The organism is Stenotrophomonas sp. YJH_SMC_69 (assembly GCF_059370495.1).
In genome coordinates, this window is sequence record NZ_JCAFTS010000004.1 from 223,534 (window position 1) to 449,990 (window position 226,457).

Below are 226,457 nucleotides of genomic sequence, written 5' to 3' on the forward strand. Positions count from 1 at the left end.
CCTGACCGTGATCTCCAACAATGCCGGTGTCGATGGCTTCGGACTGGGCCAGCTGCTGGAAACCCGGCAGATCAAGAAAATGATTTCGTCCTACGTGGGCGAGAACAAGGAATTCGAACGGCAGTTTCTGGCTGGTGAGCTGGAGCTGGAGTTCAACCCGCAGGGCACACTGGCCGAGCGCCTGCGTGCCGGTGGTGCGGGTATTCCGGCATTCTTCACTGCCACCGGCTATGGCACGGTGGTTGCCGAGGGCAAGGAAACCCGCGAGTTCGACGGTAAGCACTACGTGATGGAGACGGCGCTGCGCGCCGATGTGGCACTGGTCAAGGCCTGGAAGGCCGACGAGGCCGGCAACCTGGTGTTCCGCAAGACCGCACGCAACTTCAACCCGGCCTGTGCGATGGCCGGCAAGGTCTGCATCGTGGAAGTGGAGGAGGTGGTGCCGGTCGGTGCCATCGACCCGGACCAGGTGCACCTGCCAGGCATCTATGTGCACCGCATCGTGCACAACGCGCATCCTGAGAAGCGAATCGAACAGCGCACCATCCGCGCGGAGGGCAACTGACATGGCGTGGACCCGTGACGAGATGGCGGCACGCGCCGCCCAGGAGCTGATCGATGGCGCCTACGTGAACCTGGGCATCGGCCTGCCGACGCTGGTTGCCAATCACATTCCCGAAGGCGTGGATGTGTGGCTGCAGTCGGAGAACGGCCTCCTCGGCATCGGCCCGTTCCCGACCGACGCTGAAGTCGACGCGGACCTGATCAATGCCGGCAAGCAGACGGTTACGGCGCGTGCCGGTGCCAGCTACTTCGGCAGCCACGACAGCTTCGCGATGATCCGCGGTGGCCATGTGAACCTGGCCATCCTTGGCGCCATGCAGGTCACCGACAAGGGTGACCTGGCCAACTGGATGGTGCCCGGCAAGATGGTCAAGGGCATGGGCGGGGCAATGGACCTGGTCGCCGGCGTGCAGCGCGTTGTGGTGCTGATGGAGCACACTGCCAAGAACGGCGAGCACAAGATCCTGGCCGAATGCACGCTGCCGTTGACCGGCGTGGGCGTGGTCGACCGCATCATCACCGATCTGGCGGTGTTCGACGTGACTGAAAAGGGCCTGTTGCTGGTGGAGGCCGCGCCGGGTGTCAGCGATGAAGAGCTGAAGGAAAAGACCGGCGTCGCGTTCCGGCGTTGAGGACAATGATGTTGCCGCGCAGCGCCAGCCTCAGGGTTGGCGTTGTGCGCCTCCGACGACGTAGCCGGCGTTGGCAACAAGGCCCGGCAGCAACTGCATGACCGGATCAAGTGCATTGTCGTTGTCCAGCTCACTGGGATAGCAGTGCGCATCCAGCAGTGACCGCAACGCCGACGCCCGCAGCCACATCGTGCCTGCTGTCTGCGGCGTAGGGGCGTCGGCCATCCCCAGCCGCGCCGCCCAGCGGAGATGACGGCGTGAAACGGCGATGGCCTCCGGAGTGGATGCCGCGAACATGCCCAGCGCAGGTTGCTCATCGAACTGTTGAAGCACAGCGTCGAGATCGGCCGTTCCTGGTAGCTGAGGTCTTGTCTCGCTGCTTCCGCGGAGGTCCAGCCAGCAGGCCAGCAACGATGGATCCGGACCAAAAGCCTCCAGGACCTGCACGATGCTGGACAGGGCATTGCCCGCATGGCCGATGATATCGACCGCAGCGTCATGAGGGCGCTGCGCCATTGGAATGAAAACACGGTAGCTCACGCCCAGGCCGCTGGCGGCCTCGCAAGCTGTAGCGATCAGCCCGGGATCATCAATGAGAATCAGCAGGCAGGCCCGCAGGGGGCCGGCGGGCGAAGCCGGGGACAGCGCTTGGCGCGTCGCGTCAAGCCAGGCATGCCCAAGCCGGGCATCCGGTTCCAGCACCGCGCCTTCGGCCCATTCGTTCCAGGCATTGATGAAGACCATGCGTTGGCGCGCAGGCGCCAGGGCCAGGCGTTCATGGATCGTGGTGCGCAACCAGTCGCGGTAGCCACGGGGTGAGGCGTGCAGGTACACGCGGCCGCGGCCGGAACGACGCGCCTCGTTGTCCCAGCCCGGGTTCACGCCGGGATAGAGCGGATAATCCGGAAGCGGCCGCGCTGCGATTTCTGCAGCCAGTTCGCGCCAGTCGCGTACATCGCCATTGAAGGCAGGATTGAGCAGCCACTGCTGTGCCGACAACGAGCGCGGGTTACTCATGTTCGGCGGGAATTCGACGGCGGCATCAAAGCCGATATCGCGCGGATCCGGTCGCTCGAAGCCTTGGACGTAGGCCAGGTGGATCTCGCCCACGCCGTTGTCGCGGCACCAGCGGCGCCAGCGCTCGGCAGTCGCCCGGGCGTCGGGCAGCAGGTTCGGGCGATAGACCAGCAGCATCGGCCGACCCTCGACCTTCAATGCACGGCGGTCGCGCAGGTAGGGCGCGACATGTGCGATGAAGGCCAGATCGTCCTCTGCGCTGTGCTGCTGGCCGATCAGGATGTCGTCGTCGCGGCCGTCCCAGCGTCGTGCCCAGTTCTCGTTGGCCCAGCACAGGCAGAACGGCAGGTCGATGCTGTCATCGGCCAGCCATTGACGCAGCGGGTCCTCCATCAGGGTGCGGCCGCTGAACCAATAGTAGTAGAAGCAGAATGCGCCGATGCCGTACTCCGCAGCCAAGCGTGCCTGGTCACGCATCACCTGCAGGTTGCGCAGGTCATAAAAGCCGAGGTCGGCCGGCAGGCGGGGTTGGATGTGACCTTCGAACTGCGGCAGGGCGCGGGTGACGTTGCGCCACTCGGTAAAGCCCTTGCCCCACCAGGCGTCGTTCTCCGGGAAGGTATGGAACTGCGGCAGGTAGAAAGCGACCAGCGTCGCCGGCATGGGTGACGGCAATGCTCCCTCACGCCATGGCACGTGGCCGATCGCCGGTTCATCGGCACGCCAGCGCAGCTGGGCACTGGCGCGCGCGCCCCCCTCATCCTGCTGCCCCTTGGGGGGCGGCGGCACCCAGTCGCCATGCCGTGCCAACAGCCGGGTGCGCAACCGGTCGCGCTGCGCCTGCGGCAACGGCAAGGCCCGGAACACGGCGCGCAGCAACGGGAACAGCGACTGGCGCAGGCTCATCGGGCGAGGCCTCGCGACAGCGGGCGGTAGGACGGAATCAGCATCTGGGCAACGGTCATGGCGCCATTTTCGGTGCTGGCGGCCATGACGGCAAACGGCGGCGTGCTAGCGTGTGACCATGCTGTTCCCCCACGACCTGCCCGATGCCGATGTCCTGCACCTGCCGGGATGGCTGGCTGCGGCCGAGGCCGACCAGCTCCTGTATTCGCTGCAGGCCGAAGTGCCCTGGGAAACCCATCGCATCCGCATGTTCGGCAACTGGGTGGACTCGCCGCGGCTGAGCTGCTGGATCGGCGACCCGCAGGCCCGCTATCGCTATTCCGGTGCCGAGTTCGTGCCGCGCCCCTGGCCGCCGGTGTTGCAGGCCATGCGCGGGCGCCTGGAAGCCGAAGGCCACGGCCGCTTCAACAGCGTGCTGCTGAACCGCTACCGCGGTGGCGGTGACTACATGGGCTGGCACAGCGATGACGAGCCGGAGCTGGGTCCGGCCCCGGTGATCGCTTCGCTGAGCCTGGGCGCGGCGCGCCGATTCCTGCTGCGACGCCGCGACGACCCGGCACGCAAGGCTGAATTCGTGCTGGGCCACGGCGACCTGCTGCTGATGGCCGGACAGACCCAGCGCTTCTACCAGCACGCGCTGCCGAAGATGGCGCGGGTGCACGGCGAGCGGATCAACCTGACCTTCCGTTGGATTTCGCCGCGTTGACGAAGAAGGGGTCAGGTCCCTTTCCAGCCCGAAAGGGACCTGACCCCGTAACCACATGCCCGGCGAATGCTGCGATCAGCGCGCAACGGTCGGCTGGTCGGCCTGCCCGCTCTGCAGCGTCCAGCCCACCACGTCCTGCGCCAGCTGCTGCAGGCCACGCTCGAACGCGGCGGTCACCGCCGGTACGTCGGTGCTGCCGACCGGCTGCGCCTGGCGGAAGGTGCGGTCAGCGACCACACGCTGGTCGGCGACATGGATCAGCTTGGCGTTGACCTCGATCACCACGGTGGGCGTGGCCTTGCCCTGGTAATCCGATTCGAAGCGGCGCACATCGGTGGACAGCTTGTAGTCGGCGCGGATGCCGGCGGTGCTGCGGGCCACGCCGCGGATGCGGCCGGAATCCTCGAAGCCACGCAGCAGGGTGTCTTCGATCATGTCGGTGGCCGGTTGCGCCCAGCTGGCACCCTTGTAGATCTCAAGCTGCGACGGTGTCGGCCGCACATTGATGCGCGGGCTGTCGACCATGCGCGCGGCGCTGGGCTTGGCCAGTACCAGCTGCCAGCTGGCCTGCGGCCACGCCGGGTCCGCCTTGACCTGCACGGACGGCGAGTACAGCGTCACCGCGGTTTTCTCGCTGCTGCCGAGGATGGAGCAGCCCCCCAGCAGGGTGACCATCGAAGCGGCCAGCAGCAGGCGCGGAAGGGTGGTCGGGCTCATTTGGGTTCGAACTCCTTCGGTGCGTCGCGGCCCAGCAGGTAGCGCGCGGGGTTGTTCTCGAGGCGGTCGCTGACCCGGCGCAGGTCGCGGATCAGGCCGCGCAGTTCGGTCAGCGTCGGGCCCAGCTGGCCGAGGCCATCGTTGGCGAAGCTGTTGATCGCGGCGCGGTTCTCGCCAAGGATCGAATCGGCGTTGCCGGCGGCCGAGTCGAGCTTGGCCAGGGTCGCGTCGAGCTTGTCGATGATGCCAGGCAGCTGCTGCACCAGGTTCCTGTCCAGGCGCTCGATGGTGCCGTTGGTGGTCTTCAGCGTGGTGTCCAGGCTGCGGGCGGCATCGCGCGCGCTGAGCAGCAGCGCCTGCGTGCCCTGGTCACGGTCGGCCAGGCCGCCGCTGATCGTCTCCAGGTTGGCCAGCGTCGCGTTGATCGAGGCCACGTTGCGGTCGCTGAGGATCTGGTCCATGCGCTCGACGATGCGGTTGGCGACGTCGGTGATGTTCTGCAGCGCAGAGGGCGTGGTCGGGATGATCGGTGCCGGGTCCTTGTTGACCGTGGTCAGCGCCGGCGACTGCGGCGTGCCGCCGCTGAGCTGGATGATCGACGGGCCGGTCAGGCTGGTGATCGCCAGCTTGGCGCGGGTATCGGTCTTGACCGGCGTGTTGGAGTTCAGGCGGATGCGCGCGACTACCTGGCGCGGGTCGTCCGGCACCAGGTTCAGTTCGGTGATCGAGCCCACCGCGATGCCGTTGTACTGCACCGGGCTGCCCACCGACAGGCCGGTCACCGCTTCGCGGAACACCACGCGGTACTCCTGCCAGGTACGGTCGGAGGAGTATTTGGCGGCCCACAGGCCAAAGGCCAGCAGGGCCAGGCCGGTGATCAGGGTGAACGCGCCGATCAGCACGTAGTTGGCTTTGGTTTCCATGGCTCAGGCACTCTCGATCTGTTCGCCACGCGCGGCGCGCGCGCGGGGTCCGTGGAAGTATTCCTGGATCCACGGATGATCCAGTTTCTCGATGTCAGGCAAGGGTGCGTTGGCCACCACCCTGCGGTCGGCGATCACCGCGACCCGGTCGCAGATCGCGTACAGCGTGTCCAGGTCGTGGGTGATCAGGAACACGGTCAGCCCCAGCGCTTCCTGCAGGGTCTTGATCAGGCGGTCGAACGCGGCCGCGCCGATCGGGTCGAGGCCGGCGGTGGGTTCGTCCAGGAACAGCAATGGCGGATCCAGCGCCAGTGCCCGGGCCAGGCCGGCGCGCTTGCGCATGCCGCCGGACAGCTGTGAGGGCAGCTTGTTGATCGCATCGGCGGGCAGGCCGGCCAGCTTCACTTTCAGCAGCGCCAGTTCGTAGTGCCAGCGCTCGGGCAGCTCGCGGTGGTGTTCCTTCAGCGGCACCTGCACGTTCTCGCCCACGGTCAGCGAGGAGAACAGGGCGCCGTCCTGGAACAACACGCCGGTGTTGCGCTCGATGTGCAGCCGGCTCTCGGCGTCGTCGGCACGCGCGTCGCGGCCGAGTACTTCGATCTGCCCGGCATCGGGCACGCGCAGGCCCAGGATCGAGCGCATCAGCACCGATTTGCCGGTACCGGAGCCGCCGACCACGCCCAGGATTTCGCCGCGGCGCACATCCAGGTCCAGGTCTTCGTGCACGGTCTGGCTGCCGAAGCGGTTGACCAGGCCACGCACGCGGATGGCCAGTTCGTGGCCCTGGTCGTCGCGCATGTCGATGGAGTCGGGGAGGGCGGATGTGCTCATGTCACCAGTCCATGTGCATGAACCACAACGCCGCGAAGGCGTCGATGATGATCACCAGCGAGATCGTCTGCACCACGCTGGAGGTGGTGCGCTCGCCGACCGACTGCGCGGTGCCCTCGACCTTCAGTCCTTCCAGGCAGCCGATCAGGCCGATCACCAGCGCGAACACGGGTGCCTTGGACAGGCCGACCAGCAGGTGCCGCACTTCCATCGTCTCGTGCATGCGCGCGATGTACATCTGCGGCGGGATGTCGAGGTCGAACGCGCCGACGGTGATGCCGCCGGCCAGGCCCGCGATCATCGCGATGAAGGTCAGCAAGGGCAGGGTGACCAGCAACGCCAGCAGTCGCGGCAGCACCAGCAGGTCGACCGGGTCCAGGCCCAGCGTGCGCATTGCATCGATCTCCTCGCGTGCCTTCATCGCACCAATCTGCGCGGTGAACGCACTGGCGGTGCGGCCGGCCAGCACGATCGCGGTCAGCAGTACCGCGAACTCGCGCAGGAAGGCGATGTTGACCAGCTCGACCACGTAGATCTCGGCGCCGAAGTCGCGCAGGATGGTCGAGCCGAGGAATGCGATCACCGCACCCACTAGGTAGGACAGCAGCGCCACCAGCGGTACCGCATCCAGCCCCACCTGCTCCATCTGGTGCACGGTGGCGGTCAGCCGGAAGCGGCGGGGTTCCTTGACCAGCCGGGCCGCCTTGACCAGGTTCTCGCCGAGGAAACTGCACAGCGCCTTGATGTTGTGGCCAGTGGCGTGGACGCTGACACCCAGCCGTTCCAGCGCGGCCAGCACGCCGAAATCCCGCTTGGGCTTGGGGCGGTCGTCGGCCACTTCCTCGATGGTGCACACCAGCGCCTGGTGGTCCGCGCGGAACTGCAGTGCGTCTTCGTGCAGATCGGCACGGTGGGCCACGCGCAGCACCTGCAGCACGCCGGCCGAATCCAGCTGCTCGATGCCGGTGGCATCGATGCCGGTCAGCTTGTCGGGAACGCCGTGCAGGACCTCGGCCGCGGCCAGCGCGGTCTTCAAGGTCCAGGTGCCGGACAGGTGGATCAGGCCCGGGTCATGGGCATCCTGTTCGAGCTGGGGGGCGAGGTTCGGGGTGACGTGGGCCATTCGGGTCGCAGCATAACCGTTCTGTATCGGGCTTCGCGTCGAACTCGGATGAATTTCTCCGGTGGGCCCCAGCGTAGGTAATACTACGGCGCATGTCCGCAGACGCTCACACGATCCCCACGCCCCAGGCCACCTACGCACAGCGCGTGGCCTTTGTTTCCGAGATCGCCGGACGCCTGCACAGCTATGGCACCACGGCCCAGCGCCTGGAAACGGCGGTGGTGGCACTGGCCCGCCAGCTCGATCTGGATTGTGAACCGTGGTCGAATCCCACCGGTATCATCCTCAGCTTCAGCGATCCGGCGCAGGCGATCGGCTCCAGCGACATCACCCGCGTGATCCGCTTGGCGCCCGGTGAGAACGACCTGCACAAGCTCAGCGTCGCCGACCATATCGCCGAAGAAGTGTCCAACGGGCGGATGAGCATCGCCCAGGGCCATACCGCGCTGCGCCAGCTGGACAAGGATCCGGGCCGGCGCGGCAAGCTGCGCACCATCCTGTCATTCACCCTCGGCGCGGCCGGCGTGGCCGGCATGTGGAAGCTGCCGTGGCTGGACATCGCCACCGCCGGTGTCATCGGCCTGATGATCGGCCTGCTCGGCATGGTCACCGACCGCCGCCCGGCCACCCGCGAAGCGGCCGAGGCGCTGGCGGCGCTGCTGGCCGGCATGGTCGCCACCCTGGTGGCGTCCTTCATTGGCGCGCTCAACCTCAATACGGTGATCATCGCCTCGCTGGTGGTGCTGCTGCCCGGCATGTCGCTGACCAATGCGGTCAATGAGCTGGCCAGCCAGCACTGGGTGTCGGGCACCGCGCGCTTTGCCGGCGCGCTGACCACCATCATGAAGCTCAGCGTCGGCGCGATGATCGCGGTGACCCTGGCCGACGTGCTCGGGCTGGATCCGGTGATCCGCGCCACGCGGCCGCAGGGGCCGTGGGTGGAGTGGGGTTCGCTGCTGACCGCGGCCTTTGCGTTCGCGATGCTGTTCAAGGCCAACCGGCGCGATTACCCGTGGGTGATCGCCGCCTCGGTGGCCGGTTATGCGATCTCCAAGTTCGGCGGCCATGCCTGGGGCGCGCCGGCCGGCATCTTCCTGTCGGCGATGCTGCTGACCGCGGGCGGCAATCTGTTCGGTCGCCTGGTCGGGCGTCCGGGCGCGATCATCCGCCTGCCCGGCATCATCATGATGGTGCCCGGCAGCACCAGCCTGCGCGGCGTGCTGACCCTGGTCCAGCAACAGGATGTCGGCGCCGGCCAGAGCGTGTTCCTCACCGTGCTCAACGTGGTGATGGCGCTGGTCGCCGGCCTGCTGTTCGGCAACCTGCTGATGCCCGCTCGCAAGACCCTGTGATGATGTCGGTGGGTGTGGACCCCGGTCCACACACCGGAGAATGAAAAACGCCGGCGTCCGCCGGCGTTTTTTCATTCCAACCTGATCCCGGCCTCAGGCCTTCTTGATCAGGAAATCTTCCGGCTTCTTGTTGCCCTTGGCGGTCAGTTCAGCCATCCAGCGCGGCTGCTTGCCACGGCCGGTCCAGGTTTCCTTCGGATTGGCCGGGTTGCGGTACTTCGGTGCAACCTTGCCCAGCTTGCGGCCGGCGGTCTTCGACGGGGCCTTGGCGGCCGGGGCGGCCTTGCGGGCACGCGTGGTCGGGGCGCTGCCGAACAGTTCTTCGATGGTGTAACCCTCGGTCTTGGCCAGCTTGGTCAGCTGGGCCCGGACCTTGGTGATCGGCCGGCGCTTGGCGACGATGGTCTGCTGCTTCTTGGCGGTACGGATCAGGGCGCCCAGCTCGCGTGCTGACAGGCCGGTCAGGTCAATGCTCATTTACGGTTACTCCGGAAACTAATGTGTGGACGGGACAAGCCAGTCCATGGCGTCGGCGGACAGAATAGAGATGAATTAATCACAGCACAAATGCAGGCGGGTCATGGCGTGGCGGCATGCAGACGCCGTCGCGGTGATTTTGACCGGATTATGTCCGCTGCAATATCGGGGAAGGGCGCGGGCAAAAAAAAGACCGGGGCAGGCCCCGGTCTTTTCCTGATCAGCCCTGCAGACGCTGCAGCAGGGAGGCCTTGTCCAGGTTCTCCGCGTCGCTGGCGCGGCGCGAGCGGTACTCGTAGGTGCCAGCGGCCAGGCCGCGTTCGCTGACCACCACGCGATGCGGAATACCGATCAGCTCCATGTCGGCGAACATCGCGCCCGGGCGCAGGCCGCGGTCGTCGAGTGCAGCGTCCAGGCCCGCGTCGCGCAGCTCCTGCAGCAGGTTGGCAGCGGCGTCGGCCACGGCCGCATCGCCCTTCGGGTTGATCACGCACACCACCACCTGCCACGGCGCCATCGCGTCCGGCCAGATGATGCCGGCATCGTCATGGTTCTGTTCGATCGCGGCAGCCACCACGCGCGAGATGCCGATGCCGTAGCACCCCATCGCCATCACCGCGGCCTTGCCGTTCTCGTCCAGCACGGTGGCATCCAGCGCTTCGGCGTACTTGCGGCCGAGCTGGAACACATGGCCGACTTCGATGCCACGTGCGATCTTCAGTTCACCGCCGTCCACGGCACGGTCGCCGGCCCGCACGTTGCGGATGTCGGCCACTTCCGGTTCCGGCAGGTCGCGGCCCCAGTTGACGCCGGCCAGGTGGAAACCGGATTCGTTGGCGCCGACGACGAAGTCGGCCATCGCCGCCACTTCGCGATCGGCGACCACGCGGATGGCCTTGGCCGGGGCGACCGGGCCAAGGAAGCCCGGCACGCTGCCCAGGTGCTCGGCGATTTCCGCCTCGCTGGCGAAGCGCTGCTCGTCCAGGCCGGCGACCTTGGCCAGCTTGATCTCGTTGACCTCATGGTCGCCACGCACCAGCGCCAGCACGAACTGCTGTGCCTTGCCTTCGCCGGCGATCAGCGCCACCGACTTCACCGTGCGCTGCAGGTCGATGCCGAGCAGCGCCGCGACGTCCTCGCAGGTCTTCTGGGTGGGGGTATCCACCTTGCGCATCGTTTCGGTGGCGGCCGCACGCGGCGCCGGGTCGGCGGCAATCGCCGCTTCCATGTTGGCTGCGTAGTCCGAGCCGGTGGAGAACACCAGCGCGTCCTCGCCGGAATCGGCGATGACGTGGAATTCCTGCGACGCATCACCGCCGATGGCACCGGAGTCCGCCTGCACCATGCGGAAATCCAGGCCGAGGCGGGTGAAGATGCGGCTGTAGGCCGACTTCATGTTCTCGTATTCGCGCACCAGGCACTCATCGTGCAGGTGGAACGAATAGGCGTCCTTCATCAGGAACTCGCGCGAGCGCATCACGCCGAAGCGCGGGCGGATCTCGTCGCGGAACTTGGTCTGCACCTGGTAGAAGTTCACCGGCAGCTGCTTGTAGCTGGACAGCTCGCTGCGCGCGAAGTCGCAGGCGGCTTCTTCGGCGGTCGGGCTGTAGCAGAACACCTGGTCCTTGCGGTCCTTGATCTTCAGCAGCTGCGGGCCGAACTTCTGCCAGCGGCCGGTCTGCTCCCACAGTTCCTTCGGCTGGATGGTCGGGATCTGGAATTCCACGGCACCGGCCCGGTCCATTTCCTCGCGCACGATGCGCTCGACCTTGCGCAGCACGCGCAGGCCCAGCGGCGACCAGGTGTACAGGCCCGATGCCAGCTTGCGGATCATGCCCGCGCGCAGCATCAGCCGATGGCTGGTCAGCTCGGCGTCGCTGGGGGTTTCCTTGGTGGTGTGCAGGTGGAACTGGGAGAGGCGCATCGTCGGCTTCGGATAACGGCAGAGACCTCTATTCTGCCAGCCCGGCCGGGGGGAGGGGTATCGGCAGGGCTGCGCCCTGCACCTGCGGGTAGTGCCGGCCGCTGGCCGGCAACAGCAACAGCAAAAACGGGTTTCCTGGGAGATGGCGGGGTGGGTCCGGCGGCAGGGGACGCCGTGAACCCATCTCTGGGGGCTTGGTCGCGGCATCCATGCCGCTCACACCCCTGCCGCCGGACCCACCCCGCCTTCGACAGTTTCCTGCGAGCTGTCGGAATGGCTCCTGGGGTCAGATCCGTTTTCCGCAGGAAAACGGCTCTGACCCCGGATTCAATTCGAGATCCGACAGATTTGATCCACGCATCGCGTGGATCTACTGGCCACCGGGGATCTGTCGGGGGTGGGGCGGTGTCGGATTGCGGGGTGTCCGCGGCATGGATGCCGCGGCCAAGCCCCCATGGACGGGTTTACGGCGTCCCCGCAATCCGACACCGCCCCGCCATTCCACGGAATGCCCGCTTTTGACGTTGCCGTTGCTTGCAGCCTCTGCAGGTGCAGGGCGCAGCCCTGCCGATACCCTTAACCGGCCGGTGGGCAGTACGCCTTGATGGCGGCCTCCGCCAATCCCCTCTGCGCGGTGTGCTGCTCCGGAGTCAACGGGGTATCGGCCTTGCCATCACCATCGGTGTCCTGCATCACCTGGCCACCACCGTCCAGCAGGGCCAGGTTGGCCCGGGCCGTGCCGCACTGCCCGGGGACCGGCGCGGCCGGGGTCTCGGTGCCGGCTGCGGCCTGCGGGGTGCGGGCCTGCTCGCGGGTTTCGAACTTCTTGCCCGCCGGCGGGGTCTCCGAATACTGGGTTACGCCATGGGCGTCCTTCCATTTGTAGACGGGGCCGGCCACGGCGTTGGCAGTGGCCAACAGCAGCAGGCATCCAAGGCAGGACAGGGCACGCATGGCAGACTCCACGGAATGGGCGCAGAACGCCGATTGCAGCATTGGCGCCGACCGCTGGCAAGTCGATTAAACTGGATTCCATGGACCCGATCACACCGCCGCCGCGCTCGCGCACGATTTACCTGCTGCCCAACCTGTTCACCACCGCCGGCCTGTTCGCCGGTTTCTACGCGATCATCGCCGCGGCCAACGGGGATTTCGTCAATGCCAGCATCGCCGTGTTCGTGGCGGCGGTGATGGATGGACTGGACGGGCGCGTGGCGCGCCTGACCGGTACCAGCAGCGAATTCGGCGTGCAGTACGACTCGCTGGCCGACCTGGTCAGCTTCGGCATGGCTCCGGCGCTGGTGATGTACCACTGGTCGCTGTCGTGGCTGAAGTTCGACGATCCGCTGCTCGGCCGCGTCGGCTGGGCCGTGGCCTTCCTGTATGCGGCCTGCGCGGCGCTGCGCCTGGCCCGCTTCAATACCCAGGTAGCGGTGGTCGACAAGCGCTGGTTCGTCGGCCTGGCCAGCCCGGCAGCAGCGGGCCTGATGATGTCCTTCGTCTGGGCGTTCGCCGATGGCAACCTGGGCTGGGACGGCAACCAGCTGCGCTACGTGGCGCTGGCGGTGACGATCATCGCTGCGCTGCTGATGGTCAGCCGCATCCGCTTCTGGAGCTTCAAGGGTGGCGCTGCCAAGGGCACCCGTTCGGACCGCGTGCCGTTCCTGGTGCTGGCACTGGTGCCGGTGGCGATCGCCATTGCGGTCATCGACCTGCCGCGCGTGCTGTTCGCGGTCGGCATCCTGTACGCCTTGTCCGGCCCGGTGATGTGGGCCGTGCAGCGCCTGCGCAAGAAGCCCGAGGCCGCGTGAGCCAGGACCTGCCCGTGCTGTGGTCACCGGCCCAGCAGGCCTGGCTGCAGGCCATGGGCTACACCGTCTATCACGATGGCCAGCTGGCTGCCGAGCTGGATGCCGCGCTGCAGTTGAGCGTGGCCGAAGCCGAGGCCAGCGTCGCCCCGCCGGAACCGGTGCGGGCCCCCGTGCCGTCGCGCGAACAGCATGCCGGGGTGGCGCCCGCAGCCCGCCCGGAACGGCCGGCACCGCCGCGCCGCGAAACGCCGGTCAGTGCCCCGGATACCGTGCCGGCGGCTGAGCGCCCGATGCCCAGCGGCAACGCGCGCCAGCCGGTGGTCCGCCTGCCGGATCGCCTGCAGATCGCGCTGCTGCGTGCGTCCGGCTGCAACCCGAACGACCCGGCTACGCAGCGGTTGATGGACAGCTGGCCGCTTGACCAGCTGCGCCACGACCCGGCCGCCAAGCGTGCGCTGTGGCCGCAGCTGCGTGCCCTGCGCAAGCGGGGCACGCCATGAGCGCGGTCACCCGGCCCGGCCCGGTCAGCCTGCGTGCGTTGCGCGAGAGCGACCTCAATGCGGTAATGGCGATCGAACTGCGCGGCTACCCTTTTCCCTGGACCCGCGGCATCTTCATCGACTGCCTGCGTGCCGGCTATCCCGGCCTGGCGATGGAGCGCGATGGCCTGCTGGTCGGCTATGGCGTGCTCAGCATCGCCGCCGATGAAGCGCACGTGCTGAACATCTGCATCGATCCGCTGGCACAGTCGCGCGGGCTGGGTCGCCAGCTGCTGCGCGCGCTGGTGCAGCTGGCCGCCGACCGTGGCGCACAGCGCGTCTTCCTGGAAGTGCGTCCGTCCAATACGCCGGCGCTGGCGCTGTATCACAGCGAAGGATTCAACGAGATCGGCCGCCGCCCGCGCTACTACCCGGCTGCACAGGGCCGCGAGGATGCGGTCGTGATGGCGATCGAGCTGGTCGACGGCGATCTGCAGGAAATGCCGCCGCTGTAACGCAGACGGGTTGCCGGCCAGCGGCCGGCACTACCGATGCGTCGCTCACGCCAGCCGCAACGCCAGCACGCCGCCCACGATGAGCGACGCTGCCAGCCAGCGCGTGCGCGGCACCCGCTCGCGCAGCAGGAACACCGAGATCAGCAGCGCGAACAGGATCGAGGATTCGCGCAGTGCCGAGATCATTGCCACCGGCGCCTGGGTCATGGCCCACAACGCCATCGCATAGGAGGCGGTGGTGCCGACGCCACCGGCCAGTCCCAGCGGCCAATGCTGCCGCGCATAGTCCAGTACCGCGCCGCCGCGCGTATACAACGCCCACAGCGGCAGCGGGATGCCCGACAGCAGGAACAACCACAACGTGTAGCTGAGCGCGCTGCCGGACTGGCGCGCACCCTGCGCATCGACCAGCGTGTAGGTGGCGATCATCGCTGCGGTCAGCAGCGGCAGGCGCAGTTGGCCGCCGCGCGCCCCCAGTGCCATGCACAGGATGCCGGTGCTCACCAGCACCACGCCCAGCCACGCTGCGGCGGGCAATGGCTCACCGAGCAGGGTGCCGGCCAGTGCGACCAGGATCGGCGCGCTGCCACGCATCAGCGGGTAGGCCAGGCTCATGTCGACCTGCTGGTAACAACGCGCGACCAGCCCGTAGTAGGTCACCTGCAGCAGCACCGACGCAGCCAGCCAGGGCCAGCTGTGCGCGGCCGGGAAGGGCAGGAAGGGCAGGGCGGCGGCCGACAGCAACGCGGCACTGCCGGTCACCAGCACGGTACCGAGGAACTTGTCCGGGCCGCGCTTGACGATCGCATTCCAGCTGGCATGCAGCGCCGCGGCAGCGAGGACGAGCAGGAAGATGGAAAGCGGCATCCGCCGATGATGCCATGCGGGGCAAATGGAAACGCCGGGCATCGCCCGGCGTTTCCGATTCCGCTTGGGTGGGTGCCAACCTCTCCCGCCGTGGCAGGTGCCAACCTTGGTTGGCACGCACCGGAGCGCGGCGTTACAGCTTCGCGCGCTGTTCGCGCAGGCCGGCCAGCTGGGTGTTCCAGTCCGCCAGGCGCACGCGTTCCTGCTCGACCACGGCCGGCGGCACCTTGTCGGTGAACTTGGCCAGCTTGGTCTCGCTCTTTTCCTGCTCGCCTTCCACGCGCTTGATCTCCTTGTCCAGGCGCGCGCGCTCGGCATCGAGATCGACCAGGCCTTCCAGCGGCACCAGCAGCTTCAGCTCACCCACGATCGCGGCGGCCGCCGGCGGTGCGCTTTCGCCCTCGGCCAGCCACTGGATGCTGTCCAGCTTCAGCAGGAACGACAGCGAGGTGCTGAAGCGTTCGATGCGCACGCGGTCCTGCTCCAGGCCGGCCTGCAGGCGCAGCGGCACCTGCCTGGACGGCGCGACGTTCAATTCGCTGCGCACGCGACGCACCGCACTGATCACCGCCTTCAGCCATTCCACGTCGGCCTCGGCCTGGGCGAAATCACCGGCGAATTCGGCGGCGGTCGGGTACGGGCGCAGCGACAGCGTGGTTTCGGCCAGGCCCAGGCGCGGGGCCAGCTGCTGCCACAGCTGTTCGGTGATGAACGGGGTGAGCGGGTGCAGCAGGCGCAGCAGCGCTTCCAGCACGTACAGCAGGGTGTGGCGGGTGCTTTCGGCATCAGCCGCGTCGGCACCGTTCAGTGCCGGCTTGCTCAGCTCCAGGAACCAGTCGCAGAACGCGTTCCAGGCGAACTCGTACAGGCACTGCGCCAGCAGGTCGAAGCGGTACGCGGCGAAATGGCCCTGCGCTTCGGCGGTGGTGGCGGCCAGGCGCGAAAGGATCCAGCGCTCGGCATCGGTGCGCGGGGTCGGCACGCCGGTGAACGCCGCACCTTCGGTGTTCATCAGCGCGAAGCGGCTGGCGTTCCACAGCTTGTTGCAGAAGTTCTTGTAGCCCTCGGCGCGGTTCATGTCGAACTTGATGTCGCGGCCGTGGGTGGCCAGCGCGGCGATGGTGAAGCGCAGCGCATCGGCACCGTGGGCAGCAATGCCGTCCGGGAATTCCTTGCGGGTGGCCTTCTCGATCTTCTCCACCATCTTCGGCTGCATCAGGCCGCCGGTGCGCTTGGCGACCAGGTCGTCGATGGTGATGCCGTCGATGATGTCCAGCGGGTCGAGCACGTTGCCCTTGCTCTTGGACATCTTCTGGCCCTGGCCGTCGCGGATCAGGCCGGTGAAGTACACGTCCTTGAACGGGATCTTCCCGACCAGGTTGTCGGTGGCCATGATCATGCGCGCCACCCAGAAGAAGATGATGTCGAAGCCGGTGATCAGCACCGACGACGGCAGGTAACGGTCGAAGCCGCGCTCGGCCATGGCCTGTTCGTTCGGCCAGCCCAGGGTGGAGAACGGCCACAGCTGCGAGGAGAACCAGGTCTCCAGCACGTCGCTTTCCTGGTTCAGCACCACCTCGCTGCCCAGGTTGTGCTTGGCCCGCACTTCCTCTTCGCTGCGACCGACGTAGCAGCTGCCGGTGGCGGCATCGAACCACGCCGGGATGCGGTGGCCCCACCACAGCTGGCGGCTGATGCACCAGTCCTGGATGTTGTTCATCCAGTGGCGGTAGGTGTTGATCCAGTTCGGCGGCACGAAGGCAATGCTTCCGTCCTCGACCAGTTCCAGGCCACGCTTGGCCAGGTCGTCCATCTTCACGAACCACTGGTCGGTCAGGTACGGCTCGATCACCTGGCCGGTTCGGTCGCCACGCGGCACCTGCAGCTTGTGCGCCTTGGTCTCGACCAGGATGCCCAGGTCTTCCAGCTCGGCCAGCACGGCCTTGCGTGCTTCATAGCGGTCCAGGCCCCGGAAGCGTTCCGGCGCGTTCTCGTTCAGCGCCGCCACCGGGGTGAACAGGTTGATCATCGGCAGGCTGTGGCGCACGCCCACTTCATAGTCGTTGAAATCATGTGCAGGGGTGACCTTGACCACGCCGGTGCCGAACGCGCGGTCCACGTAGTCGTCGGCGATCACCGGCACGCGGCGCCCGGTCAGCGGCAGCACTACGTTCCTGCCGATCAGGTGCGCGTAACGCTCGTCTTCCGGGTGCACCATCACCGCGGTATCGCCCAGCAGGGTTTCCGGGCGGGTGGTGGCAACGACCAGGTAGTCGCGGGTTTCGCGCAGGGTTTCCACGCCGTCGGCATCGCGCTCGACGTGTTCGTAGCTCAGGCCGTCATCCAGCGTGTAGGCGATCGACCACAGGAAGCCGTCCTCCTCGGCGCTCTCCACTTCCAGGTCGGAAATGGCGGTCTTCAGCACCGGGTCCCAGTTGACCAGGCGCTGGCCGCGGTAGATCAGGCCCTGCTCGTACCAGCGCACGAAGGCCTCGTTGACCGCCGCCGATGGCTGCGGGTCCATGGTGAAAGTGCTGCGCGACCAGTCGGCGGAGGTGCCGAGGCGGCGCATCTGGCGTTCGATGGTGTCGCCGGACTGCTGCTTCCACTCCCAGACCTTGCCGATGAAGCCTTCGCGACCCAGCGAATCGCGGGTCTCGCCCTTGCCTTCCAGCGCCAGGTTGCGGCTGACCACCATTTCGGTGGCGATGCCGGCATGGTCGGTACCGACCTGCCACAGCGTGTCGTAGCCGCGCATGCGGTGGTAGCGCACCAGCGCATCCATCAGGGTCTGCTGGAAGGCATGGCCCATGTGCAGGGTGCCGGTCACGTTCGGCGGTGGCAGCAGGATGGTGTACGGCTCGCCCGTGCCGGACGGCTTGAAGTGGCCGGCCTTCTCCCAGGCCTCGTAGAGGTCGGTCTCGAAGGACGTCGGGTCGTAGCTGGAGGCAAGTTGGGTCATGCGGGGGAACCGGTAATCAAGGCGGAAGGGAGATCAGCGCGACCCGAGGGCGCGGCGGATCTTCTGGTCGGTGTGGTACTGGCTGACCGCGTAGGCGGCCCAGATGGCGGCGGGCAGCCAGCCGATCAGGGTGATCTGCAGGATCAGGCAGACGATCCCGGCCAGCGGCCGGCCGATGGTGAAGAAGGACAGCCAGGGAAGAATCAGGGCGATCAGCAGGCGCATCAAGGGGTCCTCGCCGGGCTCACATGTCGTGCTTGTTGAGGTCGTAACCGGCGGCCTTGTACTGGCGCCAGCGCTCGCGCAGCGGTTCGCGCGCTTCCGGATCGGCCGGGACCACTTCCAGCACACGCTCGCACTGGCCCAGCCAGGGCTCATCGCGCAGGTTGATCACCAGCGGGCGTGCCGGCGCGTCGGTGCCGGGTACGGCGATCAGCACCAGGGCCTCTTCCTCGTCCATGTCTTCGCCGGCAATCTGGTGCGGGATGTAGGCATCGTTGTCGAACGCCCACAGCAGCTCGTCCAGTTCCTCGGCCTGGGCCTGGTCACGGGCCAGCACCAGGGTGAACAGCCCGGCGTCGTTGGCCTTGCGCGCCAGTTCGCAGACCAGGCGCAACGGCTCGGTCAGGAAGCGGGGCTTGGCGATCAGGTAGAAGTCGGCGCGGGGCATGGCAGGGTCCGGGTCAGGCAAGGGCCCGGCAGTGCCGGGCGAGGCCCCGGCCGGCGTCTGCCGGCCAGGGTCGGGTACGGCATCAGGCGCGGGCGACCTGGTCCAGCAGCCACTGGCTCAGCAGGCCGACCGGGCGGCCGGTGGCCATGCCACGCTTGCCTTCATCGCTGGCGACGCCGGCGATGTCCAGGTGGGCCCAGCGCTGGCCTTCGGTGAAGCGCGACAGGAAGCAGCCGGCGGTGATCGCGCCGGCCCAGCGGCCGCCGATGTTGTAGACGTCGGCGAAGGTCGAATCCAGCATCGGCTGGTACTCGTCCCACAGCGGCAGGCGCCAGGCGCGGTCGAACACGTGCTCGCCGGCGGCCAGCAGCTCGTTGGCCAGGTCGTCGTGCTTGCTCATCAGGCCGGCGGTCTGGTGGCCCAGGGCGACCATGCAGGCACCGGTCAGGGTGGCGACGTCGACCAGCGCGGCCGGCTCGAAGCGCTGTGCGTAGGTCAGCGCGTCGCACAGGATCAGGCGGCCTTCGGCGTCGGTGTTGCCGACTTCGATGGTCTTGCCCGACATCGAGGTGATCACGTCGGAAGGACGGTAGGCGTTGCCGTCGATGGCGTTTTCCACCGCCGGCACCACCACCACCAGGTTCAGCGGCAGCTTGGCCTTGACCGCCGCGACGAAGGTGCCGATGACGTTGGCGCCGCCGCACATGTCGTACTTCATCTCTTCGATGCCGCCCTGGGTCTTCAGGTTGACGCCACCGGTATCGAAGGTGATGCCCTTGCCGACCAGCACGTAGGGCTTGGCGTCGCCGCCATTGTTCCACTTCAGCACGACCAGGCGCGGGCGGTTGGCCGAACCGCGGGCCACGGCCAGCAGCGAGCCCATGCCCAGCGCTTCCATCTGGTGCTCGTCGAGGATCTCGGCTTCGGCACCCTCGTGCTCGCCGGCGAACTTCACGCCCACGTCGGCCAGATAGGCCGGGGTGCAATAGTTCGGCGGCAGATTGCCCAGCTCGCGGGCGAACTCGACACCGGCGGCGATGGCCTGGCCCTGGGCCAGGGCCTGGGCGTCGTCACCGGCCACGGCCAGCTGGGCCAGGCCGGCATCGTCGGCCTTTTTCTTGCCCAGGGTGGCGGTGTAGCGGTAGGCGGCGTGATCGGCGGCGATCACTGCCTGGCGGATCGCCCAGGCCGCGTCGCGGTCCTTGATGGCCACTTCGGACAGGGTGAACAGCGCGCTGCGGACGGCGCCGGCCTTCAGCGCGCGCACCGCGTCGCCCACGGCCTTCAGGTACTGCGGCACGCCGAAGCGGGCGGCGTCGCCGAGGCCGACCACCAGCACGCGCGGCGCGGTCACGCCCGGCAGGTCGTGCAGCAGGGTGGTCGCGCCGGTCTTGCCGGACAGGTCGCCACGCTGGGCCAGGGCGGCCAGGCGGCCACCGCTGGCGGCGTCCAGGGCCTGCGCGGCCGGGGTCAGGGTATGGTCGGCATACGCGCCGACCACCAGGCAATCAACGGTGGCGGCGGCCGGAGCAACGTGGTTCAGGGTGAATTCGAGGGCCATTGAGCAGATTCCATTGGCGAGTCCGTACAATCGCAGGCCGTTTACGCCCAGACAGTAGACTGGGCGGCACCGCGAACGAACCCCAGAGTTTAAACCACCGCCCCATGCTGAAGCTCGACCGATACCTGCTGGGCGATTTCGTCCAGAGTTTCCTGGCTACCCTGATCGTCCTGCTGGTGGTCAGCGTGGGCGGCGTGCTGGTGGACATCCTCGGCAACATCGCCGACGGACGCCTGCCGGCCAAGCTGCTGTTCTCCCAGCTGGGCCTGCAGTTCATCGCCTACCTGCCGCTGATCCTGCCGCTGGCGCTGATGCTGGGCCTGCTGCTGGCCGTGGCCCGGCTCTACCGCGACTCGGAGATGGCGGTCATCACCGCCATTGGCGTGGGGCCCAAGCGGCTGCTGCGGCCACTGCTGATGCTGGTGGTGCCGGTGGTGCTGCTGGTCGGCGCCTGCTCGCTGTGGCTGGGCCCGTGGGCCGGCCGGATGGCCGAGCAGATGATCATCGAGGCCAACCGCAGCGTGCTGATGGCCGGCCTGGAGCCGGGCCGCTTCACCCCGCTGCCCAATGGCGGCGTGGTGTACCTGTCCTCGATCTCGCCCGATGGCACCCAGCTGGGCAAGGTGTTCCTGCAGCGCCAGAAGGATGACCGCCTGGAAGTGGTGTCCGCCAATGGTGGCCGCATGTTCTTCGAGGGCACCCGCCAGCGCTTCCTGGAGCTGGATGATGGCCACCAGGTGGAAGGCCCGGTGGCCGGCGCGCTGGATTACCGGCTGGCGACCTTTGCCCGCAACGACGTGGCCCTGCCCGACGGTGCACAGACCCGCACCGAGGACGACCCGGAACTGATGCCGACCCTGCAGCTGATCGGCGATGAGCGCCCCCAGGCGCAGGCGCAGCTGCACCGCCGCCTGGCACCGCCGCTGATCGCGCTGGCCTTCGCCCTGCTGACCGTGCCGCTGGGCCGCAGCTCGCCGCGCCAGCAGCGCTACGGCCGCATGATGCTGGCCCTGATGGCCTACATGGTGGGCACCAACCTGATGTTCATCGGCAGTGGCTGGATCGCCAACGGCAAGATTCCGGCCGCGCTCGGCCTGTGGTGGTTGACCGTGCCGCTGCTGGCGCTGGCGATCTGGATGTATGCACGTGATGGCCGCCTGGGCCGCTCGAAGGGAGCCCGCGCATGAGGCTGCGCCCGATGCGTTTCGATCTGTACCTGGGCCAGTCGGTGTTCACCACGGTGCTGCTGACCTGGGCGGTGCTGGTCGGCCTGGACGTGGTGATGGCGTTCTCCGGCGAGTTCAAGGACATCGGCAAGAACGGCTACACCCTGGGCCATGCCGCCGCCTGGGTGCTGTACACGGTGCCGCGCCGCGCCTACACGATGTTCCCGACCGCCGCGGTGATCGGCGCGCTGATGGGCCTGGGCCAGCTGGCCGCGACCTCGGAGCTGACCGCACTGCGTGCGCTGGGCCTGTCGCGCAAGCGCCTGAGCGTGTCGGTGGCGATCGCGCTGTCGCTGCTGACCGCAGTGATGGTGCTCAGCGCCGAGACGCTGGGCCCGTGGGGCCAGGACCGTGCCGATGCATTGAAGGCCAGTGCCAAGTGGGGGCGGGACATCTCCACCACCCGCTACTCCGGCCTATGGGCACGCGAAGGCGACACCTTCCTCAACGCCCAGAGCGGCGAGGAACAGCTGGTGGGCGACAAGGGCACGCGGCTGATCCTGCGTGACGTGCGCCTGTACCGGATCGCCGAAGACGGCAATATCGCCTCGTTGACCCATGCCGCCACCGCCGAGCACGACAAGGACGGTTGGGTGCTGACCGGGGTGCGTCGCGACACCTTCGGCGAGCGCTCGGCCACCCGCCAGGAAGTGGCGCGTGAGCCGTGGAACTCGAAGCTGGATCCGGCGGCGCTGGCCACTGGCATCGCCAAGCCGCGAAACCTCAGCGTGGCCGAGCTGAGCACCAGCATTGCCTACCGCCAGCGCAACGGGCTGGATGCGCGCGATTTCGAGGATGTGTACTGGAGCCGCTGGTTCTACCCGGTGAACGTGCTGGCGCTGTGCCTGGCCGCGGTGCCGTTCGCGTTCGGGTCGCTGCGTAGCGGCGGCATGGGCAAGCGCCTGTTCCTGGGCATCCTGTTTGCACTGGGCTTCTGGCTGCTGCAGCTGTTCTTCGGCCGCATGGCCGGTGCGCTGAAGTTCGATTACCGCATTGCCTATGCGCTGCCGCCGATCGTCATGCTGGCCGTGTCCGGACTGTTGTTCCGGCGCAAGTCGGGCTGATTCTGGTAGCGCGGGGCCATGCCCGGCGCTACCGGGGCAATCCACCGCTTCGGCATCCGTGCCACGACCACCAGCATCCCGGCCCAGCGTGCTGGATTCTGTAGAGCCGAGCCCATGCTCGGCTGCTTTTTGCGCACCGCCTGCCAGCCGAGCATGGGCTCGGCTCTACAGATCGTGCATCACCGCTTGGGCATGCGCACCAGGCGGGTGCCGCTGGCGCGGTCGTGCCAGGTCAGGCGTTGGCGGTCGACCCAGGCCCACCAGAATCCCAGGCCGCCCAGCAGCAGCGACAGCGTCCCCACCGCGAAGCGCAGCCACAGCTGGCCGTGCCGCAACGGCGTGCCATCGCGCGACTGCAGTTTCAGCCGCCACGGCCGCATGCCCAGCGTCTGCCCGCCGCGGCGCCAGCTGGCCGTGGCATACCACCCCGTGATCGCCCAGCACACCGCCCACAGCAGCCACTGCCAGATACTGAACGGTGCGATGTTCTCGCGCTGCGCGTGGCCGCTGAAGGTGTAGGCGAGGGTGAACAGCGTGCCGGCCAGCATCCACAGCGCCAGCACCGGCAGCGCGTCGTAGACCATCGCCAGCATGCGCCAGGACAGCAGCGCGCGCGGACGGGGCGTTTCGGTAGCGGCCGCAGGGGCCGTGTCGGTGGCAGGGCGGGACATGCGCCGAGCATACGCAAAGCTGGCCGTGCCCGCAGTGGCCCTCGTATCCTGCATGCATGGCCCTTGTTTCCACCCCCGCCGAACGCCGCCAGCTGTTCCAGCAACTGCCCGAGCTGCGCGCCGACGACAGAGTGCGCATCCAGCGCTTCCTCGATGCGATCTGGGCCGAGAACGGCCTGGCCCGCGCCACCTTGGACAGCTATCGCCGCGACCTGGAAGGGCTGGCGCGCTGGATGGATGGACGCGACGGTGGCCTGGCCGGCATCGAACGTCCCGGGCTGTTCGACTACCTGGCCTGGCGCACCCGCCACGGCTGGTCGCCGCGCAGCAACGCGCGCCTGCTGTCGGCGCTGCGGGCGTTCTTTGCCGATGGCGTGCGCCGTGGCGAACGCAGCGAAGATCCCAGTGCGCTGCTCGACCCGCCGAAGCTGCCGCGGCTGTTGCCCAAGGCGCTGGCCGAGAGCCAGATCGATGCGCTGCTGGCGGCACCGGACATCGACAGCCCGCTGGGCCTGCGCGACCGCGCCATGCTGGAACTGATGTATGCCGCCGGCCTGCGCGTGAGCGAGCTGGTGCTGCTGCCGGCCACGGCGGTCAACCTGCGCCAGGGCGTGTTGCGGGTCACCGGCAAGGGCAGCAAGGAGCGGCTGGTGCCGCTGGGCGAGGAATCGCAGCACTGGCTGGAGCGTTACCTGCAGCAGTCGCGCCCGCTGCTGGTCGGCAAGGGCAAGGTGCATGCCCTGGCGGATGGTCAGACCCCGTTGTTCATCGAGCCGACGCTGCATGCGCTGACCCGGCAGGCGTTCTGGCACCTGGTCAAGCGCCATGCGCAGGTGGCCGGCATCGACCCGGCGCGGATCAGCCCGCATGGCCTGCGCCACAGCTTCGCCACCCATCTGCTCAACCGCGGTGCCGACCTGCGCGCGCTGCAGATGCTGCTCGGCCACAGTTCCTTGTCGACCACCCAGATCTACACCCTGGTAGCGCGCGAGCATCTGCAGAAGCTGCACGCCCGCCACCATCCGCGCGGCTGAGCGCCGGGCTGAATCGCTGCCCGGGGCCGTGCCGGGCGGCGCGGCCCGGTACCGGCGGCTGTGTCAGAATCCGGAGTCTTCTTCTGTTGCGGATCGCTCCATGCTCCGATTTGCCATCGCCGCCGTGTTCGGTGCGCTCAGCCTGACCGCCTGCGCCCAGCCGGCTCCGCCGGCCGCCAAGGCGCCTGCTGCCGCTGCGACCAAGGCCAGCCCGGCCGCCAACGCGCCGGCCGACCAGGCGGTACGTGCCGCGTTGACCGCGCTCAATCCGGGTTTCCAGGTCGATTACATCGGTGCCGCGCCGTTCCCCGGCTTCCGCGAGGTCGTCGTTTCCGGCCAGCTGCTGTACGTGTCCGATGACGGGCGCTACCTGTTCCAGTCGCAGCCTTACGACACCCGCGCCAAGGGCCCGGCCAACAGCGAGGGCCTGCTTGGTTACCGCCGCGGCCTGCTGGCCAAGGCCAACCACGGCGATCGCATCGTGTTTGCCGCGCCGAACGCCAAGTACACCATCAGCGTGTTCACCGACATCGAGTGTGGTTACTGCCGCAAGCTGCACCAGGACATCGCCGAACTCAACCGCAACGGCATCACCATCGAGTACCTGGCGTTTCCGCGCATGGGCCTGGGCAGCAAGGACTACACCGACATGATCTCGGTCTGGTGTGCAGCGGATCGTCGCCAGGCGCTGACCAACGCCAAGCGCGGTGGCAGCGTGCCGGCCAGGAACTGCACCAACCCGGTGGCGATGCAGTACGCGCTGGGCCAGCAGCTGGGCGTGAATGGAACGCCGGCGATCTTCGCGCCGGATGGCACCCAGCTGGGCGGCTACCTGCCGCCGGCGCAGCTGCGTGCCGCGCTGGAGAAGCTGTCGGCCAAGCGCTGATCGTCGCTGGTCTTTTTCTGTAGAGCCGAGCCCATGCTCGGCTGCGGAAACAGCAGCCGAGCATGGGCTCGGCTCTACAGGCAGGAAGCCGGGGATGCGTGTCGCATCCCCGGCCTTTTGCTTACTTCAGGCCATCACTGACCGCCTTGGTCAGCGTGCCCTGCGCATCGTCACCGCTGAACTCCCAGACGAACGCGCCGCCCAGGCCCTGGGTCTTCACGTAACCCATCTTGCGGGTGATGTTGGCCGGGGTGTCGAAGCTCCACAGCGTGCTGCCGTTGTAGATCCAGGTGGCACCGGCGGTGTTGTCGGTGTAGCCCGGCCACGCCAGGTTCTTCAGCACCTTCCAGTCCTCGATGCCGGCTTCATACGTACCCGGGGCGGCGCCGGTCGCGGTCTGGTACAGGCCGTTGTTGGCGTTGGCCACACCCGTCCAGCCACGCCCGTAGTAGCCAATGCCCAGGTTGAGCTTGGCGGCGGGCACGCCACGGCTGATGAAGGCCTCGATGGCGTCGTTGCTGTTGTACAGCTTCTGGTCGCCGGTGGACGGATCATTCGGCGAATCGAACAGCGCCGACTGGTGATTGGTCTTCGCATCCCACGCGCCGTGGAAGTCGTAGGTCATCACGTTGATGTAGTCCAGGTACGGGTGGTAGGCGGCCGGATCGGTGACACGGATCTTGTCGATGCCGGCACCCACCGCCACCGTCAGCAACAGGCCCGGCCGCACCGCATCGAGTTGGCGGCGGAACTCGGCCATCAGCGCGGTGAAGTTGGCGTTGTCTTCCGGCTTGCCGCATTCGATGCCACAGGCCACCGGGTATTCCCAGTCGATGTCGATGCCGTCGAACACGCCCAGCGCGGCACCGGCACCGCCGGCACCGTCGGTCACCGGCAGGTTGCCCTTGATGTAGGCGTCGATGCACGAGGCGACGAAGGCCTGGCGGTTTTCCGGGCGCGCTGCGCTGGAGAAGCCGCGCGACCAGGTCCAGCCACCCAGCGAGATCAGCACCTTCATGCCCGGGTATTTGGCCTTGAGCTGCTTGAGCTGGTTCCAGTTGCCCCGCAGCGGCTGGTCCCAGGTATCGGCACTGCCGCTGACGCTCTCGGCGGCACTGAAGGCCTTGGTGTAGTCGGCGAAGGCATCGCCACCGGCACCGCTGTTCGGATCCGACGGCTGGGTGATGCCGACTTCGCATCGGTTGTTGCGCACGTTGCCGAACGCGTAGTTGATGTGGGTCAGGCGTGCGGCCGAGCCGCTGCTGTCGATGTTCTTGACCCGGTAGTTGCGGCCGTAGATGCCCCACTGGGTGAAGTAACCGATGACCCGCTTGCCGGTGGTGCCGCCGTCACCGGCCAGCGTGGTGGCGCTGATTTCGGTGCCCTGCGCCGACGCGTTGCCGGCGTTGTCGCGCGCCCGCACGCGGTAACGGTAGGTGGTCGATGCGGTCAGCCCGCCATCCACATAGCTGGCGCTGGACGGCGAACCGACCAGGCTGCCGTTGCGGTACACGTCATAGCCAGCCAGGCCACTGCCACCGGTGTTGTCGGTGGACGGGCTCCAGCTGAGCGCGATGCTGTTGGCGGTACGGGTGCCGACCGCCAGCCCGCCCGGCACGCTCGGTGCGGTGGTGTCGCCACCGGCGGCGTTGACGGTGATGGTGATGGTCGGGGTGCTGGTGGTGGCGTTGTTGTTGTCGGTCGCGACCGCACGCAGGGTGTGGCTGCCGGCGCTGGCATTGGCCCAGCTGGCCGCATACGGCGCACCGGTGGCCACGCCCAGCGAGCTGCCGTCGCGGAAGAACTCGACCTTGGCGACGCTGCCGTCCGGGTCACTGGCGGTAGCGGTCACGTTGACCGTGCTGCCGGCGCTGAAGGTGGCGCCGTTGGCCGGCGAGGTCAGGCTGACCACCGGCGGCTGGTTGCTGCCGCTGCCATCGCAGGCACCAAGGTTGGTGTAGTAGGGCGCACCGGCCGGATGGTCCGGCGGCGCGTTCCAGATGTCCTGGTTCGCCCGATAGAGGACGCCTCCTTTCTGCAGGGTATCGCCGGCCCGGTAGATCCTGGCCTGGTCCCACTGGGCCACGCCGGCACAGCTGGCAGCCTGCGCCAGGCCGGGCAGGGCGGCGGTACCGGCGGCCAGGGCAAGCAGCCAGGCCAGGTGGCGGGGACGACAGCTTCGGGTCGAACGTTCGGCACTGCGCACAATCGGGTCGTACATGGGTAAGTCTCCGATCAAAGGGCGCGCGGGCCCCGATGGCGCCGCGCGTGACGCAGGTCCGGGCGTCGCCCGGGAAGGCGACGGAGGGGGCGGACGGGGTACCTGGGGGGCCGGGGAGAGAGTCCGGCGCCAGGTGGGGACAACGTTGTCATCAATCGCGTGGTCAATCCGTGAGCAAGCGCATGGTTCCGGGATTCGGGCGGAGAGCGGCGCTGCGCGCGGTCGGCGGCCATCGGCGGAGCCCCCTCGTGGCTGGTCGGGCGCGAATTCATGGGTTTGGCCGGGTGGGTGGGGTCAGGCGGGGACGCCGTGAACCCGTCCCTGGGGGCTTGGCCGCGGCATCCATGCCGCGGACACCCCGCCTGACCCCACCCACCCGGCCTCTGACAGGTTCCTGCGCAGCCAGCCACGAAAGACAGAACAAAAAATCAAAATCAAAAGCAGAAGCCGGTCGCCGCGCTCTCCAATGCCTGATTTCTGATGTTCCCTGGTTGCCGGCCAGCGGCCGGCACTACCGCAGAGCCTCCACGCATGGCGTGGATCCACCGCACATCGCGGGAAACTGTCGGGGGCGGGGTGGTGGGGGCCAGCAGGACCGTTGGCGCCATGGATGGCGCCATCGAGCCCCCATGGACGGGTTTACGGCGTGTCCTGCTGGCCCCCACCACCCCGCCATCCCACGGGAACCCAGCTTTTGCTTGGGCCATTGCCGTTGCCATTGCCGTTGCCGCTGCCCTGGCCTCGGCGGGTGCCGGGCGCCGCCCGGCCAGAGCCCATCCCCCGCTTCCGGTACAATGTCGGGCCCGTTTCCCAACTACGGTTCCCCGGACATGATGGTCCTCGAGGGCGCGCCCGCCCTGTCGCCGTTCCGCCGCGAACGTCTTGAATCCCGCCTGCAGTCCATCGCTCCCTCCCTGCGCATCAGCGGTGCCTGGCACGTCTATTTCGTGCAGCCCGAAGGCAGCGCCGCCCCCGACCTGACCACCCTGTGCCGCATCCTCGAAGCGGCGCCGCAGGCCGAAGCCGTGGCCGACGGCGCGGTCAGCCGCATCGTGGTGCCGCGCCTGGGCACGCTGTCGCCGTGGTCGAGCAAGGCCACCGAACTGGTCCGCGGTGCCGGCCAGCCGGTCAGCCGGGTCGAACGTGGCCTGCGCATCGACGTGCAGGGCTGGCCGGCCGATGCCGCCGCCCAGCAGGCGTTGGTCAAGGCGCTGCACGACCCGATGACGCAGTCGGTGCTGGAGACCGTGGAACAGGGCCAGGCGCTGTTCTCGGCACCGGCCCGGGGTGAACTGGAGCGCGTGCCGGTGGACCAGCTGGAGGCCGCCAACCAGCGCCTCGGCCTGGCCATGGCCCAGGACGAGATCGACTACCTGCGCGAGCGTTTCACTGCGCTGGGCCGGTCGCCGTCGGACGTGGAACTGATGATGTTCGCGCAGGCCAATTCCGAGCACTGCCGCCACAAGATCTTCAACGCCAGCTGGACCATCGACGGCCAGGAGCAGGACCGCTCGCTGTTCCGGATGATCAAGAACACCCACCAGCAGACTCCGCAGCACACGCTCAGCGCGTACAGCGACAATGCCGCGGTGATCGAAGGCCATCCGGCCTCGCGCTATCGCCCCGATCCGGCCAGTGGCGAATACCGCCGCGAGCCGCAGGTGCCCAGCGCGTTCCAGATCAAGGTGGAAACGCACAACCATCCGACCGCGATCGCGCCGTTCCCGGGTGCCTCGACCGGTGCCGGTGGCGAGATCCGCGACGAGGGCGCGACCGGCCGTGGCGGCAAGCCGAAGGCGGGCCTGACCGGCTTCTCGGTCTCGCACCTGCGCATCCCCGAGCTGCCGCAGCCGTGGGAAGCGCCGCGCGCGCTGAACCCGCGCATGGCGCCGGCGCTGGAAATCATGACCGACGGCCCGCTCGGCGGCGCCGCGTTCAACAACGAATTCGGCCGACCGAACCTGCTCGGCTACTTCCGCAGCTTCGAGCTGCCCGAAGGCGCCGATCTGGTGCGTGCGTACGACAAGCCGATCATGCTGGCCGGCGGCCTCGGCGCGATCGACCGCGTGCAGGTCGACAAGATCCCGCTGCAGGCCGGTGATGCGGTCATCGTGCTGGGTGGCCCGGCAATGCTGATCGGCCTGGGCGGCGGCGCGGCCAGTTCGGTGGCCTCCGGCGAGAGCGCCGAGGACCTGGACTTTGCCAGCGTGCAGCGCGACAACCCGGAAATGGAGCGCCGCTGCCAGGAGGTCATCGACCGCTGCGTGGCGATGGGCGCCAACAACCCGATCAAGTTCTTCCACGACGTCGGTGCCGGTGGCCTGTCCAATGCCATCCCCGAACTGCTGCACGACTCCAAGGTCGGCGGTGTCATCGACCTGGGCAAGGTGCCCACCGATGATCCGTCGCTGTCGCCGATGCAGCTGTGGTGCAACGAGTCGCAGGAGCGCTACGTGCTGGGCGTGGCCCAGGAGCGCCTGGCCGAGTTCGCCGCGCTGTGCGCCCGCGAGCGCTGCCCGTTCGCTGCCGTTGGCGTGGCCACCGCCGAGGAGCACCTGGTGGTGGCCTACGGTGCCGTGCCGGGCCACACCCCGGCCGATGCGCCGATCGACCTGCCGATGGACGTGCTGTTCGGCAAGCCGCCGAAGATGCACCGCGACACCGCGCACCCGCCGGCACCGCGCTGGCCGGCGCTGAAGACCGGCGGCCTGGACCTGCAGGAAGCCGGCCTGCGCGTACTCGCGCACCCGACCGTCGCCTCGAAGAACTTCCTGGTCACCATCGGTGACCGCAGCGTCGGTGGCCTGACCGCGCGTGAGCAGATGGTCGGCCCGTGGCAGCTGCCGGTGGCCGACGTGGCGATCACCCTGGCCGACTTCGATGGCGTGGCTGGCGAAGCGATGTCGATCGGCGAGCGTACTCCGCTGGCCCTGCTCGATGCGGCGGCTTCGGCACGCATGGCGGTGGGCGAAGCGCTGACCAACCTGTGCGCGGCCCCGGTCGATGCGCTGGATGAAATCAAGCTGTCGGCGAACTGGATGGCCGCGGCCGGCCACCCGGGCGAAGACGCGCTGCTGTACGACGCGGTGAAGGCGGTGGGCATGGAACTGTGCCCGCAGCTGGACATCAGCATCCCGGTGGGCAAGGACTCGCTGTCGATGCAGGCGCAGTGGCACGACCAGGGCGAAGCACACAAGAGCGTGTCGCCGGTGTCGCTGGTGATCTCGGCGTTCGCGCCGGTCGCCGACGTGCGCAAGCAGCTGACCCCGCTGCTCGACCGCGACGTGGACAGCGAGCTGTGGCTGATCGGCCTGGGTGCCGGCAAGCAGCGCCTGGGCGGTTCGATCCTGGCCCAGGTGCACGCCGACCATGGCGACCTGCCGGCCTTCGCCGGTGCCGCTCCGGACCTGGACGATCCGCAGCGCCTGCGTGGCTTCTTCGAGCTGATCCGCGATGCGCGCCAGTCTGGCCTGCTGCTGGCCTACCACGACCGCAGCGACGGTGGTGCCTTCGCCGCGCTGTGCGAAATGGCCTTCACTTCGCGCCTTGGCCTGGACATCACGCTCGATGCCTGGGGCGATGATCCGTTCCGCAGCCTGTTCAACGAAGAACTGGGTGCGGTGGTGCAGATCGCGCGCGAAGACCGCGCTGCGTTCGCCGACCTGGTCGAACGCCACGCACTGACCGAATGCGCACAGCGCATCGCCAAGCCGACCACCGCGCCGGTGGTGCGCGTGTCGCTGGGTGGCGAGAACCTGGCCGAATGGCGTTGGGACGCACTGTTCGACGCTTGGTGGTCGGTCACCCACGCGATGCAGAAGCGCCGCGACAACCCGGCCAACGCCGATGCCGAGCGCGAGGTCGCCCGTGCCTTCAACGCACCGGGCCTGAAGCCCAAGCTCAGCTTCGACCTGAACGAGGATGTGGCGGCACCGTTCATCAGCACCGGTGCGCGTCCGCGCGTGGCGGTGCTGCGCGAGCAGGGCGTCAACGGCCAGATCGAAATGGCCAACGCCTTCGAACGTGCCGGCTTCCGCGCCTTCGACGTGCACATGAGCGACCTGATCGAAGGCCGCGTGGCGCTGCAGGATTTCACCGGCCTGGTCGCCTGCGGCGGCTTCAGCTACGGCGATGTGCTCGGTGCCGGCCGTGGCTGGGCCACCTCGATCCTGGAGCGCAGTGCGCTGCGTGATGCCTTCGCCGCGTTCTTCGCGCGCGAAGACAGCTTCGCGCTGGGCGTGTGCAACGGCTGCCAGATGATGAGCCAGCTCAAGAACATCATCCCGGGTGCCGGACACTGGCCGCAGTTCCGCCGCAATGCCAGCGAGCAGTTCGAAGCCCGCACCGCGCTGCTGGAAGTGGTGGAATCGCCGTCGATCCTGCTGCGTGGCATGGCCGGCTCGCGCCTGCCGGTAGCGGTGGCGCACGGCGAAGGCCAGGCCGTGTTCGACAACGCCGTCGACCAGGCTGCCGCCCGCGTCTCGCTGCGCTACATCGATGGCCATGGCAACGTCGCCAGCCAGTACCCGCTGAACCCGAACGGTTCGCCGGACGGCATCACCGGCCTGACCAGCACCGACGGCCGCGTCACCATCATGATGCCGCACCCGGAGCGCACCCCGCGCGCGCTCAACCTGAGCTGGGCACCGGCTGAATGGCAGGGTGATTCGCCGTGGATGCGCATGTTCCGCAACGCGCGGGTGTGGTGCGGCTGATCGCATCGTTCCGCGCAGGCCGCAATGCCACCGCGTATGGAAAAACCCGCCGCTTTGTCGGCGGGTTTTTCTTTGTGTGCGTGAAATTGCTGATCTGGCCGCTAGTTACATCCGTTTTCATGCGCCAGCAGTTCGTCACGTATGTCTAACAAAATGCCTTTATAAACACGTGAAATAGTGAACTGCTTCACGGCAATAGGATTTGTCGTGTCAAAGTCTTGACGATCTGCAAAGTTGCCGTTAACACTTGAACCCCGTTTCAGAATCATTCATTTCGCAGTAACCGGTTGGCGCACGCGCTCGGTTTTCTGTCGCTGCGCGCCGTTCGGCAATACCCCGCAGTAAATCACGCGAATAAACGCCCCCAGGGGACGTTGGGCCGGAAAGCCCAGCGGTGGCGTTGCTTTGCCCAAAACCAGTCCAATCAGGAGCCGTACCGATGAATCGGATTTATCGCAAGGTCTGGAACAAAGCACTGGGTCAGTTGGTGGTGGCCTCGGAACTGGCCTCCTCCGACAGCAGCAGTGGCGGGGTCGTCGACCAGCGCCGCGATGCGACACAGGCCACGCCCGCACTGCTGGCGGTGGCACTGGGCCTGGTATTGGGGTTGGGCATGAGCGGCAGCGCGACGGCACAGTCGGTGCAGATCGGCGGCAGCGCCACCTGCGTTGCATTCAGCGGCAAGCTGCTGGAAAAGTGCCTGATCGAAGGCTCGGCCACGGCCAAGGGCAGCAACGCGGTGGCGATCGGCAGCAACAGCAATGCCAGCGCCGCCAACAGCGTGGCGCTGGGCGCTGGCTCCAAGGCCACGCGGGCCAATACCGTGTCCATCGGCGATGCCGGCAAGGAGCGGCAGATCACCAACGTGGCTGCTGGCACGCAGGGCACCGATGCGGTGAACAAGGCGCAGCTGGACGCGCAGGCGCGCGCCACGCAGGCCGCGCTGGCTGATGTAGCCGCCGATGGAAACCGCTATTTCAAGGCCGACGGCGCAGGCGATGACAGCGACGCGGCGAAGATCGAGGGGCAGGGCGCAGTCGCGGCCGGCGCCGGTGCACAGGCGCTGGCCAACGCCACCACCGCCATCGGAACCCAGGCCATTGCCGCCGGTCTCGGCGCCAGTGCCTTCGGCCAGGGCGCCCTGGCAATCGGCGATGCCAGCGTGGTGGTCGGGCAGAGCGCGGCCGCGTTCGGGCTTGGCGATACAGCCGTCGGCGCCAGCGCGTACGCAGCCAGCGAGAACGGCGCGGCCACCGCACTCGGTGCGTTGTCCGAAGCCACTGCCGATGGCGCGACGGCCGTCGGCGGTGGTGCCGTGGCGATGGGCCCGGGCAGCACCGCACTGGGCCGCGGCGCCACTGCCGCCAATGAAGCATCGATCGCGGTGGGGGCGTTCAGCACTGCCGTGGGTGAGTACAGCACCGCGCTGGGGTCCAACTCGGCGGCGGTCGCCACCGGCAGCGTGGCGCTGGGCGCCGGCTCGCTGGCCGACCGTGTCGACACCGTGTCGGTCGGCGCCGCCGAATACGGCCTGACCCGGCAGATCACCAGCGTCGCGGCGGGCACCGAAGACACCGACGCGGTCAACGTCGGCCAGTTGAAGGGCGTCGCCGCCGTGGCCGATGCCACCGCCAAGCGTTTCCAGGCCACGGGCAGCAGCAACAGTGATGCGGGTGCATTGGCCGAGGGCGACGAGGCGCTGGCGGCTGGCGAGGCCGCCAATGCGATCGGCAAGGGTGCGACGGCCGTGGGCGCCGGTGCGACCGCCGTCGCGCAGAACGCCACCGCCGTTGGCAACAACGCGCTGGCCTCGGGCCAGAACAGTGCCGCGTTCGGCAACAACGCGCAGGCCAACGGCCCAGGCAGTGTCGCCGTCGGTGGTGCTGCGGTGGATGCCGATGGCAATCCGCTGATCACCAGTGGCGGCGTGCCGGTGGAAACCGGCGCCACCAGTGCCGGTGTCGGGGGTACTGCGGTGGGTGCGAGTGCCGAGGCCGGTGGTTTCGCCGCGTCGTCCTATGGCGTTGGCGCATATGCCGCCGGCGCGCAGTCGTCCGCGTTCGGTGCGGTTGCCAATGCCATCGGTGATTACTCCACCGCGCTGGGTACGCAGAGCAATGCCACCGGCACCAGCAGCGTGGCCATCGGCGGCCCGGCCGATCTGATTCCAGGCCTGGGCTTCTTCGTGCAGACCCAGGCCAGCGGCGAAGCGTCGACCGCCGTCGGCGCCGGTGCCATCGCCAGCGGTGATCGCGCGGTGGCCAACGGCAGCCTGACCGAAGCGTCCGGCGCCGAAGCGACTGCGGTCGGCTACTTCGCCTACGCACCGGGCGAGAACGCCAGCGCGCTCGGCGCGCAGACCTGGGCCAGCGGCGCGCAGAGCACCGCCGTGGGCTACTACGCCACCGCACGCGGTGCCAACAGCGTTGCGCTCGGCGCCAACTCCGAAGCGGTGCGTGCCAACAGCGTGGCCGTGGGCAGTGCCGGCAACGAACGGCAGATCACCAGCGTCGCCGCGGGCAGTGAAGCCACCGATGCAGTGAACAAGGCGCAGCTCGACGCGGTGGCCAGCACCGCCGACAGCACCGCGCGCTTCTTCCAGGCCCAGCCGGAAGCAGGCAGCGATGCGGGTGCATTGGCCGAGGGCGAAGGTGCGGTTGCGGCGGGTTCGTCGAGCAATGCGATCGGCGCCGGCGCGGTTGCACAGGGCGCAGCAGCCTCGGCCATCGGTGACGACGCCGTGGCGGTGGGTCGCAACAGCAACGCCACCGGCAATGGCGGTGTTGCCATCGGTGGCCTCGGCCAGGCCTACGACGAGTACAACCAGCCGATCATCGGTGCCGACGGTACGGCACAGCAGGTCGGCACCACTGCCGTCGCCGACGCCACAGCGGTCGGCAGTGGTGCGCAGGCGACCGGTGCTGCCAGCAGTGCGTTCGGCAACGCCGCCAGGGCCAGCGGAGACAACAGCTTCGCGGCCGGCGGCAAGTCGCGTGCGACCGGCAGCTACGCGGTTGCGGTTGGCGACAGCGCCTTCGCCAGCAGTGACGACAGCACCGCCGTCGGTGGCTACAGCTGGGCTACCGCAAGCGGGGCGAGTGCGTTCGGCTCCGGCGCCTGGGCAACGGCCACCAATGCCTCGGCATTTGGCAACGCGGCCTGGGCCAGTGGCAGTGGTGCGACCTCCATCGGTTACAACAGCTGGGCCAACGGCACCAGCTCCACCGCCGTCGGTCGCGGCGCATTCGGTTATGGCGACAACAGCGTGGCGCTCGGCTTCCAGGCGCTGGGCAACAGCCTCAACAGCATCGCCATCGGCACCAACACGGTGGCCGGTGGTGAAAGCGCGATCGCGCTCGGTGCCGGCAGCAACGCCAGCGCCAGCAACGCCGTCGCACTGGGCGCCGGCTCGGTCGCCAACCGCGCCCGCAGCGTTTCGGTCGGCAGCACCGGCAACGAACGCCAGGTGACCAACGTCGCCGCCGGTACCCAGGCCACCGACGCGGTGAACAAGGCGCAGCTGGATGCCGTGGCGGGCGCGGCAGCCACCACCAGCCGCTTCTTCCAGGCCAGCGGCAACGGCGGTGATGTGGCCGGTGCACTGGTGGACGGTGACAACGCGCTGGCCGCCGGTGATGCGGCCAACGCCATCGGCAACGGGGCCACCGCACTCGGCAGTGGCGCCAACGCGCTGGCCAGCAATGCGCAGGCACTGGGCGTCAACGCCCTGGCCAGCGCCGCCAACGCCAGCGCGGTCGGTGCAAATGCGCAGGCGACCGCTGAATACGCAACCGCGCAGGGTGCGGAAAGCGAGGCCAGTGGCGAGCAGAGTGCGGCGTTCGGTGCGGCCAGCATCGCCAGCGGTGCTGGCAGCACCGCGACCGGCGTGCTGTCCGAAGCCTCCGGCGAGGAGGCGGTGGCAGTGGGGTACTTCAGCAATGCCAGTGGCAGCGGCGCCACCGCGGTCGGCAGCGAGAGTGTCGCCAGTGGCACCGCGTCGGCAGCGTTCGGCATCGGTGCCGAGGCGACCGGCGGCTACAGCACCGCCATCGGTGGCTATGCACAGGCCTCGGCCTTCAATGCCACAGCCTTCGGCAACTTCGCCAATGCCTCCGGCTCCAACAGCGTGGCGCTGGGCGGTGATTCGGAAGCCTCCGGTGCCTACAGCACCGCCACTGGCCAGGGCAGCCTGGCCACCGGCACCAACAGCGTCGCCGTCGGCGGATCGCTGTTCGGCGTGCTGGCCACCGAAGCATCGGGCAACTACTCCACCGCCGTCGGTGGCGGCGCCTGGTCCGGTGGCATCAACAGCACCGCGCTGGGCAACGCCGCCGAATCGCGCGCTGCCAACAGCGTGGCGCTGGGTGCCGATTCGATCGCCGACCGCGACAACACCGTGTCGGTCGGCGGCGGTGGCAACACCCGCCAGATCACCAACGTGGCTGATGGCACGCAGGGCAATGATGCGGTCAACAAGAACCAGCTCGACGCCGTAGCCGCCGCAGCGGAAAAGACCAGCAGGCAGTTCCAGGCCAGCGGCAACGCCGATGGCGAAACAGGGGCACTGGTCGAGGGCGACAACGCGCTGGCGGTCGGCGATGCGGCCAACGCCATCGGCAACGGGGCCACCGCGCTGGGCAGCGGTGCCAACGCGCTGGCGGCCAACGCCACGGCCGTGGGCATCGATGCATTGGCCACCGGCAACAATGCGGCGGCGCTGGGCAGCACAGCGCAGGCCAGCGGTGAAGACAGCCTTGCGCTCGGCACCGGTGCCAGCGCCAGCGAGCTCGGCGCCAGCGCGGTCGGTGCGCGTGCACAGGCCAGCGGTGCTTACAGCACGGCAACCGGCACCGAATCCAACGCCAGCGGCACGCAGGCCCTGGCCAGCGGCTTCCGTAGTGCCGCCTCTGCCGATGGCACCACTGCCGTCGGTGGCTATGCCGAGGCCAGTGGACGCCTCGGCACCGCATTGGGCTACGGCTCGGCGGCCAGTGGTGCCAACACGACCGCCGTCGGCTTCGGTGCTGCTGCAGCCGGTACCGGTGCCGTGGCGGTGGGTCAGTCCAGCGAGGCCAGCGGCGAGGAAAGCGTGGCCATCGGTGGCAGCACCTTCTTCGGCCTGATCCCGTCGCGTGCCAGTGGCACCGGTGCGGCGGCGTTCGGTGCCGGCGCATGGGCGACCGAAGACTACGCCACGGCAATCGGCTGGAACTCGTGGGCCGCCGGCAGCAATGCCACGGCCCTGGGCGCCAACGCCACCGCCAACGGCAGCAACAGTGTCGCCCTCGGTGCCGGCTCCAAGGCCGACCGTGACAACACCGTGGCCGTCGGCAAGGCCGGTGGCGAACGCCAGGTGACCCATGTGGCAGCCGGTACCGAAGCCACCGACGCGGTGAACAAGGGCCAGCTGGATGCCGTTGCCAGCGTCGCCGACAGGACCAGCCGCCAGTTCCAGGCCAGCGGCAACGACGATGGCGAGGCCGGTGCCCTGGTGGACGGTGACAACGCCTTGGCCGCCGGCAACGCGTCCAACGCCATCGGCAACGGTGCCACCGCGCTGGGCAGTGGCGCCAACGCGATGGCCGCCAACGCCACGGCGGTAGGCGCCGACGCCCTGGCGACCGGCAGCAACGCGGCGGCACTGGGTACCAACGCACAGGCCAGTGGTGTCGACAGCGTGGCCGTGGGCAGCGCTGCCAGCGCCAGTGAACTCGGCGCCAGCGCTACCGGCGCCGGCGCCCAGGCCAAGGGCGCCTACAGCACCGCCAGCGGCGCGCAGGCCACGGCCAGCGGCACGCAGTCGCAGGCCAGCGGTTTCCGCGCCACTGCCTCGGCCGATGGCGCCTCGGCGCTGGGCAGCTACGCCGAAGCCAGTGGTCGACTGGGTACTGCGGTGGGCTACGGCAGCAAGGCCACCGGTGCGAACGCTACCGCGGTGGGTGTCAGTGCCAACGCTTCGGCGGCCGGCAGCATCGCACTGGGCGCAGGCTCGGTGGCTGATCGTGCCAACACCGTGTCGGTCGGCAGTGCCAGCAGTGATCGACAGATCACCCGTGTCGCCGCCGGTACCGAGCGCACCGATGCAGTCAATCGTGGCCAGCTCGATGCGGTCGCGGCGACCGCCGATGGCACCGCACGCTACGTCAAGGCCAGCGGCGCGGGTACCGCCAGTGCCAGCGGCAGCGATGCCGCAGCGATCGGTTCGGCCGCCAGTGCCAGCGGCGCACGCAGCAATGCGCTGGGTGCCAATGCGATGGCCATCGGCAACGGTGCGCTTGCACTGGGCAACAGTGCCGGCGCGTCCGGTGCGAACTCGGTGGCACTGGGTGCGGGCTCGCGTGCGCTCGATGCCAACGTGGTGTCGGTCGGTGGTGGCAACGGCACCGATGGCCCGGTCGCGCGCCGCATCGTCAATGTGGCCGACGGCCGCATCGCCGCCGGCAGCAGCGACGCGGTCACCGGCTCGCAGCTCAACGTCACCAACCAGCGCGTGGGCGCAGTGGAAACCCGTGTCGGTGATTTCGACTCGCGCATCGCCACGGTCGAGACCACGGCGGCCAGCGCCGTCGGCTATGACGACGCCAGCCGTGACCGCCTGACCCTGTCCGGCTTCCAGGGCACCACCATCGACAACGTCGGCGCGGGCAACATCGCCGCCGGCAGCCGCCAGGCGATCAATGGCGGTCAGCTGTTCCAGTCGCTCAGTGATGCCGCCAGCTTCCTCGGCGGTGGTGCCAGCGTCGGCATGCAGGGCGTGTTCGTGGCACCGAACTACGTGATCCAGGGCGCCACCTACAGCAATGTCGGCGATGCGCTGGGCGCGCTGGACCGCAAGGTCAGTGAGATTGACCGTCGCACTGCTGCCGGTGGCACGCGAGCAGGCGCGTCCAGCCTGCGCGCAATGAGTGCTTCGCTGGATGAAAGCCCGCTGGCCAGCGTGGCCGACGCACCGGCAACGGCCGATGCCGCACCGGCCAGTACCGCACGCGTGCAGGGCACGCCGACGGTGGCCGCGGCGGGGGCGGGCATTCCGGTCGGCACCCCGGCTACCGGCTTCAACGCCGTGGCCATGGGCGATGGCGCGGTAGCCAGCGGCGCTTCGTCCACGGCCATCGGCCAGGGCGCCAGTGCCACGGCGGCAAATGCCGTGGCGCTGGGCCAGGGCTCGGTTGCCGATCGTGCCAACACGGTCTCGGTGGGCAGCGAAGGCAACGAACGCCAGGTCACCAACGTCGCCGCGGGCACCACCGCCACCGACGCCGTCAACAAGGGCCAGCTGGATCGTGGCATGGCGACGGCGAACAGCTACACCGACAGTCGCGTCCAGGCCGTTGCCGACAGCTTCGATGTGTTCAAGGGCGAGATCGACGGACGCCTGCGCCACATGGACCGCCGCATCGACCGCCAGGGCGCGATGAGCGCAGCGATGCTCAACATGGCTACCAGTGCCGCCGGTATCCGCACCCAGAACCGTGTCGGCGTCGGCATCGGTTTCCAGGGTGGCGAGTCGGCGTTGTCGCTGGGTTACCAGCGTGCGATCAGCGATCGCGCCACGGTCACCTTCGGCGGCGCCTTCAGCAGTGACGACAGTTCGGTCGGCGTCGGTGCCGGCTTCGGCTGGTAAGCCACTCCATCGCGCCGGCGGCCACCCACGCCGGCGCCGTACCTGCAGTGAGGGCCTGGGGGGAGGTCACGGCAATCCCGGCTGGGCCGGCCGGGAGTCGTCAAGGAATGATGGCCGCAGTGTTGGTTCGATCCATGACCCAGAAGAGGAATTCGACGTGATCAAGAAGCAGAACCTTCGCATCAATGTGCTTGCCGCCGCCGTGCTGTCGATGACGGCGGTCGGTGCCGTCCACGCCGCCGGGTTGCCGACCCGTGAACCGGTGCGCCAGGCCAGCACCGCCCAGCCGGGTACCGAGCGCATCATCGTCAAGTACCGGGCCGGCGCTGCTGCCGCGACCGACCGCTCGGCGAAGCTGTCCACCGTGCAGTCCGCACTGACCCGTGCCAGTCTCTCCGGCGGCACGTCACGCGCCAGCACGCTCGGCCCGCAGGTGGTCCGCAAGCTGTCTACCGGTGCGGACCTCATCCGTGTGCAGGGCCGCCTGGCACCGGCCGAACTGCAGCGCGTGCTGAAGGAACTGAAGGCCGATCCGTCGGTGCAGTACGCCGAAGCCGACGTGAAGCTGCGCCGCAGCGAACTGCGTGCCGGCAACGTGCAGCCGGCGCTGGTGCCGAACGATCCCTTCTACCAGCAGAACCAGTGGCATCTGCACAATGCGGTCGGCGGCATCAACGCACCGGCGGCGTGGGATGTCTCGCAGGGCGAGGGCATCGTGGTGGCAGTGATCGATACCGGCGTCCTGCCGCAGCATCCGGACCTGGTCGGAAACCTGCTGGAAGGCTACGACTTCATCAGCGATGCGGAGACCTCGCGGCGCCCGACCAACGATCGCGTGCCGGGTGCGCAGGACTACGGTGATTGGGTCGAGAACGACAACGAGTGCTATGACGGCTCGCTGGCCGACGACAGTTCCTGGCACGGCACCCACGTCGCCGGCACCGTGGCCGAGCAGACCAACAACGGCGTCGGCATGGCCGGTGTCGCCTACAAGGCCAAGGTGCTGCCGGTCCGCGTGCTGGGCAAGTGCGGCGGCTACCTGTCCGACATCGCTGATGCGGTGACCTGGGCCTCCGGCGGTACCGTGACCGGCATCCCGGCCAACACCAATCCGGCCGAGATCATCAACATGAGCCTGGGGGGCGGTGGTTCCTGCGCCAGCACCTACCAGGACGCGATCAACGGCGCGATCTCGCGCGGTACCACGGTGGTGGTGGCTGCCGGCAATGAAGCCGACAACGCGTCCAAGTACCAGCCGGCCAGCTGCGAAGGCGTGGTGACCGTGGGGGCCACCCGCATCACCGGTGGCATCACCTACTACTCCAACTATGGAGCCCGCGTGGACCTGTCCGGTCCGGGCGGTGGCGGCAGTGTCGACGGCAACCCGGGCGGCTACATCTGGCAGACCGGCTCCAATGCGGCCACCACGCCGGAATCGGGCACGCCGGGCTACATGGGCATGGGCGGTACCTCGATGGCCTCGCCGCATGTGGCCGCCGTTGCGGCACTGGTGCAGAGCGCACTGATCGCCAAGGGCAAGGATCCGTTGACCCCGGCCGCGATGCGTACCCTGCTGAAGGAAACGGCGCGTCCGTTCCCGGTCGCCATCCCGGCGGCGACCCCGATCGGTACCGGCATCCTCGATGCCAAGGCCGCGCTGGCCAAGGCACTGGAAGAACCGTGCACCGAAAACTGCGGGCCGGTGGCCACGCCGCTGACCAACAAGGCCGCAGTCGGCGGCCTGAACGGTGCTGCCGGCAGCAGCAAGCTGTACAGCTTCGAAGCCGTCGCCGGAAAGCAGCTCAGCGTGATCACCTACGGTGGCACCGGCAACGTCTCGGTCTACATTGCCCAGGGGCGTGAGCCGAGCGCCAGCGACAACGACGGCAAGTCGACCCGTCCCGGCACGTCCGAAACGGTGCGGGTGAACAAGCCGGTGGCGGGCACCTATTACATCAAGGTGGTGGGCGAAGCGGCATACAACGGCGTGAGCATTCTCGCCACGCAGTAATCACCTCGTGTCGTAGTTGAACGGCCGACGCCCGTCACCCTGTGTGACGGGCTTCGTCTTTTTACGAAAGGTGGCCGCAGGGCGGCGGAAATCACGGCTTAACTGCTAAAGTCGGGCCGATTGACAGGAGAGTCACGTGAACGCGCTCGCTGCAACCGTTACCGACGACGCCGAAGGCCGCATTCTGGATGCGTTGCTGGCGCGCGGCCGGCTCAAGGAAGGAGACCTGGCACGCGCGCGGCCATTGCATGCCGAGGCCGGCGGCAGTCTGCTGGGCCTGCTGGTGCGCCTGGGCCTGGTGTCTGAACGCGACCAGGCACAGGCCAGCGCTGAGGTGCTGGGCCTGCCGCTGCTGGAAGGCAAGCAGGTGCCGGAGGCCCCGCCGCAGGCGCTGGCCGAGGGACTTCCGCTGTCGCTGCGCTTCCTGAAGCAGTTCCATGTGTGCCCGCTGGAGTTGGATGAACACGGGGTGCGGCTGTGGCTGGCCGATGCCCACGACGCCTATCCACAGCAGGCCGTGCAGTTGGCCCTTGGGGTTCCGGTGACACCGGTGCTGGGCATGCGCGCGGAGATCGATGACCTGGTCGAGCGCTGGTTCGGCCAGGGCCGCAGCGCGATGGGTGCGATCGTGGAAACCGCGGATGGCGAGGGCGGTGCGGTCGACGACATCGAGCACCTGCGCGACCTTGCGTCGGAAGCACCGGTGATCCGCCTGGTCAACCTGGTGATCCAGCGTGCGGTGGAGCTGCGCGCTTCGGACATCCATGTCGAACCGTTCGAGAGCCGATTGAAGGTCCGCTACCGCGTCGATGGCGTGCTGGTGGAGGGCGAAAGCCCGCCGGCCAACCTCACCGCTGCGGTGATCAGCCGCATCAAGATCATGGCCCGGCTCAACATCGCCGAGCGCCGCCTGCCGCAGGACGGCCGCATCATGCTGCGCGTGCAGGGCAAGGAGCTGGACCTGCGCGTGAGCACGGTACCGACCGCGCATGGCGAAAGCGTGGTGATGCGCCTGCTGGACCGCGAAACGGTGGTGTTCGATTTCCACCGGCTCGGCTTCACCGATGCCTTCCTGCCGCAGTTCCGCAAGGTGCTGGAACAGCCGCATGGCATCCTGCTGGTCACCGGCCCGACCGGCTCGGGCAAGACCACCACGCTGTACACCGCGCTGAGCCAGCTCAACACCGCCGACGTCAAGATCATCACGGTCGAAGACCCGGTGGAATACCAGATCGAAGGCATCAACCAGATCCAGGCCAAGCCGCAGATCGGCCTCGACTTCGCCAATGCCCTGCGCAGCATCGTGCGCCAGGATCCGGACATCATCATGATCGGTGAAATGCGCGACCTGGAAACCGCGCGCATCGCCATCCAGTCGGCGCTGACCGGCCACCTGGTGCTGTCCACCCTGCATACCAACAACGCCGCCGGTGGCATCACCCGCCTGCTCGACATGGGCGTGGAGGACTACCTGCTCACGTCCACCATCAACGGCATCCTGGCCCAGCGCCTGGTACGCCGGCTGGAGCCGACCCACGCCGAGCGCTACGAAGCCTCGCCGGAAGAGATCGAGCGGTTCGAACTGCGCCGCCTGCAGCCGGAAGGGCCGATCCACCTGTACCGCCCGAAGCCGTCTGCGCTGGCGCCGACCGGCTACCTGGGGCGTACCACCATCATGGAATTCCTGGTGATGAACGATGCGCTGCGCCGTGCGGTGATGCGCCGCGATGGCATGGGCGAGATCGAGCGCATCGCCCGCGAGGCCGGCATGCGCACCATGTACGAGGATGGCCTGTCCAAGGCGTTGAGCGGGCAGACCACCATCGAGGAAGTGCTGCGCGTGACCGAGGAAAGCTGATGCGTGCAGGACGCCGGGGCTGACATGCCGAACTATCGCTACAAGGCGCTCAATCCGCATGGCGAGGTCTTCGATGGGCAGATGGAAGCGGCCAGCGAGGCCGAGCTGATCGCGCGCCTGCAGGACCAGGGCCACCTGCCGATGGAGACGCAGCTGGCCGACGCCGGCGCGATCGGCGGCAGCAGCTGGCGCAACCTGCTGCAGCAGCGCCCGCTGCAGGGGGCGGCGCTGCTGCAGTTCACCCAGCAGTTGGCGACCCTGCTCGGTGCTGGCCAGCCGCTGGACCGCGCGCTGTCCATCCTGCTGGGGTTGCCCGAGGACGAACGATCGCGCCGCGCGATCACCGACATCCGCGACGTGGTGCGCGGTGGCGCACCGCTGTCCACCGCGCTGGAGCGCCAGCATGGGCTGTTCTCGCGCCTGTACGTGAACATGGTGCGCGCCGGCGAAGCCGGTGGCAGCCTGCATGAAACCCTGCAACGCCTGGCCGACTACCTCGAGCGCAGCCGCGCGCTGCAGGGCAAGGTCATCAACGCGCTGGTCTACCCGGCGATCCTGCTGGTGGTGGTCGGTGGCGCGCTGTTGTTCCTGCTCGGCTACGTGGTGCCGCAGTTCGCGCAGATGTACGAAAGCCTGGACGTGGCGCTGCCGTGGTTCACCAACGCGGTACTGCAGCTGGGCCTGTTCGTGCGTGACTGGTGGGTGCTGCTGCTGGTGGTGCCCGGCGTGCTGGTGCTGTTCTTCGAGCGCAAGGCGCGGCAACCGGCGTTCCGGTTGGCGCTGGATGGCTGGCTGCTGCAGCGGCGTGGCATCGGTCGCCTCATCGGCGAGCTGGAAACCGCCCGGCTGGCGCGCACGCTGGGCACACTGCTGCGCAACGGCGTCCCCTTGCTGGGGGCACTGGGCATCGCGCGCAACGTGCTGGGCAACCGCGCCCTGGCCGCTGACGTCGAAACGGCCGCCGATGAAGTGAAGAACGGCGCCGGCCTGTCGCTGGCCCTGTCGCGCGGCAAGCGGTTCCCGCGCCTGGCGCTGCAGATGATCCAGGTCGGCGAGGAATCCGGCGCACTCGATACCATGCTGCTCAAGGCCGCCGACACCTTCGAACAGGACAGCGCCCGGCGCATCGACCGCATGCTGGCGGCGATGGTGCCGGCGATCACCCTGGTGCTGGCCTCGGTGGTCGGCGCGGTGATCGTGGCCGTGCTGGTGCCGTTGTATGACCTGACCAATGCCATCGGTTGACGATGGCACTCCCTGCAACCCCGACACTCCGCAACTGAAAGGACCGTCCATGATTGCCCGTCGCCGACCGATCCGCCTTTCCTTCACCGCCGCGCGCAACCAGTCGGGCATGAGCCTGCTGGAAATCATCATCGTCATCGTGCTGATCGGCGCGGTGCTGACCCTGGTCGCCAGCCGCGTGCTGGGCGGCGCCGACCGTGGCAAGGCCAACATCGCCAAGGCGCAGGTGCAGACCGTCGCCTCCAAGATCGACAACTACCAGATCGACACCGGCAAGCTGCCGGCCACGCTCAACGACCTGGTGACGGCGCCGGCCGGTGTCGGCGGCTGGCTCGGCCCGTACGCCAAGCCCGCCGACCTGAATGACCCGTGGGGCCACGCACTGGAGTACCGGGCGCCGGGTGAAGGCCAGCCGTATGAGCTGGTCAGCCTGGGCAAGGATGGCAAGGCTGGCGGCAGCAGCGTCGACGCTGACATCCGCTACCAGCCGTAACCGCGCATGACGCACTTCCTGCCGCGCCGGTTGCCACGCCCGCGCCTGCACGGCAGGCGCGCGGCTGGACTGTCGTTGCTGGAAATGCTGCTGGTGATCGCATTGATCGCGGCGATCGGCCTGATCACCGCCGCCGGCCTGTCGCGCGGGTTCGCCGGCATGCAGCTGCGCAGCGCCGGCAAGGACATCGCCAGCCAGCTGCGCATGGTGCGCGCGCAGGCGATCGCCCGCGGCGAACCGCAGCGCTTCGTGATCGAACCGGCACGGCGCCGCTGGGAGGGGGCCAACCAGCGCCACGGTGAGGTGCCGGCACAGCTGCAGGTGCAGTTCGAAGGCGCCGTACAGCTGGCCACCGCGGCGGGGCAGGGCGTGATCGAGTTCCATCCCGATGGTGGCTCCAGCGGCGGCCGTATCCGGTTGCAGCGCGACGGTGCCGAATGGCGCGTCGACGTCGGCTGGCTGACCGGCGAGGTCCGCTCCGGCCCCTGGCGGGCGCAATGAAGCGGCGCGCGCGTGGCTTCACCCTGCTGGAAGTGATCATCGCTTTCGCCCTGCTGGGCCTGGCGTTGACCCTGCTGCTGGGCAGCCTGTCCGGTGGCGCGAAGCAGGTACGTGACGCCGAGCTGCGCACGCGCGCGGTGCTGCATGCACAGTCGTTGCTGGCCCAGGCCGGTGTCGCCGCGCCGCTGCAGGTGGGCAGCCAGCAGGGTGACTGGGAACAGGGGCGCTATCACTGGGAGCTGCAGGTCCAGCCGTGGGTGGAACCACGCGCCGGCAACGTCGTGCAGGCCACGTCAGCGGGCACCCCATGGCTGGCCGAACTGCAGCTGCGGGTGCGCTGGGGCGACAGCGAGCGCGAACAACTGCACTGGCGCAGCCTGCGCCTGTTGCCGCCCGACCTGGAGAACGCGCGATGAAGCGGCGCGCCGCGGGCTTCACCCTGGTCGAAGTGATGCTGGCCACCGTGCTGCTGGCCGGCGGCCTGGCACTGGCCTTTGCCAGCGTGCGCTCGGCGATGGCGGTCAGCCAGCGCGGCGAGCAGATCGCCGCTGAAAGCGAACGCATGCGCGCGGTCGAGTCGTTGCTGCGCAGGCAGCTGGCGGGTGCACTGCGCACCCCGCTGGAGGCCCCGGACCCCACCCGCGAACCCATCTTCTTCCAGGGCGAGGAGCAACGCATGCTGTTCGCCGCCGACCTGCCCGGTTACCTCGGCCGTGGCGGCCCCTACCTGCACGCGCTGCAGGTGGACGGACGCGGTGGCCAACAGCGCCTGCTGCTGGACCTCGTGCTGCTGCAGGAAGGCGAGCGCATCGCCGAGAATCCGCCGCGCCCGCCGGAGGTGCTGGTGGACAACCTGAAGTCGGTGCAGCTGCGCTATCGCGGCATCGATGCCAGCACCGGGCAGGTGACCGACTGGCTGCCGCGCTGGGATGACACCCGCCGCCTGCCGATGCTGGTGGAAATCCAGATCGTGCCATCCCGGGGCGCGCCGTGGCCGCCACTGGTGGTGGCGCTGCGTGCCGGTGGCAGTGGAGGCACGCGATGAGCCGTCAGCGCGGGGCGGCATTGGTGCTGGTGCTGTGGCTGATCGCATTGATGACGGCGCTGGTCGGTGCGTTCGCGCTGAGCGCACGGGTCGAGCACCTGCAGCAGCGCGTGCTGGATGACGATGCACGCGGGCAGGAACGTGCGCGCGCCGGCCTCGAATATGCCCTCCTGCGCCTGTCAGCCGATCCGCAACGGGCGCCCTGGCGTGCCGATGGCCGTACCTACCGCTGGCAGTTCGACGACGCCAGCATCGAGATCAAGGTGCTGGACGAGAACGGCAAGATCAACCTGAACCTGGCCGACGCCGCACTGCTGACCGCCTTCCTCAAGGCGCTGGGCGAAGACGATGCACAGGCCCGGCAGTTGGCCGGCGCCATCATCGACTGGCGCGACGAGGACAGCCTGCTGCAACCGGGCGGTGGCGCCGAAGCGCCGGACTACGCCGCAGCCGGATTGCCCTACGGCCCACGCAACAAGCGCTTCGAGACCCTGGGCGAGTTGCAGCGGGTCCTGGGCATGCGCGGACCCCTGTACCGGGCGATGCTGCCGCACCTGACCCTCTACAGCCGCCAGGCACGGCCGGATCCGCAGTTCGCCAGCGCGCCGGTGCTGACCGCGCTGGGCCTGGATGCGGACAGTGTGATGGCGCAGCGCGCACAGCAGGAGCGTGATGCAGATTCCGCTGGCGGCACGACAACGCTTGCCAGCAGCAGCGGCACCTATAGTATCGAGTCCGGTGCCATCGACGGCAGTGGACGCAGGTCGGTGTTGCAGGCAGTGGTACGCAGTGGCTCGGGCGGGGTTCCCGGGCGGACTTACACAGTGCTTCGCTGGGAGCAGGGAATGACAGCAAGATGACGGCGTGGCAGGACAGTCTGCGGCAGGTGCAGGGCCGGATCGGCCCGGGCGCCGGCCGTTTCCTGCGCTGGTGGCGGCAGTCGCTGCTGGCCTGGGTGCCGGTGCGCTGGCAATGGGCATTGGGCTGGGGCCAGGCACGCCTGCTGCTGCTGCACGAGGGCGACCAGCTGCAGGTCTGGCGTGAAGCCGGCGAACGCCGCGAAGCGGTGGCGCGCCTGCCGTGGCCGCTGTCGCCGGTGGAGCTGGACCGCGTGCTGGAGCCTCGCCTGCGTACTCTGCCGCGGGTGTGGCTGCTGCCGGCGACGGACGTCCTGCGGCGTAGCCTGCGCCTGCCTGCCGCAGCGGCCGACCGCCTGCGCGCCGTGGTCGGTTTCGAGATCGACCGGCAGACCCCGTTCGAATCATCCCAGGTCAGTTATGACGTGCGTGAGCTCGGCGCGGGCGGCGAGGGCCAGCTGCAGGTCGAACTGGTGGCGTGGCCATTGCGGCAGCTGGACGCATGGCGCACCAGTGTGGGCCCATGGGCCGATGCGCTGGCGGGCGTCGATGCCATCGATGCGCAGGGCAACGTGCTGCAGGTGAACCTGCTGCCTCCCGCGCAGCGCCAACTGCGGCCAGACCCGATGCGACGCTGGAACCTGCTGCTGGCAGTGGCTGCCGTCGTGATGCTGGTACTGGCCGCGGTGCAGCTGCTCGACAACCGCCAGGCCGCCGCCGATGAGCTGCGTGCACAGGTCGAGCGCAGCGCGCGCAGTGCGCGAGGTGTGGCCAGCGAACGCGCGCAGCTGCAGGCGCTGATCGATGGCGCCGCATTCCTGGAGAAGCAGCGCAGCCAGCGCGCCGGCACCGTTGAAATCTGGAACGAACTGACCCGGCGCCTCCCGGAAGGTACCTACCTGGAGAAGCTGGCGATCGAGAACAACAACCTGCAGCTGATCGGCCTGAGCCGCGAGGCGTCGCAGCTGGTGCAGCTGCTGCAGGACGCACCGCAGTGGCGCAAGGTCAACCTGACCGGGGTGCTGCAGGCCGATGGCGCGGCCAGTGGCCGCGACCGCTTCACCATGACCGCCGAACTGCAGCCGTTGCCGGCCGCCGCACCAACCCCGGAGGCGGCCGATGCCGATGCCAAGCGCACGCCGTGACCGCTGGCTGGCGCTGGCACTGCTGCTGGCAGTGCTGGGCCTGGCCTATCTGCTGCTGGTGCACCCCTGGTTCACCCAGCCGCTGCGTGCGATCGATGCCGATGTCGCCGCCCTGCGCGAACGCGAGTCGCGCGTGCAGGCGCAGCTGCAGCAGCAGCCGCAGATCGAACAGCGCCTTCGCGCTACCCGCGAGGCACTGCAGCAGCGGCCAGGCTTCCTGCGCGAAGCCACTGCAGAAGCTGCCGCCGCTGCATTGGGCGCCCGGCTGCAGGATGCGGTGGCGATGGCCAGCCCGGGCAACCGCAGCTGCACCATCAGCAACCGCACGCCGCTGACCGACAACCGGCGCGACGCCGAGTTCGTGCGCGTCGCCATGCAGGTGCGCCTGCGCTGCGGGGTGGCCGAACTGGCCACCGTGCTGCACAGCCTGGAAACCGGCAGCCCACGCCTGTTCGTCGACAACCTCAACCTGATCGCGCAGCGCTTCCAGCAATCACCGAACGAATCGGGGCTGGGCCTGGACGTGTCCTTCGAGCTGGCCGGCTATCTGCTGCCGGGCGCTGCCGCCGATGGCACGGTTCCGGCGCCTGCTGCGACACCGGCACCGTCCGCGTCGCCGGCCGAGGCCGCACCTGCGCCGCAGCCGGCGCCCCCGTCCGAAGGACAGGAGGTGGCCGATGAAGCTTGAGCAGATCAGCCTGCGTACCGGCTTCCTGCTGGCGCTGGCCGGTTGGGCGGCCGCCGTCTGGCTGGCGACCGGCTTCGGGCTGGGCAGCCAGCTGCCGGGTGCCGGCGGTGATGCCGACGCCGCGCCATCGCTGCCATCGCTGCCGCCGCTGGCGGCCGAGCGCATGGCCAGCGCCGACAGCTACAGCGCGATCGGTGAGCGCCCGTTGTTCGCCGAAGACCGCAGGCCGCGGCCTTATCTGCTGGGTGGCAGCGAACCGGCGGCCAGCGCCGCGTTGCGCCTCACCGGTGTGCTGCTGACCGGCGATTTCGGCATGGCCACGTTTACCACCGAACAGAACCGCTCGCTGCGCCTGCGCCTCAACGGCGAAGCCGTGGATGGCTGGCAGCTGGTGGCGCTGCAGCCGCGCCAGGCGACGGTGATCGGCCCCGGTGGCAACCAGGTCCTGGAACTGGCGGTGTTCAACGGCCAGGGCGGTGAGCCGCCGACGGTGCTGCGCGGTGCCAACGGCGCACCGCCTGCAGGTGCGATCGTGGTACCGCCCTCGGCGGGCGCTCCGCCGGCGCCGCCACCGCCCGCGGCAATCCCATCGCCGTCGCCCGCTGGCAATGCACCAGCGCCTGCGGCGGCCGCTGCAACAACCCCACCGGCCAACAACAACGGTCCCAGTGAAGCGCAGATGCAGGCCATCCGCGAGCGCATCCAGGCCCGCCGCCGCCAGCTGCAGCAACAGCAGCAACAACCGTCGCCGCCCCCGGGCGATGGCACCAACCGATAGAGTGAATGCATGAACCTGCGTTTTCTTCCCTGGTCCTTTGCCCTCGCGCTGCTGGTCGGCTGCAGTACGGTGTCCGCGCCGCACGTGCAGCGCAACGGCAATCTGTCGCCCAGCGCCGACGCCGGCCAGGCAGCCGATGTCGCTGCCGATGCCGCCCGTGAAAGCCAGGGGGCACCGCAGGCGGTGATCCGCCGCGGCACCGGCACCATGATCAACCGCGAGGCCGCGCGTGCGCCGGCACCGGCGCTGCACGGTGCCAGTACCGGCGAGGCGACCTTCAACTTCGAAGGCGAATCGCTGCATGCGGTGGTCAAGGCCATCCTTGGTGACATGCTTGGCCAGAACTACGTGATCGCGCCAGGCGTGCAGGGCACGGTCACCCTGGCCACGCCCAAGCCGGTATCGCCGGCGCAGGCACTGAACCTGCTGGAGATGGTGCTGGGCTGGAACAACGCGCGGATGGTCTACAGCGGTGGGCGCTACAACATCGTCGCCGCCGACCAGGCGCTGGCCGGCACGGTCGCGCCAAGCACGGCACCCGCGGCCAGCGCACGCGGCTTCGAAGTCCGTGTGGTCCCGCTGCAGTTCATCTCCGCCACCGAAATGAAGAAGGTGCTGGAGCCGTACGCGCGCCCCAACGCCATCGTCAACGTGGACAGTGGCCGCAACGTGATCACCCTGGGGGGTACCCGCGCGGAACTGGAAAACTACCTGCGCACCGTCGAGATCTTCGACGTCGACTGGTTGTCGGGCATGTCGGTGGGCGTGTTCCCGATCCAGTCGGGCAAGGCCGAGCAGGTCGCGGCCGACCTGGAAAAGGTGTTCGGCGAAGAGAGCAAGACGCCCAGCGCCGGCATGTTCCGTTTCCTGCCGCTGGAGAATGCCAACGCGGTGTTGGTGATCACGCCGCAGGTGCGCTACCTGGACCAGATCCAGCAGTGGCTGGATCGCATCGACACCGCTGGTGGCAGCGCCCGCCTGTTCTCCTACGAGCTGCGCTACATCAAGGCGCGCGACCTGGCCGAGCGCCTCAGCGAGGCCTTCGCCAGCAGTGGCAACCGCGGCGGCTCCAGCCCGGCCTCGCTGGCACCGGGCGCCATTCCGTCGCAGCTGGGCGGCGACGGCGACCGTGGCATGGACAACAGCAGCAGCAACCTGGGTTCGACGCTGGGCGGAACCAGTGGTAGTGGCAGTGGCAGCAGCAATGGCAGCCTGAACCTGCCGCAGCGTCAGCCCGGCAACGTCAGTGTCAGCCTGGAAGTGGAGGGCGACCGCGTCGGCGTGTCGGCGGTGGAGGAAACCAACACCCTGCTGGTGCGCTCGACGCCGCAGGCGTGGCGCTCGATCCGCGAGGTGATCGAGAAGCTGGACGTGATGCCGCTGCAGGTACACATCGAAGCCCAGGTGGCCGAAGTCGCGCTGACCGGTGACCTGAAGTACGGCGTGAACTGGTTCTTCGACAATGCCGTGGCCGGTCGCGCGCTCACCGGAGCCCTGGCGGGCCTGACCCTGCCGCCGGCTGCAGGTGGTTCGTGGAACACCTTCGCCGGCGGCGTCACCGGCAATGACGGTGTGGGCTGGGCCTTCACCGGCCACAACGCGGCCGCGGTGGTCAGTGCACTGGACAAGGTGACCGACCTGCGCCTGCTGCAGACGCCGTCGGTGTTCGTCCGCAACAACGCCGAGGCCACGCTCAACGTCGGCGACAAGGTGCCGATCAACACCACCACGGTGAACACCGGCGTGGGCACCAGCACCTACAGCTCGGTGCAGTACATCGACACCGGCGTGATCCTCAAGGTGCGCCCGCGCGTGACCCGCGACGGCACCGTGTTCCTGGACATCGTGCAGGAAGTCAGCAGCGCCTCGGACGTGCCGGAGGCCTGCAACCCGACCGAGCGCAACTGCAACCCGCGCATCTCGACCAAGAAGCTGTCTACCGAAGCGGCGGTGCAGAGCGGTGACACCATCATGCTGGCGGGCCTGATCACCGATTCGGCCACCGACGGCAGCAGCGGCATCCCGGGGCTGAGCAGGATTCCGGTGGTCGGTGCGTTGTTCGGGCAGAAGACCCGCACCAGCCGTCGTTCGGAAGTGATCGTGCTGCTGACCCCGACCATCGTCCGCAACAGCCAGGAATCGCGCAACCTGACCGACGAGTACAGCAAGCGCTTCCGCGCGATGGAGCCGCTGAACCAGCCGCGCGCGAAGAAGTAAGGGGTTACGGCCGGGCGGCGCCCGGCACCCGCCGAGGCCGGAGCAACGGCAACGGCCAAAGCAACAGCAACAGCAACAGCAACAGCAACAGCAACAGCGGGTTTACTGAGGGAGGGTGGGTCGGCGTGGGGTGGCAGGACACGCCGTAAACCCGTCCCTGGGGGCTCGATGGCGCCATCCATGGCGCCAACGGTCCTGCCACCCCACGCCGACCCACCTCTGACAGACTCCCGCGGCTGTTGGTAGGTGTCGACCTTGGTCGACACGATCCACGCCATGCGTGGATGACTGTCTGTCAGATTTCGAAATCAGAAAATGGGGTCAGATCCGTTTTCCTCTGGAAAACGGATCTGACCCCAGGCTTTGCCGACAGATCGCAGAAATCTGTCGAAGGCGGGGTGGGTCTGGTTGCGGGGGCGTGAGCCGCATGGATGCGGCGACCGAGCTTACATGGACGTACTTGCAGCGTCCCCCGCAACCGGACCCCCCCCGCCATCCCACGGATAGCCGGCTTCTGCTGTTGCTTCGGCTTCGGCTCCAGCTCCAGCCTCCGCGGGTGCCGGGTGCAACCCGGCCGATACCCTCCCGGTGCTACGCTGTGGCCACCGACAACCACGGAGGCGGGATGGGGGCGATCGTGTTGTTGCCGCTGTGCGTGGACGATGCCGCACTCGACCGCTGCCTGGCCGCGCTGGATGTCGGCACGGCGCCAGGGACCGCGGTCTGGTTGGCCGATGACGCACAGACCGGGCCACGCGCGCAGGCGGTGGTGGAACACTGGCTGGCGCATACGCCGCTGCAGGCCGAGTACACCCGGCGCGCGCGGCCACTGGGCGAAGTCGCCCATCTGGACGAGATGCTGCGCGCCTGCGATGGCCTGGACGTGGCCGTGCTGGCGCCGGACAGCGTGCCATCACCCGGCTGGTTGCAGCAGTTGCAGGATGCCTTCGCCCGCGATGCCGCGATCGCCACCGCAACCCCCTGGTGCAATGCCGGCGAGACCGCCGCGTGGCCACGGCTGGGCGAGATCAATCCCGAGCCGCAGGACCCGGTCCTGCTGGCGCACACCTGCGCGACGCTGCCGACGCTGCACCCGGAGCTGCCATCGGCGGTCACCCACGCGGTGCTGGTGCGCGGCAACGCGCGCCGTCGCGCCGGCGGCCTGGACGTGGACAGCTACGCTGGCTGGAACGCGGCACTGGTCGACCTCAGCCTGCGCATGGCCGGCCTTGGCTGGCGCAACGTGCTGTGCGAGACCGCCTTCGTCAGCCGGGCAGGGGAGGCGGTCAGCCGCGATGGCGATCTGGAGGCCCTGGCCGCGCGCTGGCCGGCCTGGGTACCGCGGCTGGCCGATTTCCTGATGCACGACCCGCTGCACGGGCTGCGCGCCGACCTGCAGCAGCGCATGCGGCAGGCGATAATGCCGAAGGAACAGGGCGACCTGTTCGTCCCGTCAGTGCCGGAGCCACCCGTTTGAATGTTGCCATCGCCGCCATCGTCGTCACTTACCAGAGTGGGAGCACCATCGATGCCTGCCTCTCGCGCCTGCGCCAGGCGCAGGATGTGGCCGAGATCCGGGTGATCGACAATGGTTCGCTGGATGGCACCCTGGACATCGTGCAGCGGCATGCCAGCCACGATCCACGCGTGCGCTTCGTCGGCAACCCGGACAATCCCGGCTTCGCCGCCGCCAACAACCAGGGCGTGGCCGACTCGCACAGCCCGTGGCTGGCCTTCATCAACCCGGACCTGATGGTCGAGCCGGACACGCTGGCCGAACTGCGCTCCCGCGCCGAAGCGCTGGGCGACTGCCTGCTGGGCGTTGAACAGGTGGACGAGCATGGCCATGCCGACGAGGCGGTGCGCCGCCGCGACCCGGATTTCCTGAGGATGCTGCGTTCGCCCGGCAAGGGCTCGAAGCTGGCGGTTCCGCGTGAGCCGCACCAGGCACTGCAGCGGGTGCCGGCACTGTCCGGCGCACTGCTGATGATGCCGCGCGCGCTGTTCGACCGTATCGGTGGCTGGGACGCAGGCTATCGCCTGCACGCCGAGGACCTGGACCTGTGCCGGCGCGCGCGCGAAGCCGGCGCGGTGGTAGCGATCGCCAACGACCTGCAGGTTACCCATGTGCGCGGTGTCTCCAGCCGCTCGCGGCCGTTCTTCGTGGAATGGCACAAGCACAGGGGGCTGTGGCGCTACTTCCAGAAGTTCGAGGCCAGGCAGCGTTCGCTGCCGGTGCGCGCGGCGGTATGGGCTGCGATCTGGGCGCATGCGCTGATGCTGGTGCCGCGCCTGCTGCGCAGGTCGTTGTAGAGCCGAGCCCACGCTCGGCTGCATGGAAAGGGTCATCCACGCATGGTGTGGCTCCACTCGCCGCGCCCACGGTTCACTCCGCCGGGCGCATAATCCGCCCCATGCCTATCATCCAGTCCCTGCTCGACACCGACCTGTACAAGTTCACCATGATGCAGGCGGTGCTCCACCAGCACCCCGGCGCCCAGGTGCAGTACCGGTTCAAGTGCCGCACCCCCGGCATCGACCTGGCAAGCTACATCGCCCAGATCGATGAGGAAATCGACCACCTGTGCAGCCTGCGTTTCAGCGACGCGGAACTGGACTACATGCGTGGCCTGCGCTTCGTGAAGCCGGACTTCGCCGATTTCCTCGGCCTGTTCCATCTGGACCGCAAGTACATCCAGCTGCGTGCGTCGACGGCCGTGCCCGGCGAGATCGAGCTGGACATCACCGGCCCGTGGCTGCACACCATCCTGTTCGAAGTGCCGCTGCTGGCGATCATCAACGAAGTCTGGTTCCGCAACACCACCACGGCCGACTTCGCCGAAGGCGAGCGCCGCCTGCAGGCCAAGGCCGCGCTGCTGCGCGATACCCCCGGTTTCGAGCACTGCCGCATCGCCGACTACGGCAGCCGCCGCCGCTACTCGCGTGACTGGCATGCCCGCCTGCTGCCGCTGCTGCGCGACGCGCTCGGCCCGCAGCTGGTCGGTACCAGCAACGTCCACTTCGCGCGCCTGTATGGCATGACCCCGCACGGCACCATGGCCCACGAGTACCTGCAGGCGTTCCAGGCGCTCGGCCCGCGCCTGCGTGATTCGCAGGTGGCAGCACTGGAATCGTGGGCGCGCGAGTACCGCGGCGATCTTGGCATCGCGCTGTCCGACGTGGTCGGCCTGGACGCGTTCCTGCGCGACTTCGACATGTATTTCTGCAAGCTGTTCGACGGTGTGCGCCATGACTCCGGCGATCCGTTCGACTGGGGCGACCGCATGCTGGCGCATTTCCAGCAGCGCCGGGTCGATCCGCGCAGCAAGGTGCTGGTGTTCAGCGATGGGCTCGACATCGCCAAGGTGATGCGGCTGTACGACTACTTCCGCGGTCGCTGCCAGGTCGCGTTCGGCGTTGGCACCCACCTGACCAATGACCTGGGCCCGACGCCGCTCAACATCGTCATCAAGATGGTCCGCTGCAACGGCCAGCCGGTGGCCAAGCTCAGCGATTCGCCGGGCAAGAGCATGTGCGACGACCCGGGTTACCTGGCCTACCTGCGCCAGGTGTTCGAATTGCCGCAGCCGGAGTAATACTGGCCTGCAGGGCTTACAGGTAGTCGACGACCACCAGGTAGGCGCCCTGCAGCGGCTGCTGCTTCGAAGCCTGCACGCTGTAGCGCTCGGAGAAGGCGATATCGCCGGCGCGCATCGCGCTGGCCGACACCGACAGCTTCTGGCCCTGGCGCTTGCCGTCACGCAGCGTCGCCGCCTGGCCATCGGCCAGTGCCGTCACGGCCACCGTCGAACCCTTGGCCGACGGCGGGCAGGCCGCCAGGCTCAGCTCACCCTGGGACAGGTTCGTCGTGCAGCCCGGCTCGGCGATACGGCCGCTGAAACGGATGCTGCCGCTGCTGGCCTGGGCCAGCGCACTGACGGACATCAGGGCCACGCACAGCAGAATGGAGTTCCTCATGACACGTTCTCTGGTTCGGTGTGTCCTAGTTAGCGACAGGATCGATCAACCTTTAATAGGACGATTCCGAATCTGCTAGGGCCATCACCAAGAAAGAGTGATGCGCATCAAAGAAGCCAAATTCCCCCTGAAAAATGCCTGTTTCCGCGCGTGCCGAACGCGTCGCGCAATGCGACATCCCCAGTCGTTTGTAGCGTGACCGGGCCCCGCGTCAAATCCCCCGCACCCCGAGGCTGTGATTTCGCATAGCACGTCACATTTAATGCGTCAATGAATTGGCGTTCAGAAAAATAATGAGACTTTCATCACAGTTGTGCCTATACTTGCGTCACGGATTCAGGGAGGGGTATGTCCGAGTCCGGCCACAGGTGAGACGCAAGGATGGGTCTTGTTAGCCCGGCAGTGCTCCTTGCTTCCTCCTCTACTTCTCATCTCTTCAGTAGGGTTAGGTAAAAGCGAATGCACAAGATGAACCTCATTGCCGCTCTGATGCTGGCCGCCGCTCCGCTGGCCGCCAACGCCGCCGACGGCACCATCACCTTCAATGGCAAGGTGACCGACAAGACCTGCACCATCTCGACCCCGGGCGGCAAGGACTTCGCCGTGACCCTGCCGACCGTGTCCAAGAACACCCTGGCCACCGCCGGTGCCGTTGCGGGCCGTACCCCGTTCGCCATCAACCTGACCAAGTGCAGCGCCGGCAACGTCGCCACCTACTTCGAGCCGGGTTCGACCGTCGACTTCAACAGCGGCCGCCTGGTCAACCAGGCCTCGGCCAACGCTGCCACCAACGTGCAGCTGCAGCTGCTGGGCTCGAACAACCAGTTCCTGCCGATCAAGGCTGCCGGCGCTGGCCTGGCGCAGACCAACTCGCAGTGGGTCACCGTCGGCACCGACGGCTCGGCCGATCTGAACTACTACGCTGAGTACTACGCCACTGCCGCCGCCACCCCGGGCGACGTCACCAGCAGCGTCAAGTACACGATCATCTACAACTGATCGTCGTCGTACCCGCACTGGCCGGCGTACGCGCCGGCCAGTGCTTCGCGGCCCCTGGCCACACCCCTCGAGCGTAGTACTTCCGATGAAAGCAATCTTTCCCCGGGCGCTGCTGCTGGCAGCGTTCACGCTGCCCTTCTGCCAGAACGCTCTGGCCGGCGTGGTGGTCAACGGCACGCGAGTGATCTATCCGGCGCAGGCGCGCGAAGTGACCGTGCAGGTCGACAACGTGGGCGATTCGCCGGCGCTGGTCCAGGCCTGGATCGACAGCGGCGACGCCAACCAGACCGCCGACAACAGCGACGCCCCGTTTGTACTGACGCCGCCGATCGCGCGTGTCGAGCCGGGCCGCAGCCAGGCGCTGCGCGTGATCTTCTCCGGTGCGCAGCTGCCGACCGACCGTGAGTCGGTGTTCTGGCTCAACGTGCTGGATGTGCCGCCGTCGCCCGACAACGCCGACAGCGGCGACCAGAATTACCTGCAGGTCGCGTTCCGTTCGCGCCTGAAACTGTTCTACCGGCCGCAGGGCCTGAAGGGCGTCGCCAACGACGCGCCGGCAGCGTTGCGCTGGACCCGCACGGGCGATCGCCTGCGGGTGGAAAACCCCAGCCCCTTCCACGTCACGCTGGCCGAAGTGCATGCCGTGACCGGCAGCAGCGAGAAGACCGTCGAGGACAAGGGCGCCATGGTCGCGCCGAAGCAGAGCCTGGAGTTCACCGCACCGGCGGGCTCCGACCAGGTGCGCTTCATCACCATCAACGATTACGGCGGTCGGGTGGAGCACACGGTCCGCCTCGGCAGTACCGGGGGCTGAACGCGCCGCGCCGGCCATGGGCCTGCGCATCCCGCCACCGCCGCCGTGCGGCGAATTGAAGGAATGTCAGTGTGATCGGAAACAGATTGACATTGTCGATCCACCAGGCGATCTGCCTGCTGGTTGCTGGCGTGGCCTGCCCAGGATGGGCGCTGGCTGCGCCGGCCAATCTCGGCGAACAGGCGCTGATGGCGCAGAGCGGTGCGGCCAATGCGCGTGCACCCGAGTCGGCCCAGTTCAACTCCAGCTTCCTCTCCGGCCAAGCCAAGCAGGTCGACCTGGCCTCCTTCACCAATGGCAACCCGATGGTGGCTGGCACCTACCGTGTCGACGTCTACGTCAACGGTGGCTGGCAGGGCCGTCGCGATCTGCAGTTCAAGGCCGATGAGCAGGGCCGCGTCGACGCCTGCCTGCCGCTGCCGATGCTGGAAGAAATGGGTGTGGACAGCGAGGCCGTGCTGCTGCAGCAGGACCCGACGCTGCCGACCGACACGACCAGCTGCGTGCCGGTACAGCGGCGCATGGCCAATGCCTATGGCATCTATGACAGCGGCAACCTGCGCTACGACCTCAGCATCCCGCAGGTGTTCCTGCGCCGCGAGGCGCGCGGCTACGTCAATCCGTCGCTGTGGGACCGCGGCATCAACGCTGGCTTCGTCGGCTACAGCTTCAACGCCATCGACAGCGACAGCCGTGTTGAAGGGGGGCAGCGCAATCGCAGCGCCTACCTCGGCCTCAACGCCGGCCTGAACCTGGGAGGCTGGCAGTTCCGCCACGATTCCAACCTGACCTGGTCCGAAGGCAACGGCCGCCACTGGCAGAGCATTGCCACCTATGCGCAGCGCGGCATCCCGCAGGTGCGCGGCATGCTCACCATTGGTGAGGCCTACACCACGGGCGAGCTGTTCGATTCGATCGGCTACCGGGGTGCCAGCCTGGCCAGCGACGACCGCATGCTGCCCGATTCGCTGCGCGGTTACGCGCCGGTCGTGCGTGGCATTGCCGAAACCAACGCGCGCATCGAAGTGCGCCAGAACCAGCAGCTGATCTACTCCTCCACCGTATCGCCGGGCAGCTTCGTCATCGACGACCTGTACCCGACCGGCTACGGCGGCGACCTGGAAGTGAGCGTGATCGAGGCCGACGGCCGCCGCCGCGAATTCAAGGTGCCGTTCGGTTCTGTGCCGCAGATGCTGCGCGAAGGCGTGTCGCGCTACTCGCTGACCGCCGGCCAGGTGCGCAACAAGCTGCTGGCCGATGAGCCGTGGCTGGTGCAGGGTACCTACCAGCGCGGCATCGGCAACCAGTTGACCCTGTACGGCGGCAGCGCGCTGAGCGAAGGCTACCTGTCGCTGCTGTACGGTGTCGGCCTGTCCACGCGCGTCGGTGCCTTCGCTGCCGACGTCACCCATGCACGGACCTCGTTCGACCACTACGGCAGCCATACCGGCGCCAGTGTGCGGCTGAGCTACAGCAACATGATCGGCGAGACCGGGACCAACCTGACCCTGGCCGCCTACCGCTACTCCACTGAAGGCTTCTACAGCCTGCAGGACGCGCTGTATGGCCGTGATTCGGACAAGCGCGGCATCGATCCGACCACCCGTGGCCGTCAGCGCAGCCAGTTCCAGGTAACGCTGAACCAGCCGCTGGGCCGACGTGGCGGTGCGCTGTACGTGACCGGCTCGGTGCGTGACTTCTACGACCGTTCCGGCACCTCCAAGCAGTACCAGGTGGGCTACAACAACGCCTGGCGCTCGGTGAACTACGGTTTCTCGGCGCTGCGCACCGAAGAAGGCGTGCTCGGCCGTTCCGATACCCAGTACCTGCTGTCGATGAGCGTGCCGCTGGGCCGGGGCACCCACCCGGTGTCGTTCAGCGCCGACCTTGGCGCGCGCGACCGCGGTGGCTACGACAACAGCCGCGTCGGCATCACCGGTTCGGCCGGCGTCGACAACAACTTCAGCTACGGCGTGGCCCTGTCCGATTCCCGCGAGGGTGGCACCACTGCGGTCGGCAATGCCGAGTACCGCAGCCGCTACTCGGCGTTGAACGCCACCTACAGCCACTCGCGTGATTTCCGCCAGGCGTCGGTCGGTGCCAACGGCAGCGTGGTCGTGCATCCGGGCGGCTTCACCTTCACCCCGCAGCGCGGCGACACCATGGTGCTGGTCGAAGCGCCGGGCGCGCGCGATGCGATCGTCAGCAACGCGCCGGGCCTGCGCGTCGATGGCCGCGGCTACGCCGTGGTGCCGTACGTGTCGCCGTACCGCCTCAACACCGTCACCCTCGATCCGCAGGGCATGGCCCACGACGTCGAACTGGAAAGCACCAGCCAGTCCATCGCGCCGTTCGCCGGTGCCATCAGCTACCTGCGCTTCGACACCCGCAAGGGCAACGCGCTGCTGATCCAGGTGCGCAACGCCGATGGCCGCAGCATGCCGTTCGGTGCGCAGGTCAAGGACGAACAGGGCCAGCCGGTCGGCATGGTCAGCCAGGGCGGCCGCCTGTACGTGCGCAGCGAGAAGAACCAGGGCCAGTTGCAGGTCGAGTGGGGCGCCGGTGCCGACCAGCGCTGCACCATTGATTACCAGGTACCGGCGGGCGCCGATGCGTCCAAGACCGGCTTCATCCCGCTGGAGGCAGCATGCCGATGATTTCTTCCCGTGGCCGCAAGGCGCTGGCCGCGCTGGCCGTACTGGGCGGCGTGCTGCTGGCGCAGCAGGCCAGCGCCGCCTGCCGCATCCAGAACAGCTGGTTCATCGCCCAGGACGTGACCATGGACATGGGCCAGATCGTGATCCTGCCCAGCACCCCGGTCGGCGGTGTGATCAAGGAAATCAGTGAACCGATCACCCAGCAGAACAGCGTTGCCCGCTGCGATTCCTGGACCGGCGGTCGTTCGATCGGTGAGTACGTCAACGCAGCGCAGAAGCGCCCCGTGGCCGGCTTCTCGAACGTCTATGAAACCGATGTGGCAGGCGTCGGCATCCGCCTGTACCGCGATTCGGGTGCGATCCAGACCTACTACCCGCACTCGATCAACTTCGGTGGCGGTTCCGTGGTCAGCCTCATCGGTGGCCAGTTCCGCATCCAGCTGATTAAGACCGCTGCGCAGACCGGTTCGGGCGTGATCGCGCCGAACGGCCGCTTCACCAACTATTACTTCGACGGCGATGGCCCCGGGCGCCCGGTACTGACCTCGACGTTCAAGGGCTCGGGCACCACCGTGGTCAGCCCGACCTGTGAAGTGCAGGCCGGCAGCCGCAACATTGCCGTCGATTTCGGCAGTGTGCCCAACACCACCTTCACTGGTGTCGGCTCCAAGGCCGTTGATCGCGACTTCGAGATCCGCCTGAACTGCCAGGGCAGCAACGTTGCCGCCTACCAGAGCAAGATCGGCATCCGCCTCGATGCCGACCAGGACAGCTCGAACATGCCGGGCGTGCTGAAGCTGAGCGCGGCCAGCAACAGTGCCACCCGCATCGGCATCCAGATGGTCCAGCGCGATGGCAGCACCGAGCGTGAAGTGCGCTTCGGCCAGACCATCAGCGTTGGCACCACCGCGCCGGGTACCAGCGTCATGGCGCTGCCGCTGCGCGCGCGCTACGTGCAGACCCAGGCCGGTACGGTGGGCGCGGGTGTCGCAAACGGCCAGGCCACGTTCACCATCCAGTACGAGTAAGGCCGCCCCGGCGGCTGCCCCTGCTGCGTTCCGCCGCAACGTCGCCCGGCTCACGGGCGGCGTTGACTGCGTCTTGATCCTGCAACGATGAAGATCGATGCCACGACGCGCATACAGACGCCTTAGTGTGATGTATGTCGCGAATTTGGAGTTTCCTCATGAGGTGACCGTCTCCTGCCTGCGGGTGCTGGACGGCAACGCCGAAAGGATCCAGACGTGGCTACTGCTGCTTGCCCCCTTCCGCGCCGGCTTTCGGGAGCGCTCCGGTGAAGGTCCTGTCGGTGTTCGGCACGCGACCGGAAGCCATCAAGATGGGGCCGCTGGTGCGCGCCCTGGCACACGCTGCGGATATCGAATCGGTGGTCTGCATCACCGGGCAGCACCGGGCGATGCTCGACCAGGTGATGGCGCTGTTCGAGATCACCGCCGACCATGACCTCGATGTCATGGTGCCCAACCAGACCCTCAATGGCCTGTGTTCCAGGCTGTTCGAACGGCTTGACGCGCTCTACACGCAGGTCCGCCCCGACTACGTGCTGGTGCATGGCGATACCACCACGGCGATGACCGCGGCCCTGGCCGCGTTCCATCACCGCATCCCGATCGGCCATGTCGAGGCCGGCCTGCGCACCGGCGACATCCACCGGCCGTGGCCGGAGGAGATGAACCGGCGGGTGATCGATGTGGTCGGCCATCAGTTGTATGCACCCACTCCCGGCTCGCGCGCCAACCTGGCCCGTGAGCACCTGGGCGGGCAGATCCTGGTCACCGGCAACACCGTCATCGATGCCCTGCAGCAGACCGTGCAGCGGCTGGATGCCGATCCGGCACTGCGTGCGCAGGCCGACGAACCCTTCCATATGCTCGACCCCGGCCGCCGGCTGCTGCTGGTCACCGGCCATCGCCGCGAGAGTTTCGGCCAGGGCTTCGAGGACATCTGCCGTGCGCTGGCCGAGCTGGCACGGCGGCCGGACCTGCAGGTGCTGTACCCGGTGCACCTCAACCCGAACGTGCAGGGCCCGGTCAATGCCCACCTCGGCAACCTCGACAACGTGCACCTGGTGCCGCCGCAGGATTACCTGCGCTTCGTGCGCCTGATGCAGCGCGCCGACGTCATCCTCACCGACTCCGGTGGCGTGCAGGAAGAAGCCCCGGCGCTGGCCAAACCGGTGCTGGTGATGCGCGATGTCACCGAACGGCCGGAGGCGGTCGAGGCCGGTGTGGTCACGCTGGTCGGCACCACGCCCTCGCGCATCGTCGATGCGGTCAACGCGGTGTTGGCACGCCCCCCGCAGCCGGCCCGCTTCGACCCCGATGCCAGCCCCTACGGGGATGGCCGCGCCAGCGCCCGCATCGTCGCCGCCCTGCGCGGTGCGCCCCTTCCCGAATTCTCGCCCGGCGTCCGCAGCAGCGGCGCCGTCCACCCCATCCACGCGAAGTGACGCCATGACCCAGACCGGCCGCTCTTCCCTGTTTGCATCCGCCGCTGCGTTCGTCCTGTCGGGCGTGGTTGGCAGTGCCCATGCCGCCGACAGCGTCGCCGGCCAGTTCACCGAATGGAGCAGCGACAGCACGGTGAACCGGCAGATGACCCTGCGCGAACTCGGTTTCCGCCAGCCACTGGTGCTGAGCGGGCAGGAGAGCCAGCGCGAGGTCTACCTGCCGGTGCCGGCCGGTGTGGCCACCCGCGACGCGCAGCTGCAGCTGGATGGGCGCTATGTGCGCGGCCACGCCGGGCGCACCTCGGGCCTGTGGTCGGTCGATGGCGACCCGATCGCGGCGCGTTCGATCACCGATGCCCAGGGCGATGCCAGCCAGCTGCTGGCCATCGATGGCGAACCCCGCCAGAGCGGCTTCGTACGGGTCGGCGTCGGCTGGTGGTCGATCGTGTCCGATTACCAGTGTGCCGACCAGAGCGCGCCGGCCAATGTGCTGCGGCTGTCGCCGGACTCGCGTTTCAGCTACCGCTTCGACGGCCGCGCCGTGGATACCGTTGCCAAGGCGTGGGGGGCGCTGCCACCGCGGGTGCGCCTGCTGGTGGATGGCAAGGCGCTGCAGGCACCGGCCTACGATGCGGCCTGGCGCATCGGTACCGCGTTGCAGGCCGGGGGCAAACAGGTGCAGGTGGTGGCCCTGCCCAAGGTCGGTGACAGCGTTGACCTGGCCGGTATCAGCATCCCGGCCAGCCTGCAGGGCGTGCCGGCCTACGCCGCGCTGGCCACGGGTGAGCGCGGGCATGCGATCAGGGATCTGGCCGAAGTCGGCGCGCTGCTGTCATTGCGCGACAGCGGGCCGTTGGCCGCCGATGTGATGATCGGCAGCGATGCACTGCGCGCCGGCGTGCGTGCGGCGCTGGATGCGCTGGCCGTACAGGTCGGCGCGGCGGGGGCCGATGCGGGCACCGCGTTCGCCGCGTGGCGCGGTACCGACATGGGCGGCCTGGAGAAGCCCGCCGCCAACGCGTCGGTCAGCGTGGTGGCCGTGGCCGGGCGTCCGACGCTGGTGGTCGACCCGGCGGCGGCGGGCAAGGTCGCCGGGCTGCTCGCCGAGCAGTGGCGCAGCTATGCACTGGGCCGCAGCCTGCAGGTCAGCGCAGCGGGCACGCCCAGACTGGATGGTGACCAGGTACTGCTGAGCCGGCTCGGCAACATCGCCGGCACCATGGATGTGGTGACCCGCGCCGACCGCAGCGCCAGCTTCGACCTCGGCGCACTGTCGGCCGATGGCCGCCTGCCCGAGCAGGTGGTGATCGATGTCTCGGCGGCCCCCAACGCGGCCGGGCAGGGCGCGGTCGCCACGATCTACCTCAACGATTACCTGTTGGGTGGCAAGGTGCTGTCGGCCAACGGCCAGCCGCAACGGCTGGTGGCCAAGGTGCCGGCCTACGCGCTGTCGGCACGCAACGAGATCCGTGTCAGCTTCCTGCGCCAGCCGGCGCGTCCCTACTGCCACGATCCGGCCACGGGCTATCCGGTCTCGATCCTGCCCAGCAGCCACCTGACCCTGGCCAAGCGTTCGCTGGGCAGTGACTTCGTGGGTGCCAGCAGCCAGCTGTCGCGCGGCAACCAGGTGTTCGTTCCCGGCACCTGGCTGCAGGATGCGCCGGCCTCGCTGGGCAAGGTCATCGCGGTGACCAGCGCAGTGGGCGCATCGCCGGAGGCATCGGAACTGAAGGTGGTCGAAGCCGGTGCCGTGGTCAGCCCGGGCGCGCCGTGGCTGGCGTTCGGCGTGGCGCCATCCGGTGTCGATATGGCCGGCCTGAAGGATGGCCACCTGCTGATCGGCGGCAAGCCGCAACCGCTGTTGGATGTGAGCGGGCTGGATCGTGCCGCGGTGGTGCAGGTGGGGTCGTCCGGTGGCCAGCTGGGCGTTGTTTACAGCGACCTCGGTGCGCAGTCACCGCCGTTCGGCACCCCATTCCGTTTGCTGCGGGGCGATCTCGCCGTGCTCGACGGCAGTGATGCCGTGCGCGAATTCGACCGCCAGGATCCCTACGGCACGCGTATCGCGCAGGACGGCAACCCGCAATCGAAGTGGGAACGGCACATGGTCTGGCTGCTGCTGCTGGTCGGCGTGATCGTGTTCGCGCTGCTGGCCGCCCGCGTCACCCAGGTGCGTCGCCGCAAGTCCGCCAACACAGGGCACTGATCCACCGTGGACGGTCTGTTCTGGAACATCCAGCTGGCCAACTACTACGCCGCCCTGGAAACCACGGCGGCGGCGGTGGCCGTGCTGATCCTGATCTCCAGCCTCGATGACCTGTTCATCGATGTCTGGTACTGGGTACGCGAGAGCTGGCGCGCGCTCACGATCAAGCGCCGCGATGCCTACCGGCCGCTGACCCAGGACGACCTGCTGCAGCGCCCGCAGCAGCCGCTGGCGATCATGGTGCCGGCGTGGATGGAGTACGACGTCATCGCGCAGATGGTGGAGAACATGATCAACGTGCTCGATTACCGCGAGTACGTCGTGTTCGTCGGCACCTATCCCAACGACCAGCAGACCATCGATGAGGTCGAGCGCATGCGTCGCCGCTACAAGCGCCTGCGCCGCGTGGAAGTGCCGCACGACGGGCCGACCAGCAAGGCCGACTGCCTGAACTGGCTGATCCTGGCGATCTTCGACTACGAGAAGCGCCACGACATCGAGTTCGCCGGGGTGATCCTGCACGACAGCGAGGACGTGCTGCATCCGATGGAACTGCGCTTCTACAACTACCTGCTGCCGCGCAAGGACATGATCCAGCTGCCGGTCACCTCGCTGGACCGCGAGTGGTATGAGCTGGTTGCCGGTGTCTACATGGACGAATTCGCCGAATGGCACGCCAAGGATCTGGTCGTGCGTGAAAGTGTTTCCGGCATGGTGCCATCGGCGGGCGTCGGTACCTGCTTCTCGCGGCGCGCGCTGCTGGCGCTGAGCGCGCAGACCGGCAACCAGCCCTTCAACACCGACAGCCTCACCGAGGACTATGACGTCGGTGCGCGGTTGGCGGCGATGGGCATGCAGTCGATCTTCGCCCGCTTCCCGGTGCAGTTCCGCGTGCGTCGCCCGTCCTGGTTCGGCTGGGGGCCGGTGCGCGAGCGCACCCAGCAGATGGCGCTGTGCGTGCGCGAGTACTTCCCCGACAACTTCCGTGCCTCGTACCGGCAGAAGGCGCGCTGGGTGCTGGGCATCGGCCTGCAGAGCTGGGAGTCGCTGGGCTGGCGTGGCTCGCTGGCCACCAAGTACCTGCTGGCGCGCGACCGCAAGGGCATCATCACCTCGTTCGTCAGCATCATTGCCTACCTCATCTTCCTGCAGCTGCTGCTGTTCTGGCTGCTGAAGATGTCCGGGGTGTGGACGATGCAGTTTCCCAGCGTGTTCCAGGCCGGCACCTGGCAGATGACGGTGGCGCTGCTGACCACCGCAGCGCTGGCCACCCGCGTCGTGCAGCGCTTCTATTTCGTCAACCGGCTGTACGGCTGGGAGCATGCCTTGATGTCGATCCCGCGGATGGTGGTCGGCAACATGATCAACTTCATGGCCACCGCCCGCGCGTGGAAGGTGTTCCTGGCCTACCTGCTGTTCGGCAAGCGCATGGTCTGGGACAAGACCATGCACGACTTCCCGGACGCGGCGCAGCTGGTGCAGACGCGCAAGCAGCTCGGCGAACTGTTGACCACCTGGCAGGCGGTGGAGCCGGAGCGCCTGCAGCAGGCACTGGAGCAGCAGCAGGACGGCCGGCAGCAGCCGCTAGGGCGCATCCTGCTCACCCAGGGGTGGCTGGATGATGAGACCCTGGCCGAGGCGATTGCCTTCCAGGGCGACCTGCCACGTGCGGTGATCGACGTGGATTACCTGCGGGCCGGCCCGTTCCCGGTCAGCGCCGACGCCTGCGTGCAATGGCGCATGCTGCCATTGCCGCCGCGGCAGCCGGGGACCCTGCGTCTGGCCGTGGCCAGCCCGCTGCCCGAGGAGGCACTGGCGCTGCTCAAGCAGGAAACCCGCAGCGACCACATCGAACAGAGCATCGCCCGCGAGAGCGAGATCAACGCGGGGCTGCGCCTGATCGGCAGTGACCGGGACTGGCAGCTGGACAACGTGCCGCTGCTCGGGGACCTGCTGGTGGAGATGCGCCTGATCGATCACGCGCGCTTCGAGATCGCACTGGATGCCTACAAGCCGCAGCGCGATGGCCGCATCGGCGATTACTTGGTCAAGCAGGGCGTCACCACCGAGGACGCCGTCGCCCAGGCCATGCAGGAGCAGCGCCGGCGTGCGGCCGTGCTGCAGTCGCCGCCTCCCGGAGCCTTGCCGGCATGAAGACCACGCTGCTGTCCACCGTCATTGCCGTGGCACTGGCCACGGCCGCCACGCCGGTACTGGCCCAGGCCGATGCGGCCCTGCCGCTGTCCGGCGCTGCATATCGCGTCGCCGAGCAGGCCTTCACCGCTTACGAGCGCGGCGACTATCAAGCGGCTTACCAGCAGTCCACCGAAGCGATCCGGCTGCGCCCGGACGTGGTGCGGCTGCGCCTGTTGCAGATCTATGCGCTGCAGAAACTGGGGCGGGGTGCCGAGGCCCAGCAGCAGGCACGTCGTGCACTGGATGCGGGGTTGAAGGATCCGGCGTTGCCGGCGCTGGCCGCTGCCACCGCTGCGCGCAGCACGCCCCCGGATGCCAGGAGCGGGCGTGCACCCTCCCCACCGCGCGTGGCTGGCAGCGGCGCAGACCGCGCCAGGCAGCAGGCCTACGCGCTGGCCACCGAGGCCTACGCCGCTTATGACGCCGGGCGGATGGGAGAGGCAGCCAGCAAGGCCGAGCAGGCCTTCCGGCAGCAGCCAACGCAGGGCGCCTGGGCGATGCTGTGGGTGGCCGCGCTGGAGGCACAGCAGCAGCCCGAACAGGCCGACGCCGCCATTGCCACCGCGCTGCAGCTGGGCGCGCCGAATGTCGAGGCATTGCGCGCACGGCGCGTGGCGCTGGATCGACAGCGCGCGCTGCTGCAGGCCCAGCAGGCGTACCGGTCGCTGTCCACGCAGGATGATGCCGCGGCCGTTGCGCAGGCACGTGCCGCTGTCGAGCTGGCACCGGAGGTGGCGACGTACCGGTTGCTGCTGATTACCGCGCAGCTGCAGCAGGGGCAGCTGGCCGACGCCGAGCGCAGTGCCGACCAGGCGTTGCAGGCCGACGGCCAGGATCTCAATGCGCGGGTGATGCGCGGCTACCTGCGCCAGCGCCAGGGCAACAGCCTGCTGGCCAATGAAGACTTCGACGCCGCACTCGCCGCGCCGGGGTCAACCATGCAGCAGCGCAACGTGCGCCTGCTGGCCGTGGATGCGGCCCTGGCCGCTGGGGACCGCACACGTGCGGGTGCACTGCTGGCGCCGCTGCGCGCGGCATTGCCAGCAGATGCCAGCGATGCACGCGCGCAGCAGCTGCTGCAGCAGGGCATCGAGCAGCGCGCCAAGGCGGTCCGTTCCAGTCGCGAGCGTCCGCGTTTGAGCGCGCAGACCTATCCGGCGCCGTTCCAGCACTGCCAGTCTGGCGACAGCGGCAACCGTTGCGAGTTGATGCCGGCCGACCTGCAGGGCGACGGTGGTGCCGCACAGCGTGCCTACGCGGCCTACGCGCGCCGGGACTATGCCGAGGCCATCGGCGAGGCGCGGCAGGCCGTGCAGCTCGCACCGGAGGACGCGAGCCTGCAGGGGCTGCTGACCACCACGCTGGCGGCAGGCAACCGCAGCCAGCAGGACGAAGCACGGCAGCGCCTGGATGCGGCGCTGGCACAGCGCCCTGACGATGCGGAGGCGCTGATGCAGCGCGGCTACCTCAACCAGAAGGCGCACGAGCCGGCGCGCGCACTGGCCGACTTCCGTGCCGCCGAGGCCACCGGCAGGGCACCAAAGGGCGTGGTGCTTGACCAGGCCTACGCCAGCGCGGCCAACGGCGATCACCCGCAGGCGGTGACCCTGCTGCGGACGGCCATTGATCGTGCCGATGCCGGCGAGCTGCCACTGGATGCGCACCAGCGCTACAACATGCGCAATGCCATCGCCAACTATTCGCGCGAGTGGGGCGTGATCGCCTCGGCCGGCTTCCGTGGCGCGCGCCAGGCGGCGACCAATGTCGGCGGCGCGGCGATCAGTACGCCGGGTGATTCGGTGTTCAGCACGCTTGAAGCGTTCTGGCGCCCGCCGGCTTTCAATGACCAGCACGGCACGCTGGAGCTTTACGCGCGGCTGCTCAACACCCTGTACGACGAGGGTGGCACCTACGAGCCGATCCGCGCCGTGGACCCGTGCACCGGCGAATCGACGCCCGATGCACGCGCGCGCGCCGAACGGCTCAGCCGCTCGCGTTCCACCACCGGCTGGCCGTCCACCATCGCCTCGTTCGGCCTGCGCTACGCCTTCGGCCAGACCGGCCTGAGCGCCGGCATCGAGCGTCGCCAGTTCCTCGGCAGCGCCACCCGCACGGGCGATGTCTACCCCGCTTCGGCGGCCGTGCAATGCAGCCTGCAGCTGGCCCGCAACCCGCCACTGGAAGCCAGCACACTGGCCCGCTACCGCCTGGCCAGCGGGTCCGGTGGCTGGATGTCCTACCTGACCTACGGCTATTACCACGGCACCGACCTGCGCACCGACGTGAATCAGTGGTGGATGGTCAGTGGCTACGCGCAGGGCGGTTACACGTGGGATGACAACAGCGCGCATTTCACCCTCGACGCACTCGATGCCAATGGCACGCCGGTGCGCCGGGTGGGCGATGCCAACGGGCGCCTGCATCGCGAACAGTGGTTCGCTGCCGGTGAACTGCGCGCCGGCCGCAGCTTCCGCTTTGGTGCCGGGCAGACCCACTGGGTGGTCACGCCGTATGTGGTGGTGGGGGCGGACTGGCTGGACCAGCGCTCGCGCGTGCGCGACATCCGCTACCCGCTGTTCCCGGCGCAGTCGTTCGCACTCAACGATACGCGGCGTAGCTGGTCACTCGGCGCAGGGCCGGGCGTGGGCGTGCGCTACTGGTTCCGCGAAGACCACTACAACACGCCGCGTTCCTACCTGGACCTGACCGTGCAGTACCGCTTCGCGATCGGCGGCGGTGATACGCAGCGCGCCAAGGGCCTGTTCGCCACCGCCATCCTCTCCTACTGAGGCAGGCCCCAACGTCGTCGCAGCGCCGCGGCCTGCGGCGTGTCCTGGGTCAGCCACGGCTCCAGTGCATAGACCAGCACGTGCTGCGCACCGCTGTCGTGCGCCCACGCCAGCTGCCGCTGGATGCGCGCGGCATCTGCGGTTTCGCCCTTGAACGCGCTGCCGTCGGCGGGGCTGCCGGGCAGTTCGCGGAACAGTTCGACGATCGCATCGAACCCGATGCCCTGTGCCCGGAAATGGCCGAGCAGCGGTTGCAGCTGCTGCACGTTGCCGGCGCCGGCCACCCCCACGCCGTCCTGCACCATCGGCCGCAGCGCGGCCCGTGCCAGCACCGCCTGCCACAGCGCGACCAGGTCGCCGTCGGTCTGCAGGCGGCTGAAGTAGCAGGAGATCGCACAGTCACCGCCGCGCGCGCTGGCGGCCTGCGCCAGCCCGTGCAGCCACTGCGCCAGCCATTGCTGGCGGGCCGGATCGGCCCAGTGGAACTGCTCCAGTTCGTAGGGCAGGTACCAGCCGCCGAAGGCGGGCTGCTGCGCCCACGGCGCCTGTGCCAACCAGCTGCGCGCGTGCGCCAGGCTGTCGGCCAGGAACGCCTGCAGCGTGGCGTCGTCGGCGCCGATGGCCTGCCACCAGCGTTGCTGGAAGGGCAGGCCAACGCGGATGCGGATGTCGTTCTCGCTGGCCGCGGTGAACAGCTGCTGCAGGCTGCTGTCCGGCAGCGACCAGTCGCCATCGCTGCCACCGACGATGCCGGTCCACTGCAGCACCAGCTGCCGGCAGCCCAGCGCATGGGCAAGCTTCAAGGAACGTTGCCAGTCGGCTGACCCCCACTGCAGATGGCTGCGCCAGGGCTGCAGGAAGGTGCCATCCACCTGCACCGACAGCGAACAGCCGGGCAGGGTGGCGAGCGTAGCGGCGAGTGGTGCCAGCACTGCCGCGCGCAGCAACCGGCGGCGCAACGGCGAAGACGGATCCGTGGGAAGGTCGGGCCGAACCATGCCCGCATCATCCCAGAGCACCGTGGGTGGGAGGTGAACCCCGCGCCGGGTGGTGCCGGCCGCTGGCCGGCATCGCGCCCCGATTATTCCAAGGCGTAGCGCAGCGCGAACAGCACCGCCACCAGCCACACCGCCGGATGCACTTCGCGCCAGCGGCCGGTGCCGGCCTTCAGCGCCGCATACGCGATGAAGCCAAACGCCAGGCCATTCGCGATGGAGTAGGTGAACGGCATCGCCAGGGCACACAGTGCGGCCGGCACCGATTCGGTCAGGTCGCTCCAGTCCACGTCCACCAGTTCGCGCAGCATCAGGCCGGCCACGAACAGCAGCGCTGGTGCGGTGGCATAGCCGGGCACCATCGCCGCCAGCGGCGAGAACAGCAGTGCGGCCAGGAACAGTGCCGACACCACCAGTGCAGTCAGGCCGGTGCGGCCGCCCACCTGCACGCCCGAGGCGCTTTCAGCGAACGCGGTAGTGCTGCTGGTGCCCAGCAGCGAACCGGCCACGATCGCCGTGCTGTCGGCCAGCAGCGCGCGGCCGAAACGCTTCTGCGCGCCCGGCAGTTTCAGCAGTCCGGCGCGACCGACCACGCCATACAGGGTGCCGGTGGCATCGAACACTTCCACCAGCACGAACACCAGCACCACCTGCAGCAACACGGCGATCGGCGCGCCACCGTTGTGGTGCAGCAGGCCCGGCAGGTCCAGCTGCAGGAAGGTCGGCGCCAGGCTCGGCGGCAGCGAGACCAGGCCCTGGTACTGCACGTCGCCCAATGCCCAGCCCGCGCCGGTCACCGCCAGGATCCCGATCAGGATCGCGCCACGGATACGGCGCGCTTCCAGCACCGCGATCAGCAGGAAGCCGGCCAGTGCCAGCAGCGGCGGCGCCGTATTCAACGGGCCCAGCGCCACCAGCGTGTCTTCATTGCCGACGATCACGCCGGACTTCTGCAGCGCGATGATCGCCAGGAACAGGCCGATGCCGGCCACGATCGCCGAGCGCAGCGACGAAGGAATGCCCGACACCAGCCACGCCCGCACACCGGTCAGCGACAGCACCAGGAACACCAGGCCGGAGATGAATACCGCGCCCAGTGCCTGCTGCCACGGCAGGCCGGCGGCGCCGACCACGGTGAAGGCGAAGAACGCGTTCAGGCCCATGCCCGGTGCCATCCCGACCGGGAAGTTGGCCGCCAGTGCCATCACCGCCGAACCCAGCGCCGCGGCCAGGCAGGTGGCCACGAACACCGCACCCGCGTCCATGCCGGTGGTGCCAAGGATCTCGGGGTTCACGAAGACGATGTAGGACATCGTCAGGAAGGTGGTGACACCGGCCAGCAGCTCGGTGCGCACGGTGGTGCCGTGCTGCTGCAGCTGGAACAGGCGCTCGAACAGGGACATGGGGCTTCTCGCGACAATAAGGTGTCACGACCAACGGTCGTGACCTACCCGAATGCAGAACGGCCGCGCAGAGCGCGGCCGTTCTTCCTTTCTTACTTCAGCGCCTTGAAGCGCAGGCGCTTCGGCGCGGCATCGTCGCCCATGCGACGCTTCTTGTCTTCCTCGTACTCGCGGTAGTTGCCCTGGAAGAACTCCACGTGCGAGTCGCCTTCGAAAGCGATGATGTGCGTGGCGATGCGGTCCAGGAACCAGCGGTCGTGCGAGATCACGAAGGTGTTGCCCGGGAACTCCAGCAGCGCGTCTTCCAGCGCACGCAGGGTTTCGATGTCCAGGTCGTTGGACGGTTCGTCGAGCAGCAGCACGTTGCCGCCCTGCAGCAGGGTCTTGGCCATGTGCAGGCGGCCACGCTCACCACCGGACAGCGAGCCGACCATCTTCTGCTGGTCCTGGCCCTTGAAGTTGAAGCGGCCGATGTAGGCGCGCGACTGGATCTCGATGCCGTTGATGTTGAGGATGTCCAGGCCACCGGCGATTTCCTGGAAGACGTTGTGGTTGCCTTCCAGCTTGTCGCGGCTCTGGTCCACGTAGGACAGCTGCACGGTCGGGCCGATCACGATCTCGCCCGAATCCGGCTTCTCCTGGCCGGTGATCATCTTGAACAGCGTCGACTTGCCGGCGCCGTTCGGGCCGATGATGCCGACGATCGCGCCCGGCGGAATCAGCATCGACAGGTTGTCGATCAGCAGGCGGTCGCCGAACTTCTTGGAGACGTTCTTGAACTCCATCACCATGTTGCCCAGGCGCTCGCCCGGCGGGATGAAGATTTCGTTGGTCTCGTTGCGCTTCTGGTAATCCTGCGACTGCAGCTCTTCCAGGCGGGCCAGACGGGCCTTGCCCTTGGAGCGGCCGCCCTTGGCGTTCTGGCGCGACCACTCCAGTTCCTTCTGGATCGCCTTCTGGCGGGCCTTTTCCTGGTTCTCTTCCTGCTTCAGGCGCTCATCCTTCTGCACCAGCCATTCGGTGTAGTTGCCCTTCCACGGAATGCCGCGGCCGCGGTCCAGTTCCAGGATCCACTCGGCGGCGTTGTCCAGGAAGTAGCGATCGTGGGTGACGGCCACCACGGTGCCGGTATAGCGCGCCAGGAACTGTTCCAGCCATTCCACCGACTCGGCGTCGAGGTGGTTGGTCGGTTCGTCGAGCAGCAGCATGTCCGGCTTCTGCAGCAGCAGGCGGCACAGTGCGACGCGGCGCTTTTCACCGCCGGACAGGTTGGCGATCTTGGCATCCCACGGCGGCAGGCGCAGCGCATCGGCAGCCACGTCCAGCTGGTTTTCCAGGGTGTGCGCGTCGCCAGCGGCCAGGATCGCCTCCAGGCGCTCCTGTTCCTTGGCCAGCGCGTCGAAGTCGGCGCCTTCCTCGGCGTAGGCGGCGTACACCGCCTCCAGCGCGGCCTGGGCCTGCAGCACTTCGCCCACGCCTTCCTCGACCGACTCGCGCACGGTCTTGTTCGGGTCCAGTTCCGGTTCCTGCGCCAGGTAACCGACCTTGATGCCGGGCTGCGGGCGGGCTTCACCCTCGAAATCGGTGTCCACGCCGGCCATGATCTTCAGCACGGTGGACTTGCCGGCGCCGTTCAGGCCCAGCAGGCCGATCTTCGCGCCCGGGAAGAAGGACAGGGAAATGTCCTTGATGATCTGCCGCTTGGGCGGGACCACCTTGGACACGCGGTTCATGGTGTAGATGTATTGCGAGGACATGCGGTCTCCGTAGGCGCGGCCCTGCGCCCGACCCGTCACGGGAACATCCCGTTGCGGCAGCGGGCACAGACTGGAATGGAATACCGCCAATTATAGCCGGAACCGGTTCCGGCCCGCGCCCGGCCGGAGCCGCGCAGGCTGGCCGTGGCCTGAATACTCCGTCACAGTCCTGCAGCGGGAAGCGTTTCCAGCCGGAAACGGTTCAGATCGGTTGCGCAATATGGGCTCACCACCCACCCAAGCAGAGGTCTGACATGCGCATCAATCGAGTAATGGCCGGCGCCGTGGCCTCTGTGCTGGCGCTGGGCGCCGTGACCCCGGCCTTCGCCGACAACGACCATCGCCGCGACCACGACCGCCGCGAGTGGCGCGAGGATCGCCGTGAGTGGCGCCAGGACCGCCGCGACTGGGAGCGCGACCGCCGCGAGTCCCGGCGCGACTGGGAACGCGACCGCCGCGACTGGCACCGTGACCATGATCGCTACTACCGCCCGGCACCGCCGCGCGTGGTCTATCGCCCGGCCTATGGCCCGGGCTATGGCTGGAAGGTCGGCCACCGCTACCGCGACTACTACCGCGGCCCGGTCTACGTGGTGAACGACTACCCGCGCTACAACCTGCGCCGCCCGCCGTACGGCCATCAGTGGATCCGGGATGATCGCGGCAACATGCTGCTGGTGGCCATCGCCACCGGTGTGATCGCCCAGTACGTGCTCAGTCGCTGAGGATCGCGGCCGGGGTCGGATCCCTTTCCAACGGAAAGGGCTCTGACCCCACAACTATCGATCGAAACCATACGGGGCCGGATTCCTTCGGGGATGCCGGCCCCGTCCGTTTCGGCCCCAGCGGGCCAGTGCGGAGCTACAATCGAGGGCTGAGCCGTACCCCTTTTCCCTGCCTGCTGGAGTACCCGATGTTCCCGCGTGACGTCCGCATCGAATCCTACGATCCCGAACTGGCCAAGGCCATCGCCGCTGAGACCCAGCGCCAGGAAGACCACGTCGAGCTGATCGCCAGCGAGAACTACACCAGCCCGGCGGTGATGGAAGCGCAGGGCAGCCAGCTGACCAACAAGTACGCCGAAGGCTACCCGGGCAAGCGCTACTACGGTGGCTGCGAATACGTGGACATCGCCGAGCAGCTGGCGATCGACCGCCTGAAGCAGCTGTTCGATGCGGACTATGCCAACGTGCAGCCGCACAGCGGTTCGCAGGCCAACCAGGCCGTGTACTTCGCCCTGCTGCAGCCGGGTGACACCATCCTCGGCATGAGCCTGGCCCACGGCGGCCACCTCACCCACGGCGCCAAGGTCAATGCCTCGGGCAAGCTGTTCAACGCCGTGCAGTACGGCGTCAACGACCAGGGCCTGATCGACTATGACGAAGTCGAGCGCCTGGCCCTGGAGCACAAGCCGAAGATGGTCGTGGCCGGCTTCTCGGCCTACTCGCAGGTGATCGACTGGGCGCGCTTCCGCGCCATCGCCGACAAGGTCGGCGCCTACCTGTTCGTCGACATGGCCCACGTCGCCGGCCTGGTCGCCGCAGGCGTCTACCCGAGCCCCCTGGAACACGCCCACGTGGTCACCTCGACCACCCACAAGACCCTGCGCGGCCCGCGCGGCGGCATCATCATCGCCAAGGGCGCCGACGAAGACCTGGTCAAGAAGCTGCAGTCGATCGTGTTCCCGGGCATCCAGGGCGGTCCGCTGATGCACGTCATCGCCGGCAAGGCCGTGGCCTTCAAGGAAGCGCTGGAGCCGGGCTTCAAGGCCTACCAGCAGCAGGTGGTGAAGAACGCCCAGGCGATGGCCAATACGCTGATCGCGCGTGGCTACAAGATCGTCTCCGGCGGCACCCAGAACCACCTGATGCTGGTGGACATGATCGGCAAGGACGTGTCCGGCAAGGACGCGGAAGCCGCGCTGGGCAAGGCCCACATCACCGTCAACAAGAACTCGGTGCCGAACGACCCGCGTTCGCCGTTCGTGACCTCGGGCCTGCGCCTGGGTACGCCGGCGGTGACCACCCGTGGCTACGTCGAACAGGACTGCGTGGATCTGGCCAACTGGATCGCCGACGTGCTCGACGCACCGAACGATGACGCGGTCATCGCCCGCGTGCGCGACGCCGTCAGCGCGCAGTGCCGCAAGTACCCGGTCTACGGCTGATCGGAGAGTGGGGGCAGAGCCCTTTCCTGGCGGAAAGGGATCCGACCCCGCCTTCCGGATCGACGCAGGGGTCGGATCCCTTCCCGCAGGGAAGGGCTCTGACCCCGTCATCAGGAATCCCGCGCATGGATGAGCGCCGCCTCAAGTACCTGTACATCGCACTGGCGGTGCTGTTCGGCCTGCCCAGCCTGTTCTTCGGCGGTGCCGGCGCCTGCATCGCCGTGGTCATGGGCGTGATCGGGCTGGTCTCGCTGGACGCGGACAAACTGTGGTTTGCCGCCGGCATGTTCGCGTGGGGATCGTGCGCGATCGCCGGCCTCGTGGCCTGGGTCGCACTCAGCATCGTCTGGCTGCGCGATGGCGCACGCGGGCTGCACATGGCATCACGCCGCTGGTGGCTGCTGCTGGGCCTGGGCGTGCTGGCGGGCCTGCCCCTGCTGGCGATGGCGCTGTACTACTTCGCCGAGCTGGGTCCGTCCGTGCTCAGCGGGCTGTTCGCCGGGCCGTCCCTGCTGGTGCCCACCGGTATGTTGATCCTCCTGCGGCTGCTTGCCGACGCCATGGGCGAGCCATCCGGCCCGGCACGGTCAAAGGAGTAGGCCCGCGTGGATGAGCGCCACCTCAAGTACCTGTACACCGCGCTGGCGGTGCTGTTTGGCCTGCCCAGCCTGGTGATGGGCGGCGCGGCGGCGACGATGCTGCTGCTGATGGGGCTGGGCCAGTTCGGTCATGGCACGCTGGCCTCGGTGACGGTGATGCCGCTGTGGGGCCTGGCCGGCATTGCCGGTTGCCTGGCCTGGTTGTGGCTCAGCGCGGGTTTTCTGCTGCAGGGGCGTGCCGGGCTGCACGTGCACCGCCTCTGGTGGTGGATGCTGCTGGCGGGCGGTCTCGCCGCCTTGCTCCCGCTGGGGCTGGCGCTGTGGTGGGGCATCGCCGTGCATGCCGAAGGCATCGGCTTGTTGCTGTTGGGCCCGTCGATGCTGGTGCCGGCCGCGATGCTGGTGTGGATCAAACGCCGCGCATGACGTGGCCCATGGAAGAAGATCGAACGCATGGATGAGCGTCTGCACAAACGCTGGATGGCGATCGCCGGCCTGCTGGTGGGCCTGCCCACCGTGGCGGCAGGCGGCACGGGTGCCGTGCTGGGGCTGATGGTCGTATGGGACGGCAAGTACCTGACGGGCGACGAGCACACGTGGTTGCTGCTGTGGTCGTCGGCTGGAATCATCGGCCTGCTGTCGTGGTTGTGGCTGAGCGGCCTGTTCCTGTGGCGCGGTGTTGCCGGCCTGCGCCAATCACCGGTTGTCGCCTGGGTCGGCCTTGCGCTGGGGGTGCTGGCCGCGTTGGCCGTGGTCGCCGCCGCGTTGTACTTCACCTTCAAGCATGGGGAAATCTCGACCCTGGCCTTCCTTGGGTTCGGCCCGCCGCTGCTGGTGATGGCCGGGCACCTGGCGTGGCTGCGCTGGGCACGCGCGGCCCCGGTGCCGTCGGCACCTGGTTGAACGTCTGGTCCTGCTGACCTCACTGGACGCTCTGGTTGGCCGAAATGCAGGTACTTCCGCGCAGACAGCATTTGCCGCTGCGCCCTTTCTCAGGTACCTTTGCGACGCTGCCATGACCGTGGCAATAGGTACTTTCCTGAGCCAGGCGTTCCATGCACTGCCCCTTCTGCCAACATGCCGATACCCGGGTCATCGACTCGCGCGTCTCTGAAGACGGCGCGACGATCCGTCGTCGGCGTGAATGTGAAGCCTGCGGCGAGCGCTTCAGCACCCTGGAAACGGTCGAACTGAAGCTGCCGGCCATCGTCAAGAGCGATGGCACCCGCGAGGCGTTCGACCAGCGCAAGGTCCGCGCTGGCTTCGACCGCGCGCTGCAGAAGCGTGCAGTGGCCGAAGACAAGATCGAAGCAGCGGTGCGTGCGGTGGTTCACCAGCTGCGCATCAGCGGCGAGCGCGAAGTGCCCTCGATCAAGGTCGGCGAGTTCGTGATGAACGAACTGCGCAAGCTCGATCATGTCGGCTACGTGCGCTTCGCTTCGGTCTACCGCAGCTTCGAGGACGTGGCCGATTTCCGCGAGGAGATCGAGAAGCTCGAGCGCGACCTGCCGTCCAGTACCGAACAGCTGCAGCTGCTGGGCGATGTGATCGCCCTGACCAAGAAGAAGAAGGGCTGACTGCCTCTGCCTTGGGGGTGCCAACCTTGGTGGGCACCGGTGGCCGCATTCACTGGTGGGTGCCAACCGTTGGTTGGCACTGACGGCATGGATCAACACCGGCGGCGTTACCATGGCTGCATGACCACTTCGTTCTCCGTCCTCGACCACCTGCACATGACCAACGCGCTGCGCCTGGCCGAGCGCGCTGCCTATACCACCCGCCCCAACCCGATGGTCGGCTGCGTGATCGCCCATGGCGAACGCGTGGTCGGGCAGGGCTGGCACCAGCGCGCCGGTGGCCCGCATGCGGAAGTGTTCGCCCTGCGCGAGGCCGGCACCGAAGCACGCGGTGCCACCGCCTACGTCACCCTGGAACCCTGCGCCCACTACGGGCGCACGCCACCGTGTGCGCTGGCCTTGATCGAAGCCGGCGTGTCGCGCGTGGTCGCGGCGATGCGTGATCCATTCCCGAAGGTCGATGGCGGTGGGTTCGATCTGCTGCGCAATGCCGGCATCGACGTCGCCGAAGGGCTGATGGCGGTGCAGGCGCGCGAGCTCAACAAGGGCTTCCTGTCGCGCGTGGAGCGCAATCGGCCGTGGTTGCGGGTGAAGCTGGCCGCCAGCCTGGATGGCCGTACCGCGATGGCCGATGGCAGTTCCAAGTGGATCACCGGGCCGGCCGCGCGCGAGGACGTGCAGCACTGGCGCGCGCGCGCCGGTGCGATCCTGACCGGCGCCGACACGGTGCTGGCCGACGACCCGATGCTGACCGTGCGCCTGGCCGATACCGAAGTGATGGCACCACTGCGTGTGGTGCTGGATTCGCGCCTGCGCTCGCTCGAATGCAGCCGCGTGCGCGAGGGCGGGGCACCGACGCTGTACCTGCACGCTGCGGCGGTGAGCGCACCGGACGCGGCCGACGCCGAATTCGCCAGCGTGCCCAGCGCAGAAGGGCGGTTGGACTTGGGCGCGGTGCTGGCGCTGCTGGCCGAGCGTGGTATCAACGAGGTGCATACCGAAGCCGGCGCGACGCTGTCCGGTGCGCTGCTACGCGCTGGCTGGGTCGATGAGCTTCTGCTCTATCAGGCGCCCACGCTGCTGGGCGACAACGGCCGCCCGCTGCTGGCTGGCCTCGGCATCGATGCCATGGACCAGCAGCGTCGCCTGCGCGTGGTTGACCAGCGCCAGGTCGGCGAGGACAACAGGCTGCTGCTGCGCCCATGAAGGAATGACGCAGGGCAGGGGGCTACGCCCATGGCGTCAGGCCGCTTCGTCGTCTTCTTCGCCAACGGGGCATTGGCCTTTCCATTGCTGCTTCCACAGCACATGCAGGTCGCGGCAGTACGCGCCGAGCGCCTCGCCCGGCAGTTGCCTCGCCTTGAACCGCAACTGGCGACGCGTAAAACCGTCGTCGTACTCATCCGGCAGTACCAGCACGGCACACTGGTCGTGGTACATCAGGAAGTCGCGGCAGTGATCATCCTCACTCATCCACGCATCCAGGTGCCTGTCGCTCAGCTGCGTTGACTCGAAGGCGACCGAGGGTTGGACGACGATGATCTTCGTGGCTTTGAACCTGGACGCTTCGGCCTGCCAGCACACCATCAGCGCCAGCAACATGAGCGCGGTCGACGTCATACGGTGTTTCATGCGGTTGCCCTGGTGGAAGAGGGCAACAGCATTGACCATGCAGGCCGCGCAGGGCCATGCAAGGGTTCTGAAAATGCAGTTGCCCTTGCCGTCGGCAACGCTGGGCAGCGCGTAGGCTCGGCGTTACATCGCACTTACGCGCATTCGTCGGTCCACATCATCTCGGCGATCGGGCGCAGTGCCTTGCATTCCTGCGTCATGTCTTCGGCTGACTTCACCTTGGCCTTGGCCTTCAGTTCCTCGGTCATGGCATCCACGCCACTGATCTGGTCCGGCGCGATCTTCGCCACGCAGGCGCGGTGCTGCTGCAACAGCAGGTCACAGCCGGGTACGCCGGTCACCTTCGGTGCGCTGGCCGCCTGCGCGTCCTGCATCCAGTCCTCGAACGGTGCCAGCGCGCCGGTCACGGTACCCACCAGATCGTCGAAGTTGCCGCTGTACCAGTAGCCGTTGTCCTTGGCCGGGTACAGGGTGAAGGTGCCGCTGACCGGCACGCGCGCACCGCTCTGCAGCGCCTGGGTGTAGGCGTCGGTGAACTGCCTGCGCGCGGCCGGGCTGGCGTCGGCTGCAAGGCTGGCGGCGAACAGCGGGCGCACCTTGCCGAGGTCGGGCACCTGGCAGCTGAAAGTGATGCGCGCCAGCTTCTGGTCTTCCACGTACTCGTTGTCTTCAATCACGCTCTTGCTGGCGCGGCACTTCGAATCACGCAGGGCCTTGGCATACAGCGCTTCGCTGGCGGCCGCGTCGGCCTTTGCGCCGGTGCTGGCAAGCACGACCTGCCACGGTTCTGCCAGCGCCTTGGCCAGCGCACCCGGGTTCGGGGTCACCGCGTCCTGGCCTTCGAACGCCGGCTTCAGCGCATCGTTGAGCGCGCGGGTCGCCGCGGCGTCATCTTCCAGCAGCACGCGTGCGTACAGGTCGAAAGCCTGTTCGGGCGTCAGCGTGGCCGGGGCGGCGCCGGCCAGCAGCGGGGCCGCCAGCAGGGCGCTGGCCAGCAGGGTACGCAAGGGAGTCTTCATGACGGTGTTTCCTGTTCCAGAGGCGCGCAAGCGTAGCGCATCTTTGCGCAGGCCCGATGGTGCCCTGTGGCCGCCTGCCGGCGCGCGCGGGCCCAAAAAAACGGGCCCCTTGCGGGGCCCGTTCGATCGCACGACGAGGAGCGATCGGTAAATCAGAAGCTGGCGCGGACGCCGACCGAGTACTGGGTGACGTCGCGGTAGCCGGCGATCTCGCCCACTACACCCCAGGTCTTGGTGAAGTTGACCTGGCCGCCAACGGTGCCGACCCAGGTGCCCTTGTAGTTGTTGCCGCCATCCATGTAACCGGCCTTGGCCCAGGCTTCGGTCATGCGCGACGGCTTGCCGCGGATACCCATGGTGACGCGGCCCAGGTTGGTGTGGTCCTTGCCGTGGTAACGCACGCCGTCGTAGCGCAGGGTCGATTCGGCGTTCTGGCGCACCCAGGCGGCATCGGCGGTGAAGTCCAGGCGGTCGGTCCACGGCATGTGGTAGCCGATACCCAGCTCCGGCTGGTTCAGTTCCAGCTTCAGCGAGTCTTCGCCGTAGTGGCGGGTCTTGCTGGTGCGCGACCAGCCACCGAACACGTAGACCTGCTCGGCCAGCGCGACCGAGCCGCGCAGGTAGCCACCGTCGACCTTCGGGTCGTCCAGCACGTTGTCGTCAACCTGGACCTGGGTCCAGCCACCTTCCACGTAGGTGTAGCTCAGGGCGTCGGCCGAAGCCGAGAACGGAGCAGCGGCCAGCAGGGCGGCCACGATCAGGATCTTGCGCATGGGAATTCCTGTGAATTTCAGTCCATTGGCGGGCCTGCCCTCGCGGCTGCCCGTGGCGACCTCATGTCGTCCGCTGCGGATTTTAATGAAAGTTTTACAAAATGCGAGAGACGGCCGTCACAGGCTGGAGCCGGCCTGGATCGGGGTCAGATCCGTTTTCGTCGGAAAACGGCTCTGACCCGTAGCGATTTCGAGAGGGCCGGGGCCAGAGCCCTTGCCTGCGGAAAGGGATCAGAACCCGGTCATCCCCACCCCGTTCAGCACGGGCTGGTACACTAGCCACGCCGGTTCGCCGGTACACAAACGTCTTCAGGGCGGGGCGCAATTCCCCACCGGCGGTAGGTGCGCAAGCACGAGCCCGCGAGCGCCCCGGCCCACGGCCGGGGGTCAGCAGATCCGGTCCAATGCCGGAGCCGACGGTCATAGTCCGGATGAAAGAAGACGGTGCCACAGGGCCTTCGCGGCCCTGCGCCCGCCTGTTTGCCTTGCGGCGTTTTTCGCTCACTTTTCGCGGAGAACGTTACTTGTTTACTGGAATCATCGAAGGCGTCGGCCGTCTGGCCGCACGCGAATCCATCGGCGGCGATGTCCGCTTCACCTTCAACGTCGGGAATCTGCCGTTCGACAACGTGCAGATGGGCGAGAGCATTGCCATCAACGGTGTCTGCCTCACCGTCATCGCGTTCGACGCCAGCAGCTTCCAGGCCGATGCCTCCACCGAGACCCTGGGCCTGACCACGCTGGGCCAGCTGGGCGAGGGCGCGGTCATCAACCTGGAGCGCGCCATGCGCCCGACCGACCGCCTCGGCGGCCATCTGGTCAGCGGCCACGTCGACGGCCTCGGCCAGGTGCTGTCCATCCATGAAGACGCGCGCGCCCAGCGCTGGCGTTTCGCCGCGCCGGCCTCGCTGCGCCGCTATATCGCCAAGAAGGGCTCGATCTGCGTGGACGGCGTCAGCCTCACCGTCAACGAAGTGGACGACGAAGGCTTCGAAGTCGCCCTGATCCCGCACACCGTGGCCAACACCGCCTTCTCCGCCACCGGCGTGGGCAGCGCGGTCAATCTGGAAATCGATCTGGTGGCCCGTTACGTCGAGCGATTGATGGGTGTGCCGAGCAACGGTCAGCACCCACAGGGAGACGCAGCATGAACTTCGCCCCGATTCCGGAAATCCTGGAAGACATCCGTCTGGGCCGCATGGTGGTCATCGTCGATGACGAAGACCGCGAGAACGAAGGCGACCTGATCATGGCCGCCGAGCTGGTCAAGCCGTCGGACATCAACTTCATGGTCACCCACGGCCGCGGCCTGGTGTGCCTGCCGCTGACCCGCAGCCGCGCCGCCGACCTCGGCCTGGCGCCGATGGTGCAGGCCAATACCGCCCAGTTCCAGACCAACTTCACGGTCAGCATCGAGGCCGCCGAGGGCGTCACCACCGGCATTTCGGCGCATGACCGCGCGCATACCATCCGCACCGCGGTAAAGCCCAATGCCAAGCCGTCGGACCTGCACCAGCCGGGCCACATCTTCCCGCTGATCGCCCAGCCGGGCGGCGTGCTGACCCGCGCCGGCCACACCGAAGCCGGCGTCGACCTGGCCATGCTCGCCGGGCTGGAACCGGCCGGCGTGCTGGTGGAGATCCTGAACCCGGATGGCAGCATGGCGCGCCGCCCGGAGCTGGAAGTGTTCGCCCGCGAGCACGGCCTGAAGATGGGCTCCATTGCCGATCTGATCGCCTACCGCCTGGCCACCGAAAAGACCGTCGAGCGCGTGGACGAGCGCGAGATCGACACCGAATTCGGTCCGTTCAAGCTGGTGACCTACCGCGACCGCATCGCCCACGACCTGCACTTCGCGCTGGTTCGTGGCACGCCGGATGCGGACACCCCGACCCTGGTGCGCGTGCAGGTGGAAAACCCGCTGGCCGACCTGCTGCACTGGCGCCGCGACGACTTCGGCGTGGCGGCCACCGATGCCCTGCGCGCGATCGATGCCGAGGGCGCCGGCGTGATGGTGGTGCTGTCGGCCCCGCGCGACGGTGAAGCCCTGCTGGCCCGCCTGCGCCAGCAGCCGGCGCCGGTGGTGCCGGGCAAGGACAAGGATGTGGGCCAGTGGCGCCGCAACGGTGCCGGCGCACAGATCCTGTCTGACCTGGGCCTGGGCAAGCTGCGGGTGCTGGGCACCCCGCGCCGCCAGGTTGGCCTGGCCGGTTACGGCCTGGAAGTGGTGGAGACGGTCACCCTGTAATGGGGGATTGCAGGCCAGCCGCCGGCACTACCGGTGGGTGCCGGCCCCATGCCACCGGTGGGTGCCGACCGGTGGTCGGCACACCCTGCGGGCCCCCGCCAGCCACGGCCGGGGCCCATCCACGCTAGAATTACCCCCTTATCGAGTCCCCAAGCCGCATATGAGCCACTACGAAGGCGATCTTCGCACTCCCGAGTCGGCGCGCTTCGCCATCCTGGCCAGCCGCTGGAACGCCCGCATCACCGACGCGCTGGTCGCAGGCGCGCGCCTGAGCCTGGCCGGCAACGGCATCACCGAAGCCAACATCGACGTGATCCGCGTGCCGGGTGCCTGGGAACTGCCGCTGGTGGCCGCGCGCCTGGCCGCCGCCCATGAACACGCCGCCATCCTCACCCTGGGCTGCGTGATCCGTGGCGACACCCGCCACTACGAACACGTGGCCGACCGCTGCGCCGAAGGCCTGATGCGCGTGCAGCTGGATTTCGGCGTGCCGGTGCTGAACGGCGTGCTGGCGGTGGAACGCGTTGAAGACGCCGAGGCGCGCGCAGGCGGCAGCCACGGCAACAAGGGCGAGGAAGTCGCACTCGCCGCACTGGAAATGGTCAATCTGCTGGAGCAACTGCCATGAACAAGAACACCCAGGGCAAGCCCTCCGGTAAACCCGTCCGCCGCGATGGCGTCGATCCGGTGCTGCGCTCGCGCGCCCGCCGTCGTGCCGTGCAGGCCATCTACGCCTGGCAGATCTCCGGCGGCAACGCACAGTCGCTGATCGCCCAGTTCGCCCACGAGCAGGCCCGTGAAATCGCTGACCTGGCGTACTTCGAGGCGCTGCTGCACGGCGTGCTCGACAACCGTCGTGACATCGATGAAGCGCTCGGCCCGTACCTGGACCGTGGCATCGAGGAAGTGGACGCGATCGAACGCGCGGTGCTGCGCCTGGCCGCCTACGAGCTGCGCTACCGCCTGGACGTGCCGTACCGCGTGGTGATCAACGAAGCGATCGAATCGGCCAAGCGCTTCGGTTCCGAACACGGCCACACCTACGTCAACGGCGTGCTGGATCGTGCCGCCGTGGAATGGCGCAAGGTCGAATCGGGTCACTGACCCGATTTCTGTAGAGCCGAGCCATGCTCGGCTCACCGTGCAGCGCACGGTTGCGTTCGGCAATGCGGCGCGTGATCGAACTGCAGCCGAGCATGGCTCGGCTCTACAAAAAAGCAGAACGCCCCATGTCCCTGGCCGAATTCGCCCTCATCGACCGCATCCGCGCCCGCACCCTCGAGCGCGACGACATCCTGCTCGGCATCGGTGACGACGCCGCGCTGCTGCAGCCGCGTGCCAACGAGCAACTGGTGGTCACCGCCGATACGCTCAACAGCGGCGTGCACTTCCCGGTTGAGACGCCTGCCTTCGACATCGGCTGGAAGACCCTGGCGGTCAACCTGTCGGACCTGGCCGCGATGGGCGCGCGCCCGGCGTGGTGCACGCTGGCACTGTCCCTGCCGGAAGCGTCTGAAGATTGGATCGAGGCCTTTGCCGATGGCTTCTTCGCCCTGGCCGACCAGCACGACATCGCGCTGATCGGTGGCGACACCACGCGTGGTCCGCTGTCGCTGTCGGTGACCGCGATGGGCCAGGTCGGGCGTGGCCAGGCCCTGCGGCGCGACCGCGCGCAGGTGGGTGATGATGTCTGGGTGAGTGGCACGCTGGGCGATGCCGCCGGCGCGCTGCGCCTGTGGCAACAAGGTGCGTTGAGCATCGCCACCGCCACGCTGCTGGCCGACTACGAAAGCCTGCGCCTGCGCCTGCTGCGGCCGACGCCGCGCGTGACCCTGGGCCTGCGCCTGCGGGCCTTCGCGCACGCGGCGGTGGATGTGTCCGACGGCCTGCTGGCCGACCTCGGTCATATCGCCACGCGCAGCAACGTGGCCGCGCATGTGGATGCCGATTCGCTGCCGATCTCGCACGCGCTGCGTGAGCTGCTCGGCCGCGACGCTGCGCGCGACTGCGCACTGCGCGGGGGCGACGACTACGAACTGTGTTTCACCGCGGCTGCCGACCAGCGCGACGCGCTGCACTACCTGGCCGAATCGCTGGACGTGCCGCTTACCCGTATTGGTCGTATCGCCGAAGGGCAGGGCGTACACGTGGATGGCGAAGCCGCCGACGGCGGATACCAGCACTTCGCGTAGCCGCAGCGGTACCGCCCTGCTGGGTGCCAAGCTTCGGGGTGGGGTCAGATCGGTGTTGCTCTGGCAGGTGCCAACCTTGGTTGGCACGGATGTGTCAGCCGCCCTTGCCAACAGCATGTCGACCAAGGTCGACACCTACCCAGGCGGGAACACCTCGGTGTTGCTCTGGTAGGTGCCAACCTTGGTTGGCACGAATGCGTCAGCCGCCCGTGCCAACAGCGTGTCGACCAAGGTCGACACCCACCAACGCGGGCGGGTTACACGTGCGGAACCGCTGTATCGAAGCGGTTGTTGCCCGGCGTGCCGGGTAGCAGCAGGAACACCAGCACCACCAGGCCCACAATCGGCACCAGCATCAGCAGGTACCACCAGCCGGAACGGTCGGTGTCATGCAGGCGGCGCACGGTCACTGCAATCATCGGCACGATGATCGCCAGCCACACCAACGCGCCCACGCCCGTCGATATCAGTGCCAGCGTGCTTGAACCGGTGTAGCCAGCAATGAAGCCCAGCGCATTCGACGGTATCAACAAGATCACGACGAATAACTGGAACCACCAGAACTCACCGCGGCTGGCGCGCCCGCTGAACTGGGCATAGCGGGTAAGCGGAATCATCATCTTGTGCATCCGGGCACTCCCTGAAAGAAGTGCGCACTATTGGTGCTCCTGTGATGATGAGCCATCGGAATCGTTGGAATTGCACGCAGCGTGCAACTGAACTGAGCGCTACCCCGCACTTCTCCTTGTTGGGTGCTTACGCTGCTCGCAACTGCACATCCACATACTCGGCCAGCCCACGGCAGGCCAGCAGCAGCCCTTCGCGCGCGCCGTCACCCATCTGCTGGTCGATATCCCCGTCCACGCGGACGCGTTCAGTGGCGTGCAGCAGTTCCAGCAGGAAACTCAGCCCCGCATTGGCGCGGTCGATGCGCGCCAATGCCAGGCGCTGGCCGGGTGTACGGTTGCTACCGGGCCACGGTTGGCCGTCGGCGGCATCGCCCTGGCGGATGTACTGAAGGCAGGCCTGCAGGGTGATGGCGCCAGGGCTGTTACCGGTCTGCAGCGCAACGAAGGTGTCTTCCAGCGTGCGGGCCAGGTCATCGGGCAGGCGCGTGGCGGCCTCGCCCAGGGTGGCGAACAGGTGCGGGTAAGGGGAAGCGGTCATGGCGGCGTCCTTGTGCAAGCGGCAAGGGGCCACCCTGCTTAACAGCGAGGGTGGCGGACGGTGCGTGGTTCCAATACCGGTGGCTAACGTCGTCAAACGCCGGCGGGCACGAGGCCCCCACGCACCGCCCGCCATAGGTGCGCGGACAGAATGCCTGCCGACGCCACCCAACAAGGAAAGGGCGACGCCGGCAGGCAAGCGTAAACGACATTAACCGAACGGGATTGGAAGCCCGTGCCACCCGTTGTCGGTGGCGCTACATGATTTGCATGAAGCGCCAGTGCCGCCAATGAGAATTGTTGGAAAGTTCGAAAGCGTTGCAATCGTGCGGCGCACGCCACAGCGTGGCAATCGCGACATTCGTGTAGAGCCGAGCCGACGCTCGGCTCATCACAATCTCATCGAGAAGCAGCCGAGCATGGCTCGGCTCTACAGAAAGCAGAACGCGCTTCTACCTCACCACTTGTACGACATGCTCAGGTTCGCCGTCGCCTCGCGGTAACCATGGTCACCGCGCATCACGCCGAAGCCACCCCACGCACTCAGCCCGGAACGGAAGTCCACGCGCGCACCGGCATTCAACTCGTAGCGGTTGCGCGGCACGCTGGCCTTCAGCGCTTCATCATCGAACGCCATGCCGTTGCTGGCGCCATCGCGGTACCAGTTGGCCACCACATACGGGCTGACCGACGCGCCGGCGGCACTGCGGCCTTCGCCCTGAAGGCGCAGGCCCACGCGGCCGGACAGACCGCTGTCGCCCAGGCTGCGCACCACCGTGCCGTTGGCTTCCTCGTGGCGATCGGTGTTGGCGTCGGTGTAGACCAGCTGCAGTTCCGGCTGCAGGCTCAGCGCGGTGCTGCCGATCTGGCCGATGCCGAAGCGGTAGCCGGCTTCCAGCGAGCTCTGCCAGATGTCCGAGTCGTAGCGTTCCTCGGCCAGGCCTTCGCCCTGCACGCGGTTGCGGAAGTGGCCGCGCTGCACGCTGGCATCCACATACAGTGCATCGTTGCTCCAATTGCCGTACACGCCCAGCGCGCCGCCGTTGAGCTTGCCGCGTGCGCTGTAGCCGGTCAGCTGTGAACGTGAAGTGGCGTCGGACTTGGCCAGCGTACCCATCACGCCCACGCGGCCCTGGCCGTTGTCGAACACGCCGATGTCCGCACCCAGCTGCAGGCGCGAGCGGTCCACGCGCAGGTCCAGCTGGTCTTCCACCGCCGACAGCTTGCTCTGTGTAGCGTCCACGCGGGCCCAGCCACGCACGCCATCAATGGCGGAGGTGTTGCCGCCCTGGCGGTCGCGCCAGCCATGGCGCAGCAGCTGGTCCATCGCGAATTGGTTGGCCAGGTACGCGCCGGCTTCCGGGCGCAACACCGGCGTGGGGTCGATCGGATCGACCGGATCGACCGGATCGACCGGATCCACCGGGTCCACCGGGTCCACCGGGTCCACCGGATCGACCGGCTTACACTCCGGCAGCGTCGGGTCGATCACACACGGATCCGGCGCCCCGGCAAGTTCCGAGCGCAGGTACCAGCCGCCGTTGGTCGCGTCCTTGAACAGGAAGTACTCGTACTGCCCACCCACCGCGCGGCCCTGCAGGTCGAACTGCGCATTGGACGCACCGCCCACACGGATCAGCTCGATGCCCTTGTCGGTCTTGGCACCTGCGCCGCCGGCATTGAGCACACGCACGTTGGCCTGGCCGTTGGCGTCGCCCTTGATGATCAGCTTGTCGGTGGCCGAACTGTCGTCGCCCAGCTGGGTGTTGAACAGCAGGGTGCCACCGGCCCCGTCGAAGGTATCCACGGTGAGCGTGTTGAACGTACTGCCATTGCCCAGCGCCACCGTACCGGTGCTACCCAGCGCGAGATGACCGACAGTGCTGTCGCCGGACATCAGCCAGGTGCTGTCGCCGTCGATGCTGGCCGAGGTGACGTTGAAGAAGCGGCCGTCGATCTGTGCCTTGTTGCGCAGTTCCACGTTGATCATGCCGTTGGGGACCGTTGTCGTGTCCAGCACCACATCGCCAGCGATGCGCGAGTCATCGACAGTGAAATCGACTGTGGTGCGGCCAGCTGCGACAGCGGTCCGCCCTTTCAGTTGGATGAGAATTCCATCCCCTCCATGCAGTTGGCTGCCGTTGGCAACGGCGACATCGATGTGAGCATCACTGGCACGGCCATGGACCCAGATGGCTGCCGCGCTCTTGGCCGACAGGGTTGAACGGTCCAAATGCACCTCGAAGTTCTGTCCGTTTGCGACTGGCGAGATGACAACACCATGATTCTCGGCATCGATACGGGAGCGGTTGTGCAGCACGAGACTGCCATGGGTCATGAGTGCCCCCACGCCGTCCGAGAGAGGATTGCCACTGCTCGTGGGCAGGGCATCAACCCTGACGGTACTTGCGTCGAGCAGGATGCGCCCACTGCCAACGCTCATCCCGGAAAAACCCAGGCCTACGGACTGCCTGTCACCAAGTTGCTGGCCTGCACCGGGCGAGACCACAACGTGAGAGCCGGAAAGCGTAACCTGCGCTTGATCGTGTACTCGCAGGTTCCCCACAAAAGTACTGTCACGCGCGTCCAGCAGCGAATTTCCATCCAGCTTTACGGCATGTTCGGCGTAGTCGCCCGATGGCTTGCGCGAGACCGTCGAAGCAACCAGCGTTACGCGTGAGTCATCGGCCAGAATGGTCTGGGTCGCTCCTCCGTTCACGGTCAGCAGCGAGCCGTTCTTCAACGTCCACGCTTCGACCGGATCCCCAGCACCGACCTCCGCAGTCTGGCCATCGAGATCGCCGGCCAAAACGACCCCGGCGGGAAGGGACGCCAGCGCCAGCAACAGGCTGCGGAACAGCGGGCGCGGCGTCAGAGGATGGGATGCGGTGGCGGTGCGCTTCATGGGGGAATCCTTGTGTCGGAGAAGGGGGAGAGACGCGACACGACGCAACCGCATTCAGACGAAGTGCCGTATATCCTTCATCTCTGTGATGGTGGCGTGAAGGGTGGGCAATTGCGAAGTCATGTGTCTCTACTGGCGCCAGTCTCTGTGCGCAGCCCGGCCGAACCCATGCAAAAAGTTGTAAAGCACACTGAACACCGGTAGCGCCTTCAGCTTTCAGCCAGCACTGCGACAGCCTGTCGCAGGTGGGTTGCAAGTGATTCGATGGAGGCAGTGAACGGAGATGACGAGCATGGCGCCTCCTTTCAGGAGCAACCCCATGCACACACCCACCCCACGCCACCATGCGCTGGCCGCCGCCCTCGCCATTGCACTGCTTGCAAGCATTCCCGCCTCGGCCCAGCAGATCGTGGCCGACGGCGACGACCAGATGCCCGCCGAAGGCGATTACCACACCACTGAGCCGGTGCTGCCGGGCGACCCGTCGGGGCATGCCTTCTACGCAATCAACGGCGGCCGCATTCTTCCGACAGGGCCGGTCAACCTCTCCACCGAAGGACGCGGAGCGCACGCTGCGCACGCCGAAGGTACCGGCAGCCTGATCTCGTTGCAGGGCGCATCGGTGAGCACCACCGGCATCTCCGCAGCAGGCGCGTCAGTTGCTACGGGCGCCCGGCTGGAGGCCGCCGATGTAGTGATCGAGACACGCGGCAACAGCGCCCACGGGGTACAGGTGCAGGGGGCGGATGCCGTGCTGAGAAACGTGCAGGTCCGCAGCACTGGCGGCGATGCGCTGCGGTTGATGGGGGGCACGCTGCAGGTTCAGGGCGCTCAGTTGCAGGTGAACCGCTACGGTACTTACGGTCTGTATGCGAATGCGGGCACAGCAACGCTGGATGGGGTCCACATCGATATGGCGGGTGACGCGGGCAATGGTGTCCTGGCGACCGGCACGGCCGAGGTCGTCCTGCAGGACGCGAGCATTGGACGCGTGGGTCATTCGGGTGTGGCCGCAACGGCGCATCGCGGCGCGCGCCTGGTGATGAAGGGTGTGGACATCGACATGCGCGGTGACGCCGCCGTCGGTCTGGCGATGGGAGGCAGCGTAAACGTTTCCGACAGCCGCATCAGCGTGCAGGGCGCCCATGGTCGTGCCGTCGATCAGTCAGGTGGTGCGCTGGACGTGCAGAGCAGCGAGCTGTCCGGCAATACGGGACTGAGGCTGATGGACAATGGCAGCGTGAACCTGCGTGACAGCAGTGTCCGCAGCGAGCTGGTCGCATTGGATATCAATGGCCGAGGCAACGTCGTGACAGTGGAGCGCAGCTCGCTTGCAACGTCTGCAGGTACCGCCATCTGGATGCCGAACGATTCCACGCTGGTGCTGAGTGAGTATTCAGTGGTGGCCCAGGGAGACGGTGGGCTCGGCCTTGATGCACGAGGCGGCAGCGCGCAGCTTTTCAGTACCAACCTGCGTACATGGGGGCACTCTGCCCATGGTCTGTATGCGCAGGGCGGCGCGGGGCGGCAGCCCGGGATCGAGGCGGTCGATACCCAGGTGCTGACCGAAGGTGATGGGTCTGCTGCGGCGATTGCGCGCACCGGCGGGACCGTCACGCTGGTCGACAGCCGCTTGCAGACCGTCGGCCGATCCTCGCACGGTGTCATTGCCGGTGGTGCTGGGCAGATCGCTTTGAACAACACCCATGTACGCACCGAAGGCGAGGGCGCGTGGGCGGCGGTGATCAATGACAACGGTCGGATGCGTATCGACGGCGGCTCGCTGGTGAGCGTCCAGCATGGTGGTGTGTGGGTGCGCAGCAGCCGCGACCCGGGCCTGACCCTGGCCAACGGTGCGGTGGTATCGGGCGGCAACGGCATCGCGCTGGCGTTGGATGCGGCGGTGGCCGGGCGTTTCGATGTGGTGCTGGAGGGCCGCTCGCGGATGGACGGCGACATTGTCATTACCCCGGAAGACGAGGACGCAGGCCTGCCACCACAGTCGGACGTGCATGTGCGCCTGGCCGATGGTTCGCTCTGGCAGGGTTCGTCGGATCTGGTGCAGACGATGGCGATCGAGAACGGCAGCCAGTGGACGCTGACCGGTGATGCCACGGTGGGCGAGTTGCAGGTACTCAACAGTGGCGTGGCCTTGTCCGACGGCAGCGGCCGTTTCAATACGCTCACCGTGGACGGCGACCTGCATAGCGCAGGGGCGACGTTCCTGTTCCAGGGCACGCTGGCCGGCGATGACAGCGCGATGGACCGCGTGCACGTGCGCGGCGACACTTCCGGCGACGCGTTGATCGCGGTGAAGAACATCGGTGGCGTAGGTGCACCTACCGTGGATGGCATCGCGCTGATCGAGATCGACGGTGCATCACTGGCAAGCTACGCACTGAGCGGGCGCGCGGTAGGCGGATCGTACGAGTACTTCCTGTTCCAGGGCGGCCTGGCCGATCCTTCCGATGGCAACTGGTATCTGCGTTCGCAGTGGTTCGATATCTGCCAGGACAACCCGGCCGCACCGGGGTGCGTGGTCGATCCGGGCCCGGATCCGGATCCAACCGATCCCACTGATCCGACTGATCCGACTGATCCGACTGATCCGGGCAATCCGGGCGATCCGATCCTGCCGCCACCGGTGCTGCGCCCGGAAGCGGGGGCTTACCTGGTCAACCAGTCGGCGGCGATCAACCTGTTCGCGCACCGCATGCACGAGCGCAATGGCGCACGTTCGATGGACGGCGAGCGCCAGGCCTGGGCACGCGTGGGTCGGCAGCAGGCGGATTTCAGCGCGGTCGGCGGCCAGCTGTCGATTGATGGCAACACCTCGATGTTGCAGATCGGCACTGACCTGCTGCAGCGTGGCAACGCGGTTGCCGGTGTGATGCTGGGCAGCGGCCGCGCCGACAGCAGCGTAGTGTCCGATCTGACCGGTTACAGCGCCAAGGGCCGGGTGCGTGGCAGCGCCGTGGGTGTGTACGGCACCTGGATGCAGGATGCAGACAGTACGCGGGGCGCGTATGTGGACGCCGCCCTGCAGTACGGCCGCTTCGACAATCGCGTGCAGGGCATCGGCCTGGCGCCGGAGCACTACGACTCGCGCATGGCCAGTGCGTCGCTGGAGGCCGGCTACACCTTCAACGTATGGCAGGGCGACGCCAGCGCGCTGTACGTGCAGCCACAGCTGCAGCTGAGCTATGTCGATTTCCGCGCCGATCGCCACGTGGAGAGCAACGGCACGGTGATTGACCACGCCGACGCCGGTGGCCTAAGCGGGCGTCTGGGCGTGCGCGTGTTCGGCCATGGCACGGCCGCCGGCAACACCGTGCAGCCGTACCTGGGCGTGAACTGGCTGCGTGGCAGCGGCACCAGCACGTTGCAGTTCAACGGTGACACGCTGGCTGCGGACGTGCCGCGCAACCGCTACGAAGTGCAGGCCGGTGCCGAGCTGAGGCTGGGCCAGCGTTGGGGCGCGTGGGGTGGCGTGAGCGTGCAGCGCGGCGATCATGGCTACCGCAACGTGGGCGGCCAGCTGGGCCTGCGCATGGTCTGGTAAGCGCGTGAAGCGGGGTCGGATCCCGTTGCCAAGGCAATGGGCTCTGACCCGACGGCTGCTGTAGAGCCGAGCCTATGCTCGGCTCACTGCGATCTGGACGAAGGGCAGCCGAGCATGGCTCGGCTCCACAACCGCGTCGAGCAGGGGCCGGACCTGAACCATGTCCACGTCTGTCGCGATTGTCCATTGAATGACTGCGCAAACGGTGGCGATGCTGCCGCCCTGTCTTTTGCCGGTTGCCCGCGTGTCCTCTCCCGAACGTTCCCACAACGCCGCCATCGATGGCCTGCGTGCACTGGCGGTGCTGGCCGTCGTCCTTTTCCACACCAACGCGACGTGGCTGCCCGGCGGCTTCACCGGTGTGGACCTGTTCTTCGTGGTATCCGGCTTCGTGATCAGCCAGTCGCTGGCCTCGCGCGCCCAAGCATCGCTGGGTGCGATGCTGCTCGATTTCTACCGGCGTCGCGTGCTGCGCCTGTTGCCGGCGCTGCTGGTGATGCTGATGGCCACTTTCGTACTGTCGGCACTGTTCATTCCCCGCGCGTGGCGCAATGAGCAGTTCGACCAGACCGGCTGGGCCGCGCTGGTCGGTTTCAGCAACATCGTGCTGGCCGGCCAGCAGGACGATTACTTCTCGCCCGGCGCTGAACTCAATCCGTTCCTGCATACCTGGACGCTGGGTGTGGAAGAGCAGTTCTACCTGGTCTTCCCGCTGTTGTTCTTCGTGTGGCTGCGCGGGCGTGAGCGCTGGCCGGGGGCGCGTTGGCTGTTGCCGGCGCTCACCATGCTGTCGCTGGCGTGGGCGGGCTGGCAGGCGCGATCGGCGCCGGCGTCGGCGTTCTATCTGCTGCCGGCGCGGTTCTGGGAGCTGGCCGCAGGTGCGCTGCTCTACCAGTGGATGCATAAACGTACGCCACGCCAGGGCAGCGACGCGGCTGCCGTGGCGGGCCTGGCGCTGCTGGCCGCGGGTGTGCTGATCGCCCCGCAGTTGGCGATGCCGGTGCCGGGCGTGCTGGCGACCGTGGCCGGTACCCTGCTGCTGTTGGCGGGCGTGTCGACAGCGGGGACATCGCGCATCGCCCGTGCGCTGGGCTGCGCACCGCTGGCCTACCTGGGTCGGCTGTCCTATTCGCTGTACCTGTGGCATTGGCCGCTGCTGGTACTGCTGCGCTGGACCTATGGCCTGCATGGCGTCGCGCTGTGGCTGTATCCGGTGCTGCTGCTGGCGGTGTCGGCCGCGTCCTACCACTTCATCGAGCGCCCGCTGCGCAGTGCGGCGCCGCTGCTGCGGCTGGCACCGGCCAAGGTGCTGGCGATGGCGTTGCCGCTGGTGGCGCTGTGCGGTGCGGGCGCCTGGGCAACGGTGGAGTACCACGAGCAGGTCTCGCTCAGCGTGACCCGCAACGGCTACGCATGGCAGGCGCGTCGCTACCCGGCGTGGCGCCCGCTGGAACCGGTGAGTGCGCCGGCGCTTGAAGGGCGGCGCCTGTTCGTGGCCGGCGACTCGCATGCGGCGGCGTATCGCACCATGACCAGCATGGTCGCGCGGCAGACCGGCATGGAGGTGCGCCAGCAGGATCGCGGCGGCTGCAGCTTCGTCAACCTGCTGCGGGCCAGCCCGGCCGACTGCCAGGACTTCATTGAAGACACGCTGTCGACCATCGAACGCGAGGCGCGCCCGGGTGACATCGTGCTGCTGACGGCCTTGCGCATGCCGGAACTGCGTGGGTTCGACTGGCAGCGGCAGGATGCACAGCAGATCTATCAACAGCTGCTGGCCGAGCGCACGCCCGCGCATGCACAGGCTGCACGCGACGAAGCCGAACGCGTGCTGGGGCGTTTGCAGAAGCTGGGCGTACAGGTGGTGATCGACGCACCGCTGCCGCTGTTCAAGGCCGGTGCGTACCGCTGTTCAGACTGGTTCAACCGCCGCAATCCGGCGTGTGCCGGCGGTCTGAGCATGCCGCGTGCGGATCTGGAAATGCTGCGGGCGCCGCAGATGGCACTGCTGGATGACCTGGCGGCACGTTACCCGTCAATGACCGTGTGGGATCCGCTGCCGCTGCTGTGTGGGCCGCAGGCCTGTTCGGCGGTGGAAGACGGCGAACCATTGTTCTTCGACAATGATCACCTGAGCGGGCATGGCAACCGCGTGCTGCTGCCCAGTTTCCGGCAGACCCTGATCGATATCGCAGCCGACAAGACGGTGTAGAGCCGAGCCCACGCTCGGCTTGCGCGATCTGGTCGAAGAGCAGCCGAGCATGGCTCGGCTCTACAGGAGCGCGAAGGTGAACGACACGTCGTTGTAGAGCCGAGCCCACGCTCGGCTTGCGCGCACAGCGCGGGCGTCATCGCGATCTGGTCGAAGAGCAGCAGAGCACGGCTCGGCTCTACAGGAGCGCGAAGGTGAACGACACGTTGTTGTAGAGCCGAGCCCACGCTCGGCTTGCGCGTACAGCGCGGGCGTCATCGCGATCTGGTCGAAGAGCAGCCGAGCATGGCTCGGCTCTACAGGAGCGCGAAGGTGAACGACACGTCGTTGTAGAGCCGAGCCCACGCTCGGCTTGCGCGCACAGCGCGGGCGTCATCGCGATCTGGTCGAAGAGCAGCCGAGCATGGCTCGGCTCTACAGGAGCGCAGGAGTGCGCGCAGTCTATGCCGGCGGCAGCACCTTACCGGGGTTGAGGATGCCGTCCGGGTCCAGCGCGGCCTTGATCGCGCGCATCGTTGCCAGTGTTTCCGGGGTGAAGGCCTGCGCCATGAAATCGCGCTTGGCCAGGCCGATGCCGTGTTCGCCCGACAACGTACCGCCCAATGCCAGCGTCAGCTCGAAGATCCTTGGCAGCGCGGCATGTGCGCGTGCGTTCTCGTCGGCATCGTCCGGGTGGTAGAGGATGTTGACGTGCAGGTTGCCGTTGCCGGCATGGCCGAAGGTGACGATGGTCAGCGTGTAGTCACGTGCCAGCGCCTGCACGCCGGCCACCAGCTCCGGAATGCGCGACACCGGGACCACTACATCTTCATTGATCTTGCCCGGCGCCACACTGCGCAGCGCAGGCGACAGCGCCTTGCGCGCCGCCCACAGCTGGTCGCGTGCGCGGCCTTCCATCGCCACGTCCAGTTCGATCATGCCGCCGCCTTCGGCGGCGCTGGCCAGGGCCTGCAGCAGATAGGGCAGGGTGTCGTGGTCACCATCGGCCTCGACCAGCAGCATCGCACCGGCCTCCGGCACGTCAGCACCATTGAGCCGCAGCAGCTCCAGGCTGCGCGCGTCCATGAATTCCAGGCGGGTGGGTACCACCGGCTGCGACATCAACCGCGACACGGCGGCCGCAGCAGCATCGGCATCGCGGTACAGCACGCGCAGCCCGGCCTGGCTGACCGGCAACGGGGTCAGCTTCAGCGTGGCTTCCACGATCAGTGCCAGCGTGCCTTCGCTGCCCACCAGCAGATGGGTGAGGTCGTAGCCGGTGGCGTCCTTGGTGTAGGCACCACCGCAGCGGATCACCTCGCCGGTGCCGGTCACCGCCACCAGGCCCAGCACGTTGTCGCGGCTGGTGCCGTACTTCACCGCGCGCGGGCCGCCGGCATTGCAAGCGAGGTTGCCGCCGATGCTGCAGATCTCGGCGCTGGAAGGATCCGGCGCCCAGAACAGGCCATGCGGGGCCAGTGCCTGCTGCAGGGTGCCATTGAGCACGCCGGGCTGCACGACCGCGCAGCGATCACCGGCGCGGATCTCGATGATGCGGTCCATGCGGGTGAACGACAGCACGATGCTGCCCGGCTGCGGGACGGCTGCACCGGTAGTTCCGGTGCCGGCGCCGCGCGCGACCAGCGCCACGCCATGCGCGCGACAGGCACGTACCAGTGCCTGAACCTGTTCGACGTCGGCGGGCAGCGCCACGGCTGCCGGACGCTGGCGGCGCCATGAATTGTCCTGCGCGTTGGCCTCCAGCGCGCTGTCATCCATGCGCCAGCCCTCCGCGCCCAGCAGGGTGGACAGTTCGGCGACCAGGGCAGCAGGCAGGGCAGGACTCATGACGGATCTCGAGAGGCAGCAGGAGCGGGTTGGATCAGTTTCCAGGCGACAACGGCGCCGGCCAGTGGCAGCCACACCCAGCGCAGTTCGGAGAGCAGGGTAGCCACGCCGCGTGCGCTGAAGAACTGTGGGGCGAAGGGTGAAACGCGGATCGGTCGCCACGGTGCGAAGAAGCGGTGTTCGCTCCACGGCCAGGCCAGTGCGACGCCGAGGCCGCCGGAGGTCATCGCATCCAGCAGTGGATGGCTGGCGGCGCAGACGAAGACGAATACAGCGGCTTGTACGGTCGATGCCACCGTTGGCCCTGCCTTGGTAGGTGCCAACCTTGGTTGGCACGAAACCGCCGACCAAGGTCGGCGACTACCGGAGCTGTGCTGCGCCGACCAAGGTCGGCGACTACCAAAGAACGCCAACGCCGCCGCCAATGCCGCCAGCACGCCGGCAAACAGCAGCGAATGGCTGGCACCGCGATGGCCGAAGGCATCCGCATAGGGAATGTGCAGCGCAAAGGCCAGTACATCGGCATCGGGCAGCATCGCGGCGATCACGCCTGCAACCAGCAGGCGCGGCGGGATGCGGCCACGATCAGCGGCGCACCACAGCGCCAGCGGCACGGCGGCATGGGTGATGATCGAAGGCATCAGTCACGCACCATGGTAGTGCCGGCCAGGCTGCGCTCTGGCGGGGGCCAACCTTGGTTGGCACAGACGCGCCGACCAAGGTCGGCTTCTACCAAGGCGGACAGTACACATCAGCAATCATCCAGCCGGAATGCGTCACGCAGCCAATGCAGCTGCGGCGGTTCGCCACTGGCTTCCACCACGTCGAAGCGGCAGGGCGCATTGGCCAGCGCGGGGTGGTCCTGCAGGTACAGCTGCGCGGCATGCGCCAGGCGCCGGCATTTGCGCGCATCGACTGAAGCGGCACCGCCACCGTACTCTGATCGCGCGCGATAGCGCACCTCCACGAACACCACGATGCCGGCATCGTCCATCACCAGGTCCAGTTCACCGCCGCGATAACGCACGTTGCGCGCGCGCGGCTGCAGTCCGGCCTGTTGCAGATGCTGCTCGGCGGCGGCTTCCACCGCCGAGCCACGTTGGCTGCGCTCAGCGACCACCGACGATCGGCATCGGCCGGCCGCCATTGAAGGTCGACCATGCCGGCTGGCGCAGGATGTTCCCGTTGCTGTCCAGGAACAGGGTGCCGGTGGCACCGTCCAGGCCGCCTTCGTTGGACAGCTTGTCCAGATAGGCGGTGATCTTCCAGGCGTCGGCGCCGAAGGCGAACAGGCGGCCGGCCGCACCGCGTGCGCTCGGCAGGGTGCTGGCCACCTGGCTGGCCGAGGGCAGGCCGGACACGCTGCGCACGTTCCAGGCTTCATTCGGGTAGACGATGCCGTCCAGGGCCACGTCTTCTTCCACCTTGCCGCTGCCGACGGTCAGCTGCGAGGTGCCGACGCGGGTGGCGCCACCGGCACCGGCCAGCGCCAGCTGCGGCGCCAGCAGGCGGGCCTGCGGTGCACGCACGGCGAGGAACACCGCATCGACCTGGCCGGCATTGCGCACCTGCGCGCCGACATCGCCAACGGCATCGCTGACGTTGAAGGTGGCCACCACCTGCCCACCGCGCTGTGCGAAGCGCTGCGCGAAGGCGGCGGCGGAACGGCGGCCGGTGTCGTCATTGCTGCTGATCACCAGTGCGCGGTTGCGTTCGCGGCCACGCAGGTATTCGGCGGCGACGATGCCGTCGTCTTCCGGTGCCAGCGAGAAACCGGCGCTGCCGGCCGGCGGTGCGTCCTTGCCACGGTTCAGGGCCAGCACCGGCACCTGCAGCTGCTGGCGGCCGTACACGGCGTCCACTTCGTCGCGGCCCAGCGGTCCGACCACGAAGTCGGCACCGGAGGCGACCGCCTTGTCATAGGCGGCGAGGGCACCGGCCGGGGTGCCGGCGGTGTCGAAGAAGTTGATGTCCGGGCGGCGGCGGCTTTCACCGTAGTAGGCGCTCAACAGGCCATCGCGCACCGGCTGCGCGGCGGTGGCCAGGCGGCCGCTGAGCGGCAGCAGCACGGCCAGCTTGGCCGGCGGGCGGTAACCGTCGCTCATCGCCGGCGGGCGCTTGCTGGTGTCGAACTGGGCCGCGCCATCGCGGTCGAACGGGCGCGGCAGCGGCAGGCCGCGCGCGATCAGCGCACGGCCGGCGAAGTTGTACAGCGGGTCGTTGGCCGGCAGCGCGGCGGCACGGCTGCGCAGGGTGGCGTCGTCGAGGGTGCCGAGCAGGCCGGCGATGGCGGCCTGGTTCTCGCTGCGCGCGCTGCCGGTCAGGCCGGCATGGGCACGGGCGCGCTCGTTGGCGGCACCGAAGGCATCGCCGGTGCCCTGCAGGGCCTGGGCGCGGGCCAGCAGCCAGCGGGTGCGCAGGCCGACCGCAACGCTGTCGGCATGATCCTTCAGCAGGGCCAGCGCCTGCGCCGGCTGCTTGTCGGCCAGCGCCAGCTCGGCACCGGTCAGCTGGTAGCGCTGCAGGCTGGCGCCGGACAGCTGGCGGGCGGTGAGCTGGCCCAGCAGGCTGCGCGCGCGGGCACTGTCACCGGCCAGATGCCAGGCCCAGGCCGCATCGGCCAGTGCGTTGCTGCGGGCACCGCCACGCAGCGTGGCGGCCAGGCCTTCCAGCTGCAGTGCGGCGTCGCGCGGCTTGCCCTGTTCGATCAGCGCCAGCGCCTGGCCCTGGGCCGGCGAATCGGGGGTGCTGGTCAGGCTGGTGGTGGCACAACCGGCCAGCAGCATCAGCGACAACGACAGGGCGGAGATCCGTGCGGCGGGCTTGTTCATGATCGGGTCCATGCGATGAGGGCAGCGGCCTTGGCCGGGTACACGCTACGATTCTACCCTTGCCCCGTGAGTACCGCTGAAATGAGTGTCCCAACCCTGTACGTCGTCGCCACCCCGATCGGCAACCTGGCCGATCTGAGCCCGCGCGCGCAGGAGGTGCTGCGTTCGGTGGCGGCCATCTGTGCCGAGGACACCCGCCGCAGCGGCCAGCTGCTGTCCCATTTCGGCATCCAGCAACCGCTGGTCGCCCTGCACGAACACAACGAGGAGGCCTTGGCGCAGCGGCTGGTGTCGCGCCTGCAGGCCGGCGAGTCGCTGGCGCTGGTCAGTGACGCCGGTACGCCGCTGGTCAGCGATCCGGGGTTCCGCCTGGTGCGTGCCGCGCGCGCGGCGGGCATAAAGGTCAGCCCGGTGCCTGGCGCCTGCGCCGCCATCGCCGCGCTGAGCGTGGCCGGCCTGCCCAGCGACCGTTTCAGTTTCGAGGGCTTCCTGCCGGCCAAGGCCAGCGGCCGCCGCGACCGCCTGCAGGCGCTGGCCGGCGAAGTGCGCACGATGGTGTTCTACGAATCGTCGCACCGCATCGCCGAATCGCTGGCCGACATGGCGGCGATCTTCGGTGGCGAACGCCCGGCGGTGCTGGCCCGCGAGCTGACCAAGCTGTTCGAGACCGTGCTCGATGGCGACCTGGCGGGCCTGCTGGCGAAGGTCGAGGCCGACGAGAACCAGCGCAAGGGCGAGTTCGTGGTGATGGTGCAGGGCGCGGGTGATGACGAACAAGCGCAGCTGGCACATGGCCGCCGCGTCTACGCGAAGCTGAGCGAGCACCTGCCACCGTCCACCGCCGCCAAACTGGCCGCGGAACTGACCGGCGCGCCGCGCAAGGCGTTGTACGGTAGTTGATGGATTGCTGCAGCCACGCATGGCGTGGCGCTACTGCAGTAGATCCACGCCATGCGTGGATGGATGAACCGGACGCCGCGATCAGCACGGCAGGAAGGACCTGCGTACGCTAGAATATGCGCTGGCGGAGCCGGCCAGACAGTCGCGTCATCCCTTCGGGGGTGCCGAGGAAAGTCCGGGCTCCACAGGGCAAGGTGCCAGGTAACGCCTGGGCGGCGCAAGCCGACGGAAAGTGCAACAGAAAGATACCGCCTACGTCTTCTTCGGAAGGCCGGTAAGGGTGAAATGGTGCGGTAAGAGCGCACCGCGAGTCTGGCAACAGACCGGCACGGCAAACCCCACCTGGAGCAAGACCAAATAGGGATCCTTTGGCGCGGCCCGCGTTGGATCCGGGTAGGTTGCTTGAGCGTTGCGGTGACGTAACGCCTAGAGGAATGACTGTCCACGACAGAACCCGGCTTATCGGCCGGCTCCGCCTCCTTCTTCTTCCACGCATGGCGTGGAGCTACCGTGATTGCGGGGTCGGATCCCTTTCCGGAGGAAAGGGATCCGACCCCATGCTGTCCTCAGCCCGGCGTGCGGTACTGCCCGGCGGAAATGAACTGCGAGAAGCGCTCGCACCACACCACCACCGTGGTGTAGTCGTCCACGTCCACGTTCGCGGGCACATCCACCAGGAAGCGGTTGAAGGTCTTCACCTCGCCGATGCGCTGGGCCTGCGCCTTGATCTTCAGGAAGTCGGCCTTGTTGTCGACGAAGTCGCGGACCAGGTAGACCTTGTAGTCCGGGCCCGGTCCCATCTTGCCGTCGAAGGCAACCTGGGTGGCGCTGACGCTGACCTTGCCTTCGGCCCAGTGCACCGCGTCGCTGCCTTTGAGGTCGCGACGGAAGGTGGTGCGATAGGTGGCGTCGCTCATCGCGGCCTGCACCTGCGTGACCGGCGGGTCATCGGGGGCGATCAGGATCGGCAGCAGATAGATGCCCAGGCCGAAGCCCAGGCCGAGAGCAAGCAGGTGGGTGGCGAACTGGATGAGAATGCGACGCATGGGGCCTCCTTGAGGGTTGTGGTCGATGGCGCGGCGCGATGCCGGGCGCGACCACCCTGGGAGGTCAGGGGCGACATTTATAGACACAGTGCCGATTGCGAAAAGGGCACAGTCGGCTGGCTGTGATGCTGAAACCGCTGTGGCGCGGACGGATCGCGGTCGCGGCTGGAAGCTGAATGACGTTTCAGGCCCGCTGCGATGACGACTGCCGTCGCGTGGATCGCGACAGCACGCTGCGGGTAGTGCCGGCCGCTGGCCGGCAACTTCATGCTGCATCCGAAGATCCAGAGGTTGCCGGCCAGCGGCCGGCACTACCCCCCCCCCCCCGCCAAGAGCATCCGGCCAAGGGCCGTCATGACCGGGTCAGAAAATGACGTGGCTCTGGCCGCTGGGAGCGCCCTGCGGGCCGAAGCGGCGTTCGTGGATCTCGCCATGGCCGTCGGCGTCGATCAGCAGCACGGTGCTGGCGCGGGTGCCGTAGTCATCGCCACGGATGAAGGCCGGGCTCAGCCAGCGCTCGCGTTCCAGGCCGATGCCGGTGTCGGGCAGGTCGCTGTCGGCAGGGCGGTGTTCGTCGGCCAGAGCATTCCAGAGTGGGGTCAGGTCCGGGGTCAGATCCCTTTCGCTGTGCGAAAGGGATCTGACCCCGTCATTCTGAAGCCAGGCTTCAAGGGCCGCCATCAGCCGCCGGGTCTTCGGCCAGGGCGCGTCCAGCGCGCCGTTGGACATGCCGTGCACGCCCGGGCCGAGGGTCTGCCGTTCGGCGGGATGGTTGCCGAGGTACTCCAGGCTGTCGCTATCGGCCAGCAACAGATTGAACGGGGCATAGGCGCCAGCCACGGTCGCCAATCGGTCGATATGCACAGCGGCCGGGTCGCGGCCGCGCAGGAAGTCGGCCACCAGCGCGCCCCGCGACGGGCCGGTCTGGGCCGCCAGCGGGTCGCGGACGTTGGTGACCACCGCCATCCGGCCCGAGGCGCCAACCCCGGCCCAGCCACCGCCGGAGCGCAGATCGCGCCCGCCGATGACGGACGTCTCATCCTGCCAGGGGGCCAGCGCCGCCGTCGGGCGGGCGTGGAACTCATCACGGTTGCCGGTCATCACCAGCCGCCAGCGCGGGTGGTGCATCCAGCCAAGAGCGAGCAGGCACATGGCCTCATTGTGCACGGTTTGCGCAGTCCGGCGCCGTTTCCGGCCCGTCCCGGATGAATGCGCGGCCGATGTTTCACGCCCTCTCCACGCCCCTGAACTTCCGTTCAATCTCAAAAATTGAGACGGATCAGCAACTTGTGGATAAGCCTTGAACAATTCTCTAAAGGTTGTTGCAAGCCATTGATGCGGCTGGCGATTTCCCCGCTGAAAAGTTGTTGACAACCCTCGGCCCGCTGCTAAGGTGGGCATCAGAGGGAAATCCGGGTGTTTTGTGGGTTTTCGTGGTTCAATGTTTCACCGGGCGAAGGACAAGGTGCAGGCGTCGTGTTCCAGGGCGAGACGGCCATCACAGTTGACGACAAAGGGCGCATGGCGGTTCCCACCGCTTACCGCGACCTCGTCGCGCGCGCCAGCAACAACCGTCTCGTGCTGACCTACAACCCGTTCGAAGCCGGCTGCCTGTGGCTGTATGCAGAGTCGGAATGGGAGCGGGTCCGCGACGATGTGATGTCCAAGCCCAACATCCAGCGCGTCGTGCGCCTGTTGCAGCAGAAGCTGGTCGGCTCGGCCGCCCATCTGGAACTGGACGGCAACGGTCGCATCAGCATCCCCGCCAGCCACCGCGGTGCGGTGGGCATTGAGAAGAAGGCGGTATTGCTCGGTATGGGCGACAAGTTCGAATTGTGGAGCGAGCAGGCGCATCGGGCCCTGATCCAGCAGACGTTGTCTGACGAGGATCTGGGTGATGGGTTGCTCGACCTGAAGTTGTGAGCCGGGGTGCCCGGATGCGCCCAGAAGCGCAGGCCGGTCACCTTCCGGTGTCGCAGTCGCCGGCGGTGCACCTGCCGGTCCTGTACACCCAGGTCCTTGAAGGCCTGAGGGTGATCGAAAACGGACGTTATCTGGATGGCACGTTCGGTCGTGGCGGTCATGCACGTGGCGTGCTCACCCAGCTCGGTCCCGAGGGGCGCCTGCTGGTCATGGACAAGGATCCGGAAGCCATCGCCGTTGCCGAGCGCGATTTCGCGCCGGACCCGCGCGTGTCCATCTTCCGGGGCAGCTTCGCCCAGCTGCTGCAGTGGGATGCGACGGCCGAAGGCCTGGACGGCGTGCTGTTCGACCTCGGCGTGTCGTCGCCGCAGCTGGACGTGGCCGAACGTGGCTTCAGCTTCGGCAAGGACGGCCCGCTGGACATGCGCATGGATCCGGACAGCGGTGAAAGCGCCGCGCAGTGGATCAACCGCGTCGAAGAGCGCGAGATCGCTGATGTGCTGTGGACCTACGGCGAAGAGCGCCAGAGCCGGCGCATCGCCCGCGCCATCGTGGCCCGCCGCGAGAAGCAGCCGTTCTCCCGCACCGCCGAACTGGCCGAGCTGATCGCCTCGGTGATGCCGCGTGGGAAGGACAAGATTCACCCGGCCACGCGCAGCTTCCAGGCCATCCGCATCCACATCAACCGCGAGCTGGCCGATCTGGAAGCCGGGCTCGATGCGGCGGTGGAACGGCTCAAGCCCGGTGGCCGCCTGGCGGTGATCAGCTTCCACTCGCTGGAAGACCGCATCGTCAAGCAGTACATGAACCGCCTGGCCAAGGCGCCGCCGGCCAACCGCCGGCTGCCCGAGGCGGTTGCGTTCGTGCCGACGCTGGACCTGATCGGCGGCGCCATCAAGGCCACCGACGAAGAGCTGGCCGCCAACCCGCGTGCCCGCAGCGCCGTGCTGCGCGTGGCACAGAAGCGGGGGGGCGATGCATGAGCCGGCTGCTGCTGATCATCCTGCTGGCCTGCACCGTCGCCTCGGCGATCGGCGTGGTGTTCGTGCGCCACCGCCACCGGCAGACCTTCATCGAGCTGTCGCGTGCCGAGCGCAAGCGTGATGACATCAACCTTGAGTTCGGCCGCCTGCAGCTGGAACAGGCCACCCTGGCCGAAGCCAACCGCGTGGACCGCATTGCCCGCGAGAAGCTGGGCATGAAGTTCCCCGAGGCCGCTGACATCGTGGTGGTGCGCCCATGAGCAAGACCGGCCGCAACCGCCCGCGCAACGCCTTCAACCTGCGCCAGCGCCTGCGCTGGGTCGCGCTGGCGCTTGGCCTGTGCTCGGTGTCGCTGGTGGGTCGCGCGGCCTACGTGCAGATCATCAACAGCGATTTCTACCAGCGCCAGGGCGAGGCCCGCTACCTGCGCGAGCTGCCGATCAAGACCTCGCGCGGCATGATCACCGACCGCAACGGCGAGCCGCTGGCGGTGTCCACCCCGGTCGCCTCGATCTGGGTCAACCCGCAGGACCTGCTGCGTTCGCCCGAGCGCATCCCGGAGCTGGCCCAGGCGGTCGGCATGTCGGTGGATGAGCTGAGCAGCCGCCTGTCGCAGAAGTCGGACAAGGAATTCATGTACCTGCGCCGCCGGATCAATCCGGACGAGGCAGAGAAGGTGGTCGCGCTGAAGATTCCGGGCGTGGCCGCGCAGCGCGAGTTCCGCCGCTTCTACCCACAGGGCGAAGCGATGGCGCACGTGCTGGGCTTCACCAACATCGACGACCGCGGCCAGGAAGGCCTGGAACTGGCGTTCGACGAATGGCTGCGCGGCAAGGCCGGTGCCAAGCGGGTGATCCGCAACCGCAAGGGCGAGACCGTCGAAAGCGATCTGCTGCGCGCCGCCGAGCCGGGCAAGGACCTGACCCTCAGCATCGACCGCCGCATCCAGTACCTGGCCTTCAAGGAACTGCGCAACGCGCTGGTGGCCAACAAGGCGGCCGGTGGTTCGATGGTGATCATGGACGTGACCACCGGCGAGATCCTGGCCATGGTCAACCTGCCGACCTACAACCCGAACTCGCTGACCGGCGCGATCCCCGATACGCGCCGCAACCGCGCGGTGACCGACCTGGTCGAGCCGGGTTCGACGATGAAGCCGCTGACCATCGCCACCGCGCTGCAGGCCGGTGCGGTGACCAAGGACACCATCATCGACACCAACCCGGGCTACATGACCCTGGGCCGCTTCACCATCCGCGACGTGCCGCGCAACAACGGTGTGCTCAACGTGACCGGCGTGATCACCCGCAGTTCGAACGTGGGTGCGGCCAAGGTTGCGGCGAAGATGCCGGACCAGACCTTCTACGACGGCGTGCGCCGCTTCGGCTATGGCTCGGCGCCGCACAGCGGTTTCCCGGGTGAATCGGCCGGCGTGGTGATGCGTCCGGCACGCTGGTCGGGTACCACCAAGACCACCATGTCCTATGGCTACGGCCTGTCGGTCACGCCGCTGCAGATTGCCACCGCGTACTCGGCGCTGGCCAACGGCGGGCGCCTGATTGCGCCGACCTTCGTCAAGGGCCAGCGCAATGAAGGCCAGCAGATCATCGACGAGAACGTCGCCCGGCAGGTGGTGGCGATGATGGAAACGGTGGTCACCCAGGGCGGCGCCAAGCAGGCGGCGGTGCTGGGTTACCGCGTGGCCGGCAAGACCGGCACCGCGCGCAAGGCCGGCCCGGGCGGTTATGAGCGCGGCCATTACAACGCGCTGTTCGCCGGCGTGGTGCCGGCCACCAACCCGCGTTTCGCCACCGTCATCGTCATCAACGACCCGCAGGCCGGCAAGTTCTACGGCGGCCTGGTGTCGGCGCCGGTCTACCACAACGTGATGGAAGGCACCCTGCGCCTGATGGACGTGCCGCTGGACGACCTGCAGTCGTGGCTGGCCGCACAGCAGTCGGGCAAGGTCGGCCATTCGGCCTCGATCCTGCCTGCGCCGCCGGCCGAGACCGCGCTGCCGGTCGATGCCGCCGCTGAATTCGACGCTGCGCTGCCGAGCGCGCAAGCCCAGACGCCGCCCGCTACGGGAGGCACGCAATGAGTCCTTCGATGTTGCTTTCGCAGTTGCTTCCGGACGTGGCCCTGGCGGGTCACGATCCCGTTCTGACCGGCCTGGTGCTGGACAGCCGTGCCGTGCGCCCCGGCAATGCCTTCGTCGCCATCGCCGGTTTCGGCGCGCATGGCCTGGGCTTTGTCGAGCAGGCGCGCGCTGCCGGTGCCAGTGCCATCCTGTTCGAACCGCCGGCACCGGCCGATCTGCCGGCCCCGGCTGATGCGATCGCCGTGCCGGGCCTGCGCGCGCGCATGGGCGCGATGGCCGACCAGTTCCATGGCGCGCCATCGCGGGCGATGGCGATGGTCGGCGTGACCGGCACCAACGGCAAGACCTCCACCGTGCAGCTGCTGGCCCAGGCCTGGCATCTGCTCGGAACGCCCAGTGGCAGTATCGGCACGCTGGGTGCCGGACTTTATGGTGCGGTCGAGCCGACCGGCTTCACCACGCCGCTGGTGCTGCAGATGCATGCGCTTCTGGCGCAGCTGCGCGACGCCGGCGCGCGCGCGGTGGCGATGGAAGTCAGCTCGCATGCGCTGGACCAGGGCCGCGTGGACGCCGTGCACTACGACGTGGCGGTGTTCACCAACCTCACCCGCGACCATCTGGACTACCACGGCGACATGGCCAGCTACGGCGCGGCCAAGGCGCGGCTGTTCCATCGCCCGGGCCTGAAGGCCGCGGTGATCAATCTGGACGATGCCTTCGGCCGGCAGCTGTTCGCGGGCCTGCCAGCCGGCGTGCAGGCGATCGGGCTGAGCTCGCGTGGTGCCACTGACGCCAGCGTGCGCGCCGAGGCGCTGCAGCTGGACGGTCGTGGCATCGCCTTCGAGCTGGTCATCGACGGCCAGCGCGCGGCGGTGCAGTCGCCGCTGCTGGGCCGCTTCAACGTGGACAACCTGCTGGCCGTGGCCGGTAGCCTGCACGCGCAGGGCCAGCCGCTGCCGCGTATTGCCGAGGTGCTGTCGGCGCTGCAGCCGATCCGTGGCCGCATGAACCGCCTGGGCGGTGAAGACGGCCTGCCGACGGTGGTGGTCGACTACGCGCACACCCCGGATGCGCTGGAACAGGCGCTGGACAGCCTCCACGGGCACCTGCAGGGCACGCTGTTCTGCGTGTTCGGCTGCGGCGGCGAGCGCGACACCGGCAAGCGCCCGCAGATGGCGGCGATTGCCGAGCGCCTGGCCAACCAAGTCATCGTCACCGACGACAACCCGCGTGGCGAGGATGGCGACGTGATCGTGGCCGACATCCTGGCCGGCTTCCAGAACGCCGATGCCGTGACCGTGCAGCGCAGCCGCGCGCGTGCGATCGGCCTGGCGGTGAAGCGTGCCGGTGCAGGCGACATCATCCTGATCGCCGGCAAGGGCCACGAGCCGTACCAGGAAGTGAATGGCGTGCGCCATGACTTCGACGACACCGAAGTGGCCGCCGCCGCACTGGCGGCCAAGGCCGGTGTGCTCAGCGCGCAGGCCGGGGAGGGTGCCGCATGAAGCGCACCCTGCTTTCGCTGATCGCACACTGGGCCGGTGGCGAGATCCACGGCGACGACGTGGCCATCGATGCGGTCAGCAATGACACCCGCAATCTCGGTCCGGGCAGTCTGTATGTGGCGCTGCGCGGCGAGCGGTTCGACGGCCATGACTTCGCGGCCGACGCGCAGGCGCGCGGTGCCAGTGCGCTGCTGGTCGAGCGCCTGCTGCCGGTCGAACTGCCGCAGGTGCTGGTGGCCGACAGCGAACTGGCGCTGGCGAAGATCGCCACAGGCATGCAGCGTGACCGTGGCACCGAGGTGTTCGCGATCACCGGCAGCAATGGCAAGACCAGCGTGAAGAGCCTGCTGCTGTCGATCCTGCAGCAGGTGGCCCAGCACGCGCACAAGGTGGTCTACGCCAACCCGGGCAACCGCAACAACGAGATCGGCCTGCCGCTGGCGGTGATCGATGCGCCGGAAGATGCCGACTACGCCGTCTACGAGATGGGCGCCGGCAAGCCGGGCGACATCGCCTACCTGACCGAGATCGCCCGCCCGCGTTATGCGCTGGTCAACAACATCGCCCCGGCGCACCTGGAACGTATGGGCAGCCTGCTCGGCGTGGCGGTGACCAAGGGCGCGATCTACGCCGCGCTGCCGGCCGATGGCGTGGCGGTGATCAACGCCGACGATGCCTATGGCCGCTGGTTCGAACAGCATTTCATCAGCACCCCGGCGCGTTGCCGCGTGCTGCGCTATGGCCTGGAACACTCGGCGGACGTGACCGCGCGCGATATCCGCGCCGGTGCGCAGGGCAGCCAGTTCACTCTGGTCGCACCGGCCGGCGAAGCCCGCGTGGTGCTGGGCCTGCCGGGTCGCCACAACGTCAGCAATGCGCTGGCCGCCGCCAGCCTGGCGCTGGCCGCCGGTGTCGGTCTGGCGCTGATTGCCGCCGGCCTGGCCGAAGCGCAGCCGGTGCCGGGTCGCCAGATCGCCCATCAGCTGCGCAATGGCGCGGTGCTGGTGGATGACAGCTACAACGCCAACCCCGGGTCGCTGGCCGCGGCCATCGATGCCCTGGCCGCGGCGCCGGAAGAGGGCTGGCTGGTGCTGGGCGACATGCGCGAGCTGGGCCCGGACGCGGAAGCGCTGCATGCGCAGGCCGGCCTCCGCGCACGTGCTGCCGGCCTGAAGCGCCTGTATGCACTGGGCCCGCTCAGCGCCGCTGCCGCCTCCGCCTTCGGCGAAGGCGGCCGCCATTTCGCCACCCACGACGCGCTGTCGCAGGCGCTGAAGGACGAGCTGCACGCCGGCGTGCGCTGCCTGGTCAAGGGTTCCCGTGGCAGCGCCATGGACACGATTGTCAAAGCGCTGCTGGCGCAAGGAGAGGAATCCCCGCATGTTGTATGAACTGGCTCGATGGTTGCAGCAGTTGGAGAGCCTGTTCGGGCTGTTCAACTACCAGACGTTCCGCGCCATCCTTGCCGCGCTGACGGCCCTGTTCCTGTCGCTGTGGCTGGGCCCGGCGATGATCCGCAAGCTTGCCCAGTTCAAGGGCGGCCAGCCGATCCGCAAGGACGGTCCGCAGACCCATTTCTCCAAGGCCGGCACGCCGACCATGGGCGGTTCGCTGATCCTGCTCACCATCACCCTGTCGGTGCTGATGTGGGCCGACCTGCGCAACCGCTACGTGTGGCTGGTGCTGGCGGTGATGCTGTGCTTCGGCGCCATCGGCTGGTATGACGACTGGATCAAGATCGTCCGCCGTGACCCGAACGGCCTGAAGTCGCGCTGGAAGTACCTGCTGCAGTCGATCTTCGGCCTGGCTGCGGGCCTGTTCCTGTTCTACACGGCCGACGTGCCGGCGGCGCTGACCTTCTACATCCCGATGTTCAAGTCGGTCGCGCTGCCGCTGGCCGGCATCGGCTTCGTGGCCATCGCCTACTTCTGGATCGTCGGTTTCTCCAACGCGGTGAACCTGACCGACGGCCTGGACGGCCTGGCGATCATGCCCACCGTGCTGGTGGCCTGCGCGCTGGGCGTGTTCGCCTATGCCTCGGGCAACGTGGTGTTCGCCAACTACCTGCAGATCCCGCAGATCCCGGGCGCCGGCGAGCTGGTCATCATCTGTGCGGCCATCGCCGGCGCGGGCCTGGGCTTCCTCTGGTTCAACACCTACCCGGCCATGGTCTTCATGGGCGACATCGGCGCACTGGCACTGGGTGCGGTGCTGGGCACGATCGCGGTGATCACCCGCCAGGAGCTGGTGCTGGTGATCATGGGCGGCGTGTTCGTCATCGAAACGCTGTCGGTGATGATCCAGGTCGCCTCGTTCAAGCTGACCGGCAAGCGCGTGTTCCGCATGGCGCCGATCCACCACCATTTCGAACTGAAGGGCTGGCCGGAGCCGCGCGTGATCGTGCGTTTCTGGATCATCTCCGTCGTGCTCGTGCTGATCGGCCTGGCCACGTTGAAGGTGCGCTGAGATGAACGACCTGTCCCGCCAGGCAACACGCCTTGAAGCCATCGAAGGCAGCTACGACAAGTGGCTGCTGGGCGCGATCATCGCGCTCACCGGTGTCGGCGTGGTGATGGTGGCCTCCAGCTCGATCGCGCTGATGAGCAGCCCGTTCTATTACCTCAACCGCCACCTGATCTTCCTGGCGGTGGGTATCGTGCTGGCGGTCATTGCCGCCCGCACCGAGCTGAAGTCGATCGAGCAGTACAACCAGATGCTGCTGCTGGGCTGCTTCGTACTGCTGCTGGCGGTGTTCGCACCGGGACTGGGCAGCACGGTCAACGGTGCGCGCCGCTGGATCAACCTGGGCATTTCCAAGTTCCAGACGGTCGAAGCGGTGAAAGTGCTCTACATCGTCTGGCTGTCGAGCTACCTGGTGCGTTTCCGCGACGAGGTCAATGCGACCTGGCCGGCAATGCTCAAGCCGCTGGGCGTGGCCGGTGCGCTGGTGGTGCTGCTGCTGCTGCAGCCGGACTTCGGTTCCTCGACCCTGCTGCTGGCGATCACCGCCGGCATGCTGGTGCTGGGCGGGGTGAACATGCCGCGCATGTCGATGCCGGTGATCATCGGCCTGGTCGGCATGAGCGCGCTGGCGATCATCGAGCCGTACCGCATGCGCCGCATCACCTCCTTCCTGGACCCGTGGGCCGACCAGCAGGGCGACGGCTACCAGCTGTCCAACGCGCTGATGGCGGTGGGCCGTGGTGAATGGACCGGCGTCGGCCTGGGCAACTCCGTGCAGAAGCTGTACTACCTGCCCGAAGCGCACACCGACTTCATCTTCTCGGTCACCGCCGAGGAATTCGGTTTCCTGGGTACCTGCGTGATCGTGGCGCTGTATGCGCTGCTGGTCGGCCGTACCTTCTGGCTGGGCATGCGCTGCGTGGAAATGAAGCGCCACTTCTCCGGCTACATCGCCTTCGGCATCGGCCTGTGGATCAGCATGCAGACCTTCGTCTCGATCGGCGTGAACCTGGGCATCCTGCCGACCAAGGGCCTGACCCTGCCGCTGATCTCCTCCGGCGGTTCGTCGGTGCTGATGACCTGCGTGGCGATGGGCCTGCTGCTGCGCGTGTCGTATGAACTCAAGCGCGCCGAGCGCCGCCAGGCCGTGCGCATCGGTGGCGCCGAAGACGCCGCGGCCGAACCGATGGACAAGCCCGCCGCAGCGGTGGACGCCAGCGTGCCGATGCGTGCCGAGCCGGTCGCACCCGCGTCCGCTGCAGCGAGCGCCGCACGTGGCACCAGCCGCCTGCAGTCGCGCATCGAACCGACCTTCGGGAGGCTGTCATGAGTGCAGCCACCGAGAGTGGGCGCCCGGTGATGATCCTGGCCGGAGGCACCGGCGGTCACATCTTCCCCGGCCTGGCCGTGGCCCGCGTGCTGCGCCAGCGCGGCGTGCCGGTGACCTGGATGGGCGCCGACGGTGCGATGGAAACCCGCCTGGTGCCGCAGCACGACATCGCCATCGATACGCTGGCCATCACTGGCCTGCGCGGCAAGGGCAAGCTGGCCCTGCTGGCGGCGCCGTGGCGGCTGATGCGCGCGCTGCGCGCGGCCGGGCTCATCATCCGCCAGCGCCAGCCGCGCGCGGTGGTCGCCTTCGGTGGCTTTGCCTCCGGCCCCGGTGGCATGGCCACGCGCCTGCATGGCCTGCCGCTGATCGTGCATGAGCAGAACCGTGCGCCGGGCCTCACCAACCGCATCCTGTCGCGTTATGCGCGTCGCCTGCTGACCGGTTTCCCGGGCACCTTCGCCAAGGGCGAGGAGTTCGTCGGTAACCCGGTGCGCGCGGAAATCGCTGCCATCGCGCCGCCGGAACAGCGCTTCGCCGACCGGCAGGGCCCGCTGCGGGTGCTGGTGGTGGGCGGCAGCCAGGGCGCGCGTGCCCTCAATACCGGCGTGCCGCAGGCGATTGCCGCGCTGGGCGCCGGCCTGCCGGTGCAGGTGCGCCACCAGAGCGGCGAGAAGATGCATGCCGAAGCGGTGGAGGCTTACGCCAAGGCCGGTGTGCAGGCGGAAATCACGCCGTTCATCGCCGACATGGCCGAAGCCTTTGCCTGGGCTGACCTGGTTGTCTGCCGCGCCGGCGCGTCCACGCTGGCCGAGCTGTGCGCGGTCGGTGTCGGCAGCGTGCTGGTGCCATTCCCCGCTGCCGTCGACGATCACCAGACCTGCAACGCGGAGTACCTGGTCGAGCGCGGCGCGGCGGTGTTGCTGAAGCAGGACGGAACGCTGGCCGACGGCATTGCCGCACTGCTGCGCGATCTGTCCGAAAATCCCGCCCGCCGCATGCAGATGGCGCAAGCCGCGCGTGCCCTGGCCAAGGTCGATGCCGCCGAGCGCATCGCCGATATCATTCTCGAGGAAGCTGTATGAAGAAGGCATGCCACCGCGCCTGCCCTGCGCGAGGCCGCGCATGATCCGCCGCCTGCACGACACCAACGACCTGGTGCGCGCGTTCCCGCGCGTGCATTTCGTCGGCATCGGCGGCACCGGCATGAGCGGTATCGCCGAAGTGATGCTGACGCTGGGCTATGAAGTGTCCGGCTCGGACAACGCCGACAACGTGGCGACCCGCCGCCTGGCCAGCCTGGGTGCGCGCATCATGCGCGGCCACTCCGCGGCCAACGTGCTGGGCACCGACTGCGTGGTGGTCTCCAGTGCCATCCGCGAAGACAACCCGGAACTGATGGAAGCACGCAGCCAGCGCATTCCGATCATGCCGCGTGCGGCGATGCTGGCCGAGCTGATGCGCTTCCGCCGCGGCATCGCCGTGGCCGGTACCCATGGCAAGACCACCACCACCAGCCTGACCGCTGCGGTGCTGAGCGAAGGTGGCCTGGACCCGACGTTCGTGATCGGTGGCCAGCTGCTGGCCGCCGGTGCCAACGCCAAGCTGGGTGGCGGGCAGTGGCTGGTGGCCGAGGCCGATGAAAGCGATGGCAGCTTCCTGCGCCTGAACCCGCTGATGTCGATCATCACGAACATCGATGCCGACCACCTGGAAAACTACGGCAACGATTTCGCCCGCGTGCAGGCGGCGTTTGCCGAGTTCCTGCAGCGCCTGCCGTTCTACGGCCTGGCGGTACTGTGCATCGATGATCCGGAAGTCGCCGCGCTGGCCGCCAGGACCCCGCGCCACGTGATGAGCTACGGCATGAGCCCGCAGGCCGACGTGCGCGCCGAGAACGTGGTGCAGGAAGGGTCGCGCATGCGCTTCACCCTGCGCCTGCCGCAGGGCACCAGCCAGGAAGTGGTGCTGGCGCTGCCGGGCAGGCACAACGTGCTCAACGCGCTGGCCGCCGCTGCGGTGGGCTGGCAGCTGGGCGTGGCCCCGGACGCGATCGCACGCGCGCTGGAGGGCTTCGCCGGTGTCGGCCGTCGCTTCAACGATCTGGGCGAGGTGACCACCGCCAGTGGCGCCAAGGTCCGCATCATCGACGACTATGGCCATCACCCGAGCGAGCTGGAGGCAGTGTTCGCCGCCGCTCGTGGTGGCTGGGCCGACAAGCGCCTGGTGGTGGCCTTCCAGCCGCACCGCTACAGCCGTACCCGCGACCAGTTCGACAAGTTCGCCGCCGTGCTGTCGAGCGTTGATGCGCTGGTGCTGAGCGAGGTCTACCCGGCCGGTGAAGAACCGATTGCCGGCGCCGACTCGCACGCGCTGGCCCGTGCCATCCGCGCGCGCGGCCGCAGTGAGCCGGTGGTGGTGGGCAAGGCCGCCGAGCTGGCCAGCGTGCTGCCGGACGTGCTGCAGGACGGTGACCTGCTGCTGATGATGGGCGCCGGCGACATCGGTGCCGTGGCCACCCATATCGCGGTGGAAGGTTTCAAGGGGGAGGGCCAGGCGTGAGCACGCTGACCTTCCCGCCGCTGCGCGTGACCGACCCGGCCGAGTTCGGCCGCGTCGCCGTGCTGCTGGGCGGCAGTTCCAGCGAACGCGAGGTGTCGCTGGATTCGGGCCGCAACGTGCTCGAAGCCCTGCAGTCGCGTGGCGTCGATGCGTTCGCGGTGGACGGCATTCCGGCGCTCGCCAGCGCGCTCGCCGCCGGTGGCATCGATCGCGTCTTCAACATCCTGCACGGCCACAACGGTGGCGGTGAGGACGGCATCGTGCAGGGCCTGATGGACGCCTTCGGCGTGCCGTACACCGGCTCGAACGTGCTGGGTTCGGCGCTGAGCATGGACAAGATCCGCACCAAGCAGGTGTGGCTGTCGCTGGGCCTGCCAACCCCGCAGTACCGCAAGGTCACTGCCGAGGACGTGCACGCCAATGCCGCCGAACTCGGCCTGCCGGTGGTGGTGAAGCCGGCCAACGAAGGCTCCAGCGTGGGCATCAGCCGGGTCACCGATGACGCCGGGCTGGATGAAGCGGTGGCCCTGGCTGCGCGCTACGACGGCCAGCTGCTAATGGAGCAGATGGTGGTCGGCGACGAATTGACCGTGGCCATCCTTGGCGACGTCGCACTGCCGTCGATCCGCATCGTGCCCAAGGGCCAGTGGTACGACTACAACGCCAAGTACATCGCCGAGGACACCCAGTACCTGTGTCCGGGCCTGGACGGTGGCGACGAAGAGGACATCCGGCGCATCGCGCTGGCCGCGTTCCGTGCCGCCGGGTGCCGTGGCTGGGGCCGCGTGGACGTGATGCGCGATCGCGACAGCGGCCGTTTCTTCCTGCTGGAAGTGAACACCGCGCCGGGCATGACCAGCCATTCGCTGGTGCCCAAGGCGGCCCGCCAGGCCGGCATCGGTTTCGAGGAACTGGTGTGGCGCGTGCTGGAACAGACCTTGGAGGCCTCGCACGCATGAACGCGGTGCTGCGCATCTTCGTCTGGCTGTTGGCGCTGTCGGTGGTTGCACTGCCGGTGGTGGCCGTAGTCAATGGCTGGGTCGGCGCCGAGCGCTGGCCGCTGGCGAAGCTGCGCGTGCATGGTGAGTTCAAGCGGGTGCCGGCCGAACAGCTGCAGCAGGTGCTGCTGCCGTATGCGCGCGCCGGTTTCTTCGCGGTCAAGCTGCAGGACGCGCAGGACGCCCTGGAGAAGCTGCCGTGGGTGGAAAGCGCGCAGGTCCGCAAGCAGTGGCCGGACGTGCTGGAAGTGACCCTGGTCGAGCACAAGCCGTTCGCCCGCTGGGGTACCGACCGCCTGGTGTCCGAGCAGGGCAAGCTGTTCCCCACGCCGAAGAAGCTGTCCGACCTGGCGCTGCCGGAGCTGGATGGCCCGGACAGCCAGACCGCGGAAGTGATGAAGCTGTACAGCGACTCGCGTGCATTGTTCGCACCGGCCGGCGTCGATGTGCGCCGGGTGACGATGGACGCACGCGGCAGCTGGTCGCTGGTGCTGAGCAACGGCACCGAAGTGGTGGTCGGCCGCGACGACGCGCGCTCGCGCATGCAGCGCTTCGTCAAGGTACTGCCGCAGCTCAACCGTCAGGACGCGCCGATCGAGCGCGCCGACCTCCGTTACACCAATGGTTTCACGCTGAGCTGGGGTACCCCGGCCACGCCGGCGAAAACGCCGGCGACCCCGGCCAGAAGCACGCAGGAAAGGACATGAATCGCAAGGGTGACAAATCGCTGATCGTTGGCCTGGACATCGGCACCTCCAAGGTGGTGGCGCTGGTGGGCGAGTATTCGCCGGGCAACCCGATCGAAGTGATCGGCATCGGCTCGCACGAATCGCGCGGGCTGAAGCGCGGCGTGGTGGTGGACATCGAATCGACCGTGCAGTCGATCCAGCGCGCGGTGGAAGAAGCCGAGCTGATGGCCGGCTGCGAGATCCGTTCGGTGTACGCCTCGATTTCCGGCAACCACGTGCAGTGCAAGAACTCGCCGGGCATCGTGCCGATCCGCGACGGTGAAGTGACCTGGGGCGACCTGGATCGCGTGCTCGACGCGGCCAAGGCGGTGGCGATCCCGGCCGACCAGAAGATCCTCCACGCGATCCCGCGCGAGTACGTGCTGGACGATTCGCAGGAAGGCATCCGCAACCCGGTCGGCATGACCGGCGTGCGCCTGGAAGTGCATGCGCACCTGGTGGTGTGCGCGCAGTCGGCGGCGGCCAACATCAGCAAGTGCGTGCAGCGCTGCGGCCTGCAGGTGGACGACCTGGTGCTGTCCTCGCTGGCCTCCAGCGTGGCGGTGCTGACCGCCGACGAGCGCGAGCTGGGCGTGGTGCTGGTCGACATGGGCGCCGGCACCACCGACATCGCGGTGTTCGTGCAGGGTGCGATCTGCCACACCGCCTCGCTGCCGATCGCCGGCGACCACGTGACCAACGACATCGCGCACATGCTGCGCACGCCGACCCCGGAAGCCGAGCAGATCAAGGTGCGCTATGCCTGCGCCCTGGCCCAGCTGGCCACGGCCGAGGAGAGCATCCAGGTGCCGTCGGTGGGCGACCGCCCGCCGCGCCGCATGCCGCGCCATTCGCTGGCGCAGGCCGTGCAGGGCCGTTACGAGGAAATCTTCGAGATGGTGCAGGCCGAACTGCGCCGCTCCGGCTTCGAGGAACTGGTGCGCGCCGGCATGGTGCTGACCGGTGGCGCGTCGAAGATGGAAGGCGTGGTCGAACTGGCCGAGGAAATGCTGCAGATGCCGGTGCGCGTGGGTATCCCGCAGCACGTCACCGGCCTGGGCGAAGTGGTCGGCAACCCGGTGCACGCCACCGGCGTGGGCCTGCTGCTGATGGGAAGCCAGATCGAGCACCCGCGGCGGCCGTCGCTGCCCACCGGGCGCGCCGGAAGCATGTTCAAGAAACTCAAGACCTGGTTCCGCGGCGAGTTCTGACGCGGAACCCGAAAACCCGGGCCTCGCCCGGGCGCAACACCCGCAGTACCCGCATCACAACGCAATACCGGCTACACACAACCCACACAGCCGCAACGTCGGCATGCAGCAGGACGGCAGGACGCCCGAATGCCCATGCCAGCCAAAGCGGATACAACGAGGACACGGACATGGCGCATTTTGAACTGATCGAAAAGATGGCACCCAATGCGGTGATCAAGGTGGTTGGCGTGGGCGGCGGCGGCGGCAATGCCGTGGCGCACATGGTCAACTCGGCAGTGGATGGCGTGGAATTCATCACTGCCAACACCGACTCGCAGGCCATCAAGAATTGTGGTGCCAAGCTGCAGCTGCAGCTGGGTACCAACGTGACCAAGGGCCTGGGCGCAGGCGCGAACCCGGAAGTCGGCCGCCAGGCCGCGCTGGAAGACCGTGAGCGCATCATGGACGCGCTGCAGGGCGCCGACATGGTGTTCATCACCGCCGGCATGGGCGGCGGCACCGGTACCGGCGCTGCGCCGGTGGTGGCACAGCTGGCCAAGGAAATGGGCATCCTGACCGTGGCCGTGGTCACCAAGCCGTTCCCGTTCGAAGGCCGTCGCCGCATGCAGGTGGCGCTGAAGGGCATCGAGGAACTGAGCCAGCACTGCGACTCGCTGATCACCATCCCGAACGAGAAGCTGATCACCGTGCTGGGTCGCAACGCGACCATGATCCAGGCCTTCCGCGCTGCCAACGACGTGCTGCAGGGCGCCGTGCAGGGCATCGCCGACCTGATCGTGCGTCCGGGCCTGATCAACGTCGACTTCGCCGACGTGCGCACCGTCATGTCCGAAATGGGCCTGGCGATGATGGGTACCGGCACCGCCCGTGGCGATGACCGCGCCCAGGCCGCTGCCGAATCGGCGATCCAGAACCCGCTGCTGGACGATGTGAACCTGGCTGGTGCCAACGGCATCCTGGTCAACATCACCGCCGGCGCCGATTTCACCATGGCCGAGTTCGACGAGATCGGCCGCACCATCGATGGCTTCGCTTCCGAAGATGCCACCGTGGTGGTCGGCACCGTGCTCGATCCGGACATGCAGGACGAAGTGCGCGTGACCGTGGTGGCCACCGGCCTGAACCGCGTCTCGGCCAGCAAGACCCAGCGTCCGGGCGAGCGTGCGCCGATCAAGCTGGTCCGCAACGCCACCACCGGCCAGCCGGAGTTCGGCGAGTTCGACAACGGCGGCGATGCCGTCTCCAAGGCGGTGGGTGGCATGGGCCTGGGCCTGCGTCGCGCCAGCAGCGATACCGCAGCGGCCTCCGCCCCTTCGGCCCCGGCCGCTTCGGCCCCGGCGGCGGCGGAACTGCCGAACGATTACCTGGACATCCCGGCGTTCCTGCGCCGCCAGGCGGACTAAGCGGGGCGGCCCGGGGTTGTCCTCCCCGGGTTGCGCCACCATGTCCTGAAAACGCGGGCGCCGGGCCAGGATGGGCCCGGCCGCCCTGCTTCACGCGCTTTCCAGCGGCGTGCCGGTGGATCCTGCCGGTGGCTGCAACTGGCGTTTCAGCCGGGGTAGGGGAGTGCGCGTGTTAATCTAATGTGTCACTTCCGGTCCATCCCCCATGATCCAGCAACGCACCCTCAAGAACACGATCCGCGCCACCGGCGTTGGCCTGCACAGTGGTGACAAGGTCTACATGACCCTGCGCCCGGCACCGGTCAACCATGGCATCGTGTTCCGCCGCGTGGACCTGGACCCGGTGGTGGAGGTGCCGGCCAAGGCCGAACTGGTCACCGAAGTGACCCTGTGCACCGGCCTGACCTGCAACGACGCAAAGATCCAGACCGTCGAACACCTGATGTCGGCGCTGGCCGGCCTGGGTGTGGACAACATCATCGTCGAACTGTCCTCGGCCGAGCTGCCGATCATGGACGGTTCGGCCGGCCCGTTCGTGTTCCTGCTGCAGTCGGCGGGCATCATCGAACAGGATGCGCCCAAGCGCTTCATCCGCGTGCTCAAGACCGTGGAGGTGACCGAGGGCGACAAGGTGGCCCGTTTCACCCCGTACGAGGGCTACAAGCTGGGCTTCACCATCCAGTTCGACCACCCGATGATCCCGGCCAAGCAGTCGCGGCAGGAAATCGAGTTCTCGACGCTGGCCTACACCAAGGAAATCTCCCGCGCGCGCACCTTCGGTTTCATGCGCGACCTGGAATACATGCGCGAGCGCAACCTGGGCCTGGGCGGTTCGATGGACAACGCCATCGTGCTGGACGAGTTCCGCGTGCTCAACGAAGACGGCCTGCGCTACGCCGACGAGTTCGTGCGCCACAAGATCCTTGACGCCATTGGCGACCTCTACCTGGCCGGTGGCCAGGTGCTGGGCGCCTACGAGGGCTTCAAGTCCGGCCACGCGCTCAACAACAAGCTGGTGCGGGCCCTGATGGCCGACGCCAGCGCCTGGGAATGGGTCAGCTTCGACTCGCCGACCACCCCGGATCCGGTGGAATATGCCACCCCGGCCTACGCCTGATTCCGTAGATCGTTGAATTTCAAGATAAAAACGCCGCCTTCCAGGGCGGCGTCGTTGTTTCCGGCGCTTGCGACGCATTCAGCGTGCTTGAAAGGCGTCAAGGCCGGTTCAAGGTCACGGTTTTGTGAACCTGTTGGATCGGAAGCCTGAATTTAACGAAGTTTTAACTTCAATCTAACGACAGGCCTCCGGATGGCCGCTAGGATGCGACCCGGCCCCCGAAATGTTTCACGCCGTGGTGACACGCGCGACGGGGAGCGGAGCCGGATGCTCCGTTGCCATCAGGATCGCTTCTTCGGCTTCGAGGGAACGTCCTGCAGGCAAGCCAAGGCGTCGCGTAGCCCTTTGTGCGTGGCGGCTGAAACTGCGTGGGGGCCATTCCGGTTGTCGATCGCTGGGGAGCGTGAGGGAGTGGTGGACGCAGTCTTGATGGTCACCCTGGTGGCCTTCAGCCCGATGGAACGGGCCGCGTCGAGCAACTGGGCTTCGGCAAGCCGCAACTTGGCATGCCAGACCGGGGACTCGACGAGAAAAACGAGGTGTTCCCCGTCCACATTGGCCAGCCGGCAGCGGCTGCGCAGAGGTGGCGGCAACTGGGGGCGCAACTGCCGGTCCAGCGCGTCGAGCCACAAGGCCCGACGCAGCGGGTTCCCGCTTTTGTCCGCCATTACCGCATCCAGCGCCGGTTTCGGCACTGACGCGGGGCGAACGCTGGATTTCGGCTCAGACATGAAAACTCACTGATGGCATTCAAAAAGATCGTAATCAAAACGCGTGAAGGACAGGCCAAGGCGTCGCCGATCACGCGTTTGCGGTTCTATTTCGAGGACCGCCCCCGCGCCCTGCTGGGCAGCGTGCTCGGGGTAGGCTGCATTATCGGCCTTGCCGGCGGCATTGGCGCCAGTGCGCTGAATGATTCGCGCCTGCAGGCCAAGGTCGAGCGCCAGGATGCGGAGCTGGCCAAGGTCAAGCGCGATGCGCAGACCCAGGTCAACGCGCTGGCTGCCCGCCTCGGCGAGCTGCAGGCGCAGGCCACCCGCCTGAACGCGCTTGGCGAACGGCTGACCCAGATGGGCAAGCTGGAAGATGGCGAATTCGACTTCAACGAGACCCCCGGCCTCGGTGATGGCGACGCCGGCGGCCCGACCAGCGACATCCCGGTCAAGGACGTCAACGCCGACTTACAGGTGCTGGAGCAGCGCTTCGCTGCTTCAGGCCGCCAGTTGTCGGTGATGGAATCGCTGATGTTCGACCACCAGCTGCAGCAGAACGCCGTGCCGTCGCGCATGCCGATCCGCAACAGCTACGTGACCTCCGGCTTCGGCACCCGTGCCGACCCGTTCGGCCGCGGCGCCGCCACCCACAAGGGCATGGACTTCCACGCCAAGGTCGGTGACCCGGTGATGGCCGTGGCCGAAGGCGTGGTCAGCTTCGCCGGTGTGAAGGGCGGCTATGGCAACGTCGTCGATGTCGACCACGGTAACGGCTATGTCACCCGCTACGCGCACAATTCGCGCCTGGTGGTGAAGGCCGGTGACCTGGTCCGCGCCGGCCAGGAAGTGGCCAAGGCCGGTTCCACCGGCCGTTCGACCGGTGCCCACGTGCACTTCGAGGTGTGGGAGAACGGCAACGTGGTCAACCCGCGCAAGTTCCTCGGCGACGGCGGCAACACGCCGGTCGGCCGCGTCAGCCGCGGCTGATGCCCGGGTCGGATTCCTTCCGCGCCGCGGAAGGGCTCTGACCCGATTCGGTTGAGGGCTGGGGTCAGAGCCCTTTCGCCATGGCGAAAGGGGTCCGACCCCGCATCCGTGTTTCTTTGCCGAATCCGGGGCGATTGCGACCGGATTGGCGCTTGAAACCTCAGCCGCCCGTCCCAAGCTACAATGGGTGTTGCCATCGACAGGGCGCCAGGCGCCCTGTTTCGTTTGCGGCGGACGGATCCCAAGGGGGAGGCCGGGCGTCGTGTCCATCCAACCCGGTTCCTTCAATGATCAACAGCCTGCTTACCCGCGTATTTGGCAGTCGTAACGAACGACAGCTGCGCCAGCTCAACCGCATCGTCGCCAAGATCAATGCGCTGGAGCCGGAGATCGAGAAGCTTTCCGACGAGCAGCTTCAGGCCAAGACGCCGGAGTTCAAGCAGCGCATCGCCGGCGGTGAAGCCCTGGACAAGGTGCTGCCGGAAGCGTTCGCGGTCTGCCGCGAAGCCGGCCGCCGCGTGCTGGGCATGCGCCACTACGACGTGCAGCTGATCGGCGGCATGGTGCTTCACCTGGGCAAGATCGCAGAAATGCGCACCGGTGAAGGCAAGACCCTGGTGGCGACCCTGCCGGTGTACCTCAACGCGCTGGAAGGCAAGGGCGTGCACGTGGTCACCGTGAACGACTACCTGGCCCGCCGCGACGCCGCGCAGATGGGCAAGCTGTACAACTGGCTGGGCCTGAGCGTGGGCGTGGTGTACCCGGGCATGCCGCACAGCGACAAGCGCGAAGCCTACGCGGCCGACATCACCTACGGCACCAACAACGAATTCGGCTTCGACTACCTGCGCGACAACATGGCGCTGTCCAAGGCCGACCGTTACCAGCGCGGCCTGCACTACGCCATCGTCGACGAAGTCGACTCCATCCTGATCGACGAAGCGCGTACCCCGCTGATCATCTCCGGTCCGGCCGATGATTCCCCGGAGCTGTACATCCGCGTCAACCGCGTCGTGCCGCACCTGGTCAAGCAGGAAGCGGAAGACGGCGAGGGCGATTTCTGGGTCGACGAGAAGGGCAAGCAGGTGCACCTGTCCGAAGCGGGCATGGAGCACGCCGAGCAGCTGCTGGTTGAAGCCGGCATCCTCGACGGCGAGACCGAAGGCCTGTACGCGGCGCAGAACCTGACCGTGGTCCACCACCTCAACGCCGCCCTGCGCGCGCACGCGATCTACCAGCGTGACGTGGACTACATCGTGCGCGACGGCGAAGTGGTCATCGTCGATGAGTTCACCGGCCGTACCCTGGCCGGCCGCCGCTGGTCCGACGGCCTGCACCAGGCGGTGGAAGCGAAGGAAGGCGTGCCGGTCCAGCGCGAGAACCAGACGCTGGCGAGCATCACCTTCCAGAACCTGTTCCGCATGTACAAGAAGCTGTCCGGCATGACCGGTACGGCCGATACCGAAGCGTTCGAATTCCAGAGCATCTACGGCCTGGAAGTGGTGGTGATCCCGACCAACCGCCCGACCATCCGCAAGGACAGTCCGGACCAGGTGTTCCTCAACCGCAAGGGCAAGTTCAATGCGGTGCTGGCCGACATCGAAGAGTGCGCCAAGCGCGGCCAGCCGGTGCTGGTGGGTACCACCTCGATCGAAACCTCGGAAATGCTGTCCGAGCACCTGAGCAAGGCCGGCGTGAAGCACGAAGTGCTCAACGCCAAGCAGCATGACCGCGAAGCGACCATCGTCGCCAACGCTGGCCGCCCGGGCGCAGTGACCATCGCCACCAACATGGCCGGCCGCGGTACCGACATCGTGCTGGGCGGTTCGCTGGAAGCCGAGATCCACGCCCTAGGCGAGGACGCGACCGACGAGCAGAAGGCAGCGGTCAAGGCCGAATGGCAGAAGCGCCACGAGGCAGTGAAGGCGGCCGGCGGCCTGCACATCGTCGGCACCGAGCGCCACGAATCGCGTCGTATCGACAACCAGCTGCGCGGCCGTTCGGGCCGCCAGGGTGACCCGGGTTCGTCCCGCTTCTACCTGTCGCTGGAAGACAACCTGATGCGCATCTTCGCCTCCGACTGGGTGCAGAAGGCCATGCGCATGATGGGCATGAAGGAAGACGACGTCATCGAGGACCGCCTGGTCAGCCGGCAGATCGAAAAGGCGCAGCGCAAGGTCGAGGCCCACAACTTCGACATCCGCAAGAACCTGCTGGACTTCGACGACGTCAACAACGACCAGCGCAAGGTGATCTACGCCCAGCGCGACGAGCTGCTGGATGCCGAGTCGGTGAAGGCGAATGTCGATGGCATCCGCGACGACGTGATCTTCGACATCGTGGCGCGCTTCGTGCCGCCGAACTCGATCGACGAGCAGTGGGACCTGCGCGGCCTGGAAGCGACCCTGGAGTCGGACTTCGGCCTGCAGATGTCGCTGACCGACCTGGTCAAGGAACACGAAGAGCTGGACGCTGAGGCCATCGCCACCAAGGTCCAGGAGCGCGTCAACCAGCACTTCGCCGAGAAGGAAGCCGGCCTGGGCGAAGAAACCATGCGCGCGCTGGAGAAGCACGTGATGCTGACCGTGCTGGACCAGAGCTGGAAGGAGCACCTGGCGCGCATGGATTACCTGCGCCAGGGCATCTACCTGCGTGGTTACGCGCAGAAGCAGCCGAAGCAGGAATACAAGAAGGAAGCCTTCGAGCTGTTCTCGGACATGCTGGAGAACGTCAAGCGCGAAGTGGTGACCCTGCTGGCCCGCGTGCGCATCCGCAGCGACGAGGAAGTGCAGGCGCTGGAAGCGGCCGAGCGCCAGCAGGCGCAGGCGCGCCTGAGCCAGTCGCAGTTCCAGCACCAGGATGCCGGCGGTTACAGCGCCGACGAGGAAGCCGCGCAGGTCGAAGCCGCCCAGCAGGGCGTGGCCACGCTGCAGCGCGACGAGCCGAAGATCGGCCGCAATGATCCGTGCCCGTGCGGCAGTGGCAAGAAGTACAAGCACTGCCACGGCCAGCTGAGCTGACCCCGGAAGGCCCCGCGCAAGCGGGGCCTTCTGCTTTGGCGCGGGCGATCCGGCGCGGATTCGTGATTGCGCTGGCCGCCCTGTTCTGGGCATGCTGGCCCCATGGTTTCTCCCACCCGATCGATCCATGTCGTGGCCGCCGTCATCACCGACGCCCGTGGCCGCGTGCTGCTCAACCGCCGTACCGAGAACCGCGACATGGCTGGCCTGTGGGAGTTCCCCGGCGGCAAGCGCGAATCCGGCGAGACCTCCGAGCAGGCGCTGGTGCGTGAACTGCGCGAAGAGCTGGGCATCGAGGCCGATGTCGGGCCCTGGCTGATGGATGTGCCGCAGCGCTATCCGGACAAGCACCTGACCCTGGAAGTGCGCCACGTGCGCAGCTGGAAGGGCACACCGCGCGGGCGCGAGGGCCAGGCGATCACCTGGGTGGCGCAGGACAAGCTGGGCCGCTATTCCATGCCGCCGGCCGACCTGCCGGTGGTGGCCGCACTGCGCCAACCGGATCGCTACCTCATCACGCCGGCGCCGGCCGAAGATGCCGGCGGCGTGCAGCACTGGCATGAACGGCTGCAGCAGGCAGTGGCGGCGGGCCAGCAGCGCATCCAGCTGCGCCTGCCGCCGGAGCATCCGCAACGGCAGGCGATGATCGAACAGGCCGTGCGCGCGCATCGTCGCGGCGTGCAGTGGCTGCTCAACCGCGATGTCGCGTTGGCCCGCACACTGGGCGTGGGCGTGCACCTGGGCAGCGAGCAGTTGCTGGCCCTGCAGGAGCGGCCCTTGCCGGAAGGACAGCTGGTCGCCGCGTCCTGCCACGACCTGGAGCAGCTGCAGGCGGCGCAGCAGTTGGGCTGCGACTTCGCGGTGCTCGGCCCGGTGCAGGCCACGGCCAGCCATCCCGGGGCGGTGCCGCTGGGCTGGGAGGCCTTCGCTGCGCTGCGCGCGCAGGTATCGCTGCCGATCTACGCGTTGGGCGGCATGGCCGCCGGCCATATCGCCGAAGCGCGTCGGCATGGCGGGCAGGGCATCGCTGCGATTCGTGGGCTGTGGCCGGCGTGAGCCGGCATGCAGGGTCAGATCCCTGCGCAGCAGGGCTCTGACCCCATCGCGGCAATCCGGGGTCGGAGCCCTTTTCGCTGGGAAGGGATCCGACCCCTCCCGATCACAACGTAATCCAGAAGCATCCGTATTGCCGCCGCAATCCCAGCACCGTGGACGCTCGCGACGCGCTGCCGGGCAGCGTCTGCTCCAGGCGCAGGCCGACCGGATGCCGTGGCGCTGGCGGCTCAGGGTCGGATTCCTGCGCCGCAGGGCTCTGACCCTCTTCCTGCGAGGACGCCAGCCCCTGTGGCGGATACACCGGCACCACGTCCACCAGTGGCCGCCGTGCCAAGGATTCCAACTGGCCGAGGATGCGCTGCGCGCCGGCATCGGAGACCGCACCCCACAGGTACAGCGAGGACAGCCGGTTCACATCGTTGCTGACGATGCCGGTGCGCAGTGCCTCCACCAGCTCGCTCAGGCGTCGTGGGCAGCGCGCACCCAGGGTGTCGCGTGGCAGGGTGCTGCCGGTGGGCGCGGGCGGTGGCAATCGCGACCGGGCGCCAACGCTGTCGCAGGGGCGGTCGGTATACACGCTCTGCCCCTGCGCATCGGTGCAGCGGTTCAAGCGCGGGGACTGCGCATGGACAATGCTCGATACCGAACACAACGACAGCAGCAACAGCAGGAAGGAAAACCGGTTCATCGGCGCAGGGTAGCGCCGATCGCGGTGGCATGGCGTGCTTTCAGCCGTGCAGCAGCTTCAACACCGACGTGGTCGGCTTGGCCAGGTTCAAGGTGTAGAAGTGCAGGCCCGGCGCGCCGCCCTCGATCAGGCGCTGGCACAGTTTGGCCACCACTTCGGTACCGAACGCCCGCACCGATTCGGCGTCATCGCCATAGGCCTGCATCTTGCGGCTGATCCAGCGCGGGATCTCCGCACCGCATTGCTCGGAGAAGCGGCGCAGCTGGCTGAAGTTGGCGATCGGCATGATGCCGGGCGTGATCGGCACCTGCACGCCGAGCCGGCGCACGGCATCGACGAAGTGGAAGTACGCATCCGGGTTGTAGAAATACTGGGTGATCGCCGCGTCGGCGCCGGCATCGATCTTGGCCTTGAAGTGCTTCAGGTCGGCCAGTGCATCGGAGGCCTGTGGATGGGTCTCCGGATAGGCACCGACTTCGATGCGGAAGGCGGTGCCGTGTTCGGCGCGGATGAAGTCGATCAGCTCGGCGGCGTAGCGCATGTCACCGGGGAAGCCCATGCCGGAGGGCAGATCGCCACGCAGCGCGACCAGGCGATGGCAGCCGATGGCGCGGTACAGCTTGAGCAGTTCGCGGATTTCCTGGCGGGTGCCGCCGACACAGGACAGGTGCGGTGCAGCCTCGAAGCCGTGGTGCTGGTTGAGGTGGCGCACGGTCTCGGAGGTATAGCTCAGGGTCGAGCCACCGGCGCCGAAGGTACAGGACACGTACTCGGGGCCGTAGTCCTTCAGCTTGGCCGCGGCGCGGTCCAGCTGGCTGCGCTGTTCGTCGGTCTTGGGCGGATAGAACTCGAAGCTGATGGCGGTCATGGCACGGGCGGCAGCGGCGGGTGCGGGTCAGTATATCGCTTCATCAAGATGGATGTTAGTTGGCTGCATGGACTGGCACCGTCCGCCGCCGGCGACCGTTTGCCCGGGTCTGCGGCCGTTGCTCCGGAATCGCAACCTGGCTGCCGTAGCCGGGCACACGCTGCTCCCATCCCGGCACCCCCCACCTGATGAAGGAGCACACGATGAAGATCTTCCTGGCACTCTGGTACGCGATGAAGGCCCTGGCCCGGCTGGCGATGATCGGCATGGCGATGGCCGTGCTCGGCTCCGGTTCCGCGCATGCCGCCACCGGCTCGACCGCTGGCAAGGTACAGGTCGAGGTGGTCGGCATGGGGCGACCGCTGCTGATGATCCCCGGCCTCAACAGCAGCGCCGAGGCCTGGCGCGAGACCTGCCTGGCCCTGAAGGACGTGCAGTGCCACCTGGTGCAGTTGCCGGGCTTTGCTGGCGCGGCAGCGGCCGACCCGCGCCCGGCCGGCTTCCTGCCGGCGATGCGCAGGCAGCTGCTTGCCTACCTGCATGACCAGCACCTGGGGCCGGTGGTGGTGGTCGGCCACAGCCTCGGTGGCGTGCTGGGCCTGCAGATGGCGCAGGCCGAGCCGAAGGCGATCAGCGCACTGGTGGTGGTCGACGCCCTGCCGTTCCTGCCGGCGGCGCGCGACCCGAGTGCCACCGCTGACAGCGTGCGGCCGATGGCCGACCAGCTGCGCAAGGGCATGCTGGCCGCCGATGCCGCGCAATGGCAGGCGCAGTTGAAGGCGGGCCTGCCGGGCATGACCCGCGATCCGCGGCGCCAGGCCGAACTGGGCCGCTGGGGCGAAGCCAGCGACCGCCAGACCACGGCCGATGCGATGCATGCGTTGATGACCACCGACCTGCGCGACAGCATCGCTTCGATCACCGCGCCGACGCTGGTGCTCGGCAGCTGGGCCGGCTACCAGCCGATGGGCGGCACCGAGGACGGCACGCGTGCGGTGTTCCAGGCCCAGTACGCGAACCTGCAGGGCGTGCAGATCGCGATGAGCGCGCAGGGTTTCCACTTCCTGATGTGGGATGATCCGCGCTGGTTGCAGGAACAGGTGCAGCGATTCCTCGCCGCGCATCCCTGACCCTTGTCCGCCCTCCTGCCACCGCCGAGAGCCCGCATGGACGCCACCACGCCTTCCCGCCGTTTCTGGACGCTCAATGCACTGGCATGGGCCGGCTATGCGCTGTACGGGCTGTGGGTCGGCATGCGGATCGGTGGCGGCATCGTGTTCAGTGGCATCGTGCTGATCACCGTCAGCGTCGCGGTCTCACTCTGGCTGTGCAGCGGCGCATTGCGTTCGGTTGCACTGCGCCAGCGCTGGTGGGAGGGCAGCCTGGGCAGCCTGGTGCTGAAACTGGCTGCCGGCGTGGTGCTCGGGGCCAGCGTCGCACAGGCGGTAACGGCGGCGCTGCTGCTGCCGGCGCTGGCGCTGGGTTGGGTGCAGCTGCCTGGCGGCCATGCGGATTACCAGTGGTCTTCGGTGCTGCTGTACTGGATGAACACCGCGTTGTTCCTGCTGGTGTGGACCGGTTTGTGGGCGGGCCTGCACGGCCTGCGGCGGGCACGCTACAGCGAGCTGGCACGCCTGCGCGCCGAAGCCGAACGCAGTGCGCTGGAACGTGACGCACTGCGTGCGCGGCTCAATCCGCACTTCATGTTCAATGCGCTGAACAACCTGCGTGCGCTGATCCTGGAAGACCCGGAACGGGCCCGTGACATGGTCACCCGCCTGTCGCGCACGCTGCGCCAGGCGCTCGCCCACAACCGCAGCGAGCAGGTCACGTTGGCCGAGGAACTGGCGGTGGTCGATGATTACCTGGCCATCGAGGCGGTCCATTTCGAACAGCGCCTGCAGGTGCGGCAGCAGATCGATGCCGATGCCACGCAGGCGCAGCTGCCGGCGATGGCGTTGCAGTTGCTGGTGGAGAACGCGATCAAGCACGGTATCGCCAGCCGTCCCGGCGGCGGCGAGGTGCAGATCCGCGCCACGCTGGACAATGACGTGCTGCGGTTGCAGGTGGACAATCCACTTCCAACCGGCAGCGAACCCACCCATGGCCATGGCGTCGGCCTGGCCTACCTGCGTGCGCAGCTGGGCATGCGTGGCCGATTCGTGCTGCAACCGGCCGGTGACCGCATGCAGGCCCTGCTGGAGATTCCGCAATGACTGGCATGCTGCGCGTGTTGATCGTCGATGACGCACGGCTGGCCCGGCAGGAGCTGCGCACGCTGCTGTCGGCGCTGCCGTGGGTGCAGTGCGTGGGCGAGGCCGACGACGTGCCCGCCGCACGCGAGGCGATCACCACGCTGGCACCGGACCTGGTGCTGCTGGATGTGCAGATGCCCTCCGGCAGTGGTTTCGACGTGCTGGACGGCCTGGACACGGTGCCGGCCGTGGTCTTCGTCACCGCCTACGACACCTATGCGGTGCGTGCGTTCCAGGCCAACGCGCTGGACTACCTGGTGAAGCCGGTGGAGGCGCCGCGGCTGCTGGAAGCGCTCGAGCGGGCGCGGCAGTGCGAGGCGGTTGCGGCCGACGTGCCGGAATCGCGCGGCACGCTGGGCGCGCACGACCAGGTGTTCGTGCGCGAGGGTGAACGCTGCTGGTTCGTGGCAGTCTCCGAGATCCGTCGGCTGGTGGTGGATGGCAACTACACGCGGCTGTGGTTCCGCGACCAGAACGCACTGCTGACCCGCAGCCTGAGCGCGCTGGAAGCACGTCTGCCGCCGGATCTTTTCTTCCGCGCCAACCGCAACACACTGGTCAACCTGCGCCGTATCCGTGGGGTGTCGCCCAGCATCGGCGACGGCTATGACCTGACGCTGGATGATGGCAGCGAGGTGGAGGTATCGCGGCGGCAGGCACGCGAGCTGCGCGAGCGGATGGCGTTGTAGGTGCTGCCAGCGGTTACCCTGTGCAGCGGATTCCCAGATCACGCCGCGCCATGTCCATCGTCCTCACCGATTTCGCCCGTCCCCGCCTGTTCCCGCGCGTGCCACGCGGCAATACCATCCAGGACTGCACTGCCGAGCAGTTCGAGGCACACCTCAATGCGCACGCGCCGCTGAAGGTGCTCGACGGCTACGCCCCGTTCTGCAAGTTGTTCGTCTACGAGAACTGGACCAGCACGCGCTGCCTGACGGTGCCGGTCACCGAGGCCAACCGCCACCAGCTGCGCAGCGGCTACGAAGCGCGCAACCGCGAGGAACTGCCGGTACTGGTGCGCTGGTTCGAGGGCGTGGAGTCGCCGCGCGCGAACTACCTGGTGGTGATCCTGTACAACGCCGAGCAGCTGGCCAGGGAAGGCTCACCGATCGAAGCCGACTGGGGCATCGTCGGCTGCATCTACACCGCCGAACCGGAAGAAGTGCCGATGGCGCCGATCACCATGATGCGCAATGCGCTGGGCGTGGAGGAGGGCGGTTCCGGCGTGCCATTGGACAAGGAGGCCTACCGGCGCTCGGTGGAGTTCTGGGAGAACAACGCCAACTGGCGGCCGGGGTCGGATCCCCGCATCGCAGGGCTCTGACCCGATCATTCGAGCCCCCGGTCGAAGCCTTTCCCTGAGGAGGGGATCCGATCCCAGGCGCGCGCTATGATCGGGCCAGGCAAACCCAAGGAGGGCGGGGCATGGCGGTCTGGGCAAGGATGATCCTGATGTTGCTGGCGGGCACGCTGCCCGCCACCCCGGTACTGGCCGCGAAGCCCTCTGCCGGGATGGCCTGCGAACCCATGGCACGCCTTCCCGGGCTGCGCGATGCGGGCGTGACCGCGCTGTCGATGCAGCCGCAGGACGGCCGCTGCGTGATTGAAGTGGCGGCGGCCAATGGCAACGCGCTGCGTCGGCAGCAACGAATGCTGGAGGCGCTGGTGCAGCATGCCTGCGCCGCGCCGGCGCACGTGACCGTGAATGAGGTGCAGGTATCCCTGCAGCTGCGCCTGCCGACGTCCTGCGCGGCACGCAGCAACCGGGATCTGTTCGCGGGTGAAGGTATTCCCTGGCTGCCTCCACGCGGCGTGTCGCCGCGCTATCCGGTGGAGGCCATGCGGCAGGGGCTGTCCGGCCGCAGCATGCTGAAGGCGTTGGTCGATGCGCGGGGGCGCGTTGCGGCCGTGATCGTGGAGACCTCCAGCGGTCATGCGTTGCTGGATGACGCTGCAGCGGAGGAGCTGCAGGGCTGGCGTTTCAGCCTTGCCGATGCGAAGGGTACGGTGCCGGCGTTGACCCTCGTGCGCATGCCGATGCGGTATGAATTCGTGGAGTGAGCGTCATCCACGCATGGCATGGATCTGGACGTACCGCAGCGGAGCCACGCCGTGCGTGGCTGCATCACTGTCAGAGGCGCTTCCACTCCCACCACGGGTAGTGGTATTCACGCTCGGTGGCGCTCCACGGCTGCGTGCAGGACGTGCACGTCACCCGGTAGCACTCACCCCAGCCATCCTCGGCCTCGCCTCGTCCGAGCAGCAGCACGTGGCCCTGTTCCAGCAGCGGTGCAGGGTTGAAGAACACATAAGAAGGGTAGAGTGCGCACAGGCACCCCTCACGCGCCTGCCAGTAGCGCAGCCGTTGCAGGGCCGCCTTCAGGTGCGCCTGGTTGCTGATCAGCATGCCGCCAAGGGCGATGCCCTCGCAGCTGCGTTCGATCGTATCCACATGTGCGACCAACGCGTCCAACGACGCGGTGCTGAACAGCCGTGCCACCGTGCGTGCGGCATCGGTGATGCGCGTGGCATCGCGCGACAGCAGGTCCTGCAGCAGCACGTCGGCCTGTGCATCGTCGAGCCGGGGTACCGGCGCTGCAGACCACGGCCAGCGCATCAGCGTGACTTGCCGATGGCAGCGTAGTGGCCGGCGGTGAGGCGCAGAAGATCGGCCGGTGCCAGTTCTACCTCGAGGCCACGGCGCCCGGCGCTGACATGCAGCGCGGGCAGCGCTTCGGCACTGGTGTCCAGGAACGTGCGCAGGCGCTTCTTCTGCCCCAGCGGGCTGATGCCACCGACCAGGTAGCCGGTGGCGCGCTGTGCGGCATCGGCGGCGGCCATCTCGCACTTCTTGCAGCCGGCGGCTTCGGCCAGCGCCTTCAGGTCGAGCTGGCCGGCGACCGGCACGATCGCCACCAGCAGTTCGTGTGCTTCCGTGCTGGCCAGCAGGGTCTTGAACACCTGGGCCGGGTCGAGGCCGAGCTTGTCGACGGCTTCGCCGCCATACGATTCGGCGTGGGCGTCGTGCACGTAGCTGCGCACGGTGTGGGCGATCTTCTCGCGCTTGAGCAGGTTGATGGCCGGGGTCATGGGCGCATCCTAGCGCGAGGTAGGGATATTGCCTTGACCGAAACTCGCGCATCAACGCAGGACGGGCCCCCGAAGGCGCCCGTCCCGGCTGTGATCGTCGGCATCCCGCGTCAGCGCGACATCGACTGCTGCGTCTGAATCTGTTCCTGGGTCTGTCGCTGCGACAGTTCGTTGTCCAGCGCCTGGCTATGCCGCGTGCTGTCCTGCAGCGTGTGGTTCGCCGCCTGCGACAGATCGACGTAAGTGCGGTGCATGGCGGGATCGCCAAGCTGGCCCTGCACGGCGAACACGCCCTGGTTGTCCGGCCGCGCCAGCACGGTATCGACCTGGCTCATGCCGGCCAGCTTGGACTCGTAAGCCACCAGGCCTGCGGCGTTCTCGAGCTGGCTGCGGTCATTGAACAGTGGCGCCAGGCCACCCTGGCGGCGTTGTTCTTCCAGCGTTTCCAGCTTTTCCACGACCTGCTGGTAACGCGGGTTGTCGGCGTGGCCGGGGGTGGCCATGGTCGGTTCGGCGGCCTGCTGTTGCTGTTGCGCGATGGCCTTGTCGAGCGCACCCAGGGTGGTGGCACCGACCTTGCCATCGACGGTGAGCTGGTGCTCACGCTGGAACTGCTTGACCGCTTCCAGGGTGCCGGGCCCGAAATCGCCATCGGCTACCAGTGGCTTGCCGTCCTTGCCCAGATAGCCCAGGTCGGCCAGCTTCTGCTGCATCGCTTTTACCTCATCGCCCCTGGCGCCGCTGACCAGTACGCCGTTGCCGCCGGGCGCGCCGGGCGCGCCGGGCGACCCGTGCGAGGGGGCATGGGTGGGGGTGATGCCCAGCTGGGTCATGGCCCGGTCGAAGCGCTCATCGCGGCTGGTCACCGCGGCCGGCGACTGGATGCCGTACTTGGTGGCATCGACGAAGTTCTGCACGTCGCCGCGGGTCGGTGGATTGCCGGCCTGGACCGTACCGCCCTGCAGCTTTTCCGCGTTGCCGGCCAGATAGCTGATGAACTGCGGGCCCATGCCGCCGAACTGGTTGTCATAGTCGGCCATGGCCAGCTGCAGTTCGGGGTTGGCCGCGATGGCATCGGCGGCGGCCGGGTTGGTGGCACGCACCTTGGCGATGGCTTCATCGACGCGCTCGATGGCGCTGTCCAGCTTGTCGTTGGTGAGCTGGTCCATCTTCGCCTGCGGAATGGCCTGCAACTTGGCGTCAAGCGCCGCCAGCTGCCGGGTGCTCAATCCGCCCTGCTGGGACAGCAGTTCGATGTCAGCGGCGGTGAAGCCGTTGTCGCGCAGGAAACGCCTGGCCTGTGGATTGCCGCCGACATCGAACTGCACCAGTCCAAACGAGTAGGTGCTTGCGCCTTTCTGCGCGTATGAGAAGTGGTCCAGGTGGCGGGTGTTGCCGCCCAGCTCCGTGTTGAGGAACAGCGTGGACAGCTGTTCGCGGGTAAGGGTGGAATCCTTTGCCATGGTCATCGTCCTTCAATGTGGGAAAAAGCGCCGGGCGCACCCAGCGGATGTCAGCCGGCGCAGTGCTGCTGCGTAAAGCCGAGCAGCTGGCGGACGGCCTGGGTGCCGTAGGCGGCCGATGCCGGTACGAGGGCGAACTGGCCGACCATCTGGTTGCTGCACAACTGCACGTTGCGCTTGCCGGCGGTGGTTTCCTGGATGCAGTTGGCCGCCAGCACGGCGTTGGGGCCACCGCCCACGTTGGTGGCGGCCGTACAGCCCAGCAGGCGGCCTTCCTGGCCGTTTTCTCCCAGCAGCGTGTTGAAGTTCGCCAACTGGCTGTTGGGGTCGCGCAGCACCAGCAGGTCCACGCACTGCTGCTGGCCGTCGGGCACTTCGCAGGCGTCCTGGTCGACCAGGCCGTCGCGCGTGGCCGAGAGCACCTTGAGGCGATCGGCAAATACCTGTTGCAGGCAGTGCGCGTCACCGCACAGGTCGCGCGTATGCTGGATCCAGCGCTGCTGCTCGGCCTGCAGCTTGGCCTTGCCGGCGGCATCGAGGGTGTCGCGTGCGGAGGCTTCAGCCTTGGCCAGCTCGGCTTCCTGCTGCAACAGGGCGGGGTCGTTGCAGATCAGGGTCTGCACCTGTGATGCCCCCTCGGCGCAGGCAGCGCTGCTGCCCGTGGCCGCTGCCGGGGTGCTGATTGCCTTGCCGTCGGTGCTTGCCTGGCCGGTGTTCGCTGCCGGTGCGCTGGCACCGGCATCGCTGCCAGGCGGGCTGCAGGCGGCCAGCAGGGCCACCCAGCACAGGATCATCAGGGGCTTCATCGCCCGGGTCACTCGGTCATTGTTGCGCGGCATGTCCTGTCCTTTGCTGTCTGCGTCCCGGCGCATGGCCTGCAGTTGGCAGTCCATGGGGGCATAGAGACTAGCAAGCGGCTTCTTAGGGCACTGTGACAGGGCGCGCGGATCTGCTGCGGGGCGACGCAACGCAGAACGGGCGCCCGAAGGCGCCCGTTCTGTCTGCATCTGTTGCCGGGGTCAGCGCCCTTTCCTGCGGAAAGGGATCCGACCCCGCCTGCGCCGGTAGTGCCGGCCGCTGGCCGGCACCGCGCACGATCAGTAGCGGTAGTGGTCCGGCTTGAACGGGCCTTCCACCGGCACGCCGATGTAGTCGGCCTGTTCCTGGCTCAGGGTGGTCAGCTTCACGCCGATCTTTTCCAGGTGCAGGCGAGCCACTTCTTCGTCCAGCTTCTTCGGCAGCAGGTACACCTTCTTCTCGTAGCTGTCCTTGTTCGCCCACAGGTCAATCTGTGCCAGGGTCTGGTTGGCGAAGCTGTTGGACATCACGAAGCTCGGGTGGCCGGTGGCGCAGCCCAGGTTCACCAGGCGGCCTTCGGCCAGCAGGAAGATCGCATTGCCGTTCGGGAAGATGTACTTGTCGACCTGCGGCTTGATGTTGACATGCTTGATGCCGGCGAAGGACACCAGTGCGTCGACCTGGATCTCGTTGTCGAAGTGGCCGATGTTGCAGACAATGGCCTGGTCCTTCATCGCGCTCAGGTGCTCGATGCGGATGATGTCGCGGTTGCCGGTGGTGGTGACGTACAGGTCGGCACGGCCCAGGGTCGATTCGATGGTGTTGACTTCATAGCCTTCCATCGCCGCCTGCAGGGCGCAGATCGGGTCGATCTCGGTGACGATCACGCGCGCGCCGTAGGCACGCAGCGACGCGGCGCAGCCCTTGCCGACATCGCCGTAGCCGCAGACCACGGCTACCTTGCCGGCCAGCATCACGTCCATCGCGCGCTTCAGGCCGTCGGCCAGCGACTCGCGGCAGCCATACAGGTTGTCGAACTTGCTCTTGGTGACCGAGTCGTTGACGTTGATCGCCGGGATCAGCAGGGTGCCGGCCTGGGCCAGCTGGTACAGGCGGTGCACGCCGGTGGTGGTCTCTTCGGAGACGCCCTTCCAGTCCTTGACCACGCGGCCCCAGTAACCCGGGCGCTCCTTGGCAACGCGCTTGAGCAGGTTCTTGATGACCTGTTCTTCGTGCGAGGCGGACGCGGTGTTGACCCAGTCGCTGCCGTTTTCCAGTTCGTAGCCCTTGTGGATCAGCAGGGTCACGTCACCGCCGTCGTCCACCACCAGTTCCGGGCCAGTCAGGGTGCCGTCGGCCAGGGTGAAGGTCAGCGCGTCCAGGGTGCAGTCCCAGTACTCTTCCAGGGTCTCGCCCTTCCAGGCGAACACCGGGGTGCCGGTGGCGGCGATGGCGGCAGCCGCGTGGTCCTGGGTCGAGAAGATGTTGCACGAGGCCCAGCGCACGTCGGCGCCGATGTCCTTCAGGGTCTCGATCAGCACCGCTGTCTGGATGGTCATGTGCAGCGAGCCGGTCACGCGCACGCCCTTCAGCGGCAGCTCGGCCTGGTACTTGCGGCGGATCGACATCAGGCCCGGCATTTCGTGCTCGGCGATGTCCAGTTCCTTGCGGCCCCAGTCGGCCAGCGTGATGTCGCGGATCTTGTAATCACCTTCGGTGGAGAAGGTCTTGGCAACAGCGTTCATTCGTGTGCTCCGGTTGTGGGCGAGCGGGTGCTCGCATCTAGCCGGGCGCCGTTGTTACAAAGCCACCTTACCGAGCCTGGCCGGGCCTCATCGGATCCGGTCGCAGCGCCCCTCGGCAGGGGAGAACCCCCATTATATCGCGGCCCCGGCATGACATCCGGATGACCCAACCATCGGCAGATGGGGGCGCGTGCACGGCCTGTTAAGGTCGGTGCTTTCACGCATCACGCAGGTAGAACGATGAGCATGCACGCGCGCCGTACGCGGCGCTGGACCGGCCTGGTCCTGTCGATGGGACTGCTGGCCGTGGCCCCGCTGGCCTGGGCGCTGGCCCCACAGCCCGCTGCAGCACAGGCGCAGGGTGCCAATGGCTACGAACTGCCCTCGGCGGCGCTGCAGGCGGTGGTCGACGCACCGCGCGCGCCGTCGCTGCACCTGTCGCCTCGCCGCGACATGGCCGCGTTGATGCAGATGCCGTCGCTGCCGTCGATCCGGGTGGTGGCGCAGCCGGAACTGAAGCTGGCCGGCCTGCGCATCAACCCGCGCACGTTCTCCGACAGCCGTTTCAGCTTCGGCGAGAAGCTGTGGCTGATGAACGTGGCCGTTGGCAAGGAACGGCAGATCAGCGGCCTGCCGGCCACGCTGTCGATCGCCAGCCTGATGTGGTCTCCGGATCAGAAGTGGCTCGCTTTCAACCAGGTCGACGCCACCAGCGGCGCCAACGAACTGTGGCTGGTGGACGTGGCCGCCGGCAGCGCCCGCCGCCTGGTTGCCGGCTTGAACACGGTGATCGGCAGCGGTTACCAGTGGCTGCCGGACAGCCGCGGGCTGGTGGTGTTCACCCGCCCGGCCAACCTCGGTGCGGCCCCGGCCACCGACGGCATCCCGACCGGCCCGGCCGTGCAGCAGACCCGCCGGGGCGATGGCGTGGTGTCGATCCGTACCTACCAGGACCTGCTGAAGAACGAGGCTGACGCGCGCCAGTTCGACTACTACGCCACCACACAGCCGGTGGAAGTCAGCCTGGATGGCAGCACCCGCCCGATCGGCGCGGCCGGGATCTTCATGGGCTTCTCCGTGTCGCCGGATGGCCGCTTCGTGCTGCGCCAACCGGTGCAGCGCCCGTATTCCTACGTGGTGCCGGTGAGCAGTTTCCCGCGCCGCATTGAAGTGATCGACCGTGCCAGCGGCAAGCTGGTGCATACCGTCGCCGTGCGTCCGCTGGTGGAAGGCCTGCCGACCGGCAACGACGCCGAAGTGACCGGCGTGCGTGACATCGGCTGGCGTGGTGATGCCGACGCGACCCTGGTCTGGGCCGAAGCGCAGGATGGTGGCGACCCGAACAGGGATGCCAAGGTGCGCGATGCGGTGCTGATGCAGGCCGCGCCGTTCGACACACCGCCGGTGACGCTGGCCCAGCTGGGCAGCCGCCTGGCCGGTATCAGCTGGGGCCGTGGCGACCTGGCCCTGCTGACCGAATCGTGGTGGAAGACCCGCAGGACCAAGACCTGGCTGATCGCCCCGGACAATGCCAGCGCCGAACCGCGCCTGCTGTGGGATCGCGATGCGCAGGACCGCTACGCCGATCCGGGCCGGCCGCTGCGGGCCAGCGACGAGCGCGGCCGTTCGCTGCTGCAGACCAGCGCCGATGGCGGCAGCCTGTACCTGGCCGGCGCCGGTGCTTCGCCGGAAGGCGACCGTCCGTTCGTGGACCGCTTCGACATCGCCACGGGCAAGGCAACGCGCCTGTTCCACTCGCAGGCACCGAGCTATGCGCTGCCGGTGGCATTGCTGGACAAGCAGGGCAGTTCGCTGCTGCTGAGCCGCGAGAGCCCGGACGAGCCGGCCAACTTCTACGTGCAGTCGCTGGTCGATGCTGGGAGCGCACCGCGCGCGCTGACCCATTTCGCGCATCCGCTGCCGCAGCTGAAGGGTGTGCAGAAGGAGCAGATCCGCTACAAGCGCAAGGACGGCGTCGACCTGACCGCGACCCTGCTGCTGCCGCCGGGATACGACCCGAAGCGCGACGGCCCGCGCCCGCTGCTGATGTGGGCCTACCCGGGCGAGTTCAAGAGCGCGGCCGCGGCCAGCCAGGTGACCGATTCGCCGTATCGCTTCAATGCGGTCAGCTACTGGGGTCCGCAGGCGTTCCTGGCCAAGGGTTACGTGGTGCTGGCCAGCCCGTCGATGCCGATCATCGGCGAGGGCGACAAGGAGCCGAACGACACCTACATCGAACAGCTGGTGGCCAATGCGCAGGCGGCCGTGGATGAAGTGGTGCGGCGTGGCGTGACCGACCGCGATCACATCGCCATTGGTGGCCATTCGTACGGTGCGTTCATGACGGCCAACCTGCTGGCACACACCCGCCTGTTCAAGGCGGGCATTGCGCGCAGCGGCGCCTACAACCGCACGCTCACGCCGTTCGGCTTCCAGGCCGAGGAGCGCAACTACTGGCAGGCGCAGGACGTCTACCAGAAGATGGCGCCGTTCAATTACGCCGACAGGATCAAGGATCCGATCCTGTTCATCCACGGCGTGGACGACAACAACTCCGGCACGTTCCCGATCCAGAGCGAGCGCATGTTCGCGGCGGTGAAGGGCCTGGGTGGCACCGCGCGGCTGGTGATGCTGCCCAACGAATCGCATGCCTACCGCGCACGCGAATCGATCATGACCATGCTGGCCGAGAGCGAGCGCTGGCTGGAGCAGACCATCGGCCCGGCCGAGCAGGGCACGGCGAAGAAGAAGCGCTGATACGTGCATGAGGGTGGCCGCTGCAACAGCGGCCGCCTGTGCGGCTGCGCCGCCGCCCGAGCATGGGCTCGGGCGCTACACGGTGTCACGCGCCATGACGCTTGTAGAGCCGAGCCCATGCTCGGCTGCGTCCGCCATGGATACGTGCAGATGAAACCATTCTTGCATCGCAGCACGACGCCCGATCTGGGATAGGCTTGGGGTCTGGATCCGTTGACCGAGGCCTGTGCGTCGCCGATGAACGAGTACCGCAGCAGCATCGAGTTTGCTTCCCCCGATCTTCCGCTTCGCGATGACGTGCGCCGGCTCGGCGCACTGGTCGGTGACCTGCTGGTCGAACAGGTTTCGGCCGCTTTTCTCGACGATGTCGAGGACGTGCGCACCCGCGCCATTGCCCGCCGCGAGAACCAGGCGCCCCTGTCGGAGCTGGCCGAAGGGCTGGCCGGGCGCACGCCGCAGCAGGCCGAGACCATGGTGCGGGCCTTCAGCACCTACTTCCAGGTGGTCAACATCGCCGAGCGCGTGCATCGCATCCGCCGCCGCCGTGATTACCAGCGTGCCGGTACCGCCGGGGCGCAGCCCGACGGCCTGCAGGATGCGCTGCAGCATCTGAAGGCGCAGGGCGTGGGCCTGGATGAGCTGGCGCAGTGGCTGCCGCGCATCGACATCGAACCGGTGTTCACCGCGCACCCGACCGAAGCGGTGCGCCGCGCGCTGCTGGAGAAAGAGCAGCTGATGGTGGCCAGCCTGGTCGACAACCTCGACGGCCAGCGCACGCCGGGGGAAGCGGCCGCCGATGCTGCGCGCTTCCGCATGGCGCTGACCGCTTCGTGGCAGACCACCGATTCCTCGCCGGTGCGGCCTACCGTCGATGACGAGCGCGAGCACGTCGGCTTCTATCTGGTGCAGGTGCTGTACCGGGTGATCCCGGTGCTGTACGAATCGCTGCAGCAGGCGCTGCGCGATACCTACGGCGAAGAACTGCCGCTGCCGCGCCTGCTGCGCTTCGGTACGTGGGTGGGCGGCGACATGGACGGCAACCCGAACGTGGATGCCCACACCATCCGCACTACGCTGGACGCGCAGCGGCAGGCCGTGCTGGGTCGCTACCAGAAGGAACTGCTGCAGCTGGCCAGCCTGCTCAGCCAGTCCACCGAGCGGGTGGGCGTGAGCGAGGCGCTGCAGGCGCGCGTGGCGCACTACCAGCAGCTGCTGCCGCAGGTGCAGTCGCGCCCGCGCCATGCCGACATGCCGTACCGCCTGCTCAACGACCGCATGCGCGCACGCCTGCAGGCAACGCTGGACGATGGCGAGGGCGCCTACGCCGGCCCGGACGAACTGATCGACGACCTGCAGCTGATCCTCGACAGCCTGCGCGCCAACCGCGGCGAACATGCCGGTGGCTTCGCCGTGCAGCGCCTGCTGTGGCGGGTGAAGACCTTCGGCTTCCACCTGGCGCGGTTGGACGTGCGCCAGGAATCGAGCGTGCACGCGCGCGCGCTGGCCACGGTGCTGGGCGGCGACGCAGCGTGGGACGGTCTGGATGCCTTGGGCCGCGCACGCCTGCTGGCGCCGCATGCCAGTGGTGACGCGCCGTTGCCGAAGGGCGACGACGAAGGCAACCGGCGACTGGACGCCGTGTTCGCCGCGCTGGCCGATGCCCGTGCGCGGCATGGTGGCGATGCACTGGGCAGCTACATCATCTCGATGGCACATGACCGCAGCGACGTGCTGGCGGTGCTGGCGCTGGCGCGCCGTGGCGGCCTGGTGGAAGAGAACGGATCAGTACCGCTGGATATCGCGCCGCTGTTCGAGACGGTGGAGGACCTCAAGCGCGGCACCGCGACCCTGCGTGATCTGCTGGCCGACCCGATCTATCGCGCGCACCTGCAAGCGCGCGATGACGTGCAGATGGTGATGCTGGGCTATTCGGACAGCAGCAAGGACGGTGGCATCGCCGCATCGCGCTGGGGCCTGCAGCGTGCACAGGTGGAGCTGCTGGAGGTGGCGGCCGAGGCCGGCATCCGCCTGACCTTCTTCCATGGCCGTGGCGGCTCGATCAGCCGCGGTGGCGGCAAGACCACGCACGCGGTGGACGCATCGCCGCGCGGCAGCATCGATGGCCGCCTGCGGGTGACCGAGCAGGGCGAGGTGATCCATCGCAAGTACGGCATCCGTGCGCTGGCCCTGCGCTCGCTGGAGCAGGCCACCGGTGCGGTGCTGCGTGCCAGCCTGCGCCCGCGTGCCGCCGAGCCGCGCGAGGATGAGTGGCGACCGGTGATGGACGCGGTGGCATCGGCCAGCAGCGAGGTGTATCGCGCGTTCGTTGGCCAGGCCGGTTTCATGGACTACTTCCGCACCGCCACGCCGATCGACGTGATCGAACGCATGACGCTGGGCTCGCGGCCATCGCGCCGGCTCGGCCAGGACGCCGCGCTGGGCAACCTGCGTGCGATTCCCTGGGTGTTCGCCTGGAGCCAGGCGCGCGCGGTGATTCCCGGTTGGTACGGCGTGGGCAGTGGCCTGCAGGCGGCGGTTGCTGCCGGCCACGAACAGACCCTGCGCGAGATGGCGCGGGACTGGCCGTTCTTCCGCACCTTCCTGGACGACATCGCGATGGTGCTGTCCAAGGGCGATATCACCATCGCCGAGCAGTTTTCGCTGTTGTCGGGTGAACGGCACGGGCACTTCTTCCCGCAGGTGCAGCGCGAACTGGAACTCACCCGGCACTGGCTGCTGGCGCTGATGGACCAGCGGACGCTGCTCGACCACGATGCGCGGCTGGCGCTGTCGATCCGCCTGCGCAATCCCTACGTCGATCCGATCAGCGTGCTGCAGGTGGACCTGTTGCAGCGCTGGCGGGCCAGCGGGCGCGAGGATGACGGGTTGCTGCGCGCGCTGGTGGCCTGCGTGAACGGTGTTGCGCAGGGCGTGCAGAACACCGGTTGATCCGCATCCGCCGGGCATGGCCCGGCGAATTCGCAATGGTAGTGCCGGCCGTTGGCCGGCAACCTCATGATGTCCGGCAGCGCGCGCGAGGTTGCCGGCCAGCGGCCGGCACTACCTCATTCCTCCGGTGACGGCGGATTCGATGCCAGCAGTTCCAGATGGCGCTGTTCCATTTCCTGGCGCAGCTGGCGGCGGATCTGCGCGGCGGCCTGGCGGCGCTTCTCGTCGGACGTCGCCGGCTGCAGGGGCGGGACGGGCGTCGGCCGGCCTTCCTCATCCACGGCCACCATGGTGAAGAAGCAGCTGTTGGCGTGGCGCACGCTGCGCTTGAGGATGTCCTCGGCCACCACCTTGATGCCGATCTCCATCGACGAGGTGCCGGTATGGTTCACCGAGGCCAGGAAGGTGACCAGCTCGCCCACCGCGATCGGCTGGCGGAACATCACCTGGTCCACCGACAGGGTGACCACGTAGCTGCCGGCGTAACGGCTGGCGCAGGCGTAGGCAACCTGGTCGAGCAGGCGCAGGATGGCGCCGCCGTGGACCTTGCCGGAGAAATTGGCCATCTCCGGCGACATCAGCACGGTCATGGACAGCTGGTGGGTTTTCAGTTCGGTCGACATGCGGCGATTGTATCGGCAACCGGGTAGTGCCGGCCGCTGGCCGGCAATCACGCGATTGTTTCCCGAAGGCCATGAAAAAGCCGGCCAGCGGCCGGCTCTACCAGAAAGCAGAAGGGCCGCGTGAGCGGCCCTTCGTGTTTCTTACTTCAGCTTCGCATCGGCGCGCAGGGCGGCGGCGCGGTCGGTCTTCTCCCAGGAGAAGGCCGTGGCGTTGACGGTCTCGCCTTCGCCGTTGAGGTAGCTGAACTCCTTCGGCTTGCGGCCGAAGTGGCCGTAGGCCGCGGTCTGCTGGTACATCGGGTGCACCAGGTCCAGCATCTTGATGATGCCGTACGGGCGCAGGTCGAAGTGCTTGCGGATCAGCTTCTCGATCTTGTCGTCGCTGATCTTGCCGGTGCCGAAGGTGGTGACCGAGATCGAGGTCGGCTCAGCCACGCCGATGGCGTAGGAGACCTGCACTTCGCAACGGTCGGCCAGGCCGGCGGCCACCACGTTCTTGGCGACGTAGCGGGCCGCGTAGGCTGCCGAACGGTCGACCTTGGACGGGTCCTTGCCGGAGAAGGCACCACCACCGTGACGGGCCCAGCCGCCGTAGGTGTCGACGATGATCTTGCGGCCGGTCAGGCCGCAGTCGCCCACCGGGCCACCGATCTCGAACTTGCCGGTCGGGTTGATGTGGAACTTGGTGCCCTTGTGCAGCCACCTGGCCGGCAGCACCGGCTTGATGATCTCTTCGCGGACGGCCTCGATGAGGTCCTTCTGCTTGATGCCGGGGGCGTGCTGGGTCGACAGGACCACGGCGTCGATGGCCGAGACCACGCCGTTTTCATAGCGCAGGGTGACCTGGCTCTTGGCGTCCGGACGCAGCCACGACAGCGGCGAGTTCTTCTTCTTGCGGATCTTGGCCTGCTGCTCGACCAGGCGGTGCGACAGGTGGATCGCGGCCGGCATGTAGCTGTCGGTCTCGTTGGTGGCATAGCCGAACATCAGGCCCTGGTCGCCAGCGCCCATTTCTTCCGGCTTCTTGCGATCCACGCCCTGGGCGATGTGCGGCGACTGCTTGCCGATCAGGTTCAGCACGCCGCAGGTGGCGCCGTCGAAACCGACGTCGGAGCTGTCGTAGCCGATGTCCGTGATGACCTTGCGGGTCAGCGCTTCCAGGTCGATCCAGGCGCTGGTGGTGATTTCACCGGCCACGATGGCAACGCCGGTCTTGACCATGGTCTCGCAGGCCACGCGGGCGCGCTGGTCCTGGGTCAGGATCGCGTCCAGCACCGCATCGGAGATCTGGTCGGCAACCTTGTCCGGATGGCCTTCGGAGACCGACTCGGAGGTGAAGAGATAGCTGGACATCAGGCGTAATATCCCTTGATTCGGATGGAAAGATGGGCGCGCATGATACACGGGGTGCGCCGCCTGTGCATTGTGAACCTGTGCCGGTTGCCGGTGGTTAAGCCCGCGTAGGCCTGGAGGGGCCGTCCCTTGGGGATTGGGGCCCAGCCTTGAGGCCCAGTGTTCCACCAGCGTGACAACAGACGGGACGGCTGCCGGCCCCGACCGCGCAGGCGGCGACCTCGCCGCGAAGGCGGGCCGGCCGTCATCGTTCTGCCCCGAAACCGCCATCTGGCTGCCGCCTGCCGGGCGCAGGCTGTCGGCCAATCCGGCCGCCGGGCATCAGTGGATCCGCCATGCAGGAACTCGAACAGCGTCTCCAGCAACGTTTCCCCGATTGGTTCCATGGCCGTCGCGGCCAACTGGCGCGGCCGCTGCTGCGCAGCGTCGGGCGCTGGTCGCGCCTGGACCAGATCGAAGCCTTCCTGCAGCGCAGCTCAGGACTGCGCGGCTTCGGTTTCGTCGCCGCCGGCCTGGAATTCATCGGCGGCCAGTACCAGGTGGATCCGGCCGCGCTGGCCAGGATCCCGGCCACCGGCCGCCTGCTGATCGTCGCCAACCACCCCTCCGGGGCACTGGATGCGCTCGCACTGCTGGACGCGGTTGGCCGTATCCGCCGCGACGTGCGGATCGTGGCCAACGATCTGCTGGGGGCGATCGCGCCGCTGCAGGACCTGCTGCTGCCGGTGCGCATCCTCGGTGGCAAGGCCCGGCGCGGCAGCCTGCATGCGGTGGAGGAAGCATTGGCCGCCGAGCAGTGCGTGATCGTGTTCCCGGCCGGCGAGGTCTCGCGCCTGTCGCTGCGCGGCATCCGCGATGGCCGTTGGCAGCGCGGGTTCGTCCGCTTTGCCCGCGCGGCCGCTGCGCCGGTGCTGCCGGTGCGGGTGGAAGCGCGCAACTCGGCGCTGTTCTACGGCGCCTCGACCCTGTTCAAGCCGGCCGGCACCGCGCTGCTGGCGCGCGAAATGTTCGCCCGTCGTGGCCGCCCGCTGCGGCTGAGCATCGGCGAGCCGATGCAGCTGGGCAAGGGCGGTGACCCGGGCGCACAGCTGCTGGCGGTGCGCCGCGCGCTGTACGCGCTGGGCCGCAACGGCGCGGCCGGCAATGCCGCTGCGTGCGCAGGCCCCGAGCCATTGGCGTCTCCGGTGCCGCCTTCGCAGGTCGCCGCCGGCATTGCTGCGGCCACCCAGCTGGGCCAGACCGCCGATGGCAAGCAGATCCTGTTGGCGACCTGTACCGCCGATTCACCGCTGCTGCTGGAACTGGGCCGCCTGCGCGAGCTGACCTTCCGCCAGGTGGGCGAGGGCACCGGGCGCAGCCGCGACCTGGACGCCTACGATCCGCAGTACGAGCACATCGTGATCTGGGACGCGGCGGCGCAGCGCATTGCCGGTGCCTACCGCATCATGCGCGGCGCCCAGGCCCTGGCCCGGCACGGCCTGTCCGGGCTCTACAGCGCGTCGCTGTTCCGCTATTCCGACGATGCCATCACCCACATTGCCGAGGGCCTGGAGCTGGGCCGCAGCTTCGTGGTGCCCGATTACTGGGGCAGCCGCAGCCTGGACTACCTGTGGCAGGGCATCGGCGCCTACCTGCAGTGCCGGCCGGGCATCCGCTACCTGTTCGGCGCGGTCTCGATCAGCGCAGCGCTGCCGCGCGATGCGCGCGAGCAGCTGGTGGCCTACTACCAGCGCTACTACGGCGGAACCGCCGGGCTGGCCGAATCGAACCGCCCCTTCCAGTACTTCGCCGCACCGCCAAGTTTCGGCGAGCTGGATGCGGGTGCCGCGTTCGATGTGCTCAAGGCCAACCTGGCCGCACTGGGTACCGGCGTGCCGACGCTGTACCGCCAGTACACCGATCTGTGCGAACCCGGCGGCGCGCGCTTCCTCGCCTTCGGCGTGGACCCGGACTTCAGCGATTCGATCGACGGCCTGATCGAAGTGGACCTGTGCGCGATCCGGCCGAACAAGCGCAAACGCTACCTGCGCGACGCGGGTGCGCCGGCATGAGCACGCTGGCGAACCTGTCGCCGCACCGGCGCGCAGTGTTCGTCTCCGACGTGCACCTGGGCTCACGTCATTGCCACGCCACCGAACTGGCGCGGTTCCTCTCGCAGCTGCGCTGCGAGCGGTTGTACCTGGTCGGCGACATCATCGACCTGTGGTGGATGGCGCATCGCCGCGCCAACTGGCGGCAGTCGCACAGCGAAGTCATCCAGGCCCTGCACGCGCTGCGCCGTGCAGGGACCGAGATCATCTACATTCCCGGCAACCACGATGCCTCGCTGCGCCAGGTGTGCGGGCTGATGTTGCCGGCCATGCAGGTGCGCCGCCGTGCCATCCACGTGACCGCCGATGGCCGCCGGCTGCTGGTCGCGCATGGCGACGACTACGACGGCGTGACCCATTTCGGTGGCCTGCAGGAAAAGTTCGGCGACTGGCTGTACTACCGCATCCTGACCGGCAACCAGGCGCTGAACGCGGTACGGCGCCGGCTTGGCATGCGCTACTGGTCGCTGTCGGAGTTCCTGAAGAAGCGCAGCGGGGCCGCCGAACGCTACATCGAGCGCTTCGTGCAGGCCGGGCTGGACGACGTGCGCCGGCGCGGCCTGGATGGCATCGTCTGCGGCCACATCCACCGCGCGGCGCTGGTCGAACGCGATGGCCTGGTCTACGCCAACGACGGCGACTGGGTGGAGAGCCTGACCGCACTGGCCGAGGACCATGATGGTGCGCTGCGCCTGCTCGACCATAACGGCCAGACCCTGGTGGAACTGCCAGGCGCGCGGTTGTCGCAGGCGGCGTAACCCGCGTCTGTCCTACTGTAGAGCCGAGCCCATGCTCGGCTGACGTGGCGCCGAACGAAGCGCAGCCGAGCATGGGCTCGGCTCTACATGCACCGCCCGCAAGCCGCTAGCATCGGCCCATGGACTCCCTGACCCAGATCGTGCTCGGTGGCGCCGTCGCCGCTGCCATCGCCCCGCCCGGACATCGCCGCGCGGCCCTGCTCGCTGGTGCCGCGCTTGGCACCCTGCCGGACCTCGACGCGCTGTGGCTCGGTTTCACCGCAGCCGATCCGGTGGCGAACATGATCGAGCACCGCAGTTTCAGTCATTCGCTGCTGGTACTGCCATGGGTGGCGGCATTGATCTGGTGGCTGTTCAAGCGCTTCGGCAATGGCCGCGTCGCGCAGTCACCGCTGCGCTGGTTCTGGGCGATCCAGCTGGCGCTGGTCACCCATCCGGTGCTGGATGCGTTCACCGTGTATGGCACCCAGTTGTGGTGGCCGCTGCGCCCGCATCCGACCATGGGATCCAGTGTCTTCATCATCGACCCGGGGTATACGGTGTGGCTTCTGCTGGGCTGCGTGCTGGCCTGGTTCGGCCGCGCCCGGCCCTGGGCGGGCAGGGTGCTGGGCGTGGTCCTGCTGCTCAGCAGTGGCTACCTGGGCTGGGGCCTGATCGCCAAGTCACAGGTCGACCGTGCCGCACAGCAGAGCCTGGCCGCGATGGGCCTGGGCGATGCGCCGCGCTTCTCGGTACCGATGCCGTTCAACACCCTGCTGTGGCGGGTGGTGGCGATGACGCCCAATGGCTACGTGGTGGGTGACCGCTCGCTGGTGGCCGACCACGGGCCGATGCGGTTCGAAGGCCATGCGTCCAACGTACAGGCCTTGCGCGAAGCGCAGGCCATCCCGGCGGTGCAGCAGCTGACGTGGTTCAACCGCGGTTTCATGCGTGCGCAGGTGGTTGACGGCCGGTTGGTGCTGAGTGACCTGCGCATGGGGCTGGAGCCGGACTACACCTTCAACTTCGTCGTGGCCGGGCAGGCCGACGGGCAGTGGCGGGCGATCGTTCCCGAGCAGGTGCGGGTGGACTACAGCAGTCCCGCCGCGCGTGCCGACGCCGGTCGCCGCCTGGCGGCGATGTGGCAGCGGATCTGGCAGGAGCCGGCGGCGGCGCCGGGCGCGGCCGACCACACCGCCGTGCATTGATCACTGGATCCACGCATGGCGTGGCTCTACGGCCCCGATCGGCAGCAGAACACCGGATCAATACACCGTGGCGCGGCCCTGGACGAACGAGTAGAAGAACACGGCGTTCGGGTCGTTCTGCACCAGGCGGAACTCGCGGCGCATGCCTTCCACGGTTTCCTCGTCCACCGAGCCGGCCTGCAGCAGCTGGTCGGCGGCCGACAGCAGGAGCTGTTCCCAGAACGCGATCATCGTCTTGCGACGCGCCGGTTCGCGGTTGTCCAGGTGGATGGTCTTGATCTCGGTGTGCACGTCGCGGAAGCCGCCGGCCAGCAGCAGGTTGCCCAGCTTTGCACCGACGAACGGGTCACCGCCATGGTCGTACTGGAAGTCGTTGAAGGCCATCCAGTAGCGCCAGATGTGCGGCGAGTACGGGTCGAGCAGGAACGAGGCATTCATCACTTCGGTGATGTAGACCGGCGAACCCGGTGCCAGCACGCGGCGCACTTCGCTCAGCACACGCGCCGGTGAAGGCACGTGTTCCAGCACCCAGCACAGGAACGCCGAGTCGAAGCTGCGTGCCTCGAACGGCAGCTCGCCGGCGTCGGCCTGCTGCAGGGTGTATCGGTCGCTGCACCACGGCGTGCGCGCCAGGTTCTCGCGCGCGGTGGCCAGCTGCGTTTCGCTCAGGTCCACGCCGGTCACGTGCAGCTCGGGGAAGCGGCGCAGCAGGATCTCGGTCTGCGCACCGACGCCACTGCCGACTTCCAGCAGGCGCCGCGCGCCGCTGTAGTCGATCTGGCCGAAGATGCTCGATTCCAGCAGCCGGGCCTGGGTCATCAGGCGCTGCTGTTCGGTGCCGGAAAATCCGTGCAGGTAGGTCGGAGAGGAGATCGGCGGGGTCATGGGGCGGGCTCTTGTAGCGTCGAGCGTGCTCGACGGCTCTGGAAATTCAGTCGAGCAAGCTCGACTCGACGGCATGGCAGTACGCTCAGGCAGCAGATGACAACGCGGGTTCCCCGGCGATCAGGCGGTCGAAGTATTCCGTGGTCAGCGCGATCTGGCCCTGCGGGTCTTCGGCACGGTTGACCACGGCGCGGAAGGCGGCGTTCTCCGGCCGGTCCTTGGCATACCAGCCCAGGTGCTTGCGCGCGATGCGCACGCCCTGCGGCTCGCCATAGAACGCATGCAGCGCATGCAGGTGGCCGAGCAGGATGTCGCGCACTTCCGCCAGCGACGGCGGTGGCAGTTCCTCGCCGGTGGCGAGGTAGTGCGCCACTTCGCGAAAGATCCACGGCCGGCCCTGCGCGGAGCGGCCGATCATCACTGCATCCACCCCGGTCTGCTGCAGCACGTGGGCGGCCTTCTGCGGTGAATCGATGTCACCGTTGGCGATCACCGGGATGCGCAGCGCAGCCTTGATCTCGCCGATGGTGGCGTACTCGGCCTGGCCGGTGTAATGCTGGTCGCGGGTGCGGCCATGCACGGCCAGCGCGGCGATGCCGCTGGCCTCGGCGATGCGGGCGATCACCGGGCCATTGCGATGGTCGCAGTCCCAACCGGTGCGGATCTTCAGCGTGACCGGCACGTCCACTGCGTTGACCACGGCTTCGAGGATGCGCGCCACCAGCTGCTCGTCGCGCATCAGCGCCGAGCCCGCCCAGGCGTTGCACACCTTCTTGGCCGGGCAGCCCATGTTGATGTCGATGATCTGCGCGCCGTGGTCGACGTTGTAGCGCGCGGCCTCGGCCAGCTGCTGCGGCTCGGTGCCGGCGATCTGCACGCTGATCGGGGCTGGCTCGCCGTCATGGTCCATGCGGTGGATCGACTTTCGCGTGTTCCAGAAGCGCGGGTCGCTGATGGTCATTTCCGAGGCGGCCAGTCCCGCACCCAGCCGTTTGCACAGCAGGCGGAAGGGCTTGTCGGTGACGCCAGCCATGGGTGCCAGCACGACGTTGGGGGCAATGGTGTACGGGCCGATCTGCATGCGCCCATTGTAGGGTGCGGGCGGCGGTGCGGCCGTGCCGCGCGCGGTCCGGTTCAGGCCGATCGGCACCGACCTCATGCCGTACCGGCATCAGCAGATGCTTGACGGTTGCTTCCGCCGCCCCCACGGGCGGGCGATGGTGGGCGGCTACCCCAGGCTCTGCCAGGCCTGGCGGGTACCCAGCGCGAAGGCCAGCCCCAGGCCCAGGCAGACCAGCGAGCTGACCGCCCAGAAGCGCGTGCCGTTGTACCCCGGCCGGAACAGCGCCAGGCCGAAGCCCATCGCGGCACGCAGCAACAGCAGCGCGGCGATGCCGGGCAGGACCAGGCGGCTGGCCGGCAGCGGCGAATGCCAGCCCGCGGCGGCCAGTGCGTACAGGGTCCAGGCCACCAGCACGGCAGTGATGCCGGCGGTCATCAGCGGTGGCCACCAGTGCCCCGCATGCGCCAGCCGGACCACGCGCTGGCCGGCACCGAAGTACCTGTACCACGCGGCGCCGAAGGCGATGCAGCCGATATGCAGCAGCGCCGCCACGGCACTGCCGGCGGCCGCGACCAGCAGCCAGGGGAATCCGTCCATGTCCTGCCCGTGCGAGGAAGCTGCGCGGATGGTGGGCGAGGGGCAGGATGTGGGCAATGCGACAGGCGGTCGCAGGGGCTGGGCAATGGGCAAAAGAATGGCCCGGGTGTCTGCACGCCCGGGCCTTGTCATCCACGCGTGGCGTGGAATTACCTGGCTTCAGCGTCGGCCGGGGTGAAGCGCGGCATCGCCGCAGCGGCGCCTTCCTTCTCGGTCGAACGGCCGGCGAACTGGTTGGCGAAGCGCACGTGGCGGGCGAACGGGGCGTCGGCCACCTGCGCCAGCGACGCGGCCAGCGCACCGTTGAAGGCGTCACCGGCACCGGTGGTGTCGATCGCCTGCACCTGTTCGGCACCCACGCGGTAGTACGGCTGGGTATCGCCGCGCAGGTTCTCGTCGGCATGCGACACGAACACGCCCACCGAACCCAGGGTCACCACCACGGTGCCGTTGCCGACCAGCTTGCGGCACAGCGCGTGCAGGCTGGCGCCATCCAGCGCGGCGACGTCGTTGGCATCCACGCGCTCACCGACATGGCGGCCGAGCAGGGCAGCGAACTCGGTTTCGTTCGGGGTGATCACATCGGCCAGCTTGAGCAGGCCGATGGTCGAGGGCGCATCGGCCGGTGCGGTATTGAGCACGGTGGTGACACCGGCCTCGCGGGCCGTGGCCAGCGCCGCTTCGATGGTCTGCACCGGCGATTCCAGCTGCACCAGCACCACCTTGGCGCGGGTCAGCAGGGCCTGCTGCTGTTGCAGGAAATCGGTGCCCAGCGCGGCGTTGGCACCCGGGCCGATCACGATGGTGTTGCGGCCACGCGCGTCCACGTAGATGCCCGCGGTGCCGGTCGGTTCGCTGCTGGCCTCGGCGATCAGCGCGAAGCCATCCTGCGCAGCCAGTTCACGCGCGGTGGCGCCACCGGCGTCATCGCCCAACGCGCACACGAAGTGCGTGTCGGCACCGGCGCGGCAGGCCGCCACCGCCTGGTTGAAGCCCTTGCCCCCGGGGCCGGTGCTGTAGCGGCCGGCAATGGTCGCACCCGGTGCCGGCAGCGACTCACACCGCCACACGTGATCGACATTGAAGGAACCGACGACAACGACACTGCTGCTCATAGGGAATCTTTTCTCAACCAAGGGTTCAACTGAAGTGCGTCAGCACGCCGGCGATGGTCGCCGTCATGAAGGTGGCAATGGTACCGCCCAACACCGCGCGCAGGCCGAACTTGGCCAGGTCGTGGCGACGTTCCGGGGCCAGGCCGCCGATGCCGCCGATCTGGATCGCGATCGAGCTGAAGTTGGCAAAGCCGCACAGCGCGTAGGTGGCGATCAGGCGACCTTCCTCGGACAGGCTCACGCCGGCCACCTGGCCGTTCACGATCTGCGACAGTTCGGTGTAGGCGACGAATTCGTTGATCACGACCTTCTGGCCGATCAGCGAACCGACGGTGGTGGCATCAGCCCACGGGGTACCGATCACCCAGGCGATCGGGGCCAGCACGTAACCGAAGATGGTCGACAGGTTGGTCGGCTTGCCGATGGCAGCGGCCAGGCCGGTCACCTCGCCGATCCAGGTCAACGGGGCGTTCAGCAGCGCGATCAGGGCGATGAAGGCCAGCAGCATCGCGCCGATGTTCAGCGCCAGCTTCAGGCCGTCACCGGCACCGGCAGCGGCCGCGTCGATGATGTTGCTGGAGGTCTTTTCGACTTCCATCTTCACCGTGCCGCGGGTCAGCGGGGTGCCGGTTTCCGGAATCAGCAGCTTGGCCACGACCAGGGTGGCCGGTGCGGCCATGATGCTCGCTGCCAGCAGGTGCTTGGCGTAGAAGGCCTGCTGCGCCGGGTCGCCACCGCCGAGCATGCCCACATAGGCCGCCAGCACGCCGCCGGCGATGTGGGCCATGCCGCCGATCATCATGGTCAGCAGCTCGGACTGGGTCATCCTGGCGATGTACGGGCGCACGGTCAGCGGCGCCTCGGTCTGGCCGATGAAGACGCTGGCGCAGACGCTGGTGGTTTCCGCGCCGGACACGCGCATCACCTTGGTGATCGACCACGCCATCACGCGCACGATCGCCTGCATGACGTTGAGGTGGTACATCACCCCCATCAGCGCCGAGAAGAAGATGATGGTCGGCAGCACCTGGAAGGCGAAGATGAAGCCGTAGTTCTTGGTGTCCATCAACGAGCCGAAGATGAAGCCCGAGCCTTCGTTGACGAAGCTGAGAACCTTGACGAAGCCCTTGCCCAGCGCATCGAACACGTCGCGGCCGCCCGGCACCAGGATCACCAGCGCCGCGAACGCGATCTGCAGGGTGATACCGGTGGCAACCAGCTTCCAGTCAACCGCACGCTTGTTGTTGGAAAACAACCAGGTGATGCCGATCAGCACCGCCAACCCGAACAGGCCGAAGCCGATCCTGCCCAAACCTTCGACCATGTGAGTGACTCCCCTGGGGCGTCGCGAAAAACGGGAAGCCTAGTGCAGGGCAGGGGCCGGGGCAAGAAAAAGCAGCGTGCGCGCATCTATCGGTACCGATCAGGCCAGCAACGGCAAGGGCTTGCGGCCGGCGGCGGCAGGTAGAATGGGGCTCGATCCCGGCCCGGATGCGGGCCCGCAGCAGGAGATTCGCATGCAATACCGTCGCCTGGGCTCCACCGGCCTGCCGATTTCCGCCCTGTCCTTCGGCGCCTGGGTGACCTTCGGTGACCAGATCCCGCGCGACGAGGCCCGCAACCTGGTGGCCGCCGCCTGGGACCACGGCGTCAACTTCTTCGACAACGCCGAGGGCTATGCCAACGGCCGCGCCGAACAGGTGATGGGCGATGTGATCGCCGACCTGCGCCTGCCGCGCGACGGCATCTGCGTCTCCAGCAAGGTGTTCTTCGGCAGCGCCAAGGACCCACGGCCGACCCAGCGCGGCCTGTCGCGCAAGCATGTGACCGACGCCTGCCATGCGGCGCTCAAGCGCCTGCGGGTGGACTACCTGGACCTTTATTACTGCCATCGCCCGGATCCGGACGCGCCGGTCGCCGAGACCGTGCATGCCATGGATACCCTGGTGCGGCAAGGCAAGATCCTCTACTGGGGGACCTCGGAGTGGTCGGCGGTGCAGATCCAGCAGGCGCTGGACATCGCCGAGGCGCGCAACCTGCAGGGCCCGTCGATGGAGCAGCCGCAGTACAACCTGCTGCACCGCGAACGGGTCGAGGTCGAGTACGCGCCGCTGTATGCCGGTGCCGGCCTGGGCACCACCATCTTCTCGCCGCTGGCCTCGGGCCTGCTGAGTGGCAAGTACGACCAGGGCATTCCGGCCGATGCGCGGCTGGGCCGCGAGGGCATGGAATGGCTGCAGGCGCTGGTGCTGGGTGACGACGCCGAGGCCCGCCTGGCCCAGGTGCGCCGCTTCAGCGAAGTGGCGCGTGCGCTGGGGCAGGCGCCGGCCACGCTGGCCATCGCCTGGTGCCTGCGCAACCCGAACGTCTCCAGCGTGATCCTCGGTGCCAGCCGGGTCAGCCAGCTGCTGCAGAACCTGCAGGCGCTGGAGGTGCTGGAGCAGGTCGACGCCGCCGGCTGGGCCGACGTCGAAGCCGCCTTCGCCTGAACCCGGGGGCCGACCGGGCCTCGGGGGCCTCGGTAGAGTCGACTCTACACGGCTGCGTCGCCATTTGATTGACATGATCTATCGAATTTCAGAATTCGATCATTAATCTCATCAATCAAATTGAGAATGGTTGTTGATTGTCAACTGAGAATCATTATCATTTGACTCGTCCCTCGCACGAGTCCAGATGCTCATGAATGCTCAACCTGTACTGCTGCGCCCCGAAACGCTGACCCTCCGCGATCGTCCGGTCCGTGTCGTTCCGCCGGAAGAGGTCATCGACAGCGAAGCCCTGCTCAAGGGCCGTCGTGAAATCCTGATCCAGCACGGCGACCGCTTCTATCGCCTGCGGCACACCAGCAACGACAAGCTGATCCTGACCAAGTAATCGCGGCCTGGTCGCCCGCCCCCCTCCCTCCTGCCGGCCGCGCCGACAGGGTGGGCGACCCGTCCGCTCCCGCTCTCTCCCCCTCGGTCTACCGCGTGCACCCTCCGGGTGTGCCGGTAACCGGGGGTTCCCCTGCCTGACCGAACGAACCCGATGACCCGCCCTACCGCCCTTTGCCTTGCCGTCTGGATGGCCCTGCCGCTGTCCGCCCATGCTGCTGCCGCGGCCACCGCCGCGCCCGATGCGCGCGAATTCGACCGTGTGCAGGTCACCGCCACCCGCACCGAGCGGGCGGTGAGCGATGTGGCGGCCACCGTGGACGTCATCGACCGCGAGCAGATGGACCGGCACCTGGTGCAGGACATCAAGGATCTGCTGCGCTACGAGCCGGGCCTGTCGGTCAGCCGCAGCGCCGCGCGCTTCGGCCTTGGCAGCATCCGCATCCGTGGCCTGGACGGCAACCGCGTGCGCGTGCAGACCGACGGCATCGCCATGCCCACCAGCTTCAACATCGGCTCGTTCTCCAACGCCAACCGCAACTTCACCGATCTGGATACGCTCAAGCGCGTGGAGATCGTGCGCGGCCCGGCCAGCTCGCTGTATGGGTCCGACGCGCTCGGGGGTGTGGTGGCCTTCGTCACCAAGGATCCGGCCGATTATCTGAAGGATGGCAAGGACAGCTACGTCGGCCTGAAGTTCGGCTACGACGGTGAGTGGAAGGGCCTGCTCGGCGGCGTGACCAGCGCGTTCGGCGGCGAACACTGGAGCGGCATGGTCAACATCAACCATCGCCAGGGCCAGGAAACCGGCAACAAGGGTGATGTACGCAGCCTCGACAACACCCGCACCGCGCCCAACCTGCAGGACCGCGATGGTCGCAGTGGCCTGGCCAAGCTGGTCTATGCACCCAGCCAGGACCAGCGCTTCCGCCTGACCGTGGAAGGCAACGAAGACAACACTGATACCAACGTGCTGTCCTCGATCGACCGCACCACCACCACCGGCATGAAGGCGCGCGATACGCAGAACCGCACCCGCGTGTCGTTCGCCCATGAAATGGATGCGCTGGACAAGGGCTTCGCCGACAGCCTGTATTGGCAGCTGTATACCCAGCACAGCGAAACCACCCAGATCACGGATGAGGACCGCGCCAACCGCAGCCGCCGCCACCGCGCGTTCAACTTCGACCAGCGCGTCTACGGCCTGCAGGCGCAGTTCAACAAGGCGTTCAGCACCGGCAGCGTCGAACACGCGCTGACCTACGGTTTCGAGGGCGCGCATACCGAGATCCGCCAGAAGCGCGACGGTTACCAGGTGCTGGCCAATGGCCAGACCAGCACCACCATCCTGCCCGACGCCTTCCCGGTGCGCGATTTCCCGATCAGCAAGACCACCGAGCTGGGCCTGTACGCACAGGACGAAATGCGCATGGCCAACGGCAAGCTGTCGCTGGTGCCGGGCGTGCGCGTGGACCGCTACGAGCTGAAGCCGGAGGTGGACAGCATCTTCGCCGACGACAATCCCGGCGTTGCGGTGGCCAGGCTGACCAAGACCAGCGTCTCGCCGAAGCTGGGCATGGTCTATCGCTTCACCGACGAATGGTCGCTGTTTGCCGGCTATTCGCATGGCTTCCGCTCGCCGCCGTACAACGACGTCAACCTGGGCTTCACCAACTTCGCCTTCGGCTACACCGCCATTCCCAATCCGGACCTGAAGCCGGAAACCAGTGACGGCATGGAGCTGGGGCTGCGCTTCCTGTCGCCAGCGGCCTACGTCAGCCTCAGCGGCTACTACAACGAGTACAAGGACTTCATCGAGTCGCAGTCGCTGGTCGGCACCAACGCCCAGGGCCTGATGGTGTTCCAGTCGCGCAACATCGCGGATGCGCGCATCTACGGTGCCGAGATGAAGGCCGGCGTCGACTTTGGCCAGATCAGCCCGGCGTTGCAGGGCTGGGCCCTGCGCAGCTCGGTGGCCTGGTCGCGCGGTGACAACAGGACCGAAGACACCCCGCTGGATTCGGTCGACCCGCTGCGTGGCACCATCGGCCTGATGTACGACACCGACACCTGGGGCGTCGAACTGGCCGGTACCTTCGTCAAGCGCAAGGACCGCGTCACCGCCGCCACGGTGTACCGCCCGGCCGGCTACGGCGTGGCCGACCTGATGGCGCACTGGAACTTCGCCCCGGGCGCCACCTTCAACGTCGGCGTGTTCAACCTGGGCGACAAGCGTTACATCGACTGGTCCAACGTGGGTTCGACGCTGTCGCCGGGCAGCCGCGTGCTGGACCGCTATACCAGCCCGGGCCGCACCCTCTCCGCCAGCCTTGCCGTTTCCTGGTGACCTCATGAGCCGAGCCTTGTCCGCACGCAGGAACGACGCCATCGCCGCGCAGGGCAGCGCGGCCTGGCTGACGCCGGCACAGCTGGCCACGCTCGGCACCGTGTTGTGCCTGTACCGCGCCGACGGCAACGAGCTCGGTGGCTGGCGCCAGGCAGTACGCGTGCATGCCTGCCAGGGCGTGGACAGCGAGGGCGTGCGCGAAAGCCTGTGCTTCCTCGATGCCCGCGGCCGCTGCGTGTGGCGGCTGTACCTGTTGCCCGACAGCGATTTCCTGGCCTGGGACCGGCTGGTCGCGGCGCTGCCGCCGGGCCCGGAGCATGACAGCGAGGGCAGTGTCGGCGAACGCCTGTGGCGGCGCCTGGCCGGCCATCTCGGTGGCCAGCGCTGGCGACTGTGCGCGCTGCGCCTGCATGCCGCCGACGACGGCCGCACCCTGGCTGCAAGCCTGTCGACGTTGTCCTCGCTGGGCGCAGCCACCGCGCGTCGCATCGCGCGGCTGGAAGGTGCCGAAGGCGAGCTGGCGATCGACGATTGCTGCTGCGCCGATGCTGCACGTCGCTCGGCGCCGCGGGTTCCCGGCGACCTGCCGCTGATCCGGCTGTAACCCTTTCCCGATGGAACGCCTGTCGGCCACGGACGGCCTCTCACTGCATCTGCAACCCCGAAGGAAGACCCCGATGAAGCTCCAGACAGCCAGCGTCCTGCTGCTGCTCGCCACCAGCGGCGTGGCCAGCGCGCAGCCCTCCGGCATCGCCCGCGACCACGACAGCATCCTTGCCATGCAGGGCGAGTACACCGTCGATTTCGCATTCGACGAGACCGTGCTGCTGAAGCCCGGCTACGAGCGCGCCCCGGCGATGCGCAGCGGCGGCAACGAACTGGTGATCGTGGTCGAGGACACGCCGAAGCGCATCGTGCTGCAGCACCTGCTGCTGGACGAGAAGAGCGGCCACATCACCAAGCACTGGCGCCAGGACTGGGTCTACGAAGCACCGAACCGATTCGAGTTCAGCGCCGACCAGACCTGGCAGGTACGCCGCATTCCCGCGGCGGTGAACCAGGGCGCCTGGACCCAGTGCGTGTACGAAGTGAGCGACGCACCGCGCTACTGCGGCACCGGCAAATGGAGCTACACCAACAACGTGCCGAGCTGGACCAGCGACCTCAGCTGGCGCCCGTTGCCGCGCCGTGAGTACACCAAGCGCAGCGACTACAACGCGCTGGCCGTCGTCAACCGCCACACGCTCACGCCCAATGGCTGGACCCACGAGCAGTTCAACACCAAGGTGCAGCGCAACGCCGACGGCAGCCAGGTGGAGATCGCACGCGAGTTCGGCTTCAACGACTACGTGAAGACCACCGAGGTCGACTTCACCCCGGCGCGTGACTACTGGAAGGCCACTGCCGGCTACTGGGCCAAGGTGCGCCAGCGTTGGGACGGCTTCCTCGGCCAGGCCCCGGGCGTGCACCTGAAGACCAAGATCGATGGCATGGCGATGATCATTCCGCTGTTCACCCAGGCCGAAGCGATCCAGTCCGGCAAAAAGGTGAAGGACAAGCAGATCGACGAGGTGTTCGCCAAGTACGTGGAAAAGGCGCCGAAGGAAGGCTGATCGCCGCGATGGAGAGAGGTGCCGGGGGTACCCGGCACCGCATTCACCGGCTGCCGGTGGGGGCCGGGCTTGCTCGGCACGCCATCCGGAGGCGCAACCGATTCAGGCCTCGCGCAGCGCCAATGCCGGCGGCGTATGCAGGATCGCCCGCGTACCCCACCAGCCCGCCAGCAGGCTCAAGCCGATGCCGACCACGCCGCCGATCAGCAGGCCCGGCCACGGCGGCAGCAAGGGCAGCTCGAACACCTTCTGCGACACCGCCACGCCGATCGCTGCGGCCGCGCCCACCGCCAGCAACGCCGCCAGCGTGCCCAGCGCGCCGAACTCCACCAGCACCGCGCCGCGCAGCTGGCGCCGAGTCGCGCCCAGCGTGCGCAGCACCGCGCTGTCGTAGCGGCGCTCGCCGGCGGTGGCCTGCAGCGCCGCCAGCAGCACCAGCACGCCGGCCAGCAGGCTGAACACCATCACCAGCTGCACTGCCTGCGCCACGCGCTCCATCACATCGCGCACCTGCGAGATCACCGCGTCCACGTCCAGCAGCGACAGGTTCGGCTGCGCGCGCACCAGCTCGCCCAGCCCGGCCGCGTTGCCGGACGGCAGATGGAAGGCCGACAGCAGGTTGTGCGGGGTATCGCCCACCGCATTGGGGTTCAACAGCACGAAGAAATTCGGGCGGAATGTGTTCCAGTCCGCCTTGCGGATGCTGGTGACGGTGAACTCGCGCTGCTGCTCGCCTACGGAAATCGTAATGCGATCACCCAGGTGCGCGCCGTAGCGCCGCGCCCAGCCGGTTTCCACCGAGGCTTCCGCCGCGGTGCTGCCGGCCTGCCAGAAGCGGCCCTCCAGCAGCGCATTGGCGGGTGGGAAGCTGCTGCGCCAGCTGAAGTTCAGCGGCCGGTTCTCGTCGTCGTCCTCGCGCGGGCCGTTGTTCGCGCCGTTCCCCTCGGCGGCGGCCTGGTCCACGCGCAGCGGCGGCTTGCCGTTGATCGCGATCAGACGGCCGGTCGCCATCGGCTCGATACTGGCGTCGCCGGCGCCCAGTCCACGCAATGCGGCCAGCACACCGTCGCGTTGTTCGGGCTGGATGTTGATCAGGAAGTAGTTCGGCGTATCCGCAGGCAGGCGCTCGCGCCACTGCTGCAGCAGGCCGGGTCCGGTCACCGCCAGCAGCAACAACGCGCACAGCGACAGCGACAGCCCCACCAGCTGCATCACCGCCAGCAGCCGGCGCCGGGTCAGCGCGGCCAGGCCCAACCGCCAGTTGCCATGCAGGCGGTGCTGCAGGCCGCGCAGCAGCTGCAGCAGCACGAAGCCGACCGCACCGGCCGCCAGCGCCAGCGCGGCCAGGCCGCCCAGCACCCACAGCGCCAGTTTCAGATCGCCGGTGACCTGCACCGCCAGCAGCAGGCTGGCCGCCAGCGCCGCCACATAGGCCAGCAGCGACGCCGGCGGCAGGGCGGCGAAGGAACGGTTGAGCACCCGCATCGGCGGCACCCCGCGCAGGCGCAGCAGCGGTGGCAGGCCGAAGCCGAACAGCAGCAGCAGGCCGATGCCGGCACCGGTCAGCGCCGGCATCGCTTCCGGCAGCGGCAGGCGCTGCGGCACCAGGCTGCCCAGCACCTGCACCAGGCCTTCCTGCGCGGCCATGCCCAGGCCGATGCCGAGCGCACAGGCTGGCACCGCCAGCATCAGCAGCTGCAGCGCCAGGCCCAGCAGGATGTCGCGCTGGCGTGCGCCCAGGCAGCGCAGGATCGCCACCTGGTCGATGCGACGCAGGGCGAAGCGGTTGGCCGCCAGCGCGGTGGCCACACCGGCCAGCAGTACCGCCAGCAGCGCGCTCAGGCCGAGGAAGCGCCCGGCCAGATCGAATGCCTGGCGCACGCCACGCTGGGTGTCGTCCACGCTCAGCAGGCGCAGGCCTTTCACCTGCGGCAGCAGCCACTGGCGCAGCGCCGCGATCGGCTCCGCTGCGCCGGCGAACATCAGCCGGTAGTTGATACGGCTGCCCGGGCCGAGCAGGCCCGTGCCCTCCACATCAGCGCGGTTGACCAGCAGGGTGGGCGAGAGTGTCAGCAGGTCGCCACCGCTGTCCGGCTCGGCCTCGATGATGCCGGCGATGCGCAGCGTGCCGGCGCCGAACTCGAGGTCATCGCCGGCCTTCAGCCCCAACCCCTGCAGCAGGCGTGGGTCGGCATAGGCCTGGCCCTTGGGCGGCATGCCGGCATCGGCGATCAACGCACCGCCGGGCGTGGCCCGGACGCGCAGCGTGCCGCGCAGCGGATAACCCGCCTGTACCGCCTTGATGCTGGCCATCTGGCTGGCATCGCCGTTGAACAGCACGCTGCCGAAGCTGGCGATGCGGGTATGCGCCAGGCCGCGCTGTTGCGCCTCGTCGGCGAATGCCTGCGGCGGATCATCGCGCCCGGCGATGCCGAGGTCGCCGCCGAGCATTTCCGCCGCGCTGCCGGTCAGCGCCAGGTTGACCCGGTTCACCAGCGTGCCCACCGCAGTCATCACCGCCACGCCCAGCACCAGCGCGGCGAACACGGTCAGCAGGTCGCCGGCCAGCGCCTCGCGGCGCAGCGCGCGCCACGCGTGGCGCAGCACGTTCATGCCTGTGCCCCACGCTCGACCGGCAGCAGGCGGCCGTCATCGATGCGGTGGATGTACTGGCAACGCTGGGCCAGGCGCAGGTCGTGGGTGACCAGGACCAGGGTGGTGCCGCTGCCGGCGTTGAGTTCGAACAGCAGGTCGCTGATGTGCTGGCCGGTGGCGTGGTCCAGCGAGCCGGTCGGTTCGTCGGCGAACAGGATGCGCGGGCGGGTGACGAAGGCACGTGCCAGCGCCACGCGCTGCTGCTCGCCGCCGGACAGCTGGCGCGGGTAGTGGCGGGCGCGATGGGCCAGGCCGACCTGCGCCAGCACCTCGTCCACCCGCGCGCGGTCCTCGCGTCCGGCCAGTTCCAACGGCAGCGCGACATTCTCGGCGGCAGTCAGCGCCGGCAGCAGGTGGAAGCTCTGGAACACGAAGCCGACCGCACGCGCGCGCAGCTGGGCCCGTGCTTCTTCATCCAGGTCGCCCAGGTTCTGGCCCGCCAGCGCGACGTGGCCGCGGCTGGGCAGGTCCAGTCCGGCCAGCAGGCCGAGCAGGGTGGTCTTGCCGGACCCCGAAGCGCCGACGATGGCCACACTGGTGCCTTCATGGACGGTCAGGGTGATGTTGTCCAGTATGTGGACTTCACCCTCCGGGCCCTGCACGGACTTGCCGACCTGGTCGACGGCGATGGCGACGGGCGTGCTGCGGGGGGACAGGCTGTCGATGAGGAGACTCCAATGCGCAAGACGGGATGGAGCCGGCGAGCCGGCGCGATGATGGTGCTGCTGCTGGGATTGCTGCTGCCTGGGCTGGCCGGAGCCAAAGACCCGGCAGGTACGGTGCTGGTGCTCGGCGACAGCCTCAGTGCTGCCCACAATATCCCTGCCGACGCCGGCTGGGTCAGCCTGTTGCAGCAGCGGGTCAGGCAACAGTCGAAAACACCGGCGCGCATCGTCAATGCCAGCATGAGCGGGGAAACCACGGCCGGCGCGCTGACCCGCCTGCCGGGCCTGTTGGCGAAGGAAAAGCCGACGGTGGTGGTGATCGCGCTGGGCGGCAACGACGCGCTGCGCGGGCTGACCCCGGCACAGGTGCAGGGCAACCTGGAAAAGATGGTACAGGCCAGCCAGAAGGCCGGCGCCAGGGTGCTGCTGCTGGGCATCGACGTGCCGCCCAACTATGGGCCCGCTTACCGCCAGCGCCTGGCGGCGGCCTACAAGGCGCTGGCCACGCAGTACAAGGTGCCGCTGCTGCCGTTCCTGCTGGAGGGCGTGGCCCTGCAGCCGGGCATGATGCAGGCCGATGGCCTGCACCCCACGGCGCAGGCGCAATCGAGGGTGCTGGACAACGTCTGGCCACTCCTGCGGCCCCTGCTCTGAACGATTTACAACCCTCTTGACGGAACTTCACATCGCGTCCACCGTCGATCCGGCATGTTTCACAAAGCTGAAGTTAGAGGGAATCACATGCGTCAGACGAAGGAGACCTCCGGCTTGGTGCTGGTGGTCGAAGACAACCGCAACATCTCCGAGATGATCGGGGAATACCTGGAAGGTCGCGGCTTCGAAGTCGACTATGCACAGGACGGCCTGGATGGCTACCGCCTTGCGGCGGAGAACAGCTATGACGTCGTGGTGCTCGACCTCATGTTGCCGCGCCTGGATGGCATCGAAGTATGCCGTCGCCTGCGCAACGATGCGCGCAAGTCCACCCCGGTGCTGATGCTCACGGCACGCGACACGCTGGACGACAAGCTCACCGGCCTCGGTTTCGGCGCCGATGACTACCTGACCAAGCCGTTCGCGATCCAGGAGCTGGAAGCCCGCCTGCGCGCGCTGATCCGCCGTGAACGCCGCCAGGTGGGTTCGGAAGTGCTGAAGGTCGCCGACCTGGTGCTCGATCCGGTCAGCATGCGGGCCACCCGTGCCGGTACCGAACTGCAGCTGTCGCCGATCGGCCTGCGCCTGCTGACCATCCTGATGCGCGAATCGCCGCGCGTGGTCACCCGCCAGGAGATCGAACGCGAGATCTGGGGCAATGGCCTGCCGGATTCGGACACCCTGCGCAGCCATCTGTACAACCTGCGCAAGATCATCGACAAGCCGTTCGACCGTCCGCTGCTGCACACCGTGCAGAGCGCCGGTTACCGCATTGCCGATATCGCCCAGCCGATGGCCTGATCGGGGCCAGGCCGGTGCAGCATCAGGCCCGGCCGGGCAACGACCCCGCACCGGGCACGGATGACCGGCCGGCACTGCCGCCGGTCATCCTCCGTGCACGACTACGGCGCAGCGCGCTGCCTATAATCGCAGCGCTCTGACCGGGACCCCGCAATGCCGCACGGCCTGCCGCGCAAGATCCGTATCGCCTTCATCCTGCAGGCAGTCCTGGCCAGCCTGGGCATCCTGCTCGGTGCCTGGCTGGTTTCGCTGGTGATCAAGCACAGCCTGGTCGGCGCCGCCCTGCGCGAGGAAGCGGCCTATTACTGGACGCTGCACGAGGCCTCGCCGGTGCAGCCACCGCCCAACACCCAGAACATCCGCGGCTACCTGCTGGAAAGCGGGCAGTCGGCGCTGTCGTTGCCGGCCAACCTGCGCAACCTGGAACCCGGTTTCCACGAGCTGCCCAAGGATGACCAGCTGGTACTGGTCGATGTGCGTCCGGCCGGCCGCCTGTACCTGGTGTTCCTGCGTTCGCGTGCGGAGATGCTGGCGTTCTGGTTCGGCATCGTGCCGGTGCTGCTGACCCTGTTGGCGGTGTATGGCGCCAGCTGGGTCACCTACCGGGCCTCCAAGCGCCTGGTGTCGCCGGTGAACTGGTTGGCACGGCGCGTCTCGCGCTGGGACCCGGGCCACCCGGAGGCGGCCGACCTGGAACCGAACAAGCTGCCCGCGGACATGCAGGGCGAGACCCGGCAGCTGGCGGCCGCGCTGCATTCGCTGGCCAACCGGGTCAGCGCGCATGTGGCGCGCGAGCGCAATTTCACCCGCGATGCGAGCCACGAGCTGCGCACGCCGTTGACCGTCATCCGCGTGGCCAGCGACATGGCCCTGGGCGATGAAACCCTGCAGCCGCGCCTGCGCCGCAGCCTGCAGCGCATCCAGCGCGCCGGCCGTGACATGGAAGCGGTGATCGACGCGTTCCTGATCCTGGCCCGCGAGGCCGACGTCGAACCCCAGATCGAGCTGTTCGACGTCAACGACATCGTCCGCTACGAGGTGGACAACGCCAACGAACTGCTGGGTACGCGTCTGGTGTCAGTGCACCTGCACAGCGAAGGCCCGGTGCACCTGCACGCCCCGCCGCGGGTGCTGCAGGTGGTGGTCAGCAACCTGGTGCGCAACGCCTGCAGCTACACCGACGAAGGGCGTATCGACGTGCACGTGCTCAATGACCGGGTGGTGGTGCGCGACACCGGCATCGGCATGTCCGCCGAGGCGCTGTCGCGCGCGTTTGAACCCTTCTACCGCGCCGAGCCGAGCCGCCCGCAGGGCACCGGCCTGGGCCTGTCGATCGTGCGCCGGCTGTGCGACCGCTTCGGCTGGAAGGTCAGCCTGGCCAGCCAGCCGGGCAAGGGCACCGAAGCCACGGTGGTCTTCCGGTAACGCGGCGACCTGCCGGGGTCGGATCCCGTTGCGGCGCAACCGGCTCTGACCCCATCCCGCTGAAATGTCGGTAGATCCAGGCCATGCGTGGATGGGGTGCGGTAGCGCCGGGCCATGCCCGACGTCCACAGTGCCTCAGTTGCAGTTGACCTTCGGCGCCAGCGCCTTGGTCCAGATCGCATAGCCGGCCGGGGTCATGTGCAGCATGTCCTCGCGGAACAGCGTCGCGTCCGGCTGTCCATCGGCGCCGAGCATCGGCGTGTAGATGTCGGTGAAGCCGGTGTTGGGCAGCCTGGCCAGCGCAGCCTTGATCAGCGCGTTGGCTTCGTTGATCGCCGGCAGCAGGTGCGCACGCGACGGGCTCGGCTTGATCGACAGGTACTCGACCCTGGTCTTCGGCAGGTCGCGGTGCACGCGCTGCACGAAGGCGACCACGTCATCTCGCACCTGCATGGCGCTGCGGCCGCTGTTGAGGTCGTTGTCACCGGCGTAGAAGAACACCTTGCACGGCGCATACGGCACCACGATCTGGCCGGCATACCAGGTGCTGTCGCGCACTTCCGAACCGCCGAAGCCGCGGTTGAACACCGGCTGGCCGGGGAAGTCGGTGGCCAGGCTCTCCCAGAAGCGGATCGAGGAGCTGCCGATGAACTCGATGCCACCACGCGGCGGCGGGTTGGCCTGGTCGGCGCTGGCGAAGCGGGCCATGTCGCCGGCCCAGGCCACATTGGAGACCTGTTCGGGCACCTGCGGCGGCCTGGCCGGGCTCAGGGCCTGGGCAAGCGGTGCGGCAGTCAGCAGGCCCAGCATCAGCAGGCAGGTACGGCGACGGGACATCAGGCGCTCCAGCAGGCAAGGGGAGCTCCATCATAGAAGCACGGCCCAGCCCGGTGCTTGCCCCTGGCAGGCCGTTCAGCGGGCCGGTGCGGGGTGCGGTTGGCGGCCTTGTGGCAAAATGGCGGCCATCTGCCTATTCCTGTGCACCCATGATTTCCTGCCGTGCGTCTGAGCGGTCGCTGCGCCGCGCCCCTGTTGCTGGATGTTCCACCCGTGGCTGATCAGTTCGGCCACATGCCCCGCGGTCCGCGCCGCATCTTCCAGGCCGCCCGCTGGTCCTGGCAGGGCCTGCGCGCCGCCTGGCTGCACGAGTCCTCGTTCCGGCTGGAGGTATACCTGCTGGTGATGCTGACTCCGGTCGCGATCTGGCTGGGCCAGACCCCGGTCGAACGCGCGCTGCTGATCGGCTCGATGCTGCTGGTGCTGGCGATGGAGCTTGCCAACTCGGCCATCGAAGCGGTGATCGAACGCTACGGCAGCGAGATCCACGAGCTGGCTGGCCGCGCCAAGGACATGGGCTCGGCAGCGGTGTTCGTGCTGATGATGAACGTGCTGCTGTGCTGGGCGCTGGTCGTGGTTCCGCACGCGCTGGCCGGCAGCTACGGCTGAAACCCCATTCCCCCACTGCCTTGAAGAGTTTCCATGTCCTTTGAGTTCCTCGCCGACCCCAATGCCTGGGTGACCCTGTTCACGCTCAGCGCGCTGGAAATCGTGCTCGGCATCGACAACCTGGTGTTCATTTCCATCGCGGTCAGCAAGCTGCCGGAAGAGCGTCGTCCGTTCGCACGCAAGCTGGGCATCGCGGTGGCCTGCATCACCCGCATCGGCCTGCTGGTCTCGCTGGCCTACCTGGCGCACATGGCGGCCAACCTGTTCACCGTGGCCGGCATGGGCATTTCCATCCGCGACCTGGTACTGATCGTTGGTGGCCTGTTCCTGATCATCAAGGGCTGCATGGAGATCAAGGAACTGATCAGCGGTGGCGAGGACGAAGACCCCAGCACCACCAAGGCCTCGGCCGTGTTCGGCTACGTGATCGCCCAGATCGCGGTGATCGACATCGTGTTCTCGCTTGACTCGGTGATCACCGCCGTCGGCATCGCCGACCACATCCCGGTGATGGTGGCGGCCATCCTGCTGTCGGTGCTGGTGATGCTGCTGGCCGCCAACCCGCTGGGCCGCTTCATCGACGCCAACCCGACCGTGAAGATGCTGGCCCTGGCCTTCATCCTGATGATCGGTGCGGTGCTGATCCTGGACGGCCTGGACGTGCACGTGCCCAAGCCCTACATCTACGCCGCGATGGGCTTCTCGGTGCTGGTGGAGTGGCTGAACCTGCTGATGCGCCGCCGCGCCCGCGAACACAACGTGCCGGGCGCCGGCAACTGGTAAGCGCGCCATTGGCACGTGTGCCACCCAGAACCCCCGGCCTGGCCGGGGGTTCTGCGTTGTGGGGCGCGGCTCTACAACGAACGGCGCTGCGGTTTTTGCACTTGTGGCGGCGTTCCGGCCTCCACTTGTGAATCAGGATCAACAGTGTTTTCCCGGGCCGAGGCTTAATCCGGCGCAGCAAAGCGCGCAGGCTACGCACTCCCGATTCCCGCCCCCCAGGAAACCCCCCATGAATTCCAGAGCCGCCTTGCTGGCGCTTGCCGTTGGCGCCTTCGCCATTGGAACCACCGAATTTGCCCCGATGGGCCTGTTGCCGGTCATCGCCGACGGCGTGGGCGTTGGGATCCCCACCGCCGGCATGCTGATCACCGCCTACGCCGTGGGCGTGATGCTGGGCGCGCCGGTGATGACCCTGCTGATGGGCCGTTTCGGCAAGCGCACCGCGCTGATGCTGCTGATGTCCATCTTCGTGGTCGGCAACCTGCTGTCCGCGCTGGCGCCGAACTACGGGCTGCTGCTGCTGTCGCGCCTGGTCACCAGCCTCAACCACGGTGCCTTCTTCGGCATCGGTGCGGTGGTCGCCGCCAGCCTGGTGCCGAAGGAAAAGCAGGCTGCCGCCGTGGCCACCATGTTCATGGGCCTGACCATCGCCAACATCGGCGGCGTGCCGCTGGCGACCTGGGTCGGCCAGCAGCTGGGCTGGCGCCTGTCCTTCGCCGGTACTGCGGCGCTGGGCCTGATCGCAATCACCGCGCTGGGCTTCGCGCTGCCGGCATCTGCACCGGGGCCGCGCCCGGACGTGCGCCGCGAACTGAAGGCGATCCTGCAGCCGCCGGTGCTGCTGGCGATGGCCACCACCGTGCTCGGCGCCGGTGCCATGTTCACCCTCTATACCTACGTCGCACCGGTGCTGACCGAATTGACCGGCGCCTCCAATACCTTCATCGCGATCTCGCTGGCGCTGATCGGTATCGGCTTCACCCTCGGCAACGGCATCGGTGGGCGCATGGCCGACTGGTCGCTGGATGGCGCCACACGGATCCTGCTGGCCGTCCTGGCGGTGCTGATGTTCGTGCTGCCGCTGGCCTTCATGAGCCACGCCACCGCCGCCCTCGGTGTGCTGCTGTTCGGCGCGGCGACCTTCGCCCTCGTACCGCCGCTGCAGATCCGGGTGATGCAGGCGGCCAGCGAGGCGCCGGGCCTGGCGTCGTCGATCAACGTCGGTGCGTTCAACCTGGGCAATGCGGTGGGTGCGGCGCTGGGCGGTGCGGTGATCAGCTCGGGCCTGGGCTATGCCGCGATTCCGGTGGCCGGTGGCCTGCTGGCGGCATCGGGCCTGCTGCTGGCGTGGCTGGGGCGTCCCCGCACCGCGGTGGCTGAGGCCTGCTGAGGGGAGAGGGTTTACGGCAGGGCTTGCAGCCCTGCACCCGCCGAATCAACGTCAACGGCAAAAGCCTGCATTCCGTGGGTTGGCGGGGTGGGTCCGGTTGAGGGGGACGCTGCAAGTACGTCCATGTAAGCTCGGTCGCCGCATCCATGCGGCTCACGCCCCCTCAACCGGACCCACCCCGCCTTCGACAGATTCCCGCGATCTGTCGTAACGGCGCCCCGCTCTGGTAGGTGTCGACCTTGGTCGACACGAATGCCTGAAGAACCGGCTTTTGCTTTTGATTTTTCTCTTGATCTTCCCGCGGTGCGCAGGAAATTGTCCGTGGCCGGGAGGGTGGGTTGGCTGGGGGCGTGAGCGCCATGGATGGCGCGACCGAGCCTACATGGACGTATTCACGACGTCCCCCAGCCAACCCACCCTCCCGGCCAACCCCGATATCCAGCAAACACAGCACCGCGGAGGGGGCGGCGCCCGATGGCCGGTCTTTCACCCGGACCGTGGCATGCTCGGCGCCAAGCCCACCCGGAACCTCCGCCATGCGCCTGTTCACCCGTGTCCTGCCCCTGATGCTGCTGGCCTCCCTGCTCTCCGGCTGCGGCTACAACGCCATCCAGCAGAAGGATGAGGCGGTCAAGGCCAGCTGGTCCGAAGTGCTCAACCAGTACAAGCGCCGCGCCGATCTGGTGCCCAACCTGGTGCAGACGGTGAAGGGTTTTGCCAGCCAGGAAGAGCGCGTGCTGACCGAAGTCACCAACGCCCGTTCGCGCGTCGGCCAGATCAACGTCAACGCCGACGACGAAGCCTCGCTCAAGCAGTTCCAGCAGGCCCAGGGTGAACTCGGCAGCGCACTGTCGCGGCTGCTGGTGGTCACCGAGAACTACCCGGTGCTGAAGTCCGACCAGAACTTCCGCGACCTGCAGGCCCAGCTGGAAGGCACCGAAAACCGCATCACGGTTGCGCGCGGCCGCTACATCCAGCAGGTGCAGGACTACAACACCTACATCCGTTCGTTCCCCCAGGTGATCACCGCCAAGATCTTCGGCTACAAGACCAAGCCGAACTTCACGGTGGACAACGAAGCGCAGATTTCCAACGCGCCAGCGGTCGATTTCGGCAACGCGCCGCAGCAGCAGCCGGCGCCGCAGCCGGGCCATTGACCGATGCGCCTGGCCACTGCGCTGCTGGCCCTGCTGCTGTGGCTGCCGTTGGCAGCGCAGGCACAGCCGCTGGCGCCGATTCCTGCGCTGGACTCGCCGGTGGTCGATACCACCGGCACGCTGGACGCCACGCAGAAGCAGGCGCTGGTGCAGCAGGCGATCGAGCTGCAGCAGCGCAAAGGCAGCCAGCTGCAGGTGCTGGTGGTGCCCACCACCCAGCCGGAGGACATCGCGCAATACACCACGCGGGTCTTCGACCAATGGCAGATCGGCCGCAAGGGCGTGGATGACGGCGTGCTGCTGGTGGTGGCCAAGGATGACCGGCGCGTGCGCATCGAGCCGGGCTACGGCCTTGAAGGCGCCATTCCCGATGCCATCGCCAACCGGGTCATCCAGGAATACCTGGTCCCGCGCTTCCGCAGCGGCGACTATGCCGGCGGCATCACCGATGCCACGGCGGTGCTGGTCAAGCTGATCGACGGCGAACCGCTGCCGGCACCGGTCAGCGGTCATCGCGGGCGCGAGCCCGGTGGTGGTGGCGATACCTGGTTCCTGGCGCTGTTCATCGGCGTGTTCGCCGGCAGCATCCTGCGCGGGGTCTTCTCGCGCGTGCCGCGTCCGCTGCGCGGCCTGCTCGGCGGCGCGGGTGCGGCGCTGGCAGCATTCCTGTTCACCTCCACGCTGCTGGCCAGTGGCCTGGCCGGCGTGGTCGGCCTGATCGTGGCGATGCTGTCCGGCCACCCGGGTCGCTTTGCCGGCGGTGGCGGTTGGGGCGGTGGCGGCTGGGGTGGCGGAGGCGGTTTCGGCGGGGGCGGTGGATTCGGTGGTGGTGGTGGCTGGGGCGGTGGCGGCGGCCGTTCCGGTGGCGGTGGCGCTTCGGGAGGCTGGTGATGATCCAACGTCTGTTCCGCCATGTATTCTCGCCCTCGGTGCGGCGTGCCTTCCCGCCGGCCACATTGCAGGCGATCACCGGGGCCATCGCGGCCGGTGAGCAGCGCCACGGTGGGCAGGTGATGTTCGCGGTGGAAGCGGACCTGCCGCTGGGTGCGCTGTGGCACAGGGTGACCCCGCGCCAGGCCGCCGAGCATGCCTTTGCGCGCCTGCGAACCTGGGATACCGCCCACAACAACGGCGTACTGATCTACCTGCTGCTGGCCGATCACGCGATCGAGATCGTTGCCGACCGTGGCCTGCACGGCCGGGTCAGCCCGGCGCAGTGGCAGCGGGTCTGCACCCACCTGCGCGAGGGCCTGCGCGGGGCCCATCCGGTCGAGGCATTGCAGGATGCCATCGACGAGGTCTCCAGCCTGATCGAAGGGCACTTTCCGGCCGCCACGCGGTCCGAGCATGACGCGTTGCCCGACGCGCCGCAGATCCTGGACTGAACCCTGATCTGCGGCGTGGTCCTCCGCCCGTGCCGGCCCCGGCCCCGGGCGGGGCAGGGACGCTAAAATACCCGTACTCCCGCCAGGCGTTTTCCATGATCTATTTCCACGACATCGACCCCATCGCCCTTTCGCTGGGGCCGATCAAGGTGCACTGGTACGGCATCATGTACCTGCTCGGCTTCACCGCAGCGTGGCTGCTGGGCCGCACGCGCATTGCCGCGGGGCGCCTGCCGGGCGTCGATGCCAACGGCTTCTCCGACCTGCTGTTCTACGCCATGCTCGGCGTGGTGCTGGGCGGGCGCATCGGCTACATGCTGTTCTACGCGCTGGGCGATTTCCTGCACAACCCGCTGCTGCTGTTCAAGGTGTGGGACGGCGGCATGAGCTTCCACGGTGGCCTGCTGGGCGTGCTGGGCGCCTGCTGGTGGTGGTCGCGCAAGCACAAGCTGCATTTCTTCGACACCATGGATTTCATGGCGCCGCTGGTGCCACTGGGCCTGGGCTTCGGGCGCATCGGCAACTTCATCGGCGCCGAGCTGTGGGGCAAGTACACCGACGGGACCTGGGGCGTGGTGTTCCCGTCCGGCCTGCCGGCCCCGCTGAACCAGCTCGACCACGCGACGCTGCAGGCGCAGTTCGCCACCGGCGCATTGAACCCGTACGCCCGCCATCCGTCGCAGCTGTATGAAGCGTTCCTGGAAGGCCTGGTGATGTTCGTGGTGCTGTGGGCGGTGTCGGCCAAGCCGCGCCACCGCTACCTGGTGGGTGGCCTGTTCGCGTTGATGTACGGCCTGTTCCGCTTCGCGGTGGAGTTCGTGCGCATGCCGGACAACGGCGTCTACGTGGCCTTCGACTGGCTGACCCGTGGCCAGATCCTCAGCCTGCCGCTGATCGCCTTCGGCCTGGTGCTGCTGGTGATGTCGCGCCGCGCGCCGGTGCTGCAGCCGCAGTTGCCGGTGGCTGCCGAGGGCAAGCCATGAAGCCCTACCTGGACCTGCTGGCGCACGTGCTCGAGCACGGCGCCGAGAAGAGTGATCGCACCGGTACCGGCACCCGCAGCGTGTTCGGCTGGCAGATGCGCTTCGACCTCACCGAAGGCTTTCCGCTGGTCACCACCAAGAAACTGCACCTGCGCTCGATCATCCACGAGCTGCTGTGGTTCCTGAAGGGCGACACCAACATCGGCTACCTGAAGGACAACCAGGTGCGCATCTGGGACGAGTGGGCCGACGAGAACGGCGACCTCGGCCCGGTCTACGGCAAGCAGTGGCGCAGCTGGGCCACCGCCGACGGCCGCCAGATCGACCAGATGCAGTGGCTTGTGGACGAGATCAAGCGCAACCCCGATTCGCGCCGGCTGGTGGTCAGTGCCTGGAATGTGGGCGAGCTTTCGCAGATGGCGCTGATGCCGTGCCACAACCTGTTCCAGTTCTACGTGGTGGACGGCAAGCTCAGCTGCCAGCTCTACCAGCGCAGCGGTGACATCTTCCTTGGCGTTCCGTTCAACATCGCCAGCTACGCGCTGCTGACCCACATGGTGGCGCAGGCCACCGGCCTGGGCGTGGGCGACTTCGTGCATACGCTGGGTGACGCGCACCTGTATTCGAACCATTTCGAGCAGGCCCGCGAGCAGCTGTCGCGTGAACCGCGCGCGCTGCCGAAGCTGTGGTTGAACCCGGAGGTGACCGACCTGTTCGGCTTCCAGTTCGACGACATCCGCATCGATGGCTACGACCCGCACCCGGCGATCAAGGCGCCGGTGGCGGTATGAGCGCCCTGAAGCTGTCGATGATCGTGGCGCTGGACCGCAACCGTGGCATCGGCCAGGGCAATGTCATGCCCTGGCACCTGCCGGATGACTTCAAGCACTTCAAGGCGCTCACCCTGGGCAAGCCGATCCTGATGGGGCGCAAGACGGCCGAGTCCATCGGCCGCGTGCTGCCGGGGCGGACCAACCTGGTGCTGACCCGCAGCGGCCAGGTGCCGTTCGAGGGCATGCGTGCGGTGGCGTCGCTGGCCGAGGCGAAGGCGATTGCCGAAGGCGAGGGCGCCCGCGAGCTGTGCATCATCGGCGGCGGCGAGATCTTCCACCAGTTGCTGGACCAGGCCAGTGACCTGTACCTGACCTGGGTCGATGCCGAAGTCCCCGCCGATACCCATTTCCCCGAAGTGGACGTGCAGGACTGGCAGGAAGTGAGCAGCGAGCCGCACCCGGCCGACGAACGGCACGCCTACGCGTTCCGCTTCGTGCACTACGTGCGCCGCTGATCGCAACGCACCTGTAGAGCCGAGCCATGCTCGGCTGCTTTCCGCGGACACATCCCGGAGCCGAGCATGGCTCGGCTCTACAGGATTGCCTACGGCATCCGGTAATGCCCGATGATCGCGTGCTGGAGCAGCAGGTTCTCTTCGCGCGTGCCGCGCGCGATGTTGTGCAGCACCAGCGGTGTGCCGTTGGCCAGGCGCCGGTCAGAAACGATGCCCACGTGCAGCAGGCCGTTGCCATTGAGCTTCCAGGCAACGATGTCGCCGGCCGCGTAGTCGGCGGCGAGGGCTGTGATCGGTTGCTGCCAGCCCTGGCGCTCGAACCAGCGCATCAGGTTCGGTACACGACGATGATCGATGTTGCGGTCCGGCCGTGACAGGCCCCAGATCGCCGGATAGGCACTGAAACTGCCGCGCATGTCCTCATGCACGCGTGCCTGCAGGTCCAGGCCCAGATCGCGCAGGGCGCGCACCACCACGTCCGTGCACACGCCGCGATCCAGTGGCACGTCGCCGCCAGGATAGGCCAGTACCTGGTAAGCAGGATCGTAACGGGTGGTGACGCCGACCTGCGCGCGGGCTGCGGCCACCAGTGGCGGCGAAGGGGCCTGCGGCTGCGTCGGCGCATGTGCAGCACCATCCGCAGCCGTGGGAGCAGGCGGCGAGCCGGGCTGGCAGCCGCTGGCCAGGGCCAGCGTCAGCAGCACCGTCCCTGGTGCCCAGCCGCGCCGCGTCACGCCTGCGGCGGGGGACTGTTGTGGGTGCCGCCACCCGCGCCGCCCCCTCCGCCACCACGACGGCGACGGCGGCGTGGGCCACGGTTGCCCGGGGTGGCAGCGGCGTTGCCGCCCTGTTCCTTGCCCTGCGTCGCAGCGCCGGGGCGCTCGTGCGCCGGTCGCGCCGGCGGGCGGGCGTTGGGCACGGGTGCCGGTACGTCGCGGCCCGGAACCTGCACTACGCGCAGCTCGTCGGTATCAAGCTGGAGCGCGGTCAGCTTGCCGCCCCAGACCGCGCCAGTGTCGATGGCGTGCACGCCCTGGGTGATGGTCAGGCCCAGCGCCGACCAGTGGCCGCAGACGACCTTGAGGTCGCGCTCGACCCGGCCGGGCACTTCGAACCAGGGATACAGCCCCTGTTCCTGCGTGCCCGGCGTGCCCTTGTCCTCGATGCCGATGCGCCCCCGCGGGGTGCAGTAGCGCATGCGGGTGAGCACGTTGATGATCGCGCGCGAGCGGTCGTAACCGGACAGGTTCGGGGCCCAGCTCGGCTTGTCGCCGTACATGTTGCGGAACAGCTTGCGGTAGCCGGCGCCATGCAGTTGCACCTCGACCTCGGCGGCATGCTTCTCGGCCATCTGCGTGGTCCACTTCGGCGCCAGGCCGGCGTGCACCATCATCCAGCCCAGCTCGCGGTCCACGTGCACCAGCTTCTGCAGGCGCAGCCAGTCCAGCAGTTCGTCGCGGTCCTCGGCCTGCACGATGCGCAGCAGGTCCGGGTTGACCTTGCGCTGTTCCTCTTCGGTACGCGAACCGACGGCCAGCAGCGAAAGATCATGGTTGCCCAGCACCACCACGCTGTGCTCGCGCAGCGAGTGCACCAGCCGCAGCGTTTCCAGCGACTGCCCGCCGCGGTTGACCAGGTCGCCGCAGAACCACAGGGTGTCCTGCGCCGGGTCGAAGCGGATCTTCTCCAGCAATCGCTGGGTGACGTCATAGCAGCCCTGCAGGTCGCCGATCGCCCACACACTCATCGTTCGGCCTCCGTGTCAGTGCAGGGTACGCGGCACGGCCAGCACGAAGGGTGCGACCGGCGCGGCAAATTCGGTGCCATCGTCGGCGACCATGTCGTAGTGCCCCTGCATGGTCCCGTGATCGGTCCCCAGCATGACACCGGACGTGTAACGGAAGTCTTCACCGGGGCGCAGCCGCGGCTGCTCGCCGATCACCCCGTCGCCATCGACATGCTCGACACGGCCATTGGCATCGGTGATGCGCCAGTGGCGCGCGACCAGGCGTGCCGCGACCCGCCCCTGGTTGTGGATGCGGATCGTGTAGGCGAACGCAAAGCGACCGTCTTCCGGCGCGGATTGATCGTCGAGGAAGCGCGGCGCGACTTCGACGGAGATGGCATAAACGTCAGCGTCTTCCATACCGGCAGTGTAATCAGGAGGCATTGGCCAAAGCGATGAATTCGGCCACGTCCAGCTGTTCGGCGCGGGCATCGGGACGCACGCCGGCGGCGATGAACTGCTCGGCGGACACCACGTTGTTCAGGGCATTGCGCAGGGTCTTGCGGCGCTGCCCGAAGGCGGCCTTGACCACCTCGGCGAAGCGCTTGTGGTCGTTGATGTTGATCGCGGCCGGGTCACGCGGCACCAGACGCACCACGGCCGAATCGACCTTCGGCGGCGGCCGGAACGCGCCCGGCGGCACCACGAACAGCGAGGTCACCTGGCAGTAGGCCTGCAGCATCACGCTGAGGCGGCCATACACCTTGCTGCCGGGGCCGGCCGCCATGCGGTCGACCACTTCCTTCTGCAGCATGAAGTGCATGTCGCGGATGACCGCGGCATGCTCCAGCGCATGGAACAGGATCGGCGAGGAGATGTTGTAGGGCAGGTTGCCGACCAGGCGGATCGGCTGGCCGGCGGCCAGTTCGGTGAAGTCCACGCGCAGCACGTCGCGATGAACGATGGTCAGCTCGCCCAGCGGCTCGGCGGCGGCGGTCAGCGGCGCGATCAGGTCGCGGTCGAACTCGATCACCGTCAGCGTGGGGTGCACGCGCAGCAGCGGCAGGGTGATCGCGCCCTGGCCAGGGCCGATCTCGACCAGGCGGTCGCCGTCTTTCGGGTTGACCGCCATCACGATCTTGTCGATGTAGTGGCGGTCGGCCAGGAAATGCTGGCCAAGCTGCTTCTTGGCCGGTGCGGTGAACACCGGGCCGGAGGGGGAATGCGGGGAATTCATGCGCCCAGTGTACGTTGCCGCGCAAGCTGCGCACACAGCGTCGTTGCCGCCTGCAGGCTGGAGGGATCGGCGATGCCGCGGCCGGCCAGCTCCAGCGCGGTGCCATGGTCCACCGCCACGCGCGGATAGGGCAGGCCCAGGGTCAGGTTCACCGCCTGTTCGAAGCCGGAATATTTCAGTACCGGCAGGCCCTGGTCGTGGTACATCGCCAGCACGGTGTCGAAGCCGGCCAGCTTGGCGGGCAGGAAGGCGGTATCGGCCGGCAGCGGCCCGACGAGGTCCATGCCCTCCGCGCGCAGGCGCTGCAGCAGCGGGATGACCAGATCCAGTTCTTCGCGGCCCAGGTGGCCATCTTCGCCGGCGTGCGGGTTCAGGCCGAGCACGGCGATGCGCGGCGCAGGCAGGCCGAACTCACGGCGCAGTGCGGCGTGCACCGTGCGCAGCGTGTGCTCCAGGCCGGGCGCGGTGATCGCATCGGCCACCTCGCGCAGCGGCAGGTGGGTGGTGGCCAGGGCCACGCGCACGATGTGGTTGGCCAGCATCATCACCACCTTCACCCCGGCCTGGTCGGCCAGCAGTTCAGTGGTGCCGCTGTAGGCGATGCCGCCTTCATTGATGACCGCCTTGTGCACCGGGCCGGTCACAACACCGTGCAGTTCGCCGGACAGGCAGGCCTGGCCGGCGCCGAGCAGGGCGCCGATGACCGCGCCGGCATTGGCCGGATCGGCCTGGCCGAAGCGGCTGGGCGCAGCGTTGCGGACAGCGCGCAGGCGCAGATCGCCGGGGGCGCGTGCTTCGGCGTCCTCGGGCAGCAGCTGCAGGGGCAGGTTCAGCGCGGCCGCGGCCGCGTGCAGGGTGTCCGGGTCGGCAAAGGCCAGCAGCCGGCAATCTTCACGCGGCTGCTGGACGAGGCGGACACATAGCTCCGGGCCGATCCCGGCGGGCTCGCCCGGTACCAGAGCGAGCTCGGGGCGCATCGTTCAGGACTGCGGCGGGGTGGCGGTGTTTTCCGCGCGGTCGCCGCTGCGGAAGCTGACGTAGGCTTCGCCACGCAGTTCCTGCAGGAAGCGGTTGTACTCGTCTTCCAGCTTGCGGCGGCCGATGGTCTCGCGGACCTGGGCACGCTGGTTGTCGGTGGTCACGTCGGTCTGGCGGGTCGCCACGCGCTGCACGATGTGCCAACCGGCATCGGTACGGAACGGCTGGCTGACGCCACCGTCCTGGAGGCCTTCCACCTGCTGGCCGAAGGCCGGACCGAACGCGTCGGCCGGGAACCAGCCCAGGTCACCGCCCTGGCCCTTGCTGTTGTTGTCCTCGGAGGATTCCTTGGCAACGGTCTGGAACTCGGCACCACCGGCGATGCGGGCACGCAGGGTGTCGATCTTGGCCTTGGCGGCGGCGTCGGTCTGGTGGTCGTCCACGCGCACCAGGATGTGGCGGCCGTGGAATTCGGTGACCGTATGCTCACCGGCGGCGGCGGAGCTGGCGTCACGCACTTCCACCAGCTTCAGCAGCTGGAAGCCACTCGGGCCACGGATCGGGCCGACCACTTCGCCGGGCTTCATCTTTTCCATCATCTGGGCAAAGGCCTGCGGGATTTCATCCAGGCTGCGCCAGCCCAGGTCACCGCCTTCCAGTGCATTCGGGCTGTCCGAATAGCGCACGGCTGCAGCGTTGAAGTCCAGCTCGCCCTTGTCCAGCAGGGTCTTCACACCATCGGCCTTCTTCTGGCCGGTGGCGATCTGGTCGGCGTTGGCACCGTCGGGCAGGGCGATCAGGATGTGCGCCAGGTGGTACTGGTTGCCCACCGTGGCCTGCTGCTTCAGCGCGGCGTCGACTTCACCCTCGCTGACGCTGATGCGGCTCTGCGCGAAGCTCTGGCGCAGGCGCTGCACGGTGATCTCGTCACGCACCGAGGCGCGGAAATCGTTGAAGTCGATGCCGTCATGGGCCAGGCGCTGGCGCAGGGCGTCCAGGTTCGAACCGTTCTGCTGGGCGATGGAGTTCATCGCCTGGTTCAGCTCCTGGTCGCTGACCCGGATGCCGCTGCCCTGGGCGCGGGCCACCTGCAGCTTGACCAGCACCAGGCGCTCGAGCACCTGGCGGCTGAGCACGTCTTCCGGCGGCAGCTGGTTTTCGCGGCCGGCGTACTGCGCCTTGATGTTGGCGATCGCACGCTGGAGCTCGCTCTGCAGGATCACGTCCTCATCGACGACGGCGGCGATGCGGTCAAGCGGCTGCGCCTCCTGGGCAAGCACCTGCAGGGGGGCGGACACGCTGGACACCGCCAGCAGCGAGGCGAGAAGAACGGGGAAGCGCTTGGTCATGGGATCAGGTTCGGATCGTAGTCATCCCGGGTCGCCCCGGTGTTGCTCGGCGGCACGAGATAGAGGTCGTCGCGGTTGTAGCCGAGGATAGCACGGCGCAGGGTACGGTCCGTGTCCTGGCCCAGGGAGCTCAGGCCCTTGAGCACGAACTCCAGCTGGATGGCGTTGTTCATCTCGCCTTCGCGGTTGCGGACGTAGCGGCGGGCGACCGCACGCACGGCCAGGCAGCAGCTGTCCCACTGGACGCCGGCGATGATCTCCAGCGGTTCCTTGTCCTGCAGCGAGTAGTAGTAGCGGCCGACCAGGCTCCAGCGCGCATTCAGCGGGTACAGGAACGACAGGTCGGCCTGTTCCAGCAGCGTGCGGTCATGCTTGTTGGCGGTGGCCGGGGCGCCGGAGTTGATGCGGTAACGGTAGCTGAGGTTGATCACGCCATCGTTGGGCATCAGGTAGCGGGCGCGGACGCTGGCCAGATCCTCGCGCTTGTACTTGGGGTCCCACTGGTAGGTGGCACCCAGGGTCCAACGGTCGTTGATCATGTAGTTGCCGTCAGCGATCCACGCCGACTTGCCCTTCTCCACCGGCGCGCCACCCGGGGTGACGGTCACCCGCGATTCGTCGAAGTACTGGATCTGGCCGATGGAGGCCGAGAAGCGTTCCTTGCCGGTGGTCTGGTCGATGAAGCGGGTGCTCAGCGCCATGGTCAGCTGGTTGGCGTCGTTCTGGCGATCGGCGCCGGTATAGCGAGAATCGCGGAACAGCTGGCCCCAGCTGAAGGTGAAGTCGCGGGTGTCGAAGATCGGCAGCTCGTCCTGATCGCGGTAGGGCGTGCGCAGGTAGAACAGGCGCGGTTCCAGGGTCTGCAGGAAGGACTTGCCACCGATGCGGGTCTCGCGATCGAAGAACAGGCCGGCGTCGATGCTGCCGATCGGCAGGCTGCGGCTGGGCGAGGTGTTGCCGCGCAGCTGTTCCGGTGTGGCGGTGTTCGGGTCGATGCCCTGCGAACGCAGGATCTGGCCGCGGATGCCGTTCACGCCATCAACCAGGCCACGGTCCAGCTGGTAACCGGTATAGCGGTAGGCCAGGGTCGGCGTGACATACCAGGCCGCGCCGCTGATCGGGAACGACACGTAGGGTTTGACATCCAGCCGCGAGCCGCCGCTGACACCGATGCCGTCGGTCTGACGGCTGCCGTTGCGGGTGTACTGCAGGTCCGGTCCCGCATCAGCGCCGTACTTGAAGTTGATGTCGTCGTGGGTGAAACGCACGGCTTCGGCGTAGATGCCGGTTTCCAGCCACGGCAGGACCGGCTTGTCCCAGTTGAAATACAGGCGCGGCTGGCGGTTGTAGGCCAGCGCACCCTCGTTGAGGGTGTAGTCGGTCAGCTGCCAGCGGTCGGCCATGATGCCGGCCGTCCAGTTCCTGCCAGTGCCGTACAGGCCGATGGTGCTCTGCAGGTTCGACGCGGTGACCCCCACCAGGCGGTTGGCGAAGTCTTCCACATAGCGTTCGTCGCTGACCCAGGCCAGGTTGGCGCGGGCCTGCCAGTGGCCGTCGAGGTTGTGGTAGCCGCCGAACATCACCCGGCCGCGGTCGCGGTCGCGCAGTTTGTCGTTGGGCATGAACGCGGTCAGCAGTTCGCCGCGGCCGCCGTTGTAGAGGTAGCGGAATTCGTTGTCGAGCATCAGGCCGCGCCGGCTCATGTAGCGCGGGGTCAACGTGTCGTCGTAGTTCGGCGCCAGGTTGAAGTAGATCGGCTGTGCGTAATCGAAACCGTTGCGGCCGGACATGCCCAGCTGCGGGAACAGCAGGCCGGTCTTGCGGCGGTCGTCGATCGGGAACTTGAAGTACGGCGCCCACAGCACCGGCACCTTGCCGATGCGAAGCACGGCGTTGCGGGCGGTACCGAAGCCTTCGTCGTTGTCCACTTCGATCTGCGGCGCCGACAGCTTCCACACCGGCTGCGACGGGTCGCAGGTGGTGTAGGTGGAGCGGTGCATCTGGCCGACCGCGCCCTGCAGGTCGACCGATTCGGCATCGCCGTTGCCGCGGCGCGACACCAGCTGGTACTTGATGTCGGTGATCTTGTGGGTGTCGCTTTCCTGGTTGCCCTCGGCGCGCTTGGCGACCATGCGGATCGAGGAGTCCTGGTAGCGGACATTGCCGTCGGCGATGTAGTTGCCGGTCTCGGTATCGAAGCTGAGCTTGTCGGTGCCGACGAACTGGTCGCCACGGCGCAGGGCCACGTTGCCTTCGTACTGCGGCACGGTTGTGGTGCCCAGCAGCTGGTCACCCTCGATGTCGGTCGGCTGCTGCTCGCGCGCGGCGCTGGCGGCGGCCTTGTCCTGCCCCGGGACCGGGACCGGGACAGGGGCATCGGTGAACGCGGGAATCACGTCGGTAGCCGGGCACAGGCCCCAGTTGAGCGGCTTTTCATCGGCCATTGCCGGCAGGCAGATGGCGATGCTCAGAGGCAGGGGAAGCAGGCGGAGGGCTCGGCGCACGCGGTTCGGATTCGGGCGAAAACGGACGGTAGCTTGCCCCATCCCTTGCATAGGGGCAATGAAGGGCGTCGGATCCTGCCGGTTCGGGTTCATCCGGAGACGCTGCCCGGTGGGGGGGGCAGCAGGGCCCGGACATGGGCCACGCTGCACTCGGCAAGGGCCAGCAGGTCATAGCCGCCTTCCAGCATCGAGACCACCCGGCCGGCCGCATGGCGGCGCGCCAGCGCATGCAGTTCGCGGGTGATCCAGGCGAAATCGTCGGTTTCCAGCATCAGGTCGGCCTGCGGATCGCGCAGGTGGGCATCGAAGCCGGCCGAAATCAGCAGCAGCTGCGGCCGGAAGTCGTCGATGGCCGGCAGCATCTCGTCGGCCCACACATTGCGGAAGCGGAAACCGCCGCTGCCGGGGGGCAGCAGGATGTTCATCAGGTTGCCGGCACCGCGGTCGCGGCGCAGGCCGGAGTTGGGGAACAGCCCGGCCTGGTGGGTGCTGTAGTACGAGACCCGGGCGTCGTGCTGGAAGATGTCCTGGGTGCCGTTGCCATGGTGGACATCGAAATCGACCACCGCGATCCGCTCCAGGCCATGACGGTCACGGGCGTAGGCGGCGGCGATGGCGATGTTGTTGAGCAGGCAGAAGCCCATCGCAGTGCTGCTGGTGGCGTGGTGGCCCGGTGGCCGCACCGCGCAGAACGCCAGCGGGTCCTCGCCCAGCATCACCGCATCTACCGCCGCCACGCCGGCGCCGGCGGCATGCACGGCGGCACTGGCCGAGCCGGGCGAGGTCCAGGTGTCCATGTCCAGCTGTCGCAGCGGCGCGGTCTGCGGCTGCAGCACGAAGTCGAGCAGGGCGCTGTCGTGGACCCGGGTCAGTTCGCCGAACTTGGCCGGCGGCGCCTCGCGCCAGTCCAGCTGGCCGGGGAAGGCGGCGTGCAGGGCATCGAGCACATGCTGCAGGCGTTGCGGGCACTCCGGATGGCCAGGGCCGGGGTCATGCAGCAGGCAGGACGGATGGGTGAAGACCAGCATCGTGCCGACTCAGCGCTGGCGCTGCTGTGGCTGCCACAGCGCTTCGCCATGGCCATCGGCACGGGCCAGCACCCGGGCCAGCACGAACAACAGGTCCGACAGCCGGTTGAGGTACTGCAGCGCCTCGCTGCGCACGGCGTCGTGGCGGGCCAGGGTGACCGTCTCGCGCTCGGCCCGGCGGACGATGGTGCGCGCCAGGTGGCAGCGTGCGGCGGCCTCGCCACCGGCTGGCAGGATGAATTCCTTCAACATCGGCAGGCTGGCGTTGTAGTGATCCAGCTGCTGTTCCAGTGCCGACACATCGGCGGCGTGGATCGCGGCGTGGCCGGGGATGCACAGTTCGGCGCCCAGGTCGAACAGCTGGTGTTGCAGATGCACCACCAGCGCGCGCACGTCGTCGGGCAGCGCCGTGGCCAGCAGCAGGCCGAGTGCGGCATTGGCTTCGTCGACAGTGCCGTAGGACGCCACGCGGGCATCATCCTTGGCCACGCGCTGGCCGTCGCCAAGGCCGGTACTGCCGTCGTCGCCGGTGCGGGTATAGATGCGCGAGAGGCGATGACCCATGGCGCGGCTCAGTGCCGGATGTCGCGGCGGGCCTGCTGGAGCTTCAGTACCTGCTCCACGGCCAGCTGCAGGGCGGCGGCCAGCGCCACGTAGATGGCGGTGGTGCGCAGGTACGGCCCGAACCACTGTGCGTAGTTCTGTGCCCAGCCGGCCAGCGTCGGTTCGGCCACGTTGCGGCTGGTCCAGTAGAAGCCGCCCTGCGCGAGCAGGTGACAGACCGCCACCGAGGCCACCAGCAGCAGCGCGCCCTTGGCCAGTACCGGCCAGCGTGCCCCCTGGTAGTTGCGGCCCAGCAGCATGCCGCCGGCCCACAGCGAGAAATACGCCGGCAGCAGCAGCCAGTAGCCCGGCGACACGCAGTAGTGCTGCCAGAAATCCAGGCCGCTGCTGCGGATCACGATCCAGTCCACCAGCACCGCGAACACCATCAGCAGCGGGAACGCCCAGCGGGTCCAGCCAGCCAGGTAGAAGCCGCCGATGAAGAACACCGCCCAGGAGGCATCCGGGATCGCCGCGAAGTGGTTGACCCGGGTCGCCGCCAGCAACAGCACGAGTACGGACAGGACGAAGGCACGGTTGGCGGTGGCGGACATGGCAGCGGGCCCGGAGCGGATTCAGGTTTCATTCTAGCCCGCCGCGCCGGTTGGCGCAGGTCGGGGGCTGTTGGGTGTTCGGGCGGGGCGAGCGCGTATCATGAACACCATGAGTGAACGACATGACGTGCTGATCGTCGGTGGCGGCCTGGTCGGTGCCAGCCTGGCCATTGCCCTGGACCGGTTGGGCCGCGATGTGGGCCTGCTCGAAGCCAGCCCGGCCGGCGAGCTGCCGGCGGTGTTCGACCAGCGCAACCTCAGTTTCGCCGCGGCGACCGTCAACGCGCTGACCGCGTTGGGGGTCATGCAGAAGCTGGCGATGGCGCCGGGCCCGATCCGCCGCATCCATGTCAGCCGCGCCGGCGATTTCGGCCGCGTGCAGCTGGAGGCTTCCGACTACGACCGGCCGTGGTTCGGCCAGGTGGTTGTCGCGCGTGACTTCGGCCAGGCGCTGGAAGCGCGCCTGCAGGAGCTGCCGCAGCTGCGGCGCTACCGGCCGATGCGGTTCCTGGGCCTGGGCGAGGTGGTCGACGGCTACCGCCAGGTGCGGGTGGCCGACGAGACCGGCGAGCGCGTACTGCTGGCACGGCTGGTGGTCGGTGCCGATGGCACGACCAGCGGTGTGCGTGGCGCGCTGGGCATCGAGGTCGACCGGCATGATTTCCAGCAGACCCTGTTCGTGGCCCGCGTGCGCAGCCAGCGCGCGCCGGATGGCACGGCCTGGGAGCGCTTCACCGATACCGGCCCGACCGCCCTGCTGCCGCGCGGCGACCGCCACTTCGGCACCGTGCACGGCGTGGCGCGGGACCAGGCCGATGCGGTGATGGCGCTGGACGATGCGGCCTGGCTGCAGCGCCTGCAGGATGCGATCGGCTGGCGTGCCGGTCGGCTGCTCGAATCCGGCCCGCGCAGCGCTTACCCGCTCATCCAGGTGCTGGCGCGCGCATTGGCCGGTGAACGCACGGTGCTGCTGGGCAATGCCGCGCAGACCATCCATCCGCTGGGTGCGCAGGGCTTCAACCTGGGCCTGCGCGATGCGCTGACCCTGGCCGAACTGCTGGAGGATGCGCACGAGGATGCCGGCAGCGATGTGCTGCTGCAGGCCTATGTTGCGCGCCGCCAGGAAGACCGACGGCAGACGGTGGCGTTCTCGGGTGGCCTGGCACGGCTGACCAGCAATCCTGCACCGCTGATGCGGCCGCTGCGCAGCCTCGGCCTGGTGGCCGCGCAACGCGCCTCGGTGCAGTCGATGCTGGTCGGTGGCGCGATGGGCTTCCGCGGCGAAGTGCCGCGCCTGTGCCGCGGAGAAGCCGCATGAGCCGGCGCATGCGCCTTGATGTGGCCATCGTCGGTGGTGGCGTGGTCGGTGCCGCGTGCGCGCTGGCGCTGGCCGATGCCGGCCTGTCGGTTGCGCTGGTGGAAGGTCGTGAGCCCGCGCCGTGGCAGGCCGCACAGCCTGACCTGCGCGTGTTCGCCTTCGCTGCTGACAACGTTCAGCTGCTGAACCGCCTCGGTGTGTGGCCGGCGATCGCGCAGGCCCGTGCCTGGCCCTATCGGCGCATGCAGGTGTGGGATGCGGCCGGTGGCGAAGATCTGCTGTTCGATGCCGATCGCTTCGGCCGTCGTGAACTGGGCTACATCGTCGAGAACGGCCTGCTGCAGGATCGCCTGTGGGCGGCGTTGCCGGCGGCGGGTGTGCAGCTGCACTGCCCGGCACGGGTGGACGCGCTGGAGCAGGACGAGGAGGGCGTGCGCCTGCGCCTGGATGACGGGCGTCGCCTGGAAGCGGCGTTGGCGGTGGCCGCCGACGGCGCCGAATCGACCCTGCGCCAGCTGGCCGGGATCGAGGTCGAGCGGCACGACTACCACCAGCGTGGCGTGGTGGCCTACGTGGACAGCGATCTTCCCAACCAGGCCACCGCCTGGCAGCGTTTCCTGCCGGGCGGGCCGCTGGCGCTGCTGCCGGTGGCCGAGCGCCGCAGCTCGATCGTCTGGACCCTGCCCGAGGACGAGGCGGCACGTGTGCTGGCCTTGGACGAGGACGCCTTCAACCGGGAACTGACCCGCGCCTTCGCGGCACGGCTGGGTGAGCTGCGACTGGCGTCACCGCGAGCGGCCTTCCCGCTGCGTCGCCAACTGGCCCGTCACTACGTGGCCGGCCGAGTACTGGCATTGGGTGATGCCGCGCATGTGGTGCATCCGCTGGCCGGGCAGGGCGTGAACCTGGGCCTGCGCGATGTCGCCGCCCTGCAGCAGTGGCTGGCGCCGTCGGCCGAGCGCCGTGGCCAGCCGCGGCTGTCGCCGCAGCGCCTGCAGCGCTGGGCACGCGAACGGCGCAGCGACAACCAGATCGCCGCCTACAGCTTCGATGCGATCAACCGCCTGTTCTCCAACGACGAGATGCACTTGACCCTGGCCCGTGGCCGCGCGCTGGGCTGTGTCGGCAAATGGCCGCCGCTGGTACAGGCGTTCTGGAAGCGCGCCGCCGGCGTCTGAAGCAAAAAGGGGACGGAGGGGATTAAGTCGTTTGTGCACATACGACTTAATCCCCTCCGTCCCCTTTTTCAATCCACCAGCCAGCCGGCCAGGTCGGTGCGGTCCAGCTTGCCGCGGTGCCTGCGGTCCAGCGAATTGAATTCGTCGGCCAGCGCCGGATTGGCCTGTGCTTCCTCGCGGCTGATGAAACCGTCGCCGTTCACATCCAGCGCGGCGAAATGGACGCGGTACTGGCCGACCACGCTGCTCGGTTCCAGCGAACGCACGGTCACCTGCGCCTCGCCGGCCGGCTGCGGAATCTCGACGCTGCCGCTGACCCGGCCCGCATCCAGCGGTTGCTGGCGGATCGCGCCGCCGGTGGGGCCCAGCGGCTGGCTCTGCGCCGGCGTGGACGGGCCGTGCTGGGCGATGGCCGGTACCGAGGCCAGCAGGATGGTCAACAGCAGGGCAGCACGTGGAAGGTTCATGACAGGCTCCTTGCCAGAGGGTACCGGGAGCGTACTCCCGGCAACCTGTGCCGCCGATGACGGATCAGCGCAGCGGCGAAGCCAGCACGGTGATCTCTTCACGGTCGTGATAGAGCTGCTTGGCGCGGACCACCAGCGGCTTGCCGGCCTGGTCCTGGAACAGGTCCAGGCACAGCCGGGTTTCGTCCCAGCGCTTCTTCATCGGCAGTTTCAGATTGAAGATCGCATGCCGGCACCAGCCCTCGCGGAACCAGGTGGCCATGCGTTCGGCCACGCGGCGCGGCTGCTCGACCATGTCGCAGACCATCCAGTCCAGCGGCTGTTCCGGGTGCCAGTGGAAGCCATCGGCGCGCAGGTGCTCGACCAGTCCGGTGTCCAGCACGTGCTGGCGCAGCGGGCCGTTGTCGATGCTCAGCACGTGCATGTGCTGGCGGGTCAGCACCCAGGTCCAGCCGCCGGGTGCGGCGCCGAGGTCGGCCGCACGCATGCCGGGCTTGGCCAGCGCCTCGCGTTCTTCCGGCGTCAGCAGGGTCAGCAGCGCCTCGTCCAGCTTCAGCGCCGAACGCGAAGGCGCCTCGGGCAGCAGCTTCAGGCGCGGGATGCCCAGCGCCCACGGTGCGCTGTCGGCCGGGTCGGCCACGCAGACGAAGGCATGGGTGCCATCGACGAACACCACATGCAGGCGCGGCAGGCGGTTGTTCGGCTTATCAGTGAGCTTGCCGGCCTTGCGCAGCGCCGGGCGCAGTGCATTGCCGAAGGCACGGGCCAGACCGGACAGTGGCTTGCCGGCGTCCGAATCGGGGTGTTCCACCCACAGGTCGCCGAAGCGCGGCGCATCGGCCAGCACTTCCAGCATCGGGGTGATCCGGTCCGCCGGGTCCAGCTGCGGCAGTTCGGCCAGCACCACCAGCTTCTGCCGCGCGAAGATCAGCTCGCGCCAGCGCAGGCGCGGCGCCAGCGCGGCGGCTTCGTCGCACATGAAAAGCACGTAGCCGTCATTGCGCTGGGTGCGCGCATAGCCGGCGAAACCGGCTTCACCGGCGCGGAACTGCAGCTCGCCGGCCAGCTCGGGCTCGAAGCCCTGCCGGCACAGGCACAGCAGGCCGATGCCGGTTTCAGTAACGGGCGCCATCGCTTTCCCCATAGGCACGCAGCACGCTGCGCGCGGCGTCGCGGTTCAGGCCTTGCACCACTTCGATGCCGCGCTTGTTGAGTTCACCCACCCAGTCGGCCGGCAGCGGGCCTTCATCGAACGGGGTCAGTTCCTCGACGTCGGCCGAGTTGGCACCGATCAGCAGGCGGTCGATGCCGGCCCACACGGTGGCGCCGTAGCACTGGCAGCACGGCTGCGAGCTGGTGGCCAGGGTGACCGGCGACAGCACCGCGTTCAGGCGCGGGGTCTGCAGGCGCTGCTGGGCCAGCATGTAGGCCATGTTCTCGGCGTGCGCCAGCGAGGTCGCGTGCGGCATCACCCGGTTCACGCCGGCGGCGATGACCTTGTCGTCCGGTCCGAACACCACCGCACCGAACGGACCGCCACTGGCGTGCTCGACGTTCAGCCGCGACAGCTCGATCGCCAGCGCGACCTTGGCCTCATCGCCCGGATATCGACGATCCAGGTCGATCTGGTCGTGGATCCAGGCGGGAAGGGTCAGGTGGACTTGCGCGTACAGCATCGCGGGGGTGCCTCGTGTGGGATGGGAAAAAGTGCGGTTGCTTGGGGAAACCGGCGCGCAGTGTAGCCGCACCGGCCTGTACCGCGCGTGGGCCGGGCTCAGCCCGGCGAGCCGGTGCGGATCACCACGTACTGCTTGCGGAATTCCAGCCCGGCCTGCGGCCAACTGGCAGCATAGGCGCGCAGCAGGGGCAGGGCGGCGGCGAAGTCGTGGCCGTTGACCCGGCAATCGGCCTCGCACAGGCCGTCGGCATCGCGCGAGGCGAACAGGCGGATGGCGAGGAAATGGCGGGCTTTCAGCAGCTCGTCGAAGGCCTCCATGCTGCGGGTGAACAGGCAGCAGGGGCAGGAGCCATGATCGTCTTCGCTGCAGGTGGAGGCATCCACGTCCTGTGCACGGTAGTGCGCCAACGGCCCCAGCACCACGGTGCGCTGATGTTCCTCACCCTCGTCGCCGACCGGATAGGTCAGGCCCATCATCGGCAGGCCCTGTGCGTCTTGGGCGCCGATCGCGGTCTGCAGGGTCACCAGGTCCACCCGGGCCCAGGCCTGGAAGCCGGACAACAGCGATGCCTGCTCATCGGCACCATTTGCGTGCTGGTACTCGAACAGGCCATCGGCGAACAACTGCGGATGCTGGCTTTCAATGACGGTGGAGGTCTGCCAGCCGCCGTTGTCGCGCGCTTGCGCGGCCATTGCATGCGGGGTCAGGCGTAGGCCGCTGTCGAGCAGCAGCGCGTTGCCGTCGATGCGGCTGGCGGTGCCGGTGTCCTGCAGGGCCTGCTGCAGCAGCGGGAGGAGGGCGGTGGCGCTCGTGGTCATGTCAGGCCTGTGGATGGATGGGGCGGAACATCCAGGCAGGGCCTGGGGCTAGCGGTCGAGTGCGTCGAGCTCGGCGCGATATCGCTGCGCGTCAGGCTGCTGCTGCGGGTCGTTGCCGTGGTCGCGCAGCCAGCTTTCCAGTTCGCGGCGATAGTCGGCGCGGAACTCGGCATTGCCCGGGCTGAAGTGCAGCTTGCGCGCCGCCACTTCCACCCGCTCGCGCGCGCTGGCCCGGGCCTGGGCGATGCCGTGCGGTGACTCGTTGGTGAGGATGACGATGTTGCGCGGGAAGCCGGGCGTGTACTTGACCACGAACGGCTGGTCGCGCGCCGGGATACGGATGGCGTTTTCCAGCGGCCACAGCGAAGCCGTGTTGGTGTGGAACACCACGTCCACGTCGCGCCCCTCGGCCGTGCGCAGCACCGCTTCGTAGCGCCAGATGTACTGTTCGTTGAGCGTGGAGCTGGTTCGCTCGGCCTTGACGATCACCGCTTCACCACGCTCGCCCACCACGTTGAGGAAGGTGGCGTTGAGGAAGTGGCCGAGGAACATGTTGAGCATCGCCAGCGGGAACACCACGATGGCGTAGCCCGGAAAGCGCCGCCACCACGAGACCAGCCCAGCCAGCACCATTGCTGCAAAGAACGTCAGCAGCGGATGCTGCGAGATGAACCAGAGCAGGACGGAAAGGGCGGTGATCATCGTCGCGGTCCTGCGGGCGCCATCCAGGCGCCCGCGCAGGTCCTCAGGCCGACCAGGTATCGCGCAGGGTCACGCTGCGGTTGAATACCGGCGTGGCTGCGGTATGGTCGCGGCGGTCGGCCACGAAGTAGCCGGTACGCTCGAACTGGAACGACTGCTCCGGCGCGGCGCTGGCCGCGGCCGGCTCGACATAGCCGGTGACAGTGCGGCGCGATTCCGGGTTGAGGTAATCGCGGTAGGTCTTGCCTTCCGATTCGTCGTCCGGGTTCGGCACCGAGAACAGGCGGTCGTACAGGCGGATCTCGGCCGGTACGCCGTGCACGGCGCTGACCCAGTGGATGGTGCCCTTGACCTTGCGGTTGGCGCCTTCCATGCCCGGACGCGATTCCGGATCCAGCCAGCCGCGCAGCTCGGTGATGGTGCCGTCGGCATCCTTGATCACTTCGTCGCAGCGGATGATGCCGGCGCCGCGCAGGCGCACTTCGCCCCCCGGGACCAGGCGCTTCCAGCCCTTCGGCGGCACTTCGGCGAAGTCCTCGCGGTCGATCCACACTTCGCGTGCGAACGGTACTTCGCGGCTGCCGAAGCTTTCGTCCTTCGGGTGGTTGCTGAAGGTCAGCTGCTCTTCGTGGCCTTCCGGCAGGTTGGTCAGCACCAGCTTGACCGGATCGACCACTGCCATGCGGCGCGGTGCGGCACTGTCCAGGTCCTCGCGCAGCGCGCCTTCCAGCACGCTGAAGTCGATCAGCGAATTCTGCTTGCTGATGCCCACGCGCTCGGCGAACAGGCGCATCGCGGCCGGGGTGTAACCACGGCGACGCAGGCCCTGCAGGGTCGGCATGCGCGGGTCTTCCCAGCCGTCCACCAGCTGTTCGGTGACCAGCGCCATCAGCTTGCGCTTGCTCATCACCGTGTAGTTGATGTTCAGGCGCGAGAACTCGATCTGGCGCGGCTTGGCCGCTTCGCGCGGCAGGCCGGCATCGACCAGCGGCTGGGTCAGCGCATCGTCATGGGCGAAATCGACGTTGTCCACGCACCAGTCGTACAGCGGGCGGTGGTCTTCGAATTCCAGCGTGCACAACGAGTGGGTGATGCCTTCGATCGAATCACCCAGCGCGTGGGCGAAGTCGTACATCGGGTAGATCGGCCACGCATTGCCGGTGTTCTGGTGCTCGACGTGCTTGATGCGGTACAGCGCCGGATCGCGCAGGTTGATGTTGCCGCTGGCCATGTCGATCCTGGCGCGCAGGGTGCGCGCACCATCCGGGAATTCACCGGCGCGCATGCGGCGGAACAGGTCGAGGTTTTCCTCGACGCTGCGGTCGCGCCATGGCGACGGGCGGCCCGGCTCGGTCAGGGTGCCGCGGTAGGCGCGCACTTCCTCGGCCGACAGGTCGCAGACGTAGGCCTTGCCCTGTTCGATCAGCTTCTCGGCGGCCAGGTAATAGGCCTGGAAATAGTCCGAGGCGTGGCGCAGCTCGTTCCACTCGAAGCCCAGCCAGCGCACGTCGTCCTGGATCGCGGCCACGTATTCCGGATCTTCCTTGGCCGGGTTGGTGTCATCGAAGCGCAGGTTGCAGACGCCGCTGAATTCACCGGCGATGCCGAAGTTCAGGCAGATCGACTTGGCGTGACCGATGTGCAGGTAGCCGTTCGGCTCCGGCGGGAAGCGGGTCTTGATCGCCTGGTGCTTTCCGCTGGCCAGGTCCTCGCGCACGATCTGGCGGATGAAATCGCGCTTCTCGTGGCTGTCGGCGGGGGTCTCGGGGCTGGCGGGGGTGTGCTCGGACATGAGTCGGCGAAAAGAAAGGCAGAAAGACCAACAGTCTAGCGCGTACGGGGCAGGGCTGCCCGGTGGGGTGTGGGGATGCCGGCCCCGCCCTCTGGTAGTGCCGGCCGCTGGCCGGCAACTCTCCGATCCCGCCCCCGGCACCATTCAGCCCCCGGGCGTATGCTGGAGCCCTGCCCCGAGGAGCCGCCGCATGCACATCGTGTACAAGGCCGACAACCTGTTCGACGCCCATCTGGTCAAGCACGCGCTGGAAAACGCCGGCATCCCCGCCTTCGTGTTCGGCGAGCAGCTGCTGGGTGGCATGGGCGAGCTGCCGTTGTTCGGTGTGTTGCGGGTCGGCATCCCCGACGCGGCGCGGCCGCAGGCGGAGGCCATCATCGCGGCGCTGGACTTGGGCCAGGCCGCCGCCGACCCCATTTCCGATGCAGACGATATGGCCGGACTGCCGGCGTAGGAGCGCATCATGTTGGGAATTGGCCAGGGCATCCTCGGCATCGGGGCCTTCAAGCAGCGCCTGCCGCGCCCGGGAGAAGCACTGCCAGGGCGCGAGCAACCGCTGCCGCTGCACAGCAACCAGCACTTCGTGAACAGCCATCCGCTGAAGGACCGTTTCGCCGGCCTGCAGCAGATCCGCTTCGCGCTGGGCTGTTTCTGGGGCGCCGAGCGCAAGTTCTGGACCGAGCCGGGCGTGTACAGCACCTCGGTCGGCTACGCCGGCGGCATCACCCCGAACCCGACCTATGAAGAAGTGTGCTCGGGCCTGACCGGGCACACCGAAGTGGTGCAGGTGGTGTTCGACCCGGCGGTGGTGAGCCTGGAACGGCTGCTGCAGCTGTTCTGGGAAAGCCACGACCCGACCCAGGGCATGCGCCAGGGCAACGACACCGGCACCCAGTACCGCTCGGCGATCCACGCCACCGACGAGGCACAGTACGCTGCCGCGCTGGCCAGCCGCGAGGCCTACCAGGCCCAGCTGGATGCGGCCGGCTACGGCCCGATCACCACCGAGATCGTGTACCCGGCACCGGCGTACTACTACGCCGAGGACTATCACCAGCAGTACCTGGCGAAGAATCCGAACGGCTACTGCGGCATCGGCGGCACCGGCGTGAGCTGCCCGATCGGGTTGGATGTGGAGGCGCCGCGCTGACGCGCGGTGGTCCGCCTGCGGCGGGCAGAAGCCAAAGCCAAAGCCAAAGCCAAAGCCAAAGCCAAAGCCAAAGCGGCTCTGGGTTGCTGACGGTTTGGCGGGACGGGGGCGGCTGGCAGGACACGCCGTAAACCCATCCCTGGGGGCTCGATGGCGCCATCCATGGCGCCAACGGTCCTGCCAGCCGCCCCCGTCCCACCTTCGACAGTTTCCGGGTGACGGTGGGCAAGAGCATTGGTTGGTGACGAACTGATGGAAAAGAAAAAGGACGCGGCCTTCGCCGCGTCCTTTTTGTTTGGTTCTGCATTGCCCTTGTAGAGCCGAGCCATGCTCCGCTCCAAGCAAGCGAAGCGCGCGACCCGCGTTTGCTCTTCTTTCTTCCGTGGCGGGTGGCCACCGGAAACTGTCAGAGGGCGGGCGGGTTGGGTTCGCGGGAGTGTCCGCCGCATGGATGCGGCGGCCAAGCCTCCAGGGATGGATTCACGGCGTCTCCCGCGAACCCAACCCGCCCGACCCAGCGCGGCTTTTTGCTCTTTGCGACCAACCGACCTGCCACGAGGGGCTCAGCCGTTGGCCGGAATCCTCACAGTGCCGCGCGGATCCGCTCGCGCAGTGCTTCCAGATCCTTGGCAAACGCATCGATACCGGTCGCCAGCTTCTCGGTCGCCATCGGATCAGCAGCCAGATCCGCCGCGAACGTCGCCGCATCGATCGGGGGCACCGCCGCGCCATCAGCGGCACCAGCCACCAGCTTGCGCGGCAGCGCGCCGTGGTCGGCGTCCAGCTTCTCCAGCAGGTCCGGCGAAATGGTCAGGCGGTCGCAGCCGGCCAGCGCTTCGATCTGTGCGGTCGAACGGAACGAGGCGCCCATCACCACCGTCTTCGAACCGCGGCGCTTGAATTCGGCATAGACGCCGCGCACGAACTTCACGCCCGGGTCTTCGTCGATGCTGGCCGGGGTCTGGCCGTTGGCCACGTACCAGTCCAGGATGCGGCCGACGAACGGGGAGATCAGGAACGCGCCGGCCTCGCTGCAGGCCAGCGCCTGGGTCGGGTTGAAGATCAGGGTCAGGTTGCAGTCGATGCCTTCGGCCTGCAGGATGCGCGCGGCTTCCACGCCTTCCCAGGTCGCGGCGATCTTGATCAGGATCTTCTCGCGCGGCACGCCGGCATCGGCGTACATCTGGATGAACTGGCGGGCCTTGGCCACGGTGGCGGCGGTGTCGTGGGCCTGGTCGGCGTCCACTTCGGTGGACACGCGGCCCGGCACCAGCGTGCTCAACAGCGCGCCGACGCCGATGGTCAGGCGGTCGGCCACGGCGTGCACCACGGCTTCGCGGTCGCCGGCCTGCTGGCGGCCCCAGGCGAGTTCGCGTTCGATCAGTTCGGCGTAGACCGGCAGGTCCAGCGCCTTCTTCACCAGGGTCGGGTTGGTGGTGCAGTCCACCGGCTGCAGGCGCTTGATCGCCTCGTAGTCACCGGTATCGGCAACGACCACGGACAGTTCGCGCAGCTGGGACAGTTTGGACGGGGTACTCATTACGGCTCCTGGTGCAGGGGGATCGAATCGCGCGCGGTGCGCAGCGGTAATCAGGGGCGGTCGTTGTGGACCGCAGTCACGCGCAGGCGCAGCTTGCGGCCGCCGGGCGCGTTCCAGTCGATGCTCTGGCCGATGGCCAGGCCGAGCAGGGCACTGCCGACCGGGGCCAGCACGGAGACCTTGCCTTCATCGACATTGGCTTCGCGGGGGAAGACCAGGGTCAGGACGTGCTTTTCGCCGGACACTTCATCTTCGCACTCCACGCGCGAATGCATCATGACGATGCCTTCGGGAATCTGGTCCGGCGCCAGCACGGTGGCCCGGTTGAGTTCTTCAGCAAGCGCGAGCGCGGCAGGCGTCTGGCTCAGCGCAGGGGATTCGAGCATGGCGTCCAGGCGGTCCATGTCGAAGGTAGAAACGGTGATCGACGGCGGCAGGCCGCTGGCGGTGTTCATGGTGAAGCTCCTTGGTTGAAAGCCATGCAAAAGGCGGCACCTGCTGGCGCCGCCTGTCTGTATTGTGGGGACAAATGCGGCCGGAATCGACTCCTGCCGATTCCGGGCCGGTGCTGCGGGGGCTCAGCCGTTCAGCGCGGGGCCGGGCAGGGCCGGTGCATCGCTGCCGGCATCGAGCGCCTCCAGCGTGAACAGTGCCTGCGGCAGGCGCTTGAACTGGTCGGCCAGCTCCATCAGGAAGTCGTTCATGGCCGAGCTGCGGCGCCAGATCATGGCGATGCGGCGGCTGGGACGGCCTTCGCCGGTGAAATCGAGCAGGCGGATGTTGTTCGAGCGCGGCACCGGCGGCTGCACCGACAGGCTCGGCAGCAGGGTGATGCCGACGTCGGCGGCGACCATCTGCCGCAGCGTTTCCAGGCTGGTGGCGCGGAATTCGGACTTCTCGTTGGCGCCGAACAGGCGGCAGACTTCCAGCGCCTGGTCGCGCAGGCAATGCCCGTCTTCCAGCAGCAGCAGCTTCTGCGTGGCCAGTTCCTGCACGTCCAGGTGTTCGCGGCGGGCCAGCGGGTGGCGCCCGGACACGGCCAGCAGGAACGGTTCCTCGAACAGGAATTCGGCATGCAGCTGGTCGTCGATCACCGGCAGGGCCAGCAGTGCGGCGTCGAGCTTGCCTTCGCGCAGGCGGTCCAGCAGCACGTCGCTCTTTTCCTCGACCAGCAGCAGTTCCAGCTCCGGGAAGCGCTCGCGGATGCGCGGGATCACATGCGGCAGCAGGTACGGGCCGAGGGTCGGGAAGATGCCCAGGCGCACCGTGCCGGCTTCCGGATCGCGGCTGCGTCGCGCCGCCTCCTTCAGCTGTTCCACCTCAGACACGATCACCCGCGCCCGCGCCGCCGCTTCCTGGCCGGCCGGGGTCAGCATCACCTTGCGCGGTGCGCGTTCCACCAGCGGCAGGCCCAGCTCTTCTTCCAGCTTGCGGATCTGCGTCGACAGCGTGGGCTGGCTGACGAAGCAGGAGGCGGCAGCCCGGCCGAAATGCTTGTGGTCGGCCAGGGCTACCAGGTACTTCAGATCACGTAGGTTCATCCTTACACCCCAGGGGTAACGGACCGGCTGACGGCGTGGTTACCCGACAGGCAGACAATGTTCCCGGTGATCTGGGAACGGTGGATCAGGCTGCTTCAGCAACGGCACCGCTGCTGTTGCTCACCGACGAGCGGATCAGGTGGTCGAACGCACTCAGTGCGGCGGTCGAGCCGGCGCCCATGGCGATGATGATCTGCTTGTAGGGCACCGTCGTGCAATCGCCAGCGGCGAACACGCCCGGCAGGTTGGTCTGGCCGCGGTCGTCGATGACGATCTCGCCGCGCGGCGACAGCGCCACCACATCCTTCAGCCACTCGGTGTTGGGCAGCAGGCCGATCTGCACGAAGATGCCTTCCAGCTCGACGCGGTGGGCATCGCCGCCGACGCGGTCCTTGTAGACCAGGCCGGTGACGCGGCTGCCGTCGCCCAGCACTTCGGTGGTCTGCGCGCTGGTCAGCACGGTCACGTTGCCCAGGCTGCGCAGCTTCTTCTGCAGCACTTCATCGGCGCGCAGGCTGGAATCGAACTCCAGCAGGGTTACATGCGACACGATGCCGGCCAGGTCGATGGCCGCTTCCACGCCGGAGTTGCCGCCGCCGATCACCGCCACGCGCTTGCCCTTGAACAGCGGGCCATCGCAGTGCGGGCAGTACGCCACGCCCTTGTTGCGGTACTGGTCTTCGCCCGGCACGTTCATCTGCCGCCAGCGCGCGCCGGTGGACAGGATCACCGAACGCGACTTCAGTACCGCGCCGTTTTCCAGCTGCACCTGCACCAGGCCGTCTTCGCCGGCCGGCACCAGCGCACTGGCGCGCTGCAGGTTCATGATGTCCACCTCGTACTCGCGCACGTGCTGCTCCAGCGCCGTGGCCAGCTTGGGGCCCTCGGTCTCCTTCACCGAAATGAAGTTCTCGATCGCCATGGTGTCCAGCACCTGGCCACCGAAACGCTCGGCGGCGATGCCGGTACGGATGCCCTTGCGTGCGGCGTAGATCGCCGCTGCAGCGCCGGCCGGGCCACCGCCCACCACCAGCACGTCGAAGGCGTCCTTGGCGGCGATCTTCTCGGCATCGCGCTTGCCGGCGTTGGTGTCCAGCTTGGCCACGATCTGCTCGAGGGTCATGCGGCCCTGGTCGAAGATTTCACCGTTGAGGTACACGGTCGGCACCGACATGATCTCGCGCTTCTCGACTTCGTCCTGGAACAGGGCGCCATCGATGGCCACGTGCTGGATGCGCGGGTTGAGCACCGCGGCCAGGTTCAGCGCCTGCACCACGTCCGGGCAGTTCTGGCAGGACAGCGAGAAGTAGGTCTCGAACCGGTAGTCGCCTTCCAGGTTCTGCACCTGCTCGATCAGCTCGGCGGTGGCCTTGGACGGGTGCCCGCCGACCTGCAGCAGCGCCAGCACCAGCGAGGTGAACTCGTGGCCCATCGGCAGGCCGGCGAAGGTCAGGTGGATGTCCTGGCCCGGGGTGCCCAGGTCGAAGGACGGCACGCGGCCCTGGCCATCGCGCAGCACCTGCAGCGAGATCTTGTCCGACAGGCTGTCCAGGGTCTGCAGCAGTTCCAGCATTTCCTGCGACTTGGCGCCGTCGTCGGCGTGCGCGGTGATCTGGATCGGGCGGGTCACGCGCTCCAGATAGGTCTTCAGCTGCGACTGCAGGTTGGCGTCCAACATCGGTCTTCTCCTGGCTTCAGGCAAACAGAGGGCGTGGCACCGCTGTACAAGGTAGCGGACCAGCTGGGGGTAGGGGTGAACCCAAGACAGCGACCGTGGAAGGGGCTGGCTGGCCAAGGCGGGCGAGCGTTGGCTATCTTGGGTTCACCCCCACGCCGGCGGGGGGACCGGCACGGGGATGAAGGGCGCGCCGCGGCGTGGGGCCACGGCAGGCCGGTACTGCCTTAGATCTTGCCGACCAGGTCCAGCGACGGGGTCAGGGTCTTCTCGCCTTCCTTCCACTTGGCCGGGCACACCTGGTTCGGGTTGGCGGCGGTGAACTGGGCAGCCTTCAGCTTGCGCAGGGTCTCGGACACGTCACGGGCGATCTCGTTGGAGTGGATCTCCAGGGTCTTGATCACGCCTTCCGGGTTGATGATGAAGGTGCCGCGCAGGGCCAGGCCTTCTTCCGGAATGTGCACGCCGAAAGCGTTGGTCAGCTGGTGGGTCGGGTCGCCGACCAGCGGGAACTGGGCCTTGCCGACGGCCGGCGAGGTCTCGTGCCACACCTTGTGCGAGAAGTGGGTATCGGTGGTGACGATGTAGACCTCGGCGCCGGCCTTCTTGAACTCGGCGTAGTGGTCAGCTGCGTCCTCGATCTCGGTCGGGCAGTTGAAGGTGAAGGCGGCCGGCATGAAGATCAGGACGGACCACTGGCCCTTCAGGCTGGCGTCGGAAACCTTGATGAACTCGCCGTTGTGGTAAGCGTTGGCTTCGAACGGCTGGATCTGGGTGTTGATGAGGGACATCATTTTTCCTCTTGGTGAAGGGGAGTGGGTGAATCGACAGGAGCTAGGTTACCCATTCGCTGGCGATAAGAACAATGCATTGATTGCATCTATTTGATAGATGGAGTCTATCAAAATGCACTGAGCAGGCACTGAACCCGGCCGCTTTCATCCTGCAACTGACTGTGTGACAAGGAAAATCTCGCCGGACCGCTGCCTGGGGCCGATAGCCCCTCCTTATCCCGTCCGGCGTAACCTGAACGGATTCCGATTTTGTAGAGCCGAGCCCGCGCTCGGCTGCTCCAGAAGCAGCCGAGCGCGGGCTCGGCTCTACAATTGCGGAATGTCTTTCCAAACCGAACCCACCCTGCGCCAGATCGTGGCCGAGGCCAGTGTCCGCCTCGGCAGCGTCGAAGCTCGCCATGAGGCGGAGCTGCTGCTGCTGCATGTGCTGGAACGCCCACGCAGTTGGCTGTTCGCGCATGCCACCGATCCGCTGGCCGCCGCCGACCAGGCCGCCTTCGAGACGCTGTTGGCCCGCCGCGTGGCCGGCGAGCCGGTCGCCTACCTGACCGGCCGCCGCGGATTCTGGACGCTGGATCTGGAGGTCGATCCGGCCACGCTGATCCCGCGCCCGGAGACCGAACTGCTGGTCGAGCTGGCGCTGGAACGCCTGCCGCAGGACCGTGCGCTGCGGCTGGCTGACCTGGGCACCGGCAGCGGCGCGATCGCCTTGGCGCTGGCCAGCGAGCGGCCACAGGCACAGGTGCTGGCCACCGATGCCAGCCCGGGTGCGCTGGCCGTGGCCGCGCGCAATGCTGCGCGCCATGAACTGCGCAACGTCCGCTTCGCCGAGGGCGGGCACGATTGGTACGCGCCGTTGCAGGGCATGCGCTTCGACCTGATTGCGAGCAATCCGCCGTACATCGCCAGCGACGACCCGCACCTGCGACAGGGCGACCTGCGCTTCGAACCGGCCTCCGCGCTGGCGTCCGGTGTGGACGGCCTGGATGACATCCGCCGCATCATCGACGGCGGCCAGGCGCATCTGCTGCCCGGTGGCTGGTTGCTGATCGAGCACGGATGGGACCAGGGCGCGGCGATCCGCGCGCTGTTCGACGCCGCCGGTTTTGCCGAGGTGCAGACCGTGCAGGACCTGGAGCAGCGCGACCGCATCACCCTGGGCCGGCGACCGGCCTAGAATGGGGGTTCTCCTGCCCCGGCAGGGCATCACCCTGGAGCTGCAAGCATGCGTACGCTGTACCCCGCCATCACCCCCTACGACGTCGGCACCCTGAAGGTCGACGACCGCCACACGCTGTATTTCGAACAGTGCGGCAACCCGGACGGCAAGCCGGTGGTGATGCTGCACGGTGGCCCGGGCGGTGGTTGCAGCGACAAGATGCGCCAGTTCCACGACCCGTCCAAGTACCGCATCATCCTGTTCGACCAGCGTGGTGCGGGTCGATCCACCCCGCACGCGGACCTGGTGGACAACACCACCTGGGACCTGGTCGCCGATATCGAGAAGCTGCGCGAGCACCTGAAGGTCGATCGCTGGCAGGTGTTCGGTGGCAGCTGGGGCTCGACCCTGGCCCTGGCTTATGCCGAGACCCATCCGCAGCGCGTGACCGAACTGGTCCTGCGCGGCATCTTCATGCTGCGCCGCTGGGAGCTGGAATGGTTCTACCAGGAAGGCGCCAACCGCCTGTTCCCGGATGCGTGGGAGCATTACCTGAAGCCGATCCCGTCGGTGGAGCGGCATGACCTGATCTCGGCCTTCCACCGCCGCCTGACCAGCGACGACGAAACCACCCGCCTGGAAGCGGCCAAGGCCTGGGCGGTGTGGGAAGGCGCGACCAGTTTCCTGCACGTCGATGACGACTTCATCAACAGCCACGAAGACCCGCACTTCGCCCTGGCCTTCGCCCGCATCGAGAACCACTACTTCGTCAACGGTGGCTTCTTCGAGGTGGAAGACCAGCTGCTGCGCGACGCGCACCGCATCGCCGACATCCCGGGCGTGATCGTGCACGGCCGCTACGACGTGGTCTGCCCGCTGGCCAACGCCTGGGACCTGACCAAGGTGTGGCCGAAGGCGAAGCTGGAAATCACCCCGGCCTCGGGCCATTCGGCGTTCGAGGCCGAGAACGTGGACGCGCTGGTGCGCGCCACCGATAGCTTCGCCTGATCGGTAGTGCCGGCCGCTGGCCGGCAACGCCTTGCCGGGTCGTTTCGCCGCCGCCCGATGTGGCTCGCCGGCCAGCGGCCGGCGCTACCGGTACCCAAGGGTTCTGACGCGCCGAAACCTTCATCCACGCACGGCGTGGATTTACCAATCCCCGGCCAGCAACGCGTCGGCCAGCACCTGCAGCTTTGGCGAGTGCTGGCGCGACGGTGGGTAGATCAGCGACAGCGCGCGGCTGCGGCCTTCAAGCGGCTGCAGCACGCGTTGCAGGCGGCCGTCAGCCAGCGCGTCGGCCACTGCGAAATCCATCACCTGCACGATGCCGATGCCGGCGATGGCCGCTTCCACCAGCGGATCGCCACTGTCGAACACCATCCGCGTCGGTGGGGTGAAGTCGCGCAGTTGGCCCTCCTGCAGGAACTGCCAGTCCACCAGCCGGCCACTGCGCAGGTTGCGCACCGCCAGGCACGCGTGATCCCGCAGCGCGGCCACATCGTCCGGTGCGCCACAGCGGGCCAGATACGCGGGGCTGGCCACCGTCACCCAGCGCAGCGGACGCAGCGGGCGCGCGACGATGCGCTGGTCGGCGATGACGCCGGTGCGCAAAGCGGCATCGAAACCTTCCTCGACCAGATCGACCAGACGGTCACTGAGCACGGCCTCCACCTGCAGTTGCGGGTGCTGTTGCAGCAACGGCGCCAGCAGCGGTACCAGCACCTTGCGCCCGAACATCGAGGGCGCGCTGATCTTCAGGGTGCCCGCGGGCGTGCAGGGACGGTCGGCCAACTGGCGTTCGGCATCCTCCAGGCCACACAGCAGCGGTGCCACCTGATCGACGAACTGGCGGCCATCCGGGGTCAGCGCCACGTTGCGGGTGTTCCGCTGCAGCAGCTTCACCCCCAGCGTGGCCTCCAGCCGGCCGATCGCGCGCGACAGGCCGGACTGGCTCAGGCCCAGCTGCCCGGCGGCGACGGTGAAACTGCGGGCTTCGGCCACCTGCACCAGCATGCGCACTGCATTGAGGTCCATCGAGGTTCCATTCATGATGAAAATCATGACAGATATGGCTGGCAGGGGGTTTATTGATTCGGTCGCATCAATGAGACTGCGCTCCCCCACCGCGCCAGACCGCCGATGCCTCCCCTCAAGTACCCGCGCTGGGCGCTGACCCTGCTGGCCACTGCCCAGCTGATCATCGCCCTGGATGCCACCATCATCTTCGTCGCCCTGCACGACATGGGCCGCGCGCTGCAGATCAACGCGCAGCAGCTGCAATGGGTAGTCAGTGCCTACACCGTGGCGTTCGGCGGCAGCCTGCTGCTGGGCGGGCGCGCCGCCGACCTGATCGGCCGCCGCCGCTTCTACCGGCTGGGCATGCTGCTGTTCGCGCTGGCGTCGCTGTTCGGCGCGCTGGCGCCGAATGCCACCCTGTTGATCATCGCGCGCGCGGCGCAGGGCATCGGTGCCGCGTTGCTGTTCCCGGCCACGCTGGCGCTGATCAACACGTTGTATGCGGAAGGCCCGGTGCGCAACCGCGCACTGGCGATCTGGAGCATGGCCAGTGCGGCCGGCCTGGCGCTGGGCACGCTGCTCGGTGGCGTGCTGACCCAGGCGTTCGGCTGGCCGGCGGTGCTGGCGGTGATCGTTCCGCTGGCCACCGCCTGTGCAGTCGCGGCCGGCGCGTGGTTGCCGGCCGATGGCCCGCGTGTGCAGGGCCGTTCCTTCGATCTGGCCGGTTGCCTCACCGTCACCGCCGGCGGCAGCCTGCTGGTCACCACCCTGGTGCAAGGGCCGGAGTGGGGCTGGACGGCCCGCGCCACGCTCATCTGCCTGCTGCTTTCAGCCGTACTGTTGACGGTGTTCGTACAGATCGAAAAGCGCAGCCGTGACCCGCTGATGCAGTTTGCGCTGCTGCGCCTGCCCGGCCTGCGCGCGGCACTCGGCCTGACCTTCGCCTTCATGAGCAGCTATGGCGTGCAGTACTACTTCCTGGCGCTCTACTTCCAGGATGGTTACGGCTGGAGCCCGCTGCAGGCCGGCATGGCCTTCCTGCTGCCGACCGTGGTGTGCACCTTCGGCATCCGCATTGCCGAACGCATGCTGCGGCGCCGTTCGCCACGGCAGGTGCTGGCCTGGGGCTTCGCGGCCGGTGCCATCGGCATCACTGCGGTGGCGCTGGCGATGCCGCATGGCGCCGGTTACTGGCCGCTGCTGCCGGGCATCGTGGTGCTCAGCGTGGGCCAGGGCATGAGCTGGACGGCGATGTGGATCGTGGCCGGGCAGGGCGTGCCGGGGCCGCAGCAGGGTGTGGCGTCCGGCATGGCCGCCACCGCACAGCAGATCGGCGGCGCGTTGGGACTGGCGGTACTGGTGATGGTGGCCAACGCCGCGCGCGGCACGCAGGAGGCAACCAGCCCTGATGCGCTGCAGGGCATGGTCAATGCGCAGTACGGCGCCGCGCTGTTCGCCGCGCTCGGCGTGGTGATCGCGCTGGGCCTGCGCCCGGCGCCGGTCGAATCGGCTGCTGCCGTCTGCCCGGTCAACGAGGCATGATTGAAGGCGCTGCCGTAGGTGGATGTGCCACGCCTGCGGTGGTGCCGGCCGCTGGCCGGCAACCCCGGGGTGGTTGGATCATTGAGGTTGCCGGCCAGCGGCCGGCACTACCGATACGGGATGGGTCCAAGAGCGTTCAACCGAACGCCAGCAACTGTGGCTGCAAGGCGCTGAAGATCCGCGCCAGCCGCTCCGCCCACGCCTGCTGCCCGGCGGCATCGGCGATCAGGTCCTGGCGGATCTCCAGTTCCACGTGCACCAGGCCGCGCCCTTCGCCGTGCACCGGTACCGCGTAGTCGCTGGTACTGCTGACCGAATACGGTTCGTTGTCACCCACCACCAGGTCGCCTTCATCGCGCAGTGCCTGCAGCAGTGCATGCGCAAAGCGCGTGTCCTGGTGGTACAGCACGCCGGCGTGCCACGGCCGCTGCGTGCCGTTCATCACTGGCGTGAAGCTGTGCATCATCACCAGCAGGGTGGGGCGGCCGGCATCGCGGCGTGCATCCAGTTCCGCGTCGATGCGCGCATGGTAGGGCGCGTGGATCGCGTCGATGCGCTGCTGCCGCTGTGCAGCCGACAGCCTGGCATTGCCCGGGACCACGGTGTGGTCGCTCACTTCCGGAATCAGCGTCGGCGAGGCCAGTGGGCGGTTGCAGTCGATCAGCAGCCGCGAATAGGTCTGTTCGATCGCCCATGCATCCAGCCGTTCGGCCAGTGCGCGGGTGGTGCCGGCAATGCCGATGTCCCAGCCGATATGGCGGTCCAGCTCGGCCTGGGCCAGGCCGAGCCCGGTCAGCGCGCGTGGCACCTGCTGGCCGGCGTGATCGGCCAGCAGCAGGTAAGGCGAGGCGCCCTGCGGCCGGTGGAGGGTATAGATCGCCGGGTCGTCGGCGCCCAGCAGCGCCGGCAGTACGTGCAGATCGGCGTCAGCCACGCGGGCGCCCGTCCAGGTGGTGCTCGATCATCCACAGGCCCGCCCAAAGTTTGGCATCCAGCTCATAGCCTTCGCCCATCTTCTGCACCAGCCAGGCCGCCGCCTGCGCGCGCGGAATCTCGTGCACGGTGATGTCTTCGCTGTCATCGCCGCCACCGTCGCCGATCCGGCGCAGGCCGGTGGCGCGTACGAAGGCGATCTTCTCGCTGCTGGCGCCGGAGGACGTCGGGCCGATCATCAGCACTTCGGCGTGATCGGCGGTCCAGCCGGTTTCTTCTTCCAGCTCGCGCACGGCCGAGACTTCGATCGATTCGCCGGCGTGGATGTCGCCGACCAGGCCGGCCGGCATCTCGATGGTGGGGGCCTGCAGCGGCACGCGGAACTGTTCGACGAACAGCACCTTGTCCTCCGGGGTCACCGCGATGATGATCGCGGCCAGGCCACCGGCATGGGTACGTTCGCTGTATTCCCAGGTGCCGCGTACCAGCATGCGCTGGTACTTGCCTTCATAGACGACACGCGGGGCTTCGGTGTTGCGCTGGCTCATGCGGGCTCGCTGTGGGTGGGAAGAATATCGGGTACGCCGGCGGCATCGAACAGCCGGCGGCGGGTCATCGGGCCGAAGCGCAGGGTCTGGCACAGGCCGCCGAGCAGCTCGGGGTCGGCGGTCTGGCGCAGCAGGCCGGGTTGGCTGCCTTCAAGCGGCGCGTCCAGCGCGATGGTGGTCAGCTGGCGCCAGAGCAGGGCGTGCTCGCGCTGCTCGCGCAGGCGCACCGCCATCTGGGCGGCACCGCGCAGGCGCAGGAACGGCACTTCGTCCAGGCGTTCGTACAGCGCATCCAAGCTGCCGAAATGGGCCAGCAGCACGGCGGCGGACTTGCCGCCGACACCACTGACACCGGGAATGTTGTCCACCGCATCGCCGCACAGCGCCAGGTAATCGGCAATCTGGTGCGCGTGCACGCCGTGCCGTGCCTTCACGCCGGCCACGTCCCAGCGCTGGTTGCGGGCGTAGTCCCACTGTTCGTCGTGATCCAGCAGCAGCTGCGACAGGTCCTTGTCGGCGGAGATGATCACCCCGCGATGGCTGCCGCGGTGCACGTGCAGTGCGCTGCCGATCAGGTCGTCGGCTTCGTAGTCGTGGTGGGCGAGGACGGCAAGGCCCAACGCCGCGCACAGCGCCTTGCAGTGCACGAACTGGCGCTTGAGCGCTTCCGGTGCCGGATCACGGTTGGCCTTGTAGGCCGGATACAGGCGGTGGCGGAAGCCGCTGTCGAGCGCTTCGTCGAAGGCAATGGCGATGTGCCGCGGGCGCTCGCGCTCCAGCAGGTCCAGCAGGAAGCGGGCGAAGCCGTGCACAGCATTGGTCGGCCAGCCCTGCGCGTCCTGGAACTGGTCCGGCAGCGAGTGCCAGGCGCGGAACACGTAGATGCTGGCATCGACCAGGTACAGCGACGGCGGCGGTGCCGGCAGGGTCATGCCGGCGGCGTCCAGTCCTGCAGCAGGGTCGCTGGGTCGGGGCGCTCGCGCTCGGGCACGTCGGCCTTGGCGGTGCCGATGTGGATGAAGCCGGCGATGCGTTCACCCTCGACCAGGCCCAGGTGGGCCTGCACGACCGGATCGAAGGCCATCCAGGCCGTCAGCCACTGTGCGCCGAAGCCAAGCGCCTGCGCGGCCTGCAGCAGGGCGAAGCAGACGCAGCCGGCGGTCATCAGCTGTTCCTGTTCCGGCACCTTCGGGTCCGGGCGTGGGCTGGCGACCACCACGATCACCAGCGGGGCGTGGCTGAAACGCTGGCGGTCCTTCTCGAACACGGCCTCGCCGGCATGCGGGTCGCGCTGGCGGCTGCGCTTGGCCAGGAAGTCGCCCAGAGTGTGACGTGCATCGCCGGCGATCTTCAGGAAGCGGAACGGGACGCGCTTGCCGTGGTCGGGCACGCGCACGGCCGACGCCAGCATCCGCTGCAGGGTGGCCGGGTCCGGGCCGGGCTCGCCCAGTTGCCGCGAAGGCACTGAGCGGCGGGCATCCAGGGCGAGCAGGGCAGCGGGGTCGGGCATGGAGTCTGAACCGGTCATCACGGGTGTTTGATTATAGTCGGGGTGGTCAATGACGCCGTCTGTGTCGCGTCCGGCCCCTGAATACCAAACTGTGATGAACATCATGCCACTGGCGGGAAACGGACAGCCGCTTCCCCTCGCCTCGTGGGCCTTGCACGGCTTACGATACCCCTCTTGCCGGGCCGCCGGTCATGAGGTTTGAAGTGAGGACTGTTTCACTGTCCGTGACGGGCTGGCCGGCCTACCATCGACGTTCCGGTACATGGGGTGTGCCGGTCGTCGCGATGTCCATGCTGTCTGTCGTACCAGAGAAGGTGGGGAGCCTTCCCGAATGATGAGCGTGCCCACACCGATGGGATCGCCGGGCCGTGACCCGGCCCAGCTCCAGCTTGCCCGGGACATGGTCCTGCCCGCGCTGTGCCAGGCCTTCGGGGCCGCGCTGGCGCGTTTCGACGATGCCCTGTTCGACCGCGCCGGCAATGCCGGCTCGTCGCAGTTGCTGTTCCTGGATGCGATGCGCGAACTGCGCCGCCGCCGTGAGGAGATCGCTGCCGCCTTCGCCGGCCACCTGCAGCAGGCGTGGGCCGCATTGGCGGCCGGTGAGCCGCTGTCGGCCGAGGCGACCCTGTCGGGGCCGGCCGAGGATGGCCTGAGCCTGCTGGCCGAACACGTACTGGAATCGCGGTTGGCGGTGCGCAATTTCGCCACTGTATTGCTGCGTGACTTCAAGCCGGTGCTGGCGCGGCTGGACCGCCGCCTGGGCCGGTTGATCGGCGGCGTGGAACTGGACGCCGACCACAATCCCATCAGCCCCGAACATCTGGGCGTGGCCATCCACGAGGCCTTTGCCGGCTGCGAACTGGCCCCGGAAGTGCATCTGGTGCTGATCAAGCTGTGCGAGCGCGACCTGCGTGCACCGGTCGGCCGCATCTACGAGAAGCTGGACGAGCAGCTGGCCGCAGCCGGCGTGATGTCGCAGATGGGGGCTCCGCAGCGCCCACAACCGCCGGCACCGGATCCGCGCATGACCGGGATGCTGGATGACCTGGTCGAGCATCGCCACGGCGCGGGCGTCGATCCGGGGTTCAGCGATGACGAGCAGGCCGCACCGGCTTGGGCGCAGCGCTTTGCCGCCCGCTGGTCCGAGCGCCGCGGGCATATGCAGCAGCACCTGGGCGGCGATGATGGCGCCGCCGGCGAGGCCTACGCCGGCCAGCAAGGCATGCTGCTGGAAGCGTTGCACGAACTGCTGCAGCAGACCCGCCATGTGCGTGAGGACGCCACGTCTGCGGCACAGGTGGCGGTCGGCCAGCAGCGCCCGCTCAGCCAGCGCGAAATGATGTCGGTGCTGTCGCTGCTGCAGGCCACGCCGAGCGCGACGCTGCGTGCAGCCATCGGCGAGGACGGCGAATCGCTGGCGCAGCGGCTGAAGAGCGAAGTGCTGTCCAGCGCCACCCAGCTCGGCGTCGATCCGGGCCAGACCCGGCTGGACCCGCAGGATGAGGATGCCATCGACCTGGTCGGCATGCTGTTCGACGTGATGCTGGACGAGCGTGAACTGGAAGGCCGCTCGCGCGAACTGATCGGCCGCCTGGTCGTGCCTTTCGTCAAGGTCGCCATGCTCGACCGCCGCATGTTCGTGCAGAAGACCCATCCGGCGCGCAAGCTGCTCAATTCGCTGGCCGAGGCCTGCGAGGGCAACACCGGCGAGAGCCAGGCCGAGCGCATGCTGATGGCCAAGGTCGAGGAGATCATCGAGCGCCTGGTGGCCGAGTTCAACGAGAACCTGGCGATCTTCCTGACCCTGGAAGAAGAATTCCGCGAGTTCCTGGTGCAGCATCGCCGCCGCGTGGAAATCGCCGAGCGCCGTGCCGCGGAGACGCAGCGTGGGCAGGAAAAGCTGGAGATGGCCCGCAGCCGGGCCAGTGCGGAACTGGATCGTCGCATCGGTGATGCCACCCTTCCGCCGGCCATTGCCGAGTTCCTGCGCCAGCCCTGGCAGCACCACCTGACCCTGGCGCTGCTGCGCGAGGGCGAAGAAGGCGCGTCGGTGGCCGAGGCACTGAGCCTCGGCGACGGCCTGCTGGAGGAAGTGGCCGAGGCACGCCGGCAGATTGTCGGCAAGCCATGGCTGCAGGCCTGGCAGCCGGTGCTGGCCAAGGTGTTTGCCAGCGTCGGTGTGCACGGCGATGCGGCTACCGGTGCGATCGACGCCCTGCACGACACGTTGCAGGGCATCGCCGAGTCGCGGCCGGAACTGCAGCGCGCGCTGCCCGAGCTGCCGCAGGTCGCGCTGCCGGCACCGCCGGTGGCCGAATCGCCAGCGGTGGAACTCAGCGGGCAGATCGATGCCGACGATTTCGACAACGCCGATGCCGACCGCTTCCGACGCATGGAAATCGGCAACTGGTTGGACTTCGTCGACAAGGACGGCAAGGTCCAGGCGGGCAAGCTGTCCTGGGTCAGCCCGATTTCCTCGCGCCTGCTGTTCGTCAACCGTCGCGGCGTGCGCTTCTGCGTGGCCTCGCCAGAAGAGCTGGCGGTGATGGTGCGGCTCGGCCGCCTGCGTGCCCACGTTGACGATGGCGCCTTCGACAGCGCCATGCAGGGCGTGATCGACCGCCTCGACCCGGGCAGCACCACCCTGCACTGAGTGCTGGCTGCCTGCTAGGATCGGGAAAACTCACCGATCAGCGGGGACCTGCATGGCCGTGGCGTTGCTGGGGATCAAGGAGACCGCGCCGGGTGAACGGCGCGTGGCGTTGACACCGGAAACCGCGCGCAAGCTCGGTGCCCTCGGCATTACGGTCTGGTACGAGGCCGGCGCCGGGCTGGCCGCCGGCTTCACCGATGCCGCCTATGACGACGCCGGCGCACGTGTCTTCGACGCGGGCCGCTGGGCCGAGATCGATATCCTGCTGTGCGTGCAGGCACCTCCTGCGACGGTGCTGGAGCAGCTCAGGCCCGGTGCCAGCGTGGTTGGCCTGCTGGCACCGGCCAACGATCCGGCGCTGGCCGCGCTGGCGGCCGATGATCGCCTGCAGCTGTTCCCGCTGCAGCAGCTGCCGCGAACCACCCGCGCGCAGGCGATGGATGTACTCAGTTCGCAGGCCGGCATGGCCGGCTACAAGGCAGCGCTGATTGCCGCCGAACGCGCGCCGCGCTTCTTCCCGATGCTGACCACCGCCGCTGGCACCGTGCGGCCGGCCAAGGTGCTGGTGATCGGTGCCGGCGTGGCGGGCCTGCAGGCCATCGCCACCGCGCGGCGCCTCGGTGCACAGGTGGAAGGTTTCGATGTGCGCCCGGAAACCCGCGAGCAGATCCAGTCACTGGGTGCGCGCTTCCTCGATCTTGGCGTGAGCGCGACCGGTGAAGGCGGCTACGCGCGTGCGTTGACCGACGAGGAGCGCGCCGAGCAGCAGCGTCGGCTGGCCGACCACCTGCGCAGCGTGGACGTGGTGATCTGCACGGCTGCCGTACCCGGTCGGCCGGCGCCGACCATCGTGACCGCCGCGATGGTGGAGGGCATGGCCACCGGCAGCGTCATTGTCGATCTGGCGGCCGAGAGCGGCGGCAACTGTGCACTGACCCAGCCGGGGCACTGCATCGAACACCAGGGCGTGACCATCGATGGTCCGCTGGGCCTGGCCAGTCGCGGCGCGACCCAGGCCAGTGAGATGTATGCGCGCAACCTGCTCAACTTCGTTGCGCTGTTCGTGCGCGAGGGGCGGCTCGGTTTCGACTGGGACGACGAGCTGCTGGCAAAGACGCGCTGGCAGGCATGAATGACGTGGGGTCAGATCCCTTTGCCTCTGGCAAAGGGATCTGACCCCGATCTCCCGCAATCTGCCAGGGGTCGGATCCCTTTGCGTCAGCAAAGGGCTCTGACCCCGTTCCCCGGGGCCTTACCGCGGCTTCGCCGGCGGCGGGTTGTCGCGCACCCAGTCCCGGCGCTGCTCCGGCGTCATCTGCGACCAGCGCTCGCGCAGCGCGTCGCGCTGTGCCGGCGGCATGTTGCGCATCTGCCCGAACAGGGCGCGTGCCTGTTCACGCTGTTCCGGGCTCATGTGCTCGAAGCGGCGCAGGCCGCGGCGGGCCTTGTCGCGCTCCTCCGGGCTCATCGATTGCCAGCGCTGGCCGTGCGAGAGCATGCGCTGGCGCTGGCCGGCATCAGCGCTGTTCCAACGGTCGCGCAGCGGCGCCAGCAGGGACTCTCGCTGGGATTCGCTCAATTGCTCCCACGCAGGCAATGGCGCGACCGGTGCGGCAGGGGCGGGCGTGGCGTTCTGCGCCAGCGCCGGAACGGCCGGCAGCAGCGCCAGGGTCAACAGCAGTGGCAGGGCAAGCAGTCGGGACATGATTTACTCCATCGCCAGGTCGGTATCGCCCAGCCACAGGTACAGATCGGGATTCTCGTCGTAGAGCGCGCCGTTGTCTTCCACTGAAGCAAGCACGGGGTCCGGCGGCGGACCCGCAAGCGTGCCATGGCCGGTGAACTGCAGGCCAATGCCCAGTGCAACCACCAGTGAGCAGGCGCTGGCCAGCCACCAGCGCCAGCGCCCACGATGGGTGGTGGCCGTGGCGCCGTGGCGAGCTTGGCGCAGCCGGGCCAGCGTTGCCGGCGACAGCGCCTGCAGCGACTGCGCGTGCAGGCGGCGCAGGGTGTCATCGGAAGGCAGGGAGCGGTTCACGGGTGGGTCTCCAGGTAGTCCTGCAGCGCCTGCCGGGCGCGTGCCAGATGGGTTTTTACCGCGCCTTCGCTGCAGCCCATGGCGCGGGCGGTGGTGGCCCCGTCCAGGTCCTGCAGCACGCGCAGGGTGAAGGCCTCGCGCTGGCGGGCGGGCAGGGTGCGCAACGCGTCCACCAGCTGCTGGTACTGCTGGCGCTGCTCATGTGCCTGTGCCGGGTCCGGGCCGGGATCGGCCCAGTCGATCTCGCCGCCTTCCGCGTCCTGGTTGTCGCGCCAGAACGGCAGGCGGAAGCGGCGCCGGCGCTGCAGGTCGATCACCCGGCGGCGCAGGATGCTCCAGAACAGCGGCGCCCATTCGGCGGCCGGCTTGTCGGTGTAATCCAGCATGCGCAGCAGCGCGTCCTGCACCGCATCCATGGCGTCTTCGCGCTGGCGCAGGCCGGCCTCGGCGAAGCGGAACGCACGCGGGCCGACGCTGGCCAGGAATGCCTCCAGCGATGCCGGCAGGGCATCGGTCTCGGCGCTCGGGGGGGCGGGGCTGCTCACCAGCACAGGGTACGGTTCCTCGCTCGGGGTCACCATCGACAACGCGTGAGCGGCGCTCCGGTTGACGCCGGGTGCGCGCCGGGTTCAGCCCATGGTTATGATGGGCCGACGAAGACAGAGCAGGAGCGTTGCCGGTGAGTGACGGGTTCGTAGCGCTGTACATCTTCATGCTGGCGGCCATCGCCGGCCACGTGATCATTTCGCGGGTGCCGGTGATCCTGCATACCCCGCTGATGTCGGGCTCCAACTTCATCCACGGCATCGTGCTGATCGGCGCGATGGTGGTACTGGGGCATGCGCAGACGCCGCTGGAGAAGGCACTGGGCTTCCTGGCCGTGGTGCTCGGCGCCGGCAATGCCGCCGGTGGCTACGTGGTCACCGCGCGCATGCTGGAAATGTTCAAGCCGAGCGCGCCCAGGGGCGGCAAGGACGAACCGAAGGAGCCGCAGGCTTGAACATCAGCACCGTCGAACTGCTCGACTGGCTGGTCAAGGCCAGCTACCTGGTCGCCGCTACGCTGTTCCTGCTCGGCCTGCAGCGCATGGCCTCGCCGCTGACCGCACGCAGCGGCATCCGCTGGGCCGGGCTGGGCATGCTGCTGGCCACCGCGGCCACCTTCTTCCTGCCCGAACTGCACAACGTGCCGTTGATCCTGGTGGCACTGCTGCTGGGTGCGGGCCTGGCCTGGTGGTCGGCCGGCAAGGTTGCCATCACCGACATGCCGCAGATGGTGGCGCTGTACAACGGCATGGGTGGTGGCTCGGCGGCGGTGATCGGTGCGGTGGAACTGCTGCGCTATGCCTTCCTGGCCCACCGCGATACCAGCCACTGGAGCGCGCAGGCGCTGGCCGACCTGGCCGCGCGCCAGCCGTCCGGCACGATGCTGCTGCTGGCGGTGGTCGGCGCGGCGATCGGCGCGGTGTCGCTGTCCGGCTCGGTGATCGCGTGGGCCAAGCTGGATGGACGCCTGGACAAGCGCGTGACCTGGCCCGGCCAGCAGGTGATGAACCTGCTGGTGGCGCTGGCGGCGGTGGTGCTGGCGATCATCGCGGCCAGTACGCTCAGTGCCTGGGCAATCGTCGCCTTCTTCGTGCTGGCACTGGCGCTGGGCGTGCTGATGACGCTGCCGATCGGCGGTGCCGACATGCCGGTGGTGATCTCGCTGTACAACGCGTTCACCGGCCTGGCAGTGTCGTTCGAAGGTTATGTGCTGGGCAACGAGGCGCTGATCATCGCCGGCATGATGGTCGGCGCGGCCGGCATCCTGCTGACCCGGCTGATGGCCAAGGCGATGAACCGGCCGATCCGCAACGTGCTGTTCTCCAACTTCGGCGGCGGTGCTGGTGGCGAAGCGCAGGCGATCAGCGGCGCGCAGAAGCCGATCGAAGCCCCGGATGTCGCGGCGATGATGGCCTACGCCGAACGCGTGGTGATCGTGCCTGGATACGGCATGGCCGTGGCCCAGGCCCAGCACAAGATCTGGGAACTGGCGCAGCGGCTGGGCCAGCGCGGGGTGAAGGTGAAGTTCGCCATCCACCCGGTCGCCGGGCGCATGCCCGGGCACATGAACGTACTGCTGGCCGAAGCGGGCGTGCCCTACGACCTGATCGCCGACATGGATGACATCAATCCGGAGTTCACCAACACCGACGTGGTACTGGTGATCGGTGCCAACGACGTGGTCAATCCGGTCGCGCGTACTGATCCGGCCAGCCCGATCTACGGCATGCCGGTGCTGGACGTGGTCAACGCGCGCAACGTGGTGGTGATCAAGCGCGGCAAGGGCACCGGCTTCGCCGGTATCGAGAATGCGCTCTTCTACGCTGACAATACCCGCATGCTCTATGGCGACGGCGCCGAAGCGGCCGCCTCGCTGGTGAGCGAGCTGAAGGCGCTCGACGGCGGGCATTGAAGACCGGGGTCGGATCCCTTTCCGCAGGACAGGGCTCTGATCCCTTTCCCGGCCAGCGGCCGGCACTACCGGATCCGCGCGTGGCGGCTGCATCTGGTAGGTGCGGACCTGGGGCCGCGCGCTTTTGCCGGCCAGCGGCCGGCACTACCGGATCCGCGCGTGATGGTTGCATCTGGTAGGTGCGGACCTTGGTCCGCACGCTTTTGCCGGCCAGCGGCCGGCACTACCCCCCATCCGCGCGTGGCGTGGATCTACGCGCTCAGCGCGCCAGCCAGGCGCCGACGACCACGGCCACGGCCAGCCACAGCCATTCCATCGCGCCATTGGCCAGGGTGATCAGGGTCCAGGCCAGGTGCGGGCCCATCCGCGTGGTGGCGTCCCACAGGTCCAGACCGATCGAGCCGCCCATCCAGGCGCTGGCGATGGCCCAGTTGGCCACGGCGGCCACCAGCAGAGTGCCGAGCACGACCAGGGCGATGCGCAACCGGCCCGGGCCCAGTGTGCCCAGGCGCAGCATGAACACCAGTTCCAGGGCGGACACTACCGCCATCCAGCCGACCTGTCGGCCGGTCATCAGCGCCAGGACCATCCAGGCGAGGGGAGCAACAAGCAGACCCAGCAACAGCATGAGGGACCAGAGCCAGGTGACGGTCCTGGCACGCGTGGCAATGGAGGACATCGAAGCTCCCTGAAGATCACCCACAGGATACTGTGGTTTGCCGCAGTGCACCGGCGGTGCCGGGGCGGCTGGGCTAGAATGCCGTCTTGCGTGGCCCCGGCCACGGCCCCATATCGGTCCCCATGTATTCCCGTAGCAGCGAACCTGTCCACTTCGAACGCGATTGCGAGGCCGTGATGGTCCCGCAGGGCGATACCGTGACCCTGCCTGCCGGCAGCTATGGGTACATCACCCAGGCGCTGGGCGGCAGCTATTCGGTGTTCGTCGAGGGCAACCTGTTCCGCATCGCCGGCAAGGACGGCGACGCCATCGGCAAGGAGGCGCCGGCACCGCTCGAGCTGCCGGCCGACGCCACCGATGAGCAGGTGGAACAACTGGTGTGGCAGCAGCTGCGCACCTGCTTCGACCCGGAGATTCCGGTCAACATCGTTGAACTGGGCCTGGTCTATGAAGTCGAGATCAAGCATCTGGACGAAGGCAAGCGCGAGATCGACGTGAAGATGACCCTGACCGCACCGGGCTGTGGCATGGGCGAGATCCTGGTCGACGACGTGCGCAGCAAGCTTGAAATGATCCCGACGGTGGCCGAGGCCGACGTCGACCTGGTGTTCGACCCGCCGTGGAACCAGCACATGATGTCCGAGGCGGCGCGGCTCGAGACCGGCATGCTTTGACCCAGGGCCCGCAGTGACGCGGGCCCGGCACTACCCGCAACCAGAACAGGAATCCTCCGGTGTCCCAGTCCATTCCCAGCTTCGCCGTCACCCGTTCGGACCACCCGCGCAGCGCTGAAGAGCGCGCCAAGATCCTGGAGAAGCCGGGCTTCGGCCTGCACTTCACCGATCACATGGTGGAAGTGCGCTGGGACAAGGATGCCGGCTGGCACAACGCCAGCGTGCGTGCCTACGGCCCGCTGCAGCTGGACCCGGCCGCGGCCGTGCTGCACTACGGCCAGGAGATCTTCGAAGGCATCAAGGCCTACCGCCATGCTGACGGCTCGATCTGGACCTTCCGCCCGGATGCCAACGGCCGTCGCCTGCAGCGTTCGGCGCAGCGCTTGGCGCTGCCGGAACTGCCGGTGGAGATCTTCGTCGAATCGCTGAAGCAGCTGATCGCCGTCGACAGCGAGTGGGTGCCGTCGGCCGACGAGTCGAGCCTGTACTTCCGCCCGTTCATGATCGGCGACGAAGCCTTCCTCGGCGTGCGCGGCGCGCACAAGGCCGGCTACTACGTCATCGCCAGCCCGGCCGGCCCGTACTTTGCCAAGGGCGTGGCCCCGGTGTCGATCTGGCTGTCCACCGAATACGCGCGCGCGGCCAAGGGCGGCACCGGCGCCGCCAAGTGCGGTGGCAACTACGCCGCCTCGCTGCTGCCGCAGCAGAAGGCGCAGGCGCAGGGCTGCTCGCAGGTGCTGTTCCTGGACCCGGTCGAAGGCAGGTACCTGGAAGAACTGGGCGGCATGAACGTGTTCCTGGTCTACAAGGACGGCACGCTGGTCACCCCGGAACTGTCCGGCAGCATCCTCGAGGGCATCACCCGCGAGAGCATCCTGCAGCTGGCGCGCGACCGTGGCATGAAGGTCGAAGAGCGCAAGGTCAGCATCGACGAGTGGAAGGACGGCGTGGCCTCCGGTGCGATCAGCGAAGTGTTTGCCTGTGGCACTGCGGCGGTGATCACCCCGATCGGCCAGCTGAAGGGCGAGGGTTTCTCGGTGGGCGACATCAACGCGCCGGCCGGCGAAGTGACCATGTCGCTGCGCAAGGAACTGACCGACATCCAGTACGGCCGCCTGCCGGACCGGCACAACTGGCTGGTCAAGCTGGGCTGATCGCTCACGCTGAACTGTAGAGCCGAGCCCACGCCCGGCTGCGTTGCTGGAAAGCCCGTCCCTGTGACGGGCTTTCTGCGTTGTGGACAGGTGGGTGGGGTCAGATCCCTTTTCCGTGGGAAAAGGGATCTGACCCCGGCTCCGACCCCGAATCGGCGGATGCCGATGTCGGCAAAGTCATCGCAGGACAGGTGATGACCCAGTCAGGTGTGTGCAGGAGATGAGAAAGTTCCTTCACCTTCACAAACCCTCGACCCGGAAAGTCTCAGAACGAACATTTCATCTTGCTGAAAAGACGCTGAAAATCTTGTGGTGTCCGGTTCTGGCCATTAGCGTCATCTGCACGGCGGATCGTTAGGGGGATCCGCTGACTCGCCGGACTTCGAACCTCGCCAACGCAAGCCAGCCCAGGGTTCGGGCCGGTGCTTCTGCCGATTCCGGCATTCACACCACAAGAAAGGGAAATACGATGTCCCAGGTAACGCAACCGCGTGTGCGTCGAGTGTGGGTGGTCCTTGGTGCGTCCGTTCTGTCATCGCTGCTGCTGGCCACGCCTGCGCTGGCCGGTGACGTCCAGCTCAGCGGCCTGCAGTCCGCGCCGACGCACCAGCGCTTCATCGTGAAGTACCGCGACGGCAGTGCGCCGGTGGCCAACACCACCGCACTGGCCTCTTCGCTGAAGAGTGCCGCCGCCGGCCTGGCCAGCAGCCAGGGCCGCGCGCTGGGCCTGCAGGAGGTCCGCAAGCTGGCCGTTGGCCCGACCCTGGTCAGGACCGACCGCCCGCTTGACCAGGCTGAATCCGAGCTGCTGATGCGCAAGCTGGCCGCCGACCCGAACGTGGAATACGTCGAAGTCGACCAGATCATGCGCGCGACGCTGACCCCGAATGACACCCGCTTCAGCGAACAGTGGGGCTTTGGTACCTCCAACGCGTCGATCAACGTGCGGCCGGCCTGGGACAAGGCCACCGGCACCGGCGTGGTGGTGGCCGTGATCGATACCGGCATCACCAACCATCCCGATCTCAACGCCAACATCCTGCCCGGCTATGACTTCATCAGCGATGCCGCGATGGCGCGCGATGGCGGTGGCCGCGACAGCAACCCGAACGACGAGGGCGACTGGTATGGCGCCAACGAGTGCGGCTCGGGCATCCCGGCGTCCAACTCCAGCTGGCACGGCACCCACGTCGCCGGCACCGTGGCGGCGGTGACCAACAACAGCACCGGCGTGGCCGGCACGGCGTTCAACGCCAAGGTCGTCCCGGTGCGCGTGCTCGGCAAGTGCGGCGGCTATACCTCCGACATCGCCGATGCGATCGTGTGGGCCTCCGGCGGCACCGTCAGTGGCGTGCCGGCCAATGCCAATCCGGCGGAAGTCATCAACATGTCGCTGGGCGGCGGCGGCACCTGCTCGGCCACCTACCAGAACGCGATCAACGGCGCGGTCAGCCGCGGCACCACCGTGGTGGTCGCCGCCGGCAACAGCAACACCAACGTGTCCTCGTCGGTGCCGGCCAACTGCGCGAACGTGATCGCGGTGGCGGCCACGACCTCGGCCGGTGCGCGTGCCAGCTTCTCCAACTATGGTGCCGGCATCGACATTTCCGGCCCGGGCCAGAGCATCCTGTCCACCCTCAACACCGGCACCACCACGCCGGGCAGCTTCAGCTACGCGTCCTACAACGGCACCTCGATGGCGGCGCCGCATGTGGCCGGTGTGGTGGCCCTGATGCAGTCGGTGGCGCCGAGCCCGCTGAGCCCGGCACAGGTCGAGAGCATCATCAAGAGCACCGCACGCCCGCTGCCGGGCGCCTGCTCGGGGGGCTGCGGCGCCGGCATCGTCGACGCCAACGCGGCCGTGGATGCGGCGATCAATGGCGGTGGCCCGAACCCGGGCGGCAACGTGCTGCAGAACAACGTGCCGGTGACCGGCCTGGGCGCCGCGACCGGTGCCGAGCTGAACTACACCGTCGCCGTTCCGGCCGGCAGCACCCAGTTGCGCGTGGCAATCAGTGGCGGCAGCGGTGATGCCGACCTGTACGTGCGCCAGGGCAGTGCCCCGACCGATACCACCTACACCTGCCGTCCGTACCTGAGCGGCAACAGCGAGACCTGCACCATCAACAGCCCTGCCGCCGGCACCTGGTATGTGCGGGTGAAGGCGTACAGCACCTTCTCGGGCCTGACCCTCAACGCCCAGTACTGAGCCCAAGTCCCTCTCCATGGGCACGCCCTGGCTTCGGCCGGGGCGTTTTTGTCCGGGTGGGTGCCGACCTCGGCCGGCACGCTGTTCCTCAGACCGACTCGAAACGGTTCGCCGCCACGTTCTTGCGCACGTGCTGCGGGTCGAAGATCCGCCCGTTCATCGCGATGTACACGCCGCTCGGCAGCGACTGCACCGCACCGATCGCACAACCGATGTTGAACTCCGCATCCGAGCCGCGGAAGCGTGCCGGGCTCAGCGCACCGGTCATTACGATGGTCTTGTCCGGGATCGTCGCCAGCACCTTGCCGGTCTGCACCATCGAATCGGTGCCGTGGGTCACCAGCACGTGCCGGGTGGGCTGCGCGGCGATGGTGGCGCGGATCAGCTCGCGGTCTTCGTCGTTGATGTGCAGCGAATCCTTGCGCAGGATCGGAATCACGTTGAAGCGGAACGTCACGCCCAGCTCGCGCAGGATCATGCCGATCTGCGGATCGCCGATCTGGTAGTCCGACTTGTCGTCGAAGTAGATCTTGTCGATCGTGCCACCGGTGGTGACGACCAGGAGCTCTTCCATCATGTGCATGCGCGAAACCAGGACAGGGACTGCGGCGCGGGGCCAGGAATGCAGATGATAAGGCCCTGGGCGCGCAGCGTCAGCGCCGCTTGCCGAAGCGGGCGCGCAGGCCGGGCAGGCTGGCGCTGAAGATCACCAGCAGCGCCAGCGCGATCTCGATCAGCGCCAGCCAGCGCGTCTCCGGGTGGCTCCAGGCGCTCATCACGCCGTGGCTGAACCAGCCCAGCGCCAGCACCGAGGCCCAGAAGCCGGCCTTGCGCCAGCCCAGGCGCACGGCGATGGCCAGCGCCAGCGGTGGCGCGGTGAACACCAGCTGGGTGGCCAGCCAGTGCCTGTCATTGATGAACCAGCCTGCGAACAGCGCGGCCAGCCCCATCAGGGCCAACAGCAGGACCGTGCGCGGCGCGCGGTTCATCGGGCCAACCGCTGCGCGATGTCGGCCACCCGGCGCCCCAGCGCGCGCGCCAGCACCGCTTCGTCGTCGGTCGGCTGCGGATCGTCGGCGGCACCGGCCACGTGGCTGGCGCCATAGGGCGTGCCGCCACTGGTGGTGTGGCTCAGCGCCGGTTCGGTGAACGGGATGCCGACGATCACGCAGCCGTGGTGCAGCAGTGGCACCTGCATCGACAGCAGGGTCGATTCCTGGCCGCCGTGCATCGAGGCGGTGGACGTGAACACGCCGGCCGGCTTGCCGGACAGGGTGCCATTGACCCATTCGGCGCCCAGCCCATCCAGGAAGTGCTTGACCGGCGCGGCCATGTTGCCGAAGCGGGTGGGGCTGCCGAGCAGCAGGCCCTGGCAGTCGACCAGGTCCTGCACGCTCACGTAGGGGGCGCCATCGTCGGGTACCGGTGGCTGCGCGGTCTGGGTCACGGCGGCCACCGGCGGCACCGTGCGCAGGCGCGCGGTCATGCCCGGCACTTCGCCGATGCCCCGCGCGATCTGGCGCGCCAGCCGTGCCACCGAACCGCCCCGGCTGTAGTACAGCACCAGAATCTCGCCCATCGTGCCCGCTTCTCCTCGTCGTGTGGCTACCAGTATGGCTATCCTGCCAGCATTCCGCATCGGGTACCCTTCCACCGATGGAACCTTTGGATACGCTCAACCTGTGGATGGAGCGCGCGCGGGATCGCGCACGGGCCATCAGTTTCGGCCGCTTCCTGTGGCATCGCTTCCTCGACGACCGCCTGTTCCAGGCAGCGGCGGCGCTGGCCTACACCACGGTGTTCGCGCTGGTACCGCTGGCGATCGTGGTATTCGGTGTGCTGTCGGCCTTCCCCGTCTTCGACCGCTGGAGCGATCAGCTCAGCGACTACGTATTCTCCAACTTCGTGCCCTCCGCGGCGCGTGCGGCCGAGGGCTACCTGCGGCAGTTCTCGGCCAGTGCCGGCCAGCTGACGGCGGCCGGCTTCATCGCACTGGTGGCCTCACTGCTGATCACGCTCAACAGTGTGGAAGAGACCTTCAACCAGATCTGGCGGGTCGGCTCGACCCGGCCCAAGCTGACCCGCTTCCTGGTCTACTGGACCGTGCTGACCTTGGGCGCGATGCTCGCCGCCGCATCGCTTGCGGTATCGGCGCGGGTGTTCGCGATGCCGTTGTTCGGTACCCAGGAGGGCCGTTGGTTGGCCGAGCTGGCGCTGCGGCTGGCGCCGATCCTGATCGAGTTCGTCTGCATCACGCTGATGTTCCGGGTGGTGCCGCACCACACGGTGAAATGGCGGCATGCCGTGCCCGGCGCGATCCTGGCGGCGGTCATCCTGGAACTGGTGAAGTGGGGCATCGGTGCCTATCTGGGCAGCTTCCAGTCCTACCAGAAACTGTATGGCACGGTGGCGTTCGTGCCGATCCTGCTGCTGTGGATCTACCTGTGCTGGGTGGCGGTGCTGCTGGGGGCGTCGCTGGCTTCTTCGATGGCCGCCTTCCGCTACCAGCCGGTGGAACTGCGCCTGCCGCAGGGGTATGAGTTCTATGGACTGCTGCGCCTGCTTGGCCGCTTCCAGCATGCACGGGCCAAGGGCAAGGGCCTGGCCGATGACGAGATCCTGCGGCTGGAGCCGATGCTGACCGATTCACTGCTGCAGGACCTGATCTGCAACCTGCAGGAGATCGACCTGCTGCGCCGCGACGAGCGGGGCGAGTGGCTGCTGTCGCGTGACCTGGACCAGGTCAGCCTGGCCGATCTGTACGAATGCACCCAGCTGCGCATCCCGGTGGCCGAGCAGCACCTGCCGTACCGTGATGACAGCCTGGGCCGTGCCGCACTGGCGGCGCTGGACGATCTGCGGCTGCCCCTGCGCGAACGCCTGAAGCGCAAGGTCAGTGATATCTATACCGACTCTGGAGACATGCCATGACCCGCAAGACGCCGTTGCCGCTGCTGCTCCCGTTGACCCTGCTGCTGGCCCTGGCGGCCTGCAAGCCGGCCCAGGAGCCGACACCGGCCAGCAGCCAGCCGCCGGCACAGGCGCCGACGCCGACCACTCCGGCACCGGTCGATGAAACCCCGGCCGAGCGCACCACTGCCGAATTCCCGACCTTGAAGATGAAGGCGGTGGATGGCAGCGACTACGATCTGGCCGCGCATCGTGGCAAGTGGGTGGTGGTGAACTTCTGGGCGACCTGGTGCGCCCCGTGCCGCAAGGAGATGCCCGAGCTGTCGGCGCTGCATGCGATGCGCAGCAACATCGAGGTGGTCGGCCTGGCCTACGAGGACATCGAAGTGCCGGAAATGCAGTCGTTCCTGACCAAGCATCCGGTGACCTATCCGATCGTGATCGTGGACCCGTTCGATCCGCCGGCCGACTTCGCCACGCCGCGAGGCCTGCCGTTGACGCATCTGCTGGATCCGCAGGGCAAGCTGGCCCACACCTTCCTTGGCCCGGTGACCGCCGCCGACATCGAAAAGCAGATCGCGGCCGCCAAGTAGTGGGTGGGTCGGCAGGGCCTGCGGCCCTGCACCTCGGTACGCGCCATCGCATGCGCGCTGCCGCTCCCACGCTTCGCTGCGCGAACCGCGGGCCCCATTTACCAACACCCAAACCCCCGCCGCTTCGCGGCCGCCCCCTGACTCAGGGGGCTCTGCCCCAGACACGATCCGACGCCCGCCAGGCCAATGGGATTGCCGATGGGGTCAGATCCGCTTTCCGCAGGAAAACGGATCTGACCCCGGCTCCATTTCGATATCTGACAGATGTGTCGACCAAGGTCGACACCTACCAACAGCCGCAGGGATCTGTCAGAGGCGGGGCGGTTGGGTGGGTAGGACACGCCGTAGACCCGTCCATGGGGGCTCGATGTCGCCATCCATGGCGCCAACGGTCGTGCCCACCCACCGCGCCGCCATCCCGCGGATGCCCGCTGTTGCTGTTGCCGTTGCCGTTGCGTTGAGCAGGTGCAGGGTGCAACCCTGCCGAACAACCCTAATCCTCGACCGGGAAATCCTCGATGGGCTTCAGCACATCGTAGTGCTCGCGATGCAGCTTGCCCTTCAGCTTCGGCAGCTCCGGCAACGGCGCATCCACCCGTGTGTCCGGCAACCGGTCCAGCAGGTTGCGCACCAGGGTCAGTCGCCCCAGCCGCTGGTCGTTGAAATCCACCAGCGTCCACGGCGCAGCCTCGCGATGCGTCGCGCGCAGCATCGCCTCGCGGGCTTCGGTATAGGCGCTGTACTTGCTGCGCGATTTCAGGTCGACCGGGGACAGCTTCCAGCCCTTCAGCGGATCGAGCTGGCGTTCGGCGAAGCGCTTCTCCTGCTGCTCCTGGTCCACGCCCAGCCAGTACTTGAACAGCAGGATGCCGTCATCCACCAGCAGCTGCTCGAATACCGGTGCCTGGCGCAGGAACTGCTGGTACTCGGTTTCGCTGCAATAGCCCATCACCCGCTCGACGCCTGCGCGGTTGTACCAGCTGCGGTCCATCAGCACGATCTCGCCGGCGGCGGGAAGATGCGAGGCATAGCGCTGGAAATACCACTGCGTGGCTTCGCGGTCGGTAGGCTTGGGCAGTGCTACCACCCGGCATTGGCGTGGATTGAGATGCTGGCTGATGGCCTGGATCGCGCCGCCCTTGCCTGCCGTATCCCGTCCCTCGAACAGCACCAGCAGGCGTTGCCCGCTGAGCTGCACCCAGCGCGCCATCGCGGTCAGTTCCAGCTGCAGCGGCAGCAGCAGTTCGTCGTAGTCCTTGCGCTTGAGCTTGGCCATCGTCACACCACGCGGGGAGGAAGCCCGAGCGTAACGCAGGGGTCGCTCAGGTGTTGTCGACACCTTGCCAGCCGTGTTCACCGGCAAGCCGCTGCAGCAGGGCCGACAGGTCGCGGGCAAACCCGGCCATGTCGAACAGGCCACTGCGTTCGCGCGCCTGCGCCAGCTCGGCGCGAAGCGAGGCCAGTGCTGCGGGGTCATTGCCCAGTGCGCTGGCGGTGGCGATGAACGCCGCATCATCGGCGACATTCATCCGGGCCAGCCCCAGATGGTGGTTGAGGCTGCCGGCCACGCGCGCGGCGAAGGTGTCGCCCGGGCAGGTCAGCACCGGACAGCCGGCCCACAGTGCATCGGAGGCGGTGGTATGCGCGTTGTACGGATGCGTGTCGAGGAACAGGTCGGCCAGTGGGTAGCGGGCCAGGTACTGCGGATGCGGCAGCTTGGCCATGAACACCAGCCGCGCCGGGTCCAGGCCGGCAGCCTGCGCGGCCGTGCGCAGGCGGGCGTCGGCCTGGCCGGGGCCGGACAGCAGCCACAGCACGCTGCCGGGCACGGCCTGCAACACTGCGAAGGCGCGGCCCATGCTGCGCGGGTTGAGCTTGTAGCTGTTGTTGAAGCAGCAGAACACCACGCCGTGCTCGGGCAGCCCGCACTCGGCGCGGGACGGCGACGGCTCCAGCGTGCGGGTGTTGTCCGAGGGCTGGAAGGCCCGCGGAAGGCGCAGGACGCGTTCGCTGAAGTGCGGTTCCAGCGCTGCCGGCAGTACGAATTCGTCGGCGACCACGGCGTCCAGCCAGCGCGCGCCCGAGGTGCCGGGGTAGGCCAGCCAGTTCAGCTGCAGCGGGGCCGGGCGCATCGCCAGCACTTCGGGCGTGCCGCCGCCGCCCCAGCCGCGCAGGTCGAACAGCAGGTCGATGCCCTGTGCGCGGATGCGGGCCGCGATGTCGGCATGCCGCAGTGCGGCCACCTCATGCAGCCGGGTCGCGGACTGCAGGCGTTCGCGGATGCCGCTGCCATCGGCGCGGTTCAGCGCGAACAGGTGCAGCTGCAACGCCGGGTCATGACGCAGGTGTTCGATCAGGGCCACGGTCAGCAGCCCAGTGGGATGGGCGCCGAAGCCATTGGAAAGGAAGCCGACGCGCAACGGGCCGCGCGCGCGTACCGTCACTGCCGGCAAGGGCCGGACCGAGGCGGCGATCAGTGCGGCGCGCGCACGTGCACAGGCCAACTGCTCGCCCGCGCTGGCGTCTTCGCTGAGGAAGGCGAAGGGTTCCACCGCACCGTGGCCGGCGGCGAGCGCGGCGCGTACCTGCGCAGCCAGCGTGTCCACGTCCTGCCAGTCGCACAGGCGGCGCTGCCATGCCAGGCGCTGCGCGGCGATGTAGGGTTCATCCGGCATCAGCGCATGCGCGCGGCGATAGGCCGCTGCTGCGCCTTCGGCATCGTCGGCGTCTTCCAGCGCATGGCCCAGCCACAGCGCGATGCCCGGGTGCTGCGGGGCCAATGCCGAGGCCTGGCCAAGCAGCTTCGCCGCGTCGGCGTGCGCGCCGGCCATCCAGGCCACGCGGCCCAGGCGCGCCAGGGCCTCGGGGTGGTTCGGGCGCAGCTGCAGCGCGCGTCGTGCCGCCTGCTCGCCGGCGGCGATGTCGCCGGCTTCCAGTTCCAGGTCGGCCAGCATCACCCAGGCGACGAAATCGCCGGGCTGGCGTGCGATCGCCTGCTGCAGGTGCTGTCGCTGCTGCCAGGCCGACATCGTGCTCAGCCCGCCGACAGCTGGGCCAGGGCATCGACCTGGTGTTCGTGGCTGAGCCGCTGCAGCAGCGGGTCGAGGTCGCCGGCCAGGATGTTGGGCAGGTCGTACAGGGTCAGGCCTTCCACGCGGTGGTCGGTGATCCGGCCCTGCGGGAAGTTGTAGGTGCGGATGCGCTGGCTGCGGTCGCCGCTGCCGACCTGCAGGCGCCGCGATTCGGCCTGCGCGGCGTCCTGGCGCTGGCGCTCGGCATCGAGCAGCTGCGCCTTCAGGCGCTTCATCGCCTTGTCGCGGTTGGCGTGCTGGCTGCGCTCGGTCTGGCACTCCACCACTACGCCGGTCGGCACGTGGGTGATGCGGATGGCCGATTCGGTCTTGTTGACGTGCTGGCCGCCGGCACCGGACGAGCGGAACGTATCCACCTTCAGGTCGGCCGGGTTGATGACGATGTCATCGACCTCGTCGGCCTCGGGAATGATCGCCACGGTGGCCGCCGAGGTGTGGATGCGGCCCTGCGATTCGGTGGCCGGCACGCGCTGCACGCGATGCGTGCCCGATTCGAACTTCAGGCGCGAGAACGCACCACGGCCGACCACGCGCGCCACCACTTCCTTGTAGCCGCCATGCTCACC

At 68.0% G+C, this 226,457-nt stretch carries 194 protein-coding genes, 1 other RNA gene, 3 pseudogenes and 2 riboswitches (2 of these 200 only partly in view); of the genes and pseudogenes, 113 read left to right on the plus strand and 85 right to left on the minus strand.

All coding sequences use genetic code 11. The features are described from left to right. Together AC5P8F_RS08935 and AC5P8F_RS08940 are read left to right on the plus strand one after the other, a co-directional pair. Positions 1-565: the 3' portion of a CoA transferase subunit A gene (locus AC5P8F_RS08935; RefSeq protein WP_053494809.1), read on the plus strand. The gene continues 167 nt to the left of window position 1, outside the view; only the last 565 of its 732 coding nucleotides appear in the window; the start codon falls outside the window, past its left edge; its stop codon occupies positions 563-565. A gap of 1 nt (position 566) precedes the next feature. Continuing rightward, positions 567-1,196 (plus strand): CoA transferase subunit B, encoded by a 630-nt coding sequence (locus tag AC5P8F_RS08940; protein ID WP_053494810.1) that lies wholly within the window; start codon positions 567-569, stop codon positions 1,194-1,196. A 30-nt stretch (positions 1,197-1,226) separates the two neighbouring features. Here AC5P8F_RS08940 and AC5P8F_RS08945 read toward each other — a convergent pair whose 3' ends face one another. Beyond that, positions 1,227-3,119 carry a glycoside hydrolase family 99-like domain-containing protein gene (locus AC5P8F_RS08945; protein ID WP_495227947.1) on the minus strand — a complete coding sequence of 631 codons (1,893 nt, stop codon included), beginning with the start codon at positions 3,117-3,119 and terminating at the stop codon, positions 1,227-1,229. Positions 3,120-3,237: 118 nt separating this feature from the next. Here AC5P8F_RS08945 and AC5P8F_RS08950 point away from each other — a divergent pair, with 118 nt between their 5' ends. Continuing rightward, positions 3,238-3,825, plus strand: a complete 588-nt coding sequence (locus AC5P8F_RS08950; RefSeq protein WP_014645863.1) for an alpha-ketoglutarate-dependent dioxygenase AlkB family protein — start codon at positions 3,238-3,240, stop codon at positions 3,823-3,825. 75 nt (positions 3,826-3,900) lie between these two features. Here AC5P8F_RS08950 and AC5P8F_RS08955 read toward each other — a convergent pair whose 3' ends face one another. The 4 genes from AC5P8F_RS08955 to AC5P8F_RS08970 are packed head-to-tail and all read right to left on the minus strand — an operon-like array spanning position 3,901 to position 7,419. Beyond that, positions 3,901-4,542, minus strand: a complete 642-nt coding sequence (locus tag AC5P8F_RS08955; RefSeq protein WP_495227949.1) for an ABC-type transport auxiliary lipoprotein family protein — start codon at positions 4,540-4,542, stop codon at positions 3,901-3,903. Further along, positions 4,539-5,465: an MlaD family protein gene (locus AC5P8F_RS08960; RefSeq protein ID WP_014645865.1), complete on the minus strand. Its 927-nt coding sequence runs from the start codon at positions 5,463-5,465 to the stop codon at positions 4,539-4,541. The genes AC5P8F_RS08955 and AC5P8F_RS08960 overlap by 4 nt, the downstream gene beginning before the upstream one ends. Before the next feature lie 3 nt (positions 5,466-5,468). Continuing rightward, a complete protein-coding gene (locus AC5P8F_RS08965; RefSeq protein WP_046428302.1) occupies positions 5,469-6,296 on the minus strand; it encodes an ABC transporter ATP-binding protein in 828 nt (275 codons plus the stop codon). A 1-nt stretch (position 6,297) separates the two neighbouring features. After that, complete coding sequence (locus tag AC5P8F_RS08970; RefSeq protein WP_014645867.1) at positions 6,298-7,419, minus strand: MlaE family ABC transporter permease; 1,122 nt, start codon at positions 7,417-7,419, stop codon at positions 6,298-6,300. A gap of 92 nt (positions 7,420-7,511) precedes the next feature. Here AC5P8F_RS08970 and AC5P8F_RS08975 point away from each other — a divergent pair, with 92 nt between their 5' ends. After that, on the plus strand, positions 7,512-8,771 hold the full coding sequence (locus AC5P8F_RS08975; protein ID WP_014645868.1) for a threonine/serine exporter family protein: 1,260 nt from the start codon (positions 7,512-7,514) through the stop codon (positions 8,769-8,771). Positions 8,772-8,864: 93 nt separating this feature from the next. On the opposite strand, the gene AC5P8F_RS08980 is transcribed toward AC5P8F_RS08975, so the two are convergent. The 3 genes from AC5P8F_RS08980 to AC5P8F_RS08990 form a co-directional block, all read right to left on the minus strand. Next, a complete protein-coding gene (locus AC5P8F_RS08980; RefSeq protein WP_049442153.1) occupies positions 8,865-9,248 on the minus strand; it encodes an H-NS histone family protein in 384 nt (127 codons plus the stop codon). 220 nt (positions 9,249-9,468) lie between these two features. Beyond that, a complete protein-coding gene (locus AC5P8F_RS08985; RefSeq protein ID WP_495227951.1) occupies positions 9,469-11,172 on the minus strand; it encodes a proline--tRNA ligase in 1,704 nt (567 codons plus the stop codon). 576 nt (positions 11,173-11,748) lie between these two features. After that, a complete protein-coding gene (locus AC5P8F_RS08990; protein WP_197605785.1) occupies positions 11,749-12,126 on the minus strand; it encodes a DUF4124 domain-containing protein in 378 nt (125 codons plus the stop codon). An 80-nt stretch (positions 12,127-12,206) separates the two neighbouring features. On the opposite strand from AC5P8F_RS08990, the gene pssA reads away from it, so the two are divergent. The 3 genes from pssA to rimI are packed head-to-tail and all read left to right on the plus strand — an operon-like array spanning position 12,207 to position 13,977. Further along, the gene (pssA, locus tag AC5P8F_RS08995) at positions 12,207-12,983 is read left to right on the plus strand and encodes a CDP-diacylglycerol--serine O-phosphatidyltransferase (protein WP_005415206.1); all 777 of its coding nucleotides are present in this window, start codon (positions 12,207-12,209) and stop codon (positions 12,981-12,983) included. Then, entirely contained in the window at positions 12,980-13,483 is a 504-nt protein-coding gene (locus AC5P8F_RS09000; RefSeq protein ID WP_014645872.1) for a hypothetical protein, read from the plus strand. The genes pssA and AC5P8F_RS09000 overlap by 4 nt, the downstream gene beginning before the upstream one ends. Then, complete coding sequence (gene rimI / locus AC5P8F_RS09005) at positions 13,480-13,977, plus strand: ribosomal protein S18-alanine N-acetyltransferase (RefSeq protein ID WP_014645873.1); 498 nt, start codon at positions 13,480-13,482, stop codon at positions 13,975-13,977. The genes AC5P8F_RS09000 and rimI overlap by 4 nt, the downstream gene beginning before the upstream one ends. Positions 13,978-14,022: 45 nt before the next feature. Here the strand turns inward: rimI and AC5P8F_RS09010 are convergent, their stop codons facing one another. From AC5P8F_RS09010 to AC5P8F_RS09030, 5 genes are all read right to left on the minus strand, one after another. Further along, complete coding sequence (locus AC5P8F_RS09010; protein WP_032962266.1) at positions 14,023-14,844, minus strand: EamA family transporter; 822 nt, start codon at positions 14,842-14,844, stop codon at positions 14,023-14,025. A gap of 133 nt (positions 14,845-14,977) precedes the next feature. Further along, positions 14,978-17,806 (minus strand): valine--tRNA ligase, encoded by a 2,829-nt coding sequence (locus tag AC5P8F_RS09015; RefSeq protein ID WP_495227952.1) that lies wholly within the window; start codon positions 17,804-17,806, stop codon positions 14,978-14,980. A 33-nt stretch (positions 17,807-17,839) separates the two neighbouring features. Beyond that, entirely contained in the window at positions 17,840-18,031 is a 192-nt protein-coding gene (locus AC5P8F_RS09020; protein WP_014035920.1) for a YqaE/Pmp3 family membrane protein, read from the minus strand. 19 nt (positions 18,032-18,050) lie between these two features. Continuing rightward, the gene (locus tag AC5P8F_RS09025; RefSeq protein ID WP_014645876.1) at positions 18,051-18,476 is read right to left on the minus strand and encodes a DNA polymerase III subunit chi; all 426 of its coding nucleotides are present in this window, start codon (positions 18,474-18,476) and stop codon (positions 18,051-18,053) included. Between the two features lie 82 nt (positions 18,477-18,558). Next, a complete protein-coding gene (locus tag AC5P8F_RS09030; RefSeq protein WP_075076732.1) occupies positions 18,559-20,037 on the minus strand; it encodes a leucyl aminopeptidase in 1,479 nt (492 codons plus the stop codon). A 104-nt stretch (positions 20,038-20,141) separates the two neighbouring features. Between AC5P8F_RS09030 and lptF the strand changes: the two genes are divergently transcribed. Both lptF and lptG read left to right on the plus strand, forming a co-directional pair. Beyond that, positions 20,142-21,224, plus strand: coding sequence for an LPS export ABC transporter permease LptF (gene lptF / locus AC5P8F_RS09035; RefSeq protein WP_032962260.1), 1,083 nt, complete (start codon positions 20,142-20,144; stop codon positions 21,222-21,224). Next, the gene (gene lptG, locus AC5P8F_RS09040) at positions 21,221-22,327 is read left to right on the plus strand and encodes an LPS export ABC transporter permease LptG (RefSeq protein ID WP_032962258.1); all 1,107 of its coding nucleotides are present in this window, start codon (positions 21,221-21,223) and stop codon (positions 22,325-22,327) included. The genes lptF and lptG overlap by 4 nt, the downstream gene beginning before the upstream one ends. Positions 22,328-22,506: 179 nt before the next feature. Here the strand turns inward: lptG and AC5P8F_RS09045 are convergent, their stop codons facing one another. Then, positions 22,507-22,998: an RDD family protein gene (locus tag AC5P8F_RS09045; protein ID WP_049442192.1), complete on the minus strand. Its 492-nt coding sequence runs from the start codon at positions 22,996-22,998 to the stop codon at positions 22,507-22,509. Positions 22,999-23,054: 56 nt separating this feature from the next. Here AC5P8F_RS09045 and xerD point away from each other — a divergent pair, with 56 nt between their 5' ends. Both xerD and AC5P8F_RS09055 read left to right on the plus strand, forming a co-directional pair. Next, a complete protein-coding gene (gene xerD, locus AC5P8F_RS09050) occupies positions 23,055-24,032 on the plus strand; it encodes a site-specific tyrosine recombinase XerD (protein WP_262092961.1) in 978 nt (325 codons plus the stop codon). A 100-nt stretch (positions 24,033-24,132) separates the two neighbouring features. Then, complete coding sequence (locus AC5P8F_RS09055; RefSeq protein ID WP_329768583.1) at positions 24,133-24,918, plus strand: thioredoxin fold domain-containing protein; 786 nt, start codon at positions 24,133-24,135, stop codon at positions 24,916-24,918. Between the two features lie 121 nt (positions 24,919-25,039). Here AC5P8F_RS09055 and AC5P8F_RS09060 read toward each other — a convergent pair whose 3' ends face one another. Beyond that, positions 25,040-27,139, minus strand: coding sequence for a glycosyl hydrolase family 18 protein (locus AC5P8F_RS09060; RefSeq protein ID WP_014645883.1), 2,100 nt, complete (start codon positions 27,137-27,139; stop codon positions 25,040-25,042). A gap of 830 nt (positions 27,140-27,969) precedes the next feature. Here AC5P8F_RS09060 and purL point away from each other — a divergent pair. The 17 genes from purL (at position 27,970) to pncB (ending at position 55,912) form a co-directional block, all read left to right on the plus strand. Further along, positions 27,970-31,854 carry a phosphoribosylformylglycinamidine synthase gene (gene purL / locus AC5P8F_RS09065; RefSeq protein ID WP_126411710.1) on the plus strand — a complete coding sequence of 1,295 codons (3,885 nt, stop codon included), beginning with the start codon at positions 27,970-27,972 and terminating at the stop codon, positions 31,852-31,854. Positions 31,855-32,293: 439 nt separating this feature from the next. Continuing rightward, complete coding sequence (locus tag AC5P8F_RS09070; RefSeq protein ID WP_495227954.1) at positions 32,294-39,478, plus strand: ESPR-type extended signal peptide-containing protein; 7,185 nt, start codon at positions 32,294-32,296, stop codon at positions 39,476-39,478. Between the two features lie 157 nt (positions 39,479-39,635). Beyond that, positions 39,636-41,489, plus strand: coding sequence for a S8 family peptidase (locus AC5P8F_RS09075; protein ID WP_014645887.1), 1,854 nt, complete (start codon positions 39,636-39,638; stop codon positions 41,487-41,489). A gap of 136 nt (positions 41,490-41,625) precedes the next feature. After that, positions 41,626-43,347: a type II secretion system ATPase GspE gene (gene gspE / locus AC5P8F_RS09080; RefSeq protein WP_014035931.1), complete on the plus strand. Its 1,722-nt coding sequence runs from the start codon at positions 41,626-41,628 to the stop codon at positions 43,345-43,347. A 24-nt stretch (positions 43,348-43,371) separates the two neighbouring features. Beyond that, positions 43,372-44,592, plus strand: a complete 1,221-nt coding sequence (gene xpsF, locus AC5P8F_RS09085) for a type II secretion system protein XpsF (RefSeq protein ID WP_032956504.1) — start codon at positions 43,372-43,374, stop codon at positions 44,590-44,592. 49 nt (positions 44,593-44,641) lie between these two features. Further along, positions 44,642-45,085, plus strand: coding sequence for a type II secretion system major pseudopilin GspG (gspG, locus tag AC5P8F_RS09090; RefSeq protein ID WP_014645890.1), 444 nt, complete (start codon positions 44,642-44,644; stop codon positions 45,083-45,085). 6 nt (positions 45,086-45,091) lie between these two features. Next, on the plus strand, positions 45,092-45,586 hold the full coding sequence (xpsH, locus tag AC5P8F_RS09095; RefSeq protein WP_495227956.1) for a type II secretion system protein XpsH: 495 nt from the start codon (positions 45,092-45,094) through the stop codon (positions 45,584-45,586). Continuing rightward, positions 45,583-46,002 (plus strand): type II secretion system protein XpsI, encoded by a 420-nt coding sequence (gene xpsI, locus AC5P8F_RS09100; protein WP_049442164.1) that lies wholly within the window; start codon positions 45,583-45,585, stop codon positions 46,000-46,002. Before xpsH ends, xpsI begins: the two co-directional genes overlap by 4 nt. Continuing rightward, complete coding sequence (locus AC5P8F_RS09105; protein ID WP_049404741.1) at positions 45,999-46,631, plus strand: type II secretion system protein J; 633 nt, start codon at positions 45,999-46,001, stop codon at positions 46,629-46,631. The genes xpsI and AC5P8F_RS09105 overlap by 4 nt, the downstream gene beginning before the upstream one ends. Continuing rightward, positions 46,628-47,491: a type II secretion system minor pseudopilin gene (locus tag AC5P8F_RS09110; RefSeq protein ID WP_046428741.1), complete on the plus strand. Its 864-nt coding sequence runs from the start codon at positions 46,628-46,630 to the stop codon at positions 47,489-47,491. The genes AC5P8F_RS09105 and AC5P8F_RS09110 overlap by 4 nt, the downstream gene beginning before the upstream one ends. Further along, positions 47,488-48,633, plus strand: a complete 1,146-nt coding sequence (locus tag AC5P8F_RS09115) for a PilN domain-containing protein (RefSeq protein WP_111205443.1) — start codon at positions 47,488-47,490, stop codon at positions 48,631-48,633. Before AC5P8F_RS09110 ends, AC5P8F_RS09115 begins: the two co-directional genes overlap by 4 nt. Next, a complete protein-coding gene (gene gspM / locus AC5P8F_RS09120) occupies positions 48,608-49,321 on the plus strand; it encodes a type II secretion system protein GspM (RefSeq protein ID WP_032957951.1) in 714 nt (237 codons plus the stop codon). The genes AC5P8F_RS09115 and gspM overlap by 26 nt, the downstream gene beginning before the upstream one ends. Further along, complete coding sequence (locus AC5P8F_RS09125) at positions 49,311-50,099, plus strand: type II secretion system protein, XpsN-like (RefSeq protein ID WP_014645897.1); 789 nt, start codon at positions 49,311-49,313, stop codon at positions 50,097-50,099. Before gspM ends, AC5P8F_RS09125 begins: the two co-directional genes overlap by 11 nt. 9 nt (positions 50,100-50,108) lie before the next feature. Further along, a complete protein-coding gene (gene gspD / locus AC5P8F_RS09130; protein WP_014645898.1) occupies positions 50,109-52,316 on the plus strand; it encodes a type II secretion system secretin GspD in 2,208 nt (735 codons plus the stop codon). Between the two features lie 625 nt (positions 52,317-52,941). Then, the gene (locus AC5P8F_RS09135) at positions 52,942-53,793 is read left to right on the plus strand and encodes a glycosyltransferase family 2 protein (protein ID WP_049442169.1); all 852 of its coding nucleotides are present in this window, start codon (positions 52,942-52,944) and stop codon (positions 53,791-53,793) included. Beyond that, the gene (locus AC5P8F_RS09140; RefSeq protein ID WP_014645900.1) at positions 53,790-54,629 is read left to right on the plus strand and encodes a glycosyltransferase family 2 protein; all 840 of its coding nucleotides are present in this window, start codon (positions 53,790-53,792) and stop codon (positions 54,627-54,629) included. Before AC5P8F_RS09135 ends, AC5P8F_RS09140 begins: the two co-directional genes overlap by 4 nt. Before the next feature lie 101 nt (positions 54,630-54,730). Then, complete coding sequence (pncB, locus tag AC5P8F_RS09145) at positions 54,731-55,912, plus strand: nicotinate phosphoribosyltransferase (protein WP_014645901.1); 1,182 nt, start codon at positions 54,731-54,733, stop codon at positions 55,910-55,912. Positions 55,913-55,928: 16 nt separating this feature from the next. Here pncB and AC5P8F_RS09150 read toward each other — a convergent pair whose 3' ends face one another. Continuing rightward, positions 55,929-56,294 carry a hypothetical protein gene (locus tag AC5P8F_RS09150; RefSeq protein WP_014645902.1) on the minus strand — a complete coding sequence of 122 codons (366 nt, stop codon included), beginning with the start codon at positions 56,292-56,294 and terminating at the stop codon, positions 55,929-55,931. Between the two features lie 459 nt (positions 56,295-56,753). Here AC5P8F_RS09150 and AC5P8F_RS09155 point away from each other — a divergent pair, with 459 nt between their 5' ends. The 8 genes and pseudogenes from AC5P8F_RS09155 (at position 56,754) to AC5P8F_RS09190 (ending at position 70,425) form a co-directional block, all read left to right on the plus strand. After that, positions 56,754-57,293, plus strand: coding sequence for a fimbrial protein (locus AC5P8F_RS09155; protein WP_014645903.1), 540 nt, complete (start codon positions 56,754-56,756; stop codon positions 57,291-57,293). 85 nt (positions 57,294-57,378) lie between these two features. Then, on the plus strand, positions 57,379-58,107 hold the full coding sequence (locus tag AC5P8F_RS09160) for a fimbrial biogenesis chaperone (RefSeq protein ID WP_014645904.1): 729 nt from the start codon (positions 57,379-57,381) through the stop codon (positions 58,105-58,107). A gap of 92 nt (positions 58,108-58,199) precedes the next feature. Continuing rightward, the gene (locus AC5P8F_RS09165; protein WP_049408715.1) at positions 58,200-60,764 is read left to right on the plus strand and encodes a fimbria/pilus outer membrane usher protein; all 2,565 of its coding nucleotides are present in this window, start codon (positions 58,200-58,202) and stop codon (positions 60,762-60,764) included. Next, positions 60,755-61,792 (plus strand): fimbrial protein, encoded by a 1,038-nt coding sequence (locus AC5P8F_RS09170; protein WP_049442171.1) that lies wholly within the window; start codon positions 60,755-60,757, stop codon positions 61,790-61,792. The genes AC5P8F_RS09165 and AC5P8F_RS09170 overlap by 10 nt, the downstream gene beginning before the upstream one ends. 266 nt (positions 61,793-62,058) lie before the next feature. Continuing rightward, positions 62,059-63,242, plus strand: a pseudogene (gene wecB, locus AC5P8F_RS09175) (non-hydrolyzing UDP-N-acetylglucosamine 2-epimerase). Next, on the plus strand, positions 63,239-65,440 hold the full coding sequence (locus AC5P8F_RS09180; RefSeq protein ID WP_495227960.1) for a hypothetical protein: 2,202 nt from the start codon (positions 63,239-63,241) through the stop codon (positions 65,438-65,440). Before wecB ends, AC5P8F_RS09180 begins: the two are co-directional and overlap by 4 nt. 6 nt (positions 65,441-65,446) lie before the next feature. Beyond that, positions 65,447-67,594, plus strand: a complete 2,148-nt coding sequence (locus tag AC5P8F_RS09185) for a glycosyl transferase family protein (RefSeq protein ID WP_495227962.1) — start codon at positions 65,447-65,449, stop codon at positions 67,592-67,594. Then, on the plus strand, positions 67,591-70,425 hold the full coding sequence (locus AC5P8F_RS09190; RefSeq protein ID WP_495227964.1) for an NfrA family protein: 2,835 nt from the start codon (positions 67,591-67,593) through the stop codon (positions 70,423-70,425). Before AC5P8F_RS09185 ends, AC5P8F_RS09190 begins: the two co-directional genes overlap by 4 nt. On the opposite strand, the gene AC5P8F_RS09195 is transcribed toward AC5P8F_RS09190, so the two are convergent. The 3 genes from AC5P8F_RS09195 to ettA all read right to left on the minus strand — a co-directional run bounded on the left by AC5P8F_RS09195 (position 70,419) and on the right by ettA (position 74,580). Next, the gene (locus AC5P8F_RS09195) at positions 70,419-71,423 is read right to left on the minus strand and encodes a DUF4434 domain-containing protein (protein WP_495227967.1); all 1,005 of its coding nucleotides are present in this window, start codon (positions 71,421-71,423) and stop codon (positions 70,419-70,421) included. The two genes, AC5P8F_RS09190 and AC5P8F_RS09195, sit on opposite strands and share 7 nt — an antisense overlap. Before the next feature lie 83 nt (positions 71,424-71,506). Further along, positions 71,507-72,823: an NCS2 family permease gene (locus AC5P8F_RS09200; RefSeq protein ID WP_032962452.1), complete on the minus strand. Its 1,317-nt coding sequence runs from the start codon at positions 72,821-72,823 to the stop codon at positions 71,507-71,509. 92 nt (positions 72,824-72,915) lie between these two features. After that, positions 72,916-74,580 (minus strand): energy-dependent translational throttle protein EttA, encoded by a 1,665-nt coding sequence (gene ettA, locus AC5P8F_RS09205; RefSeq protein ID WP_005415249.1) that lies wholly within the window; start codon positions 74,578-74,580, stop codon positions 72,916-72,918. A gap of 254 nt (positions 74,581-74,834) precedes the next feature. Between ettA and AC5P8F_RS09210 the strand changes: the two genes are divergently transcribed. From AC5P8F_RS09210 to ribD, 7 genes are all read left to right on the plus strand, one after another. Beyond that, positions 74,835-75,305: an RcnB family protein gene (locus tag AC5P8F_RS09210; RefSeq protein WP_495227969.1), complete on the plus strand. Its 471-nt coding sequence runs from the start codon at positions 74,835-74,837 to the stop codon at positions 75,303-75,305. Positions 75,306-75,493: 188 nt separating this feature from the next. After that, positions 75,494-76,747 carry a serine hydroxymethyltransferase gene (gene glyA, locus AC5P8F_RS09215; RefSeq protein ID WP_014645914.1) on the plus strand — a complete coding sequence of 418 codons (1,254 nt, stop codon included), beginning with the start codon at positions 75,494-75,496 and terminating at the stop codon, positions 76,745-76,747. 125 nt (positions 76,748-76,872) lie between these two features. Continuing rightward, entirely contained in the window at positions 76,873-77,346 is a 474-nt protein-coding gene (locus AC5P8F_RS09220; protein WP_481453378.1) for a hypothetical protein, read from the plus strand. A gap of 6 nt (positions 77,347-77,352) precedes the next feature. Next, positions 77,353-77,772: a hypothetical protein gene (locus AC5P8F_RS09225; protein ID WP_049442181.1), complete on the plus strand. Its 420-nt coding sequence runs from the start codon at positions 77,353-77,355 to the stop codon at positions 77,770-77,772. Between the two features lie 27 nt (positions 77,773-77,799). After that, entirely contained in the window at positions 77,800-78,249 is a 450-nt protein-coding gene (locus AC5P8F_RS09230) for a hypothetical protein (RefSeq protein ID WP_032962449.1), read from the plus strand. A gap of 152 nt (positions 78,250-78,401) precedes the next feature. Beyond that, positions 78,402-78,923, plus strand: a complete 522-nt coding sequence (gene nrdR / locus AC5P8F_RS09235) for a transcriptional regulator NrdR (RefSeq protein ID WP_010481984.1) — start codon at positions 78,402-78,404, stop codon at positions 78,921-78,923. A 120-nt stretch (positions 78,924-79,043) separates the two neighbouring features. Further along, entirely contained in the window at positions 79,044-80,129 is a 1,086-nt protein-coding gene (ribD, locus tag AC5P8F_RS09240) for a bifunctional diaminohydroxyphosphoribosylaminopyrimidine deaminase/5-amino-6-(5-phosphoribosylamino)uracil reductase RibD (protein ID WP_495227971.1), read from the plus strand. A 36-nt stretch (positions 80,130-80,165) separates the two neighbouring features. Here the strand turns inward: ribD and AC5P8F_RS09245 are convergent, their stop codons facing one another. The 3 genes from AC5P8F_RS09245 to AC5P8F_RS09255 form a co-directional block, all read right to left on the minus strand. Further along, on the minus strand, positions 80,166-80,543 hold the full coding sequence (locus AC5P8F_RS09245) for a hypothetical protein (protein ID WP_014645918.1): 378 nt from the start codon (positions 80,541-80,543) through the stop codon (positions 80,166-80,168). A 146-nt stretch (positions 80,544-80,689) separates the two neighbouring features. Beyond that, on the minus strand, positions 80,690-81,574 hold the full coding sequence (locus tag AC5P8F_RS09250) for a hypothetical protein (protein WP_032962446.1): 885 nt from the start codon (positions 81,572-81,574) through the stop codon (positions 80,690-80,692). A 152-nt stretch (positions 81,575-81,726) separates the two neighbouring features. Continuing rightward, entirely contained in the window at positions 81,727-82,347 is a 621-nt protein-coding gene (locus AC5P8F_RS09255; RefSeq protein ID WP_014645920.1) for a hypothetical protein, read from the minus strand. Positions 82,348-82,648: 301 nt separating this feature from the next. Then, positions 82,649-82,794: riboswitch (FMN riboswitch) on the plus strand. 77 nt (positions 82,795-82,871) lie between these two features. Here AC5P8F_RS09255 and AC5P8F_RS09260 point away from each other — a divergent pair. The 5 genes from AC5P8F_RS09260 to thiL all read left to right on the plus strand — a co-directional run bounded on the left by AC5P8F_RS09260 (position 82,872) and on the right by thiL (position 86,787). Further along, complete coding sequence (locus AC5P8F_RS09260; protein WP_049442184.1) at positions 82,872-83,498, plus strand: riboflavin synthase; 627 nt, start codon at positions 82,872-82,874, stop codon at positions 83,496-83,498. Further along, the gene (ribB, locus tag AC5P8F_RS09265) at positions 83,495-84,595 is read left to right on the plus strand and encodes a 3,4-dihydroxy-2-butanone-4-phosphate synthase (RefSeq protein WP_014645922.1); all 1,101 of its coding nucleotides are present in this window, start codon (positions 83,495-83,497) and stop codon (positions 84,593-84,595) included. The genes AC5P8F_RS09260 and ribB overlap by 4 nt, the downstream gene beginning before the upstream one ends. A 160-nt stretch (positions 84,596-84,755) precedes the next feature. Beyond that, positions 84,756-85,223 carry a 6,7-dimethyl-8-ribityllumazine synthase gene (gene ribH, locus AC5P8F_RS09270; protein WP_005415267.1) on the plus strand — a complete coding sequence of 156 codons (468 nt, stop codon included), beginning with the start codon at positions 84,756-84,758 and terminating at the stop codon, positions 85,221-85,223. After that, on the plus strand, positions 85,220-85,699 hold the full coding sequence (gene nusB / locus AC5P8F_RS09275; protein ID WP_005408062.1) for a transcription antitermination factor NusB: 480 nt from the start codon (positions 85,220-85,222) through the stop codon (positions 85,697-85,699). Before ribH ends, nusB begins: the two co-directional genes overlap by 4 nt. A 125-nt stretch (positions 85,700-85,824) precedes the next feature. Continuing rightward, positions 85,825-86,787: a thiamine-phosphate kinase gene (gene thiL, locus AC5P8F_RS09280; protein WP_312580278.1), complete on the plus strand. Its 963-nt coding sequence runs from the start codon at positions 85,825-85,827 to the stop codon at positions 86,785-86,787. Between the two features lie 257 nt (positions 86,788-87,044). Here the strand turns inward: thiL and AC5P8F_RS09285 are convergent, their stop codons facing one another. The 3 genes from AC5P8F_RS09285 to AC5P8F_RS09295 form a co-directional block, all read right to left on the minus strand. Next, positions 87,045-87,416 carry a DUF805 domain-containing protein gene (locus tag AC5P8F_RS09285; protein ID WP_049442186.1) on the minus strand — a complete coding sequence of 124 codons (372 nt, stop codon included), beginning with the start codon at positions 87,414-87,416 and terminating at the stop codon, positions 87,045-87,047. Between the two features lie 127 nt (positions 87,417-87,543). After that, the gene (locus tag AC5P8F_RS09290) at positions 87,544-87,954 is read right to left on the minus strand and encodes a hypothetical protein (protein WP_197606335.1); all 411 of its coding nucleotides are present in this window, start codon (positions 87,952-87,954) and stop codon (positions 87,544-87,546) included. Between the two features lie 456 nt (positions 87,955-88,410). Further along, positions 88,411-90,858, minus strand: coding sequence for an autotransporter family protein (locus AC5P8F_RS09295; protein ID WP_495227974.1), 2,448 nt, complete (start codon positions 90,856-90,858; stop codon positions 88,411-88,413). A gap of 319 nt (positions 90,859-91,177) precedes the next feature. Here AC5P8F_RS09295 and AC5P8F_RS09300 point away from each other — a divergent pair, with 319 nt between their 5' ends. Both AC5P8F_RS09300 and AC5P8F_RS09305 read left to right on the plus strand, forming a co-directional pair. Beyond that, complete coding sequence (locus tag AC5P8F_RS09300) at positions 91,178-94,420, plus strand: autotransporter family protein (RefSeq protein WP_495227976.1); 3,243 nt, start codon at positions 91,178-91,180, stop codon at positions 94,418-94,420. A 190-nt stretch (positions 94,421-94,610) separates the two neighbouring features. Next, positions 94,611-96,632, plus strand: a complete 2,022-nt coding sequence (locus tag AC5P8F_RS09305; protein ID WP_425604384.1) for an acyltransferase family protein — start codon at positions 94,611-94,613, stop codon at positions 96,630-96,632. Between the two features lie 441 nt (positions 96,633-97,073). Here the strand turns inward: AC5P8F_RS09305 and AC5P8F_RS09310 are convergent, their stop codons facing one another. From AC5P8F_RS09310 to AC5P8F_RS09325, 4 genes are all read right to left on the minus strand, one after another. After that, on the minus strand, positions 97,074-98,459 hold the full coding sequence (locus AC5P8F_RS09310) for an FAD-binding oxidoreductase (protein WP_495227978.1): 1,386 nt from the start codon (positions 98,457-98,459) through the stop codon (positions 97,074-97,076). Next, complete coding sequence (locus AC5P8F_RS09315) at positions 98,456-99,100, minus strand: metal-dependent hydrolase (RefSeq protein WP_049440207.1); 645 nt, start codon at positions 99,098-99,100, stop codon at positions 98,456-98,458. The genes AC5P8F_RS09310 and AC5P8F_RS09315 overlap by 4 nt, the downstream gene beginning before the upstream one ends. A 110-nt stretch (positions 99,101-99,210) precedes the next feature. Further along, positions 99,211-99,579, minus strand: coding sequence for a YraN family protein (locus tag AC5P8F_RS09320; RefSeq protein ID WP_041864068.1), 369 nt, complete (start codon positions 99,577-99,579; stop codon positions 99,211-99,213). Further along, positions 99,569-101,290, minus strand: coding sequence for a penicillin-binding protein activator (locus AC5P8F_RS09325; RefSeq protein ID WP_169411178.1), 1,722 nt, complete (start codon positions 101,288-101,290; stop codon positions 99,569-99,571). Before AC5P8F_RS09325 ends, AC5P8F_RS09320 begins: the two co-directional genes overlap by 11 nt. 81 nt (positions 101,291-101,371) lie before the next feature. On the opposite strand from AC5P8F_RS09325, the gene rsmI reads away from it, so the two are divergent. Both rsmI and rnpB read left to right on the plus strand, forming a co-directional pair. Beyond that, positions 101,372-102,190, plus strand: coding sequence for a 16S rRNA (cytidine(1402)-2'-O)-methyltransferase (gene rsmI, locus AC5P8F_RS09330; RefSeq protein ID WP_329890048.1), 819 nt, complete (start codon positions 101,372-101,374; stop codon positions 102,188-102,190). Positions 102,191-102,316: 126 nt separating this feature from the next. Beyond that, an RNA gene (gene rnpB, locus AC5P8F_RS09335) (RNase P RNA component class A) lies at positions 102,317-102,668 on the plus strand. A gap of 88 nt (positions 102,669-102,756) precedes the next feature. Here rnpB and AC5P8F_RS09340 read toward each other — a convergent pair. Further along, on the minus strand, positions 102,757-103,236 hold the full coding sequence (locus AC5P8F_RS09340) for a DM13 domain-containing protein (RefSeq protein ID WP_329890047.1): 480 nt from the start codon (positions 103,234-103,236) through the stop codon (positions 102,757-102,759). A 363-nt stretch (positions 103,237-103,599) separates the two neighbouring features. Continuing rightward, positions 103,600-104,388, minus strand: a complete 789-nt coding sequence (locus AC5P8F_RS09345; protein WP_014645935.1) for an NRDE family protein — start codon at positions 104,386-104,388, stop codon at positions 103,600-103,602. 324 nt (positions 104,389-104,712) lie between these two features. Here AC5P8F_RS09345 and mraZ point away from each other — a divergent pair, with 324 nt between their 5' ends. The 15 genes and pseudogenes from mraZ (at position 104,713) to lpxC (ending at position 121,563) form a co-directional block, all read left to right on the plus strand. Further along, on the plus strand, positions 104,713-105,159 hold the full coding sequence (mraZ, locus tag AC5P8F_RS09350) for a division/cell wall cluster transcriptional repressor MraZ (protein ID WP_495227985.1): 447 nt from the start codon (positions 104,713-104,715) through the stop codon (positions 105,157-105,159). A gap of 14 nt (positions 105,160-105,173) precedes the next feature. Further along, on the plus strand, positions 105,174-106,142 hold the full coding sequence (gene rsmH, locus AC5P8F_RS09355) for a 16S rRNA (cytosine(1402)-N(4))-methyltransferase RsmH (RefSeq protein ID WP_014645936.1): 969 nt from the start codon (positions 105,174-105,176) through the stop codon (positions 106,140-106,142). After that, positions 106,139-106,402, plus strand: a complete 264-nt coding sequence (gene ftsL, locus AC5P8F_RS09360; RefSeq protein ID WP_005415286.1) for a cell division protein FtsL — start codon at positions 106,139-106,141, stop codon at positions 106,400-106,402. Before rsmH ends, ftsL begins: the two co-directional genes overlap by 4 nt. Then, a complete protein-coding gene (locus tag AC5P8F_RS09365) occupies positions 106,399-108,243 on the plus strand; it encodes a peptidoglycan D,D-transpeptidase FtsI family protein (protein WP_014645937.1) in 1,845 nt (614 codons plus the stop codon). Before ftsL ends, AC5P8F_RS09365 begins: the two co-directional genes overlap by 4 nt. Further along, complete coding sequence (locus tag AC5P8F_RS09370; protein WP_495227986.1) at positions 108,240-109,748, plus strand: UDP-N-acetylmuramoyl-L-alanyl-D-glutamate--2,6-diaminopimelate ligase; 1,509 nt, start codon at positions 108,240-108,242, stop codon at positions 109,746-109,748. Before AC5P8F_RS09365 ends, AC5P8F_RS09370 begins: the two co-directional genes overlap by 4 nt. Next, positions 109,745-111,139 (plus strand): UDP-N-acetylmuramoyl-tripeptide--D-alanyl-D-alanine ligase, encoded by a 1,395-nt coding sequence (locus tag AC5P8F_RS09375; RefSeq protein ID WP_014645939.1) that lies wholly within the window; start codon positions 109,745-109,747, stop codon positions 111,137-111,139. The genes AC5P8F_RS09370 and AC5P8F_RS09375 overlap by 4 nt, the downstream gene beginning before the upstream one ends. Further along, positions 111,129-112,214, plus strand: coding sequence for a phospho-N-acetylmuramoyl-pentapeptide-transferase (gene mraY / locus AC5P8F_RS09380; RefSeq protein ID WP_004154219.1), 1,086 nt, complete (start codon positions 111,129-111,131; stop codon positions 112,212-112,214). The genes AC5P8F_RS09375 and mraY overlap by 11 nt, the downstream gene beginning before the upstream one ends. A 1-nt stretch (position 112,215) precedes the next feature. Further along, positions 112,216-113,541 carry a putative lipid II flippase FtsW gene (gene ftsW / locus AC5P8F_RS09385; RefSeq protein WP_014645940.1) on the plus strand — a complete coding sequence of 442 codons (1,326 nt, stop codon included), beginning with the start codon at positions 112,216-112,218 and terminating at the stop codon, positions 113,539-113,541. Further along, on the plus strand, positions 113,538-114,626 hold the full coding sequence (murG, locus tag AC5P8F_RS09390; RefSeq protein ID WP_495227989.1) for an undecaprenyldiphospho-muramoylpentapeptide beta-N-acetylglucosaminyltransferase: 1,089 nt from the start codon (positions 113,538-113,540) through the stop codon (positions 114,624-114,626). Before ftsW ends, murG begins: the two co-directional genes overlap by 4 nt. A 40-nt stretch (positions 114,627-114,666) precedes the next feature. Further along, complete coding sequence (gene murC, locus AC5P8F_RS09395; protein ID WP_014645942.1) at positions 114,667-116,103, plus strand: UDP-N-acetylmuramate--L-alanine ligase; 1,437 nt, start codon at positions 114,667-114,669, stop codon at positions 116,101-116,103. Continuing rightward, positions 116,100-117,062, plus strand: coding sequence for a D-alanine--D-alanine ligase (locus tag AC5P8F_RS09400; RefSeq protein WP_014645943.1), 963 nt, complete (start codon positions 116,100-116,102; stop codon positions 117,060-117,062). Before murC ends, AC5P8F_RS09400 begins: the two co-directional genes overlap by 4 nt. Then, positions 117,059-117,736: pseudogene (locus AC5P8F_RS09405) on the plus strand (cell division protein FtsQ/DivIB); the annotation flags it as partial. The gene AC5P8F_RS09400 and the pseudogene AC5P8F_RS09405, both read left to right, overlap by 4 nt. Positions 117,737-117,804: 68 nt before the next feature. Further along, on the plus strand, positions 117,805-119,040 hold the full coding sequence (gene ftsA / locus AC5P8F_RS09410; protein WP_005408083.1) for a cell division protein FtsA: 1,236 nt from the start codon (positions 117,805-117,807) through the stop codon (positions 119,038-119,040). 170 nt (positions 119,041-119,210) lie between these two features. Continuing rightward, entirely contained in the window at positions 119,211-120,446 is a 1,236-nt protein-coding gene (gene ftsZ, locus AC5P8F_RS09415) for a cell division protein FtsZ (protein WP_005415297.1), read from the plus strand. A 205-nt stretch (positions 120,447-120,651) separates the two neighbouring features. Continuing rightward, on the plus strand, positions 120,652-121,563 hold the full coding sequence (lpxC, locus tag AC5P8F_RS09420) for a UDP-3-O-acyl-N-acetylglucosamine deacetylase (protein ID WP_049440195.1): 912 nt from the start codon (positions 120,652-120,654) through the stop codon (positions 121,561-121,563). 281 nt (positions 121,564-121,844) lie between these two features. Here lpxC and AC5P8F_RS09425 read toward each other — a convergent pair whose 3' ends face one another. Then, a complete protein-coding gene (locus tag AC5P8F_RS09425; RefSeq protein WP_032956682.1) occupies positions 121,845-122,294 on the minus strand; it encodes a DciA family protein in 450 nt (149 codons plus the stop codon). 12 nt (positions 122,295-122,306) lie between these two features. Here AC5P8F_RS09425 and AC5P8F_RS09430 point away from each other — a divergent pair, with 12 nt between their 5' ends. From AC5P8F_RS09430 to AC5P8F_RS09440, 3 genes are all read left to right on the plus strand, one after another. Next, positions 122,307-123,263 (plus strand): M23 family metallopeptidase, encoded by a 957-nt coding sequence (locus tag AC5P8F_RS09430; protein ID WP_014645946.1) that lies wholly within the window; start codon positions 122,307-122,309, stop codon positions 123,261-123,263. Positions 123,264-123,550: 287 nt separating this feature from the next. Next, complete coding sequence (secA, locus tag AC5P8F_RS09435) at positions 123,551-126,283, plus strand: preprotein translocase subunit SecA (RefSeq protein WP_014645947.1); 2,733 nt, start codon at positions 123,551-123,553, stop codon at positions 126,281-126,283. A 102-nt stretch (positions 126,284-126,385) separates the two neighbouring features. After that, the gene (locus tag AC5P8F_RS09440) at positions 126,386-127,339 is read left to right on the plus strand and encodes a Nudix family hydrolase (protein WP_049406070.1); all 954 of its coding nucleotides are present in this window, start codon (positions 126,386-126,388) and stop codon (positions 127,337-127,339) included. A gap of 103 nt (positions 127,340-127,442) precedes the next feature. Here AC5P8F_RS09440 and AC5P8F_RS09445 read toward each other — a convergent pair whose 3' ends face one another. Together AC5P8F_RS09445 and metF are read right to left on the minus strand one after the other, a co-directional pair. Beyond that, the gene (locus AC5P8F_RS09445; protein ID WP_046428829.1) at positions 127,443-128,027 is read right to left on the minus strand and encodes a DUF4124 domain-containing protein; all 585 of its coding nucleotides are present in this window, start codon (positions 128,025-128,027) and stop codon (positions 127,443-127,445) included. Between the two features lie 40 nt (positions 128,028-128,067). Next, the gene (metF, locus tag AC5P8F_RS09450; protein ID WP_126411735.1) at positions 128,068-128,895 is read right to left on the minus strand and encodes a methylenetetrahydrofolate reductase [NAD(P)H]; all 828 of its coding nucleotides are present in this window, start codon (positions 128,893-128,895) and stop codon (positions 128,068-128,070) included. Between the two features lie 203 nt (positions 128,896-129,098). Here metF and AC5P8F_RS09455 point away from each other — a divergent pair, with 203 nt between their 5' ends. The 5 genes from AC5P8F_RS09455 to AC5P8F_RS09475 all read left to right on the plus strand — a co-directional run bounded on the left by AC5P8F_RS09455 (position 129,099) and on the right by AC5P8F_RS09475 (position 133,211). Next, positions 129,099-130,025, plus strand: a complete 927-nt coding sequence (locus AC5P8F_RS09455) for an alpha/beta fold hydrolase (RefSeq protein WP_227864285.1) — start codon at positions 129,099-129,101, stop codon at positions 130,023-130,025. 36 nt (positions 130,026-130,061) lie between these two features. Then, positions 130,062-131,111 carry a sensor histidine kinase gene (locus AC5P8F_RS09460; protein ID WP_014645952.1) on the plus strand — a complete coding sequence of 350 codons (1,050 nt, stop codon included), beginning with the start codon at positions 130,062-130,064 and terminating at the stop codon, positions 131,109-131,111. Beyond that, complete coding sequence (locus AC5P8F_RS09465) at positions 131,108-131,839, plus strand: LytR/AlgR family response regulator transcription factor (RefSeq protein ID WP_014645953.1); 732 nt, start codon at positions 131,108-131,110, stop codon at positions 131,837-131,839. Before AC5P8F_RS09460 ends, AC5P8F_RS09465 begins: the two co-directional genes overlap by 4 nt. Before the next feature lie 50 nt (positions 131,840-131,889). Beyond that, positions 131,890-132,474 carry a DUF3228 family protein gene (locus AC5P8F_RS09470; RefSeq protein WP_014645954.1) on the plus strand — a complete coding sequence of 195 codons (585 nt, stop codon included), beginning with the start codon at positions 131,890-131,892 and terminating at the stop codon, positions 132,472-132,474. A gap of 101 nt (positions 132,475-132,575) precedes the next feature. Further along, a complete protein-coding gene (locus AC5P8F_RS09475; RefSeq protein ID WP_111205767.1) occupies positions 132,576-133,211 on the plus strand; it encodes an energy transducer TonB in 636 nt (211 codons plus the stop codon). A 70-nt stretch (positions 133,212-133,281) separates the two neighbouring features. Here AC5P8F_RS09475 and AC5P8F_RS09480 read toward each other — a convergent pair whose 3' ends face one another. The 5 genes from AC5P8F_RS09480 to ahcY all read right to left on the minus strand — a co-directional run bounded on the left by AC5P8F_RS09480 (position 133,282) and on the right by ahcY (position 138,246). Next, positions 133,282-133,767 carry a hypothetical protein gene (locus tag AC5P8F_RS09480; RefSeq protein ID WP_100449348.1) on the minus strand — a complete coding sequence of 162 codons (486 nt, stop codon included), beginning with the start codon at positions 133,765-133,767 and terminating at the stop codon, positions 133,282-133,284. Next, a complete protein-coding gene (gene ybaK / locus AC5P8F_RS09485; protein ID WP_053494932.1) occupies positions 133,767-134,240 on the minus strand; it encodes a Cys-tRNA(Pro) deacylase in 474 nt (157 codons plus the stop codon). Before ybaK ends, AC5P8F_RS09480 begins: the two co-directional genes overlap by 1 nt. Positions 134,241-134,350: 110 nt before the next feature. Further along, positions 134,351-135,703 carry a peptidoglycan-binding protein gene (locus AC5P8F_RS09490; RefSeq protein ID WP_495220004.1) on the minus strand — a complete coding sequence of 451 codons (1,353 nt, stop codon included), beginning with the start codon at positions 135,701-135,703 and terminating at the stop codon, positions 134,351-134,353. A 50-nt stretch (positions 135,704-135,753) separates the two neighbouring features. Next, a complete protein-coding gene (locus AC5P8F_RS09495) occupies positions 135,754-136,542 on the minus strand; it encodes a lysozyme inhibitor LprI family protein (RefSeq protein ID WP_495220005.1) in 789 nt (262 codons plus the stop codon). 258 nt (positions 136,543-136,800) lie between these two features. Then, on the minus strand, positions 136,801-138,246 hold the full coding sequence (gene ahcY / locus AC5P8F_RS09500; protein WP_014645960.1) for an adenosylhomocysteinase: 1,446 nt from the start codon (positions 138,244-138,246) through the stop codon (positions 136,801-136,803). 36 nt (positions 138,247-138,282) lie between these two features. Beyond that, positions 138,283-138,366, minus strand: a riboswitch (S-adenosyl-L-homocysteine riboswitch). 120 nt (positions 138,367-138,486) lie between these two features. Here ahcY and AC5P8F_RS09505 point away from each other — a divergent pair. Then, complete coding sequence (locus AC5P8F_RS09505) at positions 138,487-141,003, plus strand: S9 family peptidase (protein ID WP_495227993.1); 2,517 nt, start codon at positions 138,487-138,489, stop codon at positions 141,001-141,003. Positions 141,004-141,240: 237 nt separating this feature from the next. Then, complete coding sequence (gene ppc, locus AC5P8F_RS09510) at positions 141,241-143,952, plus strand: phosphoenolpyruvate carboxylase (protein WP_329857992.1); 2,712 nt, start codon at positions 141,241-141,243, stop codon at positions 143,950-143,952. Between the two features lie 116 nt (positions 143,953-144,068). Here ppc and AC5P8F_RS09515 read toward each other — a convergent pair whose 3' ends face one another. Both AC5P8F_RS09515 and metK read right to left on the minus strand, forming a co-directional pair. Next, the gene (locus tag AC5P8F_RS09515; RefSeq protein WP_010481883.1) at positions 144,069-144,575 is read right to left on the minus strand and encodes an acyl-CoA thioesterase; all 507 of its coding nucleotides are present in this window, start codon (positions 144,573-144,575) and stop codon (positions 144,069-144,071) included. 141 nt (positions 144,576-144,716) lie between these two features. Then, on the minus strand, positions 144,717-145,928 hold the full coding sequence (metK, locus tag AC5P8F_RS09520) for a methionine adenosyltransferase (RefSeq protein ID WP_495220007.1): 1,212 nt from the start codon (positions 145,926-145,928) through the stop codon (positions 144,717-144,719). Positions 145,929-146,263: 335 nt separating this feature from the next. Between metK and olsF the strand changes: the two genes are divergently transcribed. The 3 genes from olsF to AC5P8F_RS09535 all read left to right on the plus strand — a co-directional run bounded on the left by olsF (position 146,264) and on the right by AC5P8F_RS09535 (position 149,963). Beyond that, positions 146,264-147,979 (plus strand): bifunctional ornithine lipid synthase OlsF, encoded by a 1,716-nt coding sequence (gene olsF / locus AC5P8F_RS09525; protein ID WP_014645963.1) that lies wholly within the window; start codon positions 146,264-146,266, stop codon positions 147,977-147,979. After that, complete coding sequence (locus AC5P8F_RS09530; protein WP_005412268.1) at positions 147,976-148,776, plus strand: UDP-2,3-diacylglucosamine diphosphatase; 801 nt, start codon at positions 147,976-147,978, stop codon at positions 148,774-148,776. The genes olsF and AC5P8F_RS09530 overlap by 4 nt, the downstream gene beginning before the upstream one ends. 119 nt (positions 148,777-148,895) lie before the next feature. Next, the gene (locus tag AC5P8F_RS09535; RefSeq protein WP_478409408.1) at positions 148,896-149,963 is read left to right on the plus strand and encodes a metal-dependent hydrolase; all 1,068 of its coding nucleotides are present in this window, start codon (positions 148,896-148,898) and stop codon (positions 149,961-149,963) included. 57 nt (positions 149,964-150,020) lie between these two features. Here AC5P8F_RS09535 and AC5P8F_RS09540 read toward each other — a convergent pair whose 3' ends face one another. From AC5P8F_RS09540 to AC5P8F_RS09560, 5 genes are all read right to left on the minus strand, one after another. Further along, positions 150,021-150,848, minus strand: coding sequence for a class I SAM-dependent methyltransferase (locus AC5P8F_RS09540; RefSeq protein WP_005415318.1), 828 nt, complete (start codon positions 150,846-150,848; stop codon positions 150,021-150,023). Positions 150,849-150,933: 85 nt separating this feature from the next. Next, positions 150,934-151,929, minus strand: coding sequence for a tRNA dihydrouridine synthase DusB (dusB, locus tag AC5P8F_RS09545; RefSeq protein ID WP_046428891.1), 996 nt, complete (start codon positions 151,927-151,929; stop codon positions 150,934-150,936). A gap of 147 nt (positions 151,930-152,076) precedes the next feature. Then, positions 152,077-152,508: a hypothetical protein gene (locus AC5P8F_RS09550; RefSeq protein ID WP_049406097.1), complete on the minus strand. Its 432-nt coding sequence runs from the start codon at positions 152,506-152,508 to the stop codon at positions 152,077-152,079. 149 nt (positions 152,509-152,657) lie between these two features. Continuing rightward, on the minus strand, positions 152,658-153,623 hold the full coding sequence (locus tag AC5P8F_RS09555; protein ID WP_014645967.1) for a ribokinase: 966 nt from the start codon (positions 153,621-153,623) through the stop codon (positions 152,658-152,660). Positions 153,624-153,648: 25 nt separating this feature from the next. Continuing rightward, the gene (locus AC5P8F_RS09560) at positions 153,649-154,947 is read right to left on the minus strand and encodes a NupC/NupG family nucleoside CNT transporter (RefSeq protein ID WP_014645968.1); all 1,299 of its coding nucleotides are present in this window, start codon (positions 154,945-154,947) and stop codon (positions 153,649-153,651) included. A gap of 193 nt (positions 154,948-155,140) precedes the next feature. Between AC5P8F_RS09560 and AC5P8F_RS09565 the strand changes: the two genes are divergently transcribed. The 5 genes from AC5P8F_RS09565 to AC5P8F_RS09585 all read left to right on the plus strand — a co-directional run bounded on the left by AC5P8F_RS09565 (position 155,141) and on the right by AC5P8F_RS09585 (position 160,459). Further along, entirely contained in the window at positions 155,141-156,112 is a 972-nt protein-coding gene (locus AC5P8F_RS09565) for an aldo/keto reductase (RefSeq protein ID WP_014645969.1), read from the plus strand. A 193-nt stretch (positions 156,113-156,305) separates the two neighbouring features. Continuing rightward, complete coding sequence (hemP, locus tag AC5P8F_RS09570) at positions 156,306-156,500, plus strand: hemin uptake protein HemP (RefSeq protein ID WP_005412278.1); 195 nt, start codon at positions 156,306-156,308, stop codon at positions 156,498-156,500. A gap of 153 nt (positions 156,501-156,653) precedes the next feature. Continuing rightward, the gene (locus AC5P8F_RS09575; RefSeq protein ID WP_425604385.1) at positions 156,654-158,846 is read left to right on the plus strand and encodes a TonB-dependent hemoglobin/transferrin/lactoferrin family receptor; all 2,193 of its coding nucleotides are present in this window, start codon (positions 156,654-156,656) and stop codon (positions 158,844-158,846) included. Between the two features lie 4 nt (positions 158,847-158,850). Further along, positions 158,851-159,450: a Hemin transport protein gene (locus tag AC5P8F_RS09580; protein ID WP_329768599.1), complete on the plus strand. Its 600-nt coding sequence runs from the start codon at positions 158,851-158,853 to the stop codon at positions 159,448-159,450. A gap of 73 nt (positions 159,451-159,523) precedes the next feature. Then, positions 159,524-160,459, plus strand: coding sequence for a DUF6607 family protein (locus AC5P8F_RS09585; protein ID WP_164077289.1), 936 nt, complete (start codon positions 159,524-159,526; stop codon positions 160,457-160,459). A gap of 102 nt (positions 160,460-160,561) precedes the next feature. Here AC5P8F_RS09585 and AC5P8F_RS09590 read toward each other — a convergent pair whose 3' ends face one another. Both AC5P8F_RS09590 and AC5P8F_RS09595 read right to left on the minus strand, forming a co-directional pair. Beyond that, entirely contained in the window at positions 160,562-163,072 is a 2,511-nt protein-coding gene (locus AC5P8F_RS09590; RefSeq protein WP_049440166.1) for an ABC transporter permease, read from the minus strand. After that, on the minus strand, positions 163,069-163,716 hold the full coding sequence (locus AC5P8F_RS09595; RefSeq protein WP_075076551.1) for an ABC transporter ATP-binding protein: 648 nt from the start codon (positions 163,714-163,716) through the stop codon (positions 163,069-163,071). Before AC5P8F_RS09595 ends, AC5P8F_RS09590 begins: the two co-directional genes overlap by 4 nt. A gap of 75 nt (positions 163,717-163,791) precedes the next feature. Between AC5P8F_RS09595 and AC5P8F_RS09600 the strand changes: the two genes are divergently transcribed. From AC5P8F_RS09600 to AC5P8F_RS09610, 3 genes are all read left to right on the plus strand, one after another. After that, complete coding sequence (locus tag AC5P8F_RS09600; protein ID WP_032956728.1) at positions 163,792-164,433, plus strand: arylesterase; 642 nt, start codon at positions 163,792-163,794, stop codon at positions 164,431-164,433. A gap of 87 nt (positions 164,434-164,520) precedes the next feature. Next, positions 164,521-165,234, plus strand: a complete 714-nt coding sequence (locus AC5P8F_RS09605; RefSeq protein ID WP_002811889.1) for a response regulator transcription factor — start codon at positions 164,521-164,523, stop codon at positions 165,232-165,234. A gap of 153 nt (positions 165,235-165,387) precedes the next feature. Further along, the gene (locus AC5P8F_RS09610) at positions 165,388-166,659 is read left to right on the plus strand and encodes an ATP-binding protein (protein ID WP_164077288.1); all 1,272 of its coding nucleotides are present in this window, start codon (positions 165,388-165,390) and stop codon (positions 166,657-166,659) included. A gap of 135 nt (positions 166,660-166,794) precedes the next feature. Here AC5P8F_RS09610 and AC5P8F_RS09615 read toward each other — a convergent pair whose 3' ends face one another. Continuing rightward, on the minus strand, positions 166,795-167,496 hold the full coding sequence (locus AC5P8F_RS09615) for an SGNH/GDSL hydrolase family protein (RefSeq protein ID WP_014645976.1): 702 nt from the start codon (positions 167,494-167,496) through the stop codon (positions 166,795-166,797). Between the two features lie 213 nt (positions 167,497-167,709). Here AC5P8F_RS09615 and AC5P8F_RS09620 point away from each other — a divergent pair, with 213 nt between their 5' ends. The 9 genes from AC5P8F_RS09620 to AC5P8F_RS09660 all read left to right on the plus strand — a co-directional run bounded on the left by AC5P8F_RS09620 (position 167,710) and on the right by AC5P8F_RS09660 (position 175,091). Beyond that, complete coding sequence (locus AC5P8F_RS09620; protein WP_014036025.1) at positions 167,710-168,105, plus strand: diacylglycerol kinase; 396 nt, start codon at positions 167,710-167,712, stop codon at positions 168,103-168,105. 33 nt (positions 168,106-168,138) lie between these two features. Next, a complete protein-coding gene (locus AC5P8F_RS09625; protein ID WP_005408127.1) occupies positions 168,139-168,888 on the plus strand; it encodes a TerC family protein in 750 nt (249 codons plus the stop codon). Between the two features lie 229 nt (positions 168,889-169,117). Then, positions 169,118-170,278 carry an MFS transporter gene (locus AC5P8F_RS09630; protein ID WP_014645977.1) on the plus strand — a complete coding sequence of 387 codons (1,161 nt, stop codon included), beginning with the start codon at positions 169,118-169,120 and terminating at the stop codon, positions 170,276-170,278. Positions 170,279-170,814: 536 nt separating this feature from the next. Further along, on the plus strand, positions 170,815-171,435 hold the full coding sequence (locus AC5P8F_RS09635; protein ID WP_005415338.1) for a LemA family protein: 621 nt from the start codon (positions 170,815-170,817) through the stop codon (positions 171,433-171,435). A 3-nt stretch (positions 171,436-171,438) separates the two neighbouring features. Further along, positions 171,439-172,326 (plus strand): TPM domain-containing protein, encoded by an 888-nt coding sequence (locus AC5P8F_RS09640; protein WP_180886897.1) that lies wholly within the window; start codon positions 171,439-171,441, stop codon positions 172,324-172,326. After that, the gene (locus AC5P8F_RS09645; protein WP_262094084.1) at positions 172,326-172,820 is read left to right on the plus strand and encodes a TPM domain-containing protein; all 495 of its coding nucleotides are present in this window, start codon (positions 172,326-172,328) and stop codon (positions 172,818-172,820) included. The genes AC5P8F_RS09640 and AC5P8F_RS09645 overlap by 1 nt, the downstream gene beginning before the upstream one ends. A 95-nt stretch (positions 172,821-172,915) precedes the next feature. Beyond that, positions 172,916-173,803 (plus strand): prolipoprotein diacylglyceryl transferase, encoded by an 888-nt coding sequence (gene lgt, locus AC5P8F_RS09650; RefSeq protein WP_046428907.1) that lies wholly within the window; start codon positions 172,916-172,918, stop codon positions 173,801-173,803. After that, positions 173,800-174,594 carry a thymidylate synthase gene (locus AC5P8F_RS09655; RefSeq protein ID WP_075077063.1) on the plus strand — a complete coding sequence of 265 codons (795 nt, stop codon included), beginning with the start codon at positions 173,800-173,802 and terminating at the stop codon, positions 174,592-174,594. The genes lgt and AC5P8F_RS09655 overlap by 4 nt, the downstream gene beginning before the upstream one ends. A gap of 5 nt (positions 174,595-174,599) precedes the next feature. Next, entirely contained in the window at positions 174,600-175,091 is a 492-nt protein-coding gene (locus AC5P8F_RS09660; protein WP_495220026.1) for a dihydrofolate reductase, read from the plus strand. Positions 175,092-175,180: 89 nt separating this feature from the next. On the opposite strand, the gene AC5P8F_RS09665 is transcribed toward AC5P8F_RS09660, so the two are convergent. The 10 genes and pseudogenes from AC5P8F_RS09665 to AC5P8F_RS09710 form a co-directional block, all read right to left on the minus strand. After that, positions 175,181-175,825 carry a DUF1287 domain-containing protein gene (locus AC5P8F_RS09665; protein WP_495220011.1) on the minus strand — a complete coding sequence of 215 codons (645 nt, stop codon included), beginning with the start codon at positions 175,823-175,825 and terminating at the stop codon, positions 175,181-175,183. Beyond that, on the minus strand, positions 175,822-176,838 hold the full coding sequence (locus AC5P8F_RS09670) for a symmetrical bis(5'-nucleosyl)-tetraphosphatase (protein WP_014645985.1): 1,017 nt from the start codon (positions 176,836-176,838) through the stop codon (positions 175,822-175,824). Before AC5P8F_RS09670 ends, AC5P8F_RS09665 begins: the two co-directional genes overlap by 4 nt. A 15-nt stretch (positions 176,839-176,853) precedes the next feature. Next, a complete protein-coding gene (gene apaG, locus AC5P8F_RS09675) occupies positions 176,854-177,237 on the minus strand; it encodes a Co2+/Mg2+ efflux facilitator ApaG/CorD (RefSeq protein WP_008268668.1) in 384 nt (127 codons plus the stop codon). A gap of 13 nt (positions 177,238-177,250) precedes the next feature. Continuing rightward, positions 177,251-178,054, minus strand: a complete 804-nt coding sequence (rsmA, locus tag AC5P8F_RS09680) for a 16S rRNA (adenine(1518)-N(6)/adenine(1519)-N(6))-dimethyltransferase RsmA (protein ID WP_014645986.1) — start codon at positions 178,052-178,054, stop codon at positions 177,251-177,253. Beyond that, on the minus strand, positions 178,051-179,031 hold the full coding sequence (gene pdxA, locus AC5P8F_RS09685) for a 4-hydroxythreonine-4-phosphate dehydrogenase PdxA (RefSeq protein WP_046428925.1): 981 nt from the start codon (positions 179,029-179,031) through the stop codon (positions 178,051-178,053). Before pdxA ends, rsmA begins: the two co-directional genes overlap by 4 nt. A gap of 18 nt (positions 179,032-179,049) precedes the next feature. After that, positions 179,050-180,381: pseudogene (locus AC5P8F_RS09690) on the minus strand (peptidylprolyl isomerase); the annotation flags it as partial. Next, positions 180,378-182,885 (minus strand): LPS-assembly protein LptD, encoded by a 2,508-nt coding sequence (lptD, locus tag AC5P8F_RS09695; RefSeq protein WP_197621367.1) that lies wholly within the window; start codon positions 182,883-182,885, stop codon positions 180,378-180,380. The gene lptD and the pseudogene AC5P8F_RS09690, both read right to left, overlap by 4 nt. Positions 182,886-182,974: 89 nt before the next feature. Next, positions 182,975-183,913, minus strand: coding sequence for a histone deacetylase family protein (locus AC5P8F_RS09700; RefSeq protein WP_046428929.1), 939 nt, complete (start codon positions 183,911-183,913; stop codon positions 182,975-182,977). A gap of 9 nt (positions 183,914-183,922) precedes the next feature. After that, on the minus strand, positions 183,923-184,477 hold the full coding sequence (locus AC5P8F_RS09705; protein ID WP_014645991.1) for a cob(I)yrinic acid a,c-diamide adenosyltransferase: 555 nt from the start codon (positions 184,475-184,477) through the stop codon (positions 183,923-183,925). An 8-nt stretch (positions 184,478-184,485) separates the two neighbouring features. Then, entirely contained in the window at positions 184,486-185,070 is a 585-nt protein-coding gene (locus AC5P8F_RS09710) for a hypothetical protein (protein ID WP_014645992.1), read from the minus strand. Positions 185,071-185,179: 109 nt separating this feature from the next. Between AC5P8F_RS09710 and ubiH the strand changes: the two genes are divergently transcribed. Beyond that, positions 185,180-186,388, plus strand: a complete 1,209-nt coding sequence (ubiH, locus tag AC5P8F_RS09715) for a 2-octaprenyl-6-methoxyphenyl hydroxylase (protein WP_014645993.1) — start codon at positions 185,180-185,182, stop codon at positions 186,386-186,388. Next, positions 186,385-187,566: a UbiH/UbiF family hydroxylase gene (locus AC5P8F_RS09720; protein ID WP_445392175.1), complete on the plus strand. Its 1,182-nt coding sequence runs from the start codon at positions 186,385-186,387 to the stop codon at positions 187,564-187,566. Before ubiH ends, AC5P8F_RS09720 begins: the two co-directional genes overlap by 4 nt. Positions 187,567-187,634: 68 nt before the next feature. Here the strand turns inward: AC5P8F_RS09720 and AC5P8F_RS09725 are convergent, their stop codons facing one another. The 6 genes from AC5P8F_RS09725 to AC5P8F_RS09750 all read right to left on the minus strand — a co-directional run bounded on the left by AC5P8F_RS09725 (position 187,635) and on the right by AC5P8F_RS09750 (position 193,024). Beyond that, complete coding sequence (locus AC5P8F_RS09725; protein ID WP_014645995.1) at positions 187,635-188,033, minus strand: EF-hand domain-containing protein; 399 nt, start codon at positions 188,031-188,033, stop codon at positions 187,635-187,637. A 64-nt stretch (positions 188,034-188,097) separates the two neighbouring features. Beyond that, positions 188,098-189,165: a 23S rRNA (cytidine(2498)-2'-O)-methyltransferase RlmM gene (gene rlmM / locus AC5P8F_RS09730; RefSeq protein ID WP_046428937.1), complete on the minus strand. Its 1,068-nt coding sequence runs from the start codon at positions 189,163-189,165 to the stop codon at positions 188,098-188,100. Beyond that, the gene (locus AC5P8F_RS09735; protein ID WP_004154307.1) at positions 189,149-189,709 is read right to left on the minus strand and encodes a nucleoside deaminase; all 561 of its coding nucleotides are present in this window, start codon (positions 189,707-189,709) and stop codon (positions 189,149-189,151) included. The genes rlmM and AC5P8F_RS09735 overlap by 17 nt, the downstream gene beginning before the upstream one ends. A gap of 98 nt (positions 189,710-189,807) precedes the next feature. After that, the gene (locus tag AC5P8F_RS09740; protein WP_014645997.1) at positions 189,808-190,530 is read right to left on the minus strand and encodes a DUF6348 family protein; all 723 of its coding nucleotides are present in this window, start codon (positions 190,528-190,530) and stop codon (positions 189,808-189,810) included. Positions 190,531-190,578: 48 nt separating this feature from the next. After that, complete coding sequence (locus AC5P8F_RS09745; protein ID WP_495227998.1) at positions 190,579-191,232, minus strand: hypothetical protein; 654 nt, start codon at positions 191,230-191,232, stop codon at positions 190,579-190,581. A 43-nt stretch (positions 191,233-191,275) separates the two neighbouring features. Continuing rightward, the gene (locus AC5P8F_RS09750) at positions 191,276-193,024 is read right to left on the minus strand and encodes a glutamine--tRNA ligase/YqeY domain fusion protein (RefSeq protein ID WP_049440148.1); all 1,749 of its coding nucleotides are present in this window, start codon (positions 193,022-193,024) and stop codon (positions 191,276-191,278) included. A 190-nt stretch (positions 193,025-193,214) separates the two neighbouring features. On the opposite strand from AC5P8F_RS09750, the gene AC5P8F_RS09755 reads away from it, so the two are divergent. Beyond that, on the plus strand, positions 193,215-193,478 hold the full coding sequence (locus AC5P8F_RS09755) for a putative signal transducing protein (protein WP_014646000.1): 264 nt from the start codon (positions 193,215-193,217) through the stop codon (positions 193,476-193,478). A gap of 30 nt (positions 193,479-193,508) precedes the next feature. Continuing rightward, complete coding sequence (gene msrA / locus AC5P8F_RS09760; RefSeq protein ID WP_495228018.1) at positions 193,509-194,174, plus strand: peptide-methionine (S)-S-oxide reductase MsrA; 666 nt, start codon at positions 193,509-193,511, stop codon at positions 194,172-194,174. A 583-nt stretch (positions 194,175-194,757) separates the two neighbouring features. Here the strand turns inward: msrA and AC5P8F_RS09765 are convergent. The 5 genes from AC5P8F_RS09765 to ahpC form a co-directional block, all read right to left on the minus strand. Then, a complete protein-coding gene (locus AC5P8F_RS09765) occupies positions 194,758-195,714 on the minus strand; it encodes a transaldolase (RefSeq protein WP_049440146.1) in 957 nt (318 codons plus the stop codon). A 50-nt stretch (positions 195,715-195,764) separates the two neighbouring features. Next, complete coding sequence (gene rnk, locus AC5P8F_RS09770; RefSeq protein ID WP_014036052.1) at positions 195,765-196,169, minus strand: nucleoside diphosphate kinase regulator; 405 nt, start codon at positions 196,167-196,169, stop codon at positions 195,765-195,767. A gap of 123 nt (positions 196,170-196,292) precedes the next feature. Beyond that, entirely contained in the window at positions 196,293-197,255 is a 963-nt protein-coding gene (locus AC5P8F_RS09775; protein WP_014646003.1) for a LysR substrate-binding domain-containing protein, read from the minus strand. Between the two features lie 85 nt (positions 197,256-197,340). Continuing rightward, positions 197,341-198,933 carry an alkyl hydroperoxide reductase subunit F gene (gene ahpF, locus AC5P8F_RS09780; protein ID WP_014646004.1) on the minus strand — a complete coding sequence of 531 codons (1,593 nt, stop codon included), beginning with the start codon at positions 198,931-198,933 and terminating at the stop codon, positions 197,341-197,343. 224 nt (positions 198,934-199,157) lie between these two features. Beyond that, the gene (gene ahpC, locus AC5P8F_RS09785) at positions 199,158-199,721 is read right to left on the minus strand and encodes an alkyl hydroperoxide reductase subunit C (RefSeq protein WP_005408159.1); all 564 of its coding nucleotides are present in this window, start codon (positions 199,719-199,721) and stop codon (positions 199,158-199,160) included. Positions 199,722-200,043: 322 nt separating this feature from the next. Here ahpC and prmC point away from each other — a divergent pair, with 322 nt between their 5' ends. After that, positions 200,044-200,901, plus strand: a complete 858-nt coding sequence (prmC, locus tag AC5P8F_RS09790) for a peptide chain release factor N(5)-glutamine methyltransferase (protein WP_046429016.1) — start codon at positions 200,044-200,046, stop codon at positions 200,899-200,901. A 48-nt stretch (positions 200,902-200,949) separates the two neighbouring features. Beyond that, on the plus strand, positions 200,950-201,891 hold the full coding sequence (pip, locus tag AC5P8F_RS09795) for a prolyl aminopeptidase (protein ID WP_014646006.1): 942 nt from the start codon (positions 200,950-200,952) through the stop codon (positions 201,889-201,891). A gap of 141 nt (positions 201,892-202,032) precedes the next feature. Here pip and AC5P8F_RS09800 read toward each other — a convergent pair whose 3' ends face one another. Continuing rightward, positions 202,033-202,917 (minus strand): LysR family transcriptional regulator, encoded by an 885-nt coding sequence (locus tag AC5P8F_RS09800; RefSeq protein WP_014646007.1) that lies wholly within the window; start codon positions 202,915-202,917, stop codon positions 202,033-202,035. Between the two features lie 105 nt (positions 202,918-203,022). Here AC5P8F_RS09800 and AC5P8F_RS09805 point away from each other — a divergent pair, with 105 nt between their 5' ends. After that, positions 203,023-204,441 (plus strand): MFS transporter, encoded by a 1,419-nt coding sequence (locus AC5P8F_RS09805; RefSeq protein WP_288496417.1) that lies wholly within the window; start codon positions 203,023-203,025, stop codon positions 204,439-204,441. Between the two features lie 136 nt (positions 204,442-204,577). Here the strand turns inward: AC5P8F_RS09805 and AC5P8F_RS09810 are convergent, their stop codons facing one another. Genes AC5P8F_RS09810 through AC5P8F_RS09825 form a run of 4 tightly spaced genes read right to left on the minus strand, consistent with a single transcriptional unit; the run spans position 204,578 to position 207,432 of the window. Beyond that, positions 204,578-205,375, minus strand: a complete 798-nt coding sequence (locus AC5P8F_RS09810; protein WP_014646009.1) for an N-formylglutamate amidohydrolase — start codon at positions 205,373-205,375, stop codon at positions 204,578-204,580. Further along, positions 205,368-205,922, minus strand: coding sequence for an NUDIX hydrolase (locus tag AC5P8F_RS09815; RefSeq protein ID WP_049408489.1), 555 nt, complete (start codon positions 205,920-205,922; stop codon positions 205,368-205,370). Before AC5P8F_RS09815 ends, AC5P8F_RS09810 begins: the two co-directional genes overlap by 8 nt. After that, positions 205,919-206,854 carry a 5'-3' exonuclease gene (locus AC5P8F_RS09820; protein ID WP_046429027.1) on the minus strand — a complete coding sequence of 312 codons (936 nt, stop codon included), beginning with the start codon at positions 206,852-206,854 and terminating at the stop codon, positions 205,919-205,921. The genes AC5P8F_RS09815 and AC5P8F_RS09820 overlap by 4 nt, the downstream gene beginning before the upstream one ends. After that, positions 206,851-207,432 (minus strand): nitroreductase family protein, encoded by a 582-nt coding sequence (locus tag AC5P8F_RS09825; RefSeq protein ID WP_014646012.1) that lies wholly within the window; start codon positions 207,430-207,432, stop codon positions 206,851-206,853. Before AC5P8F_RS09825 ends, AC5P8F_RS09820 begins: the two co-directional genes overlap by 4 nt. A 331-nt stretch (positions 207,433-207,763) precedes the next feature. Here AC5P8F_RS09825 and pacR point away from each other — a divergent pair, with 331 nt between their 5' ends. Both pacR and AC5P8F_RS09835 read left to right on the plus strand, forming a co-directional pair. Beyond that, positions 207,764-210,085 carry a PacR family protein gene (gene pacR / locus AC5P8F_RS09830; protein ID WP_032956973.1) on the plus strand — a complete coding sequence of 774 codons (2,322 nt, stop codon included), beginning with the start codon at positions 207,764-207,766 and terminating at the stop codon, positions 210,083-210,085. A gap of 52 nt (positions 210,086-210,137) precedes the next feature. Then, complete coding sequence (locus AC5P8F_RS09835; RefSeq protein WP_069118521.1) at positions 210,138-211,217, plus strand: NAD(P) transhydrogenase subunit alpha; 1,080 nt, start codon at positions 210,138-210,140, stop codon at positions 211,215-211,217. 120 nt (positions 211,218-211,337) lie between these two features. Here AC5P8F_RS09835 and AC5P8F_RS09840 read toward each other — a convergent pair whose 3' ends face one another. The 3 genes from AC5P8F_RS09840 to AC5P8F_RS09850 are packed head-to-tail and all read right to left on the minus strand — an operon-like array spanning position 211,338 to position 212,704. Beyond that, complete coding sequence (locus AC5P8F_RS09840; protein ID WP_014646015.1) at positions 211,338-211,790, minus strand: DUF3106 domain-containing protein; 453 nt, start codon at positions 211,788-211,790, stop codon at positions 211,338-211,340. A 3-nt stretch (positions 211,791-211,793) separates the two neighbouring features. After that, on the minus strand, positions 211,794-212,123 hold the full coding sequence (locus AC5P8F_RS09845; protein ID WP_032956964.1) for a membrane protein: 330 nt from the start codon (positions 212,121-212,123) through the stop codon (positions 211,794-211,796). After that, a complete protein-coding gene (locus AC5P8F_RS09850) occupies positions 212,120-212,704 on the minus strand; it encodes an RNA polymerase sigma factor (protein ID WP_080052964.1) in 585 nt (194 codons plus the stop codon). Before AC5P8F_RS09850 ends, AC5P8F_RS09845 begins: the two co-directional genes overlap by 4 nt. Positions 212,705-212,802: 98 nt before the next feature. On the opposite strand from AC5P8F_RS09850, the gene AC5P8F_RS09855 reads away from it, so the two are divergent. Both AC5P8F_RS09855 and AC5P8F_RS09860 read left to right on the plus strand, forming a co-directional pair. Next, positions 212,803-213,123: an NAD(P) transhydrogenase subunit alpha part 2 gene (locus AC5P8F_RS09855; RefSeq protein WP_014646018.1), complete on the plus strand. Its 321-nt coding sequence runs from the start codon at positions 212,803-212,805 to the stop codon at positions 213,121-213,123. Continuing rightward, positions 213,120-214,580 (plus strand): NAD(P)(+) transhydrogenase (Re/Si-specific) subunit beta, encoded by a 1,461-nt coding sequence (locus AC5P8F_RS09860; protein WP_495228002.1) that lies wholly within the window; start codon positions 213,120-213,122, stop codon positions 214,578-214,580. The genes AC5P8F_RS09855 and AC5P8F_RS09860 overlap by 4 nt, the downstream gene beginning before the upstream one ends. 259 nt (positions 214,581-214,839) lie before the next feature. Here the strand turns inward: AC5P8F_RS09860 and AC5P8F_RS09865 are convergent, their stop codons facing one another. Continuing rightward, positions 214,840-215,259 carry a hypothetical protein gene (locus AC5P8F_RS09865; protein ID WP_041863078.1) on the minus strand — a complete coding sequence of 140 codons (420 nt, stop codon included), beginning with the start codon at positions 215,257-215,259 and terminating at the stop codon, positions 214,840-214,842. Between the two features lie 122 nt (positions 215,260-215,381). Between AC5P8F_RS09865 and sufT the strand changes: the two genes are divergently transcribed. The 3 genes from sufT to AC5P8F_RS09880 all read left to right on the plus strand — a co-directional run bounded on the left by sufT (position 215,382) and on the right by AC5P8F_RS09880 (position 219,296). Then, on the plus strand, positions 215,382-215,933 hold the full coding sequence (sufT, locus tag AC5P8F_RS09870) for a putative Fe-S cluster assembly protein SufT (protein ID WP_005415385.1): 552 nt from the start codon (positions 215,382-215,384) through the stop codon (positions 215,931-215,933). A gap of 59 nt (positions 215,934-215,992) precedes the next feature. Next, on the plus strand, positions 215,993-217,087 hold the full coding sequence (locus AC5P8F_RS09875) for a branched-chain amino acid aminotransferase (RefSeq protein ID WP_495228004.1): 1,095 nt from the start codon (positions 215,993-215,995) through the stop codon (positions 217,085-217,087). Positions 217,088-217,556: 469 nt separating this feature from the next. Beyond that, positions 217,557-219,296 carry a S8 family peptidase gene (locus AC5P8F_RS09880; protein ID WP_495228005.1) on the plus strand — a complete coding sequence of 580 codons (1,740 nt, stop codon included), beginning with the start codon at positions 217,557-217,559 and terminating at the stop codon, positions 219,294-219,296. A gap of 88 nt (positions 219,297-219,384) precedes the next feature. On the opposite strand, the gene AC5P8F_RS09885 is transcribed toward AC5P8F_RS09880, so the two are convergent. From AC5P8F_RS09885 to wrbA, 3 genes are all read right to left on the minus strand, one after another. Beyond that, positions 219,385-219,870, minus strand: a complete 486-nt coding sequence (locus AC5P8F_RS09885) for an asparaginase domain-containing protein (protein ID WP_010481766.1) — start codon at positions 219,868-219,870, stop codon at positions 219,385-219,387. Between the two features lie 79 nt (positions 219,871-219,949). Then, entirely contained in the window at positions 219,950-220,285 is a 336-nt protein-coding gene (locus AC5P8F_RS09890) for a DUF2069 domain-containing protein (protein ID WP_014646024.1), read from the minus strand. Continuing rightward, positions 220,282-220,875: an NAD(P)H:quinone oxidoreductase gene (gene wrbA, locus AC5P8F_RS09895; protein WP_014646025.1), complete on the minus strand. Its 594-nt coding sequence runs from the start codon at positions 220,873-220,875 to the stop codon at positions 220,282-220,284. The genes AC5P8F_RS09890 and wrbA overlap by 4 nt, the downstream gene beginning before the upstream one ends. A gap of 77 nt (positions 220,876-220,952) precedes the next feature. Here wrbA and AC5P8F_RS09900 point away from each other — a divergent pair, with 77 nt between their 5' ends. After that, complete coding sequence (locus AC5P8F_RS09900) at positions 220,953-222,227, plus strand: YihY family inner membrane protein (RefSeq protein ID WP_032956948.1); 1,275 nt, start codon at positions 220,953-220,955, stop codon at positions 222,225-222,227. Next, the gene (locus AC5P8F_RS09905) at positions 222,224-222,799 is read left to right on the plus strand and encodes a TlpA family protein disulfide reductase (RefSeq protein WP_014646027.1); all 576 of its coding nucleotides are present in this window, start codon (positions 222,224-222,226) and stop codon (positions 222,797-222,799) included. The genes AC5P8F_RS09900 and AC5P8F_RS09905 overlap by 4 nt, the downstream gene beginning before the upstream one ends. 493 nt (positions 222,800-223,292) lie before the next feature. Here the strand turns inward: AC5P8F_RS09905 and ppk2 are convergent, their stop codons facing one another. The 3 genes in view from ppk2 to prfA are tightly spaced (at most 46 nt apart) and all read right to left on the minus strand, a layout consistent with a single transcriptional unit that may run on beyond the window. Beyond that, positions 223,293-224,075, minus strand: a complete 783-nt coding sequence (gene ppk2 / locus AC5P8F_RS09910) for a polyphosphate kinase 2 (RefSeq protein ID WP_495228007.1) — start codon at positions 224,073-224,075, stop codon at positions 223,293-223,295. Between the two features lie 46 nt (positions 224,076-224,121). Further along, a complete protein-coding gene (locus AC5P8F_RS09915) occupies positions 224,122-225,828 on the minus strand; it encodes an O-linked N-acetylglucosamine transferase, SPINDLY family protein (protein WP_126411758.1) in 1,707 nt (568 codons plus the stop codon). Positions 225,829-225,833: 5 nt separating this feature from the next. Then, positions 225,834-226,457 carry the 3' portion of a peptide chain release factor 1 gene (prfA, locus tag AC5P8F_RS09920; RefSeq protein WP_014646030.1) on the minus strand. It continues 459 nt past the right edge of the window, so only the last 624 of its 1,083 coding nucleotides appear in the window; the start codon falls outside the window, past its right edge; it ends in the stop codon at positions 225,834-225,836.

Excerpts from the sequence above, each read along its gene's own strand:
- AC5P8F_RS08940 (WP_053494810.1), top strand. The coding sequence starts at position 567 with ATGGCGTGGACCCGTGACGAGATGGCGGCACGCGCCGCCCAGGAGCTG.
- AC5P8F_RS08945 (WP_495227947.1), bottom strand. The coding sequence starts at position 3,119 with ATGAGCCTGCGCCAGTCGCTGTTCCCGTTGCTGCGCGCCGTGTTCCGG.
- AC5P8F_RS08950 (WP_014645863.1), top strand. The coding sequence starts at position 3,238 with ATGCTGTTCCCCCACGACCTGCCCGATGCCGATGTCCTGCACCTGCCG.
- AC5P8F_RS08955 (WP_495227949.1), bottom strand. The coding sequence starts at position 4,542 with ATGAGCCCGACCACCCTTCCGCGCCTGCTGCTGGCCGCTTCGATGGTC.
- AC5P8F_RS08960 (WP_014645865.1), bottom strand. The coding sequence starts at position 5,465 with ATGGAAACCAAAGCCAACTACGTGCTGATCGGCGCGTTCACCCTGATC.
- AC5P8F_RS08965 (WP_046428302.1), bottom strand. The coding sequence starts at position 6,296 with ATGAGCACATCCGCCCTCCCCGACTCCATCGACATGCGCGACGACCAG.
- AC5P8F_RS08970 (WP_014645867.1), bottom strand. The coding sequence starts at position 7,419 with ATGGCCCACGTCACCCCGAACCTCGCCCCCCAGCTCGAACAGGATGCC.
- AC5P8F_RS08975 (WP_014645868.1), top strand. The coding sequence starts at position 7,512 with ATGTCCGCAGACGCTCACACGATCCCCACGCCCCAGGCCACCTACGCA.
- AC5P8F_RS08980 (WP_049442153.1), bottom strand. The coding sequence starts at position 9,248 with ATGAGCATTGACCTGACCGGCCTGTCAGCACGCGAGCTGGGCGCCCTG.
- AC5P8F_RS08985 (WP_495227951.1), bottom strand. The coding sequence starts at position 11,172 with ATGCGCCTCTCCCAGTTCCACCTGCACACCACCAAGGAAACCCCCAGC.
- AC5P8F_RS08990 (WP_197605785.1), bottom strand. The coding sequence starts at position 12,126 with ATGCGTGCCCTGTCCTGCCTTGGATGCCTGCTGCTGTTGGCCACTGCC.
- pssA (WP_005415206.1), top strand. The coding sequence starts at position 12,207 with ATGGACCCGATCACACCGCCGCCGCGCTCGCGCACGATTTACCTGCTG.
- rimI (WP_014645873.1), top strand. The coding sequence starts at position 13,480 with ATGAGCGCGGTCACCCGGCCCGGCCCGGTCAGCCTGCGTGCGTTGCGC.
- AC5P8F_RS09010 (WP_032962266.1), bottom strand. The coding sequence starts at position 14,844 with ATGCCGCTTTCCATCTTCCTGCTCGTCCTCGCTGCCGCGGCGCTGCAT.
- AC5P8F_RS09015 (WP_495227952.1), bottom strand. The coding sequence starts at position 17,806 with ATGACCCAACTTGCCTCCAGCTACGACCCGACGTCCTTCGAGACCGAC.
- AC5P8F_RS09020 (WP_014035920.1), bottom strand. The coding sequence starts at position 18,031 with ATGCGCCTGCTGATCGCCCTGATTCTTCCCTGGCTGTCCTTCTTCACC.
- AC5P8F_RS09025 (WP_014645876.1), bottom strand. The coding sequence starts at position 18,476 with ATGCCCCGCGCCGACTTCTACCTGATCGCCAAGCCCCGCTTCCTGACC.
- AC5P8F_RS09030 (WP_075076732.1), bottom strand. The coding sequence starts at position 20,037 with ATGGCCCTCGAATTCACCCTGAACCACGTTGCTCCGGCCGCCGCCACC.
- lptF (WP_032962260.1), top strand. The coding sequence starts at position 20,142 with ATGCTGAAGCTCGACCGATACCTGCTGGGCGATTTCGTCCAGAGTTTC.
- lptG (WP_032962258.1), top strand. The coding sequence starts at position 21,221 with ATGAGGCTGCGCCCGATGCGTTTCGATCTGTACCTGGGCCAGTCGGTG.
- AC5P8F_RS09045 (WP_049442192.1), bottom strand. The coding sequence starts at position 22,998 with ATGTCCCGCCCTGCCACCGACACGGCCCCTGCGGCCGCTACCGAAACG.
- xerD (WP_262092961.1), top strand. The coding sequence starts at position 23,055 with ATGGCCCTTGTTTCCACCCCCGCCGAACGCCGCCAGCTGTTCCAGCAA.
- AC5P8F_RS09055 (WP_329768583.1), top strand. The coding sequence starts at position 24,133 with ATGCTCCGATTTGCCATCGCCGCCGTGTTCGGTGCGCTCAGCCTGACC.
- AC5P8F_RS09060 (WP_014645883.1), bottom strand. The coding sequence starts at position 27,139 with ATGTACGACCCGATTGTGCGCAGTGCCGAACGTTCGACCCGAAGCTGT.
- purL (WP_126411710.1), top strand. The coding sequence starts at position 27,970 with ATGATGGTCCTCGAGGGCGCGCCCGCCCTGTCGCCGTTCCGCCGCGAA.
- AC5P8F_RS09070 (WP_495227954.1), top strand. The coding sequence starts at position 32,294 with ATGAATCGGATTTATCGCAAGGTCTGGAACAAAGCACTGGGTCAGTTG.
- xpsF (WP_032956504.1), top strand. The coding sequence starts at position 43,372 with ATGCCGAACTATCGCTACAAGGCGCTCAATCCGCATGGCGAGGTCTTC.
- gspG (WP_014645890.1), top strand. The coding sequence starts at position 44,642 with ATGATTGCCCGTCGCCGACCGATCCGCCTTTCCTTCACCGCCGCGCGC.
- xpsH (WP_495227956.1), top strand. The coding sequence starts at position 45,092 with ATGACGCACTTCCTGCCGCGCCGGTTGCCACGCCCGCGCCTGCACGGC.
- xpsI (WP_049442164.1), top strand. The coding sequence starts at position 45,583 with ATGAAGCGGCGCGCGCGTGGCTTCACCCTGCTGGAAGTGATCATCGCT.
- AC5P8F_RS09105 (WP_049404741.1), top strand. The coding sequence starts at position 45,999 with ATGAAGCGGCGCGCCGCGGGCTTCACCCTGGTCGAAGTGATGCTGGCC.
- AC5P8F_RS09110 (WP_046428741.1), top strand. The coding sequence starts at position 46,628 with ATGAGCCGTCAGCGCGGGGCGGCATTGGTGCTGGTGCTGTGGCTGATC.
- AC5P8F_RS09115 (WP_111205443.1), top strand. The coding sequence starts at position 47,488 with ATGACGGCGTGGCAGGACAGTCTGCGGCAGGTGCAGGGCCGGATCGGC.
- gspM (WP_032957951.1), top strand. The coding sequence starts at position 48,608 with ATGCCGATGCCAAGCGCACGCCGTGACCGCTGGCTGGCGCTGGCACTG.
- AC5P8F_RS09125 (WP_014645897.1), top strand. The coding sequence starts at position 49,311 with ATGAAGCTTGAGCAGATCAGCCTGCGTACCGGCTTCCTGCTGGCGCTG.
- gspD (WP_014645898.1), top strand. The coding sequence starts at position 50,109 with ATGAACCTGCGTTTTCTTCCCTGGTCCTTTGCCCTCGCGCTGCTGGTC.
- AC5P8F_RS09135 (WP_049442169.1), top strand. The coding sequence starts at position 52,942 with ATGGGGGCGATCGTGTTGTTGCCGCTGTGCGTGGACGATGCCGCACTC.
- pncB (WP_014645901.1), top strand. The coding sequence starts at position 54,731 with ATGCCTATCATCCAGTCCCTGCTCGACACCGACCTGTACAAGTTCACC.
- AC5P8F_RS09150 (WP_014645902.1), bottom strand. The coding sequence starts at position 56,294 with ATGAGGAACTCCATTCTGCTGTGCGTGGCCCTGATGTCCGTCAGTGCG.
- AC5P8F_RS09155 (WP_014645903.1), top strand. The coding sequence starts at position 56,754 with ATGCACAAGATGAACCTCATTGCCGCTCTGATGCTGGCCGCCGCTCCG.
- AC5P8F_RS09160 (WP_014645904.1), top strand. The coding sequence starts at position 57,379 with ATGAAAGCAATCTTTCCCCGGGCGCTGCTGCTGGCAGCGTTCACGCTG.
- AC5P8F_RS09170 (WP_049442171.1), top strand. The coding sequence starts at position 60,755 with ATGCCGATGATTTCTTCCCGTGGCCGCAAGGCGCTGGCCGCGCTGGCC.
- AC5P8F_RS09180 (WP_495227960.1), top strand. The coding sequence starts at position 63,239 with ATGACCCAGACCGGCCGCTCTTCCCTGTTTGCATCCGCCGCTGCGTTC.
- AC5P8F_RS09190 (WP_495227964.1), top strand. The coding sequence starts at position 67,591 with ATGAAGACCACGCTGCTGTCCACCGTCATTGCCGTGGCACTGGCCACG.
- AC5P8F_RS09195 (WP_495227967.1), bottom strand. The coding sequence starts at position 71,423 with ATGGTTCGGCCCGACCTTCCCACGGATCCGTCTTCGCCGTTGCGCCGC.
- AC5P8F_RS09200 (WP_032962452.1), bottom strand. The coding sequence starts at position 72,823 with ATGTCCCTGTTCGAGCGCCTGTTCCAGCTGCAGCAGCACGGCACCACC.
- ettA (WP_005415249.1), bottom strand. The coding sequence starts at position 74,580 with ATGTCCTCGCAATACATCTACACCATGAACCGCGTGTCCAAGGTGGTC.
- AC5P8F_RS09210 (WP_495227969.1), top strand. The coding sequence starts at position 74,835 with ATGCGCATCAATCGAGTAATGGCCGGCGCCGTGGCCTCTGTGCTGGCG.
- glyA (WP_014645914.1), top strand. The coding sequence starts at position 75,494 with ATGTTCCCGCGTGACGTCCGCATCGAATCCTACGATCCCGAACTGGCC.
- AC5P8F_RS09220 (WP_481453378.1), top strand. The coding sequence starts at position 76,873 with ATGGATGAGCGCCGCCTCAAGTACCTGTACATCGCACTGGCGGTGCTG.
- AC5P8F_RS09230 (WP_032962449.1), top strand. The coding sequence starts at position 77,800 with ATGGATGAGCGTCTGCACAAACGCTGGATGGCGATCGCCGGCCTGCTG.
- nrdR (WP_010481984.1), top strand. The coding sequence starts at position 78,402 with ATGCACTGCCCCTTCTGCCAACATGCCGATACCCGGGTCATCGACTCG.
- ribD (WP_495227971.1), top strand. The coding sequence starts at position 79,044 with ATGACCACTTCGTTCTCCGTCCTCGACCACCTGCACATGACCAACGCG.
- AC5P8F_RS09245 (WP_014645918.1), bottom strand. The coding sequence starts at position 80,543 with ATGACGTCGACCGCGCTCATGTTGCTGGCGCTGATGGTGTGCTGGCAG.
- AC5P8F_RS09250 (WP_032962446.1), bottom strand. The coding sequence starts at position 81,574 with ATGAAGACTCCCTTGCGTACCCTGCTGGCCAGCGCCCTGCTGGCGGCC.
- AC5P8F_RS09255 (WP_014645920.1), bottom strand. The coding sequence starts at position 82,347 with ATGCGCAAGATCCTGATCGTGGCCGCCCTGCTGGCCGCTGCTCCGTTC.
- ribB (WP_014645922.1), top strand. The coding sequence starts at position 83,495 with ATGAACTTCGCCCCGATTCCGGAAATCCTGGAAGACATCCGTCTGGGC.
- ribH (WP_005415267.1), top strand. The coding sequence starts at position 84,756 with ATGAGCCACTACGAAGGCGATCTTCGCACTCCCGAGTCGGCGCGCTTC.
- nusB (WP_005408062.1), top strand. The coding sequence starts at position 85,220 with ATGAACAAGAACACCCAGGGCAAGCCCTCCGGTAAACCCGTCCGCCGC.
- thiL (WP_312580278.1), top strand. The coding sequence starts at position 85,825 with ATGTCCCTGGCCGAATTCGCCCTCATCGACCGCATCCGCGCCCGCACC.
- AC5P8F_RS09285 (WP_049442186.1), bottom strand. The coding sequence starts at position 87,416 with ATGCACAAGATGATGATTCCGCTTACCCGCTATGCCCAGTTCAGCGGG.
- AC5P8F_RS09290 (WP_197606335.1), bottom strand. The coding sequence starts at position 87,954 with ATGACCGCTTCCCCTTACCCGCACCTGTTCGCCACCCTGGGCGAGGCC.
- AC5P8F_RS09295 (WP_495227974.1), bottom strand. The coding sequence starts at position 90,858 with ATGAAGCGCACCGCCACCGCATCCCATCCTCTGACGCCGCGCCCGCTG.
- AC5P8F_RS09300 (WP_495227976.1), top strand. The coding sequence starts at position 91,178 with ATGCACACACCCACCCCACGCCACCATGCGCTGGCCGCCGCCCTCGCC.
- AC5P8F_RS09305 (WP_425604384.1), top strand. The coding sequence starts at position 94,611 with ATGACTGCGCAAACGGTGGCGATGCTGCCGCCCTGTCTTTTGCCGGTT.
- AC5P8F_RS09310 (WP_495227978.1), bottom strand. The coding sequence starts at position 98,459 with ATGAGTCCTGCCCTGCCTGCTGCCCTGGTCGCCGAACTGTCCACCCTG.
- AC5P8F_RS09315 (WP_049440207.1), bottom strand. The coding sequence starts at position 99,100 with ATGCCTTCGATCATCACCCATGCCGCCGTGCCGCTGGCGCTGTGGTGC.
- AC5P8F_RS09325 (WP_169411178.1), bottom strand. The coding sequence starts at position 101,290 with ATGAACAAGCCCGCCGCACGGATCTCCGCCCTGTCGTTGTCGCTGATG.
- rsmI (WP_329890048.1), top strand. The coding sequence starts at position 101,372 with ATGAGTGTCCCAACCCTGTACGTCGTCGCCACCCCGATCGGCAACCTG.
- AC5P8F_RS09340 (WP_329890047.1), bottom strand. The coding sequence starts at position 103,236 with ATGCGTCGCATTCTCATCCAGTTCGCCACCCACCTGCTTGCTCTCGGC.
- AC5P8F_RS09345 (WP_014645935.1), bottom strand. The coding sequence starts at position 104,388 with ATGTGCCTGCTCGCTCTTGGCTGGATGCACCACCCGCGCTGGCGGCTG.
- rsmH (WP_014645936.1), top strand. The coding sequence starts at position 105,174 with ATGCGCCCAGAAGCGCAGGCCGGTCACCTTCCGGTGTCGCAGTCGCCG.
- ftsL (WP_005415286.1), top strand. The coding sequence starts at position 106,139 with ATGAGCCGGCTGCTGCTGATCATCCTGCTGGCCTGCACCGTCGCCTCG.
- AC5P8F_RS09365 (WP_014645937.1), top strand. The coding sequence starts at position 106,399 with ATGAGCAAGACCGGCCGCAACCGCCCGCGCAACGCCTTCAACCTGCGC.
- AC5P8F_RS09370 (WP_495227986.1), top strand. The coding sequence starts at position 108,240 with ATGAGTCCTTCGATGTTGCTTTCGCAGTTGCTTCCGGACGTGGCCCTG.
- AC5P8F_RS09375 (WP_014645939.1), top strand. The coding sequence starts at position 109,745 with ATGAAGCGCACCCTGCTTTCGCTGATCGCACACTGGGCCGGTGGCGAG.
- mraY (WP_004154219.1), top strand. The coding sequence starts at position 111,129 with ATGTTGTATGAACTGGCTCGATGGTTGCAGCAGTTGGAGAGCCTGTTC.
- ftsW (WP_014645940.1), top strand. The coding sequence starts at position 112,216 with ATGAACGACCTGTCCCGCCAGGCAACACGCCTTGAAGCCATCGAAGGC.
- murG (WP_495227989.1), top strand. The coding sequence starts at position 113,538 with ATGAGTGCAGCCACCGAGAGTGGGCGCCCGGTGATGATCCTGGCCGGA.
- murC (WP_014645942.1), top strand. The coding sequence starts at position 114,667 with ATGATCCGCCGCCTGCACGACACCAACGACCTGGTGCGCGCGTTCCCG.
- ftsA (WP_005408083.1), top strand. The coding sequence starts at position 117,805 with ATGAATCGCAAGGGTGACAAATCGCTGATCGTTGGCCTGGACATCGGC.
- ftsZ (WP_005415297.1), top strand. The coding sequence starts at position 119,211 with ATGGCGCATTTTGAACTGATCGAAAAGATGGCACCCAATGCGGTGATC.
- lpxC (WP_049440195.1), top strand. The coding sequence starts at position 120,652 with ATGATCCAGCAACGCACCCTCAAGAACACGATCCGCGCCACCGGCGTT.
- AC5P8F_RS09425 (WP_032956682.1), bottom strand. The coding sequence starts at position 122,294 with ATGTCTGAGCCGAAATCCAGCGTTCGCCCCGCGTCAGTGCCGAAACCG.
- AC5P8F_RS09430 (WP_014645946.1), top strand. The coding sequence starts at position 122,307 with ATGGCATTCAAAAAGATCGTAATCAAAACGCGTGAAGGACAGGCCAAG.
- secA (WP_014645947.1), top strand. The coding sequence starts at position 123,551 with ATGATCAACAGCCTGCTTACCCGCGTATTTGGCAGTCGTAACGAACGA.
- AC5P8F_RS09440 (WP_049406070.1), top strand. The coding sequence starts at position 126,386 with ATGGTTTCTCCCACCCGATCGATCCATGTCGTGGCCGCCGTCATCACC.
- AC5P8F_RS09445 (WP_046428829.1), bottom strand. The coding sequence starts at position 128,027 with ATGAACCGGTTTTCCTTCCTGCTGTTGCTGCTGTCGTTGTGTTCGGTA.
- metF (WP_126411735.1), bottom strand. The coding sequence starts at position 128,895 with ATGACCGCCATCAGCTTCGAGTTCTATCCGCCCAAGACCGACGAACAG.
- AC5P8F_RS09455 (WP_227864285.1), top strand. The coding sequence starts at position 129,099 with ATGAAGATCTTCCTGGCACTCTGGTACGCGATGAAGGCCCTGGCCCGG.
- AC5P8F_RS09460 (WP_014645952.1), top strand. The coding sequence starts at position 130,062 with ATGGACGCCACCACGCCTTCCCGCCGTTTCTGGACGCTCAATGCACTG.
- AC5P8F_RS09465 (WP_014645953.1), top strand. The coding sequence starts at position 131,108 with ATGACTGGCATGCTGCGCGTGTTGATCGTCGATGACGCACGGCTGGCC.
- AC5P8F_RS09470 (WP_014645954.1), top strand. The coding sequence starts at position 131,890 with ATGTCCATCGTCCTCACCGATTTCGCCCGTCCCCGCCTGTTCCCGCGC.
- AC5P8F_RS09475 (WP_111205767.1), top strand. The coding sequence starts at position 132,576 with ATGGCGGTCTGGGCAAGGATGATCCTGATGTTGCTGGCGGGCACGCTG.
- AC5P8F_RS09480 (WP_100449348.1), bottom strand. The coding sequence starts at position 133,767 with ATGCGCTGGCCGTGGTCTGCAGCGCCGGTACCCCGGCTCGACGATGCA.
- ybaK (WP_053494932.1), bottom strand. The coding sequence starts at position 134,240 with ATGACCCCGGCCATCAACCTGCTCAAGCGCGAGAAGATCGCCCACACC.
- AC5P8F_RS09490 (WP_495220004.1), bottom strand. The coding sequence starts at position 135,703 with ATGGCAAAGGATTCCACCCTTACCCGCGAACAGCTGTCCACGCTGTTC.
- AC5P8F_RS09495 (WP_495220005.1), bottom strand. The coding sequence starts at position 136,542 with ATGCCGCGCAACAATGACCGAGTGACCCGGGCGATGAAGCCCCTGATG.
- ahcY (WP_014645960.1), bottom strand. The coding sequence starts at position 138,246 with ATGAACGCTGTTGCCAAGACCTTCTCCACCGAAGGTGATTACAAGATC.
- AC5P8F_RS09505 (WP_495227993.1), top strand. The coding sequence starts at position 138,487 with ATGAGCATGCACGCGCGCCGTACGCGGCGCTGGACCGGCCTGGTCCTG.
- ppc (WP_329857992.1), top strand. The coding sequence starts at position 141,241 with ATGAACGAGTACCGCAGCAGCATCGAGTTTGCTTCCCCCGATCTTCCG.
- AC5P8F_RS09515 (WP_010481883.1), bottom strand. The coding sequence starts at position 144,575 with ATGTCGACCGAACTGAAAACCCACCAGCTGTCCATGACCGTGCTGATG.
- metK (WP_495220007.1), bottom strand. The coding sequence starts at position 145,928 with ATGTCCAGCTATCTCTTCACCTCCGAGTCGGTCTCCGAAGGCCATCCG.
- olsF (WP_014645963.1), top strand. The coding sequence starts at position 146,264 with ATGCAGGAACTCGAACAGCGTCTCCAGCAACGTTTCCCCGATTGGTTC.
- AC5P8F_RS09530 (WP_005412268.1), top strand. The coding sequence starts at position 147,976 with ATGAGCACGCTGGCGAACCTGTCGCCGCACCGGCGCGCAGTGTTCGTC.
- AC5P8F_RS09535 (WP_478409408.1), top strand. The coding sequence starts at position 148,896 with ATGGACTCCCTGACCCAGATCGTGCTCGGTGGCGCCGTCGCCGCTGCC.
- AC5P8F_RS09540 (WP_005415318.1), bottom strand. The coding sequence starts at position 150,848 with ATGACCCCGCCGATCTCCTCTCCGACCTACCTGCACGGATTTTCCGGC.
- dusB (WP_046428891.1), bottom strand. The coding sequence starts at position 151,929 with ATGCAGATCGGCCCGTACACCATTGCCCCCAACGTCGTGCTGGCACCC.
- AC5P8F_RS09550 (WP_049406097.1), bottom strand. The coding sequence starts at position 152,508 with ATGGACGGATTCCCCTGGCTGCTGGTCGCGGCCGCCGGCAGTGCCGTG.
- AC5P8F_RS09555 (WP_014645967.1), bottom strand. The coding sequence starts at position 153,623 with ATGAGCAGCAGTGTCGTTGTCGTCGGTTCCTTCAATGTCGATCACGTG.
- AC5P8F_RS09560 (WP_014645968.1), bottom strand. The coding sequence starts at position 154,947 with ATGGTCGAAGGTTTGGGCAGGATCGGCTTCGGCCTGTTCGGGTTGGCG.
- AC5P8F_RS09565 (WP_014645969.1), top strand. The coding sequence starts at position 155,141 with ATGCAATACCGTCGCCTGGGCTCCACCGGCCTGCCGATTTCCGCCCTG.
- hemP (WP_005412278.1), top strand. The coding sequence starts at position 156,306 with ATGAATGCTCAACCTGTACTGCTGCGCCCCGAAACGCTGACCCTCCGC.
- AC5P8F_RS09575 (WP_425604385.1), top strand. The coding sequence starts at position 156,654 with ATGACCCGCCCTACCGCCCTTTGCCTTGCCGTCTGGATGGCCCTGCCG.
- AC5P8F_RS09580 (WP_329768599.1), top strand. The coding sequence starts at position 158,851 with ATGAGCCGAGCCTTGTCCGCACGCAGGAACGACGCCATCGCCGCGCAG.
- AC5P8F_RS09585 (WP_164077289.1), top strand. The coding sequence starts at position 159,524 with ATGAAGCTCCAGACAGCCAGCGTCCTGCTGCTGCTCGCCACCAGCGGC.
- AC5P8F_RS09590 (WP_049440166.1), bottom strand. The coding sequence starts at position 163,072 with ATGAACGTGCTGCGCCACGCGTGGCGCGCGCTGCGCCGCGAGGCGCTG.
- AC5P8F_RS09600 (WP_032956728.1), top strand. The coding sequence starts at position 163,792 with ATGCGCAAGACGGGATGGAGCCGGCGAGCCGGCGCGATGATGGTGCTG.
- AC5P8F_RS09605 (WP_002811889.1), top strand. The coding sequence starts at position 164,521 with ATGCGTCAGACGAAGGAGACCTCCGGCTTGGTGCTGGTGGTCGAAGAC.
- AC5P8F_RS09610 (WP_164077288.1), top strand. The coding sequence starts at position 165,388 with ATGCCGCACGGCCTGCCGCGCAAGATCCGTATCGCCTTCATCCTGCAG.
- AC5P8F_RS09615 (WP_014645976.1), bottom strand. The coding sequence starts at position 167,496 with ATGTCCCGTCGCCGTACCTGCCTGCTGATGCTGGGCCTGCTGACTGCC.
- AC5P8F_RS09625 (WP_005408127.1), top strand. The coding sequence starts at position 168,139 with ATGTCCTTTGAGTTCCTCGCCGACCCCAATGCCTGGGTGACCCTGTTC.
- AC5P8F_RS09630 (WP_014645977.1), top strand. The coding sequence starts at position 169,118 with ATGAATTCCAGAGCCGCCTTGCTGGCGCTTGCCGTTGGCGCCTTCGCC.
- AC5P8F_RS09635 (WP_005415338.1), top strand. The coding sequence starts at position 170,815 with ATGCGCCTGTTCACCCGTGTCCTGCCCCTGATGCTGCTGGCCTCCCTG.
- AC5P8F_RS09640 (WP_180886897.1), top strand. The coding sequence starts at position 171,439 with ATGCGCCTGGCCACTGCGCTGCTGGCCCTGCTGCTGTGGCTGCCGTTG.
- AC5P8F_RS09645 (WP_262094084.1), top strand. The coding sequence starts at position 172,326 with ATGATCCAACGTCTGTTCCGCCATGTATTCTCGCCCTCGGTGCGGCGT.
- lgt (WP_046428907.1), top strand. The coding sequence starts at position 172,916 with ATGATCTATTTCCACGACATCGACCCCATCGCCCTTTCGCTGGGGCCG.
- AC5P8F_RS09655 (WP_075077063.1), top strand. The coding sequence starts at position 173,800 with ATGAAGCCCTACCTGGACCTGCTGGCGCACGTGCTCGAGCACGGCGCC.
- AC5P8F_RS09670 (WP_014645985.1), bottom strand. The coding sequence starts at position 176,838 with ATGAGTGTGTGGGCGATCGGCGACCTGCAGGGCTGCTATGACGTCACC.
- apaG (WP_008268668.1), bottom strand. The coding sequence starts at position 177,237 with ATGGAAGACGCTGACGTTTATGCCATCTCCGTCGAAGTCGCGCCGCGC.
- rsmA (WP_014645986.1), bottom strand. The coding sequence starts at position 178,054 with ATGAATTCCCCGCATTCCCCCTCCGGCCCGGTGTTCACCGCACCGGCC.
- pdxA (WP_046428925.1), bottom strand. The coding sequence starts at position 179,031 with ATGCGCCCCGAGCTCGCTCTGGTACCGGGCGAGCCCGCCGGGATCGGC.
- AC5P8F_RS09700 (WP_046428929.1), bottom strand. The coding sequence starts at position 183,913 with ATGCTGGTCTTCACCCATCCGTCCTGCCTGCTGCATGACCCCGGCCCT.
- AC5P8F_RS09705 (WP_014645991.1), bottom strand. The coding sequence starts at position 184,477 with ATGGGTCATCGCCTCTCGCGCATCTATACCCGCACCGGCGACGACGGC.
- AC5P8F_RS09710 (WP_014645992.1), bottom strand. The coding sequence starts at position 185,070 with ATGTCCGCCACCGCCAACCGTGCCTTCGTCCTGTCCGTACTCGTGCTG.
- ubiH (WP_014645993.1), top strand. The coding sequence starts at position 185,180 with ATGAGTGAACGACATGACGTGCTGATCGTCGGTGGCGGCCTGGTCGGT.
- AC5P8F_RS09720 (WP_445392175.1), top strand. The coding sequence starts at position 186,385 with ATGAGCCGGCGCATGCGCCTTGATGTGGCCATCGTCGGTGGTGGCGTG.
- AC5P8F_RS09725 (WP_014645995.1), bottom strand. The coding sequence starts at position 188,033 with ATGAACCTTCCACGTGCTGCCCTGCTGTTGACCATCCTGCTGGCCTCG.
- rlmM (WP_046428937.1), bottom strand. The coding sequence starts at position 189,165 with ATGGCGCCCGTTACTGAAACCGGCATCGGCCTGCTGTGCCTGTGCCGG.
- AC5P8F_RS09735 (WP_004154307.1), bottom strand. The coding sequence starts at position 189,709 with ATGCTGTACGCGCAAGTCCACCTGACCCTTCCCGCCTGGATCCACGAC.
- AC5P8F_RS09740 (WP_014645997.1), bottom strand. The coding sequence starts at position 190,530 with ATGACCACGAGCGCCACCGCCCTCCTCCCGCTGCTGCAGCAGGCCCTG.
- AC5P8F_RS09745 (WP_495227998.1), bottom strand. The coding sequence starts at position 191,232 with ATGATCACCGCCCTTTCCGTCCTGCTCTGGTTCATCTCGCAGCATCCG.
- AC5P8F_RS09750 (WP_049440148.1), bottom strand. The coding sequence starts at position 193,024 with ATGTCCGAGCACACCCCCGCCAGCCCCGAGACCCCCGCCGACAGCCAC.
- AC5P8F_RS09755 (WP_014646000.1), top strand. The coding sequence starts at position 193,215 with ATGCACATCGTGTACAAGGCCGACAACCTGTTCGACGCCCATCTGGTC.
- AC5P8F_RS09765 (WP_049440146.1), bottom strand. The coding sequence starts at position 195,714 with ATGAGTACCCCGTCCAAACTGTCCCAGCTGCGCGAACTGTCCGTGGTC.
- rnk (WP_014036052.1), bottom strand. The coding sequence starts at position 196,169 with ATGAACACCGCCAGCGGCCTGCCGCCGTCGATCACCGTTTCTACCTTC.
- AC5P8F_RS09775 (WP_014646003.1), bottom strand. The coding sequence starts at position 197,255 with ATGAACCTACGTGATCTGAAGTACCTGGTAGCCCTGGCCGACCACAAG.
- ahpF (WP_014646004.1), bottom strand. The coding sequence starts at position 198,933 with ATGTTGGACGCCAACCTGCAGTCGCAGCTGAAGACCTATCTGGAGCGC.
- ahpC (WP_005408159.1), bottom strand. The coding sequence starts at position 199,721 with ATGTCCCTCATCAACACCCAGATCCAGCCGTTCGAAGCCAACGCTTAC.
- prmC (WP_046429016.1), top strand. The coding sequence starts at position 200,044 with ATGTCTTTCCAAACCGAACCCACCCTGCGCCAGATCGTGGCCGAGGCC.
- pip (WP_014646006.1), top strand. The coding sequence starts at position 200,950 with ATGCGTACGCTGTACCCCGCCATCACCCCCTACGACGTCGGCACCCTG.
- AC5P8F_RS09800 (WP_014646007.1), bottom strand. The coding sequence starts at position 202,917 with ATGGACCTCAATGCAGTGCGCATGCTGGTGCAGGTGGCCGAAGCCCGC.
- AC5P8F_RS09805 (WP_288496417.1), top strand. The coding sequence starts at position 203,023 with ATGCCTCCCCTCAAGTACCCGCGCTGGGCGCTGACCCTGCTGGCCACT.
- AC5P8F_RS09815 (WP_049408489.1), bottom strand. The coding sequence starts at position 205,922 with ATGAGCCAGCGCAACACCGAAGCCCCGCGTGTCGTCTATGAAGGCAAG.
- AC5P8F_RS09820 (WP_046429027.1), bottom strand. The coding sequence starts at position 206,854 with ATGACCCTGCCGGCACCGCCGCCGTCGCTGTACCTGGTCGATGCCAGC.
- AC5P8F_RS09825 (WP_014646012.1), bottom strand. The coding sequence starts at position 207,432 with ATGCCCGACCCCGCTGCCCTGCTCGCCCTGGATGCCCGCCGCTCAGTG.
- pacR (WP_032956973.1), top strand. The coding sequence starts at position 207,764 with ATGATGAGCGTGCCCACACCGATGGGATCGCCGGGCCGTGACCCGGCC.
- AC5P8F_RS09835 (WP_069118521.1), top strand. The coding sequence starts at position 210,138 with ATGGCCGTGGCGTTGCTGGGGATCAAGGAGACCGCGCCGGGTGAACGG.
- AC5P8F_RS09840 (WP_014646015.1), bottom strand. The coding sequence starts at position 211,790 with ATGTCCCGACTGCTTGCCCTGCCACTGCTGTTGACCCTGGCGCTGCTG.
- AC5P8F_RS09850 (WP_080052964.1), bottom strand. The coding sequence starts at position 212,704 with ATGGTGACCCCGAGCGAGGAACCGTACCCTGTGCTGGTGAGCAGCCCC.
- AC5P8F_RS09865 (WP_041863078.1), bottom strand. The coding sequence starts at position 215,259 with ATGTCCTCCATTGCCACGCGTGCCAGGACCGTCACCTGGCTCTGGTCC.
- sufT (WP_005415385.1), top strand. The coding sequence starts at position 215,382 with ATGTATTCCCGTAGCAGCGAACCTGTCCACTTCGAACGCGATTGCGAG.
- AC5P8F_RS09880 (WP_495228005.1), top strand. The coding sequence starts at position 217,557 with ATGTCCCAGGTAACGCAACCGCGTGTGCGTCGAGTGTGGGTGGTCCTT.
- AC5P8F_RS09885 (WP_010481766.1), bottom strand. The coding sequence starts at position 219,870 with ATGGAAGAGCTCCTGGTCGTCACCACCGGTGGCACGATCGACAAGATC.
- AC5P8F_RS09890 (WP_014646024.1), bottom strand. The coding sequence starts at position 220,285 with ATGAACCGCGCGCCGCGCACGGTCCTGCTGTTGGCCCTGATGGGGCTG.
- wrbA (WP_014646025.1), bottom strand. The coding sequence starts at position 220,875 with ATGGGCGAGATTCTGGTGCTGTACTACAGCCGGGGCGGTTCGGTGGCA.
- AC5P8F_RS09900 (WP_032956948.1), top strand. The coding sequence starts at position 220,953 with ATGGAACCTTTGGATACGCTCAACCTGTGGATGGAGCGCGCGCGGGAT.
- AC5P8F_RS09905 (WP_014646027.1), top strand. The coding sequence starts at position 222,224 with ATGACCCGCAAGACGCCGTTGCCGCTGCTGCTCCCGTTGACCCTGCTG.
- ppk2 (WP_495228007.1), bottom strand. The coding sequence starts at position 224,075 with ATGGCCAAGCTCAAGCGCAAGGACTACGACGAACTGCTGCTGCCGCTG.
- AC5P8F_RS09915 (WP_126411758.1), bottom strand. The coding sequence starts at position 225,828 with ATGTCGGCCTGGCAGCAGCGACAGCACCTGCAGCAGGCGATCGCACGC.